Annotated in this window: 212 protein-coding genes, 2 pseudogenes and 2 riboswitches (1 of these 216 only partly in view); of the genes and pseudogenes, 90 read left to right on the top strand and 124 right to left on the bottom strand. The window is 62.4% G+C overall.

Annotated elements, in window-relative coordinates; genetic code table 11:
• The first annotated feature begins 122 nt into the window (after positions 1–122).
• Positions 123–1,070, top strand: a complete 948-nt coding sequence (locus QN222_RS01100; protein ID WP_283965906.1) for a carbohydrate kinase family protein — start codon at positions 123–125, stop codon at positions 1,068–1,070.
• A 137-nt stretch (positions 1,071–1,207) separates the two neighbouring features.
• Positions 1,208–2,137 carry a pseudouridine-5'-phosphate glycosidase gene (locus QN222_RS01105; protein ID WP_283965907.1) on the top strand — a complete coding sequence of 310 codons (930 nt, stop codon included), beginning with the start codon at positions 1,208–1,210 and terminating at the stop codon, positions 2,135–2,137.
• A 116-nt stretch (positions 2,138–2,253) separates the two neighbouring features.
• On the opposite strand, the gene cckA is transcribed toward QN222_RS01105, so the two are convergent.
• Complete coding sequence (gene cckA / locus QN222_RS01110; protein WP_284005153.1) at positions 2,254–4,875, bottom strand: cell cycle histidine kinase CckA; 2,622 nt, start codon at positions 4,873–4,875, stop codon at positions 2,254–2,256.
• Positions 4,876–5,215: 340 nt separating this feature from the next.
• Between cckA and QN222_RS01115 the strand changes: the two genes are divergently transcribed.
• Complete coding sequence (locus QN222_RS01115) at positions 5,216–6,205, top strand: flagellar biosynthetic protein FliO (RefSeq protein WP_284005154.1); 990 nt, start codon at positions 5,216–5,218, stop codon at positions 6,203–6,205.
• A 256-nt stretch (positions 6,206–6,461) separates the two neighbouring features.
• On the opposite strand, the gene dksA is transcribed toward QN222_RS01115, so the two are convergent.
• Positions 6,462–6,881 carry an RNA polymerase-binding protein DksA gene (dksA, locus tag QN222_RS01120; protein ID WP_136505565.1) on the bottom strand — a complete coding sequence of 140 codons (420 nt, stop codon included), beginning with the start codon at positions 6,879–6,881 and terminating at the stop codon, positions 6,462–6,464.
• 402 nt (positions 6,882–7,283) lie between these two features.
• Between dksA and QN222_RS01125 the strand changes: the two genes are divergently transcribed.
• From QN222_RS01125 to QN222_RS01135, 3 genes are all read left to right on the top strand, one after another.
• A complete protein-coding gene (locus QN222_RS01125; RefSeq protein WP_283966015.1) occupies positions 7,284–7,820 on the top strand; it encodes a histidine phosphatase family protein in 537 nt (178 codons plus the stop codon).
• 162 nt (positions 7,821–7,982) lie between these two features.
• A complete protein-coding gene (locus QN222_RS01130) occupies positions 7,983–9,479 on the top strand; it encodes a YcjX family protein (protein WP_284005156.1) in 1,497 nt (498 codons plus the stop codon).
• The gene (locus tag QN222_RS01135; protein ID WP_284005157.1) at positions 9,476–10,552 is read left to right on the top strand and encodes a TIGR01620 family protein; all 1,077 of its coding nucleotides are present in this window, start codon (positions 9,476–9,478) and stop codon (positions 10,550–10,552) included. Before QN222_RS01130 ends, QN222_RS01135 begins: the two co-directional genes overlap by 4 nt.
• A gap of 60 nt (positions 10,553–10,612) precedes the next feature.
• Here the strand turns inward: QN222_RS01135 and QN222_RS01140 are convergent, their stop codons facing one another.
• Both QN222_RS01140 and QN222_RS01145 read right to left on the bottom strand, forming a co-directional pair.
• The gene (locus QN222_RS01140; protein WP_283965506.1) at positions 10,613–11,404 is read right to left on the bottom strand and encodes a molybdopterin-binding protein; all 792 of its coding nucleotides are present in this window, start codon (positions 11,402–11,404) and stop codon (positions 10,613–10,615) included.
• Complete coding sequence (locus QN222_RS01145) at positions 11,401–12,261, bottom strand: cytochrome b/b6 domain-containing protein (RefSeq protein WP_283965505.1); 861 nt, start codon at positions 12,259–12,261, stop codon at positions 11,401–11,403. Before QN222_RS01145 ends, QN222_RS01140 begins: the two co-directional genes overlap by 4 nt.
• A gap of 239 nt (positions 12,262–12,500) precedes the next feature.
• Here QN222_RS01145 and QN222_RS01150 point away from each other — a divergent pair, with 239 nt between their 5' ends.
• On the top strand, positions 12,501–13,052 hold the full coding sequence (locus QN222_RS01150; protein ID WP_283965504.1) for a hypothetical protein: 552 nt from the start codon (positions 12,501–12,503) through the stop codon (positions 13,050–13,052).
• Between the two features lie 72 nt (positions 13,053–13,124).
• On the opposite strand, the gene folK is transcribed toward QN222_RS01150, so the two are convergent.
• The 3 genes from folK to folP are packed head-to-tail and all read right to left on the bottom strand — an operon-like array spanning position 13,125 to position 14,873.
• Positions 13,125–13,649, bottom strand: coding sequence for a 2-amino-4-hydroxy-6-hydroxymethyldihydropteridine diphosphokinase (gene folK / locus QN222_RS01155; protein ID WP_283965503.1), 525 nt, complete (start codon positions 13,647–13,649; stop codon positions 13,125–13,127).
• The gene (gene folB, locus QN222_RS01160) at positions 13,636–14,007 is read right to left on the bottom strand and encodes a dihydroneopterin aldolase (protein ID WP_136505573.1); all 372 of its coding nucleotides are present in this window, start codon (positions 14,005–14,007) and stop codon (positions 13,636–13,638) included. The genes folK and folB overlap by 14 nt, the downstream gene beginning before the upstream one ends.
• On the bottom strand, positions 14,004–14,873 hold the full coding sequence (gene folP / locus QN222_RS01165; RefSeq protein ID WP_283965502.1) for a dihydropteroate synthase: 870 nt from the start codon (positions 14,871–14,873) through the stop codon (positions 14,004–14,006). The genes folB and folP overlap by 4 nt, the downstream gene beginning before the upstream one ends.
• Before the next feature lie 207 nt (positions 14,874–15,080).
• Between folP and QN222_RS01170 the strand changes: the two genes are divergently transcribed.
• The gene (locus tag QN222_RS01170; protein ID WP_283965501.1) at positions 15,081–15,707 is read left to right on the top strand and encodes a DUF922 domain-containing Zn-dependent protease; all 627 of its coding nucleotides are present in this window, start codon (positions 15,081–15,083) and stop codon (positions 15,705–15,707) included.
• 494 nt (positions 15,708–16,201) lie between these two features.
• Here the strand turns inward: QN222_RS01170 and QN222_RS01175 are convergent, their stop codons facing one another.
• On the bottom strand, positions 16,202–16,522 hold the full coding sequence (locus QN222_RS01175; RefSeq protein WP_136505576.1) for a 2Fe-2S iron-sulfur cluster-binding protein: 321 nt from the start codon (positions 16,520–16,522) through the stop codon (positions 16,202–16,204).
• 202 nt (positions 16,523–16,724) lie between these two features.
• Positions 16,725–17,090 (bottom strand): Hpt domain-containing protein, encoded by a 366-nt coding sequence (locus tag QN222_RS01180; RefSeq protein ID WP_283965500.1) that lies wholly within the window; start codon positions 17,088–17,090, stop codon positions 16,725–16,727.
• 514 nt (positions 17,091–17,604) lie between these two features.
• Here QN222_RS01180 and QN222_RS01185 point away from each other — a divergent pair.
• Together QN222_RS01185 and QN222_RS01190 are read left to right on the top strand one after the other, a co-directional pair.
• Entirely contained in the window at positions 17,605–23,778 is a 6,174-nt protein-coding gene (locus QN222_RS01185) for a kinesin (protein WP_284005158.1), read from the top strand.
• 418 nt (positions 23,779–24,196) lie between these two features.
• On the top strand, positions 24,197–24,619 hold the full coding sequence (locus QN222_RS01190) for a VOC family protein (protein ID WP_283962976.1): 423 nt from the start codon (positions 24,197–24,199) through the stop codon (positions 24,617–24,619).
• Positions 24,620–24,769: 150 nt separating this feature from the next.
• Here the strand turns inward: QN222_RS01190 and QN222_RS01195 are convergent, their stop codons facing one another.
• The 5 genes from QN222_RS01195 to QN222_RS01215 all read right to left on the bottom strand — a co-directional run bounded on the left by QN222_RS01195 (position 24,770) and on the right by QN222_RS01215 (position 31,781).
• Entirely contained in the window at positions 24,770–25,642 is an 873-nt protein-coding gene (locus tag QN222_RS01195; protein WP_180937761.1) for a cytochrome c1, read from the bottom strand.
• A gap of 32 nt (positions 25,643–25,674) precedes the next feature.
• Positions 25,675–26,955, bottom strand: a complete 1,281-nt coding sequence (locus QN222_RS01200; protein ID WP_180937762.1) for a cytochrome b N-terminal domain-containing protein — start codon at positions 26,953–26,955, stop codon at positions 25,675–25,677.
• 14 nt (positions 26,956–26,969) lie between these two features.
• Positions 26,970–27,548, bottom strand: coding sequence for a ubiquinol-cytochrome c reductase iron-sulfur subunit (petA, locus tag QN222_RS01205; RefSeq protein ID WP_283962977.1), 579 nt, complete (start codon positions 27,546–27,548; stop codon positions 26,970–26,972).
• A gap of 362 nt (positions 27,549–27,910) precedes the next feature.
• The gene (locus QN222_RS01210; protein ID WP_283962978.1) at positions 27,911–29,776 is read right to left on the bottom strand and encodes an ABC transporter ATP-binding protein; all 1,866 of its coding nucleotides are present in this window, start codon (positions 29,774–29,776) and stop codon (positions 27,911–27,913) included.
• A 151-nt stretch (positions 29,777–29,927) separates the two neighbouring features.
• Complete coding sequence (locus tag QN222_RS01215) at positions 29,928–31,781, bottom strand: ABC transporter ATP-binding protein (protein ID WP_283962979.1); 1,854 nt, start codon at positions 31,779–31,781, stop codon at positions 29,928–29,930.
• Between the two features lie 469 nt (positions 31,782–32,250).
• Between QN222_RS01215 and QN222_RS01220 the strand changes: the two genes are divergently transcribed.
• On the top strand, positions 32,251–32,712 hold the full coding sequence (locus QN222_RS01220) for a tRNA (cytidine(34)-2'-O)-methyltransferase (RefSeq protein ID WP_283962980.1): 462 nt from the start codon (positions 32,251–32,253) through the stop codon (positions 32,710–32,712).
• A gap of 14 nt (positions 32,713–32,726) precedes the next feature.
• On the opposite strand, the gene QN222_RS01225 is transcribed toward QN222_RS01220, so the two are convergent.
• Complete coding sequence (locus QN222_RS01225; RefSeq protein WP_283962981.1) at positions 32,727–33,965, bottom strand: MFS transporter; 1,239 nt, start codon at positions 33,963–33,965, stop codon at positions 32,727–32,729.
• The gene (locus QN222_RS01230) at positions 33,962–34,537 is read right to left on the bottom strand and encodes an NADPH-dependent FMN reductase (RefSeq protein ID WP_283962982.1); all 576 of its coding nucleotides are present in this window, start codon (positions 34,535–34,537) and stop codon (positions 33,962–33,964) included. Before QN222_RS01230 ends, QN222_RS01225 begins: the two co-directional genes overlap by 4 nt.
• A gap of 79 nt (positions 34,538–34,616) precedes the next feature.
• Here QN222_RS01230 and soxR point away from each other — a divergent pair, with 79 nt between their 5' ends.
• Positions 34,617–35,090 carry a redox-sensitive transcriptional activator SoxR gene (gene soxR / locus QN222_RS01235; RefSeq protein ID WP_283962983.1) on the top strand — a complete coding sequence of 158 codons (474 nt, stop codon included), beginning with the start codon at positions 34,617–34,619 and terminating at the stop codon, positions 35,088–35,090.
• On the opposite strand, the gene QN222_RS01240 is transcribed toward soxR, so the two are convergent.
• Positions 35,087–36,268 carry an MFS transporter gene (locus QN222_RS01240; RefSeq protein ID WP_283962984.1) on the bottom strand — a complete coding sequence of 394 codons (1,182 nt, stop codon included), beginning with the start codon at positions 36,266–36,268 and terminating at the stop codon, positions 35,087–35,089. The genes soxR and QN222_RS01240 overlap by 4 nt on opposite strands.
• Before the next feature lie 154 nt (positions 36,269–36,422).
• Positions 36,423–36,683 carry a hypothetical protein gene (locus QN222_RS01245; protein WP_153440883.1) on the bottom strand — a complete coding sequence of 87 codons (261 nt, stop codon included), beginning with the start codon at positions 36,681–36,683 and terminating at the stop codon, positions 36,423–36,425.
• A 307-nt stretch (positions 36,684–36,990) separates the two neighbouring features.
• On the opposite strand from QN222_RS01245, the gene hemF reads away from it, so the two are divergent.
• Positions 36,991–37,902 (top strand): oxygen-dependent coproporphyrinogen oxidase, encoded by a 912-nt coding sequence (gene hemF / locus QN222_RS01250; RefSeq protein WP_283962985.1) that lies wholly within the window; start codon positions 36,991–36,993, stop codon positions 37,900–37,902.
• 81 nt (positions 37,903–37,983) lie between these two features.
• Positions 37,984–38,262: a BON domain-containing protein gene (locus QN222_RS01255; RefSeq protein WP_283962986.1), complete on the top strand. Its 279-nt coding sequence runs from the start codon at positions 37,984–37,986 to the stop codon at positions 38,260–38,262.
• Positions 38,263–38,325: 63 nt separating this feature from the next.
• Here QN222_RS01255 and QN222_RS01260 read toward each other — a convergent pair whose 3' ends face one another.
• The 4 genes from QN222_RS01260 to QN222_RS01275 all read right to left on the bottom strand — a co-directional run bounded on the left by QN222_RS01260 (position 38,326) and on the right by QN222_RS01275 (position 42,672).
• Positions 38,326–38,940, bottom strand: a complete 615-nt coding sequence (locus QN222_RS01260) for an ABC-type transport auxiliary lipoprotein family protein (RefSeq protein ID WP_283962987.1) — start codon at positions 38,938–38,940, stop codon at positions 38,326–38,328.
• 82 nt (positions 38,941–39,022) lie between these two features.
• On the bottom strand, positions 39,023–40,393 hold the full coding sequence (locus QN222_RS01265) for an MlaD family protein (protein ID WP_283962988.1): 1,371 nt from the start codon (positions 40,391–40,393) through the stop codon (positions 39,023–39,025).
• A 299-nt stretch (positions 40,394–40,692) separates the two neighbouring features.
• Entirely contained in the window at positions 40,693–41,505 is an 813-nt protein-coding gene (locus tag QN222_RS01270) for an ABC transporter ATP-binding protein (RefSeq protein WP_283962989.1), read from the bottom strand.
• Positions 41,506–41,517: 12 nt separating this feature from the next.
• Entirely contained in the window at positions 41,518–42,672 is a 1,155-nt protein-coding gene (locus QN222_RS01275) for an ABC transporter permease (protein WP_283962990.1), read from the bottom strand.
• Positions 42,673–42,866: 194 nt separating this feature from the next.
• Here QN222_RS01275 and dgcA point away from each other — a divergent pair, with 194 nt between their 5' ends.
• The gene (gene dgcA / locus QN222_RS01280) at positions 42,867–43,850 is read left to right on the top strand and encodes an N-acetyl-D-Glu racemase DgcA (RefSeq protein ID WP_283962991.1); all 984 of its coding nucleotides are present in this window, start codon (positions 42,867–42,869) and stop codon (positions 43,848–43,850) included.
• On the opposite strand, the gene QN222_RS01285 is transcribed toward dgcA, so the two are convergent.
• Together QN222_RS01285 and QN222_RS01290 are read right to left on the bottom strand one after the other, a co-directional pair.
• Positions 43,802–45,022 carry an MFS transporter gene (locus QN222_RS01285; protein ID WP_284005160.1) on the bottom strand — a complete coding sequence of 407 codons (1,221 nt, stop codon included), beginning with the start codon at positions 45,020–45,022 and terminating at the stop codon, positions 43,802–43,804. The genes dgcA and QN222_RS01285 overlap by 49 nt on opposite strands.
• Positions 45,023–45,193: 171 nt before the next feature.
• Complete coding sequence (locus QN222_RS01290) at positions 45,194–46,039, bottom strand: UDP-2,3-diacylglucosamine diphosphatase (RefSeq protein WP_283962993.1); 846 nt, start codon at positions 46,037–46,039, stop codon at positions 45,194–45,196.
• 176 nt (positions 46,040–46,215) lie between these two features.
• Here QN222_RS01290 and QN222_RS01295 point away from each other — a divergent pair, with 176 nt between their 5' ends.
• The 4 genes from QN222_RS01295 to QN222_RS01310 all read left to right on the top strand — a co-directional run bounded on the left by QN222_RS01295 (position 46,216) and on the right by QN222_RS01310 (position 51,548).
• The gene (locus QN222_RS01295; protein WP_283962994.1) at positions 46,216–48,522 is read left to right on the top strand and encodes an NADP-dependent malic enzyme; all 2,307 of its coding nucleotides are present in this window, start codon (positions 46,216–46,218) and stop codon (positions 48,520–48,522) included.
• Positions 48,523–48,693: 171 nt separating this feature from the next.
• Complete coding sequence (locus tag QN222_RS01300; RefSeq protein ID WP_283962995.1) at positions 48,694–49,431, top strand: LuxR C-terminal-related transcriptional regulator; 738 nt, start codon at positions 48,694–48,696, stop codon at positions 49,429–49,431.
• A gap of 155 nt (positions 49,432–49,586) precedes the next feature.
• Entirely contained in the window at positions 49,587–50,231 is a 645-nt protein-coding gene (locus tag QN222_RS01305; RefSeq protein WP_180937782.1) for an acyl-homoserine-lactone synthase, read from the top strand.
• 186 nt (positions 50,232–50,417) lie between these two features.
• Positions 50,418–51,548, top strand: a complete 1,131-nt coding sequence (locus QN222_RS01310) for a DUF2865 domain-containing protein (protein WP_283962996.1) — start codon at positions 50,418–50,420, stop codon at positions 51,546–51,548.
• A 97-nt stretch (positions 51,549–51,645) separates the two neighbouring features.
• Here QN222_RS01310 and bluB read toward each other — a convergent pair whose 3' ends face one another.
• The 5 genes from bluB to QN222_RS01335 all read right to left on the bottom strand — a co-directional run bounded on the left by bluB (position 51,646) and on the right by QN222_RS01335 (position 57,487).
• A complete protein-coding gene (gene bluB / locus QN222_RS01315) occupies positions 51,646–52,332 on the bottom strand; it encodes a 5,6-dimethylbenzimidazole synthase (protein ID WP_283962997.1) in 687 nt (228 codons plus the stop codon).
• Between the two features lie 43 nt (positions 52,333–52,375).
• Positions 52,376–52,589: riboswitch (cobalamin riboswitch) on the bottom strand.
• Positions 52,590–52,665: 76 nt separating this feature from the next.
• A complete protein-coding gene (locus tag QN222_RS01320) occupies positions 52,666–53,487 on the bottom strand; it encodes an SDR family oxidoreductase (RefSeq protein ID WP_283962998.1) in 822 nt (273 codons plus the stop codon).
• A 75-nt stretch (positions 53,488–53,562) separates the two neighbouring features.
• Positions 53,563–54,756 (bottom strand): phytanoyl-CoA dioxygenase family protein, encoded by a 1,194-nt coding sequence (locus tag QN222_RS01325; protein ID WP_283962999.1) that lies wholly within the window; start codon positions 54,754–54,756, stop codon positions 53,563–53,565.
• Positions 54,757–54,977: 221 nt separating this feature from the next.
• Positions 54,978–55,802, bottom strand: a complete 825-nt coding sequence (locus tag QN222_RS01330; protein WP_283963000.1) for a TolB family protein — start codon at positions 55,800–55,802, stop codon at positions 54,978–54,980.
• 2 nt (positions 55,803–55,804) lie between these two features.
• Positions 55,805–57,487: an NAD+ synthase gene (locus QN222_RS01335; RefSeq protein WP_283963001.1), complete on the bottom strand. Its 1,683-nt coding sequence runs from the start codon at positions 57,485–57,487 to the stop codon at positions 55,805–55,807.
• A 266-nt stretch (positions 57,488–57,753) separates the two neighbouring features.
• On the opposite strand from QN222_RS01335, the gene QN222_RS01340 reads away from it, so the two are divergent.
• The 3 genes from QN222_RS01340 (at position 57,754) to QN222_RS01350 (ending at position 61,802) form a co-directional block, all read left to right on the top strand.
• Positions 57,754–59,676 (top strand): LTA synthase family protein, encoded by a 1,923-nt coding sequence (locus tag QN222_RS01340; RefSeq protein WP_283963002.1) that lies wholly within the window; start codon positions 57,754–57,756, stop codon positions 59,674–59,676.
• A gap of 168 nt (positions 59,677–59,844) precedes the next feature.
• A complete protein-coding gene (locus QN222_RS01345; protein WP_283963003.1) occupies positions 59,845–60,411 on the top strand; it encodes a DUF1003 domain-containing protein in 567 nt (188 codons plus the stop codon).
• A 488-nt stretch (positions 60,412–60,899) separates the two neighbouring features.
• The gene (locus QN222_RS01350) at positions 60,900–61,802 is read left to right on the top strand and encodes a hypothetical protein (protein WP_283963004.1); all 903 of its coding nucleotides are present in this window, start codon (positions 60,900–60,902) and stop codon (positions 61,800–61,802) included.
• Positions 61,803–61,812: 10 nt separating this feature from the next.
• On the opposite strand, the gene QN222_RS01355 is transcribed toward QN222_RS01350, so the two are convergent.
• From QN222_RS01355 to rpiA, 5 genes are all read right to left on the bottom strand, one after another.
• Complete coding sequence (locus QN222_RS01355) at positions 61,813–62,208, bottom strand: GFA family protein (RefSeq protein WP_283963005.1); 396 nt, start codon at positions 62,206–62,208, stop codon at positions 61,813–61,815.
• A 236-nt stretch (positions 62,209–62,444) separates the two neighbouring features.
• Positions 62,445–63,818 (bottom strand): class II 3-deoxy-7-phosphoheptulonate synthase, encoded by a 1,374-nt coding sequence (locus tag QN222_RS01360; protein ID WP_283963006.1) that lies wholly within the window; start codon positions 63,816–63,818, stop codon positions 62,445–62,447.
• Between the two features lie 212 nt (positions 63,819–64,030).
• The gene (gene gor / locus QN222_RS01365) at positions 64,031–65,422 is read right to left on the bottom strand and encodes a glutathione-disulfide reductase (protein ID WP_283963007.1); all 1,392 of its coding nucleotides are present in this window, start codon (positions 65,420–65,422) and stop codon (positions 64,031–64,033) included.
• A gap of 153 nt (positions 65,423–65,575) precedes the next feature.
• Entirely contained in the window at positions 65,576–66,121 is a 546-nt protein-coding gene (locus QN222_RS01370) for a DUF2059 domain-containing protein (RefSeq protein WP_283963008.1), read from the bottom strand.
• Between the two features lie 121 nt (positions 66,122–66,242).
• The gene (rpiA, locus tag QN222_RS01375) at positions 66,243–66,938 is read right to left on the bottom strand and encodes a ribose-5-phosphate isomerase RpiA (RefSeq protein WP_283963009.1); all 696 of its coding nucleotides are present in this window, start codon (positions 66,936–66,938) and stop codon (positions 66,243–66,245) included.
• 326 nt (positions 66,939–67,264) lie between these two features.
• On the opposite strand from rpiA, the gene QN222_RS01380 reads away from it, so the two are divergent.
• A complete protein-coding gene (locus tag QN222_RS01380) occupies positions 67,265–67,948 on the top strand; it encodes an HAD family hydrolase (protein WP_283963010.1) in 684 nt (227 codons plus the stop codon).
• 27 nt (positions 67,949–67,975) lie between these two features.
• Here QN222_RS01380 and QN222_RS01385 read toward each other — a convergent pair whose 3' ends face one another.
• Positions 67,976–69,874 (bottom strand): murein L,D-transpeptidase, encoded by a 1,899-nt coding sequence (locus tag QN222_RS01385; RefSeq protein WP_283963011.1) that lies wholly within the window; start codon positions 69,872–69,874, stop codon positions 67,976–67,978.
• 505 nt (positions 69,875–70,379) lie between these two features.
• Between QN222_RS01385 and fumC the strand changes: the two genes are divergently transcribed.
• Together fumC and QN222_RS01395 are read left to right on the top strand one after the other, a co-directional pair.
• Entirely contained in the window at positions 70,380–71,771 is a 1,392-nt protein-coding gene (fumC, locus tag QN222_RS01390) for a class II fumarate hydratase (protein ID WP_284005161.1), read from the top strand.
• Positions 71,772–72,015: 244 nt separating this feature from the next.
• Positions 72,016–73,086, top strand: a complete 1,071-nt coding sequence (locus tag QN222_RS01395; protein ID WP_283965192.1) for a GGDEF domain-containing protein — start codon at positions 72,016–72,018, stop codon at positions 73,084–73,086.
• 43 nt (positions 73,087–73,129) lie between these two features.
• Here the strand turns inward: QN222_RS01395 and QN222_RS01400 are convergent, their stop codons facing one another.
• Together QN222_RS01400 and QN222_RS01405 are read right to left on the bottom strand one after the other, a co-directional pair.
• On the bottom strand, positions 73,130–73,738 hold the full coding sequence (locus QN222_RS01400; protein ID WP_283965193.1) for a pyridoxamine 5'-phosphate oxidase family protein: 609 nt from the start codon (positions 73,736–73,738) through the stop codon (positions 73,130–73,132).
• Between the two features lie 67 nt (positions 73,739–73,805).
• On the bottom strand, positions 73,806–74,723 hold the full coding sequence (locus QN222_RS01405; protein WP_283965194.1) for an alpha/beta hydrolase: 918 nt from the start codon (positions 74,721–74,723) through the stop codon (positions 73,806–73,808).
• Positions 74,724–74,770: 47 nt separating this feature from the next.
• Here QN222_RS01405 and QN222_RS01410 point away from each other — a divergent pair, with 47 nt between their 5' ends.
• On the top strand, positions 74,771–75,250 hold the full coding sequence (locus tag QN222_RS01410) for a MarR family transcriptional regulator (RefSeq protein WP_283965195.1): 480 nt from the start codon (positions 74,771–74,773) through the stop codon (positions 75,248–75,250).
• Positions 75,251–75,333: 83 nt separating this feature from the next.
• Here QN222_RS01410 and QN222_RS01415 read toward each other — a convergent pair whose 3' ends face one another.
• The gene (locus QN222_RS01415; protein ID WP_136505622.1) at positions 75,334–75,708 is read right to left on the bottom strand and encodes a gamma-butyrobetaine hydroxylase-like domain-containing protein; all 375 of its coding nucleotides are present in this window, start codon (positions 75,706–75,708) and stop codon (positions 75,334–75,336) included.
• A 290-nt stretch (positions 75,709–75,998) separates the two neighbouring features.
• Here QN222_RS01415 and moaA point away from each other — a divergent pair, with 290 nt between their 5' ends.
• Positions 75,999–77,048: a GTP 3',8-cyclase MoaA gene (gene moaA / locus QN222_RS01420; protein ID WP_283965196.1), complete on the top strand. Its 1,050-nt coding sequence runs from the start codon at positions 75,999–76,001 to the stop codon at positions 77,046–77,048.
• A 72-nt stretch (positions 77,049–77,120) separates the two neighbouring features.
• Here the strand turns inward: moaA and QN222_RS01425 are convergent, their stop codons facing one another.
• Complete coding sequence (locus QN222_RS01425; protein WP_284005162.1) at positions 77,121–79,670, bottom strand: HAMP domain-containing methyl-accepting chemotaxis protein; 2,550 nt, start codon at positions 79,668–79,670, stop codon at positions 77,121–77,123.
• 406 nt (positions 79,671–80,076) lie between these two features.
• Between QN222_RS01425 and QN222_RS01430 the strand changes: the two genes are divergently transcribed.
• Genes QN222_RS01430 through mobB form a run of 3 tightly spaced genes read left to right on the top strand, consistent with a single transcriptional unit; the run spans position 80,077 to position 82,166 of the window.
• Entirely contained in the window at positions 80,077–80,985 is a 909-nt protein-coding gene (locus tag QN222_RS01430; protein ID WP_283965198.1) for a DMT family transporter, read from the top strand.
• Positions 80,986–80,997: 12 nt separating this feature from the next.
• Complete coding sequence (gene mobA / locus QN222_RS01435) at positions 80,998–81,657, top strand: molybdenum cofactor guanylyltransferase MobA (RefSeq protein ID WP_283965199.1); 660 nt, start codon at positions 80,998–81,000, stop codon at positions 81,655–81,657.
• Entirely contained in the window at positions 81,654–82,166 is a 513-nt protein-coding gene (gene mobB, locus QN222_RS01440; RefSeq protein WP_283965200.1) for a molybdopterin-guanine dinucleotide biosynthesis protein B, read from the top strand. The genes mobA and mobB overlap by 4 nt, the downstream gene beginning before the upstream one ends.
• A gap of 235 nt (positions 82,167–82,401) precedes the next feature.
• On the opposite strand, the gene QN222_RS01445 is transcribed toward mobB, so the two are convergent.
• Positions 82,402–84,606: an OmpA family protein gene (locus QN222_RS01445; RefSeq protein ID WP_283965201.1), complete on the bottom strand. Its 2,205-nt coding sequence runs from the start codon at positions 84,604–84,606 to the stop codon at positions 82,402–82,404.
• Positions 84,607–85,008: 402 nt separating this feature from the next.
• Between QN222_RS01445 and QN222_RS01450 the strand changes: the two genes are divergently transcribed.
• The 4 genes from QN222_RS01450 to QN222_RS01465 all read left to right on the top strand — a co-directional run bounded on the left by QN222_RS01450 (position 85,009) and on the right by QN222_RS01465 (position 88,006).
• Entirely contained in the window at positions 85,009–85,791 is a 783-nt protein-coding gene (locus QN222_RS01450; RefSeq protein ID WP_283965202.1) for an ABC transporter substrate-binding protein, read from the top strand.
• A gap of 156 nt (positions 85,792–85,947) precedes the next feature.
• Positions 85,948–86,751, top strand: coding sequence for an ABC transporter permease (locus QN222_RS01455; RefSeq protein WP_284005163.1), 804 nt, complete (start codon positions 85,948–85,950; stop codon positions 86,749–86,751).
• A complete protein-coding gene (locus tag QN222_RS01460; RefSeq protein ID WP_284005164.1) occupies positions 86,748–87,578 on the top strand; it encodes an ABC transporter permease in 831 nt (276 codons plus the stop codon). Before QN222_RS01455 ends, QN222_RS01460 begins: the two co-directional genes overlap by 4 nt.
• Before the next feature lie 161 nt (positions 87,579–87,739).
• Positions 87,740–88,006 (top strand): usg protein, encoded by a 267-nt coding sequence (locus QN222_RS01465; protein ID WP_180937815.1) that lies wholly within the window; start codon positions 87,740–87,742, stop codon positions 88,004–88,006.
• 119 nt (positions 88,007–88,125) lie between these two features.
• Here the strand turns inward: QN222_RS01465 and QN222_RS01470 are convergent, their stop codons facing one another.
• Entirely contained in the window at positions 88,126–88,857 is a 732-nt protein-coding gene (locus QN222_RS01470; RefSeq protein WP_283965794.1) for a DUF2270 domain-containing protein, read from the bottom strand.
• Between the two features lie 200 nt (positions 88,858–89,057).
• On the opposite strand from QN222_RS01470, the gene QN222_RS01475 reads away from it, so the two are divergent.
• From QN222_RS01475 to QN222_RS01485, 3 genes are read left to right on the top strand one after another with little or no spacing between them, the layout of a single operon-like run.
• The gene (locus QN222_RS01475) at positions 89,058–89,885 is read left to right on the top strand and encodes a methyltransferase (protein WP_283965795.1); all 828 of its coding nucleotides are present in this window, start codon (positions 89,058–89,060) and stop codon (positions 89,883–89,885) included.
• A gap of 34 nt (positions 89,886–89,919) precedes the next feature.
• Positions 89,920–90,864 (top strand): NAD(P)-dependent oxidoreductase, encoded by a 945-nt coding sequence (locus QN222_RS01480; protein ID WP_283965796.1) that lies wholly within the window; start codon positions 89,920–89,922, stop codon positions 90,862–90,864.
• Positions 90,861–91,559, top strand: a complete 699-nt coding sequence (locus tag QN222_RS01485) for a DNA alkylation repair protein (protein WP_284005166.1) — start codon at positions 90,861–90,863, stop codon at positions 91,557–91,559. Before QN222_RS01480 ends, QN222_RS01485 begins: the two co-directional genes overlap by 4 nt.
• A 9-nt stretch (positions 91,560–91,568) precedes the next feature.
• Here the strand turns inward: QN222_RS01485 and QN222_RS01490 are convergent, their stop codons facing one another.
• From QN222_RS01490 to QN222_RS01500, 3 genes are all read right to left on the bottom strand, one after another.
• Positions 91,569–92,057, bottom strand: coding sequence for an Lrp/AsnC family transcriptional regulator (locus tag QN222_RS01490; RefSeq protein WP_136505637.1), 489 nt, complete (start codon positions 92,055–92,057; stop codon positions 91,569–91,571).
• 64 nt (positions 92,058–92,121) lie between these two features.
• Positions 92,122–92,760 carry a uracil-DNA glycosylase family protein gene (locus tag QN222_RS01495; protein ID WP_283965797.1) on the bottom strand — a complete coding sequence of 213 codons (639 nt, stop codon included), beginning with the start codon at positions 92,758–92,760 and terminating at the stop codon, positions 92,122–92,124.
• The gene (locus QN222_RS01500) at positions 92,747–93,460 is read right to left on the bottom strand and encodes a thermonuclease family protein (protein WP_283965798.1); all 714 of its coding nucleotides are present in this window, start codon (positions 93,458–93,460) and stop codon (positions 92,747–92,749) included. The genes QN222_RS01495 and QN222_RS01500 overlap by 14 nt, the downstream gene beginning before the upstream one ends.
• A 152-nt stretch (positions 93,461–93,612) precedes the next feature.
• Between QN222_RS01500 and QN222_RS01505 the strand changes: the two genes are divergently transcribed.
• Positions 93,613–95,148, top strand: a complete 1,536-nt coding sequence (locus QN222_RS01505; protein WP_284005167.1) for a HAMP domain-containing sensor histidine kinase — start codon at positions 93,613–93,615, stop codon at positions 95,146–95,148.
• 24 nt (positions 95,149–95,172) lie between these two features.
• On the opposite strand, the gene QN222_RS01510 is transcribed toward QN222_RS01505, so the two are convergent.
• Together QN222_RS01510 and cobT are read right to left on the bottom strand one after the other, a co-directional pair.
• Positions 95,173–95,586: a diacylglycerol kinase gene (locus QN222_RS01510; protein ID WP_283966043.1), complete on the bottom strand. Its 414-nt coding sequence runs from the start codon at positions 95,584–95,586 to the stop codon at positions 95,173–95,175.
• Between the two features lie 273 nt (positions 95,587–95,859).
• Positions 95,860–96,876 (bottom strand): nicotinate-nucleotide--dimethylbenzimidazole phosphoribosyltransferase, encoded by a 1,017-nt coding sequence (cobT, locus tag QN222_RS01515; protein ID WP_284005168.1) that lies wholly within the window; start codon positions 96,874–96,876, stop codon positions 95,860–95,862.
• A gap of 137 nt (positions 96,877–97,013) precedes the next feature.
• Here cobT and QN222_RS01520 point away from each other — a divergent pair, with 137 nt between their 5' ends.
• The 3 genes from QN222_RS01520 to QN222_RS01530 all read left to right on the top strand — a co-directional run bounded on the left by QN222_RS01520 (position 97,014) and on the right by QN222_RS01530 (position 98,808).
• Complete coding sequence (locus QN222_RS01520; RefSeq protein WP_283965776.1) at positions 97,014–97,802, top strand: adenosylcobinamide-GDP ribazoletransferase; 789 nt, start codon at positions 97,014–97,016, stop codon at positions 97,800–97,802.
• A gap of 86 nt (positions 97,803–97,888) precedes the next feature.
• Positions 97,889–98,110 (top strand): DUF1289 domain-containing protein, encoded by a 222-nt coding sequence (locus QN222_RS01525; protein WP_136505644.1) that lies wholly within the window; start codon positions 97,889–97,891, stop codon positions 98,108–98,110.
• Positions 98,107–98,808, top strand: a complete 702-nt coding sequence (locus QN222_RS01530) for a TIGR02281 family clan AA aspartic protease (RefSeq protein WP_283965777.1) — start codon at positions 98,107–98,109, stop codon at positions 98,806–98,808. The genes QN222_RS01525 and QN222_RS01530 overlap by 4 nt, the downstream gene beginning before the upstream one ends.
• 116 nt (positions 98,809–98,924) lie before the next feature.
• Here the strand turns inward: QN222_RS01530 and QN222_RS01535 are convergent, their stop codons facing one another.
• The 10 genes from QN222_RS01535 to QN222_RS01580 form a co-directional block, all read right to left on the bottom strand.
• The gene (locus tag QN222_RS01535) at positions 98,925–99,686 is read right to left on the bottom strand and encodes an ABC transporter permease (protein ID WP_283965778.1); all 762 of its coding nucleotides are present in this window, start codon (positions 99,684–99,686) and stop codon (positions 98,925–98,927) included.
• On the bottom strand, positions 99,683–100,609 hold the full coding sequence (locus QN222_RS01540; RefSeq protein ID WP_283965779.1) for an ABC transporter ATP-binding protein: 927 nt from the start codon (positions 100,607–100,609) through the stop codon (positions 99,683–99,685). Before QN222_RS01540 ends, QN222_RS01535 begins: the two co-directional genes overlap by 4 nt.
• Positions 100,610–100,783: 174 nt before the next feature.
• A complete protein-coding gene (locus QN222_RS01545; protein ID WP_283965780.1) occupies positions 100,784–101,257 on the bottom strand; it encodes a YeeE/YedE family protein in 474 nt (157 codons plus the stop codon).
• Positions 101,254–101,661: a YeeE/YedE family protein gene (locus tag QN222_RS01550; RefSeq protein ID WP_283965781.1), complete on the bottom strand. Its 408-nt coding sequence runs from the start codon at positions 101,659–101,661 to the stop codon at positions 101,254–101,256. The genes QN222_RS01545 and QN222_RS01550 overlap by 4 nt, the downstream gene beginning before the upstream one ends.
• Positions 101,658–101,990, bottom strand: coding sequence for a sulfite-sensing transcriptional repressor BigR (gene bigR, locus QN222_RS01555; protein WP_283965782.1), 333 nt, complete (start codon positions 101,988–101,990; stop codon positions 101,658–101,660). The genes QN222_RS01550 and bigR overlap by 4 nt, the downstream gene beginning before the upstream one ends.
• Before the next feature lie 12 nt (positions 101,991–102,002).
• Positions 102,003–102,893 (bottom strand): MBL fold metallo-hydrolase, encoded by an 891-nt coding sequence (locus QN222_RS01560; RefSeq protein WP_283965783.1) that lies wholly within the window; start codon positions 102,891–102,893, stop codon positions 102,003–102,005.
• A 126-nt stretch (positions 102,894–103,019) separates the two neighbouring features.
• Positions 103,020–103,841: a sulfite exporter TauE/SafE family protein gene (locus QN222_RS01565; protein WP_284005172.1), complete on the bottom strand. Its 822-nt coding sequence runs from the start codon at positions 103,839–103,841 to the stop codon at positions 103,020–103,022.
• Positions 103,842–104,104: 263 nt separating this feature from the next.
• Positions 104,105–105,346 (bottom strand): extensin family protein, encoded by a 1,242-nt coding sequence (locus QN222_RS01570; protein ID WP_284005175.1) that lies wholly within the window; start codon positions 105,344–105,346, stop codon positions 104,105–104,107.
• Between the two features lie 366 nt (positions 105,347–105,712).
• Entirely contained in the window at positions 105,713–106,252 is a 540-nt protein-coding gene (locus QN222_RS01575; RefSeq protein WP_283965831.1) for a Kazal-type serine protease inhibitor domain-containing protein, read from the bottom strand.
• 411 nt (positions 106,253–106,663) lie between these two features.
• Complete coding sequence (locus QN222_RS01580) at positions 106,664–108,478, bottom strand: methyl-accepting chemotaxis protein (RefSeq protein WP_283965830.1); 1,815 nt, start codon at positions 108,476–108,478, stop codon at positions 106,664–106,666.
• 212 nt (positions 108,479–108,690) lie between these two features.
• Here QN222_RS01580 and QN222_RS01585 point away from each other — a divergent pair, with 212 nt between their 5' ends.
• Together QN222_RS01585 and QN222_RS01590 are read left to right on the top strand one after the other, a co-directional pair.
• Positions 108,691–109,077: an acyl-CoA thioesterase gene (locus QN222_RS01585; RefSeq protein WP_283965829.1), complete on the top strand. Its 387-nt coding sequence runs from the start codon at positions 108,691–108,693 to the stop codon at positions 109,075–109,077.
• Between the two features lie 8 nt (positions 109,078–109,085).
• Complete coding sequence (locus QN222_RS01590; protein WP_283965828.1) at positions 109,086–109,676, top strand: hypothetical protein; 591 nt, start codon at positions 109,086–109,088, stop codon at positions 109,674–109,676.
• 186 nt (positions 109,677–109,862) lie between these two features.
• Here the strand turns inward: QN222_RS01590 and QN222_RS01595 are convergent, their stop codons facing one another.
• Positions 109,863–110,216 (bottom strand): DMT family protein, encoded by a 354-nt coding sequence (locus tag QN222_RS01595; RefSeq protein ID WP_153441040.1) that lies wholly within the window; start codon positions 110,214–110,216, stop codon positions 109,863–109,865.
• A gap of 259 nt (positions 110,217–110,475) precedes the next feature.
• Between QN222_RS01595 and uvrB the strand changes: the two genes are divergently transcribed.
• The gene (uvrB, locus tag QN222_RS01600; protein WP_284005176.1) at positions 110,476–113,490 is read left to right on the top strand and encodes an excinuclease ABC subunit UvrB; all 3,015 of its coding nucleotides are present in this window, start codon (positions 110,476–110,478) and stop codon (positions 113,488–113,490) included.
• A 338-nt stretch (positions 113,491–113,828) separates the two neighbouring features.
• Positions 113,829–114,392 carry a hypothetical protein gene (locus QN222_RS01605; protein WP_283965666.1) on the top strand — a complete coding sequence of 188 codons (564 nt, stop codon included), beginning with the start codon at positions 113,829–113,831 and terminating at the stop codon, positions 114,390–114,392.
• A gap of 341 nt (positions 114,393–114,733) precedes the next feature.
• Here QN222_RS01605 and QN222_RS01610 read toward each other — a convergent pair whose 3' ends face one another.
• Positions 114,734–115,351, bottom strand: coding sequence for a J domain-containing protein (locus QN222_RS01610; protein ID WP_283965669.1), 618 nt, complete (start codon positions 115,349–115,351; stop codon positions 114,734–114,736).
• A gap of 459 nt (positions 115,352–115,810) precedes the next feature.
• On the opposite strand from QN222_RS01610, the gene QN222_RS01615 reads away from it, so the two are divergent.
• Positions 115,811–116,023, top strand: a complete 213-nt coding sequence (locus QN222_RS01615) for a cold-shock protein (protein ID WP_283965665.1) — start codon at positions 115,811–115,813, stop codon at positions 116,021–116,023.
• A gap of 218 nt (positions 116,024–116,241) precedes the next feature.
• On the opposite strand, the gene dusA is transcribed toward QN222_RS01615, so the two are convergent.
• Positions 116,242–117,381, bottom strand: a complete 1,140-nt coding sequence (dusA, locus tag QN222_RS01620; RefSeq protein ID WP_283965664.1) for a tRNA dihydrouridine(20/20a) synthase DusA — start codon at positions 117,379–117,381, stop codon at positions 116,242–116,244.
• Between the two features lie 415 nt (positions 117,382–117,796).
• On the opposite strand from dusA, the gene QN222_RS01625 reads away from it, so the two are divergent.
• Positions 117,797–118,042 carry a hypothetical protein gene (locus QN222_RS01625; protein WP_283965663.1) on the top strand — a complete coding sequence of 82 codons (246 nt, stop codon included), beginning with the start codon at positions 117,797–117,799 and terminating at the stop codon, positions 118,040–118,042.
• 23 nt (positions 118,043–118,065) lie between these two features.
• Here QN222_RS01625 and QN222_RS01630 read toward each other — a convergent pair whose 3' ends face one another.
• Entirely contained in the window at positions 118,066–118,494 is a 429-nt protein-coding gene (locus QN222_RS01630; RefSeq protein WP_283965662.1) for a DUF4174 domain-containing protein, read from the bottom strand.
• A 318-nt stretch (positions 118,495–118,812) separates the two neighbouring features.
• Between QN222_RS01630 and QN222_RS01635 the strand changes: the two genes are divergently transcribed.
• The 4 genes from QN222_RS01635 to QN222_RS01650 all read left to right on the top strand — a co-directional run bounded on the left by QN222_RS01635 (position 118,813) and on the right by QN222_RS01650 (position 121,107).
• Positions 118,813–119,052 carry a DUF982 domain-containing protein gene (locus QN222_RS01635; RefSeq protein WP_283965668.1) on the top strand — a complete coding sequence of 80 codons (240 nt, stop codon included), beginning with the start codon at positions 118,813–118,815 and terminating at the stop codon, positions 119,050–119,052.
• A gap of 304 nt (positions 119,053–119,356) precedes the next feature.
• On the top strand, positions 119,357–119,563 hold the full coding sequence (locus QN222_RS01640) for a hypothetical protein (RefSeq protein WP_136510096.1): 207 nt from the start codon (positions 119,357–119,359) through the stop codon (positions 119,561–119,563).
• Positions 119,564–119,758: 195 nt separating this feature from the next.
• The gene (locus QN222_RS01645) at positions 119,759–120,445 is read left to right on the top strand and encodes a fumarylacetoacetate hydrolase family protein (protein WP_283965661.1); all 687 of its coding nucleotides are present in this window, start codon (positions 119,759–119,761) and stop codon (positions 120,443–120,445) included.
• 131 nt (positions 120,446–120,576) lie between these two features.
• Positions 120,577–121,107: a gamma carbonic anhydrase family protein gene (locus QN222_RS01650; protein ID WP_283965660.1), complete on the top strand. Its 531-nt coding sequence runs from the start codon at positions 120,577–120,579 to the stop codon at positions 121,105–121,107.
• A gap of 15 nt (positions 121,108–121,122) precedes the next feature.
• Here the strand turns inward: QN222_RS01650 and QN222_RS01655 are convergent, their stop codons facing one another.
• Genes QN222_RS01655 through QN222_RS01665 form a run of 3 tightly spaced genes read right to left on the bottom strand, consistent with a single transcriptional unit; the run spans position 121,123 to position 123,246 of the window.
• Positions 121,123–121,518 carry a Fur family transcriptional regulator gene (locus tag QN222_RS01655; RefSeq protein WP_180937848.1) on the bottom strand — a complete coding sequence of 132 codons (396 nt, stop codon included), beginning with the start codon at positions 121,516–121,518 and terminating at the stop codon, positions 121,123–121,125.
• Complete coding sequence (gene znuB / locus QN222_RS01660; RefSeq protein WP_284005177.1) at positions 121,518–122,345, bottom strand: zinc ABC transporter permease subunit ZnuB; 828 nt, start codon at positions 122,343–122,345, stop codon at positions 121,518–121,520. Before znuB ends, QN222_RS01655 begins: the two co-directional genes overlap by 1 nt.
• Positions 122,338–123,246, bottom strand: coding sequence for a metal ABC transporter ATP-binding protein (locus QN222_RS01665; protein ID WP_283965982.1), 909 nt, complete (start codon positions 123,244–123,246; stop codon positions 122,338–122,340). The genes znuB and QN222_RS01665 overlap by 8 nt, the downstream gene beginning before the upstream one ends.
• Before the next feature lie 149 nt (positions 123,247–123,395).
• On the opposite strand from QN222_RS01665, the gene znuA reads away from it, so the two are divergent.
• Positions 123,396–124,394 carry a zinc ABC transporter substrate-binding protein ZnuA gene (gene znuA / locus QN222_RS01670; protein WP_283965981.1) on the top strand — a complete coding sequence of 333 codons (999 nt, stop codon included), beginning with the start codon at positions 123,396–123,398 and terminating at the stop codon, positions 124,392–124,394.
• A gap of 215 nt (positions 124,395–124,609) precedes the next feature.
• Here the strand turns inward: znuA and QN222_RS01675 are convergent, their stop codons facing one another.
• Positions 124,610–124,978, bottom strand: coding sequence for an RcnB family protein (locus QN222_RS01675; protein WP_283965980.1), 369 nt, complete (start codon positions 124,976–124,978; stop codon positions 124,610–124,612).
• Positions 124,979–125,107: 129 nt separating this feature from the next.
• A complete protein-coding gene (locus QN222_RS01680; protein ID WP_284005179.1) occupies positions 125,108–126,730 on the bottom strand; it encodes a glycoside hydrolase family 43 protein in 1,623 nt (540 codons plus the stop codon).
• 475 nt (positions 126,731–127,205) lie between these two features.
• Between QN222_RS01680 and QN222_RS01685 the strand changes: the two genes are divergently transcribed.
• Both QN222_RS01685 and QN222_RS01690 read left to right on the top strand, forming a co-directional pair.
• Positions 127,206–127,775: a TRAP transporter small permease subunit gene (locus tag QN222_RS01685; RefSeq protein ID WP_283964967.1), complete on the top strand. Its 570-nt coding sequence runs from the start codon at positions 127,206–127,208 to the stop codon at positions 127,773–127,775.
• Complete coding sequence (locus QN222_RS01690) at positions 127,772–129,565, top strand: TRAP transporter large permease subunit (protein WP_283964966.1); 1,794 nt, start codon at positions 127,772–127,774, stop codon at positions 129,563–129,565. Before QN222_RS01685 ends, QN222_RS01690 begins: the two co-directional genes overlap by 4 nt.
• Positions 129,566–129,820: 255 nt before the next feature.
• Here the strand turns inward: QN222_RS01690 and QN222_RS01695 are convergent, their stop codons facing one another.
• The 10 genes from QN222_RS01695 to QN222_RS01740 all read right to left on the bottom strand — a co-directional run bounded on the left by QN222_RS01695 (position 129,821) and on the right by QN222_RS01740 (position 142,150).
• Complete coding sequence (locus QN222_RS01695; RefSeq protein WP_180937856.1) at positions 129,821–130,927, bottom strand: TRAP transporter substrate-binding protein; 1,107 nt, start codon at positions 130,925–130,927, stop codon at positions 129,821–129,823.
• A 284-nt stretch (positions 130,928–131,211) separates the two neighbouring features.
• Positions 131,212–132,240, bottom strand: coding sequence for an L-glyceraldehyde 3-phosphate reductase (gene mgrA, locus QN222_RS01700; RefSeq protein ID WP_283964965.1), 1,029 nt, complete (start codon positions 132,238–132,240; stop codon positions 131,212–131,214).
• Positions 132,241–132,424: 184 nt separating this feature from the next.
• Positions 132,425–133,561, bottom strand: a complete 1,137-nt coding sequence (locus QN222_RS01705) for a Gfo/Idh/MocA family oxidoreductase (protein WP_283964964.1) — start codon at positions 133,559–133,561, stop codon at positions 132,425–132,427.
• Between the two features lie 14 nt (positions 133,562–133,575).
• Positions 133,576–134,337 carry a sugar phosphate isomerase/epimerase gene (locus tag QN222_RS01710; protein ID WP_284005180.1) on the bottom strand — a complete coding sequence of 254 codons (762 nt, stop codon included), beginning with the start codon at positions 134,335–134,337 and terminating at the stop codon, positions 133,576–133,578.
• Between the two features lie 56 nt (positions 134,338–134,393).
• A complete protein-coding gene (locus tag QN222_RS01715) occupies positions 134,394–135,092 on the bottom strand; it encodes a D-lyxose/D-mannose family sugar isomerase (RefSeq protein WP_283964962.1) in 699 nt (232 codons plus the stop codon).
• A gap of 5 nt (positions 135,093–135,097) precedes the next feature.
• Positions 135,098–137,572: a glycoside hydrolase family 2 protein gene (locus tag QN222_RS01720; RefSeq protein ID WP_283964961.1), complete on the bottom strand. Its 2,475-nt coding sequence runs from the start codon at positions 137,570–137,572 to the stop codon at positions 135,098–135,100.
• 94 nt (positions 137,573–137,666) lie between these two features.
• Positions 137,667–138,752, bottom strand: a complete 1,086-nt coding sequence (locus tag QN222_RS01725) for an ABC transporter ATP-binding protein (protein WP_283964960.1) — start codon at positions 138,750–138,752, stop codon at positions 137,667–137,669.
• A 6-nt stretch (positions 138,753–138,758) separates the two neighbouring features.
• Positions 138,759–139,703, bottom strand: coding sequence for a carbohydrate ABC transporter permease (locus QN222_RS01730; protein WP_283964959.1), 945 nt, complete (start codon positions 139,701–139,703; stop codon positions 138,759–138,761).
• Positions 139,696–140,604, bottom strand: coding sequence for a sugar ABC transporter permease (locus tag QN222_RS01735; protein WP_283964958.1), 909 nt, complete (start codon positions 140,602–140,604; stop codon positions 139,696–139,698). Before QN222_RS01735 ends, QN222_RS01730 begins: the two co-directional genes overlap by 8 nt.
• Positions 140,605–140,914: 310 nt before the next feature.
• On the bottom strand, positions 140,915–142,150 hold the full coding sequence (locus tag QN222_RS01740) for an ABC transporter substrate-binding protein (RefSeq protein WP_283964957.1): 1,236 nt from the start codon (positions 142,148–142,150) through the stop codon (positions 140,915–140,917).
• Positions 142,151–142,674: 524 nt separating this feature from the next.
• Between QN222_RS01740 and QN222_RS01745 the strand changes: the two genes are divergently transcribed.
• Both QN222_RS01745 and QN222_RS01750 read left to right on the top strand, forming a co-directional pair.
• Positions 142,675–143,736 (top strand): LacI family transcriptional regulator, encoded by a 1,062-nt coding sequence (locus QN222_RS01745; protein ID WP_283964956.1) that lies wholly within the window; start codon positions 142,675–142,677, stop codon positions 143,734–143,736.
• Between the two features lie 211 nt (positions 143,737–143,947).
• Positions 143,948–144,253, top strand: coding sequence for an antibiotic biosynthesis monooxygenase (locus QN222_RS01750; protein WP_283964955.1), 306 nt, complete (start codon positions 143,948–143,950; stop codon positions 144,251–144,253).
• 39 nt (positions 144,254–144,292) lie between these two features.
• Here the strand turns inward: QN222_RS01750 and QN222_RS01755 are convergent, their stop codons facing one another.
• The 6 genes from QN222_RS01755 to ccoG all read right to left on the bottom strand — a co-directional run bounded on the left by QN222_RS01755 (position 144,293) and on the right by ccoG (position 150,792).
• On the bottom strand, positions 144,293–144,559 hold the full coding sequence (locus tag QN222_RS01755; protein WP_283964954.1) for a hypothetical protein: 267 nt from the start codon (positions 144,557–144,559) through the stop codon (positions 144,293–144,295).
• A 120-nt stretch (positions 144,560–144,679) separates the two neighbouring features.
• Positions 144,680–146,110: an NADP-dependent phosphogluconate dehydrogenase gene (gene gndA / locus QN222_RS01760; RefSeq protein WP_284005181.1), complete on the bottom strand. Its 1,431-nt coding sequence runs from the start codon at positions 146,108–146,110 to the stop codon at positions 144,680–144,682.
• A gap of 179 nt (positions 146,111–146,289) precedes the next feature.
• The gene (gene ccoS, locus QN222_RS01765) at positions 146,290–146,448 is read right to left on the bottom strand and encodes a cbb3-type cytochrome oxidase assembly protein CcoS (protein ID WP_283966051.1); all 159 of its coding nucleotides are present in this window, start codon (positions 146,446–146,448) and stop codon (positions 146,290–146,292) included.
• Entirely contained in the window at positions 146,445–148,730 is a 2,286-nt protein-coding gene (locus tag QN222_RS01770) for a cation-translocating P-type ATPase (protein WP_284005182.1), read from the bottom strand. Before QN222_RS01770 ends, ccoS begins: the two co-directional genes overlap by 4 nt.
• On the bottom strand, positions 148,727–149,221 hold the full coding sequence (locus QN222_RS01775; RefSeq protein ID WP_283963902.1) for a FixH family protein: 495 nt from the start codon (positions 149,219–149,221) through the stop codon (positions 148,727–148,729). The genes QN222_RS01770 and QN222_RS01775 overlap by 4 nt, the downstream gene beginning before the upstream one ends.
• On the bottom strand, positions 149,218–150,792 hold the full coding sequence (gene ccoG, locus QN222_RS01780; protein ID WP_283963901.1) for a cytochrome c oxidase accessory protein CcoG: 1,575 nt from the start codon (positions 150,790–150,792) through the stop codon (positions 149,218–149,220). The genes QN222_RS01775 and ccoG overlap by 4 nt, the downstream gene beginning before the upstream one ends.
• Positions 150,793–151,000: 208 nt before the next feature.
• Between ccoG and QN222_RS01785 the strand changes: the two genes are divergently transcribed.
• From QN222_RS01785 to QN222_RS01795, 3 genes are all read left to right on the top strand, one after another.
• Positions 151,001–151,789 (top strand): helix-turn-helix domain-containing protein, encoded by a 789-nt coding sequence (locus QN222_RS01785; RefSeq protein WP_283963900.1) that lies wholly within the window; start codon positions 151,001–151,003, stop codon positions 151,787–151,789.
• A 161-nt stretch (positions 151,790–151,950) separates the two neighbouring features.
• Entirely contained in the window at positions 151,951–152,352 is a 402-nt protein-coding gene (locus QN222_RS01790; protein ID WP_283963899.1) for an SRPBCC family protein, read from the top strand.
• Between the two features lie 23 nt (positions 152,353–152,375).
• The gene (locus QN222_RS01795; RefSeq protein WP_283963898.1) at positions 152,376–152,729 is read left to right on the top strand and encodes a VOC family protein; all 354 of its coding nucleotides are present in this window, start codon (positions 152,376–152,378) and stop codon (positions 152,727–152,729) included.
• Between the two features lie 401 nt (positions 152,730–153,130).
• On the opposite strand, the gene ccoP is transcribed toward QN222_RS01795, so the two are convergent.
• The 4 genes and pseudogenes from ccoP to ccoN form a co-directional block, all read right to left on the bottom strand.
• The gene (gene ccoP / locus QN222_RS01800; protein ID WP_283963897.1) at positions 153,131–153,994 is read right to left on the bottom strand and encodes a cytochrome-c oxidase, cbb3-type subunit III; all 864 of its coding nucleotides are present in this window, start codon (positions 153,992–153,994) and stop codon (positions 153,131–153,133) included.
• Positions 153,995–154,081: 87 nt separating this feature from the next.
• Positions 154,082–154,231, bottom strand: a pseudogene (locus tag QN222_RS01805) (cbb3-type cytochrome c oxidase subunit 3); the annotation flags it as partial.
• Positions 154,232–154,244: 13 nt separating this feature from the next.
• Positions 154,245–154,976, bottom strand: a complete 732-nt coding sequence (ccoO, locus tag QN222_RS01810; protein WP_283963896.1) for a cytochrome-c oxidase, cbb3-type subunit II — start codon at positions 154,974–154,976, stop codon at positions 154,245–154,247.
• A gap of 12 nt (positions 154,977–154,988) precedes the next feature.
• A complete protein-coding gene (gene ccoN / locus QN222_RS01815) occupies positions 154,989–156,608 on the bottom strand; it encodes a cytochrome-c oxidase, cbb3-type subunit I (RefSeq protein WP_283963895.1) in 1,620 nt (539 codons plus the stop codon).
• Positions 156,609–156,654: 46 nt separating this feature from the next.
• Between ccoN and QN222_RS01820 the strand changes: the two genes are divergently transcribed.
• Positions 156,655–157,320, top strand: a complete 666-nt coding sequence (locus QN222_RS01820; RefSeq protein WP_284005184.1) for a hemerythrin domain-containing protein — start codon at positions 156,655–156,657, stop codon at positions 157,318–157,320.
• Between the two features lie 81 nt (positions 157,321–157,401).
• On the opposite strand, the gene QN222_RS01825 is transcribed toward QN222_RS01820, so the two are convergent.
• Positions 157,402–158,112, bottom strand: a complete 711-nt coding sequence (locus QN222_RS01825; RefSeq protein WP_283963893.1) for a PAS domain-containing protein — start codon at positions 158,110–158,112, stop codon at positions 157,402–157,404.
• Positions 158,113–158,504: 392 nt separating this feature from the next.
• Here QN222_RS01825 and QN222_RS01830 point away from each other — a divergent pair, with 392 nt between their 5' ends.
• Both QN222_RS01830 and QN222_RS01835 read left to right on the top strand, forming a co-directional pair.
• Complete coding sequence (locus tag QN222_RS01830) at positions 158,505–159,887, top strand: hypothetical protein (protein ID WP_283963892.1); 1,383 nt, start codon at positions 158,505–158,507, stop codon at positions 159,885–159,887.
• Positions 159,871–162,912, top strand: a complete 3,042-nt coding sequence (locus QN222_RS01835; protein ID WP_284005186.1) for an AAA family ATPase — start codon at positions 159,871–159,873, stop codon at positions 162,910–162,912. Before QN222_RS01830 ends, QN222_RS01835 begins: the two co-directional genes overlap by 17 nt.
• On the opposite strand, the gene QN222_RS01840 is transcribed toward QN222_RS01835, so the two are convergent.
• The 7 genes from QN222_RS01840 to hemN all read right to left on the bottom strand — a co-directional run bounded on the left by QN222_RS01840 (position 162,913) and on the right by hemN (position 169,827).
• Positions 162,913–163,836: a lipid A biosynthesis lauroyl acyltransferase gene (locus tag QN222_RS01840; protein WP_283963903.1), complete on the bottom strand. Its 924-nt coding sequence runs from the start codon at positions 163,834–163,836 to the stop codon at positions 162,913–162,915.
• A gap of 11 nt (positions 163,837–163,847) precedes the next feature.
• A complete protein-coding gene (locus QN222_RS01845; protein WP_283963889.1) occupies positions 163,848–164,876 on the bottom strand; it encodes a zinc-binding dehydrogenase in 1,029 nt (342 codons plus the stop codon).
• 110 nt (positions 164,877–164,986) lie between these two features.
• Complete coding sequence (locus QN222_RS01850) at positions 164,987–166,270, bottom strand: beta-ketoacyl-ACP synthase (protein ID WP_225107172.1); 1,284 nt, start codon at positions 166,268–166,270, stop codon at positions 164,987–164,989.
• 13 nt (positions 166,271–166,283) lie between these two features.
• Positions 166,284–167,486 (bottom strand): beta-ketoacyl-ACP synthase, encoded by a 1,203-nt coding sequence (locus QN222_RS01855; protein WP_283963888.1) that lies wholly within the window; start codon positions 167,484–167,486, stop codon positions 166,284–166,286.
• Between the two features lie 2 nt (positions 167,487–167,488).
• Positions 167,489–167,965, bottom strand: a complete 477-nt coding sequence (locus QN222_RS01860; RefSeq protein WP_283963887.1) for a 3-hydroxyacyl-ACP dehydratase FabZ family protein — start codon at positions 167,963–167,965, stop codon at positions 167,489–167,491.
• A gap of 116 nt (positions 167,966–168,081) precedes the next feature.
• Positions 168,082–168,366: an acyl carrier protein gene (locus QN222_RS01865; RefSeq protein ID WP_085938953.1), complete on the bottom strand. Its 285-nt coding sequence runs from the start codon at positions 168,364–168,366 to the stop codon at positions 168,082–168,084.
• A gap of 111 nt (positions 168,367–168,477) precedes the next feature.
• On the bottom strand, positions 168,478–169,827 hold the full coding sequence (gene hemN / locus QN222_RS01870) for an oxygen-independent coproporphyrinogen III oxidase (RefSeq protein WP_283963886.1): 1,350 nt from the start codon (positions 169,825–169,827) through the stop codon (positions 168,478–168,480).
• 217 nt (positions 169,828–170,044) lie between these two features.
• Between hemN and QN222_RS01875 the strand changes: the two genes are divergently transcribed.
• Positions 170,045–170,782 carry a Crp/Fnr family transcriptional regulator gene (locus QN222_RS01875; protein WP_283963885.1) on the top strand — a complete coding sequence of 246 codons (738 nt, stop codon included), beginning with the start codon at positions 170,045–170,047 and terminating at the stop codon, positions 170,780–170,782.
• 31 nt (positions 170,783–170,813) lie between these two features.
• Here the strand turns inward: QN222_RS01875 and QN222_RS01880 are convergent, their stop codons facing one another.
• The 7 genes from QN222_RS01880 to QN222_RS01910 all read right to left on the bottom strand — a co-directional run bounded on the left by QN222_RS01880 (position 170,814) and on the right by QN222_RS01910 (position 176,774).
• Entirely contained in the window at positions 170,814–171,566 is a 753-nt protein-coding gene (locus tag QN222_RS01880; RefSeq protein ID WP_283963884.1) for a glycerophosphodiester phosphodiesterase family protein, read from the bottom strand.
• Positions 171,567–171,597: 31 nt separating this feature from the next.
• Entirely contained in the window at positions 171,598–172,581 is a 984-nt protein-coding gene (cbiB, locus tag QN222_RS01885) for an adenosylcobinamide-phosphate synthase CbiB (protein WP_283963883.1), read from the bottom strand.
• Positions 172,582–173,583, bottom strand: coding sequence for a threonine-phosphate decarboxylase CobD (gene cobD, locus QN222_RS01890; protein ID WP_283963882.1), 1,002 nt, complete (start codon positions 173,581–173,583; stop codon positions 172,582–172,584).
• Positions 173,580–174,887 (bottom strand): cobyrinate a,c-diamide synthase, encoded by a 1,308-nt coding sequence (locus tag QN222_RS01895; protein ID WP_283963881.1) that lies wholly within the window; start codon positions 174,885–174,887, stop codon positions 173,580–173,582. Before QN222_RS01895 ends, cobD begins: the two co-directional genes overlap by 4 nt.
• On the bottom strand, positions 174,884–175,726 hold the full coding sequence (gene cobA, locus QN222_RS01900) for a uroporphyrinogen-III C-methyltransferase (RefSeq protein WP_283963880.1): 843 nt from the start codon (positions 175,724–175,726) through the stop codon (positions 174,884–174,886). Before cobA ends, QN222_RS01895 begins: the two co-directional genes overlap by 4 nt.
• Positions 175,727–175,862: 136 nt before the next feature.
• Positions 175,863–176,318, bottom strand: a complete 456-nt coding sequence (locus QN222_RS01905) for a cobalamin biosynthesis protein (protein WP_283963879.1) — start codon at positions 176,316–176,318, stop codon at positions 175,863–175,865.
• A gap of 204 nt (positions 176,319–176,522) precedes the next feature.
• Positions 176,523–176,774, bottom strand: coding sequence for a hypothetical protein (locus QN222_RS01910; RefSeq protein ID WP_283963878.1), 252 nt, complete (start codon positions 176,772–176,774; stop codon positions 176,523–176,525).
• A gap of 19 nt (positions 176,775–176,793) precedes the next feature.
• Between QN222_RS01910 and QN222_RS01915 the strand changes: the two genes are divergently transcribed.
• Positions 176,794–177,579 (top strand): TSUP family transporter, encoded by a 786-nt coding sequence (locus tag QN222_RS01915; RefSeq protein WP_283963877.1) that lies wholly within the window; start codon positions 176,794–176,796, stop codon positions 177,577–177,579.
• 3 nt (positions 177,580–177,582) lie between these two features.
• On the opposite strand, the gene QN222_RS01920 is transcribed toward QN222_RS01915, so the two are convergent.
• The 5 genes from QN222_RS01920 to cobU are packed head-to-tail and all read right to left on the bottom strand — an operon-like array spanning position 177,583 to position 184,084.
• Positions 177,583–178,008, bottom strand: a complete 426-nt coding sequence (locus QN222_RS01920) for an EamA family transporter (RefSeq protein WP_283963876.1) — start codon at positions 178,006–178,008, stop codon at positions 177,583–177,585.
• Positions 178,008–178,652, bottom strand: coding sequence for a cob(I)yrinic acid a,c-diamide adenosyltransferase (gene cobO / locus QN222_RS01925; RefSeq protein ID WP_283963875.1), 645 nt, complete (start codon positions 178,650–178,652; stop codon positions 178,008–178,010). Before cobO ends, QN222_RS01920 begins: the two co-directional genes overlap by 1 nt.
• 12 nt (positions 178,653–178,664) lie before the next feature.
• Positions 178,665–182,477 carry a cobaltochelatase subunit CobN gene (cobN, locus tag QN222_RS01930; protein ID WP_284005188.1) on the bottom strand — a complete coding sequence of 1,271 codons (3,813 nt, stop codon included), beginning with the start codon at positions 182,475–182,477 and terminating at the stop codon, positions 178,665–178,667.
• A gap of 11 nt (positions 182,478–182,488) precedes the next feature.
• Positions 182,489–183,553: a cobalamin biosynthesis protein CobW gene (gene cobW, locus QN222_RS01935; protein WP_283965994.1), complete on the bottom strand. Its 1,065-nt coding sequence runs from the start codon at positions 183,551–183,553 to the stop codon at positions 182,489–182,491.
• Positions 183,554–183,556: 3 nt separating this feature from the next.
• Positions 183,557–184,084 carry a bifunctional adenosylcobinamide kinase/adenosylcobinamide-phosphate guanylyltransferase gene (cobU, locus tag QN222_RS01940; RefSeq protein ID WP_284005190.1) on the bottom strand — a complete coding sequence of 176 codons (528 nt, stop codon included), beginning with the start codon at positions 184,082–184,084 and terminating at the stop codon, positions 183,557–183,559.
• Positions 184,085–184,215: 131 nt separating this feature from the next.
• A riboswitch (cobalamin riboswitch) is annotated at positions 184,216–184,624 on the bottom strand.
• Positions 184,625–184,725: 101 nt separating this feature from the next.
• Here cobU and QN222_RS01945 point away from each other — a divergent pair.
• Positions 184,726–184,915: pseudogene (locus QN222_RS01945) on the top strand (MFS transporter); the annotation flags it as partial.
• Positions 184,916–184,942: 27 nt separating this feature from the next.
• On the opposite strand, the gene QN222_RS01950 reads toward QN222_RS01945, so the two are convergent.
• Positions 184,943–186,700 carry an adenylate/guanylate cyclase domain-containing protein gene (locus tag QN222_RS01950; protein WP_283965650.1) on the bottom strand — a complete coding sequence of 586 codons (1,758 nt, stop codon included), beginning with the start codon at positions 186,698–186,700 and terminating at the stop codon, positions 184,943–184,945.
• 127 nt (positions 186,701–186,827) lie between these two features.
• Positions 186,828–188,300, bottom strand: a complete 1,473-nt coding sequence (locus QN222_RS01955; RefSeq protein WP_283965649.1) for a cobyric acid synthase — start codon at positions 188,298–188,300, stop codon at positions 186,828–186,830.
• Between the two features lie 247 nt (positions 188,301–188,547).
• On the opposite strand from QN222_RS01955, the gene QN222_RS01960 reads away from it, so the two are divergent.
• From QN222_RS01960 to QN222_RS01975, 4 genes are all read left to right on the top strand, one after another.
• Positions 188,548–188,691, top strand: a complete 144-nt coding sequence (locus QN222_RS01960; RefSeq protein ID WP_180937907.1) for a hypothetical protein — start codon at positions 188,548–188,550, stop codon at positions 188,689–188,691.
• Positions 188,692–189,468: 777 nt separating this feature from the next.
• Positions 189,469–190,467 carry an ABC transporter substrate-binding protein gene (locus QN222_RS01965; RefSeq protein WP_283965648.1) on the top strand — a complete coding sequence of 333 codons (999 nt, stop codon included), beginning with the start codon at positions 189,469–189,471 and terminating at the stop codon, positions 190,465–190,467.
• A 262-nt stretch (positions 190,468–190,729) separates the two neighbouring features.
• Positions 190,730–191,638, top strand: a complete 909-nt coding sequence (locus QN222_RS01970; protein WP_283965647.1) for a proline/glycine betaine ABC transporter permease — start codon at positions 190,730–190,732, stop codon at positions 191,636–191,638.
• A complete protein-coding gene (locus QN222_RS01975) occupies positions 191,631–192,677 on the top strand; it encodes a glycine betaine/L-proline ABC transporter ATP-binding protein (RefSeq protein ID WP_283965646.1) in 1,047 nt (348 codons plus the stop codon). The genes QN222_RS01970 and QN222_RS01975 overlap by 8 nt, the downstream gene beginning before the upstream one ends.
• A gap of 158 nt (positions 192,678–192,835) precedes the next feature.
• Here QN222_RS01975 and QN222_RS01980 read toward each other — a convergent pair whose 3' ends face one another.
• Positions 192,836–193,261, bottom strand: coding sequence for a 4-oxalocrotonate tautomerase family protein (locus tag QN222_RS01980; protein WP_283965645.1), 426 nt, complete (start codon positions 193,259–193,261; stop codon positions 192,836–192,838).
• Between the two features lie 105 nt (positions 193,262–193,366).
• Between QN222_RS01980 and QN222_RS01985 the strand changes: the two genes are divergently transcribed.
• On the top strand, positions 193,367–194,233 hold the full coding sequence (locus tag QN222_RS01985) for a LysR substrate-binding domain-containing protein (protein ID WP_284005193.1): 867 nt from the start codon (positions 193,367–193,369) through the stop codon (positions 194,231–194,233).
• 33 nt (positions 194,234–194,266) lie between these two features.
• On the opposite strand, the gene QN222_RS01990 is transcribed toward QN222_RS01985, so the two are convergent.
• Positions 194,267–195,901 (bottom strand): arylsulfatase, encoded by a 1,635-nt coding sequence (locus QN222_RS01990; RefSeq protein WP_283965891.1) that lies wholly within the window; start codon positions 195,899–195,901, stop codon positions 194,267–194,269.
• 323 nt (positions 195,902–196,224) lie between these two features.
• On the opposite strand from QN222_RS01990, the gene bmt reads away from it, so the two are divergent.
• Positions 196,225–197,244 carry a betaine--homocysteine S-methyltransferase gene (gene bmt, locus QN222_RS01995; protein ID WP_283965890.1) on the top strand — a complete coding sequence of 340 codons (1,020 nt, stop codon included), beginning with the start codon at positions 196,225–196,227 and terminating at the stop codon, positions 197,242–197,244.
• 213 nt (positions 197,245–197,457) lie between these two features.
• Positions 197,458–197,805, top strand: coding sequence for a hypothetical protein (locus tag QN222_RS02000; protein WP_283965889.1), 348 nt, complete (start codon positions 197,458–197,460; stop codon positions 197,803–197,805).
• A gap of 231 nt (positions 197,806–198,036) precedes the next feature.
• Here the strand turns inward: QN222_RS02000 and QN222_RS02005 are convergent, their stop codons facing one another.
• From QN222_RS02005 to QN222_RS02025, 5 genes are all read right to left on the bottom strand, one after another.
• Positions 198,037–200,037, bottom strand: a complete 2,001-nt coding sequence (locus QN222_RS02005) for a VWA domain-containing protein (protein WP_284005195.1) — start codon at positions 200,035–200,037, stop codon at positions 198,037–198,039.
• A 2-nt stretch (positions 200,038–200,039) separates the two neighbouring features.
• Positions 200,040–200,567, bottom strand: a complete 528-nt coding sequence (locus tag QN222_RS02010; protein WP_283965564.1) for an RNA polymerase sigma factor — start codon at positions 200,565–200,567, stop codon at positions 200,040–200,042.
• A 75-nt stretch (positions 200,568–200,642) separates the two neighbouring features.
• Positions 200,643–201,410 (bottom strand): phosphodiester glycosidase family protein, encoded by a 768-nt coding sequence (locus QN222_RS02015; RefSeq protein WP_283965563.1) that lies wholly within the window; start codon positions 201,408–201,410, stop codon positions 200,643–200,645.
• A 269-nt stretch (positions 201,411–201,679) separates the two neighbouring features.
• Positions 201,680–202,378 (bottom strand): ferredoxin, encoded by a 699-nt coding sequence (locus QN222_RS02020; protein WP_283965562.1) that lies wholly within the window; start codon positions 202,376–202,378, stop codon positions 201,680–201,682.
• 107 nt (positions 202,379–202,485) lie between these two features.
• On the bottom strand, positions 202,486–204,060 hold the full coding sequence (locus QN222_RS02025) for a trimethylamine methyltransferase family protein (RefSeq protein ID WP_283965561.1): 1,575 nt from the start codon (positions 204,058–204,060) through the stop codon (positions 202,486–202,488).
• Between the two features lie 528 nt (positions 204,061–204,588).
• On the opposite strand from QN222_RS02025, the gene QN222_RS02030 reads away from it, so the two are divergent.
• On the top strand, positions 204,589–205,287 hold the full coding sequence (locus tag QN222_RS02030) for a B12-binding domain-containing protein (RefSeq protein WP_180937922.1): 699 nt from the start codon (positions 204,589–204,591) through the stop codon (positions 205,285–205,287).
• Positions 205,288–205,402: 115 nt separating this feature from the next.
• Here QN222_RS02030 and QN222_RS02035 read toward each other — a convergent pair whose 3' ends face one another.
• On the bottom strand, positions 205,403–205,561 hold the full coding sequence (locus tag QN222_RS02035; RefSeq protein ID WP_283965560.1) for an entericidin: 159 nt from the start codon (positions 205,559–205,561) through the stop codon (positions 205,403–205,405).
• 39 nt (positions 205,562–205,600) lie between these two features.
• Here QN222_RS02035 and QN222_RS02040 point away from each other — a divergent pair, with 39 nt between their 5' ends.
• The 9 genes from QN222_RS02040 (at position 205,601) to QN222_RS02080 (ending at position 213,296) form a co-directional block, all read left to right on the top strand.
• The gene (locus QN222_RS02040; protein WP_283965559.1) at positions 205,601–206,221 is read left to right on the top strand and encodes a DUF1638 domain-containing protein; all 621 of its coding nucleotides are present in this window, start codon (positions 205,601–205,603) and stop codon (positions 206,219–206,221) included.
• Positions 206,222–206,507: 286 nt separating this feature from the next.
• Positions 206,508–206,705: a hypothetical protein gene (locus tag QN222_RS02045; RefSeq protein WP_283965558.1), complete on the top strand. Its 198-nt coding sequence runs from the start codon at positions 206,508–206,510 to the stop codon at positions 206,703–206,705.
• Between the two features lie 409 nt (positions 206,706–207,114).
• The gene (locus QN222_RS02050) at positions 207,115–207,312 is read left to right on the top strand and encodes a hypothetical protein (RefSeq protein WP_283965556.1); all 198 of its coding nucleotides are present in this window, start codon (positions 207,115–207,117) and stop codon (positions 207,310–207,312) included.
• Positions 207,313–207,835: 523 nt separating this feature from the next.
• Entirely contained in the window at positions 207,836–208,138 is a 303-nt protein-coding gene (locus tag QN222_RS02055; RefSeq protein WP_037423594.1) for a virulence factor, read from the top strand.
• Positions 208,131–208,718, top strand: a complete 588-nt coding sequence (locus QN222_RS02060; RefSeq protein WP_283965555.1) for a methylenetetrahydrofolate reductase C-terminal domain-containing protein — start codon at positions 208,131–208,133, stop codon at positions 208,716–208,718. The genes QN222_RS02055 and QN222_RS02060 overlap by 8 nt, the downstream gene beginning before the upstream one ends.
• A complete protein-coding gene (locus QN222_RS02065) occupies positions 208,715–209,806 on the top strand; it encodes a methylenetetrahydrofolate reductase (RefSeq protein WP_283965554.1) in 1,092 nt (363 codons plus the stop codon). Before QN222_RS02060 ends, QN222_RS02065 begins: the two co-directional genes overlap by 4 nt.
• Positions 209,807–209,927: 121 nt before the next feature.
• On the top strand, positions 209,928–210,890 hold the full coding sequence (locus QN222_RS02070; RefSeq protein ID WP_180937929.1) for a methyltetrahydrofolate cobalamin methyltransferase: 963 nt from the start codon (positions 209,928–209,930) through the stop codon (positions 210,888–210,890).
• Positions 210,891–210,892: 2 nt separating this feature from the next.
• Entirely contained in the window at positions 210,893–211,228 is a 336-nt protein-coding gene (locus QN222_RS02075; RefSeq protein ID WP_284005196.1) for a hypothetical protein, read from the top strand.
• A 19-nt stretch (positions 211,229–211,247) separates the two neighbouring features.
• Complete coding sequence (locus QN222_RS02080; protein WP_284005197.1) at positions 211,248–213,296, top strand: ASKHA domain-containing protein; 2,049 nt, start codon at positions 211,248–211,250, stop codon at positions 213,294–213,296.
• Between the two features lie 46 nt (positions 213,297–213,342).
• Here the strand turns inward: QN222_RS02080 and QN222_RS02085 are convergent, their stop codons facing one another.
• Complete coding sequence (locus QN222_RS02085) at positions 213,343–213,852, bottom strand: Lrp/AsnC family transcriptional regulator (protein WP_283962345.1); 510 nt, start codon at positions 213,850–213,852, stop codon at positions 213,343–213,345.
• 129 nt (positions 213,853–213,981) lie between these two features.
• Here QN222_RS02085 and QN222_RS02090 point away from each other — a divergent pair, with 129 nt between their 5' ends.
• From QN222_RS02090 to QN222_RS02100, 3 genes are read left to right on the top strand one after another with little or no spacing between them, the layout of a single operon-like run.
• On the top strand, positions 213,982–215,196 hold the full coding sequence (locus QN222_RS02090) for a diaminopropionate ammonia-lyase (protein WP_283962344.1): 1,215 nt from the start codon (positions 213,982–213,984) through the stop codon (positions 215,194–215,196).
• Positions 215,193–216,428, top strand: a complete 1,236-nt coding sequence (locus tag QN222_RS02095) for a Zn-dependent hydrolase (RefSeq protein WP_283962343.1) — start codon at positions 215,193–215,195, stop codon at positions 216,426–216,428. Before QN222_RS02090 ends, QN222_RS02095 begins: the two co-directional genes overlap by 4 nt.
• 11 nt (positions 216,429–216,439) lie before the next feature.
• Positions 216,440–217,594: a M20 aminoacylase family protein gene (locus QN222_RS02100; RefSeq protein WP_283962342.1), complete on the top strand. Its 1,155-nt coding sequence runs from the start codon at positions 216,440–216,442 to the stop codon at positions 217,592–217,594.
• 34 nt (positions 217,595–217,628) lie between these two features.
• Here QN222_RS02100 and QN222_RS02105 read toward each other — a convergent pair whose 3' ends face one another.
• On the bottom strand, positions 217,629–219,617 hold the full coding sequence (locus QN222_RS02105; protein WP_283962341.1) for a BTAD domain-containing putative transcriptional regulator: 1,989 nt from the start codon (positions 219,615–219,617) through the stop codon (positions 217,629–217,631).
• 170 nt (positions 219,618–219,787) lie between these two features.
• Here QN222_RS02105 and QN222_RS02110 point away from each other — a divergent pair, with 170 nt between their 5' ends.
• The gene (locus tag QN222_RS02110) at positions 219,788–220,039 is read left to right on the top strand and encodes a hypothetical protein (protein ID WP_283962340.1); all 252 of its coding nucleotides are present in this window, start codon (positions 219,788–219,790) and stop codon (positions 220,037–220,039) included.
• Between the two features lie 18 nt (positions 220,040–220,057).
• Here QN222_RS02110 and QN222_RS02115 read toward each other — a convergent pair whose 3' ends face one another.
• The 3 genes from QN222_RS02115 to QN222_RS02125 all read right to left on the bottom strand — a co-directional run bounded on the left by QN222_RS02115 (position 220,058) and on the right by QN222_RS02125 (position 221,930).
• Positions 220,058–220,519 carry an SRPBCC family protein gene (locus QN222_RS02115; protein ID WP_283962339.1) on the bottom strand — a complete coding sequence of 154 codons (462 nt, stop codon included), beginning with the start codon at positions 220,517–220,519 and terminating at the stop codon, positions 220,058–220,060.
• A gap of 41 nt (positions 220,520–220,560) precedes the next feature.
• Positions 220,561–220,872, bottom strand: a complete 312-nt coding sequence (locus tag QN222_RS02120; RefSeq protein ID WP_283962338.1) for a metalloregulator ArsR/SmtB family transcription factor — start codon at positions 220,870–220,872, stop codon at positions 220,561–220,563.
• Between the two features lie 161 nt (positions 220,873–221,033).
• A complete protein-coding gene (locus QN222_RS02125; protein ID WP_180937938.1) occupies positions 221,034–221,930 on the bottom strand; it encodes a LysR substrate-binding domain-containing protein in 897 nt (298 codons plus the stop codon).
• Between the two features lie 216 nt (positions 221,931–222,146).
• On the opposite strand from QN222_RS02125, the gene QN222_RS02130 reads away from it, so the two are divergent.
• Entirely contained in the window at positions 222,147–222,482 is a 336-nt protein-coding gene (locus QN222_RS02130; RefSeq protein WP_283962337.1) for a hypothetical protein, read from the top strand.
• Between the two features lie 123 nt (positions 222,483–222,605).
• Positions 222,606–222,809 carry a hypothetical protein gene (locus QN222_RS02135; RefSeq protein ID WP_180937939.1) on the top strand — a complete coding sequence of 68 codons (204 nt, stop codon included), beginning with the start codon at positions 222,606–222,608 and terminating at the stop codon, positions 222,807–222,809.
• 107 nt (positions 222,810–222,916) lie between these two features.
• Here the strand turns inward: QN222_RS02135 and QN222_RS02140 are convergent, their stop codons facing one another.
• A complete protein-coding gene (locus QN222_RS02140; protein WP_284005200.1) occupies positions 222,917–223,624 on the bottom strand; it encodes a DUF1194 domain-containing protein in 708 nt (235 codons plus the stop codon).
• 111 nt (positions 223,625–223,735) lie between these two features.
• Here QN222_RS02140 and QN222_RS02145 point away from each other — a divergent pair, with 111 nt between their 5' ends.
• Positions 223,736–225,673 carry a BTAD domain-containing putative transcriptional regulator gene (locus tag QN222_RS02145; protein WP_283962335.1) on the top strand — a complete coding sequence of 646 codons (1,938 nt, stop codon included), beginning with the start codon at positions 223,736–223,738 and terminating at the stop codon, positions 225,671–225,673.
• Between the two features lie 28 nt (positions 225,674–225,701).
• Here QN222_RS02145 and dmeF read toward each other — a convergent pair whose 3' ends face one another.
• The 3 genes from dmeF to QN222_RS02160 all read right to left on the bottom strand — a co-directional run bounded on the left by dmeF (position 225,702) and on the right by QN222_RS02160 (position 227,317).
• On the bottom strand, positions 225,702–226,667 hold the full coding sequence (gene dmeF, locus QN222_RS02150; RefSeq protein WP_283962334.1) for a CDF family Co(II)/Ni(II) efflux transporter DmeF: 966 nt from the start codon (positions 226,665–226,667) through the stop codon (positions 225,702–225,704).
• Positions 226,664–226,954: a metal/formaldehyde-sensitive transcriptional repressor gene (locus QN222_RS02155; protein ID WP_283962333.1), complete on the bottom strand. Its 291-nt coding sequence runs from the start codon at positions 226,952–226,954 to the stop codon at positions 226,664–226,666. Before QN222_RS02155 ends, dmeF begins: the two co-directional genes overlap by 4 nt.
• Positions 226,955–227,185: 231 nt before the next feature.
• Positions 227,186–227,317: a hypothetical protein gene (locus QN222_RS02160; RefSeq protein WP_283962332.1), complete on the bottom strand. Its 132-nt coding sequence runs from the start codon at positions 227,315–227,317 to the stop codon at positions 227,186–227,188.
• 77 nt (positions 227,318–227,394) lie between these two features.
• On the opposite strand from QN222_RS02160, the gene QN222_RS02165 reads away from it, so the two are divergent.
• Positions 227,395–227,977 carry the 5' portion of a GlxA family transcriptional regulator gene (locus tag QN222_RS02165; RefSeq protein WP_180937943.1) on the top strand. 422 nt of this gene lie beyond the right edge of the window, so the window shows 583 of its 1,005 coding nt (coding positions 1–583); its start codon is at positions 227,395–227,397; its stop codon lies beyond the right edge, outside the window.

The following is a 227,977-nucleotide window of genomic DNA, read 5'->3' on the forward strand; positions in this document are numbered from 1 at the left end:
GGCATTGTACCACATTTCCACAAGGCCTTGCTGAGGCAGGGCCAGGCTTGGCGACACCAGTACGATTCGCGACGATGGCGCGTCTGTGAATTTGGATTGAAGCAGTCCAAAGAGGAGCTTTTATGAAGAAACGGGAAATCGCCGTGTTCGGCGGCGCCCACATCGACCGTCGTGGCCGCATCAGCGGCGTCACTGCGCCCGGCGCGAGCAATCCTGGTTCGTGGTTCGAGGAAGCGGGAGGCGGCGGTTTCAATGCGGCGAGAAACCTTGCCCGTCTTGGTCACAGCGTACGAATGATCAGCCCGCGCGGCGGCGACGCGGCAGGCGAGATGGTGGCGGCCGCCGCGGCCGAGGCCGGTGTAATCGATTGCCCCTTCACCTTTCTCGATCGGAAGACGCCGAGTTACACCGCAATTCTCGAAAACGACGGCAACCTGGTCATCGCGCTTGCCGACATGGAACTTTACCAGTTGTTTTCACCGCGCCGCCTGCAGCAGCGCGCGATACGCGAAATATTGGCGATAAGCGATTTGGTGCTCATGGATGCCAACCTCCCCGAGGAAACGCTTGTCGCCTTGGTCGACGCGGCATCCGGGGACGGCCGACTTGTGGCCGGCATCGCCGTGTCGCCGGCAAAGGTGATGCGCTTCAGGAAATGCCTCAGCGGGCTCAGTTTCCTGTTCATGAACGAAGCGGAAGCGCGTGCCCTGACCGGGATCGACGCCAGCGAGGCCAAAGACTGGCCAACGCTGTTGCGGGAGGCCGGTCTTACGGGTGGCGTCGTAACACGCGGCAGCGCCGCTGCGGTCGCCTTCGACCGCAGCAAGGCAAGCCTCATTGTCCCGCCGGCTCTCCCGGCGCTTGCGGATGTCACTGGCGCTGGCGACGCATTGGCCTCGGGATTCCTCACAGCGCGGCTTTCGGGTCTCGATCTTGCCGGATGCCTGCGCCATGGCATTGCCGCGGCGGGGATAGCGCTTCGCTCGTCTTTTGCCGTTTCGGAAGAGATGTCCCCGGGCAACCTCGAACAGGCGATTGCGCTTGTGCCGGCGCCGCAAATGCTGTCATGAGAACCGACGTTGAACGCCGGGCGGGACGAAAGCATGCGCAGCTTTCCGCCCGCTCTCACTTCCAACCTTTTTACAAACGATCTCGATGATTTTTGGTTTGATTCAGCCGAGCATGATCGCGATTTAAGGATAGATTCATGAGCAAGCCCTCCTCCCCGTCCCTGCCGATCGCATATTCCGACGAAGTCGCGGCCGCCAAGGCACGCGGCGCGCCGATCGTCGCGCTGGAATCGACGATCATCACCCATGGCATGCCCTACCCTGGCAACCTCAACATGGCCCGCAGCGTCGAGGCGATCATCCGTGAACAGGGCGCCGTGCCCGCAACGATTGCGGTCATCCACGGTGTCCTTCATATTGGCCTCGATGACGCGAAGCTGGAAGCACTTTCGAAAACGGAAGGCGCCATGAAGCTGTCGCGTGCCGATCTTGCCTTCGCGATCGCCGAACGTCGCACGGGCGCCACGACGGTGGCGGCGACGATGATCGCCGCGGCGCGCGCCGGTATCAGCGTCTTTGCCACCGGCGGGATCGGCGGCGTTCACCGCGGCGCGGAAGAGAGCTTCGACATTTCCGCCGATCTGGACGAACTCGCCCGCACCGGCGTGATCGTTGTCTGCGCCGGCGCAAAGGCCATTCTCGATATTCCGAAGACGCTCGAGGTGCTGGAGACTCGCGGCGTGCCGGTCGTCACCTATGACAGCGAAACCTTCCCGGCCTTCTGGTCGCGCGATTCCGGTATCAAGAGCCCGCTGATGCTGAACAGCCCCGCCGCGATCGCCAATTTCCAGAAGATGCGCGATCTGCTCGGCATCGAGGGCGGCATGCTAGTTGCCAATCCGGTTCCCGAGGGGAGCGAGATTCCGCGCGAGGAGATGGAAATCTACATTACCCGTGCTCTCGACAATGCCGCGAGCGACGAGATCGTCGGCAAGGCCGTCACGCCTTATCTGCTCGACAACCTCTTTCACATGACCGACGGCCGCAGCCTCGACACCAATATCGCGCTCGTGGAAAACAACGCCCGTCTCGCCGCCGAAATCGCGGTCGCACTGACGGCGAAGTAAGTAACGCAACGCGATCCGGACGAGAAACCGTTACACACTTTTCCAGGAATTTGCTCGAAGAAGGCCCGGCATTGGACCGGGCCTTTTTCATGAACGCGTCGGGTATCAGCGCTCGCTCATGAATCCAGCATCTCGCGAACGGCCACCGCCAGTTGCTTCAGCGAGAATGGCTTCGGCAGGAAACCGAATTTCGCATCGGCCGGGAGGTTGCGCGCAAAGGCGTCTTCTGCGTAACCCGACACGAAAATGAACTTCAAGTCCGGGTATTTCTTGCGCAGTTCGCGCAGCAGCGTCGGTCCGTCCATCTCCGGCATCACAACGTCCGATACGACGATGTCGACCGCGCCGTTGAGCTCATCCATGATGTCGAGCGCTTCAACGCCCGATCCGGCCTCGTGAACGGTGTAGCCGCGCGTTTCGAGCATGCGCTTGCCGCCGCGGCGCACCGCTTCCTCGTCCTCGACCAGCAGCACGACGGCGGAATCGCCGGTGAGGTCCGCGGGCTCCGATTCCGCCTTGGCCACCGGCGCCACGACCAGGTCACTGGCCGCCGGCATCGGCGCTTCGGCTGCCGACGACGCTTCGGCAGCGACCTCCTCGCGGACTTCCTCGACATGGCGCGGCAGCAGAATGCGGAAGGTGGTGCCCTTGCCGACTTCCGATTCCGGATAGATATAGCCGCCCGACTGCTTGACGATGCCGTAGACCATCGAAAGGCCGAGACCGGTGCCCTTGCCAACTTCCTTCGTCGTAAAGAAGGGCTCGAAGATCTTGTCCATGATCTCCTGCGGAATGCCGGTGCCCTGGTCGGCGACCTCGACCAGGACGAAGTCATCCTCCGGCAGCTCCCGTCGTCCGAGTGCCGCCACCTCGCTTGCCGGCAGATTTCGCGTCCGCAGCGTGATCGTCCCGCCTTCAGGCATGGCGTCGCGCGCATTGACGGCGAGATTGAGCAGGACCTGCTCGAACTGGCCGAGATCGGTCTTCACCGGCCAGAGGTCTCGGCCGTAGTCAACCTCGACCTTGACATTGGTACCGGTCATCCGGTCGACCAGCATGCGCAGATCGCCGATGACGTCGGTGAGGTTCAGCACCGTCGGGCGCATCGTCTGCTTGCGCGAAAAGGCAAGCAGTTGCCGCACGAGCACGGCGGCGCGATTCGCATTGCGCTTGATTTCCATCAGGTCGGCGAAGGTAGCATCTGCGGGCCGCGCCGAAAGCAGAAGGTGGTCGGACGAAAGCAGGATCGCGGTCAGCACATTGTTGAAATCGTGTGCGATGCCGCCTGCGAGCGTCCCCACGGCATTCATCTTCTGCGTTTGCGCCATCTGGGTCTCGAGCGCCTTTTGCTCGGTGATCTCCAGCGCATAGATGATCGCCGCCTCCTCCGGCGCCTGATCGCTCTGGTCGATCACCGCGTTGACATAGAAGCGAAAATGCCGCCCCTCGTCGCTCGGATGCAAGGCGTCGATCGGCGCGATGTCGCTCTGCCGGTCCTTCGCCGCCGCAAGTGCTTCCTGAAGGCGGCCCTTTTCGGATTCGTGCACGACCGTTTCGATCAGCATGCCGCGCTCGACGTCGTCCTGTGAAACAAGCCCAGCAAACAGCTTCAGGAACGGAGCGTTGGTCCTCAGGATCCGCCCGTCGCCGTCGACAGAGGCGATCGCCATCGGCGTGTTGTTGAAGAAGCGCGTGAAGCGCATGGCGGCGTTCGAGGCCGACTGATCGCCATCGTCGCCTTCACGCGACATGACAATCGTCCGGCTTTCGCCCGGCGCACCGTCACGGGTCGAAGAAACGCGGTGGATCAGGCGCACCGGCAGGCTCTGGCCGTTGGCCTTGCGCAGGTCGAGATCGAGCACCTTCGTCTTCTTGAAGCCCGGTTCCGCCTGGACCGACTGGACGAGTGCGAGGCCCTCGCCAGCGACCACATCGGCAATGCTGACCGATCCCGGTTGAAACTTGGTGAGATCGATGCCGAGCCAATCGGCAAGGGTCGCGTTGATATAAAAGATCTCGCCCTTGCGTCCGGCCGAGAAGAAGCCTGCAGGGGCGTGATCGAGATAGTCGATCGCGTTCTGCAGTTCCTTGAAGAAACGCTCTTGGTCGTCGCGCTCGGCCGTGATGTCGGCGATCTGCCAGAGATAGAGCGGGTTCTTGTCGGCGTCCTCCAAAGGCAGCACGCGAGCCTTCAGACGGAACCAGTGGGCGCCGGAGGCGATCGATGCACCGTTTGCGAGCGGCTTCAGCAACCGGAATTCCTCGTGCCCCTTCTTGCCTTCGTGGAGGCCGTTGGTGAGCCGATAGATCGCTTCGGTTGCCTCGCGGTTCCTGGAGAGAATGGTCTCGAGCGATTGGATGCCGGCGGCGCTCTTGGCACCGGTCAGAGCTCCGTAGGCGGCATTGGCATAGATGATCCGCCCCCTGCGGTCGGTGACGATCGTGCCATCCTCGTGGGCATCGAGAAAGGCGCGCGCGAGCTCGTCGGGGCGCGTCTGCGGCATGACTTCGATGAAACCGATCACCGACGAGACCAAGAAGAATATGCCGACCATCGCCAGCACGCCCAGGATGCCGAGGACGATTTCGTTTTCGAGCTGGTTCTTGAAGACGACGAAGGCGGCTGCCGACGCGGTGAGAACGATCGCCAGCAGGATGATCCGCAAGACCGTGCCGGGCCGGACGCCGCGGTCAACGACCGGCATCTGGTAGTCGCCTGACTGCCGCAATTTCGTCATCGGGTCCTCACCTGCCGCTGCGGCCGCGCGCTCCTTGTTCAGGCGTGCAAGACTCGCTGCAATCCTTTGCGTTGCTGCATAACTTATCCTCAAATCGATCCCGGCTTAAGGAATCATGCAGTAGCCGGCGTCCGACCAACGTTTCGCGAAATCCGCAGTTGCCTTTCCCGCGTTCGGATCATCGAACTGGAATCATCTTTAACAATCAGAGATAACAGCAAAAAGCGTCTCTGCGGAAGCATCGCGGTCAATTCACAGAGAATGTCGGGCGCGAGCTTGTACCGGCCTGAAAAAAGCCGTCAAATATTGACATGCGGGGGAGGCAGAAGGAGTTCAGCCTATGATCGAAACCATTGTCGGGGACAACGGCAGCCGATTCATCATCGCCGCTGCGGCCGTTGCCGTCGGGCTCTTGTGCCTTGTAGCCGTGCTCTGGATCATGCGCCACAGACCCTCCTCTCCCTTTGTGCGCGGCGGCAAGAACAGACAGCCGAGACTTGCCGTCCTCGATGCCGCTGCTGTCGATGCGCGCCGCCGCCTGGTGCTTGTTCGTCGCGACGACGTCGAACATCTCATCATGATCGGCGGCCCGACGGACATCGTCATCGAAAGCCGAATTGCGCCCGACGGGGCCCCGCCGGCAGAGACGAGCGCCGCCGTCGCCGCGGAGCAAAAGGCCGTTGAGGCGCCGAAGGCCGCCCCCAGTCCTGAACCGAGACCTGAACCGAGGCCTACCCCGGCGCCGATTCCGGCAGAAACCGCAGCCCCTGCCCAGGTGCGCGCAGCAGCACGCGTGGAAGAGCCGGTGCAACCAGCAGCGCCCCGAGTGGAGCCGGCACCGCCGATCCGTCTTGCCGCGGAGCAAAGACCCGCGATGGCGGCGCAGCCGCTCCAGCAACAGCCCCCCGTCAGGGTCACGCCGCCCGTGTCCCCGGTTCCCACCACCGCTGCCATAGAACGTGCGGAAGATATTTTCGACGTCGCTCGCGAGCGGGTGCTACCAGTCGCGCCACGGCGCGACCAGGCGCCAATGCAGCAGGGTTCAGTGCAAACGGCCTTCGTGCCGGCGGCGCCGATACAGGCGATGCCAATTCAACCGGCCGCGTCGGACAGGGTATCGGACTTCGAGCGGATTCTCGATGCGGAGATCAGCGGCGATCTTCAACGGCTGGCGCCCGCCGTTGGGCCTCAGGCCGAGAGCCGGCCGATCGCGGGTGGCCGTCAGGAACCCTTGCTCGGAGGCACTCCGGACAATGTCCGCAAGGAGCCGACGATCGAAGACGAAATGACACGCATGCTCGCCGACATTTCCGCCGGGCGTAAGCCCTGAGCGCGGCAGTGACCGTGTGAGGCGCTTCCAGTTGGGAGCGAACGGTCAGGATAATCCCGGGTTGCTCGAGGGCACGTTGGCCTGCGACAGGTCGCCTTAAATCGTAGCCGATTTTTAAGGCAACATGCCGCAATTCAAAGTGCTACAGCGTCCTTTGCACGTCCGATAAGACGCGCGGTGCTGCAAGTGGCTCTATAAAGAAAAACGGCGCAGTTAACCGCGCCGTTTTTTTCAGATCAGGAAGAACCTGTATCCGTTATTCGTCCCGATAGACCTTCTCGCGACGTTCGTGACGCTCCTGCGCCTCGATCGAAAGGGTTGCAATCGGCCGGGCGTCCAACCGTTTCAAACCGATCGGTTCGCCCGTTTCCTCACAGTAACCGTAGGTGCCTTCGTCAAGCCGCTGCAAGGCAGCATCGATCTTGGCGATCAGTTTCCGTTGCCGGTCCCTGGCGCGCAATTCGATGGCCCGGTCTGTTTCGGAAGAAGCTCGGTCCGCGAGGTCCGGATGGTTGGCGCTCTCCTCTGCCAAGTGGTCCAGTGTCTCGCGGGCTTCGCGAAGGATATCATTTTTCCAGGCATTCAACTTTGCACGAAAATATGCCCGGTGGTTTGCATTCATGAATTCCTCGTCCTCGGAGAGGACAAAGGTACTAAGATCGATCTTCTCACTCAACGCGATTCTCCTGAAGAACATCTCATTGCGGCGGTGTATAGACCTATGGAAGCTCTGATTCAAGCCTTGTGCCAGACACTCAACCGCATTTTAACAATGCTTGCATTTCAGGCTAACTGGCGAATATTTCATCAAAATTACACACGAAGTCTTGATCGCCGCTTAAGGCCGGCCGCTCTACCTCCAAACCGCCGGCCGATGCCGGCGAGATATCGGATCGCGACATCTGGTGTGCCTTGGGCGTCAATTCAATAGGCGTGGGTGCCACGGAAAACGTAAGCCGACGGCTTGATCTTTGCTGCGGCAGCGGGACAAGGTACCCACCCTGGCGGACTCGCGACTGGATCCGGCCACAATAGATGCCTCCAACCCTCGGGCGATTTGGCCGCCCCCGGAAGATATATGCAAGACAGCGTCGCCCCGGCATTTCGCCTCTTCCTTCTCCGCCACGCCCGTTCGGGCTGGGCGCTGCCGGGGCAGCGGGATTTCGACCGCACGCTTGACGATACCGGCTTTGCCGAGGCGGAACTGATCGCCCAGAGTGCTGCCGATCATGGCATTCGCCCGGACCTGATCCTTTGCTCGACCGCCGTACGGTGTCGCCAGACCGCCGAACCGCTCTACCGAACGCTCGGCGAAGACATCGACCTTCAATATATCGATGCGCTCTATACGGGGTCGATGAACGTCTACGCCGAACTTCTCGATGCAAATTCCACCGTGGCCTCGCTGATGCTCATCGGTCACAATCCGATGATCGAGGAGCTGTTTCGGCGACTGCTCGGCGACGACGCTGCGGACAGGGTCCTCGCGGACGGCTATCCTCCCGCCGCCTTGGCAGTCATCGACTTTTCGGCACCCCCGACCGCCGGCGCCAGGTGGTTGGCGCGGCTTTCGACGCTGTTGCTGCCCGTGCCGGGGGAGCCGGGAAGGTCGTGACGAAATCCGCCCCGCCACCCGAAAATCCGACTACGTCGTTGCAGTGGCGGAAAGATTTCCTATATCGCACCACGGCCAAAGCATGTGCGCGGCGTATTCAATGGCTGCAGGTGAGCAGAAGATTCTCATAGCGACGGAATCAATCCCGAGGAACGGATAGACTTGGCGCCCATTTTGAGCAGCTTCAAAGATGATGCCCTGATTGCGCTGGACAATCTTGCCGATCGCGCATCCGGGCTCGTCAATCCGGCAGTCCGCCTCGGAGTGACCGGCCTGTCGCGTGCCGGCAAGACAGTTTTCATTTCGTCGGTCGTCCATAATTTGCTGAATGGCGGTCGCCTGCCGGTGTTCGAACCCATCCGATCCGGGCGGGTCTCGAAGGTCCGTCTGGAGCCGCAGCCTGACGATGCGGTGCCACGCTTCCAATACGAGGATCATATCGCCGCTCTGGTCAGGGATCGGGTCTGGCCCGATTCGACGAGGGCGATTTCGCAGCTGCGCATCACGCTCGACTATGAAAGCGCCAGCGGCTGGAACCGGATGTTCTCGCCCGGGCGGCTCTCGATAGACATCGTCGACTATCCGGGGGAATGGCTGCTCGACCTGCCCCTGCTCGCGCAGGATTTCCGGCAGTTCAGCGAGAGTACGGTGCGGCGGGCGCGCACTGGCACGCGCGCAGGCCTGTCGCGTGAGTGGCTGGCGCTTGCGTCGGTGAGTGGTGCCACTGCGGCAGCCGACGAGGGCAGCGCCCGGCGGCTTGCCGAAAGCTTCACCGCCTATCTCCAAGCCTGCAAGGCTGACGAGCGATCCCTCTCGACGTTGCCGCCGGGCCGTTTCCTGATGCCCGGAGATCTCGAGGGTTCGCCGGCGCTGACCTTTTCGCCGCTTCCGGATCTGCCTGCTGGCCGCGCGCCGAAAGGGTCGCTCTGGGCGATGATGGAGCGCCGGTACGAGGCCTACAAGACCCACGTCGTCAGCCCGTTCTTCCGCGAGCACTTCGCCCGTCTCGACCGCCAGATCGTCCTTGTCGATGCTCTGCAAGCAATCAATCGCGGGCAGGAAGCGCTGAATGATCTGGAACAGGCACTTGCCGACGTGCTCGCCTGCTTCCGGCCCGGCACCAATTCCTGGCTTTCGTCGCTGTTCACGCGCCGGATCGACCGGGTCTTGATCGCCGCCACGAAGGCCGACCATCTGCATCACGAAAGCCACGACCGGCTCGAACGCATCACCGCCCGGCTCGTCAGCCGCGCGGCCGAACGGATCGGCATGAGCGGCGCAGGTCTTGAAGTGATGGCGCTTGCATCCGTACGCGCGACGCGCGAGGCGACGGTGAACCACGACGGCCACACGCTGCCGGTGATCGTCGGCATCCCGATCGCCGGCGAGAGGATCAATGGCGAAGTATTCGACGGAGAGAGAAAGACAGCGATATTTCCCGGTGACTTACCGGAAGATCCTGAAGTTCTTTTCGAGCCAGTGGACGGGCATCTTAAGGCCTCGAAACCCACGGAAGTGGAGCGCGCGATGCCTGAGCTGAACTTCGTGCGCTTCCGCCCACCGCATCTTGAAGAGACGCGCGGCGGATTGAAGCTCTCGGTCCCGCATATCCGGCTCGACCGTGCGATGCAGTTCCTGCTCGGAGATCGCCTGGCATGAGCGACGATTTCAAGAACCGCGGGCGCAAGCCGGCCTCCTTCTTCGTCGAGCCTGACGAACAGACGGAACATGCTGAGCGACAACAACAACGCCGCGCGCCGGCAAGCTTCAGCGACCGGGTCGTCATGACGCCTGATGCCGAAGACCCTTTCATCGAGACAACTGCGGCAATCGAGGCGCTCAATCTGCCGGAGGCAACGCCGCGCCGACGACGGTTTTCTTTTGGCAAGGTGGCCGCGGGTGCACTGGGGATACTGCTTTCGCTTGCCCTGGGGTTGTGGGTCGATCGCCTGGTTCGCGACCTGTTCTCTCGTGCCGATTGGCTTGGCTTCGGCGCGATCGCTATCGTCGCGATCGGCGCCCTCGCCTTCCTGGTCGTCGTCGTGCGGGAACTCTCCGGCATGATGCAACTGACGGCGATACAGCAGTTGAAAAAGGATGTCAGTGACTCTGCCGCCAGCGCCAAGACCGCGCGTGCCGCAACGGCGAGGCTTGTCCACCTGCTGGCCGCCAATCCCCGCACGGCGAAAGGACGGGCGCGGCTCGCGGAAACCGAGGGCGAGATCATCGACGGCCCTCACCTCATAGAGTTGACCGAGCGGGAATTGCTGACGCCGCTCGACCGCGAGGCGCGCCGGATCATTCTGGCCGCCTCAAAACGCGTGTCGATCGTCACAGCTGTAAGTCCACGCGCGCTCGTCGATCTTGGCTATGTCCTCTACGAGTCCGCCCGCATGATCCGTGCGATGGCGGAGCTCTACGGCGGTCGCCCGGGCACGCTCGGCATGCTGCGGCTCATGCGCGACGTCATTGCACATCTTGCCGTCACCGGCTCGATTGCCGCCGGCGACAGCCTCATCCAGCAGGTCTTGGGCCATGGCCTCGCATCCAAACTCTCCGCGCGGCTTGGCGAAGGGGTCATCAACGGACTGATGACCGCGCGCATCGGGATAGCGGCGATGGATCTGTGCCGCCCCATGCCATTCCGCGCGCTGAAGCGACCGGGGATCGGCGACTTCCTTTCCGATCTGGCGCCCGGTGCGTCGCGTTCGGCAGATCGACCCGAGAGCTGATCGCTGGCAGTGGTGGCCGCCTAACCATGCCTGTTCACGGATGACTGCAGCCCGCCGGCGCTATATGCCCGCATACCAGTCGTAGCCGAGGTCTTCCCAAAAGCCGCCGTTTCCCTGGCCGTAGGATGCAAGGTCCGAGGCCAGCTCGATCGAGCGAACGTATTTCGCCATCTTGTATCCGAGCTGACGCTCCACCCTCAGGCGCAACGGTGCGCCGTTCGCGATCGGGAGCGGCGCTCCGTTCAATCCATAGGCGAGAATCGTCTGCGGATGGCGGGCATCCAGCATATCGATCGACTCGTAATAGGCGACCTCCCCGGAGAGGCCGAGATTCATCGTATCGAAGCATCGAAACACGACGTAGCGTGCCTCCGCCTTTGCCCTCGCTTCGTCCAGCACGGCGGCGAGCGGAACGCCCGTCCACTTGGCGATGCAACTCCAGCCTTCGACGCAATCGTGCCGGGTAATTTGCGTGCGTGAAGGCATGTTGCGCAATTCGTCGAGCGACAGGCTGAGAGGCCGGTCGACAAGTCCACCCACGTCCAAACGGTAGCCGGCGAAAGCGCTATCCCGAAGCGCGATGTAGGTAACGTCCGTCGGATCGGTCGAGCCGTTCGGCCTTTGGCCCTGCCGGATTTCGCTCTCCGTATATTCTTTTGCCAGGCTGTCGGCACCGATCAGGAAGCGCTGGACGCGATAGGTCAGGTCATTCGCCTTGGCCATGGCATCACGCGCGGTCGCTCCGCTCGACAGCATGCCGTCCAACGCATCGCATCCGGCTAGGGGCAACGTCGAGGCTGCGACCCCTGTCACGGTCAAAAGCCGCCTGCGGTTGATGATGATCCGGCTCATCGTTCGGGTCCTCCCTCGGCTGCCTCCTGGTCGATGCGGTAGCGTCCGGTCACCATGGAGCGCAGCTCGTTGATCGGCCCGGCGGCAAGGACCATGAGGATATGGATGGCAAAGAAGCCGACGAGCAGCAGCATGACAACAAAATGGATGGTGCGTGCCGTCTGGCGGCCGCCGAAGATCTCCGTGAGCCAGGGCACGGCGGCGTTCATTCCCGGTGACATCGTCAGTCCCGTCAGGACCATAAGCGGGAAAAGCAACAGAAGAACAATCGCATAGGAGATTTTCTGAAGGCCGTTGTAAGAGCGGCCATGGTGGAAACGGAACCGCAAATGCTCGACGACACTCCCCGGCAAGCCGCGAATGTCCGAGAAGGTCGGCAGGATATCGCGCCGCAGGTGGCCGTTGATCAGGCTCGCAGCAAACCACGAGGCGAACGTGGCCGCGAATAGCCAGGCGAAGAAGAAGTGGACGACCCTGCCTGTCGCGAGATCATGATAGGACGGCACGGTCAGCCAGGCCGGAAATGCCTGGTACGCCCGGTCCTCCTCCGGTCCGCTGACACCGAGCAGACCGGTGGTGTCTACAGGCCGACCGAGCAGGGTCGTCAGACCCTCGGCGTTACCGTCAGTTCCCCTGACCGCGCGGATCGACAGCACACTGTTGTCGAATGCGAAACCGGATTGCTCCCCGATATAAAGCGATGGGTGGGCATTGAAGATCTGCAAACCGCTGAGGAGCAGGAAGAACAGCGCGACCGCCCATATCCAGTGCGTGATCCGCGTCGCGAGGCCATGCCGACGAATCGTCGTCCGCTGCAGGTTAATGTCGCGCTTTTGCTTGTCTATCGCCGTCGCCATGTCCGAGACCTCCCGCGATATGACAATGACGTAACAGGCGGTGATAAAGTTTCAAAAACACGTCTGCCCCCATCGACGCAATTCCCGGTGAGGCACGCGTGAGCCGCGCAAACAGCGTTTCTCATACGCCGCTGTCCAGGTGGATTGGCACGTATATGAGCAACAAAGAAACCGTCCATTAACCATTTCAGCGCAAATGTGGTTACCAGTTTCGGACGTTGACCCATCAAGGATCGATTATGTTCTCGCGCCCTTCTTTGATCGTTCGCGGCGTTGCCGCTTTTGCGCTTGCTGCCACTGTCGGCCTCGCGACGCCGGCGTCTTCCGGCGCCCGCGACAAGGCGTTTTTCGAGAGGGTGGCCGGCCAGTGGAAAGGTCCCGGCGAGATCGTCGCCGGCAAATACAAAGGCACGAAATTTACCTGCGACCTCACCGGCGAACCGACATCGGGTGCAGACGCCGGGATCAAGCTTGACGGCTTCTGCCGGGTCGGCGTCTTCAAGCAGCCGATGTCTGCAATGATTACGCAGAAGGGCAGCAGCTATACGGGCAAGTTCCTCGATGGCGCCGATGGCAAGGGGCTCGACGTGGTCTCCGGCAATGTCGCGAAGGACAAGGTCGTCGTCGGGATCAACCGCAAGCAGCTCAATGGCGCGATGATCGCCCGGCTGCAGGACGCGGAGACGATGAACATCACAATCTCCGTCAAGGTCGAGAACACGATGATCCCGGTCATAGGCGTCAACCTCAACCGGCAAATGGACAACATCGCCGTCGGCTCGATCAAGTAGCGCCGGAAGACGACGCAAACGGCCCGGCCTCAGCGCCGGGCTTTATTTTTTCTACGGGGGCGTTTTCCGCGTTCAATTGCGCCCCCGCCACCAATCGGCGTCGGCATCCGCCACTTCAATTCCGGCAACATCGGCATCGTTCAGCCATTCGCGGACCGTTCGCCCTTCTATGCAAAGGTCGGCCGCGAAGTCGGCAAGCGGCATCAGCACGAAACCGCGCATCGTCATGCGCGGATGCGGCAATTCGAGCTTTTCGCTCGCTGAGCTCATTCCGTCGAAGGTCAACAAGTCGATATCGATCGTGCGGGGGCCCCAGCGCTCCTTGCGGATCCGCTTCATCGCCCGCTCGATATCAAGGCAGGTGTCGAGCAGCGTTTCGGGATCGAGCGCCGTCTCCACCTCCGCGCAGGCGTTGAAGAACCAGGCCTGATCGGTCTTACCCCAAGGTGGTGTTCGGTAGAGCCGCGACGCGGCGGTAATCTTGCAGTCCGGTCTTTCATCGAGTGCGCGTAATGCCTGCGCCATGGCCCGCGGCGGATCGCCGAGATTGCCGCCCAGACCGAGCGTAGCGTGCCGCCAGGTCCTACTCTGCGACATGCTCGACCGTGACTTCCACGTAATCCAGCACGCCCGGGACCGGCGCGTTCGGCTTGCGGATGGAAACCTTCGCGCGCCGGATTTGCCGGAAGCGCGCGCAAAGGGTCTTTGCGACCTCAAGCGCCAGCGCCTCGATCAGGTAGCGCCGGCGCCCGGTGACGATTCTCTCGATTTCCGCAAAGGCGATGCCGTAATGCACGGTGTCGTCTATGCAATCCTCCGCGAGTGCCGTGCCCTGCTCTACCTCGAGTTCGGCATCAACGAAGAAGCGTTGCCCGAGAAACTCCTCCTCGTCGAGCACGCCGTGCCGGGCGAAGAAAGCGCAATTCTTCAAGGTGATAATGTAGGTCGCGGTCATGGCTTCATATCCCGTAGGCTGTTCTTTGCGGCCAGCATAGCATCTGCCATTAGCAGTGCATCCCTGTTGATTGCGACATCATGCACCCGAAATATCGCAGCGCCCGCAGCCCTGAGCAGCGCGGTTGTTACAGCCGTTCCGACGTCACGCGCCGGTGCATCACGCCCCGTGACCGCGCCGATGAAGCGCTTGCGCGACGTTCCGACCAGCATCGGCAAGCCGAAGCGATGCAACTCGCCGAAACGTGCCATCAGTTCCAGGTTCTCATCGGTGTCTTTGGCAAAGCCGAAACCTGGATCGAGAACGATTCTTTCCCGCGCGACGCCGGCCCGGGCCGCTATCTCAAGCGATCGGTCGAGAAAATGAAACTGATCATCGACGACATCATCGAGCTTCTGCCGGTCGCGGCCCGTATGCATGATGCAGAGCCCCGCGCCCGTTGCCGCCGCGACCTCGGCGATCGCCGGCTCGCGCTGCAGCCCGTGCACGTCATTGACGATGTGGGCGCCCGCTTCCACGGCGAGCCGCGCCGTTTCGGCGCGGTAGGTGTCGACGGAAATGATCGCGTCCGTTTCGCGAGCCAGCCCGGCGATCACCGGAAGGATGCGCGCTTGCTCCTCCTCGGCGGTCACTGGCGCGGCGTCCGGGCGAGTGGATTCACCGCCGATATCGAGGATTTCCGCGCCCTGCTCCACCGCACGCAGGCCTGCGCTTACGGCTGCAGCGGCATCGATGAAGCGCCCGCCGTCGGAGAACGAATCCGGAGTGATGTTGATGATCGCCATCAAAACGCCACGCGGCCCTAGTTCGAGACTGCGCCCGTGCGCCAATTTCCAGCGAAACACCTGAAATGGAGTGTTCGTCATGTCCACATGATCCCCGCGATGCCGAGAAGTGGGCCACATTCATGGCCTCACCGGGAATAGGTCAGCCTGTTCAATATCAACGAGTTGCGAAGCTTTCTTTAGGCTACTCCGAAAGCTCTGAGCGCCACGTCCAGTCGATTTGTGTTGCGCTCGCGCTGGCTATGCCCCAAGCTTCAACGAACTTCAACCAAAGAGAAACACCTATTGATGTACCGAGTACGCGTTCCGCTGAAAGCCGCTCTCGTCGCGCTCTTCGTCGGCCTTCCGCTGGGGAGCGCCGCCGCAGAGACCGTGTTCAGCAAGAGCTTCACCTACTTCTCGATCGGCGGCCGCACGGCTGCCGAACTCGACAAGGCGCTTGCTGCGGCCGGCCCGGTGATGACAAGCACGGGCGCGCGCCATCCCGGAGCGACGCGCATCAAGTTCGGTGGCACGATCACCTATGTCAGCCGCGGCGGGCGTTGTGCCATCGGCACGGCTCGCGTCACGCTCAGCACGCGTATCATCCTGCCGCGCTGGAAATATCGCAAGCAGGCGGGGCGTGATCTTGCGTTGGTTTGGGACACGCTTGCAAGCGACATAAAGCGCCATGAGGAGCGGCATGCGGAGATCGCCCGCAATCATGCGCGCCAGATGGAAAAGGCGTTCTTAGAGCTGAAACCGGAAGCGGATTGCGAGCGTATGCAGGCGAAAGTGGCCCGAACGAGTGCGACCGAAGTCGAAAGGCACGACAAGGATCAGGCACGCTTTGACCGCACCGAGGCCGCCAACTTCGATCGCCGCATGATCCGGTTGCTGCAATACCGTTTGGAAGGCCTCAAGGGCGGGCGCTGAGGTCATTTCCGGCTGCCCCGTGCACGCGCACGGCGATCCACAACGCGATTGTCCGGCTTGTTTAAGAAGCAAGAAATCGCCCCCCAAGAACAGGGTGACTACAGTCTGGAAGTGCGCAAGCCGGCTGCGCAAAACCCACGGTATTTTATTGGCGAATTCTAACGATGGCAGCGAGACGCCGACTCAGCTATATTGATACTATGAAGTGAGCGGTAGAATTGAAGTTCAACCTCTCGACGAGATAGACGTTTGGCTGTCGGCCGGTAGTAAGACGTCGCGCTCGTATTTGGCTTTATTTTGGTTTCGCATCGTTGCTTCAGGCTTTTAATTCAGCGCCGAAGCAATGAAGCAAAAACAGGTTCTCCTGGCGTGTCTTGGTGCAGCAGATGTTCCCTCCCTCATCTGTCTGCGATACGCCTCCTTGCCTCGCTCGTCGATGCGACCAGCGAGGCTTTTTTTTGTGCTGTATCGGAATAGCTGCTGAGTGTCCGGGGTCAGGCCTGGCGCTCCGGAACATGGACGACCAGTCCGTCGAGAGCCTCACTCATCTTGATCTGACAGGACAGGCGCGATGTCGGACGCACGTCGTAGGCGAAGTCCAGCATGTCTTCTTCCATTGCCTCCGGCGCGCCGACGGCAGCCGCCCATTCGTCGTCGACATAGACATGACAAGTCGCGCAGGCGCAGGCGCCGCCGCATTCGGCTTCAATGCCCGGCACGGAATTGCGAACCGCATTCTCCATGACCGTGGAGCCGTTCTCGACATCGAGTTCGTGGCGCGTGCCGTCAAAGGCTACGATCGTAAGTTTTGTCATTTCACTTTCCGGAATGGATTGGTAGGAGTGGCCGCCAGCGCAAGATCCTGCCGCTGCAGGCGGCGACGGCGCGAATTCAGCGCACGTTCTTCCAACAAATTGGCCAGCCAGTCAACAACAGCCGGCCGCGCCCCTTGGCACATGCCTGTCGGGGCGGCGACGGGAGGCGTCTAATAAGCGAGGCCCCGCAGGAGGATTGAAGTCAGCGGCAAAGCTTCAGAATGAAAAGCTCGGTGACGAGCACAGCTGCACCGAGCGCGCCGGCAAGGATCGCGTTCCCTGGTTCCCGCTCGATCGCGGCCGCCGCCTCCGCAACGTCAACGGCGCCGACAGCGAGCGCAGAACCCCTCAGCCGGTGCGCAGCCTGAACGCGCCGATCGGCGTCACTACCAGCGATCTCGCCGACCGCTTGCCGCGCTTGCCGCGCGAAAAGCTGCAGAACTTCGATCTCCAGTTCCTTGTCCCCCATCGTCTGCTTGCCGAGTTGGGCAAAGTCGATGGGCTTGCTGCCGAAGGAAGAACTTCCCGCGTTGTCCGGTGTCTCGAAGGCAATCTTGAGTGCCGCCATGGGTCAGATTCCTGTCAATAGAGTCACGCTCGCCGACGTTGTCGTGCCGCAAAGAGCATGCGTGGATCATCGACCGGCGCCGCTGCCATCGGCTTAAAGCGCGATGCAATTGACGCAGGAATCTGAAGAAATGGTTAATGGACGTTAAACGGGCTGATTTCCTTGGCTTTTCCTACCGGGAAGCCGTCATTCTGTTAAGAAATCATTAGGATTTTAATGAATGCGGATTGCGCTTAATTGTAAGAACCTGGCTAATGTGTCACTACGATACGGTCAGGAACGGGTTTGCGTACGAAAGTGGCAACTGTTCCGGTGGATAAGCTCTGTGCTTGGTGCCGAGAGGCCTTGGTTCCGGCTATCCATCGAGGCAATGGAATGGGTGATCAGGCAGGGTGTTGCGCGGATGTGGCGCGTGTCCCCTGGCGTCACCGCCCTGTTTCGGATGTCTTCGCGATCGCCGGTGCGGCGCCGTGGAGATGGCCATCGGCGGGCAATAGTAGTGAGGCGTATCCCTATGGCGACGAAAAAGAGCAGTGAGTCGATCGACGAAAAGGCGTTCCAGGCACTGGAAGCGGCCCTGAAGATCGACTTTGACGACCTTAAGTCGGCTCTGAATGACAAGACTTCCTTGGATGAACCGGAGGAGACTGTGTCTGAGCCCAGCAAGCAGGCGGCCGTATCTGATCAGGCGCAGGCTCCAAAGGCGCAGCCGGAAGCGCCAAAGGCAGTGCGCAGCCTCGCGCCCGAGCCCGCTCCGAAGCAGCCGCCGCTTTCGCCGGCAAATGACGATACGCGCCGATCGCCAGCCGCGATGCTGCGTTCCCTCGAAGTTCGCACCAGCCGCGCGGCAATCCGCACCGCTGCGCTTGTGTCGCTGCTTTGGGCCTTCGCTGGTCTCGCCGTCGCCCATCTCCTTTATGCGCCGCAGATCTGGCAAATCCGTTCGCCCGCCGACCTCGCCGCCACGCCGGGTGCAATAGGTGTTCTTATCGGCATCGCCCTGCCCGTGATGCTGTTCTTCTCCTTTGCCATCATGATCGCGAGAGCGCAGGATTTGCGGAATGCGGCACGCTCGATGGCGGAGGTCGCCCTCCGTCTTGCCGAGCCGGAAACAACCGCCGCAGACCGCGTGATGACCGTTGGCCAGGCTGTCCGTCGCGAAGTGTCGGCGATGAACGAAGGTATCGAGCGCACGATCGCACGCGCGACGGAACTCGAAACGCTGGTCCACTCCGAGGTAAATGCGCTTGAACGCAGCTACAGCGAAAACGAACTTCGCGTTCGAACGCTCGTGCAGGAACTGGGACTTGAGCGGGAAGCGATCATCGGGCACGCCGACCGTATCCGCACCTCGATCGCCGGTGCGCACACCAAGCTGAAGGACGATCTGGAACTGGCAAGCGAGGATATTGCCTCGCGCATCGCTTTGTCCGGCGAAGCCTTCGCTTCCTTGATCGATACGCGCTCCGCCGCCCTCACGGAAAGGTCGGAAAATTCGCTGCAGACCATCAGCACGATGCTGTCCACCCGCACCGATGCGCTCCTTTCCGGGCTGACGACGGCGGGCGTCGCGCTCAGCAATGAATTCGATGCACGCCTCGACGCTCTCAGCGAAACCCTGGAAAAACGCGGCGAGCAGCTGCTCGGCCAGTTCGAGACCCGCGCTTCGAGCCTGGATGCCAACACCGAGAAGCTGAACGCCGCCCTCAATGAGCGCGCGCGCCAGCTCAATGAAACGCTGATCGCACGGACCCGCGACCTCAACGAGAGCCTGAGTGTCGGCCAGCAGGCAATCGTAGGCGGGCTCGACGACATGCTTGCCTCGCTCAATGGCGCCCTCGACGAAAAGGGTGCAAGCTTCAGACAGAGCCTGAAGTCGAGCGCCGACGACGCAATCATGGATCTCGATCTTCGCGGCGGTTTCTTCGAAGAGAAGCTGCAGACTACGGTCGGCCAGTTGGCGACGGCCTTCGACGAACGCTTCCACGAGTTCGCCAGTGCTTTCGACAAGCGCGCGAACCTGCTCGACACCAAGCTGATGGAAAGCCTTCACCGGATCAACGAGACCGTCTCCGGCGGCTCGGACGCGATCGGCAACGCCCTCGACAGCGGTGTCGAGAAGATCGGTTCGGCCCTCTCCGACCAGTCACTGACGCTTGCCACGGCACTTGGCGCGACACAGGATTTCATCGAGGAAAGCATCGGCGGCCGTACGTCGGAGCTCAGCAATCTCATCGGCAGTGCACAGAACCGGATCGAGAGCGTGCTTTCCGACAAGACCGGTTCGCTGATGGGGGCGCTCACCGAGGCACAGGAACGGATCGAGAGTGGCTTCGGCCGCCGTGCCGATGCGCTTGCCGATGCCCTCACGACCAGCGAGCAGCGCCTCACCGAGGGGCTCGATTCGCGCACGTCCGCCTTCATCGACGGCCTGCAATCCGCGCATGCGCGGATTGAACAGACCCTCACAGGCACGACCGACGAAATCACCAGCGCAATCGCGGCAAGCCAACATCGCCTGGACAACACGCTTTCGGAGCGCACTGCCGCCATCTCGACCGCCCTCACCTCCGGCGCGAACCTCGTCGAGGGTGCTGTCGCCGGTACCGCTGATCGGCTGGAGCGCGTCCTCTCCGAGCGCGGAGAGGCGATCTCCGAAACGCTCAGCAGCCGGACCAAAGCGCTCGAGGGCGTGCTGTCGCAACGTGGGGACGCGATCACCGACGCGCTCACCAACCAGACGACTGCGCTCGATGGGGTCCTTTCGGAGCGTGCGACACAGATCAACTCGACGATGTCGGCCCGCGCCAATGAAATGGCGGACACGCTCAGCCGCCATGCCGAAGACGTTGCCGACAACCTGACGTTCCGCGCAATGGCCGTTGCCGAGACGATGACGGACCGCGTCGGCGAGATCGAGAACAAGCTTTCACAAAGCGTATCCGAGGTAGCCGAGAACCTCGGTAGCCGCGTCAGCCAGATCGCAGGCACGCTCACCGAAACAAGCGCTCGTATCGCTGAAGATCTGAGCGGCCGCGTCGGCAAGATTTCGGACGCATTGACTGGCACCAGCGCCGAGATCGCGGAAGCGCTTACTGCCCGCACGTCCGAGGCGACCGCCTCGCTCGCCGGCAAGGCTGCAGAAATCGAGCGGGCGCTTTCCGGCAAGACCGAGCATCTGCGCGACACGCTCACGACGACGCATGATCAGATTAGGACGACGCTCGATGATCGGATCCACGCGATCAATCTGGCCGTGGGCCAGGGCCGTGAACAGCTCGAGGATCTGCTGTCCGATCAGTCCATGGCGATCGCGACGACGCTCGCGACCAGCGCCAGCATGCTGGAAATGTCGCTCGAGGAGCGACAGTCGTCGATTGCCGGCGTCATTGACCGCGGCGCCGACGCGCTTGACGCGCGCATGCGCTCCACCACCGGCAATATCGCGGAGCGCCTTGCCGAGACGGCCGACCAGATCAGCCTTGCGGCCGACACGCTCACCAATCGCGTCGACATTTCGATCAACGGCATCAATAACCGTCTCGACGATACGGGCGCCCGCATCGAGGCGAGCCTCGGCTCGCTCGAAGAACGCGTTCAGGGCAGCGCTGGCAGCGTCAACGCATTCGTCGATGAAGCCGGCACGCGTATCGAAACGAGCCTCGGTTCGCTCGAGGAGCGTATTCGCGGCACCGTCGGTACCGTCAGCGGGATCGTCGACGATACGGGTATCCGCATCGAGAACCGCCTCGGCGCCGTGGAAGAGCGCATCCGCGGCAGCGTCGGCAACGTCAACGCGATCGTCGACGACACCGGCGCGCGCATCGAAACGAGCCTCGGTTCGCTCGAAGAGCGCATCCGCGGCAGCGTCGGCAACGTCAACGCCATCGTCGACGATACCGGTGCGCGCATCGAAACGAGCCTCGGTTCGCTCGAAGAGCGCATCCGCGACAGTGTCGGCAGCGTCAACGCCATCGTTGACAGTGCCGGGCAACGGATCGCTGATAGCCTTGGTGAGCGCGCCGGGGAAATTGATCGGGTCAGCGAGACGGCGGCAGCCCGCATCTCGACGGCGATCGAGGCCGGTACGGGCCGTATCGAAGAGCGGCTCGGTACGATGGATCGTGCCCTCAACATCGGTCTCGAAAACGTCAACCGGACGATCGAAGGCAAGGCCGCAGCCCTCGTCACGAGCCTGCGCGGCGCGGTAAGCAGCGCAGCGCAGGAGCTCGACGCGGAAGCTGCCCGTTCGGCCGATCTGTTGTCCAAGGCTGGCGTGGATTTCGCAGACGCGCTTGCCGCCCGCAACGCCGAATTCGCAACCTCGATCGAGCAGACCGCATCGACCACTGCTGCCCGCCATGCCGACCTCGCCCGCTCGGTTACCGACGCCGTGGATACGGCAACCGCCCGGCTTGCCTCCACCCATAACCAGGTTGCGAGCCACGCACTGGGCATCCAGCAGAGCCTCTCCGATGCGGAAAAGGCTCTCGATGCCCGCGGTCAGGCCATCCGCAGCACGCTCGACGAACGCACCCGCGAACTCAACTCGATGCTCGCCGGCCGGTCGCTCGAGCTGTCGCGCCTTCTCGACGAGCAGGCGCGGCCCGTCATCGAGCAGTATGCCGCAACCGGCAAGGAGGCGGCCGAACGGATCGCTGCCCTCACCCAGGAGAGCGCGGATCGCCTGCGCGCTGAAAACGCGGCGCTCATCAACGCCATTACTGAGCGGACCGACGAAACGCTCAACGCCATCACGTTGCGCGCAGAGGAAACGGCCAAGGCCATGAAGATGGTCGAAAACCGCCTCCAGTCGACGGCGATGGGTCTCATCGACCAGCTCGCCGCCAACAATTCGGCGATCGCGACCGTTATCGACCAGGCGAGCGACAATCTCGGCGACATGGATCAGCGCCTCGAGGCGACGGCATCGAAGTTCTCGGAAACGACACGGCAGGCGTCCGACATGCTGTCGAGTTCCGCGCGCCTCATCGAAGGCCGGGTCGACAAGCTGTCCGACATCGCCGGTTCGACGCTTTCTCAGATCGGCGGGATCGTCGGCCGCTTCGAGGATCATTCGAAGGTTCTCGGCCAGGCGTCCGACCTGCTGGCGGCCGCCCAGTCGAACCTGGTCAGCACGCTCGAAGAGCGTCAGGCCGCATTGCGGACCCTTTCCGTCGGTCTGGTGCAGCGCTCGGAGGAAATCGAGCGCACGATGCGTGCACTGGAAGGCTTCGTCGATGGCGCCTTCCAGCGTGCCGAAGAACGCTCCGGCCAGGTCGCCGGAAATCTTCGCAGCGGCATCCAGTCCTCCTTCGCGGACGTCGGTCGGCTGCTGTCGAGCACCGAACAGCGTGCGAACGAGGCTGCCGAAGCGATGCGCAACGCTCTGGCGCAGGCTGGCCAAGAAGCCGGCGCGTCGGTGGAGGGCGTCTTCACGCAGGCCGCGGAACGGACCCGCCAGATCGCCGATACGTTGCGCTCGGGCGTCGAGACCTCGTTCGCCGACGTCAACAAGACGCTGTCGCAGGTGGAAGGCCGCGCGCTCAGCGCCTCCGAGGCCCTTCGTCGCGCGATCGCCAAGGCTGGCGAGGATGCCGGTCAATCGATCGAGGGCGCCTTCACGAGTGCCGAGGAACGTTCGAAGGAAGTAGCGTCGCGCCTGCGCGGCAGCGTCGGTGCCTCGGTGTCCGACATCGAGCGCATGCTGGCTGAAAGCGGCAAGAAGTCTGACGGCGTCGCCGCCCAACTGCGCGAGGCCGTCCGCCAGGCAATCGATGAGGCGATCAACCGCTTCAGCGGTGCGACCGACGAAATCCGCCGTTCCGCCACCGAGATCCGCAAGGAACTCGATATGACTCGCGAGGAGCTGAAGCGCGGTGCCTTCGACCTGCCCGAAGAGGCAAAGGAGAACGCCTCGATGATGCGGCGCGCCGTCTCCGAACAGATCAAGGCGCTACAGGAGCTTTCCGAAATCATCGGCAAGTCCTCCACACAGCTCGAGGTCGCACAGCCGGTTCGCCAGCAGGCCGTTTCGAATACTCCGGCCACTGCCGCCCCTCGCCCCGCCGTCCAGCAACCCGTTGCGGAGCAGCGGCGCGAGCAGCCGGCTCCTGCACCAGCGCCGGCTCCGGCCCTGCGTGGAAGCCTCGGCCTGGAGCAAGCCACACGTCCGCAGCCGCCTGCCCGCCAGGATGTCGCCGAGGACCGCACGGAAGAAGGCGGCGGCTGGATGCGCGATCTGCTTCGCGCCGCCTCGCGTGAAGAAGCGCCCGCCACCGCGCGCCAGCGACCGGCGGAAAGCCAGCCTTCGGTGCGCGCCGGCGACAGCCGCAATCCGCGCCATGTGGTGGAGTCGTTGAACTCGCTCTCGGTCGACATCGCGCGGGCGATCGACCACGACGCGTCGGTGGATCTCTGGCGGCGCTATCAACGCGGCGAACGCGATGTGTTCACGCGCCGGCTGTACACGCTCAAGGGGCAGCAGACATTCGACGAGATCAAGCGCAAGTACGATCGCGAGCCGGAATTCCGGACTGCGGTGGACCGTTACATCGCGGATTTCGAAAAGCTCCTCGCTGATGTCGCACGAAACGATCCCGACAAGCGCATTACGCAGACCTATCTGACGTCCGATACGGGCAAGGTCTATACGATGCTCGCCCACGCGGCCGGTCGCTTCAGCTGATCCGGCATAGAGATCTGCAGGCAACGGCCCTGTCGAAAGACGGGGCCGTTTCATATTCGCCGCATCTGAAGCCGCCACACAGATCCTCGCAGCCGCGAGCGACCTGCGTCGGCAGTGGAGACCGTGGTTGCAAACTCCCCCAGATGATCTCTCGCTTCGCCCCTGACGCGCTTTGCGATGGCGCCCGCCAATCTCGCTCCTGGCAGCGCGCGCCGACTTGAAATCGGCGTTGCGGGACAGTCTACACCCGAGGAACGTGCCAATCGCGAAAAGATGCCTGGCGTCATCGAGTTGGACGACGCCCGGAGGACGCAAGGTCCTTAAATCGGCTCCGATTTGGGGACAGAATCGCGCGCAATTCAAATGCTGCAATGCGCTCTGCGCGTCGGATTGACGCGCGGCGTTCAAGGAGGCGGAAATGAAGCCGCGAATTAAGGTCCTTACCCTTGGCGTGAGCGATCTCGAAAAGTCTCTCGCCTTTTATCGCGACGGAATGGGACTGCCGACGGAGGGGATTGTCGGCCAGCAATTCGAAGATGGCGCGGTGGTCTTTTTCCATATGGGCGAGGACCTGATCCTGGCGCTATTCCCGACGACCTCACTTGCCAAGGATGCGAAGATAACCGCACCGCCAGTGCGGCTCGGTGCGGTGTCCATCGGCCACATCGTCAAATCGAAAGACGAGGTCGATGCCGTCATGAAGCAGGCCGAAAAGGCCGGCGCAATCATCACCGATGCGGCGCATGAACGCGTCTGGGGCGGGTATTCGGGTTATTTCCACGACCCGGACGGCCATCTCTGGGAGATCGTCTGGAATCCGCAATGGACGGTAGCCGATTGAATGCTGCCGAGACGCGCGCCGAGAAAGCCCGGCGGTTCGCTGGCGGGTTCGGAACCTGGCGGGGCCAGAACCATACTCGCGCAAAAAGAAAGGCCCCGAACCGGGGCCTTTCTAAATTCTGATGACCGAGCCGGCATTGCCGGATTTCGATCAATGCTCCTTGTTCGCGTAAACCGATTTCTTCGTCAGATAGATGAGGCCGGTGAAGATGAGCAGGAACACCATGACCATGAAGCCAGTGCGCTTGCGATCTTCGAGATGCGGCTCGGCCGCCCACATCAGGAATGCCCCGACGTCTTTGGCGTACTGGTCGACCGTCTGCGGCGTGCCGTCGTCATAAGTGACCTGGTCGTCGGAGATCGGCGGGGCCATGGCCAGCGCTGCCGCGTTCGCGAAGTACGGGTTGTAATGCGTTCCTTCAGCGACCTCGACGCCTTCCGGCGGCTCCTGGTAACCGGTCAGCAGCGCATGGATGTAGTCCGGTCCGCCTTCCTGATAGGGCCAGAACATGTCGAATACGAACTGCGGGAAGCCGCGCTCGATGCCGCGTGCCTTCGCGATCAGCGAAAAGTCCGGCGGTGCGGCGCCATTGTTGGCGGCAGCCGCTGCTTCCTTGTTCGGGAACGGCGACGGGAAGTGATCCGACGGAACGGCCTTGCGCGTGAACATCTCGCCGTCCGCGTTCGGTCCGTCCTGAACTTCGTAGTTTGCCGCGAACGCCTTCACCTGAGCCTCGGAATAGCCCAGATCTTCCAGGGTGCGGAAAGCGACGAGGTTCATCGAGTGGCAGGCAGAACAGACCTCGGTGTAGACCTTGAGGCCGCGCTGGAGCTGGCCCCGGTCGTAGTGGCCGAAGAGGCCGGCAAAGGTCCAATCCTGCTGTTCCGGCTTGTGGATCGGAAAGTGCGGCGTGCCGCTGGTGGCATGCTCCTCTCCGCCTGCCGGTTCCTGGGCGACGGCGGCGCCCAGGCCGAGACCGGCGACGACAGCGAGTGACAGAATGCCTGTAACAAGCTTTTTCATTGTTGTGGGTTCCTTATCAATCACTGTTCTGATCAAGCGCGTACGGTTGCCGGCTGCGCCTTTGCATTCTGCTTTTCCAGCACCGCTTCGGTGATGGAGTTCGGAATGCGCTTCGGCGTTTCGATCAGGCCGAGAACCGGCATGATGACGAGGAAGAAGGCGAAGTAGTACAGCGTGCCGAGCTGCGACATCACGACATAGAGGCCTTCTGCGGGGCGCGAACCCAGCCAGCCGAGCATGATAGCGTTAGCGACGAAGATCCAGAAGAACAGCTTGTACCACGGACGGTAGACGGCCGAACGGACCTTGGACGTGTCGAGCCAGGGCACGAAGAACAGGACGATGATCGAGCCGAACATCACCAGAACGCCACCAAGCTTGGAGTCGATCGGTCCAATGCTGAAGGTGATGGCGCGCAGCATTGCGTAGAACGGCAGGTAGTACCATTCCGGAACGATGTGTGCCGGGGTCTTCAGCGCGTCAGCCGGGATATAGTTGTCCGGATGGCCGAGGAAGTTCGGCATGTAGAAGACGAACCAGGCGTAAACGATCAGGAACACCGATACGCCGAGCGCATCCTTCAGCGTTGCATAGGGCGTGAAGGCGACGGTGTCGGTCTTCGACTTCACTTCGACGCCGGTCGGGTTGGTCTGGCCGACGACATGCAGAGCCCAGATGTGCAGGACCACGACGCCGGCGATCATGAAGGGCAGCAGATAGTGCAGCGAGAAGAAGCGGTTCAGCGTCGGCTGGTCGACGGCAAAGCCGCCAAGCAGGAACTGCTGGATCCACTCGCCGACCAACGGGAAGGCCGAGAAGAAGCCGGTGATAACGGTCGCACCCCAGAAGGACATCTGACCCCAGGGCAGAACGTAACCCATGAAGCCGGTTGCCATCATCAGGAGATAGATGACGACGCCGAGGATCCAGAGGATTTCACGCGGCGCCTTGTAGGAGCCGTAGTAGAGACCGCGGGCGATGTGGAGGTAAACCGCGATGAAGAAGAACGACGCGCCGTTGGCGTGCAGGTAGCGCAACAGCCAACCGTGGTTGACGTCGCGCATGATCTTTTCGACCGAGTTGAAGGCAACCGACGTTTCCGCCGCATAATGCATGGCCAGCACGACGCCGGTCAGGATCTGGACGATCAGCATCACCGACAGCATGGCGCCGAAGGTGTAGGCGTAGTTCAGGTTGCGCGGGACCGGATAAGAGACGAACGAGTCGTGGACGAGACGCGGCAGCGGAAGACGGGAATCAACCCACTTCTCGATGCCTGTCGTTGGCGTGTAGGTTGAATGATCAGCACTCATTATCAGTAGTCCCCTCAACCGATCTTGATAACTGTGTCGGAAACGAACGAGAAGGTCGGCACGGGGAGGTTTTCCGGTGCCGGGCCTTTGCGGATACGGCCGGCCGTATCGTAGTGCGAGCCGTGGCAGGGACAGAACCAGCCACCGAAATCACCGGCCTGACCGAGCGGAACGCAGCCGAGGTGGGTGCAGGAACCGATCATGACGATCCAGTTCTCCTTGCCCTCGCCGGCCGAGCGGTCGAGATCGTTGGCCTGGGCGTCAGCCGCGAGGTTGGCGTTGCGCGCAACCGGATCCTTGAGATCGCCCAGAGGAACGGCCTTGGCGTCTTCCACTTCCTTGTCCGTGCGGTTGCGGATGAAGATCGGCTTGCCGCGCCATTTCGCCGTCAGCGACATGCCGGGCTGCAGGCTGGAGACATCGACCTCGATCGAAGCGAGCGCGAGCGTCGATGCGTCGGGACGCATCTGGTCGATGAACGGCCAGGCAGCGGCAGCGGCGCCGACGACGCCGGCCATGCCCGTGGCCAGGTAAAGGAAATCGCGGCGAGTGGGCTCGCCCAAGGTCTCGCTTGAAGTGTCGTGTTCGCTCACGGCTAAACCATCCTCTCACGCAATGTGCGGAAACCGCATCCGCCCCGGCGAGATTCCTGTTCAGGCCATCGCCCGAGCCAAGGAACCACGCCCTCTCAATTCTCTGGCGCCCTGGCCGGCCTGCCGAGACAAGCATAGACCGGGCACCGGTATCCGGAAAATTATACGCACGCACTGCACGCAGATTCCCCGTCAATCGGGCGCGTTCTATGCTTGATCGCAAATTATGTCCAGCCTTGACAAGGGCATGTGGGCAGATTGTCGCGGGTAAAAGCGCGACCAATTGGCACAAGGACTTGACGGGGTTACGGGCCGTTTCCCGGGAGGTGTCGCGGACGGTCGGCGGGCGGCGTTCGAGCGCCCTATTCCGCCGCTTCTTCGCGCGCCAGAAAGCCGCCCGATTGACGCGACCAGAGGTCGGCGTAGAGTCCGCCGCGCGCGATCAGTTCCGCATGGGTGCCATCCTCGACGATGTGTCCCCTGTCCATCACGACAAGCCGGTCGAGCGCGGCGATCGTCGACAGCCGATGGGCGATCGCAAGCACCGTCTTGCCCTCCATCAGGCGCTCCAGGTTCGACTGGATGGCGGCTTCCACCTCGGAATCGAGCGCGGAGGTCGCCTCGTCGAGAACGAGAATCGGCGCATCCTTCAGCATGACGCGGGCAATGGCTATTCGCTGCCGCTGGCCGCCGGAAAGCTTGACGCCGCGTTCGCCGACATGTGCGTCGAACCCCCTTCGGCCACGCTGATCCTGGAGGTTCACGATGAAATCGTATGCCTCCGCCTTGCGGGCTGCGTCAATCAACTGCGGTTCATTCGCGTCGGGCCGGCCGAAGAGGATGTTGTCGCGGATCGACCGGTGCAGAAGTGAGGTGTCCTGGCTGACCATGCCGACATGGGCGCGCAAGGATTCCTGGCGGGCCGCCGCAATGTCCTGGCGGTCGATCAAGATGCGGCCGCCCTCGAGGTCGTAGAAGCGCAGCAGCAGGTTGACGAGCGTCGACTTCCCGGCCCCGGACCGACCGACGATCCCGACCTTTTCGCCTGGCCGAATGGTCAGCGAGAAATCGTCGATGACACCGCCGCCCTTTCCGTAGTGGAACTTCACGTGCTCGAAGCGGATCTCCGGTCTGTGGACCTTGAGATCGGTCGCACCCGGTCGATCGACGAGGCCGATCGGCTGGGAGACGAGCTCGGCAGAATTCTGGATCGTGCCGATATTGCGCATGATCGCGTTGAACTGCGACATCATGCGGCCGAGCAGCATGTTAAGGCGCAGCACCAGCGCCAGCGTGAACGCCACCGCGCCGGAACTGACGGAGCCGGCAAGCCACAGATGAATCGCATAGACGGCGATGGCCGTGATCATCAGGCCGGACAGCAGCGCCAACGACGAGCGCACGGCCGTCAGCAACCGTGTGAAGGGGATCACCGCTCCCTGGAACCGGTCGAAGCCGCTGCGAATGTAGCGGTCGTTCTCTTCGTCACTACCGAAGAGCTTCAGCGTCTGGATATTCGAATAGGCGTCGACCATGCGACCGTTGAGCATCGACGCCATCTCGGCCGTCTCGCGGGCGTGCTTGCGTACGCGGGGGACGAAATAGCGGGCAAGCGCAAGGAAGACGACAATCCAGAACGCCACCATTGCCGCAAGCCGCCAGTCGAGCTGCGCTATCAGTGCCATGGTCGACGCCGTGTAGATCACGATGAACCAGACGACCTGCAGCAGCGAGACGATGAGGTCGCTCGTGGCCTGCGCGCCGGACCATACCTTCGTGACGATGCGGCCGGAAAAGTCGTTCTGGAAGAAGGTCAGCGACTGGCGCGCGACGTGAACGTAGGATTGCCAGCGCACCAGGTTGAGAAAACCGGTGATGATCGCCTGTTCCTCGACGAGTGCGGCGAGCGCAACCGCAAGGAAGCGGAACACCAGCACCGTCAACAGCATGAAGAGCAGTTCCGGTCCATTGGCGGAAATCAGCCCGCTCCAGCCGGCCTCCGGCTTCACGGTATCGAGGACATCGACCAGTCGGCCGACGAAATAGAATAGCCCGGCTTCCAGCATCGCCACCAGACCGCCAAGCGCTGCCATGGCGAGGAACGGTCCCTTTGCCTGGCTCGCATAGAACCAGGCGAAACCCCACAGCGATTTTGGTGGCTGCAGCCTCTCCCGCGGCGCGAACGGCTTGATCCAGTTCTCGAAGATGGTGACGATGGCGCGCAGCATGTTTTCCGATATAGGTGGTTCTGAAACAGCGGCAAACGATTTCCGATGCCGGCTTTATTACAAATGCGTCATTTCCGGAGCGATCTCGCCCGAAAGAACTTGAGAAAAACGCCTCAACTGTTTGTTGCAAAAGGCCAATGGAAGCGGCGGATTACTCCGCCGCTTCTTCCTTCTCCAGATCGTCGGCAATGAAGCCGCCGGACTGGCGCGACCAGAGATCGGCATAAAGTCCGCCCTTGGCCACGAGCTCTTCATGGGAGCCGGTTTCGACGATTCGACCGGCCTCGAGGATCACCAGGCGATCCATCTCGGTCAAAGTCGAGAGCCTGTGCGCAATCGCGATCACCGTCTTGCCTGCCATCAGCGCGAACAGGTTTTCCTGGATCGCGGCCTCGACCTCGGAATCGAGCGCCGACGTTGCCTCGTCAAGGATCAGGATCGGTGCATCCTTGAGGAAGACGCGGGCGATCGCGATGCGCTGGCGCTGGCCTCCGGAAAGCTTGACGCCCCGCTCGCCGACCTGCGCGTCGAGGCCGTGCCTGCCAAGGTTGTCCTCCAGCGTCTGAATGAAGTCCCAGGCGTTCGCCTTCTTCGCCGCCGCGATGATGTCCGCATCGCTCGCTTCCGGGTGCCCATAGGCGATGTTGTCGCGGATAGAGCGATGCAACAGCGACGTGTCCTGCGTGACGACGCCGATCTGCGCGCGCAGGCTATTCTGGGTGACGGTGGAGATATCCTGGCCGTCAATGCGGATTGAGCCGGACTCAAGGTCGTAGAAGCGCAGCAGGAGGTTCATCAGCGTCGTCTTGCCGGCGCCCGACCGCCCGACGAGGCCGATCTTCTCGCCCGGGCGGATGTCGAGCGACAGCCGATCGATGACACCTTTCGCCTTGCCGTAGTGGAAGCGAACGTTGTCGTAGCTGATCGCGCCCTTGTCTGCCTCAAGCACGGTCGCGTTCGGCTGGTCGACGATGTCGTGCGCCTTGGTCATCATGCCCATGCCGTCATAGACCGTGCCGATGTTCTCGAACAGTGCCGAGACTTCCCACATGATCCATTGCGACATGCCGTTGATGCGCATCGCAAGGCCGACCGCGATGGCGATCGCGCCCACCGAGATCGCGCTCGTCAGCCACAAGTGGATGCCGAGGGCGCCGATGGCGAAAAGCGCCAGGCTGTTGTTCGTATAGACGAACACATGAAAGAGCGTCACCTTCCGCATCTGCCGGTGGACGGTATCGAGGAACTCGTCCATCGCCGCGCGGGCATAGGTCTCCTCGCGGCCGGCATGCGAGAACAGCTTGACGGTCCCAATATTGGTATAGCTGTCGACGATACGGCCCGTCATCATCGAGCGCGCATCGGCCTGCTCCTTCGAGATCTTCTGCAGCCGCGGCACGAAGTAGCTGACGATGGAGATATAGACCACGAGCCAGACGGCAAGCGGCGCAACCAGCCGCCAATCAGCCGTCGCGACGACGATCAGCATCGTCACGAAATAGCTGACGACATAGACGAAGACGTCGAGGATCTTCATCACCGTCTCGCGCACGGCAAGCGACGTCTGCATCACCTTCGTCGCTACGCGTCCTGCGAATTCGTTGGCGAAGAAGGTCATGCTCTGGCGCAAGAGGTAACGATGCATCTGCCAGCGCGCGATCATCGGGTAGTTGCCGAGCAATACCTGATGCATAACGAAAGAATCGAGAGCGACCAGACCCGGCAGACCGATGAGGACGAGCGCCGCCATCCAGAAGAGCTTGCCACCTTCGGCCGCCAGGAAGTTTTCACGGTTGGCGCTGGCGAGCCAATCGACCATGTTGCCGAGGAACTGGAACAGCGCCACCTCGCCGACAGCGATCAGCATCGTGCAGACCGACATGATCAGAAGCCATGGCACGGCAGGCTTCGTGTAGTGCCAGCAGAAGGCAAAAAGGCCCTTCGGCGGAAGTGTCGGCTCTTCCGTCGGATAGGGATTGAGGCGGGATTCAAACCAGCCAAACATTATCGAGCTCCTTCAGAGTATTTTTGAAGGAAGGCGGGTCGCCCCGCATTCTTATCTTGAAAAATCGAAACCGGAAATGGGCCCGCAAGACAGGCTACGACCTCCGGAGAACCGGAGCGCGCGTCAATCGATCGATAGAAAGAAAAGGCGCGGAACCGGTCAGACCAGGAAGGACCCGGCCCAGAGGCGTGTCATCACGGGAATATGCATGCATGCCTCCATGGGTTCGCGTTGAAGATGAGCGAGCTTTAAAACTATTCGCGCGCCCGCGCCAGATTGTCGCGGGTATTTTCTTCTCCATTTTATAATGACCATCCCGGCTGTTGCCGATACGGCACAAATTAGCGCGCCAAAAACCAGCGGCACGAAATGTGTCGTCCCACCGCCAGGCCACGGCTGGATCGCGGGACAATTCGCTGTCATAGAAGCCGTCGCTTTTGCATGCTCCCTTACGTTCCGGTGAAACCCTATGAACAATCTCCGCATCGCGCTCTATCAGCCGGACATTCCGGGCAATACCGGCACGATCCTGCGGCTCGCCGCCTGTCTCGGCGTCGCGGTGGATATCATCGAGCCAGCCGGCTTCGATCTGTCGGATCGCAACCTCAAACGTGCGGGCATGGACTACATTGCGGCGGTCACGCTCACCCGCCACCTCAACTGGGAGCGCTTCGAAGCCTGGCGGGCGACCAGCGGCCGGCGGCTCGTGCTGGCCTCGACCAAGGCGGCGCAGCCCTATACGCGCTTCAGCTTTCGCGCCGACGACATCCTGCTGTTCGGACGTGAAAGCGCCGGCGTGCCGGACCACGTGCACGAGCGGGCCGATGGCCGTGTCGTCATCCCGATGGCGCCCGGTCAGCGCTCGCTCAATATTGCCATGTCGGCTGCCATGATCGTCGGCGAAGCGATCCGCCAAACCAAGCCTGGCTGACAGGGCGGGGAACGTCATGCCCTGTCCTCTTGTTGCCGGGGACGCACGGCGAGCAGCATCCGGCTTACGAGGCAGACGAGCGCGAGCGCGCCGAGCAATGCACCCGCGCTCGTGAAGGCGGCTGCATAGCCCCAGTCACGGACGAGTGGCTGGCTTGCGAGCGGTGAGATGAACTGGCCGGCAAAGATTGCGGCGATCAGGGCTCCCGAAAGTCGCCCGCGCAGTGCCGGCGGCGCGATCGCCAGCAGCGAAGCCGAGAGGTTCGGCGTCATCATCCCCATGCTGATCCCGGTTATCGCGGTTGCGGCAAGGATGCCGGCATAGGATTGGGCACTTCCCAATCCGATGTAGCCAGCGCCGAGCGCTGCGAAACCGAGGGCAAAGACGCCCATCCGGCCGATCCGGCTCCTCACCCGCGAAAAGGAAAGTGCCGCGAGGACGCCAACCACCTGCCCTGCTCCGATCGCGATGCCGGCCCGGCTCGGCTGGGAGATGCCGAGGCTTTTCAGATAGAAAGGCAACTGTGTCGGCAGCATGTAGAAGATCGCAAAGTGCAGGCATGCCGCCAACAGGACGAGGGCAAGCGGCAATGCGAAACCATGGCGTATTCCCTGTTTGGTCTCTGTAACAGACCGTGCCGCAGCTCTTTGCGGTTCGGGAATGAGCGCCAGGACCGCCGGCAACAGCGCGAAAGCCAGGCAATAGATCGCAAAGGGCCCGCGCCAATGGATGTCGGCGAGCAGACCTCCGCCCGACAGGAAGATGGCTCCGCCGATACCGACGAAAGCGGCCTGGAACCCCATGTAACGGTCGCGCGCGACCCCTTCGAAGAAATCGCCGACCAGCGCGGTTGCCGTCGTCATGATGCCGGCGACGGAAACGCCGAGGACTGCGCGGCCGACAAGCAAGGCCGGCAGGCTGTCAAGGACGAGGCCCGACGATCCGGCCAGCGCGAAGACGACAAGAGACAGAAGCAAGAGCCGCTTTCGGCCGAACCGGTCGGCAATGACGCCGGCAACGGGTGCGAGTCCGGCGATGAAGATCGCCGGGAGCGTCAGCATCAACCGGCTGAGCAGCGCCGCGCCTTCGGTCTCGACGAAGTGAGCCTCGATGCCGGGCAAGGAAGCGGAGATCGTCGCGCCCGACATGATCGTCAAGGCGCTCACACACAGAAGCGTGAGATTGCGGCCCCTGGTTTCCGCGGAAAGCACGCCTTCTGTGGCCGCTGCTCCATGGAAGGTTGGGCCGCTCATGCCGCGATCTCGCTATAAGGCGTTGCCTTGCGGGCGCTTTTCAGAGTGCGTGCCCACCAGGTCAGCCGATCCATCATCAGGAACAACGGTGCTCGGATTTCGTCAGGCTTGTAGAGATTTCCGGCTGCATCGAATTTCGACCAGGCTTTCGGGAAAGTGATGCCGTCGCGCAAGGTGACCGTGTGCAGTTCGCCAAAAACCTGACGAAGCTGCTCAACCGCTCTGATCCCACCGGATGCGCCACCATAGGAAACGAAGGCAACCGGCTTCGCATGCCACGGTTCGTAAACGGAATCGATCAGCTCCTTCAGCGCGGCCGGATAACCGTGATTGTATTCGGGCGTGACAACAATGAAGGCATCCGCCTCGGCGACCTTCCGTTCCATCCATTCGGCAGGATCGACCGCTTTGTCGGCACCGCGAGAGGTCCTGAATCTCACCGGGTCGATAATCGTCAGGCTGAAGACGTTGGATTCCGAAAGCTCACGGATGAGCCAACTGGCGACGGTATCGCAAAACCGGCCCTGCCGTGCGCTGCCGTAGATCACAGCGAGGGTCATCTTCTCTGTCATGGGGAATCAGCTCCTTGTTGTCGCTATCAGGGAGCTCATGCTATAGAACCTCAAGTATAGTTGAGGTCAAGAGGATCCTATGGAAAAAGGCAAGGTCGGTGATATTGCGCGGGAGTTGACGGTCGGCGAGGTCGCCGAACGCAGCGGTCTCGCGGTGTCGACACTCCATTTTTACGAAACCAAGGGGCTGATCCGAAGCAACCGCAGCCGCGGCAACCAGCGGCGCTATCCGCGTACGGTGCTCAGGCGCGTTGCTGTGATCAAGGTCGCTCAGCGCACCGGCATTCCGCTGGCCGAAATCCAGTCGGCGCTTTCCGTCTTGCCACACGATCGACCGTTGACCGTCGAGGACTGGACGAAACTCTCCCTCACCTGGCGGCATCAGTTGGATGAGCGCATCGCCAAGCTGACTGCGCTGCGCGATCATCTGACGGGGTGTATCGGCTGCGGCTGTCTTTCGATGCGCGAGTGCCCCTTGCGCAACCCATACGACGTGCTCGGCGGCGAAGGAGCCGGCCCGCGCCTGATCGATCCGATGGATGGAACGGCTTAGCGCTGCGCCGGCCGCATGCCGTCGAGAGCAACCATGCTTGCCAGTGTGCCAAGCGAGCAGAGAAACGCGAAAGACAAGGCCCACCAATTTCCGGCCGAGCCGAGAATGAATGAAAAGAAAGGTGGAGCGGCGGCGAAGGCGAGATTGAGGGGGAGCCCAAGGCGGGCCATCACCGAAGCGTATTGTCCTGACGTGAAGAACACGAGCGGCATCGTTGCCCGGCTGACCGACATGGCGCCGCTTGAAAGGCCATAGAGCACGAGAAACAGGATGATCGACCACTCGGTTCCGTTGCCGAAAATCAACGCCAGCAAGGCGAGCGGCATGATTGCTGCCGCGACGAGGCCGGTGGTCAGGCCATCCCAGCGGTTACCGCCCAGAAAATCGAAAAGCCGCGCGGACAATTGGATGAAACCGATCGCTGAACCAAAGCCGACGGCGAGATAATCCGGCACCGCGAAGCTGCGGAAAAGGTCAATCGCCACCAGTTGGAAGCCCCAGGTGACAAATCCGTTTAGCGCGACGGCGGCCGTGATCAGCGCTGTGACGAGGCGGTTGCGTCTTGTTTCGTGCAGGAACGACGTTTCTGGCGATGGCCTCTTGGGTGCGTAGACATGAGCCCCAGTCCTTGGCAGGCCAAAGAAATGCAAGGGCGCGCAGACAAAAAGCATCACTGCGCCATAAAGCGCGAAGGTACCGCGCCAACCGAGCAGAGATTCCAGATAGACAGTGGCCGGCCAGGCAAGACTCGGCGCGAGCGCCATGGCAAGCATCTGCGCGCCGATCGCGCGGCGGGCGCCCTCACCGGCTATTTCGTTCAGGAAGACATGAGCGGAGGTCGTCAAGGTTGCCGCGCCAGCCATGCCAAGGACGGCCCACGCAGCAAAATAGGAAAACGCTCCTTCCGCTCCTGCAAGCAGCCAGAGGCCGGGGGCTGCGAAGAGCGAGCCGAGTGCCAACACCCGCCTGGCACCATGGCGCGGATAGAGTGAGGCGAGTGGCGGCGAACACAGCGCCATCGCCACCAGCATGACGGTCGGCCCAAGGTAGACGCTCGACGGGTTGAGACCAAGATCGCCGGCCATTTCTGCTGCCGTCACCGAAACGGCCATGAACATGACGCCCCAGGCAATGATCTGCGTCGCGGACAAAACAACGACCGAGCGGAAGACAAGCATGAAATACGACGCGGGAAGAGAGAGGACGAACGGCTTTGAGATGTGCCGTCTGCCTTTTAGCGCAGAGGTTGCGCTGTGGCGACCATGTTTCTAGATACGTCACTGGTTTTATGCGAACGCACCGCTCTCACGGCACGCAGAGACAAGGGGCCGATCAGTCGGCGCTTGGCAGCCGGCGCATGGTGAACTCGATCTCATCGCCGTCGAGCTGGCGCCAGCTCTCTACCTCGGTCCAATAGGCTGCCTTGGGCCAGGTCTCGAACCACTCGCGCGCCTTGGCGCGGGCCGCGCTTCGCTCGAGCCGAAACGTCTCTCGCACAAAGAGCTTGTCGCTCCGCGTGGGTTTTTCCCGGCGGTGCCGGGCAATCTGACGCCGCAAGCCTTCGAGCGGCGGTCCTGCGGGTATTCTTGCCATGGGCGATACCTCTGCAACGAAGATAGGATGACCGCGACGCCATTGCCAGCCCTCGCCGGAAGGCACGCCGATCTTTTCAGGCGCCGAGCCGGCGATCCTTTTGCGCCGGCGTTCTCGCACAACCGACAACGAGCCGACGACGATTCCGTCTTGGTCCAATCATTCCCATCCTGGGCTCATTCCTGCGGTAGACTGTCCATGGGGTCGCGCCGCCGTTGCCATTCGCGGAAAAATATGAACTGTGGCGAAACCACTCGAATCGGCGGCTTTTCCCGTGCGAGAAGCCGCGAATGGAAGCTGAATTCCCATGGAAAGACCGCAATTGCCGCAGGGTCTGCCTGCCGACATCGAAGACAAGAAGGCCGAGGCGAAGGCCTGGTTCGAAAGCCTGCGCAACACGATCTGCGCGGCCTTCGAGGCGCTCGAGGACGACCTGGCCGGACCGCTCTCCGACCAGCCGGCGGGCCGCTTCGTCGGCAAGGACTGGCTGCGCGAGGGGGGAGCCGGCGGTGGCGGCCGCATGTCGATGATGGAAGGTCGCGTCTTCGAAAAGGTCGGCGTCCACACATCGACCGTCTATGGCGAGTTTTCTCCTGAGTTTCGCGACCAGATTCCCGGTGCCAGCGAAGACCCGCGCTTCTGGGCATCCGGCATTTCGCTGATCGCCCATCCGGTCAACCCCAACGTCCCCGCCGTACACATGAATACCCGCATGGTCGTGACGACCAGTCACTGGTTCGGCGGCGGCGCCGACCTCACGCCGGTTCTCGATCGCCGGCGTGTGATGACCGATCCGGATACGATGCTCTTCCATCGGGCGATGGAAATCACCTGCAGCCGCCACGCGGTCGCCGATCACGCGAAGTTCAAGGCATGGTGCGACGAGTATTTCTTCCTGAAACACAGGAACGAACCGCGTGGTACCGGCGGCATCTTCTACGACTGGCTGCACTCACCCGAAGAACTCGGCGGCTGGCAGGCGGATTTCGCCTTTACCCGCGACGTAGGTAAAGCCTTTTCTCTCGTCTATCCGAAAATTGTCCGCGCGAATTTCAATTCTCCCTGGGCGGAAGCGGATCGTGACGAGCAGCTGGTCCGTCGTGGGCGTTACGTCGAATTCAACCTGCTTTACGACCGCGGCACGATTTTCGGCCTCAAGACCGGCGGTAACGTCGAATCGATCCTCTCCTCCCTGCCTCCAGTTGTGCGCTGGCCTTGACGCGAAACGGGCGCGCGAGCCCGTTTGAACAAATTTCCGCGACCAGCGTTCTTCCCGCGAGAGGGAGAGAAGGACGGGCGCATGATTTTCAAGAAACGGACGTTCTTCGGCGACGACCCGGAGCGGCAACCGGCTGAGCACCCCGCCGAACTCGAACGCCGCGTCGCGCACTATCTTGCTGTCTCGCCGGGGCTTGACGCGATCGACGTCACGGTCACCTGCAGGGGCAACACGGTCGTGCTCGGCGGAACAGTGGCGACAAGCGATGAAGTTGCCCGCGCCGAGGAAGCGGCAGCGGCCGTCGACGGCGTTGCCGAAGTGATCAACCAGATCGAGCTTTCGAAAGCCGGAACGGGCTGAGCGATGCACCAACCGAGCGCGTCATCCGCGTAAGTGGAGCGGCGAAGAACTGAATTTCAGCGATCAGATAGAGCTGAGCGTCCAGCCGACGATCTCGCCTGCGACCCGAGCAAAGGCCGCGTCGAGGGCGGCGACGAAGGCTGGGCTGCCTGCTCCCTGTACCGGCGCGACAGCCCGGAATGCCTTTTGTGTCCGAACCGTTCCGTCCCGATCGTTGAGCAGCTTGGCGAAGATCTCTACCACCGCCGCATCCGCCCCTTCGGTGGAAATTTCGAAGGAACGGATTTCCGTGATGAGCTGGTAGTCGATCGCCAGCCCCTGGCCCGGTCTGCCGACGCCTCCGACCTTGCCGGAATTGTCAAAGGTCTGGACGAGTTTGTCCTGCACCATCTTCGGGAGCCGGTCGCCCCATTGAGCCTTTGCGAGATATTGGAGTTCCGACCGAGACAGCCGGATTACGATCTGATCGTTGTTGAGGGTCTGCAGCGCGGCCGGCTCGGGCACGAGGATCTGTCTCTTGGTCGATGCCTGCCCTTGGACGATGGGCACCGATGCAAGACTGAACGTATCGTTGACGGCGGCGCGCGTGCCGCAACCCGCGAGCGCGATGGCCAATGAGAAGATTACGGCAGACCGGGTCGCCCTCCCCCTACGCACTACAAGCCCCCGAAAATCCATACTGCCAATATCCCCATCCACTCCGGCGCAATCCAGTCTACCCGTCGGGTGCATGCTGTTTGCAACACTCGATCGACGCGAATCACCGCCGCGTGCGGCCATCATACTGCTTTACCGTTTCGCCCCCGAAAAGCAGCCTCTGTGGATTTCTATCGAAGTTTGAAATCGTACTCTCCAGGCCCTGCACCGTACGGCGCGTCTCGGTGACCAGGGCCTCCACGTCGCGCAATCCCGAATTCGAGAAGCGTCTTATGTTCTCGGCGATCGGACCGATTTGTGCATTGAGGCTGTCGGCCACCTTGCGGAATGCCTCGAGCGTCGAACGCGCCTCGGCAGAAAGCGACGGTGCGTCAGCATCGCCAAGGAAGCCGTCGATCTTCACCAAAATGCCGTCGACCCGGTTCGATGCCGCGTTCAGCTTGTTCGACATCTGCGTGAAATCGGTAATCGTCTGGTCGATATCCTCCTGCCGCGCGGAGATTTTCGACGCGAAGTCCGATATCCGCGCCACGGTCTGGCGGGCATCGGCGCTCGCGGCCGAGATGTCGTTGACGACCAGTTCGACCTTCTGGGTATCGACGGCTGCGACCAGCGTATCGACGCGCTTCAGCGTCTGCTGGGCGTTCCTGCCCACCTCTTGATAGGTTTCCACCGTCCGCCGGAAAGCGGAAATCGTCTCGGAAACGCCGCCGGAGGCGGCCTTGAGGTCATTGCTCACCTGCTCGACATTGCTGACGATGCGGTCGATCTTCTTCGGGTCCACCGATTTGATCAACGCGTCGGCGCTTGCGAGCGTCGTGTCCAGCTTCTTCGATGCGGCGCTGATCGTTGTCGAGAGTTCCCCGACACTCTTCAGGAAATCGTCGATCGCCCCGGAATTGTCTGCAAGCGCCTTGGAAAAGCGCTCGGCATTGCCGATCGTCGTGGTGAGCGGGCCACGCACATCCGTGACGAAGCCCTGTATGTCACCAATAGCGCTGTTTGCGCGGTCGAGGATCGCGTCCGCGGTCGCAAGCAGGCTGGTAACGCTCGACTGATCGGCGAGAATGCGCGCCTGCGTTCCGTTTTCAAGAGCGGTTTTCAGGATGTTTTCGTCGCCCTTGTTGCCGCCACTGAGTTCGATATAGGCAGCACCGGTCAAGCCCTGCACCTCAAGCGTGGCCCTGGTGGATTTCAGCACGGGCGCGTCGGCGGAAACCTCGGTGATGGCGAGCGAAAAGCGCGGATCGTTCGCATCGATCGCGAGGTTGCGCACGGTGCCGACGTTGATGCCGTTGAATCGCACCGGGGAGCCGACCGAAAGGCCATTGGCCGAGCCTGGGATATTGACGATCAGCTCAACCATCTGGCCGCTTCGCCCATACTGTGACATCCAGTAGACGAATCCGAACGCGGCCGCGATGACGAGTACGGTGAAGAAGCCGACAATGGCATAGTTCGCTTTGGTTTCCATTGGCTCCGACTACCTTCGCGACTTCTAGAGCGCCGTGCGTTCAAATGAACGCACAAATGACGCTCTAGCACTTTGATTCCAGACCATCTTATCCGCTTTCCACGACTGGATTTGAAAGCGGGATGCTCTACTGCATATTTCCTTAAATCGTAGCCGATTTAAGGATAAGACATGCAGCAATTCAAAGCGTTACAGCGTCCCTTGCGCGTCTGATAAGACGCGCGGCGCTGTAGCCGCTCATTCACACTGCTTCGACAAGCGGGCTTGCCCGAAGCTTGTCACCATGCGCCTTGCGAACATCAATCATGTTCGCGAACGATCGACCTTGCGCGCTTGCCCCGGAAATAGGACTTCACCCATGGCTCTTCACAGGCAAGCATGTCCTCGATCGTGCCGGAAACCAGAACGCGCTTCTTTCCAAGAACCGCAATCCGGTCGCAGACCGAGAACAGGCTGTCCAGATCGTGAGTCACCATATACACGGTCAATCCAAGCGTGTCGCGCAACTTGGCAATCAACTCGTCGAACTCCGCAGCACCGATCGGATCGAGACCCGAGGTCGGCTCATCGAGAAAGACGAGATCCGGATCGAGGGCGAGCGCGCGCGCAAGTGCCGCGCGCTTGATCATGCCGCCTGACAGCTCCGACGGGTACTTATCCGCGGCCTCCGGCGCCAGGCCCACCAATTCGACCTTGAGCCGCGCAAGCTCGTCCATCAGGTCCTGCGGCAGATCGAGATATTCGCGCATCGGCACCTGGATATTCTCCCGCACCGTCAAGGCGGAGAAGAGCGCGCCATGCTGGAAAAGAACGCCGAGCCGCATGTCGAGTGCGATCCGATCGGCCTCGCTCATCTTGTCGTATTCGGCTCCAAGGATCTCGATCGTGCCGGAACGCTTCGGCAATAGCCTGAGCACTGTGCGCATCAGCACTGATTTGCCGGTACCCGAAGCGCCGACGAAGCCCAGAATCTCGCCGCGCAGCACTTCGAGATTGAGCTTGTCGAGGACGATATTGTCGCCGAAACCGACCGTAAGGTCGCGAACGGAAAGCACGGCTTCGCGCTGTTCCACCGCGTTGTCCGGTTGTTTTTCCATGACTGCCTGAACCATGTTCCGTCCGCCTCAGAAATCGATTGCCGCATAGAACATGGCGAACAACCCGTCGATCAGGATGACGACGAAGATCGATTTGACGACCGACGACGTCACGCGACGTCCCAGTGACTCGGCGCTGCCGCCGACCTTGAGCCCCTCGACGGCGGCAACGACGCCGATGATCAGTGCCATGAACGGCGCCTTGATCATGCCCGCCGCCACCGACGAGAAGTCGACGGCTTCCTGCAGCCGCGAGAGGAATGTCGCGAACGTGATGCCCGAGTAGCTCCACGCAACGAGGGCCGCACCGGCGAGCGCCGCGAAGTTCGCGATGATCGTGAGCAGCGGCAGTGCAATCGTCAGGGCCACGAGGCGCGGAAAGACCAGAACGCCGACGGGGCTCAAGCCCATGACCTTCAACGCATCCACTTCTTCGCGCATCTTCATCGAGCCGATTTCGGCGGTGATCGCACTGCCGGACCGGCCGGCGATCATGATCGCGGTCAGCAGCACGCCGATTTCGCGCAACTGCAGAATACCGACCAGGTCGACGACGAAGATCTCGGCGCCGAACGACCGGAGCTGGAAGGCTCCCTGCTGCGCGATGATGGCGCCGATCAGAAACGACATGAGCGTGATGATCGGCACGGCCATGACGCCCATGCGGTCGATCTGGTGCACGATCGCGGCAGGCGAAACCCCCGCATGGCGCCCGAGTTTGAGCTGGGCGCCCCGGACGGCCGAGCCTAGGATGAACATCGCCGCGACCGTATCCGTCCATATCGATACGACCACCTCGCCAAGCGGCGCGAACAGCCGCTGGAAAAGCGGAGGTCTCGCTGTGTCGCGCTCGGGAGAGCGCAACTTCGCCGGCAGCGCCTGCACCAGTTCGACATAACGCTGGCCGCCGCTCGCGAAATGCACGTCCGCACCCGCCTCACCGCTAATACCGTTCATAAAGCGGCGGATGATCCAGGCGCCCGCCGTATCCATCCCTGTGACGCCAGAAAAATCGAACTCATGCCGACCACCCGAGGGGCGCCCAAGCTTCTTCAGCTTCGCGGCCATCTTCTCCGCTGTCTCATGTCGCCAGTTGCCGCTGAAGACATACCGCCGGCCTTCTGCTCCAGCGCTCTCCTCGAGCGTGACATCTGCAACGATCTGGGATTGGGAACGCGTCACGTGATCTTGGTCTTCCCGGTTTGCTTCTGCATAATTCCTTAAACCAGATTCGATTTAAGGACCAAATCATGCAGAAATTCAAAGTCGTAAAGCGGGCTTTGTGCGGCGGAAAAGCTACACTGCTCAAATAAGTTCCCAAAATGCAGAGGGGCAATGGCGAAGATGCCGTCGATGGGCCCGTCGGAGAAGATCCAATGCCACTTTCGCTTACCGCAACCGTCCAACACTTTCCGATCGCCGGCGTCTTCACGATTTCCCGTGGTTCGAAGACGACGGCGAGCGTCGTCACCTGCCAGATCAGCGACGGCGAGGTGACCGGCTGGGGAGAATGCGTACCCTATGCCCGCTACGGCGAGTCGCTCGAATCGGTCCTGGCTGCCATCGAAGCGGTGCGTTCGTCGATCGAGGCCGGCCTGACTCGCGCCGGTCTCCAGCAGGCGATGCCGCCCGGCGCCGCCCGCAATGCGGTCGACTGCGCCCTTTGGGATCTTGAGGCGAAGCAAAGCGGCAAGCGCGTCCATGCACTGGCCGGCATCGCCGCCCCCAGCCCCCTCACGACCGCCTACACCCTCTCCCTCGGCGAGCCGGAGGAGATGATGAAGCAGGCACAAAAATATTCCCACCGCGCGCTGTTGAAGGTGAAGGTAGGCACTATCGACGACGTATCGCGCATTCGCGCTGTCCGCCAGGGGGCGCCGGAAAGTCGGATCATCCTCGACGCGAATGAGGGTTGGACGGAGGACAATCTCGCCGTCCACTTCGCCACCTGCGCGGAAAATGGCATCTCACTCATCGAGCAGCCGTTGCCGGCGGGACGCGACCAGGCGCTCGCCTCGATTGCGCGCCCGGTTCCAATCTGCGCCGACGAAAGCGTGCATGGAACAGACGATCTCAAGGCATTGGCCGGACGCTACGATGCGGTCAACATCAAGCTCGATAAGACCGGCGGCCTGACCGAGGCGCTTCGCATGCGCGCCGCAGCCGAGGCGCTTGGGCTCAAGATCATGGTCGGCTGCATGGTCGGCAGTTCGCTCGCCATGGCGCCGGCGATGCTCGTGGCCCAAGGCGTCGATTTCGTCGATCTCGATGGGCCGCTCCTGCTTGCGGAAGACCGCAAGCCCGGCCTGCGCTACGAAGCTTCTCTCGTCTTTCCGCCTGAGGCCAGCCTCTGGGGCTGAAGGTACCATCCGGCAAAGGCGAAGCAGCAGCCGGTGAAGGCGACGGCCGACATCGAATAGAAGCCGTTGACGCCGAACCAGGCGTAGAAATAACCCGAAAGGAACGTGAAGATCGCGGTGAAGAAGCCGGTGTAGAAGAAATAGAGGCCCTGCGCCGACGCCTCCTGCTCCTCCGCGACCCTCTCCACCAGCTTGTGCTGCATGCCCGTATGCACGATCGCATAGGTGAAGGCGTGGAAACACTGCAGGACGAAATACCCGGAGAAGCCGAGATCCATAGGGAAGATCAGCCAGCGCACGACGGCAAGTCCGCAGCCGGAGAAGATCATCGTCCATACGCTGAAGCGCCGGATGATGGCCTTGGCGAAAAAGAACATCAGCACTTCGGCTGCCACCCCGGCGCTCCACAGAGCCCCGATCTGCGTACCGCTGAAGCCAATGTGCTGCCAGTAGATGGCCGAGAAGGCGAAGAGCATGGCATGGCTGCTGTTGACCATTGTGACGCCGATCAGCAGCAATTGTAGGTCGGGCTGGCGCAGCGATTTCGGCGGCGGCTCTGTCAGCGCCGTGATCGGCGAAGGACGGCGCGGCCGGCCGACGCGCGGCGCCAAAAGAGCGATCACGATCATCAGTCCGAAGCCCGCGGCCATCGCCGGCAAGACCATGGGCCCACCAAATCTGCCGATCATCCAGCCGCCAAGCATGGTCGCACCGATAAAGGCGACCGATCCCCAGACGCGCATATGGGCATAGTCGAAGCCCCAGCGCCTGACGCCCGAAAGCGCGATCGCTTCGACGATCGGCACATAGGGCGAATAGACCGCCGATTGCAGAGCGTAGATGATGAGGACCGGCCAGAAGCTGTGCGCGTAGAAAAGAATGAAGGCCGTCGCGAGAGACAGGACGGCTGACCAGATCAGCACGATCGCCCGCTCGCCGATCCGGTCCGCCAGCACACCGGCGAGCGGCGCGGTGATGACGCGAATGAACATCGGGACGGCGAGAACGACACCGATCTCGAAATCGCTCATCGACATGGTGCTGAGCCAGACCGGGAAATACGGCATGGCAAAGCCGTTGACGATCAACGGGGCGCAAAAGAGCAGCGCTATGCGGAGCGCGAAACGACGCGGCGGAGGCCCCACATACGAGGGCGCAGATGAGGGAATCATGGAGTGACCTGATGGCTGTAGGCCATCCTCTAGCACAACCGCAGCGCAGCTCACCATAAGCTAGTTTTCGCCACAGGCGGTTCTCTGAAAAAGGGCGAGGAAAAAGATATGAAACGTCTTGCGCCGCATTCCGCTGCTGCATTTGTCCTTAAATCGCAGCCGATTTAGGAATCAGGCCGCCTGCGGTGCGAGGATATGCGCCAGCATCTTTTCAGCCTCATCCGAGCTTTCGACCTCGATTATGCCGCCGCGCATCCGGTGCCAGGTAATCAACTCCATCCTGCCGTCGTGATGCTCGGCGATTGCCGTGCAGCTTTCGACCCAGTCGCCGGTGTTGATGTAACGGACGTCGCCGATGTCCTCGATCACCGCGTGGTGAATGTGGCCACAGATGACGCCCTGCGCGTCGTGACGGCGCGCCTCGTCGGCTACCACCTTCTGGAACTCGCCGATGAAATTCACCGCGTGCTTGACCTGCAGCTTTGCCCAGGAGGAAAAGGACCAATACGGCATGCCGAGACGGCGGCGGATCGCCGCCAGCCCGATGTTGATGGCGATCGCCATGTCGTAGGCCCAGTCGCCGAGATAGGCGAGCACGCGCGCATTGCGCACCACGACGTCGAATTCGTCGCCGTGCAGAACGAGATAGGTGCGCCCGTCAGCGGCTTTGTGCATGTAGCGCTGGGCCACCTCGATGCCGCCGAAATGCACGCCCGGGAAATCCCGCATGAACTCGTCGTGATTACCGGGAATGTAGATGATGCGGGAGCCTTTGCGGGCCTTGCGCAACAGCTTCTGGACCACGTCGTTGCAGGGCTGCGGCCAATACCAACTGCGCTTCAGGCGCCAACCGTCGACGATGTCGCCGACGAGGATGATGGTTTCCGCCTCGTGATGGCGCAGGAAGTCGAGCAGGTAATCGGTCTTCGCCGCTTTTGAGCCCAGATGGACGTCGGAGATGAAGAGCGTCCGCAGTTTTCGGACCGAGTTCTGTTGGGATGCCGATGCCGCGGTCATGCGAGCCTCGTCTTGGTTGATCCTTTTGATGACCGTCAAAACCAGACTCGTGTTTCAGGAAGATGACACGGCATGTGCATGCGACAAATCGGGTGTCGGAAATGAACCAGTGCATAACTATACGCCGCCCGCAATTCATGCCAAAAGGCCCCGATCAAGAAGAAGGAATGCAAGGCATGAATACGGGCGACAAAGTGAAACCGGTACCGGCAAGCGGGGACATCGACCAGCAGGCGCTTTTCTTCCATCGCTACCCGCGCCCCGGCAAGCTTGAGATCCAGCCGACCAAACCGCTCGGCAACCAGCGCGATCTGGCGCTCGCCTATTCGCCCGGCGTCGCCGCGCCCTGTATCGCGATCAGGGACAATCCCGAAGCTGCCGCCGATTTCACCGCGCGCGCCAACCTCGTCGCAGTGATCTCCAACGGCTCGGCGGTTCTCGGCCTCGGCAACATCGGCCCGCTCGCCTCCAAGCCGGTCATGGAAGGTAAGGCCGTCCTGTTCAAGAAATTCGCCGGCATCGACGTCTTCGACATCGAGATCGACGCGCCGACCGTCGATCGCATGGTCGATGTCGTCTCGGCCTTGGAGCCGACCTTCGGCGGCATCAACCTCGAGGACATCAAGGCGCCGGAATGCTTCGAGGTGGAGCGGCGCCTGCGCGAAAAGATGGAGATACCCGTCTTCCACGACGACCAGCACGGGACCGCGATCATCGTTGCTGCCGCGGTTCTGAACGGCCTCGAACTTGCCGGAAAGGATATTGCCGAGGCGAAGATCGTCGCCTCCGGCGCGGGCGCGGCCGCCCTCGCCTGCCTGAACCTGCTCGTTACGCTCGGTGCCAAACGGGAAAACATCTGGGTGCATGATATCGAGGGTCTCGTCTACAAGGGACGTGAAGCGCTGATGGACGAGTGGAAGTCCGTCTATGCACAGGACAGCGACAAGCGCGTGCTCGCCGACAGCATCGGCGGGGCTGACGTCTTCCTCGGGCTTTCGGCCGCAGGTGTCCTGAAGCCCGAACTGCTTGCCCAGATGGCCGAGAAGCCGCTGATCATGGCGCTTGCCAACCCAACTCCCGAGATCATGCCGGAGGTGGCCCGCGCCGCCCGGCCCGACGCCATGATCTGCACCGGAAGATCCGATTTCCCGAACCAGGTCAACAACGTCCTCTGCTTCCCGCACATCTTCCGCGGCGCCCTCGACTGCGGCGCGCGCACGATCAACGAGGAGATGAAGATGGCTGCAGTGCGGGCAATTGCCGGCCTTGCGCGCGAGGAGCCGTCGGATGTCGCCGCCCGCGCCTATTCCGGCGAGACGCCGGTCTTCGGGCCTGACTACCTCATCCCTTCGCCGTTCGACCAGCGGTTGATCCTCCGCATCGCACCGGCCGTCGCCAAGGCTGCGGCCGAAAGCGGCGTCGCGACCCGCCCGATCCAGGATTTCGACGGCTATCTCGATAAATTGAACCGCTTCGTCTTCCGCTCCGGCTTCATCATGAAGCCGGTCTTCGCGGCGGCCAAGAACGCCGCAAAGAACCGAGTCATCTTCGCCGAAGGAGAAGATGAACGGGTGTTGCGCGCCGCTCAGGTGCTGCTGGAGGAAGGCACCGCCAATCCCATCCTGATCGGCCGCCCGCAGATCATCGAGACGCGTCTGCGGCGCTACGGTCTCCGGATCCGCCCGGATGTCGACTTCGAGGTCGTGAATCCCGAGGGCGACCCGCGTTACCGTGATTACGTCGACGACTATTTCGCACTTGTCGGCCGCCGCGGCGTCATTCCTGAAGCGGCACGTACGATCGTGCGCACGAACACGACGGTGATCGGCGCGCTTGCGGTCAAGCGCGGCGAAGCGGATTCGCTGATCTGCGGCGTGGAAGGACGCTACAGCAGGCACCTGCGCGATGTTTCGCAGATCATCGGCAAGCGTGCGGGTGTTCTCGACTTCTCGGCGCTGAGCCTGCTCATCTCGCAGCGCGGCGCGACCTTCTTCACAGACACCTATGTCAGCTACAATCCGAGCGCCGAGGAGATCGCGCAGACGACCGTGATGGCCGCCGGAGAAATCCGCCGCTTCGGCATCACGCCGCGTGCGGCACTCGTATCGCATTCGAATTTCGGTTCGCGCGACTCCGAAAGCGCTTCGAAAATGCGCGCGGCGCTGCAGCTCGTACGTGAACTTGCACCCGACCTCGAAGTCGACGGCGAAATGCACGGCGACTCCGCGATCTCCGAGATGCTACGTCAGCGTGTGATGCCGGATAGCGCGCTCAACGGCGAAGCCAACCTGCTCGTATTCCCCAATCTGGATGCGGCGAACATTACGCTCGGTGTGGTCAAGACCATGACGGACAGCCTGCACGTCGGGCCTATCCTCCTGGGCTCCGCCTTGCCGGCGCACATTCTCTCGCCGTCGGTCACGTCGCGCGGCGTAGTCAACATGGCCGCCCTTGCGGTCGTCGAGGCAAGCCATCCGGTGTAACGGATAGGCACACGCCGGCGCCGCCGACCGGGCGGCGCTGACGTTTATCCCGATCAAAATTCAACCATGAATTTAGAAAGGGCAATAGTTTGCAGCGTTTACGAAATATTGCACTAGACAAAGCATGCCCCCATTACCATGCTTATCTAGGGGCAAGATTCGGTGTTGGGCATGACGGATCAACAGGCTGTCCTCGATCTATTGGACATTGTGGAGTACGGGGGCTGCGCTGAACCCGAGCAATTCTTCGCGTTGATGCGCCGCACTTTCAAGATCGCGCACCTGCTATACCTGGAAGCTGAGCCCCTTGCCGACGGCCTGAAGGTCTGCCGCCTACACCACACGTTCGGCGCCTATGCCGCCGAAATCTATCGGACGAGAGCCCTCCACCGCATCGATCCCATCCTGCGGCTTGCGCTTGGCGGCGTGAGACCTGTCGAATGGACGACCGCGCGCCGACGCTTTCCGGAGTGCGAACCGCTCTTTCATGCTGCGGAGGAGATCGGGCTTTCGACGGAAGGCGTCGCGCTGCCGCTGCCGTCCCCCGCCGGACGCATGGCACTGCTCGCCATCAACGCCAACATGTCGCCCGTTGAATGGTCCATCTACCGACGTTGCCACCTGCGCGACTTTCAGCTGGCCGCCAACCTCTTCCACGCATCTATGTTGGAGCATGCGGCCACGGCCGGCGCGATCGACGAGCGCGACATGCGTCTGACGGGCCGCGAAACCGAGGTATTGACCTGGTCGGCGGCCGGCAAGAGTTATTGGGAAATCGCCACGATCCTCGGCATCTCCGAGCGTACGGTCCGCTTCTTCATGACCAATGCGCGCCGCAAGTTGAACGTCGTCTCCAACACGCAAGCCGTAGCACAGGCGGTTCGTCACGCCCTGATCCCTACCATCTGACTGGTCGATTTAACCATCTCCGCCGCCCTTCCGACAAAAGCCCCGCAAATTTAGTAGGAAAAAATCGGCTTTTGAACTGTCACTACCGACAGTTACATGTGTCACTTGAGCCTGACAGCATCGCCCCATATCGCGCAATAACGATGGAGCGAAAGATGATCAGGATTGTGAACGGTAACGCTCGCGGACGGCACCCGCAGGCCATCGACGAAATGTTCCGGCTGCGCAAGCGCGTATTCCACGACTTCCTGAAGTGGGATGTGAAGACGGACGGCGAGTGGGAAATCGACCACTACGACAAGGCGAACCCGCTCTATGTAATGTCCTACGCGCCGGACACCGGAAAATTGCGCGGATCGCTGCGGCTCCTGCCGACCCTTGGGCCGAACATGCTGGACGATACGTTTCCGATCCTGCTCGGCGACAATCCGGAAATCCGCAGCGCCTCCGTGTGGGAATCGAGCCGCTTCTGCATCGAACCGGATATCTCGCAGGATCGCTCGTCGAACCAGGTGACTGTCGCTGCCGCGGAACTGATGTGTGGCGTGGGCGAGCTTGGCCTTGCTTCCGGCATCAGCCATATCGTCACGGTCACCGACGTGTTCCTGGAAAGAATGTTCCGTCGGATGGGTTGCCCCGGAGAACGCATTGCCGACCCGCACCGGATCGGATCGGTCTACGCCGTGGCCGTAGCGTGGGAAGTGACCCGAGAACTGCTCGAAACGATGAAGCAGGTCGCTGCGATCGAGGGCACCGTGCTCGAGCGCCCGATGTCGCTCGAAACAGCACGGGCAGCTTGACACTTCCTGCCGGGCCGCGTTCGCGGCCCGGCCCTTCCGCCGCTCGCTGTTTGCCATGTTAACGTAAAACTTCGCCTTGAGTTGCGCTGTCACGTCAAGGCCTTATGATATGGAGAAACAGGAGTTGGCGGTCGCGAACGTCCTCAAAGAAGGGACCGCGCGCCAAAGCAGAAGAGACAAGCGCCAGTGTCCCGGAGTTTCGTGTACCGGAAGCTCACACGTGCGGCGGCCGCCTTGCTGCCGGCGCTGCTGGCAATCGCCGGTGGCGCGTCGGCGTCGACCGTTTGTGAGCGTCTCAATGCACGGCTTACCGATCTTTCCACGGTCGTCACTCTGACCGCCAATCTGCGCGATTTCACCGGCGCCGTCTCCCGCCAGAACATCGAGCTCCGCCGGGCCAAGAACGAGCGACGCCGGATGGAATGCAGTCACGGCAGCGTCGTCGTCATTGGTGGCGACAACGACGATGCATGCACAGTGCTTGATGAGACCATCGCCCGCATGGAGGACAACCTTCAAAAGCTGAAGGCTCATCGCCGCTCGTTGATATCGGGCGACGCGGGCGACACGCGCCGGCGCATTCTCGCGGCGCTGGAACTGAACGGCTGCCACGACGAGGCCCGCGACGCCCCAGATCCAATCGAGGAACAGGACGAGTTCGCCAGCGCGGCAGTCGATGATGCCGAGTTCCACCGCAATATCCTCAGGGACCTTCCGCCGGATAGCGAGGATTATCCGCTGCTGAATGACGACAGCGACATGCAGGATTTTCCGCTGCTGCACGAGGAGCCGATTGGCAGCCTCAGGACAATGTGCGTGCGAACCTGCGATGGGGCCTTTTTCCCGATCTCGTCAAATGCGACGCCGTCCGATTTTGCCCGTGACGCCGAGCTTTGTCAGGCACGCTGCCCCGGTGCGGAGACGGAACTCTACTACCACGTCCTCGAGACGGAAGAGACCGACCAGATGGTCTCGGCCTCGACCGGAAGGCCCTATACCGAGTTGCCGACGGCCTTCGCCTACCGGGCGCGTGGCGTCGGCGCGCCAGGGGTTTGCGGCTGTCGGATTCCGAATGGTGTGGCAACACAAGATGGCGGCAGGGCGACGGCTGGCAGCGAGCCCTCGATCATCACGATCAATGGCGATCGGGAGCCGGCTCAGGGATCCGCACAGGCAAAACCAGGGCCAGAGAGACCTTACGACCCGGCGAACAGCAAAGTCCGCGTCGTGGGCCCAACATTCCTGCCGCAGGAAAAAAGCGCGATCGACCTGAAACATCCGCTCGGCCCAAGCTACCAGCCGACGCAGGGTAATTGAGCTTTCAGCGGCATCTCGATCGATCCAGCCCGCGCGACATTCCATGCTCCCAAGGCAATGCAGAGAAGACGCCTATCGTATTGAATTCACAAACTGTTTATCCTCGAATGCCCCACGCTTCCTCGAAGACAAGGTCCTCGAGAGGCAGGCGCTGACGCCATCCTTTGACCGCGAGTTCCGGCTGCTGATAGAGCCGGTCGACAAATCCGACGCAAAGCCAAGCGACGATTTCGACATGCTCGGGCACGCCGAGAATCGACTTGATCTCCTGCTCGTGAAAAATGCTGACCCAGCCGACGCCGACACCTTCCGCGCGTGCGGCAAGCCAGAGGTTCTGGACCGCGCAGACGGTTGAATAGACATCCATCTGCGGATTGTGCGTCCGTCCAAGCACGAGCGCTCCACCGCGCGTGCGATCGCAGGTCACGCAGATGCTGAGCGGTGCCTTGCGAATGCCTTCAAGTTTCAGCGAGCGGTATTGCGCCTGCCTGTCGCCGGAGAACATCAGCGCCGCTTCCTCATTGGCGCGCTCGAACGCCTTCCAGACCTTCTCTCGCGTCTCCTTTTGACGGACGACCACGAAGTTCCAAGGCTGCATGAAGCCGACCGAGGGCGCCCGGTGGGCTGCGCCAAGCAGGCGGGCGACGAGGTCGTCCGGCAGTGGATCGGGAAGGAATTCGTCACGCACGTCGCGGCGTGTTTCGATTGCGCGGTAGACGGCGGCACGCTCGTCCGGCGAAAAGGCTTCGGCCGCCGTCAGGCAGCCCTTCGGTTCAGGCAGCATCGTTCGATCCCCAACAATGCACAACCTCCCGCCGTCCGCGCGGGGCCGGTCTATCTTGCCAGGCCGGTCTTCTGACTCTGGATCATCCAGCCGCGCCGCCTTCCCAAACCACTTGAGGATTTAGTGGCAATGTCCTGAGAAAAATTCAGAACTTGTATTGGCGCGACCGTCCCCATCACAGCGTTGGGCACGTTCCGGGCTTGCACCGGATTCCCGATTCTCCCGCCGTGGCGGGCACCTGACGGCTGCATATGGGCACAGCCGCCGGCGAAAGGCAAGCAAGCCGAACGGCTCGCCTTACCCCGAGACTTCGCGCCGGATGGACAGTTCCCGTCAGAGCGGCGTCGCCGGATGCGGGGAGCCGTCGTAGGCGCCCCAGATCGATTGGTCGAAGCAGATCACCGAACCGGTCATCAGGCCGGATTCCGCCGAGGAGAGATAGGCGCAGGCGCGCGCGACCTCGGCCGGATCGACGAGGCGGCCGAAAGGCTGGTTCGCTGCCGCTTTCTCCAGCCAGTCCGCGGGTGCGTCATGGTATTCGCGCTGGATGCGATCCTCCCCCTCCGATGCCATCCAGCCGATGTTGAGGCCGTTGACGCGGATGCGGTTGCGCAGAAGCGCGTAGGCCGTGTTCTTGGTCAGCGTTTCCAGGGCGCCTTTCGACGCGCAGTAGGCGGCGATGAAAGGCTGGCCCGCCTTGGCCGACATCGAGCCGATATTGACGATTGTGCCCTCGATCTTCTCGCGCCGCATCAGCTTCACAGTTTCCTGCATGAGGAAGAAGGGCGCGCGGACGTTGATCGCAAACATGCGGTCGAAGAGTTCCGGAGTCGTGTCGAGGATCGTACCGCGGTCGGTGATGGCAGCGGCATTGACCAATGCGTCCACCCGGCCGAACTCCCTGTCGCAAGCATCGACAACCTTGTGGGCATCCTCGACCCGCTCGAGATCGGCCGCCACGTAAACCACCTTGGTGCCGGTCGCCTGACTGATTTCGGCTGCCTTCGCCTCGCCTTTGGCAGTGTTACGCCCACAGATGACGATACCGGTCGCACCCCGTTCGGCAAACAGCGCCGCGATCGTCGCACCGAGCCCCTGCGTGCCGCCGGTAACGATGGCGATTTTTCCGTCAAGACGGCCATAATCCGTGCTCATGAGATCCTCCCTGGATGATTGCGTTTCCAAACTGCCGCGCTCGAAGCGTCGGGGAGCGTAGCTCTGTGACGTTCCTCAGCTTCTCTTTTTCTCGGCTTGCGCGGCCAGTGCCTCCACGAAGGCCTCGGTCTCCCAGCCGGCCGCCAGAGCTTCATGCATTAGCTGTGCCTGCGTCTTCGGTGCCAGGCCGCCGAGCGGCGGGTCGCGATCGAGATTGGTCGGGAATGAATAGCCTTCGGCGCAGGAAGCAATCGCGTTGGCAATCTCGCCAGCCGAGAGCCTTCCGTCCGCTGCAAGCGTCTTCAGGGCCGGATAGAGCACGCCGCACATTCGCTCGCGATCGACCGTTTCCATTGCGCGTCCGAAGGCGGAGGAGACCTGGAGGAGATTTGCGACGCGCTTGATGTCCACCGAGCGGTTGGTCCCGGCCGCATGGAAGAGCGCAGGATTGAAGAACACCGCATCGCCCTTCGCCAGCGGAAGCTGGACGTGGTTTTCGTCGAAGTATGCTTTGAACTCGGGCCTTTTCAGCGCAAGATAGCCGGGCACATAGCTCTGGCTGTAGGGCAGGAACAAGGTCGGCCCGCTTTCGAGCGGCATGTCGCAATGGGCGATGGCGCCTTGCAACGTCAGGACGGGCGAGAGCTTGTGCACATGCGCCGGATATTGCTCGATGACCGCCGGGGTCTGGAAGCCGAGGTGATAGTCCCGATGCGCCGACTGTGCCGCTCCGCCCGGATTGACGCGGTTGACCTGCGCCGTCATCTGGTAATTTGGCCCGAGCCAGGCTTCGCTGACGAGCGCGATCACCGCGTTGGCGTAGTAGGCCGCGAAGTTTTCGGGAGAGCGGAGGCAATGCTTCTCCAGTGAATTCCAGATGCGGTCGTTGGCGCCGGGCTTGGCGAAATGGTCGCCGCCGCCACTGTTCGTGCGGTGTTGCTCCTCGATGATCTCATCGAAGATGCGGCTTGCCTGGTCGATGACACTCGTATCAGCGAAGGCGCGCTTGAACACCGCAACGCCAGGTCCTTCGGCCAGAACCTCGCAAATCTCCGTCAGCGCGGCGCGCCGGCCGTCGTCCGTCCTGCAATCGGCAAGAAGGCTGGCGCTGTCGTAGATCAGGATGTTCTTCTGGCAATCGGCCGCATGCGGGTAGTCGGCCGGGTCGGTGCGGCGCGCGACCTCGGCGCGGAACGCCTCGATGCTACAGGATTCCTCCGTCAGCCATACGCGCTCGAGGCGTTTCCTCGCCGTGTTGTCGGTTTTCATCGGGTCTCCTCCTCAAGAGCTGTGATGCCGACTATACGTCCCGCACGATCCTGATATAGAGCAGGAATCCATCAAAAAACCATCAAGAGGCTTGGTCGTGGCGCATCCGTTTCTTGCCCTCGCCGGTTCCGGATGCCAACGCCTTTCCGCGGTCGAAGTGATCACGCCCTATAATCTGCCGATTGGCTGAGGCCGCAGTCAGGCGGCGCCATGCAACGGAATCACTCCGGCTGATATCGCACGAACGCGAATGCCTCTCCGGTCGGCGACCAATTCGGGACGTTCATCGTCCCCTGCCCGCCGAAGAGTTCGAACAGCACGCGCGCGTTGCCGCCTTCCGGGTCCATCAGCCGAAGTCTGACGTCGAGATCACGCGGATGGTCGAAGACGTCGCCGTCGTAGGAGAGCACCAGCAGGTGTCGGCCATCGGGCGAAGGATGCGGGAACCAGTCGCCATAAGGGCTGTCGGTGATCCGTTGGACGTCACTGCCGTCTGGTCGAATCCGCCAGATCTGCATGCGGCCGGTGCGGCTTGAATTGAAATAGATCCAATGTCCGTCGGGCGACCAGTCCGGTCCGTCATTGCGACCCTCGCCCATCGTCAGCCGGCGCTCGCCGCCGCCATCGATCGCGATCGTGTAGATGTCGAACACCTGATCGCGGATGCCGCAATAGGCGAGTGTCCGCCCGTCCGGAGACCAGCCGTGCCAATAGGACGGCAGGTTCGGCGTGACCAGACGGGGGACGCCGCCCTCGATCGGCAGGACGTAGATCGCCGATTTGCCGAATTCTGTTTTGTCACTGATGACGAGCTTTTTGCCGTCCGGGGAAATGCCGTGGTCGTTGTTGCACTGGCGGGCAAAGCCCGTGTCGATCTCCACCGGTTCGGAGCCGTCGAGGGCGAGACGATAAAGCCGGCCGTCGCCGTTGATGACCAAGTAGCGCCCATCCGGCGACCAGTTGGGCGCCTCGACCAGTCGCTCCGTCTGCCAGACGATGCGCGTCTCGCCGCGGCCGATGTCGAAGATCTCCACCGAGCTGCGCATCGTTATCCCCTGTCGCGGAAGCGGTTGGTAATCGGGTAGCGCCGGTCGCGACCGAAGTTCTTCTTGGTGATCTTCACACCCGGAGCCGACTGCCGGCGCTTGTATTCGGCGATGTAAAGCAGGTGTTCGACGCGATGAACGGTCGGTTCGTCATGCCCGCGGGCGACGATCTCCTCCGTGCTCATCTCCTTTTCCACCAGGCATTCCAGAATGTCGTCGAGCACCGGATAGGGCGGCAACGAATCCTGGTCGGTTTGGTTCGGCCGAAGTTCAGCGGACGGCGCCTTGTCGATGATGTTCTGCGGAATGACTTCGCCGGAAGGCCCCAGCGCGCCCGGCGGCACGGCGCCGTTGCGCCAGCGCGAAAGCGCGTAGACCTGCATCTTGTAGAGGTCCTTGATCGGGTTGAAGCCGCCGTTCATGTCGCCGTAAAGCGTGGCATAGCCGACCGACATCTCGGACTTGTTGCCGGTCGTAACCACCATTGAGCCGAATTTGTTGGAGATCGCCATCAGGATCGTCCCGCGCGTGCGGCTCTGGAGGTTCTCCTCGGTGATCCCGGATTCAGTGCCCTCGAACGCATCGGAGAGCGCGCTGAGGAAGCCCTCGACGGGCTCTTCGATCGCAACGGTATCGTAGCGGCAGCCGAGCGCCCTGGCGCAGGCCTCGGCGTCCTTCAGTGATTCCTGCGAGGTGTATCGATACGGCAGCATTACAGTGCGCACCCGTTCCTCGCCTAGCGCGTCGACGGCGAGCGCCGTGCAAATCGCCGAGTCGATGCCGCCCGAAAGGCCGAGCACGATATTCTTGAAGCCGTTCTTGTTGACGTAGTCCCTGAGCCCGAGCATGCAGGCGCGATAATCCGCCTCGTCGCTCTCCGGTATGCGCGAATTGAGCCCGTTCGACGAGGCCCAACCATCTTCTCCACGCCTCCATTCGGAGATCGAGACCGCCTCCTCGAACTGGCTCATCTGGAAGGCGAGCGACTTATCCGCGTTGAAGGCGAAGCTTGCACCGTCGAAGATCAGTTCGTCCTGACCGCCAAGCTGGTTCGCATAGATCATCGGCAGGCCCGTCTCGATTACCTGCTTCAGGACGACCTGATGGCGGACATCGACCTTGCCGCGGTAATAGGGCGAACCGTTCGGCGAAAGCAGGATTTCGGCGCCGCTTTCCTTGAGTGTTTCGCAGACGCCGAGGTCACCCCAGATGTCTTCGCAGATCGGTATGCCGATACGAACGCCGCGGAAGTTGACGGGCCCGGGCATTGCGCCGGCGTCGAACACCCGCTTCTCGTCGAACTCGCCATAGTTCGGCAGGTCCACCTTGTCGCGGATCGCTACGATCTTGCCTCCGTCCAGGACCGCAATTGAATTGTGGCGGAGCGCTCCGGCCTGACGGGGAAAGCCGATGACGACGCCCGGGCCTTCATCAGCCGTGTCGGCGGCGAACCGTTCTACCGCCTGCAGGCAGGCTTTCAGAAATGCCGGTTTCAGGACGAGGTCTTCCGGTGGGTAACCGGAAATGAAGAGTTCGGTGAACAGGAGCAAATCGGCGCCCTGGCGCGTTGCGTCCGCGCGCGCCTCACGTGCCTTCGCCAGATTGCCGGCGATGTCGCCGACGGTCGGATTGAGCTGGGCCACGGCTATCCGTAGCGTTGAGGGAGCGGCTTTCGGTGCAGTCATGAGCGGGGCCTGTGGTCTTTCTCAGCGATTACTTCTGACGTACGCCCTGTTCTTACCGCATACCGCGACAAAAAACCCACAGCCAATCGCGATCAACCAAAAAATTCCGAAAAATTCTGCATTTCCCGCCCTTTACACGGCGCGGCAACGATCTTTTCGTGCGCGTGGAACTTGCGGCCGTCCAAGCTGGTTTAGCCATTCATCCCCTGTTCAAGATGACAGTCGTATGACAGTGGGACGACAGATTTATGAAATTGGAGACGCCGTTGGCCAGTATCGATTCCGCCGCCGCGAGACGCTCCCAGACCTTTATCGATAGGTCTGGGCCCTCCGTCAGAAACGCCAAGGCGCTGGCTGGCACGCGCAGCGCGTTCTTCTCTCTTTTTATTGCTGCCGCGCTTGTTTTCGCGATCGAACTGATCGTGCGCCAGTCCCTTGCCGAGACCGTCGCCTATTTCATCGATCCCATGCGTCCAGCCTGGACAACGATCGCTGTTTTCTTCCTGGTTCTGCTTGCCGTCGACGCACTCTTCGGCCGCGAGCACAAGGCGGCCCTCCTTGTCGTGCCGCTCGCCATTCTGCCGGCCTTCATCAGCGAGCAGAAGCAGGTCTTCCTTTCCGATCCGCTTTATCCGACCGATTTCCTTTTCGGTCGGCAGATCATGGAATTGATGCCCGTCCTTGTTAAGGACCGCCCGTGGACCGCCGTCGCGGTCGTGGTCGGATTGATCGCCATGATCGCCACCATCGGCCTTCTGCTGCGCTATGCCTGGCGGAATTTTCCCAAGCTGACGCGCAGGGAGCGTCTCATTCGCGTCGGCTTTGCCCTGCCGCTGCTCGTCGCCTTCTGGCACATCATGGACTACAACCAGTTCTCGTGGATCCGCGACCGCTTGCGGGTGATTCCGATCATGTGGGACCAGACCGAGAACTATCGCCACAACGGTTTTGCGCTCGCCTTCGCGATCAACCTGCCGATGGCCAATGTCAGCGCGCCGGCGGGCTACATGGCCGATGTGATCGACCGCATTCCGGTGAAGCCGCTGCCTGCCGGAACGACGCATCGCGGCAAGCCGGATGTGATCGTGGTCATGAGCGAATCCTTTTGGGATCCGACTCGCCTGCCGAACGTGAAGCTTTCGCCCGATCCGATGCCGACGGTCCGTGAAATGCAGGTGGGCAACGTCTTCTCGCCGGAATTCGGCGGCATGACCGCCAATATCGAATTCGAGGCGCTGACCGGCTTTTCGAATGCGTTCCTGCCCTATGGCAGCATTCCCTACCAGCAATATATCCGCAATCCGATCCCCTCGCTCGCAACCTTCTTCCGCAGCGAAGGCTATGTCTCGCGCGCGATCCATCCCTTCCAGGGCTGGTTCTGGAACCGCACCGCCGTCTACAAGGCCTTCGGCTTCGACACGTTCCGGTCGGAAGAGAACTTGCCGGCGATGCAGAAGCGCGGGATCTTCGCCTCGGATGAATCGCTGACGAAGGAAATCATCCGTCAGGCGGATGCCATGGAAGAGCCCTTCTTCTTCTTCACGGTAACCCTGCAGGGCCATGGCCCCTATGAGCCGAACCGCTACGCGAAAAACACGATCAAGGTCGAAGGCAATCTCCCGGAAGGCGATCGCCAGGTGCTCGCCACCTATGCCCAGGGCATCAAGGAAGCGGACGACAGCCTGAAGATGCTGATGGACTGGGCGAAGAAGCGCGACCGCGAGACGATCATCGTGCTCTTCGGCGACCATCTGCCGCCACTCAACACGGTCTACACCAGCACCGGTTACATGAACGACGTGACCGCCTCGCGCAAGGGTTCGAAGGAGCAGATGAAGGCACAGCACGAAACGCCGCTCGTCGTCTGGTCGAACAAGACGGGTCCGAAGAAGAACATCGGGACGATCAGTCCGGCCTTCCTTTCTTATCAGATCCTGAAGCAGGCGGGTTATGAGCACCCGTATTATACCGGCTTCCTGGGCAAGGTTTACGACCAGTACCGCATCGTCGACCGCTATATGGTGGTCCGCAAGAACGGCAAGGACATTGCGGAGTGGTCGCGTCAGCCGAAGATACCCGCGTCCTTGCGCGATTACCGCTTCCTCCAGCACGACATCATGTTCGGCAAGCGGTACAGCACGGAACGTTTCTTCAAGTCCCACGCCGAGCTCTTCCCCGCCGGTTCCTGAATCCCGACGGTCGGGCGCGAACTGCCCCGGCCGTCATCGTCCCGCCCTCTTCCGCGCAACGACTGGGCAACTGCTCTTTCCCGCATCACCGGGGCTGCTGATGGAAAACCGCTTCACAGCTTTCCGGCACCGTCCTAAATAGCCTCCGAGCCATTTCCGGAGGCCAGCATGCCGCATCTCAACGAAATTTCCCAAATCCTCTTCGGCAAACCCAGTAGCCAGTTGAGCGAAATCGAACGCCGCATCCTGACGCATGCGAAGGAGCGGCGGCCTCTTTCGACGGATACCCATGCGGCATTCGACACCAGCCTTGCCTTTGGCGCCCGGCTCGCCGATGCCATCGCACGCATCGGCGGTTCCTGGACCTTCATTCTCGGCTTCTGCGCCTTCCTCGTCGCCTGGGTCATGATCAACTCGATCCTCCTCGTACGGGGCGCATTCGACCCCTACCCGTACATCTTCCTCAATCTGGTGCTTTCGATGCTGGCGGCGCTGCAGGCGCCGGTCATCATGATGTCGCAGAACCGTCAGGCCGAACGCGACCGCTTTGCGGCCTCGAAGGACTACGAGGTCAATCTCAAGGCCGAAGTCGAGCTGATCGCGCTCCACCACAAGGTGGATGACGTGCTGCTCCGCGAAATCGCCGAACTGCGCTCCGAGCTTGCCAACCTCAATCGTCAAATAGCGCAGTCCATGCCCTCCACGCACCGCGGCGAGGAATCGGCGGGAAAATAGGGCGGCGTCGCCACAGGCACCTCAGGCCAGCCGGCTTTGGCCATGCTCCGGAAGCACAAACCTGCGCGCTCTCTAATTCAACGCGAAAATAGAGCCGCGGGACGGAGGGGTAAAGTTTCTCAACTTATTGGAGTATCAGAAAATTAACCTTTAAGGCGCACCCTCAAAATGCAGGGTATTAGAGATGCAGCGAGCATTACCCTTTAGAGCTGGTGTATCCTCCAATCTGGGGTACCTAATACGATTGCCTGCAAGCGGCCCGCGATAGAGCGGGACTATGAGAACATGACGAGCTCTCCGCCAGCTTAATGTGAATATCCGCCGCTGCGGTGCTCGTGGCGTGGATCTTCGCCTGAAACAAACAATCAACTTGCACGTTAAGTGCAAGGTTGAAATGCTATTGAATTGTCAGAGCAAGGCTGTGTGTTGCCCGGAACACGCGTCAATTGCCGTGTTCCGTTGCAGCGCCATTGGGGACATGCGCGCAGATGCAGCGGGTTGCGGGAAAGGAAAGCATTGAGCAAAAGAGCCCACCTGGTTTCACGGTGGAGGCGTTGCTGCAAAATCCGGAATTCCGCCCCGCCTTGCAGGTGGGCGCGCGCAACCTCATCTCGCTGAACGACCTCTTCCCGCGCGTTGCACGCATGGTGGCGGCCCACCAGAAGTGGATGCTCACCCAGGCCGCCTATGCCCTCCACCTTGAACGCGACCGCAACGATCCCGACTCCGGCGTCACCGCGGCGCGCTTGCTGAAGCTGATGCGTGAAACCGGTGGCGCGAGCCGAAACACCGCGACTGCATTTCTTGCAGAATTGCTCGCCTACAAACTGCTCCGGCCCGCCAGTGGCGGCCGCACCAGGAGGACGCGCCCGCTTGAGCCGACGGAGGTCAGTCAGCACGCTATGCAGCTCTGGTTCAAGAGCCAGATGAGAACGCTGGACCTTTTGGACGGAGGAACGAGAGTCGAGCGCATCGAGGCCGAGATCGCCATTTTCGAACGCGCTCAGCCGATTGCCGCACGGCGCCTCCTCGCCGACAGCAAATGGACGCAGCCTCCACAAGCCGTCGCCGTGTTCGTCTGGTCGGAGTCTGGCGGAATACTGCTTGACGATCTGATGGCGCGCCCGTCAAGCCTTGTTCCGGAGAGCGGAAAAGTATGGATCAACGTCAACCTGGCGGCACTCGCCGAGCACTACGCCATATCGAATACCCATGTTCGTCGCCTGTTTTCAAACGCGGAAAAGTCCGGCTTTATCGGTAGGCCCGATGACGGGACGCGTGGCCAGTTCTGGCTGAGCGAACGGCTGGTCGAGGAATATGCCCTCTGGCAGGCCGTGAAGTTCGAAGCTCTGGCAAGCGCTTTCGATCGGGCGGCCATGCGGGGACAATAGACAGGCGTCGTCAGGCGCGGCCCTGGTCAAACTTCGGCAGTTCGTCATCGATGTCGTAGTAGTCGCCCTTGTCGGCGCAATAGATGTGATAGCCGGGTTCAAGCCGCGTCGGCTCCTCGAAGGTGCCCGCAAGAATTGACGTATAGTCGAGTGCGTCGGCCTTCCAGAACAGCGCCGATCCGCAGGACCGGCAAAAGCCGCGCTGCGCCTCCGGGCTGGAACGATACCAGGTGATGTTGTCCGCGCCTTCGACATCGATATTGTTGTTCTGCACGTTCGTGGCGGCATAATAGAGGCCGGTTTGTTTGCGGCACTGCGAGCAATGGCAGAAGATGACCTCCCTGAGCTTGCCGCGCGTTTTGAACCGCACAGAGCCGCAAAGGCAGCCGCCTTCATGAATTTCCATTGTCGTCCTCCCGTCGTTCAAATCGCGCTACTGCATGTTTCCTTAGATCGGAGCCGATTTAAGGACAAAAACATGCAGCCATGCAAAGTGCTACAGCGACATTTGTGCGTCTGAAAAGACACGCGGCGCTGTAGAACAAAAAACCGGGCCAGCTTTGTCGGCTGGCCCGGTCCTGTCAAATTCAGATGACACGCGGATCGTTCAGAAATTTTGAACTACGCGCTTCTCTTTCCCAATCAACCGTTGACGACCATCTTCTTCTCGTCGCGACCGCCCTTCATGCGCTCGGCAAGCAGGAAGGCAAGTTCGAGTGCCTGGTCCGCATTCAGGCGCGGATCGCAGTGCGTGTGGTAGCGGTCGGCGAGATCGTCGCCGGAAAGCGCGCGCGCACCGCCGGTGCATTCGGTGACATCGTTGCCGGTCATCTCGATGTGGATGCCGCCCGGGTGCGTGCCTTCCGCACGGTGGATCTGGAAGAAGCTTTCGACTTCCGACAGGATGCGTTCGAAGGGCCGGGTCTTGTAGTTGTTGAGCGTGATCGTGTTGCCGTGCATCGGATCGCACGACCACACGACCTTCTTGCCCTCGCGTTCGACCGCGCGGATGAGGCGCGGCAGATGCTCGGCCACCTTGTCGTGACCGAAACGGCAGATCAGCGTCAGGCGGCCTGCTTCGTTTGCCGGGTTGAGGAGGTCGATCAGTTCCAGAAGGCCGTCCGCCGTCAGCGACGGACCGCACTTCAGGCCAAGCGGGTTCTTGATCCCACGGCAATATTCGACATGCGCATGGTCGGGCTGACGCGTGCGGTCGCCGATCCAGATCATATGGCCCGAGGTCGCATACCAGTCACCGGAGGTCGAGTCGACGCGAGTGAGCGCCTGCTCGTAGCCGAGCAGCAGCGCCTCGTGGCTGGTGAAGAAATCGGTTTCGCGCAGGCTCGGGTGGTTTTCCGAAGTGATGCCGATCGCCTTCATGAAATCCATGGTCTCGGAGATCCGGTCGGCGAGCTTGCGGTAGCGCTCGGCCTGCGGGCTGTCCTTGACGAAGCCCAGCATCCACTGATGCACGTTCTCGAGGTTGGCATAGCCGCCCATCGCGAAGGCACGCAGCAGGTTCAGCGTTGCGGCGGACTGGCGGTAGGCCATGATCTGCCGCTCCGGATTGGGCACGCGCGCCTCTTCCGTGAACTCGATGCCGTTGATGATGTCGCCGCGGTAGCTCGGCAGCGTCACGTCACCCTGCTTTTCGACGCCCGAGGAGCGCGGCTTGGCGAACTGGCCGGCGATGCGGCCGACTTTTACGACTGGTTGCTGTGCGCCGAAGGTTAGCACGACGGCCATTTGCAGGAAGGCGCGGAAGAAGTCGCGGATGGTGTCTGCGCCGTGCTCGGCGAAACTTTCCGCGCAGTCGCCGCCCTGAAGCAGGAAACCACGGCCCTCGGCAACGTTGGCAAGCGCAGTCTTCAGCCGCCGTGCCTCGCCGGCGAAGACGAGCGGCGGATACTTCGCGAGGCGTGTTTCCACCGCCTCGAGCGCTGCGAGGTCCGGATAATCCGGCACCTGCTGAATGGGTTTTTGCCGCCAGCTGTTCGGAGTCCAAGTCTGTGCCATTTCCATCACCTGTTGTCTGACGCGGGAGCCCCCGCGCACGTCGCGCCTGCGGTCTTAATAACCGCCCGGTATTCGGATTTCGATGATCCAAGCCGCCGCGCCCGCCCCCGAGCCGATGACTTCGCGGATGCGGGCTTATAAACGTTAACATGGGGCTTGGAAAGCCATTCTACCAGAAAACATCGGTGGTCGCGTACCGCCTGCAAGCAGCCTCAAGCGACCCGTTCGCCGTTTCTGATCCGGTAGGAAGGCTGATACATGGTCACCAATTCTTCTGAGGCGGTCGGATGGACGGCCATGGTGCGATCGAAGTCGTCCTTGGTGCATCCGGCCTTCAGCGAAATACCGAGCAGCTGCGCCATTTCGCCGGCATCGTGGCCGAGGATATGAGCACCCAGCACCTTGCGGTCGGCGGCATTGACCACAAGCTTCATGATCATCCTTTCCTTCCGTCCCGAAAGGGTCGCCTTCATCGGGCGGAACTCGGCGCGGTAGACTTCGAGCTCATCGAATTTGCGTGCCGCATCTTCCTCCGTCATTCCGACCGTACCGATCTCCGGCTGCGAGAAGACGGCCGTCGCGATCAGGTCGTGGTCGGGCGACGTCGGGTTGTTCTTGTATTCCGTCTCGATGAAGCACATCGCCTCGTGGATCGCTACCGGCGTCAGCTGTACGCGATCGGTCACGTCTCCGAGCGCGTAAATGCCCGGTGCGCTCGTGCGCGAGAAGGCGTCGACGATGATTGCGCCGCGCTCGTTGACCTTGACGCCCGCATTCTCGAGGCCGAGACCCTTGGTATTCGGCACGCGCCCCAGGGCGAGCATGACCTGGTCGACCACAAGCTCGCCGTGCTTCATCGTCTGAGCGACGCGCCGGCCGTGCGGATCAGTCGATACCGACTGGATGATGTCCTCGCAAAGGATGCGGATGCCCTTCTCTTCCATCGCCGCATGCAGGCCGCGCCGGAGGTCCTGGTCGAAGCGCGAGAGAATTTCCTTGCCACGATAGATCAACGTCGTCTCGACGCCCAAGCCGTGGAAAATGTTGGCAAATTCGATCGCAATATAGCCGCCGCCGGCGATGAGGATCGATTTCGGCAGTTCGGCGAGGTCGAAGGCCTCGTTGGAACTGATGCAGAGCTCGTGCCCCGGAAGCGCGTCGTGCGGGCTCGGATGCCCGCCGACTGCAATCACGATACGCTCGGCTGTGACGGTCTTGCCGCTCGCCATCAGTCGCACCGTGTTGGGCCCCGCGAGTTCGGCGCGAGTGTCGAGGATTTCCGCGGCAGCATTTGCCAGCCCCTTGCGGTAGAGGCCCTCGAGACGGGAGATCTCCTGTTCCTTCGCCGCGACCAGCTTCGCCCAGTCAAAGCGGCTTTCGCCAACGGTCCAGCCGAATCCCACCGCGTCCTCGAAATGCTCCGAATATTGCGAGGCATAAACATAGAGCTTCTTCGGCACGCAGCCGCGGATGACGCAGGTGCCGCCATAACGAAACTCCTCCGCAATCGCCACCTTCTTGCCGAGCGCCGCCGCCAGACGCCCGCTTCTGACGCCGCCCGAACCACCGCCGATCACGAAGAGGTCATAGTCGAAAGCGGTCATGGCGAACTCCTGGAGTGAAAATCGTATCAGTTGAAAATGTCGGATTGGAGGATGGGACCCGCCTCACCCTTCGCCACTGATATAGTATTGCGACGCAAAAAAAGAAAAGCCCGGATTGCTCCGGGCTTCGTAAGTGTGTCCGCTTGCGGCAATTTACTGCTGCGCCGGAGCAGCGGTACCAGCGTCGGCTGCGGGCGCGCCGCCGATCTTCGCATCCAGCGACTTGGTAGCGTCATTCGTCAGGTCGCGCGAAACGCCGGCCGCCCAGATATCGGCCGCCTTCAGTAACTCGCGGGAAGCGATCGGACCATTGTCCAGCAGCTTCTTGCCGGCGGGTGAACTGTAGAACTCGGTGATCGCGTTCAGTTCCTCGACCGAAAAGGTCTTGGCATAGATGGTTGCAGCCTCGCGCTCGAGATCCGCACGCCGTGCCGCAAGAGCCAGCGCCTTCTCGTCGACCGTGGCGGTGATCAGTTCCTGGTGGTTCGGCGAGGACTGGATCAGCGTATTCTTCAGTCGCTCGGCGAGACGCGGCAGAATGTTGTCGAAAGTGTTGGTCACGCCAAGCGCCGCGATGGTCGCGCGGGCAGCCTTGATCTGATCTTCCGTGACGTCCTGGGCGCGCACCGCCGGAACCCAAACCGAAACGAGAACGGCAGCAGCCGCGAAAGTGCGGGCAAGCCCTGTAAGTTTCTTCATTGTTATCCATGCTCCTGTGTTGGCACGTGTCGCCCGGCCGATCGCCGCCGCCAGGCAGACATGTGCGGAAACCTATTTTCTGCGCCGTCCGCAACGCTTCGTCAAAGCGGGGGGATCCGGTTCAGGACGCCGTCAGGGTACGGGCTCCCTCCGGACCGGCGATGATCGCCAATGACGCAATCCCGATGAACAGCCCGTGCTCGACCACCCCGGGGATGGCATTCAGCTCTGCCGCGAGCGCATCTGCATCAGGAATACGGCCAAAAGATGCATCGAGTATGAGGTGTCCCCCGTCGGTCTTGAAGGGACCGTCGCCCGACGCGCGAACGACGATATCGCCCGTCATTCCCATCCGGGCCGCCACCTTTTCGATCGCCAGGCGCGTCGCAACCTGGCCGAACGGATTTACTTCGATCGGCAGCTTGAAGGCGCCGAGCACGTCAACAACCTTCGATTCGTCGGCAATGACAATCATCCGCTTGGAGGCGCAGGCGACGATTTTCTCACGCAGCAGGGCACCGCCACCGCCTTTGATCAGCCTCAGCTGCCCGTCGACCTCGTCGGCACCGTCGATCGTCAGATCCAGTTCCGGCAGTTCGTCGAGCGACTTCAACGGCACGCCGAGCTCGAGGCAAAGCCGGGCCGTGCGCTCGGACGTCGGCACCCCGACGATTTGAAAACCCGACGCAACCTTTTCGGCGAGCAGCCGCACGAATTCTTCGGCGGTCGAACCGGTGCCGATTCCAAGCCGCATGCCGTTCTCGACATATTCAAGGGCCGCGGCGGCGGCCTTGATCTTCATTTGGCGGGCGTCCATGCGCCACTTGCTCCCTCGTGATCGTCAGATAGCAAGGCCAAGCCGGCCAGCCACTGTCCAATTTCCGCTGAGACACTTACACGCCCGTCGTCGCAAACAAAAGCCAAAATAAGAGTGCTTTGCCGGATTCCCGCGAGCAGCCTGCGCTGATGCGCGCCATTGCATTCCTCGCCTACTTCGCCTACCCGAAACAGCCAGTGCATGTCGCCCAAAAGTGCGCAGCGGTTTTGGGGCGACGACATGCATGAAACAAAGCCACCAGCGCGTTGCATGAAGGCGCATCCAACGCGACGTGCTCCAAGATTTCCGCCAACGCGAGGTTTCCAGTGTCTCCTCCCATTGTCGTCTTCGATCTCGACGGTACGCTTGTCGACACCGCTCCGGATCTCGTCGCCAGCCTCAATCACGCAGTCACACAGGCCGGAGTCGAGCCCGTTACCTATGCGGACCTGACTCATCTCGTCGGGCACGGCGCGCGGGCGATGATCGAGCGCACGTTCGCGCTTCGCGGCAAGGCACTCAGCGAAGAGGACCTTGCGTGGCAGATGCGGGAGTTCGTGAATTTCTACCACGGCTCGATGCCGGGGGATTCGCTGCCCTATCCAGGCCTCGTCTCGGCACTCGACCGCCTGCAGGACGCCGGCCTGACGCTCGCTGTCTGCACCAACAAACCGGAAGCGCTCGCGACGCGCCTTCTCGAAGGGCTTGGGCTGCACAGCCGGTTCGCAGCCATCTCCGGGGGCGACACCTTCTCGGTCCGCAAGCCGCATGCGGAACATCTGCTTTCGACGGTCGCCAATGCCGGCGGTATCGCCGAGCGCGCCGTGATGGTCGGCGACAGCCTCAACGACATCCTTGTCGCGCGAAACGCGTCAGTGCCCTCGATTGCAGTACCGTTCGGCTATTCCGACGTGCCGATCGAGAGCCTTGGTCCCGATCGCATCATCCAGCATTTCGATGAACTGACGCCCCATCTGGTCGAAACGCTTCTTTCGCGAAAGCACAAATGAGAAAGGGCCGCTTTTTGCGGCCCCTCCTTATCCCTCCGCGCGGCGGGCGTTGCGCGTCGCCTCCAGTGCGCGGTTCACATACATGTCGCGGTCATAGACATCGTTGAAATATTCAACGCTGCCGGCCTTGTTCGGCCATGCGGTAAAATAGGAAACGTAGACCGGTACTTTCTGCGGGACCTGCAAGGCCTTGTTGCGGCCGCTCGCTATTTCCTTGCCGACGTCGTCAATGTTCGTACCGAGAACCGCAGCGGCCATGCGGCGCGGATCGGCGAGACGCACGCATCCGTGGCTGAGCGCCCGCTGGTCGCGCTTGAAGAAGCTTTTCGACGGCGTGTCGTGCATGTAGATCGCATGGGCGTTCGGGAAGAGAATCTTCAGTTCGCCGAGCGCGTTGTCGCTGCTCGGCGGCTGGCGCACCGCGACTGAGGAGGTCGAACCGTACCAGTTGACGACCGACGACGACACGACGCGGCCACCGACTTCGACCTGATATCCCATGCGGTCGAGATAGCCCGGGTCGCTTCTGAGCTTCGGCAGCATCTCGTTGACGATGATCGACTGCGGCACGCCCCAGTAGGGATTGACCTCGACTGTCTGGATCTCGTCCTGGAAGAAGTAGGTCTGGTTCGTCTTCGAGCCGACGACCACGCGCATGGAGAACTGCTCCGTGCCCTGGTCCGCGTAGGTGGCCGTGAAGGCGGGCTGGTTGATGAAGACGTAGCGGCTGCCCAATCCATCCGGGAGCCAGCGCGCCTGCTCCATCGCGATTTCAAGCTTGTTGATCTTGCTGGCGGTCGTGTCGCCCCCCGTCAGCACGCGGATCGAGGCCTGGCCGACGACGCCATCGGCCTTCAGGCCATGTTCCTTCTGAAAGGCCTCGACGACGGAAACCAACTCGGGCGTGTAATCCGGCGTTCCCTGGTAGCTCGCGAGCACGACGGCGTGTTCGGTTTTCAGCGATTCGGACGCCTTGAGCTTGATACCGGCGATGACGTTGGCGAGTTCCGGATTGCTCTCGCCGGGCTTCAGCAGCGTACCCGGAGCGATTTCCACACGGGGGGTCGCTTCCGTTTGCGCGCGCAGGCGCTCCAGTTCCGACTTCAGAGCCAGGAATTGTTCACTCTTGGGGTTCTGGCTTTCAATCAGTGCCGCAACATCGTCGCTTCCCGCCATCTTGTCGAGGAATGCAAAGAGGTCGACACTCTTGCGCTTGAAATCGTGATAGCCCGAGATCTTGTTCGGGTCGATGCGGCCGCGGACCGTGTCCTGCACATAGGTCAGCGTCGCAACCGACATCGCCAGTTCGAACTGCACCAGTTCTTTTTCGCGGGCGATCATGTCGCCTCGATCGAAGGCGTCGGACGGTACCTGAACCGCATAGTCCTGTGGATCGAGCCCGACCTTTGCGGCCTGCGCGAGCACCGCAAGCGCCGATTTGGCGCGCGCGCTGACGCCGCTGCCATTAATCCACACGAAGTCCGTGCGGGCGCCATAGTAGTTCTCAACCGCCTTTGCGACGCCCTCCGTGGCGCGGACGTAGATTTGGGGGAGAAACTGCCGCGCGTCCGAAAGCGGCGGGCGCAGCATTGGGGGCAAGGCCCCGTTTTGAACCGAACCGGTCACGATGGGATCGAGCAAGTGGTCCGTGGCGATCCGGCGCAACGGTTCGGCCTTGTAGGTAAAGTACCGCGGACCGGTGACGCGCGGCGGCTTTGCCGCGGTTCTCGGATCTATCTGTTGCGGCATGAACATGCCGACGCCCGGCAGCGGCCGGGCAGGCTGGGCGTGTTCCGGCGATGTCCGCTTCTTGCCGCCGCGGATAAAGTCCATGAGGGTAAGTGCCGATGCCGGCCGTACATCCATGGTTGCAATCGCACACCCACCCATGAGTGCTACAATCGCTGCCGATCTGATAATTTTCATAAGAACAAAGATCCCCGTATCGCGTTGTCGCCGAATTCGGCCGCTGCCAGATTCTCGCCACGCCCTCGTGCTCCACGACTTATAGAAAAGGATGGTGAATGAAAAGGAAACGGCCCGCCTCCCCTCGGCCGAAACCTGTCTCAAAACATCTCGTTCGAGGGCTGCTGAAGCGCCATAAAAAATTGATTCGTATTCATTTTGCGCGCGTAGCGCCTGCATCGGTGTTTCCCCGGTTACAATTCGTCCTGCATGAGGAAAACGCGCAATGTGACGGAAAGGTCACAACTCGCGCGATCTTGAGTGCGTCGGATCCGCTGCTGCGGGCGGCAGATCGATTGCCGCGCTGCAACAATTCAAACGATTGTAGGTGCGGCCATACCTTTGCGGGCCTTTACAAGCTTGTGTGACCGGGGCAGAGAGGTGCCCGGCACCGGGGCGTAACGACCGGCTGAGACAACGCTTCTCGCCTCGGCTTCATGAACCGCAGACGAAGGCAGGTATCACGATGACATCGACCCGCACGGAAACAGATACGTTCGGCCCCATCGAAGTGGCGAGCGACCGCTATTGGGGCGCTCAGGCGCAACGCTCGCTTGGGAACTTCAAAATCGGCTGGGAAAAGCAGCCCGTCGCGATCGTCCGGGCCCTTGGCATCGTCAAACAGGCAGCGGCGCGCGCCAACATGGCGCTCGGCCGCCTCGACCCGGCGGTTGGCGATTCGATCGTCCAGGCAGCGCAGGAGGTCATCGACGGCAAGCTTAATGAGCATTTCCCGCTCGTCGTCTGGCAAACCGGTTCCGGCACGCAGTCGAACATGAATGCGAACGAGGTCATTTCCAACCGGGCGATCGAACTGCTCGGCGGCGTCATGGGTTCGAAGAAGCCCGTTCATCCGAACGACCACGTGAACATGAGCCAGTCGTCGAACGACACCTATCCGACGGCCATGCACATTGCCTGCGCCGAGCGCGTCATCCACGACCTGCTGCCGGCGCTGAAGCACCTGCACAAGGCGCTGGAAGAAAAGGTGAAGGCCTTCGATCACATCATCAAGATCGGCCGCACCCACACGCAGGATGCGACGCCGCTGACGCTCGGTCAGGAGTTCTCCGGCTATGCTGCCCAGGTCGCATCGTCGATCAAGCGCATCGAGATGACCCTCCCCGGCCTCTGCGAACTCGCCCAGGGCGGCACTGCCGTCGGCACCGGCCTTAACGCACCGATCGGTTTTGCCGAGAAGGTAGCTGAGGAGATCGCCGGCATTACCGGCATCGCCTTTACCTCGGCGCCGAACAAGTTCGAGGCGCTGGCGGCTCACGATTCGATGGTCTTCAGCCATGGCGCGATCAACGCTACGGCCGCCGCACTCTTCAAGATTGCCAACGACATCCGCTTCCTCGGCTCCGGACCGCGCTCCGGGCTCGGCGAACTGTCGCTGCCGGAAAACGAGCCGGGTTCATCGATCATGCCGGGCAAGGTCAACCCGACCCAGTGCGAAGCGCTGACTCAGGTCTGCGTCCAGGTGTTCGGCAACCACGCAGCCCTCACCTTCGCCGGCAGCCAGGGTCATTTCGAGCTTAACGTCTATAATCCGCTGATGGCCTACAACTTCCTTCAGTCGGTACAGCTTCTCGCCGACGCAGCGGTCTCCTTTACCGACAATTGCGTCGTCGGCATCGAGGCGCGCGAGGACAATATCAAGGCCGCGCTCGACCGCTCGCTGATGCTCGTCACCGCGCTGGCGCCGAAGATCGGCTACGACAACGCCGCAAAGATCGCCAAGACCGCACACAGGAACGGCACGACACTGCGCGAAGAAGCCGTCGGCGGCGGCTACGTGACGAACGAAGAGTTCGACGCGATCGTCCGCCCGGAAACGATGATCAGCCCTGCCTGATCGATCTCGATTGCCGCGGCGCGATCACCAGCGCCGCGGCACACTCGCCGTCGCCATCGTACGGCTACTGCAAGGTGCTGCAGCGTCCTTGGCGCGTCTGATAAGACGCGCTGCGCTATATGCGCATCAGCCCGAAATTGGTCGAATTGCATCGATGCGCTCAAGCAATTGTTAAGACTTCGCAAATCATTTGTTCCTAAAAATTACCTGACTTTAGAAGTGGATAAATAAAGGAGGTTTGCATATGCAAACGGCAACCTCGAATAAGGCGCCGGCGCCGGATATCGCCGCGCAGATAACCCACGCCATGCGGATGATGGGGGTGGCGCCGATACCGCGCAATTACGAGCTTTATTACGAGGCCTATCTTGGCTCGAACGCGCAATTGTCCAAGGAGCTTGCGGGACTTGGCAGCCGGGCGACGCAGGAAGAGCTTGACGCGATCGGCGCACAATATTTCAGCCACATTCACCATCCGCACGGCATCGAGCGGGCACACAACACGCTTGCTGCCAAGCTGACTGAGCTCGTCAACCTCTTGAAGGACGAGCAATATGCGCTCGAGAACTACAACAAGGTTCTCGACGAAGCCTATAGCAACATGACCAGCAAGAGCGCTGCGAGCGCCGACATTCTGCGCCACGCCATCGGCATCCTGACCGAAGCGACCGTCGACACCATGAACCAGGGCAAGGAGCGCGTTCAGACCGTCGTCCAGAAATCCTTCGAAATGGAGGTCATCCGACAGGAGCTCGACGAATATAAGCGCATCGCCAATACCGATTCGCTGACGCGTCTCGCTAACCGGCGGGCCTTCGATGATGCCCTGGCCGCCGTCTACAACAGCGAACATCGACGTAATTTCACCGGCCTGCTTGTCGCCGATATCGATCATTTCAAGAAGGTCAATGACACGTTCGGTCATCCCGTTGGCGACAAGATCCTTGCCACGGTCGGCAGTGTCATCCGCGCCAACTTGCGCCGGGACGCATTCGTCGCGCGCACCGGTGGCGAGGAATTCGCCGTCATTCTCCATGACATCACGCAGGAAGAATGCCTGCAGGCGGCTGACCGGATCCGCACCGTGCTTGCCGGAACGCCCTTCAAGAATTCCAAGACGGGTGTCAACTATGGCCCGATCACGCTGTCCGTCGGCGTCTGCATGGCGACCGAGGCAGACGATCCGGTCGACCTCTACAACAAGTCCGACATCGCCCTCTATTCCGCCAAGAATGCCGGCCGCAACCGCACGGTGCTATTCGAGGAGGGAATGCGCAAGGATTCCGGTCGCAACTGGCTGATCTATCGCCGGTAGGCACCGTTTCAGTGTCGCTTGTTGCCAAAAGGATCGGCGGCGCCTACCACATCGTCTTGGCGGCGCGCCCAGGCCATTCCCGATCGTAAGTCTCGTTGTCGAAATCCGCCTTCGCGGCTTTCAGCAGCGTGCCGGGGGTCGGTAACGACGCCGGATCGACGAAGCGATCCGAGTTCCAGAGCTGCGAACGGATCAGCGCCCGCGCGCATTGGAAATAGACCTCTCCGATCGTGATCACGATCACGCTGCGCGGATGCTTGCCGTCAACCTCGAAGGAACCGGTGAGTGCCGGATCGACGCTGACGACGGCAGTGCCGTTGATGCGCATCGCCGTATTCGAACCGGGGACGAGGAACATCAGCGCCACCCTCGGATCGCGGACTATGTTGAGCAGCGAATCGACGCGGTTATTGCCGCGCCAGTCCGGCATCAGCACGGTCCTGTCGTCCGCGATCCGGACGACACAATGATCGTCGCCGCGCGGAGAGCAATCGAGCCCTTCCGGCCCGACGGTCGCAAGCGCGGCGAACGGAGAGGCCTCGATCATCTGCCGATACTCCGCCGTCAGCGCGCTCGTCACTTTGACGATCGAGGCCTCGCTCGTCTCGCCATAGAGAGCCTTCAGTTCCTCGACCGTGCCGATGATTGTCATTCCATCCTCCGCGACGCCTGCTCTTGCATGCGCTTTCAACGGATAGCATGACATCCTGATGACAGCATCAGGCGATTCTTCTCAAGTGAGCAGCTTTCTCGCCTTCGCCAAGGAAGGCCTTGATCCTGTCGATGACCGGTTCGGCGGAAACGATACGGCGATGGCCGAAACCGTTCGCCCAATACAACTCGACGTTCGGCCCGGCCGCGCCGTAGCGGCGGGCGTGGGCTGCGGATACCTCTTTGTCGTCCTCCGCGTGGATGACGAGCACCGGCTTCCTCAGCATGCCGAGAATGCGGGCTGCGTCGAAGCCATCGACCCGGCGGCCGGAGAGGCGTTCGACCATGCCTTCGAAGGCGGCCTGGGCGGCTGGCGCGAGGGCCATCATCTTGCCGAAACCCTTGAAGAGCCAGGTCATTTCGCTCGGAGCGCCGATCAGAACCAGTTTTTCCGGAACCCGGGCCGGCACGTCGCAGACGACGGCGCCTGCCGCACAGGCGAGGCTCGCACCGCCGAAGGAATGGCCGATCGCGACGTCGAATCCATCGAAGTGGCGCCAGGCCGCATCGATCGCCCTCACCGCCTGCGGCATCGTCAGCGACCGTCCCGGCGAAGCGCCGTGCCCCGGCCAGTCGAGCGCAACCACCTCCGCGCCGGCAGCAAGCAGCCCATCGATCAAAGTGGCGAGATAGGCACTGCGCGCTCCCCAGCCGTGGGCGAGCAGGATACGCGGGCCCGCGGTGCCCGGGCGCCGGGCGAAATGATGCGCGGCAAACCAGCCACCGGCGAAAGACAGCGTGACCTTTCGCGAGCGCTCCATGGTCGACGCCGCCGCTTTCAGCAAGGCTGCTTCCTTGGCGTTTTTCGGCTTGCGGCTCGGCGTGCGACAGAAGATTCTGAAAGCGAGCCTGCCGGCCGCCTCGGCGGAGACGGCAGACACCGCCTTGAGCGCCGGACGGATGACCTTGACCCCGAAGGATGCCATAGTGAAACTCTCTTGAAATGTTCAGCTATGAACATAATTGTACAACGATGAACGAAAAGCAAGTGACAACAGAACAACACCATTTTCCCTGGGATCATCCGCGGTTTCGAAGCTGGATCGCCGTCGCCCGCGCCTGCCAACTGATGCAGCAGACATTGACCCGGGAACTCGCCCATCTCGACATCAAGCCGCCGCATCTCGATATCCTGATCAATCTCTATCGCTTCGACGGAATCACGCAGCAGGAACTCGCCCGCAAGTTGCTCGTCGGACGCTCCAACATGAGCATGCTGTTGCCGCAGCTCGAGAAGCGCGGCCTGATAGAACGGCGGGGAGACGAGCGCGACAAGCGCGTGCTGCGGCTCTCGCTGACGCCGGGCGGCCGTACGCTCACCGAGGAGGCAATGGAGATCCAGACGGCGCTTATCGAGAAGTCGCTGACAGGCTCGCCGATCGAGGACTGCATGACGGTCGCGCAGTCGATGGAGCGGATCATCGCCATCTTACTGAAGGAAGACAGCGATTGAGAACGCGGCTAGCGTAGCCTGAGCGTCTTATCGGCGCGCAGGGACGCTGTAGCACTTGGGATTGCGGCGTGTTTTTTCCGTGGTCAGCGCGGCTTTTCCGACTTGTCGCGCGACATGCCCTTTTCGGCCAGCTCCTGCTCATAGGCAGCGAAGAGTTCCGCGCCCTTCTCTCCCAGTTCGCGCAGGTAGCTCCAGGTGAAGATCCCGGTGTCATGGAAATCATCGAAACCGATGCGCACGGCGTAGTTACCGGTCGGCTGCATCGAAATGATCTGGACATTCCGCTTGCCGGGTACAGTCACCCTTTGACCCGGCCCGTGTCCCTGCACCTCGGCCGAAGGCGAAAGCACGCGCAGCAGTTCCGCTGACAGGTCGTAGGAGGCGCCGTCGTCGAAAGTGACAGTAAGGCGGTGACGATCTTTCGATACGCGCAACTCGGTCGGCCAGAATTCACTCATGATACTCACTCCGCATTCGTCCCCTCAGCACTACCCCAGTTCATGCCCATGGCCTATTAAAATTCGTCCGCCAGAGCAGATGTTCGCCTCTGAATGAATTAGGAAGAATAGGCTGAAAAAGCCGAAACATTTTCAAATCTTTCGAGCCTGTTCAGGCGCAAAAGCGCGGCTTCCTCCGGATTCGACCGACAACAACTCCGATCGATCGCGGCTTCACCGAAATTTGCGACAGTATGCGCCTTGACGCGGGGGTTTTTGCCCACGACATTGAAAGCCTTGGGAGAAAAGCCTTGAACAATGCCGCGATAGACAGAACCGGTGCCGAGCCGCTCGACAGTTCCACGACGCCGATGATCGATCCTTTCGGTCGAACGATCAGCTATCTGCGCGTGTCAGTCACCGACCGCTGCGACTTCCGCTGCACCTACTGCATGGCGGAGCACATGACCTTCCTGCCGAAGAAGGATCTGCTGACGCTGGAGGAGTTGCACCGGCTCTGTTCCGCCTTCATCGCCAAGGGCGTGCGCAAGCTCCGGCTTACCGGCGGCGAACCGCTGGTGCGCAAGAACATCATGTTCCTCGTCCGCGAACTCGGCAAGGAGATGCAGGTCGGCCGCCTCGACGAGCTGACGCTGACGACCAACGGTTCGCAACTGTCGAAATACGCGGCGGAACTTGCCGATTGCGGCGTGCGCCGCATCAACGTTTCGCTCGATACCCGCGACCATGACAAGTTCCGCCACATCACCCGCTGGGGCGAACTTTCAAAGGTGCTCGAGGGCATCGACGCGGCCCAGGCTGCCGGGCTCAAGGTGAAGATCAACACGGTCGCGCTCAAGGGCTTCAATGACGCAGAGATTCCCGAGCTGATGCGCTGGGCGCATGGGCGCGGCATGGAACTGACGCTGATCGAGACGATGCCGATGGGCGAAGTGGACGAGGACCGGACCGACCACTACCTGCCGCTTTCCGAAATGCGCGAGCGTCTGGAAAGCCAGTTCAGGCTCAAGGATATTCCCTACCGCACCGGTGGCCCTGCCCGCTACGTCGAGGTGGCGGAGACCGGCGGACGCCTCGGACTGATCACCCCGATGACCCACAATTTCTGCGAAAGCTGCAACCGCGTGCGGCTGACCTGCACCGGTACCCTCTATATGTGCCTCGGGCAAAACGATGCGGCTGATCTCCGCGCGGCACTGCGCTCGACGGACGACGACGCTTACCTCTCTCGCGTCATCGACGAGGCGATCTCCCGCAAGCCGAAGGGCCACGACTTCATCATCGATCGCGAACACAACCGCCCGGCCGTCGCGCGCCACATGAGCGTGACCGGCGGCTGACGCTCCGCGAAATCGAGAAAAGCAAAGGCCCCGCAGTCGCTACCGACCACGGGGCCTCTTCGTGCCGATAGTTCAGGCGGCGTAAGTCGAGCCGTACCGAACCTCACCGTAATCGCCCACGCCGCTGGTGCCGGTCTTGAAGCGTTCGATTTTTTCGTTGAGCGCTTCCACCTGCCGGCGCAGGCCATGGATTTCCGCCGTGTTCTCCTCGACCATGGCGGCGTTCTGCTGCGTGATCAGTTCGACCTCGTGAACGGCGGAATTGACCTCGTTGAGGCCGGTATACTGGTCAGCCGCAGAAGCCTCGATGTTGCTGACGAGCTGGTGAATGGTGGCGATATGCTCGTTGATGACCGTCAGCGCTTCGCCGGTCTCCTGCACCAGTGCCACGCCGCTGCGTACTTGAGCGGAACTTGCCGAAATCAGCCCCTTGATCTCGCGGGCGGCGCCCGCGCAACGCTGCGCCAGCTCGCGCACCTCCTGGGCGACGACCGCGAAGCCACGGCCCGCCTCGCCGGCGCGGGCCGCCTCGACGCCTGCGTTCAGTGCCAGGAGATTGGTCTGGAAGGCGATCTCGTCGATCACGCCGATGATCGTGCTGATCTTTTCGGACGAGCGATTGATTTCAGCCATGGCATCGATCGCCTTGGCGACCACGTGGCCGGAATGCTGCGCATAGTTGTTCGTCTCATCGACCGACACCGTCGTCCGGCGGGCGCTTTCGGCGGTCGAGCCCACGAGTTCGGTGAGTTGACGCAGCGCGCGAGAACTCTCTTCAAGCGCTGCTGCCTGCTGCTCGGTGCGGCGGGCAAGATCGTCGGCCGAGGCCGAGAGATTGCCCGTCCCGCCGGAGATCTCTCCCGCGACGAGACGCACATCTGTCAGCGTCGCACGCAGCGCCTCGACGGCATTGTTGTAGGTGCGGGCCATGATGACGTAGTCCGCCGGCAGGTCTTCCGCCATGCCTTCCTCGAGATTGCCGGCGGCAAGCTGGGCAAGAACATCGGAGAGAGCGTTGAGCGCCTGCATCTGCTCGGCTTCGATGCGCGCGCGTTCCCGAGAGCGCCGCGCCTCCTCTTCGGCAGACAATATGCGCGCTGCCTCCGCCTCGCGTTCCAGCCGCACGTTTTCGAGTGCATTATCGCGGAAGACGGCGACCGAGCGCACCATGTCGCCGATTTCGTCGCCGCGGTTGCGGCCTTCGATCGCCACTTCCAGGTCACCATTGGCAAGCCGCGTCATGGTTTCGGTGACGCGTTTCAGCGGGCCGCGCAGCGTCTCGACCAGCATCAGACCGCCAATAATCGAAAGCAGCGTTCCGGCGACCATAGCAATGATCGAGACGGTGGCGGAGCGTTGGCTGTCCTGCTTTCCGGCTTCCTGCGCGCTGCTGACGAAGCTTTCGAGCGTGCTGCTCGCGTCGGCTACAAGCGTTGCGGCCTCGCTCTTTGCGGCCTGCCAGCGACCGCCAACGTCGATCAACGCCGCTGTGCCCTTGTCGATGTTGTCGAGTGAAGGACCAAGCTTCGCCGGCAGATCGCGGAGCGCTGCGTTCTTGCCGCCGAGCTCGGAAAGCTTTCCGGCGGTCTCGCGTACGGCGTTTATATCCGCGATCACGAGATCGCGGCTCGCTGCATCGAGCGAGCGATGTAACTCGCTGATATGGAATCGGGTATTGTCGAGTCCTTTGAAAGTATCGCCCATCAAGGCGATCAGCGTCTTCAGCGTCGAGATTTCCTCATCCATGCCGACGAAGCGCTTGGCTGCGGTGTCCGAATTCTTGACCGCCTCCTTGGCAAAATCGGCTTCGTATTTGGAGAGCTTGCTGAGGATAGGCACGAGGGCGTTCTTCTTCGCCTCGTTGTCCTCGGCGCCTGCGAGGATCGCCTGGATCTTCAGCGCCTGTTCCTTGAGTTCGCCGATCGGCTTCTGGACCTTTTCGGACGCAATCTTTTCTGCTTCCCCGATCTGCTTCAGCAGATGCGGCAGCAGCTTGTTGCCCTGATCGATCTTGGCGTCGGGATTGACGGCCATGGTTACCGGCAGGCGGAATTTCTTGATGCGTTCGGCAACACCCTGGTAGGCGGCCGCATCGAAGAGCAGAGCCTTGGCGAACGCTTCCTTTTCACCCGATTCGCTCCGGATGATATCGATCTGCTTGTAGGCGCCGTTGCCCTTCTCGGTCATGTCGGCAAGCGCCGCTTCCAGCGACGTCGTTACCGAGTCCTGCTCGACCTTGACCGCCCAGAGCTTGTCGGTCTGGTTACGCATCTGGCCACCGAGTGCAACGACCGAGGCGATCTGTGCCTTGTCCGCATCACGCGCCAGCAGCCCTTCGAGGGTTCTGACCCCCTCTTCCTGCTCGCCGACCTCTTTCGCAAGGACATCGCGCGTTTCCTCGCTCGGGTTATCGGCGAAGGCCTGCAAGGCACTGCGCAAAGCCTGGAAATCCGAAAGATTGTTGATGGTCTCGCGGGTGACGGTCATATGCCCATTGAGCGTACGAGCGGTGAAAAAGCCGACGAGACCGAGCCCGGCGATCAGGGCCACCAGCGGAACCACGAAAAGGAGGACTTTTGTGACGATACGCAGGCGCTGTAGAAGGCGGTCGATCAAAGACATTGCGGACCCCAGGTTCTTATTATGAGGAACATGCCCGCACGGTGGCTTCTCTGGTGTTGAAATGCCGGCGGAAGCACCTCCCAGGCTCCGGCGGACACTTCGCGGATCGACGGTGCGAAAGAAGATCTGAAGCCCGTCATCCACCGATCGCTTCATGCGATTGCACTGCGGAATTATCGGGACGATAGGCAGCGAAACTTAAGATTCCGCGAATAACCCTCCGAGGGCACGATTGGCCTCGGATCTCGTGTCAGCGCGGCTAGCCCGTCAAATTGCACAAACGGTGCTTGAGTTTGCGTGAAATGGCAGTCAATGCTTGGACAAGGGGCGTACCTCCCTGGGAGGGATTCGCTCCGCCCGCCAAACACGGCATTTGGCCTCGGCCGAGGGCCACCAGGAAACACGAATGCACTCATCTGCCAATGTCCGCGGCATCGTTTTCATGTGCCTTGCCATGGTCAGCTTTGCCTGCAACGACGCGCTCGTAAAATCCGTAACGGGCGTCATGAACACGGGCCAGATCATGTTCGTCCGCGGTCTGCTCACCACTCTGATGGTACTGGGGTTCGCTGTCCACTTTCGCGCGTTCCGGCCGATCCGAACGATCCTGCGACCGGCGATCCTCCTGCGGATCGTCATGGAGGCGCTGGCGTCGATCACCTATATTTCCGCGCTCGGGCAGATACCGCTCGCAAACGCCTCGGCGATCATGCAGGCGCTGCCGCTGGCCGTCACCCTCGGCGCGGCGCTTTTCCTGCGCGAACCGGTCGGATGGCGTCGCTGGACGGCGATCGCCATCGGCTTCCTCGGCGTGCTGATCGTGCTGAGACCTGGGCCGGAAGGCTTCACACCGGCAGCCTTGACCGTCGTCGCCTGCGTTTTCTGCACCTCGACGCGCGATCTTTGCACCCGCCGCATCGGCAGCGACGTGCCCTCGCTCTTCATTACCGTCACCACCGCCATAGTAACGACGCTGGTCGGCCTCTTGCTGATCGTGCCGTTCGGCGGCTGGCAGCCGATGTCGAGCACCTCGCTGACCCATATTGCCGGTGCCAGCATCCTGTTGATGCTCGGCTACCAGACGATCGTGCTGGCGATGCGCGATGGCGATATCTCGGTCATTGCGCCGTTCCGCTACACGAGCCTGCTCTGGTCGATCGGAATCGGCATTTTCTTCTTTGCGGAGACACCGGATCGCTGGATGCTGACGGGGGTCGCCATCATCGTCGGCTCCGGCCTCTACACCTTCTATCGCGAGAGCCTGCGCGGGCGGAAGGCCGTCGCCCAACGCTCCCTGGCAGGCCCCCTCGAATAGAGGAACGCGTCGATGGTCACGAATGCGCCAGACACACCGCAACGCCCGCCCGCCGTCATTCTCGCCGGCGGACGATCCTCGCGCATGGGGCGCGCGAAGGCAGGCCTCGTGCTCGGTGGCCGGACCATGCTCGACCATATCGCCGAACGGCTCACGCCGCAGGTGGGCAGCATCGCGCTCAACCTCAATGCCGATCCTGGTATCGGGCTGCCGCCGGGCCTTCCGGTGCTGACCGACACGGTGCCCGGTTACTTCGGCCCCCTCGCCGGTGTGCTCACCGCCATGCGCCACGCTGCAGCGGTTGCTCCGCATGCGGCCCATGTTCTGACCGTGGCGACCGACACGCCATTTTTTCCCGATGATCTCGTTGTCCGGCTATCCTCCGTGCCTAATCTGGAAGGGACGATCGCCGTCGCTTGGTCCGGCGGCGAGATGCATCCGCTCTTCGCGCTCTGGCCAGTCACGATCGCCGATGATCTCGAAGCCTGGATCCGCACCGACACCAAGTTGCGCGTACGCGCTTTCATTGCGCGCCACCCATCGGTAGCGGTAGACTTCCCGATGATCGCGACGAAGGCAGGTCCGCTCGACCCCTTCTTCAATATCAACACGCCGGACGAGCTTCGAGAGGCCGAAGCATGGCTGCAACGCCTCAAGGATCCCAAAGCATGACCCAACCCAGGATATTCGGTATTGCCGGCTGGAAAAACTCGGGCAAGACCGGCCTTATGGTCCGTCTCGTCAGTGAAATGACACGGCGCGGCTATGTCTTGTCGACGATCAAGCACGCTCACCACGACTTCGACATCGACAAGGTCGGCGCCGACAGCTACCGGCACCGGGAGGCGGGTGCGCATGAGGTCACGATCGTCTCCTCGACGCGCTTCGCAATCATGCATGAACTGCGCGGTGCGCCGGAACCGTCCTTCGAGGAGATCCTGGCGCGGCTCGCTCCCTGCGATCTCGTGCTGATCGAAGGTTACAAGCGCGAGCCGATCCCGAAGATCGAAGCGCGACGGATGGCCTCGGCCAACCGTGAGCCTCTGGCGCCGAGCGACCCGCATATCGTTGCCGTTGCTGCGGATCACCCGGTGACCGACGCGGGCCTTGCGGTCTTCGATCTCGACGACACGGCTGCAATCGCCGATTTCGTCGAAAAGGTTACGGGATTGCGGAACTGAGCCTCTCGCTTACCGGTCGACTGCTACTGCATGTCTTTTGTCCTTTAATCGTAGCCGATTAAAGGACAAAAGACATGCAGCAATTCAAAGTGCTACAGCGTCCTTTGCGCGTCTGAAAACACGCGCGGCGCTGTAGGTCTGCGCTTCCAGGGACAAAAAAGCGGGGCCGGTCTCCCGGCCCCGTCTTTATCAAACAGCGGGAGCGCAGCAGCGAAACCCGCTGCGCCCGCGATCATCAGCGCTGCGCGACCGGCCGCACGAGCGGTGTCACGCGGCGAATGGTCACGCGCCGGTTCTCCTCCTCCGCATCCGGCGTGCGCACCTTGAGGAAGCGCTCGCCGTAGCCCTGCGTCACGAGGTTTTCGGCCGGGACGCCATAGACTTCGGTCAGGAGCACTGCGACCGATTCCGCACGCTGGTCTGAAAGAACCAGGTTGTCGCGATCGGAGCCGACGGCGTCCGTGTGGCCCTCGATGAAGAAGGTTTCACCCGGATCCTTCTTGAGGACCTTCGACATCGCGTCCGCGACGCCGCGTAGCGTCTTGGCCTGCGACATCGACACCTCGGCGCTGCCCGTCTCGAAGTGGATCGTGTCGAGGTCGATACGGCGAACCTTGTCACGCAGGCGGGCGGAGTTGCGCACCTCATCGATCGTGTAGACGCGCTCGACTTGCTCGACCGGCGGCTCGGACAGGAACTCGTAGTAATCGCGGTCCGGATCGTCAGCGTAGTCGACGATGTAATCCTCCACCGGAATGGTGAGGCGCATCGGCGGCAGGTCGTAACCGACGTCTACGATCGCCGGACGGTTATCATCTTCGTCGTACTCGGGCGCGTAGACCATCAGATATTCGTTGCCGTCGCTGTCAATCCGCGAGCGCTGTACAATGTCGCCGTAACGGTTGTAGATCGTAACGATTCGATAACCACCGGGGCGAACGATCGTCTCGCGAACGCGGTCGCGCGGCAGCTGGTCGTAGAAGGTTTCCTCCGAATCGCGCCGCAACCGTGGCCGGTCGTCGCCTCGGACGAAGATGCGGTCGCCGACACCCAGGATCACACGGTCCTCAACTTCTTCGACCACCTGCACTTCGGTGACTTCGTTCGTGTTATTGTTGATCGTCGTGTTATTGACCGTGGTGTTATTGATCACCGTGTTGTTGACGATGTTCGTCGTCTGAGGCACGGCGAAGGCCGGCGCTTCCTCGATGCGCTGTCCCTCTTCCGTCAGATTGGCCTCGATCCTCTTCGGAAGTTGTTCCCGGACCTCGGTCGATATTTCCGCCTGGGAGGAGGCATCGTCGGTCGGAGGTGCTACGCTTTCTGACTTGGCACGCAATTCCTCGCGCTGCTTGCGCCGCGCCTCGCGTGCACGGTTACCGCCGACATTGTCGGCATCCTTGTCGCTGTCGAGAATGGCTGCACCGTTTTCGACCGGAAGCACGACCGTGTCGTCTGTTGCGGCCGGGTCCTTGGCGATCTTGACCTTCTCTTCTTCCGTACGCTTATCGACCACTTCAGGCGCGGGTCGGGCCTGTGGCTGTTCGCCCGTGCCCTGCTCTGCCGTTGCCGGTGCTTCGGCGCCGGGAACAGGCTGCCTGCCCTCACCGGCCTGGTCGGCTGGCTGTTCGGTCTGGCGCTGCTCTTCAGCCTGTTGCTGGCGCTTCTTGCGCGGAACCTGCTGCTCCTCGGCTTGCTGCGGAGTGCCCTCCTCGGTGGCGGGCTGCTGTTCCTCAGCTTGCTGCTGACGCTTCTTGCGCGGGGTCTGCTGCTCCTCGGCCCGCTGCGGCGTGCCCTCCTCAGTGGCGGGCTGCTGTTCTTCAGCTTGCTGCTGGCGCTTCTTCCGCGCCGGAGCCTGTTGCTCTTCGGCTTGCTTCGGCGTGCCCTCTTCAGCGGCGGGCTGCTGTTCCTCAGCCTGTTGCTGGCGCTTCTTGCGCTTCGGAGCCGGCTGCTCCTCGGCTTGCTGCGGAGCGGACTCCTCAGTGGCGGGCTGCTGTTCTTCAACCTGCTGCTGACGCTTCTTGCGCCTCGGGGCCTGCTGCTCTTCGGCCTGCTGCGGAGCGGCCTCCTCGGCGGCCGGTTGCTGTTCCTCAGCCTGCTGCTGGCGCTTCTTGCGCCTCGGAGCTTGCGGCTCCTCGGCCTGCTGCGGAGCGCTTTCTTCGGCGGCCGGTTGTTGCTCTTCTACCTGCTGCTGGCGCTTCTTGCGCCTCGGGGTCTGCTGCTCTTCGGCGGCGGGCTGCTGTTCTTCAGCCTGTCCCTGTTCGGCTTGCTTCCTGCGCTTCTTGAGCAGCAGCAGATCTTCGGGCGACGGCTGGTCCGCACCTTCCTGAGCAACTTCGAACGGCGCCATCAGGCTCTCGGCAAGCGCAGGCTGCACGGCAAAGGTCGCCGCGAATACGGGCAAGGCCACCGTTGCGAAAAGTCTGGATCGAATCGACATTGTCTTCCTTCCTCTTATTGGGAGGCTCGGCTCGCTGCGCGTCCTGATCCGATTGAACGGTCACGCCTGCAAGCCTGCTCCCACAGGGCCATGATCCGCGGTTTCCGACTTTTTTGTGGTCAGTCGCGTTTGTAATCGCAACGCTGCAGCCGTGGATCGGTTCCGCTTCAAGGGCTATCGGACGCGACATTAACCTCGCCTGAACAAGCCGTTCATCTTTCTCTCGCGCCATGGAGGAGGACGAAAGACGCGTGATTCCCCTTTGGCGGTGGGCGATGACGCTTTCCAGTTGATTTTTACAGGAGAAGTACGAATATCCCGCCAACCGTGGCGGACGCCTCGGCCCTATTTGACACCCGCGAACAAGAAAAAAACGGGTGTCAGCCAACAGAGAGGATAATCATGCGTATTTCCAGACGGCTGGCGGCCGCCGCATCGGCTGCCCTTTTCGCGCTCATGGCAAGCACGGCCATGGCAGATGGCGAAAAGCTCGTCTTCGGCACCGAAGGCGCCTACCCGCCCTTCAACAATCTCGAAGCGGACGGCTCGTTGACAGGTTTCGACATCGACATCGCGAAGGCGCTTTGCGAAGAGATGAAGGCTGAGTGCACCTTTGTGACGCAGGAGTGGGACGGCGCCATTCCGGCGTTGATCGCCAAGAAGTTCGACGCGTTCATCGCTTCCATGTCGATCACCGAGGAGCGCAAGCAGAAGGTCGACTTCACCAACAAGTACTACAACACGCCGCCGGCGATCGTCGTTCCGAAAGACTCGCCGATCACCGAAGCAACCGAAGCCGCACTTGCCGGCAAGACGCTCGGTGCGCAGGGTTCCACCACCCACTCCAACTATGCCGAAGCGCACATGAAGGAGTCGGAACTGAAGCTCTACCCGACCGCGGATGAGTACAAGCTCGACATCGCCAATGGCCGTATCGATGCCGTCATCGACGACGTCGTCGTGCTTTCCGAATGGCTGAAGACCGAGGATGGCGCTTGCTGCAAGCTGCTCGGCACGCTGCCGATCGATCCGGTCATCAACGGCGAAGGCGCCGGCATCGCCGTTCGCAAGGGCGACGACGCGTTGCGCGAGAAGCTCAACAAGGCAATCGACGGCATCCGCGCGAGTGGCAAGTACAAGGAAATCAACGAAAAGTACTTCCCGTTCGACGTCTACGGCAGCTAATCGACGGTTTCGTGGCGATCATGCCGGGGAAATCTCGGTTGATGAAAAAAATGCAACGGCGGACGGCTTGCCCTTCCGCCGTTTTTGTTTGACAAGAACCCTCGAAAATAAGCGCAATTGGCGCATAAAAGAACGCTGCTAGGGGAATTTATTGGCATGAGCGGACTGTTCGCCGCCCTTTTCTCCGTTTTCGCCTGGATCGGGTCGATCATCGATCCGCTCTGCGGTCCGGTCGGAGTGTTTCGTTGGTTCGGCACAGGCACGCTCCTGGCGTGTGGCGATGCCGGATGGGGCGACGAGATCGCCTACGGATTCCTGGTGACGGCGAGCCTGGCGATCGCCACCCTGCCCGTAGGGCTCGCGGCCGGCTTTTTCATCGCGCTCGCCAAGCAGTCGAACGAAAGGTCGCTCCGCCTTGCGGCCAATATCTATACGACGATCTTTCGCGGCCTGCCCGAGCTCCTGACACTCTTCATCGTCTACTACGGCCTCCAGATCCTGGTGCAGCAGTTCCTTGCCGGGATCGGCTATGAAGGCCCGGTAGAGATCAACGCCTTCGTTGCAGGCATGATTGCGCTCGGGGTCGTCTTCTCCGCCTATTGCTCGGAAGTGCTGCTCTCGGCCTTCAAGGCGATCCCGCACGGACAGTATGAGGCCGGCGACGCGCTCGGCTTCCATCGCGGCAAAACGATGCGATTGATCATCCTGCCGCAGCTCGTGCGCATCGCGCTTCCAGGCCTCGGCAATCTCTGGATGGCACTCCTCAAGGACACTGCCCTCGTCTCGGTGGTCGGCCTGCCGGATATACTCCGCCAGACGGGCGTCGCCGCCCGCGTCACAAAGCACGCGTTCGAGTTCTTCGGCGTCGCCTGCATTCTCTTCCTGATCCTGGCGATGATTTCGTCCGTCGTCTTCTCGGCGCTTGAGCGCTGGACCAAACGCGCGGAGATGCGCCGATGAGCATTGCCGAAACCATGATCCCGCCTCAGGCACCGCCACCGGCTCCGCCGAGGCCCTACACGCTGTCACGCTTTATCGGCAGCGTCACGCTCGGCGTCTGGCTCGCGCTCGCCGTCGGCATCTTCCTCACCGTCGTCAACGGCTGGGACCCCGAGAAATTCTCGAAATACGGCCCGAGCTTCGTGTCCGGCCTCGGCGTCACGCTGATGCTCGTGATCTCTTCGATCGTTATGGGCGCCGTCCTGTCGCTGCCCGTGGCGATGGGACGGATGTCGAAGAACAAGATCTGGTCCTGGCTCTCCTATGCCTATGTCTATTTCTTCCGCGGTACGCCGCTGATTACCCAGCTCTTTCTCGTCTACTACGGGCTCGGCAGCTTCCGTCCGCAGCTCGAGGCGATGGGGCTCTGGTGGTTCTTCCGCGACGCCTGGAACTGCGCGCTTTTTACGTTCACGCTGAACACCGCCGCCTACCAGGCCGAAATCCTGCGTGGCGCCATCCAGAGCGTGCCGCGCGGGCAGCACGAAGGAGCCGCCGCACTCGGGCTGTCGCAGCGCGTCGCCTTCTTCAAGGTCATCCTGCCCCAGGCGATGATCGTCGCGCTCCGCCCCTATGGCAACGAGATCATCCTGATGATCAAGGGCTCGGCGATTGTGGCGATCGTGACCGTCTTCGACCTGATGGGCGAGACGCGCCGCGCCTTTTCCCGCACCTTCGACTACCAGATGTATGTCTGGGCCGCGGTTCTCTACCTGCTGATGGTCGAATTGCTGCGCAACGTCTGGGCCTTGCTGGAGGCGCGGCTGACGCGGCACCTGAAGCGATAGCGGGGACCGCTGGCAAGCGAAGGCTTGGCAGCAGTAATCGACGAGTGCTGCCAAGCCTTTGTTATCCTGCAGGAAATCCCGTTTCCGCACAAATATTAGGACTTGATTAATAGATCAAGCGTTTCATCATAGAGACCACCTTTGCGAGAAGTGAGGTCCTGATGACGAGTGAGATGGAACTGCAGCTCAAGGGTTACGGCCTGACGACGGCCCAAATTCTCTACCGGATGCCCGACCATCCGACCTTCCTCCAGACCTATATCTGGCAACACTACGACATCGCGCCGGACTTTCCGGAGATGCGCCACTTCCTGAAGTTCTGGCAGGAGAAGTTGGACGGACCGCTGCATTCGGTACGCTATGTTCATCGCAAGCTGATATCGGCCAGCGAATGGCGATCGCTCAAGGGAGAGTTCATTCTCCACTGAAGCGGTCGAAGCCGCACAGACTTCCGACTGAGCGTCCATTTTGCCGAACGGATGCAGTTGCGACGGTCGTTCTCGTTGCTCTCAAGCGCAAGTTTCCCACGGTGGTAAATGCTGCACCTTCAGACGTGCACCTCACCGTGCGCGAGTTCGCCCTCGTGCTGTTCCTTGTGCAGCGACGCATAAAGAACAAGGACGTAAAAGAGCGCGACGCCGATCATCACCGCCCAACCCGGCAGCGGCCCGAGCGCGGCTTTTTCAGTGAAGTCGGTCCAGGAACGAACGTGGCCGAAAGGTTCGCCATTGGCGGAAATCTTCGGTGACGAGATTTTCAGCGCCCAGGCCAAAAGCAGGATCAGATACATCCAGCAATAGTTGCGTTGAAGCCTCCGACAAACGGCCTCGCGGTAGGTCATCAGGAAGGCCGGCTTGCGCAGGCTCTTTGCGATCGATGCGGACCATTTGAGGCTTGGCGTCCCCTCCGGCGAAAGAATTTGAGCAAAATAGCCACGCTCGAGTTGGCGCACGCGAGCGCGGTAGACGTCGAAGAAGCGGTAACGCCTTGCCTCGATCAGCAGCAGCAAGGTGATCAAGAGCATCGCGAACAGCAGAACGCCATGATGCGAGGACGGCGTCGAGAGCGACACGGAAAGCATCGCGGCGACAACGGTGATCGCCCAGTTCGACGTCCGGTCGATGCGGTCCCGCCACCCCGCCATTCGTCCCAATTCGCCGCGATAATAATGGACGATCGTGTTGATCGTCTCCTGTGTCGTCTGCGGCAACGGCGGCCCCTGCCGCTCCGGCAGTTCCGTTTCCGTTTCCAATGTCAGCGGGCTCAGTTCAGCGGACATCGGCATTCCCTCCCGATTTCGTTGTTGAAGTGATGATGACTCCTTTCCAACCCACGATAAATCCCGCGAGGCTTGCACATCGTCATTTTTTACAGAACGCGAGATGTTCGCTTTTTGTTTCGAGGGAACCGCTCGGCGATGGATCGCCACCTTGCGCACGGCGGATTGCCAAAGGCTGCAGACGGTCGTAAGAAGCGCCCATGACCCAACAGAGCAAGAAGATCGACGAGGAAGCCCTGGCGGAGGCGTACAATCGCGCGCTTTCCTTCGAGAAATCCGGCAACCTCGACGCAGCCGCAACGGCTTACGCCGAAGTCCTGGCGCTCGACCCGGAGGATCACGGCGGCGCCGCCGTTCGCCTCGCCTCTATCGGACGCGGGGAAACGCCGTTGAAGGCGCCCGACGCCTACGTGGCGACGCTCTTCGACCAGCATGCCGATGTCTTCGAGAACGTCCTGGTCGACCAGCTCAATTATTGCGTGCCGCTGCTGGTTCGCCAGCGCCTGCAGGCACTGGGACTCGGCCCCTTCCAGCGCGCGCTCGATCTCGGCTGCGGCACGGGTCTCACCGGCGGCGCGCTGCGCGACATGGCGGAGGACATCACCGGCATCGACCTCTCCGAAAACATGGTCGAGATCGCGCACGAAAAGGATCTCTACGAGACGCTCTACGTCGCCGAGGCGGTCGATTTCCTGGACGACAACGACGAATCCCCCTTCGACCTCATCGTCGCGACCGACGTGCTGCCCTATATGGGCGCGCTCGAAGCGCTCTTCTTCGGCGCCGTCGACAATCTCGTACCGGGAGGTCTGCTGATCTTCTCCAGCGAAACCCTTCCGGCGGAAAGCTTTGCCGGCCGCGACTACATGGTCGGTCCGCATCAGCGTTTCGCCCATTCGGAAGCCTACCTGCGCGATCGCCTGACGGCGACCGGTTTCGAAATCATCGAGATCGGCGACATCACCGTGCGCATGGAAGAAGGCGAGCCGATCGTCGGGCAGTTGGTGGTGGCCCGCTTCAGGCCCTGAGACAAGCGGCCGCGAACCTGCCGATGTGCCGGGAATGCGCCCCGGCCCCTTTTCCCAACGCCGGCCATCGGTTACACCTGCCGCAAAGGAAAATTGGAGTCTGCAGGAAATGGCCAAAGTCGCATTCATCGGTCTCGGCGTCATGGGTTATCCCATGGCTGGTCACCTCAAGGTTCGCGGCGGACACGAGCTGACCGTCTATAACCGCACCGCAGAGAAGGCGCAAAAATGGGCGACCGAGTTCGGTGGCCGCACCGCCGCGACGCCAGCGGAGGCAGCGGACGGTCAGGACTTCGTCTTCACCTGCGTCGGCAACGACCACGACCTTCGGTCCGTGACAACCGGCAAGGATGGTGCCTTCGAAACCATCAAACCGGGCGCCGTCTTCATCGACAATACGACCGCTTCAGCCGAGGTCGCCCGCGAGCTCGACGGAGTGGTTCGCGCGAAGAACGCGCATTTTATCGATGCGCCGGTTTCCGGCGGACAGGCTGGCGCCGAAAATGGCGTGCTGACCGTGATGTGCGGCGGTGACGAAGACGCGTTCGACAGAGCCAAGCCGGTGATCGAGGCTTATGCCCGCATGGTCGGTCTGATGGGCCCCGTCGGAGCCGGGCAGCTTACCAAGATGATCAACCAGATCTGCATTGCCGGCCTCGTGCAGGGGCTGGCCGAAGGCATCCACTTCGGCAAGAAGGCCGGCCTCGATATCGAGAAAGTGATCGATGTCATATCCAAGGGTGCCGCCGGGTCCTGGCAGATGGAGAACCGCCACAAAACGATGAATGCCGGCAAATACGATTTCGGCTTCGCCGTCGACTGGATGCGCAAGGATCTCGATATCGTGCTGGCAGAAGCCCGCCGCAACGGCGCCAAGCTCCCGGTGACCGCCCTGGTCGATCAATTCTACGCCGACATCCAGGGGCGCGGCGGCAACCGCTGGGATACTTCGTCCTTGCTCGCCCGCCTAGAAAAATGACGCTTTCGCCCGCGTCCACGGCCAGCGAGATCATCGAGCATCTGAGGACACTCGGGTCGGAAGAAAACGTGGCCGGGATGGCGCGGTTCGGTATCGTCACGCAGACCGCGCTCGGCCTCTCCAATGTCGAGCTGCGGCGCATAGCCCGGCACGTGAGAGTCGATCACTCCCGGGCCATGGAGCTTTGGCAATCGGACATCCGCGAAGCGCGTCTGCTCGCCGCCTTCACAGCCTCCCCGAGCGCGCTGACATTGGAGGAGGCGCGCGAATGGGCGGGTGACTGCAATTCCTGGGAGCTTGCCGATACGGTCGCCGACCTGTTTGTCGCCGCTCGTTTCGAGCGGACGCTTATTCCGGAATTCGCCGCCGACGAACGGGAGTTCGTCCGCCGCATCGCCTTCGCGATGATCGCGACCGCGGCCGTCCACCTGAAGAAGGAGCCGGATTCGCGGCTCCTTGCGTGGCTGCCGCTTATCGAGGCGCATGCCGGCGACGAACGCAATTTCGTGAAGAAGGCGGTCAATTGGGCGCTGCGCCAGATCGGTAAACGCAGTTCTGCCTGCCACGGACCAGCGGTCATGCTGGCAGAAAAGCTCACCGCGAGCGACAGAGGCGCAGCACGGTGGATCGGGAAGGATGCGCTGCGCGAACTTCAAAGCGATCGCGTGCGTAGCCGGCTCGGCGCTCAGGCCTGACGCGGCGGTTTATTCCTCGCTCGCCTTTGCCTGGTCGATCACCATGTAATCGAGCGGCAGCTCGGTCGTGTACTTGATCTGCTCCATGGCGAAGGCCGAGGATACGTCCCGGATCTCGATCTTGGCGATCAACCGCTTGTAGAACGCGTCATAGGCGCCGATGTCGGGTACGACGACGCGAAGCAGGTAATCGACGTCGCCGCTCATGCGGTAGAATTCCACCACTTCCGGAAAGTCGGCGACCACTTCGGAGAAGCGGCGCAGCCACTCCATCGAGTGCGAATTGGTACGGATCGAAACGAACACCGTCACCTTGGTGTTGATCTTCACCGGGTCGAGCAGAGCGACGCGGCGGCGGATGACGCCATCCTCTTCCATCTTCTGGATACGCCGCCAGCAGGGCGTGGTCGAAAGACCGACCTTCTTGGCGAGGTCGGCAACGGCCAGAGTCGAGTCTTCCTGCAGAAGGCGCAGGATCTTGCGGTCTAGGCGATCCATGAAATGTCCTCTCGAATATTTTTCCCTTCATAACGTGGAATTTGTGAAAATAAAGAAAATTGTTTCAAGAAATCAACCGAGCGACACGGGTGCGCAGGAACGGCAGCAGGTCCGTTTCAAACCAGGGATTTCGTCGCAGCCAGCCGGTATTGCGCCAGCTTGGGTGGGGAATCGGCAGGACAGCCGGGCCCGCGTTGCGCATCACGTATCGTTGCCAGTTTTGCACCGTCTCGGTCATGGAGGCCGGACAGTCCGGCCCGAGATGCCAGCGCTGCGCATAGTGGCCGATCGCGAGCACGAGCTCGATCTGCGGCATGGCGTCCATCACCCGTTGCCGCCAGAGCGGCGCGCACTCACGCCGCGGCGGAAGGTCGCTCCCGTGTTGGTCGTAGCCCGGGAAGCAGAATCCCATGGGGACGATCGCGAATTTCTTCGCGTCGTAGAATGTCGGCCGGTCGACGGCGAGCCACTGGCGCAGCCGATCACCTGAGGCATCGTTGAAAGGTAGTCCGCTCTCATGGACGCGCAGTCCGGGCGCCTGGCCCGCGATCAATATCCGCGCCGAATCCGATATGACCGCGACGGGCCGCGGCTCGTGCGGCAGCCGATGGTCCTCGCCGCGCGCCGGGCTGTCGCGACAGATGCGGCACGCGGCAATGGCTGCGCGCAATACCACCAGATGATGCGCGCTACTGTCCGCCATTGACGAGCCTCTTGAAAATCACTCGGCCCTGCTCCTCTATCCATTGAAGAATGAGTCCCGACCAATTGTCCGCTTCATGTGGCGTTTCTTCGGCGCCACCATTCGACCGGCGCCACGCTTGCGGCCGAACGAAATCACCGCTCCAGACGCCGACGCCGCCCTCGCGCGCCGCTTCTTCCTCGTTCTGGTAGCGGCCATAACTGACCGCATAGCCAGAGAGAACCATCTCGCGGCCAACATCGCGCTGACCAGCCTCGCAGACGCCGAGGTCTCGGCCATAGCGGTCATGGCCATGCAGGCGGCATGCGGTCGTGAGCCCACTGGTAAGCGTCTTCAGGTACTGACGTGCCTCGCCGCCGCAATCCCATGTGGCTCCGCCCCGCCGGCAGGTCTGGCCGATCTCCGGCGCGTCGATGCCTTCGAGCCGTATGCGTCGCCCGTCGAGCCTCAGGCTGTCGCCATCGCTTGCGGTGGCTGCACCTTGCAGTTCGCCGGTCACCGTCCGTTCCGGCGGCGGTAGCTGCGCGGCCACATAGGCGCCGATACTGAGCAGAATGAGGAAGATCCAGCCGCCCGTCATTCCAGAGCCTCTCTTGGGCTCAACGGTCCCTGAACGGCTGAATCCGAACCGTCGCCTCGGCTGAGGCGGGCTTGCTCCCGCACCGCTAAGGATCCGGAACCTCCGCCTTCCCGACCTCACGCACGCACCTCATGACTCGACACTGCCAGCCTCACTCTGTCTCTCAAAAAAACGCAATCGCGCCACAATGGTTTTCGAATCCTTGCCGGGCAGCAACTTCTTAAGGATTGCATCCTAGACTGCAAGCTCGACACAATCCCTTGATCAAGAGCATGAGTATCGTCGCCAGCACATCGACAGATAAGATCATCGTCGACAAGTCGCGCAGTCATCGAAACAAGGCCGTTTCGAAGACTGTGCGGGCGACGCGCGAGCGGCTGCAGACCGGCTCCTCCGCACCGACAGGCTTCGAGCGGGAAATGCTTCTCCTGCATATCCATTCCGTCTTGCATGGGGCGATTGCCCTGCCGTTCCTCGTCGCACTGATCGCTGCCACCGGAGTCTACCTTTCTGGCGAGCCGGACATCCTCGCCTGGGCGTTGGCGACGCTCTCTGCCCATGCCGTGATCGTCTTCCTCGCCCGCAAGGCGAAGCGGGAGGACATCGGCGCCGACAAGGTCGCCGTCTGGCGCCGCCGCTTTCTGATCGGCCAGGTGTTGATGGGGCTTTGCTGGGCCATTTTCGCCACCCAGGACTGCGACGCCTGCGGCGATATCCGCTTTGGCTTCTTCGAAGGGACGGTCCTCCTGGTTGCGCTCGCGGCCACGGCCATGGGCACCTTCCTGTTGCGAAACGCCCTGCTCTACACATTTCTGCCGGTTGTTGCCGCGCTTGCCTTCTCGTCGGCGACCACCGGCGATCCTGTCCACATCGGCCTCACGGCAATCCTTTCGCTTTCGCTCGTCTTCCTCGTGTTCATGACCGGCCGCATGAACCGCGCCAACGTTCACATCCTTTCCGTCCAATCGGAAAAGGACGACCTCATCGCCGAGCTCGAAGTGGCAAAATCCATGTCCGACGAGGCCCGCCGGCGCGCCGAGGAAGCCAACCTCGCAAAATCCCGGTTCCTTGCCTCGATGTCGCACGAACTGCGCACGCCGCTGAATGCCATTCTCGGCTTTTCCGAGGTCATGTCGACCGAAGTGCTCGGGCCGCTCAGCAACCCGACCTATAAGGAATATACGTCGGATATCCACCGTTCCGGCGAGCATCTGCTCAACCTCATCAACGAGATCCTCGATCTCTCGCGTATCGAGGCCGGCAAGTACGATCTCAACGAGGAGGCGGTCAACCTTATAGAGATCGCAGAGGATTGCATCGGCATGGTGCAGCTTCGCGCCCGTTCGAAGAACATCACCATCGGTGAGCAGTTCGAACAGGGCATGCCCGCCGTCTGGGTCGACGAGAAGGCGATACGCCAGGTGACGCTTAACCTGCTTTCGAATGCGGTCAAGTTCACGCCCTCGGGCGGCGAGGTCACCGTCAAGGTGGGCTGGACCGCTGGCGGCGGACAATATCTGTCGATCAAGGACAATGGCCCCGGCATTCCCGAGGAGGAAATCCCGATCGTGCTTTCCGCCTTCGGTCAAGGCTCTATCGCGATCAAGAGCGCCGAACAGGGCACCGGGCTCGGCCTGCCGATCGTCCAGGCGATCCTCGCCAAGCACAATGGCCAGTTCATCCTGCGTTCGAAGCTTCGCGAAGGCACGGAAGCCATCGCGATCCTGCCGCCTCGTCGTGTGCTCGAGAGCGTTCCGCCGGTCGAGGATGTCCGGGCGCTGGAACCGCGCCGCAAGAGTTTCGCCTGATCGGGAACACACGCTGCGCGCAGGTCAGTTCATGAACCCGGCCAGAACCACCACGTAAAGGGCATAAGCCGCATTGGCGAGGATGAGGCAGAGGCAAGCGAAGGATCCGAGATCCTTGGCGTTCTTGCCCATTTCCGAGATTTCCGGAGACACGCGATCGACGATCTCCTCGATCGCCGTGTTGATTGCCTCGAAAGCCATCATCAGCAGGAACAGGATCGCCATCGCGACATATTGAAACAGCGTCGCGCCGGCGATGAAGAAGGCCACCATGGCGATGGCAAAGGCGATGAGCTCGTGCCTGAACGCCGCCTCCCCGATCAGCCGCCTTGCCCCGCCGAGCGAATAGCTGGCGGCGGCAAAGAGGTGCCGGATGCCGGTATGCTTGTCGACAGCTCCGGAGCGGCCGTTGCGCGGGGTAGTGTTGTTGGCGTCCATTTTATCTCGACAGGCTCAAAACTGCGGAACGTACGATATCGCGATTGAGGCGAATAAAAGGCCGCCCGGATTTTAGACCTGCAACCATCGCTCGTCGCGTGCCTCTGGATAGGAGAGCCGGCAGTTCGTATCAAGCCCACCGCCACAGAGCTTTCGGAGCCCGACAGCCTATCGACAGCAACCGTCGCATGTGGGCGCGCGGCGCGCAAGGCTGCCGCACGGAACCGTCAAGCGGACCGGAACGCGGTAGCCTCGCTATCTAAACGCGTGCGATTACTCTTTGTTGCTGACGCCGGCCTGAGCGAAGGTCGCCATGCCGCTGTGGCAGGCGGCCGCCGCCTTGACGATGCCCGCGGCGAGCGCGGCACCCGTGCCTTCGCCAAGCCGCATTCCGAGCGCGAGAAGCGGCGTCTTGCCGAGCTTGTCGATCGCGCGCATATGTCCCGGCTCTCCGGAAACATGGCCGATCAGGCAGTGGTCGAGCGCCGACGGATTGGCGGCCTTGAGGATCGCCGCCGCCGCCGTCGCGACGTAACCGTCGACGATCACAGGAACCTTCTGCATGCGCGCGGCGAGGATGGCACCGGCCATCGCCGCGATTTCCCGGCCGCCGAGCCGGCGCATCAGTTCGAGCGGATCGGAGAGGTGATCGCGATGGAGCGCCACCGCCTTCTCTACCGCAGCGATCTTGCGTTTCAGCACCTCGCCCTCCGAACCCGTTCCCGGCCCGACCCACTCTTCCGCCGTGCCGCCGTAAAGGCCGAGGTTGATCGCGGCCGCGATCGTCGTGTTGCCGATGCCCATCTCACCGATGCAGAGAAGATCCGTTCCGCCTGCTATCGCCTCCATGCCAAAGGCCATGGTCGCCGCGCAATCGCGCTCGGAAAGGGCAGCCTCCTCGGTGATGTCGCCGGTCGGATAGTCGAGCGCAAGGTCGAACACTTTCAGGCCGAGATCCTGGCTGACGCAGATCTGGTTGATCGCCGCGCCGCCGGCAGCGAAATTCTCTACCATCTGTTGCGTCACCGAGGGCGGAAAGGGCGTCACGCCCTGGCGTGTTACGCCATGGTTGCCGGCAAAGATCGCCACCAGCGGCCGAGTGACCGCAGGCGGGCGCCCGGTCCAGGCGGCAAGCCAGAAGGCGATTTCCTCGAGGCGGCCGAGCGCACCGGGTGGCTTCGTCAATTGCGCATCCCGTTCACGCGCCGCCACGAGCGCCGCCGAATCCGGACCTGGCAGGTTTCGCAACAATTCGCGGAAATCATCGAACGGAAGGCCGCTGGCACTCATGGAGAATCCTTGCAAGTAAAAAGCGTCGGTTGGCGCACGTCATAGAGCGTGGGGCCGCTCCCGGCAACGGCATTTGCGCCAAATGCTGTCGCCGGAGCATGATCGGGAGAAGCGCGATGATTCGGGCGGGAGGGGGAATGGCATCTATCGGCGATCTTTGGGACGACGTGGCGCGTGCGGTCGCCTTCCTTAGCCGCATTCCCGTGCCGCAACGCCATTTTGTGAACCATGACGGGCGCCTAGATCGTGCCGTGCGCGCCTTTCCCCTTGCCGGTGTATTGATCGCCCTGCCCGCAGCGGCGCTCGCGGGGCTCCTCGTTGCGCTTCAGGTGGGTTCGCTCTTCACCGCTTTCCTTGTCGTTGCCGTGCAAGCGCTCGTCACCGGAGCCCTGCACGAGGATGGCCTCGGCGATACCGCCGACGGCTTCGGCGGCGGACGTGACCGCGAAAGCGCCCTCGCGATCATGAAGGACAGCCGCGTTGGCACCTATGGTGCCTTGGCTCTGATCCTGTCAGTCGGCCTGCGTGTCTCGGCCCTCGCGTCTTTCCTGCCACTCTTCACGCCGATGGGTACCGGGCTCACGCTTCTCGGCGTGGCGGCGCTCACCCGGGCGGCCATGGTCTGGCACTGGTCTCGCCTGCCGGGTGCGCGCCCCGACGGTGTGGCCGCATCGGCGGGTACGCCCGATCCGCAAGCAACCTCCATCGCGCTCGGCTCCGCCGTTCTTTTCGCGCTGCTCCTGTTCTATGCGGCCGGCGTTCCTGCTGTCGCCGTGCTGCTCGCGCTTGCCGGCTTCGCGCTGACCGTAAAGGCCTTTGGAAAGATGGCATCGCGCAAGCTCGGCGGCCATACCGGCGATACGATCGGTGCGACGCAGCAACTGACGGAAATTGCCATTCTCGGCGCCCTTGCGCTGACGATCTGAAAGGCCAATATTATTTCGAAATCCGAAGTGAAACGGGATACTGGCCGGGGAACCACTTCCGGCGAAAAACGGAGTAAGCCCCGACCGTGGAATCCCCCTGTATTCTCGTTTGTTCGATCGACGAAAGAACCGGCTACTGTTTCGGCTGCGGCCGCACGCGTGAAGAGATAGGTGCCTGGACGCTTTACACTGATGCGGAGCGGCACAGCATCATGGTGGCCCTGCCCGCGCGGCTCGACACGGTGGAGCGCAAGCCGCGACGGGAAACGCGCCGATCGCGCATGGCGCGGGAACGAAACGGCGCATGAATCGTCTGATATTTTTGCTGGCAATCCTCGGCGTCGGCCTCGCGCTTCTGATGTTCAATCACGAGAGCGGCGAAACCTTCGGCATCAACAACGATGATTTCGGGAGGCTTGTCGCGCTCGGCGCCATCGCCGCACTCCTGAGCGCCGCCATTCTGCGCAGCCGCGGGCGCCTCGGTGAGGGTTTGCGCCAGATCTTCATCTGGTTCCTGATCGCGCTCGCGTTGATCGCCGTCTATGTCTATCGTTTCGAACTGCAATCCGTCGGCGACCGGCTGCTGGCGGCCGTGATGCCGGGACGCGCGATGGTGATCACCGACAGCGAGGGCCAACAGGAGGTGGTGCTGCACCGCCGGCTTGACGGCCATTTCGCCGCGGACGCGACGATCAACGGCCATAGCGTCAGCATGCTGGTCGATACCGGCGCAAGCAGCGTCGCGCTCACCTTTGAAGACGCCGAGAGGATCGGCCTCGATCCGGCGAACCTCAGCTACACCGTAACGGTGATTACGGCGAACGGTCGTGCGCTTGCCGCCCCGGTCACCTTGTCGGACATTGCCATCGGCCCGATCGAGCGCCGCAACATCCGGGCAATGGTCGCGGCGGAAGGAAAGCTCGACCGAAGCCTTCTCGGTATGAGCTTCATTTCGACTCTAGACTTCCTTCAGATGCGCACGGACCAACTCCGGCTACGCGACTAATCCTGTGAAATCGGATGGACCGGCCCGCAAAACCGCTGCACGCTTCTCGTCACCTTGTTCTTTGAAGCTGCGCAATTCCGGACGGAAAACCGTTTCACACTTTTCCTGGAATTGCTTTAGTTTCGAAGCCTGTAGCCGGTGTGGAAAATCCACGTCAGCACCGACATGCAGACCGTCAGGAAGACGAGGATGATGACGGCGCTCGCGACCGGATTGACGTCGGAAATCTCGAAGAAACTCCAGCGGAAGCCGCTGATCAGATAAAGTACCGGGTTGAAATGACTGACGGTCCGCCAGAACGGCGGCAGCATGTCGATCGAATAGAAACTGCCGCCAAGAAAGACAAGCGGCGGCACGACCAGCATCGGGATCAGGTTCAACTGCTCGAAATCCTTGGCCCAGATGCCGATGATGAAGCCGAACAGGCTGAAGGTTATCGCTGTCAGCACGAAGAAAAACAGCATTACGAAGGGATGGGCGATCGAAAGATCCACGAACAGCGAGGCTGTCACGAGGATGATCGTGCCGATCATCAGCCCCTTGGTCGCCGCCGCGCCGACATAACCGAGCACGATCTCCATCATCGATATGGGCGAGGACAACACCTCGTAGACCGTGCCGGTGAACTTCGGGAAATAAATGCCGAAGGAACCGTTGGCGATGCACTGGGTCAGAAGCGTCAACATCATCAGGCCGGGCGTGATGAAGGCGCCGTAGGAGACGCCGTTGATCTCCTGGATGCGTGCTCCGATCGCCGCACCGAAGACGATGAAGTAGAGCGACGTGGATATGACGGGCGACACGACGCTCTGCAGAAGCGTGCGGCGGGTCCGCGCCATCTCGAAGAAATAGATCGATTTGACCGCCTCGATATTCACCGCCCCGCCTCCACGATCTCGACGAAAATGTCCTCCAGCGAACTCTGTCGCGTGGAAATGTCCTTGAGCCTGATTCCTGCTTCCGCGAGCGCGGCAAGCAGCGCTGTGATACCGGTCCGCCCGGCGCTCGTATCATAATCAAAGATCAGACACTGGCCGTCGCCCTCGAGCGTGAGGTCGTAGGAGGACAAGATTTCGGGCACGCGGTCCAGCGGCTGGGCGAGATCGACGCGCAGTTGCTTGCGGCCGAGTTTCGTCATCAGCGCCGCCTTCTCCTCCACCAGCAGGATCTCCCCGCCGTTGATCACAGCGATCCGGTCGGCGATTTCCTCGGCCTCCTCGATGTAATGCGTCGTCAGGATGATCGTCACGCCGGAAGCGCGAAGCTCCCTCACCACGTCCCACATGCTCTTGCGCAGAGTGACGTCCACGCCGGCCGTCGGCTCGTCCAGGAAGAGTACGCGCGGCTCATGCGACAGCGCCTTGGCGATCAGTACGCGCCGCTTCATGCCGCCGGAAAGCTCGCGCAGCATGTTATCCTTCTTGTCCCAGAGCGACAGGTCCTTCAGCACTTTCTCGATGTGCGCAGGATCCGGCTTCTTGCCATGCAGCCCGCGCGAGAAGGAGACGGTATTCCAAACCGTCTCGAAGGCGTCGGTCGTGAGTTCCTGCGGAACCAGGCCGATCATTGCCCGGGTCTGGCGGAAATCGCGCACGACGTCATGCCCACCGACGGTGACCTCACCTCCGCTCGCATTGACGATGCCGCAAATGATCGAAATCATCGTCGTCTTGCCGGCCCCATTCGGCCCGAGCAAAGCGAGGATCTCGCCTTGCTCGATATCGAGGCTGACGCCTTTCAGCGCCGTGAACCCCGACGCATAGGTCTTCGAGAGATTGGAAACGGAAACGATGGGCGCCATGCAAACGGGTCCGGGAACGATGCGGGATTAGGCAGGATGCCGCTCTATATGGGCCAATTCGCGCGGAATTGCAGCCCATGCCGGTCAAAATTCCCCGCGACACACCGTAAACAAGTCGCGTTCGGGGAACCGGCACTTCTAAATAGGAGCGACGTATGCTGAAACTGGCCGACGTTACGCAGCCCGCCCCGCATCGCGCGGCGATTTCTGCAGCCAGGAGCGCGCCACCTCCAGACGATCATGCACCGTCATTCCGGCAAGCATTGCGGCAACGAACAGAAAGGTCGCGGGGAGACCAAGGGAAAGCGAGGCGAGCGCGGGACCGGGGCAAAGCCCCACCATGCCCCAGCCGATGCCAAAAATCGCCGACCCCGTAATCAGGCGGCGGTCGATGACAGGCGCCGTCGGTCGGTGAAAGCGCTCGTCGAACAACGGTTTCCGCATCCGGCGGGCAACCACAACGCCGATGGCAGCGACCGCAACGGCGCCGCCGAGCACGAAGGCGAGGCTCGGATTCCAGTCCCGCGCAATGTCTAGAAAACCGCGAACACGCGCAGGATCGAGCATGCCGGAGAGCGAGAGGCCGAAGCCGAAGATCACGCCCGAAACGAGCGCCGCGACGACGCGAACATAGTTGCCGTTCGTCATGCGAAAAATCCCATCACATAGACCGTCAGAATCGCCGTAGACATGAAGGTCGCGACTGCCACCATCGAGCGCTTTGAAAGCCGAGCCAATCCAACGACGCCGTGGCCGCTCGTGCACCCGGATCCCATGCGAGAACCGAAGCCGACCAGTAAGCCGCCGATTACAAGGATTGGCCACGAAGCCGTCAGCGTCACCTCCGGCCATTGCCCGGACAAGAAGCGGAACAGCACCGGGCCGAAGGCCAAACCGACGACAAAGGCGCCTCCGGTTAGCGGCTGCACGCCCTGCAAGAGCCGGCCAGCGATCCCGCTGATGCCTGCTACCCGGCCCGTGGCGAGCATCAGCATCGCCGCGGAAAGGCCGATCAGCATGCCGCCAGCAAGCGCACTCCAGTAATGGGTCATCGTTTCTCTCCATCGCGGCAGAAGATCTCGTAGAGCGCCAGCACCAGCCGCGAGGCTTTCTCCTCTGTGAGACGATAGAAAATCTGCTTGGCGTCCCGCCGCGTTGCGACGATGCCCGCCTCGCGCAGCACCGTCAGTTGCTGTGACAGGGTCGGCTGATGGATGCCGAGCATCTCCTCCAACTGGCCGACAGAATGCTCTCCCTCGACAAGGGCGCAAACGATCATCAGTCGGTTCTGGTTGGCAAGCGTCTTGAGCAGCGTCGCCGCCTCGCCCGCCCGCACGCCCATGTCCGGGCGAACGTTACGAAATTTCATCACGGTTCCCATCGCCTTCTCCCGTCAGTTCCACGCTGCGCCCAGCAGCGCATTGAGGGGAAACTTCAGATAGCGCGCGCCGTTCGATTCCGGCTCCGGCAGCCGGCCGCCGCAAATATTGACCTGCAACGCGTGCAGGATCAGCTTCGGCATCGGCAGCGTCTTGTCGCGCGCCTCGCGCAGTTGAACGAAGTTGTCCTCCGTCAGCCCGACCAAATGCGTATTGCAGCGCTTTTCTTCACCAACCGTACTTTCCCAACGCGCCTCGCGGCCGTTCGGCCGGTAGTCGTGGCCGGTGAAAACGCGGGTTTCGTCTGGCAAGGCAAGGATCGAATTGATCGAGCGCCATAACTGGCGCGCATCGCCGCCCGGAAAGTCCGTCCGGGCAGTGCCGCTATCCGGCATGAACATCGTGTCGTGCACGAAGGCCGCGTCGCCGATGACATAGGTCACGGACGCCAGCGTATGGCCCGGTGAATGGATGACGGAGGCCCCGATGGAGCCGATGGAAAAACGTTCGCCGTCGACGAAGAGATGATCCCACTGCGAACCATCTGTCGCCAGTTCCGGCCAGTTGTAGATCTTCTTCCAGCGACACTGCACCTGCCGGACCTCTGCGCCAATCGCCGTCGGCGCGCCGGTCTTTCCTTTCAGATAGGCGGCTGCGGAAAGATGGTCCGCGTGCGGATGGGTGTCCAGGATCCATTCGACGATCAGGTCGTTATCGCGGATATAGTCGAGGATCAGGTCTGCCTGCTCGGTCGCCGTGGCCCCCGATTTTTCATCGAAATCGAGCACGGGATCGATGATAGCGCAACGCCTCGTCGCGGGATCCGAAACCACATATTGGATGCTTCCCGTCCGGCATTCGTAGAAGCCTTTGACGTCCGGTTTTGCTGTCAGGTTCACAGGCATGGTCGCCCCCATAAAGTCATACAATATATAATTAAGTATATTATATATTGTTAGCGCGAACAAGTGGAATGCCGCGGCGCCCGCATGCGCGTTCACAAAGCATTGAAAACGTGACGTTCGTTTCCGTCAGCCGTAAAGGCTGTAGAAGAATCGTATGGCGATGAGCACCATGAAAATGCCGAACCCCGCCTCGAGCTGTCGCCTGCCCATCGCGTGGGCAAGGCGCACCCCGAGGGGCGCGACGAGCAAGGTTATCGGGATGATCAGCGCCACGGCAATCCAGTTGATGAAGCCGGTCGAAAGCGGCGGAAGGCCCGGTGCGCCCCACCCCGCCCAGACATAACCGAAGAGACCCGGAATGGAGATCAGCACGCCAACGCCGGCGGAGGTGGCGACTGCCTGGTGAATTGGTCGGTTGTGCAACGTCATGAAAGTGTTGTTGAGCACGCCGCCGCCGATCCCCATAAGGCCGGAAAGAATGCCGATCGCGACTCCGACCAGCCATTTGATCGGGTTCTTCGGCAGGTCCGTGCCGATGTGCCAGGTCGCACGGTTGAAGATCATCCGGAAGGCCAAGGCGAGCGCGATCACTGCGAAGATCAGACGCAACGTCTCGCTGCCGACATGGGCTGCGATCACCGAGGCGAGGATCGCTCCGAGCGGCACCGCCACGATCCAATTGCGCAACAGGTCGACATCGACCACCCCGCGGCGGTAGTGCGCCAGGAACGAACGCAGCGAAGTCGGAACGATGATCGCCAGCGACGTGCCAACGGAAAGATGCATCCTGACCGCGTCGTCTACGCCGAGCAGGCCGAAAACCTGATAGAAGACCGGCACGAGGATTGCCCCGCCACCGATGCCGAAGAGGCCGGCGAGCACGCCGGCAACGACGCCGGCGGCCGCCAGCGCCAATGCAAACATCATCAATTCCGAGACAGGCGGCATGAAGAAACTCGATTTTGCTGGAATCCGGCAAAGACGAATCCGGATCAGGGCTGCGTGCCTATCACTGTCATGAAACGGTGACCCTTTTCAATCACCTTGACCCGGCATGGAGCGCCCTCGCTCTCCGTGATTTGCACTCCGGAGCTCCCCCTATTCTCCGGTGTTTGGCCGGCTTTCCCCGCCGGCCTCTTTTTTTCCCGCCATCCCGCATTTCCGGAAAAGTGCATAGCGGTTTCGCGTCCGGAATTGCGTAACTTCAAAGGTCAGTCGCAATGCCGATAGCCGGACTTGCGCGTTCTCAGGTCGAAGTGGAAGTGGTCCTTGTGGAACGGATCGCTGCCGGGGCCGAGCACAGTGTTGAAATACTTGCAGCTGTCGGAGCGCACGGCCTTCAGCAGGCCGCGTTCGCGGAAAGCGAAGAAGCCCTTCCTGCGAACATCGATCTCCTTGCCGTTCTTCAGGACGAACTTGCCGACATCGATGGCATTGCCGTGCGCATGTTCCGACATCGGATTGCCGCGGCGCGAATTCATAGTGCGGCAGGAATAGCCGCCGAGCGGCTTGATCGTCTTGACGCCGGACCAGTAGCGATATCGCGATGACGGAGCGAGCTCGTATTTGACCCACTTGGCGAAGGCTTCGGTTACCTGGCAATTGAGCTTTACCGCGGGTTTGACGGTGATGCCGCCGGAAAGGCCGCTAAGCTCGATCGGATAGTCGATGCCGCAGGACGGTCCGTTGCTGATGCGCGGGATATCGCGGAAGACGACGCCGAGCTTCTTCAGGCGCTGGCGGCAGGCGATTTCCGCGCGAGGCATCTCACCAGTGAACTCCGGCGCGGACATCGGATTGCGCACGCGCGGCAGGAAGGCGACCTGCTGCGGCTCCCGCGTGGGCCGGCCGGTCCGTTGCGGCTCGATGTAGCGCGGTCTTTTCGCCTCCTCATTGGAGATCTGCTGCGGCGTCAGCGGAGGCAGATCAGGATCGCAGCCGACGTTCGGCTCGGATGCGGGCGCCGGACCGGCGGATCCGCCGAGTTGACGCACGTTTTCCTCGCCGATGCCGGCAACCACCGGCTGACTGGCGTTGCCCTCGGCAATCTCATTGCTCTGCTCTTCGGCAAGCCCGACGACGGGCTCGACTCCAAGCATGGAGTCCATATTGATCCCTTCGGGGGGTACCGTCATTGGAGCGGCGCTTGCCATCTGTGTTTCGGCCGCCGGCATCGGTTCGCTGTCGATCATCGGTAGATCGCCGCCCGCCTGGGCACCAGGGTTGGCGGGCACGACGTTGCCGCTCGAAGCCGCCACCGGCTCATCCGACGGGTAAGCCGCCGCCATTTCCTGCCGCGGCCGCGCAGCGGAACGCACGGGCTCTATGGCGCTGACACGAGCGCCGCCGTCGATCCGGGCCGAAGGCGCGAGCACGTCGGTTGTGCAAGCAACGAGGGAAGCAGACAGCACCAGCGCGGTCAGCGGTCGATGGAGAAGAGAAACACACGCCATACTCACTGCCGCCTTCGTCCACGACAAAACTGAAGCCTTGTCGATGCGCCGCCGTTCCTACAGCGCCGCCCGTCCAGTCGGACGCACAAAGGCCGCTGTAGCACTTTGAATTGCTGCATGTTTTATCCTCGATCGGCCATGATCCAAGGAACCATGCAGAGCCAAACCGTGGCTGCCGCCTGTGTCGTCAACCGGGCGCACGGCTGAAAAAATCGGATTTCGGTCGGACTTTAGATAAACAGGGTAAACGAAGCCTTTCCGGCGCCATACCAGATCCGGCAATCAACCCCGCGCGTTGATATGACTAATGGCCCGCATCCATTCGAATGCGGGCCGTAGAATTCCACTTCGGCATCCTACAGGCCGTCAGCGGCATTCCCCGCGATGGACAATGCTGAACCCGCCAGATTCTGCCTCGCAAGCATTTGCGAAGGTGCGCATGCGGCCTGCGCGCCGGCCGCAGACGGGGGCAAACTCCATCGTGCAGACCTGTTGCACAGGGGGACGGCTACCGGGGCGGCATTCGCCAGGCGCGATGACGCGGAAGCCTTCTGCACGGGCGAGGCAGGCATTCGAAAACGTCTGTGTCCGTCGGCCACGCTGACCGCAAACCGGCGCGAATTCGCGGGTGCAGACTTGCGGCGGGCGATTAGCGGGACGGCATTGACCGCGATGCACCACCCGGAAGCCGTCGGCCCGCGCCTGGCAAGCATTCGGGAAGGTCATCAGGCGATTGCCGCGTTGACCGCATACCGGGTCGAATTCCATTGTGCAGATTGGCGTCGGGCGGCCGGGCCTCGGCCCAGGGCGCGGTTCGTCGACGACGACCGTGCAGGCCGAAAGGAAGCATATCGCCATGAGCATGACAGCGGACGGCCGCGAGATGAAAAGCTTGAGAAACGACACAGGCATACTCCTCCCGATCGAATCGTCGGATCGCTTCATTGTCTTATCGGAACAGCGAAACGGTCTAACGCTTTGAAACGACACAATTTCGGACGGAAACCGTTACACACGTTTCCCGGGATTTCTTCAGCCCCAAGCGACCGGCCAGCCACGGCCAATGCCACGTCATCTGACGCCGCCCGCGGCACTACGTCAAGTCCCGCGAGTTGGGCGCCGTCGCATACAACCGGCGATAGGATCATGGCGGCATAAAAAAGCCCGCGTCCGTTTGAACGCGGGCCAGTCTTTGCTACTGCATGTCTCCTTAAATCGACCTCGGTTTAAGGACAAAGACATGCAGCAATTCAAAGTGCTACAGCGACCTTTGCGCGTCTGATAAGACGCGCGGCGCTGTAGGAGTCTTCTTCTCCGTCAGGCCGCCCTGCCGTAAGCCGCGCGACGATTCCTTTCCTGCAGGCAGAACTTTTCAAGCAGCGCCTTCAGCTCGCGGCTCTCGTGTGCGAGCGTCTGGCTCGCGGCAGTAGTCTCCTCCACCATCGCGGCATTCTGCTGGGTCATCTGGTCCATGCTGTTGACGGCGGTGTTGACCTCCTGAAGGCCCGTCGCCTGTTCGCGCGCGGCCGTCGCGATCGAGGCCACCTGTTCGTTCACGCGATTGACCAGGGTTTCGATCTCCATCAGAGCGTCACCGGTAGAGCGCACCAGTTCGACACCGGCGCCGACTTCCTTGACCGAGGCGCCGATCAAATCCTTGATCTCCTTGGCCGCACCGGCCGAGCGCTGGGCAAGCTCGCGCACTTCCTGGGCGACGACCGCGAAGCCGCGTCCCGCCTCGCCTGCCCGCGCGGCCTCGACGCCGGCATTGAGCGCAAGCAGGTTGGTCTGGAAGGCGATTTCGTCGATCACGCCGATGATCTGGCTGATCCGGCTGGAGGACGCTTCGATCCGCCCCATGGCATCGATCGCATTGCGCACGATGCCGCCGGATTTCGCCGCGCTCGCCTTCGTCTCATTGACCATGTCGCGCGCCTCGTGGGCACGGTCGGAGGCGTGGCGAACGGTCGAGGTGATCTCGTCGAGCGCCGCCGCAGTCTCTTCGAGCGCCGCCGCCTGCTGCTCCGTCCGGCGGGACAGGTTGTGGGCGGCCTCCGAAATATCCCCGGCGCTGCCGTGGACGATCTCGGTCGACTGCGAGATGGCGCCGATGACATCGCGAAGTGCCGCAACCGCCGTATTAAAGTCCTGCTGCAGCTTGGCATATTCGGGAGCGATCTCATCGACTTCGGCCGTCAGGTCGCCGCTCGCCAGCCGTTCCAGCGCCGCGCCGATCGTGTCCATCGCGTCCGCCTGCGCCTCGGCGGTCGCACGCTGGCGCTCCTCGTTGCCGCGCCGCTCCGCGTTCAGCCTGTGCTGCTGCTCCTCCTCGCGCGAGCGCAATTCAAGCCGCTCCCCGACCGAGTCGCGAAGCACGACCAGCACTTTGGCCATCTGGCCGATTTCGTCACCGCGATCGGTTTCCGGCACGTCGGAGGAAAGATCCTCGTCGGCAATCGCGCGCATCGAGATTTTCAACTTCTCGACGGGCCGCACGACGCTACGTACGATGGCCAGCGCCGCCGTCAGGATTGCCAGCGCCGCTGCGGCGAGAATGCCGGCCATCTGCCAGGCGCGCTCACGGAACATAGCAGCGAGATCGTCGGCATAGACGCCGGTGCCGACTACCCAGCCCCAGGGCTCGAAGCCGGCGACATGGGAATATTTCAACACCGGCTCGTCTGCCCCGGGCTTCGGCCAGTAGTAGTCGACGAAGCCCTTGCCCTGCGCCTGCACCGTCTTGACGAATTCGACGAAGAGATGCTTGCCGTTCGGGTCCTTGTTGGCGGTCAGGTCCGTGCCGTCGAGTTCCGGCTTGATCGGGTGCATGACCATCGTCGGGTGCATGTCGTTGACCCAGAAATAACCGCTGTCCTGATAGCGCATTGCCTTGACGGCTTCGAGCGCACGCTTCTGCGCCTCCTCGCGCGAAAGCGTTCCGGCCGTCTCCTGTTTGTAATAGGCCTCGAACACCGTCACGGCGTTCTCGTTCATCGCCGCAAGCATCGCCTTACGCTCCGCGACCAGCTTGTCCTGCGCCTGAACCAGACTAAATGTCAGTGCGGCCGCCATTGTCAGCAGCGCAAACCCCACCAGCGCGTAGAGACGCGCCGAAATCCGAAATTTTCTCATCCCCAGCCTCCACTTTGAGGCTGCAGGATAGGCGCAGGTCTTTGCAAAGCCCCTAACAACGGATCACTAATTTTCGCGGTACTCACCTAACGGTTTAAGAACCGCCGAATGCCTCCCCAGGTCTCTCGCTCCACACGGAATTGTCGGCAGGCACTCTTTCCTTGTCGACCGACCATGCGGTAGATCTTGTTCGCCAACAGGGAGACGGGCTGATGACCGAAGCGACCAAGCCGAATGGCGAGCTTACCTTGCGCACCCTCGCCATGCCCGGTGACGCCAATGCCGCCGGCGATATCTTCGGTGGCTGGGTTATGGCCCAGATGGACCTTTCCTGCGGCATCCGCGCCGCTGAACGCGCCAGGGGTCGCGTGGTGACGGCCGCCGTCAAGGAAATGGCCTTCGCCCTGCCGGTGAAGATCGGCGACACGCTTTGCATCTACACCGATATCGTCAAGGTCGGGCGTACATCGATGACGTTGAAGGTAGAGGCCTGGGCGCAGCGTTACCTCTCGCATGTCATGGACAAGGTCACGGACGCCATCTTCGTGATGGTGGCGCTCGATTCAACCGGCAAGCCGACGCCGGTACCGGAAGAATAGCCGGGCAGATGGAAGCGCCCGCGCCAGATCCAGCGATCTTCTCCCATATCCGCATCGTCATGGGCATGATCATCAGCCTGAGCCTGGCGCGGCTCTTGAGCGGTGTCGCACTTTTCGTCCAGCATCCCGGCAAGACCAAGGTCTACTGGATCCATCTTGGCTGGGTGCTGTTCATGTTCGTATTCCTGCTGCACTTCTGGTGGTGGGAATATTACCTGCACGCGCTCGCAGTGATCGATTTCAGCGTCTATCTCTTTGTCATTCTCTACGCCTGCATCTACTTTTTCCTCTGTGTGCTGCTCTTTCCGACTTCGCTGGACGAATATGCCGGCTACGAGGAATATTTCCTGTCGCGGCGCGCGTGGTTCTTCGGCTTCCTCGCGGTCGCCTTTGCCGTCGACCTCCTCGATACGGCACTCAAGGGCAAAGCCCATTTCGAAAGCTACGGCCTCGAATATCCGCTGCGCAACGCGACCTACATCATCCTGTGCGTCGTCGCCGCCTGGACGCCGAACAGGAGTTTTCACGCGATCTTCCTCGTCGGTGGTCTGGTCTACCAGCTGATCTGGATCTTTCGCGCCTTCGACCTGCTTAGCTGATCGAGCCGAACATGACGCCCCGCAACGAGCCCTCCAATAGCCGTCTGCTTTCGCCAACGTAGGCGCTCTTGCCCCTCACCCTGGCCCTCTCCCCGCTCGCGGGGAGAGGGGAATCTGGAGCGAGCCGCTTGTCCCTTCTCCCCGCCTGCGGGGAGAAGGTGCCGGCAGGCGGATGAGGGGCATTACTCACCCCTTGAAAATGAACGAGGCGCCAGCGGCGATCAGCGCGAAGCCGACGACGTGGTGCCAGCCGATCGATTCCTTCAGCCAGAAAACGGAGAAGATGACGAAGATGGTAAGCGTGATCACCTCCTGCATCGTCTTCAACTGCGCCGCCGAATAGACCGAGTGGCCAATGCGGTTGGCTGGCACCGCCAGCCAGTACTCGAAGAAGGCAATGCCCCAGCTCGCGACGATGACGATATAGAGCGGTGACGACGTGAACTTCAGGTGACCATACCAGGCAAAGGTCATGAAGACGTTGGAGACAAGCAGAAGCAGCACCGGCCAGACATAGGCGGGATTGATGGCGAACGGCATGGAGACCTCGGGAGAGCGCGAATCGTTTTCCCGAAGATGAGCCGATCGAGATCACCACCGCAAGCGCCCTTGCCGTGCTGAAACCGCGCTTTCCAGGATCTCCTCAGGCAAAACCCTTCCCGACCGATCTGGCCACTGGCAACCCTTGCATGCGGCATCGAGTGCCGAGCCAATCCAGGTTGCGCGAAACGCCGGTTTCGTTTCCCTTTTGTACTCGTTCCCCCTTCACATTCGGGCTGACTCTGTCCATATTCCGGCCATGGCCCAAAATCCGAAGAACTCCCCGAAGAAATCGTCAACACCGAGCGGTTTCGAAGAAGCCCCACAGGCGCCGCTTTCCGGCACGCCGCTGTCCGGCAATGTCTCCGATTGGGTGAAGCAACTCGAGGCGGAAGCGGAAGCAAGCACCTTCGAAAGCCAGCGGGAGATCGCCTCCAAGGCGGGCAAGCATCGCAAGAAGGTGGAAATTGCTGCTTCGAAATCCGCGGCCAAGGAAAAGTCGGCCGACGCAGCGCGCGGCGGCAAGGGCAAGCCGGAGATCGTCGGCGGCAAGACCGCCCGCGGCACGTCGATGGGCGGCAGCCATGATCCGAAGACGCGCGCCGCCGCGGGGCTCAATCCGGTGGCCGGCCTCGATGTCGCACTGGAGGATGCCGACAAGCTGACGGCCGGTTCCGGCGTCACCGCCACCGTGGAGGCGCTCGCCAAGCTGATCGAGAGCGGCAACCCGCTGTTCAAGGACGGCAAGCTCTGGACGCCGCACCGCCCTGCCCGGCCCGAGAAATCGGAAGGCGGCATTTCGCTGAACATGGTGACCGACTATCAGCCCTCCGGCGACCAGCCGACGGCGATCGCCGATCTGGTCGAAGGTCTCGGTTCCGGCGAGCGCAACCAGGTTCTGCTTGGCGTCACCGGCTCGGGAAAAACCTTCACCATGGCCAAGGTGATCGAGGCGACGCAGCGTCCGGCCGTCATCCTGGCTCCGAACAAGACGCTCGCCGCCCAGCTCTATTCCGAATTCAAGAACTTCTTCCCGGACAACGCGGTCGAGTATTTCGTCTCCTACTACGACTACTACCAGCCGGAAGCCTATGTGCCGCGCTCGGACACCTATATCGAGAAGGAATCCTCGATCAACGAACAGATCGACCGCATGCGCCACTCGGCGACGCGCTCGCTCCTCGAACGTGACGATGTGGTCATCGTCGCCTCGGTCTCCTGCATCTACGGTATCGGCTCGGTCGAAACCTATACGGCGATGACCTTCCAGATGAATGTCGGCGATCGGCTCGACCAGCGGCAATTGCTGGCCGACCTCGTGGCGCAGCAGTACAAGCGCCGCGACATGGATTTCCAGCGCGGCTCGTTCCGCGTGCGCGGCGACACCATCGAGATCTTCCCCGCCCACCTGGAGGATGCCGCCTGGCGCATCTCGATGTTCGGCGACGAGATCGACTCCATCACCGAGTTCGATCCGCTGACCGGCCAGAAGACCGGCGACCTGAAGTCCGTGAAGATCTACGCCAACTCGCACTATGTGACGCCGCGACCGACGCTGAACGCCGCCATCAAGGCAATCAAGGACGAGCTGACCTTCCGCCTGGCCGAACTGGAGCACGCCGGCCGCCTGCTGGAAGCGCAGCGGCTGGAGCAGCGCACCCGTTATGACCTCGAAATGCTGGAAGCCACCGGCTCCTGCCAGGGCATCGAGAACTATTCGCGTTACTTGACCGGCCGCAAGCCGGGCGAGCCGCCGCCGACGCTGTTCGAATATATTCCCGACAACGCGCTGATCTTCATCGACGAGAGCCACGTCACCATCCCGCAGATCGGTGGCATGTATCGCGGCGACTTCCGCCGCAAGGCGACGCTGGCCGAATACGGCTTCCGCCTGCCCTCCTGCATGGACAACCGGCCGCTGCGTTTCGAGGAATGGGACGCGATGCGCCCGGACACCATCGCCGTCTCCGCGACGCCCGGCGGCTGGGAGATGGAACAGTCCGGCGGTGTCTTTGCCGAACAGGTGATCCGCCCGACCGGCCTCATCGACCCGCCGGTCGAAGTGCGCTCGGCGAAGACCCAGGTCGACGACGTGCTCGGAGAAATCCGCGAGACGGCTGCCGCCGGCTATCGCACGCTCGTCACCGTGCTCACCAAGCGCATGGCCGAGGATCTCACCGAATACCTGCACGAGCAGGGCGTGCGGGTGCGCTACATGCACTCCGACATCGACACGCTGGAACGCATCGAGATCATCCGCGACCTCCGCCTCGGCGCCTTCGACGTGCTGGTCGGCATCAACCTGTTGCGCGAGGGCCTCGACATTCCCGAATGCGGCTTCGTCGCCATCCTAGACGCCGACAAGGAAGGGTTCCTGCGCTCGGAAACATCGCTGATCCAGACGATCGGCCGCGCCGCCCGCAACGTCGACGGCAAGGTCATCCTCTATGCCGACACCATCACCGGCTCCATGCAGCGCGCTATGGAGGAAACCGCCCGCCGCCGCGAGAAGCAGATGGCCTACAACCTCGAAAACGGCATCACGCCGGAATCGGTGAAGGCGAAGATCTCCGACATCCTCGATTCGGTCTACGAGCGCGACCACGTCCGCGCCGACATTTCCGGTGTCTCCGGCAAGGGGTTTGCCGACGGCGGCCACCTCGTCGGCAACAATCTGCAGGCGCATCTCAACGCGCTCGAAAAACAGATGCGCGACGCCGCCGCCGACCTCGACTTCGAAACCGCCGCACGACTGCGCGACGAGATCAAGCGCCTCAAGGCCGCCGAACTCGCCGCGCTGGACGATCCGCTGGCACGGGAAGAGGCGCGGAGTGCCGAAGGCGCGACAGGGAAACGAAAAGAAGAGGCGCGGAGTGCGGAGGTTCGCAAGGGTGCAGGCGGCTCAACGGGGGCTCCGTCATCCTCGGGTTCGACCCGAGGATCCACCGCGGCGGATTCCAAATCGCTCTTCCAGAAACCCTCGCTCGACGACATGGGGCCAGGCACCGACACCGAACGCCCGCTTTTCCGCAAGCCGGACCTCGACGAAATGGGCCGCGACGTGGCCGTCCCTACAGGCAAGGGCCAATCGCTGTTCCGCAAGAACACCCTCGACGAGATGACCGTCGGCCGAACGGAAAAGCCGGTGACAGGAAAGGTGCCCGAGAAGCCGCTGATCCGGGCGAAGCCAGGCGCCGGCTCCTATGAGGATCCGGCGGAGGAGAAGCGACGCAAGGGGCGGACGAAGGGCAAGACTGGGCGGCCGGGGCGGTAGCCGCCCGTGCACCGGGGTATCAGAAACCGACACAGCAGGACTGCCTCAGGTTGATGAGCGAGCTAATCCGAGTAGCCTTACCCTGCGGTTGGAAGAAATAATTCCGCAAAGCGTTGGTGGTCATGGCGAGCTAAAACCGCCGAGAATCGTCACTACTGTAGAACGATTTCCGCACATCAAACGCCCACCGATGATTCATCTTCAACGGTCATTTGGCAAAGTTGCTTCCCCGGTCGCCGCCCTGCCAAAACCCCTTATTTTTTATGGAACTTTCCTCCCTATTGCGGATTTGGTCATTGCCTCATTTAAGGCAATACTAAATTAGGGAGAAAAAAGACATGAAAACCCTACATGTACTTCTTACGGGCACCGGCCTGGCTCTTATGTCGGTCGGATTTTTTGCGTCGACAACGGTTCCCGCGCGCGCCCAGGGCGCCGAGCGGCCGATACTCACGGCTGATCAGTGTAGTCCGCTTACAGAGGGCAATTATCAGCTTTGCTGCATGGCGCGGAACCGCAACATGATCCTCACCGCAGAGCAAATCGAGCAATGTCCGCCCTTGTCTACAGCTGCGATCACGAGTGCCAACCCCTTCGGAACGACCGATAATACCTTCCCCAGCGGCGGTGCCTTCGGCGGCGGCGGCTCGAGTGGTGGCGGTGGTGCCAGCGGCGGCGGTAGCGGCGGTGGTGGTGCCGGCGGTAGCGTCGGTGGTGGTGCCGGTGGCGGCGGTGGTGTCGGCGTCGGCGGCGATGGTGGTGGTGGTAGTACCGGCGGCGATAGTGGCGGTAGTGCCGGCGGCGATACAGGTGGCGTCAGCGAGGACGGCGACCACGGCGCCGGCGGCGATGTTGGCAGTGCGTCCGCTTCAGCCGATGTATCCGCGACGGCCGGCGACTGATGACCACGCGCAGTCTCTCCGGGCCATTGCGGCCGGCGCGACTTTCGTCCTGACGATGGCGTAGCCGAGTGGACCAAGCCTCGGGATTGAGAAATCCGAGGAAGAGGTCAATAGCGTTCGTTGTGCTGCCGCAGCCGGCGCCAGTTCGCCTGGCGGACAAGGGTTGCTACCGGGCGTGGTTCGTGGCTCGTCGTTGGCCGCAGGACAATGGTCGCCGCAAACTCGCCCTGGCGGCCTTCGCCCAGCCAGCGGAATTGGCGTCGCGCGGCAGGAACAGTGCAGTGCCTGAATTCACCTCGGCCGTGCAGAGCGGATGATTCCTACCGTCGCATGATAGCGCCCTACTCCGCCGCGCGCGGCTTCGCCTCCAACGCCTCCAGCTCATACGAATACCCCTCCAGCATCGTATAGGCCTGCTCGATCGCCTCGATCTGCGATTCGGCGTTCTTGATCGCCTCGGCGATCGACTGGCTGCGCGCGCGCAGCATCGAGCCGAGCACGTCGGTTTCCGGCCGCCGGCCGAGGCGGTCGAGGTGTTTGCGGACGCGCGAGCGGTGGCGTTCGAGCTCGAGGATGTGGAAGCGGTTCTTGACGATGTCGTCGGAGAGTTTTCGGCGCATCGCCGCGACCGGATCGAAGGTGCCGGGCTCGCGCTCGTCGAGGATGAAGTCGTTGACCAGCGCTTCGAGCATCATCAGGCCCTTGAGGTCCCGGGGATCCGCGAGCTGCGGATCGTAGCCGGTGTCGTCATAGACCTTGCGGCGCACTGGATCCTTGAGCAGGTCATAGGCGGCCTGCAGCTTACCGAACTGCTCGGCATCGCCGCCGCGGTCCGGATGCGCGGTCTTTACGGCCTTTCGATAGGCAGTCCGGATCGCCCGCTCGTCGGCGTCGCGCTCAATTCCGAGGAGGACATAGGGATCGATCACGCCGGGCACCTGTTGTTCATCAATTGCAATGTTCCTCTCCGGCCAGACCTACCGGTTCGCCGCGTCGGCAGCAAGCCCGTGATGGTTGCATCCGGGCTCGCTACGCTCAGCCGAGCGTCGGGACGAAAATGTGGTCAGAAAGAGGCAATCCACGACATTTCGGGATCTGTGTGCCGCCGAGCGAAGCCGCGCAAGAGGCCGGGGCCAAGGCATTGCGCCCGGCTTTGCGGCATCCGGAAACTTCGCTTGCCTTTTTCTGCAAATACTGCCACTTCTAGCATTGTTCGGGCGTTTTCAATCCCGGAGACTGGACTTTCGTTTGAGCCCGGCCATTCCGCCGGGACTGCCGCAAGCGGCATCGTTGACGTCTTTTCCCCGATATCGTGACCACTCGACGCCTTTCAGTGCCGATAGCGCTGAAGACGACCCGTTCGCATCCCTCCGGGGGCGCGGACAACCAACTAAGACTGAAGGAAAAGGACTTCTTCCATGACCACCAAGGGCACCGTAAAATTCTTCAACCAGGACAAGGGTTTTGGTTTCATCACGCCGGAAGGCGGCGCGAAGGACGTTTTCGTCCACATTTCCGCCGTTCAGGCCGCTGGCCTCGCAACGCTGAAGGACGGCCAGCAGGTCTCCTTCGACACCGAGCCGGACCGCATGGGCAAAGGCCCGAAGGCCGTCAACCTCCAGGCTCTCTAAGCCGGACCTTTCGGTTGGATTTGAAGAACGGCGCTTCGCAAGAGGCGCCGTTTTTTTGTTGGGTAGCGTTCGGCAAAGCCCCTCATCCGGCCTGCCGGCCACCTTCTCCCCGCAAGCGGGGCGAAGGAAACGTGCGGCACGCTCTCAGTCCCCTCGCCCCGCTCGCGGGGAGAGGGCTAGGGTGAGGGGCATCCAGGAACGAAAGAGTCCTGATATGCCTACTCCGCCGCCTGCCGTGCCGTTGCCGCCTCGAACACCGCGTCGAAGGCGGCGTGGATCACCTCAGGGCCGGCGCCCTTGCGGGTAGCGTCGGCGGAGAGGAGCTGGCGGTAGCGTCGGGCGCCGGGCCAGCCCTGGAAAAGGCCGACCATGTGGCGGGTGACGTGGATCAGCCGGCCGCCGCGGGCGATATGGGTGGCGGCGTAGTCCGCCATGGCGTCACGCACGCCGGCCCAGTAATCGAGCGACAGGCGATGATCGCGATCATTGAAGGCGTGCGGCTCGATCGGCTCGGGCGCAGCACCCGTCAGGGGATGGGCAAAATGGCCGTCGGCGGCGGTTAGCAAGCCGCTGTCGTGATAGGCGGCCCGGCCGAGCATGACGCCGTCCAGGGCCGGGCCGTTTCCGGTTTCAACGGAAGGCTCGGCGGCCGCGCCCGGCGGCAGCTGGCGAGGATCCAGATGCGAAAGCGCCTGATCCAGCGTCTGAAGACCGCCGTTGAGACCGATGAAAAGGTTCGGATTTTCCGCTTTCAGCCGATGCACGAGGCCATAGTCGAGCGGCGGGACCTCGCGGTTCTCCCTTGGGCTCAGGCCTTTCAGCCAGGCCTTGCGTGCATGGACCCAGACGGCATCCGTGCCGGCTTCCTTCACGAGGGCGACAAGCTCGCGCAGCGCCTGTTCCGGGTCCTGGTCGTCGACGCCGATGCGGCATTTGACCGTGACGGGAATTCTGACGGCCGCCTTCATCGCCGCAACGCATTCGGCAACGAGCGCCGGCTCCTGCATGAGGCAGGCGCCGAAAGTGCCCGACTGCACCCGATCGGACGGGCAGCCGACATTCATGTTGATCTCGTCGTAGCCGAAGCCTTCGCCGATCCGCGCCGCCTCCGCCAACTTTACCGGATCGTTGCCGCCAAGCTGCAAGGCGACCGGGTTCTCCGCGGCATGGTAGTCGAGCAGCTTCTCGCGATCGCCCCGCAGGATCGCGTCGGCGACGATCATCTCGGTATAGAGCAGCGCATGGCGCGAGAGCTGGCGCGCGAAGAAGCGGTAGTGCCGGTCGGTCCAGTCGATCATCGGCGCCACGGCGAAGACCGGCGCCTTGAAGTATCGGGTATTTCCCGGATTTTCGGCCATTGGCGGCAACTTTCTCCACATCTCACGGGTGCGCACGACGCCTTCTGGCGTGCCGGGGCCATATCGGAGCGGCAGTACGGAACCACAGCGCCGCGCGTCTCTTAAGACGCGCAAAGGTCGCTGTAGCGCTTTGAACCGCTGCATGATCTTATCCTCAAATCGATTCCGATTTTAGGAACCCATGCAGTAGGGCGAGCCCTTATAGCGCGTGGATTCACATAAGGCGAGACTACCGCGCTCGCCGTTGCATCGACGCCGCCGCGCCATGGTAAATGGTCTTCGTGCGACAGACTCTTCAAACCACACCATCCCTGCAACCATCTCGCCATCGATCACGTATTGTCCAGCAAAAGAATTCTCCGTGATGGAACCACGCGGATGCTCCCGGAGTTGGTTTTCGGAGTGAGGAGGAACGATGTCTAAAGCGCTAGCACAAAACATTCGCAACGATCATCGCGACCGCGATCTCGAATGCCAACGTGCGATGGGTGACGATTTCGAGCTGCTGATCGCCGTCGCCGAAAGCGAAGGCTGGACGTGGCAGGAGATCGCACTGGCTTTGATGGAACTCACCGAAGAGTATGTGGCGGCGATGCGCGTCGATGCCCAATTGAAGGAGGAGGCCTCGGTGGGACTGCCGATTTCAAAGACGGTGCATTGACCAGCCGCGGTCGAGTTCCTGCGTCAGTTCCTCGGCGCATGATGATCTGCTGGCGTGGCGCTCCGGAAAAGCGCGAAGAACTCCGCCGGGCTCTTCGGTTCGTTCGCATGAAGTCTCACCGATCCATCCTTCCCTACAACCACAACGGTGAAGTCGCGAACCTCGTTGACATCGAGGTCCTCGCGGATCTGGCGAGCGTCGAGATCACCGCCGGCTCCATATAGCGGCACGGCGCAACCGTCCCTGACACGCAGGACGACGACATCGTGACGCGCAAGTTCGCGGTGCTTCGCAAGCAGCAGCTTCTCCTGACGTTCCGCTTTCTCGTTCGTGAGATCTGAGAAGATGACGATGACGCGATTTTTCCATTCGAATTGGGCGAGACTGCTGCCGGCGTACTGCGACAGCGAAGGCTCACCAATGATTTCGGCGACCAGCGATTTCGTCCACATTGTTCCTTCCTAACACGACAGAAGACCGCCGCGCCGTCCCAACTCGGCGCGCGATCGACCACAATGAACTCGTCAGGGGATTTGATCCGGTTCGCCAACGTCCAGGGCAATCGTCCGGCCGCTCCCCTCAGAGCATACGCAAGCGAAACCCCTGTGAAGCGCGATTGGTTCCTCCGGCGGACGAACGTCTGCAAAATAGCGGACAAACCGCAATTCCTGCGCTACATTGAAGCGCTTGGCTCAAGTTGCGCGCAAGAGGAGTACGGAACCTGGGCCCATCTTGCGACGTTGTTGTTCATGATCTCAAGGAGGAGAAGCATGCATCAAGTGTTGTGGAGCCATCCCATCGAGGTTGGATTGACCGGTAACGACGTGCGTATGGTCAAGGGACCGTCCGACGCGCTGAGGTGCCTGGCGGACCAGTGGCCCCACCGTGGACCTTACTACGTCGCCGCCCGCAGCGCCTGCCGTGCAGCAATTGATGGCCGCCGTACCGTCGAGGAGGCCCGCAAGCTCTTTATTTCCGCCGCCAAAGAGGCGCATCTAGAGACGCATTGAGGCACCGGCGCACGACGCCGGGATATTGCTCGCACCGGTCAAGGTATATTTTTTGTTTTCGGCGGTAGCCTTTTTCGGCTCCGCCATCCGTGTACAATATCCGTATCCGACCGAATTGATCGCGCGCGGAACCGGTACAGTTCATAGCTCATATCTCGAAATGACACAGAAATCTCCGCGAAACCGCCCGATTTCTGTCGCGAAGCGTTCATTTCTCTCAGTTATATTCTGAGGTGCCTCACAAAAACCAATTTCGGAGAGCTTTAGTCCACACCAAGGGGAAAAATAAGACGGGAGAGCCAGCATGAGCGAGAGCCATCTCTATCGCATAGTCGAAGTCAGCATGAAGCGCGAAAGCGGCCGCAAGGACATCGGCATCATGACAGTCCGACAGGCCCTTGAACTTCCCGAAGTACCCAGCCTCGAATACAGCCATCCGGAACTCAATTCGCGCTCGGACGGCCGGTTTCTGACACGCGACCAGCTTAAAGCCTATGTGCGCTGCGCCTGAGTGCAGCCGCGGCGTCGAACCATCGGCATAACTTTGCCTTTTGCGGCAGCCCTTCCGGCTGCTAACGTCCAGCTTCAGATTCGCCACAGTTCCGCGCGTCTATCGATGCGCAGGCCTGTGGCGTCTCGAACTTCCGTATGACGGCCCAGCGTTCGATAGTCGCCACCGGGTCGATCACGGTAGAAGGGGACGATCTTGGAAACAGTCATACCGCCCTCACCGCCCGTGCTGCTGCCGATTTCCGGCAGCCTCGTGGGCTTCCCCGTCCGGCGCGTCTACTGCGTCGGCCGCAACTACGCCGCTCACGCGATCGAGATGGGGCATGACCCCGACCGCGAGCCGCCCTTCTTTTTCCAGAAAAACCCGGACAACCTGCGGCCGCCGGGCGAGAACTTCCCCTACCCGCCACGCTCCTCCGATGTCCACCACGAGGTGGAACTGATCGTCGCCCTGCGCAGCGGCGGCGCCGACATTCCCGTCGAGGAAGCGCTCAATCATGTCTATGGATATGCGGTCGGCATCGATTTCACACGGCGTGACCTGCAGGCAGAAGCCAAGAAGGCCGGCAAGCCCTGGACGGCCGCCAAGGCCTTCGAGCATTCCGCACCTGTCTCGGAACTCGTACCGTCGGAGGCGATCGGCCATCCGAGCAATGGAAATATTTGGCTGAAGGTCAACGGCGAAACGCGCCAGCAGGGCGATCTCGACCAGATGATCTGGAAGGTGCCCGAGATCATCGCCGAGCTTTCAACGACCTTCACGCTTGCGCCGGGCGACGTGATCATGACCGGAACACCCGCGGGCGTCGGCGCGGTCCAGCGCGGCGACGTCGTCACTTGCGGCGTCGACGGCATCGCCGCACTCTCGGTCACCGTCGTCTAGCTCGATCCAGCGCTGCAGCACCGCGCGTCCTGACAGGCGCGCGAGGGACGCTGTCGCACTTTGAATTGCTGCATGTTTTGATCCTTAATCGGCTAGGATTGAAGGAAACATGCAGCAGGAGGGAAACACGCATGCCACTCTTCGCACTCGGATCGCTGCAGCCGCAAACGCCGGGGGAAGGCCGCTATTGGGTCGCCCCCGACGCTAATGTTATCGGCCAGGTGGAATTCGGCGAGGATGTCGGCATCTGGTTCGGCGCGACGCTACGCGGCGACAACGAGCCGATCCGCATCGGTGCACGCACCAACATCCAGGAAGCCGTGATCATCCATGTCGACCCCGGTTTTCCGACGACGATCGGAGAAGGTTGCACCATCGGCCACCGGGCGATCATCCACGGCTGCTCGATCGGCGACAATTCGCTGATCGGCATGGGCGCGACCGTGTTGAATGGAGCGCAGATCGGCAAGAACTGCCTTGTAGGTGCCAATGCACTCATCACCGAAGGCAAGCAATTTCCAGACAATTCGCTGATTGTCGGTGCACCAGCCAAGGCGATCCGTATCCTTGATGACGCCGCCGTCGAGAGGCTCAAGCGTTCCGCCGAACACTACGTGAAGAACTGGCAGCGCTATGCCGCCCAACTGACGCGGCTGGACTGATGGGCAGGCCGGAAATCAGGCGCAGCTCTTGCAGTGGCCGCGGATCTCGATCGTCGTCTTTTCGGTCTTGAAGCTCTGCGCGCGCACGAGCGCCGAAAGCCGCTCCTCGATCGCTGCGTCGTGGAACTCCGTCACCTGGCCGCAGCCCTCGCAGATGGTGAATGCGGTGACGCCGCGATCATGCTCATGCTCATGCGGGCAGGTGCAGGCCACGAAGGCGTTCAAACTTTCCAGCCGGTGGACGAGGCCGTATTCGAGCAGCTTGTCGAGCGCGCGGTAGACCTGCAGCGGCGCGCGAAAACCCTCATCGCGCAGTTTGTCGAGAATGGTATAGGCGCTCATAGGGCCTTCCGAATGGGCCAGCGCTCCCATCACCAGCGACTGGTTTTTCGTTAATTGCGGCGTGCCCATCAGCGATGCCCTCCGTACGAAGAATGTGAAGCGCTTTCGAGCCTTCTGCCGACCGGCAGCAGACTCAGCACGAACAGCGCCAGTGCCGCGACCACGATAGACGGCCCCGATGGCGTGTCGAAGTGAAGCGAGCCGAAAAGGCCGCCGGCGACGGCGAGCGCGCCTATCGCCGAAGCGAGAACAGCCATGATTTCCGGCGAGCCGGCAAAGCGGCGCGCGGTCGCCGCCGGGATGATCAGAAGCGACGTGATCAACAGGATGCCGACGATCTTCATGGCGATGGCAATCACCAGCGCCATCAGCAGCATGAAGAAAAGCCGTGCCCTCTCAGGCCGCAGGCCTTCGGCTTCCGCCAGTTCCGGATTGACGGTCGAGGCGAGCAGCGGCCGCCAGAGATAGACGAGCGCGAAGATCACCAGAATGCCGCCGCCCCAGATGATGTCGATGTCGGCCTCGGAGACGGCGAGAATATCACCGAAAAGAAAGCCGACGAGATCGATCCGAACCCAAGTCATGAAGGCGACGATAACGAGACCGATCGACAGTGCCGAATGCGAGAGGATGCCGAGCAGCGCGTCCGTCGACAGCGCACCGCGCTTCTGCAGGAAGAGCAGCAGCAGCGAGACGACAGAGGCGACAATGAAGACGCTGATCATCAGGTTGAGCTCGAGGAGCAACGACAGCGCCACGCCGAGTAGTGCCGAATGCGCCATAGTGTCCCCGAAGTAGGCCATGCGCCGCCAGATGACGAAGCAGCCGAGCGGGCCCGCAACCATGGCAATGCCGATGCCGGCGACCAGCGCGCGGATGAAGAAATCGTCAAGCATCGCGCTTCTCCGCCTGTTCGAAGCCTTGGAGCCGCGTGTGATGGCCGCAGCCGCAGTCCGGATCGTGATCGTGCACGTCCTCGGATTCCTCGTGATGATGATGCCCGTCACCCGGGAAACAGCTTTCGGTGATGCTGCCGTCCGCATGCAGCACGCGGCCGTCCGGCAGGTGCGTATGGTCGTGATGGTGGCTGTAGACCGCGAGCGTGCCGGCTGCCCGCCGACCGAAAAGCTTCAGATATTCCGGGCTGCGGCTCACCGCCTGCGGCGTGCCGCGGCAACAGACATGGCCGTTGAGGCAGACGACCGTATCCGTCTCGGCCATCACGATATGGAGATCGTGCGAGATCAGCAGGATGCCGCAGCCGGTGCGGTTGCGGATCTGTTTGATGAGTTCATAAAGCGCGATCTCGCCGGAGAAGTCTACGCCCTGGACCGGCTCGTCGAGAACGAGCAGATCGGGCTTGCGGGCGATCGCGCGGGCAAGCAGCGCCCGCTGGAACTCGCCACCCGAAAGATGCTGCACTTCCGCTTTCGCCATGTGCAGCATTCCGGTTGCGGCGAGCGCCTCCTCGATCTCACGGCCCTTCAAGGGTCCGGTCAGCGTCATCAGCCGCTCGACCGTCAAGGGCAAGGTCCAGTCGACGGCGAGCTTCTGCGGCACATAGCCGACCTTGAGCCCCGCGACCCGCTCGACGTGTCCCTCGTCTGGCTTCAGCACGCCGATCGCCGTCTTCGCCGTCGTCGATTTTCCCGACCCGTTCGGACCGATCAGAGTGACGATTTCGCCCCTGCTGATCGAGAACTCGACGCCGCGCACGAGCCATCGCCCGTTCCGGCGCACCCCGGCATTGTTGAGGCTGACGAGCGGCCTCGTTTCTGGCGATCGGTAATTCAGCATCAGAAAATTCCGGATGATGGTTGCCACTGGCTATCGCACACGTTATAGCATAACGCAATTGATGTAATAACATTACATGGCGGCGTTGCGCAAGGTCGGACGCGCAATGGCGACGCAACACTTTGAACCTGTGAAGCTCGGAGACCCCAATGAGATCGACGCCTGCCCTGCTTTTTGCATCCACCGTCCTTTTGTCCGCGCCGGCCTGGGCGGAAAGCCTCAATGTGGTGGCTTCCATCAAGCCTGTCCATTCGCTGGTTGCATCGATCATGGAGGGCGTCGGCGAACCGTCGCTCATCGTCGAGGGCGGCGCTTCGCCGCATACCTACAACATGAAACCCTCGAATGCCGCGGCGTTGCAGGCGGCGAACGTGGTGTTCTGGGTCGGCCACGGCCTCGAAGCCTTCCTGGACAAGCCGCTCGAAGCGCTTGGCAGCGGTGCCAAGGTGGTGGAACTCAGCGCAGCGCCCGGTCTTGAGAAGCTGACGTTCCGCGAAGGCGGTGCGTTCGAGGCGCACGGGCATGACGACGAAGGTGATGAAGCTGCCCACGATGGCCACGAACATGAAGAGCACGGCGCCGAACAGGAGCCGGCTCACGATCATGAGCACGACCATGCCGAGGGTGAATTCGACATGCATCTGTGGCTTGACCCGATGAACGCCAAGGCGATGGCCGCCGAGATCGAAAAAGCGCTCGCTGAAGCCGACCCCGACAACGCCTCTGCCTACGAAGCCAATCTGGCCAAGCTCAACCAAAGATTGGATGCGTTGGACACAAACCTTGCAGAGACCGTGGCGCCGGTCCGGGATAAGCCTTTCGTCGTCTTCCACGACGCCTATCAGTATTTCGAGCATCGCTACAAGGTACGTGTCGCCGGATCCATCACCGTCAGCCCCGAAGTGCTTCCCGGCGCCGAACGGCTTTCCGAAATCCGCGCCAAGATCAAGGAACTGGGCGCGACCTGCGTCTTTGCCGAACCGCAATTCGAGCCGAAGCTGATCAATGTCGTCATCGAAGGCACCCCGGCGAAATCCGGAACGCTCGACCCTGAGGCGGCAACGCTCGATGCCGGGCCAGACCTCTATTTCCAACTGATGGAGAATCTCGGCGCTTCGCTGAAATCCTGCCTCGCTTCGGCGAGCTAGAGCAAATCCAGGAAAAGTGTGAAAGGGTTTTCCGTCCGGAATTGCGTAGTTTCAAAGAGTTAGATTATTTCCCTGTTTCAATGAAACAATGAAATGATCTAGCGTCGTCCTCCGAGACGGCGAAGGCGGCCCTCGGGGACCTGCCTTTTCCCCCCTTGGTTACCTAAGAAGAAGGAGGCGGCCGACAGGCCGCCGCCTCTTCAAACTGCTGGAGATCAGTGCGCCGCGGCAAGGCCGACGATCACGCCGGTCGCCAGGCTGATGAGCAGGAAGTCATTGTCGACGCGCACCCATTGCTGGCCGCGTGGCGGCGTGCGCAGCTTGTACCGCCGGTAGTCACGGACATAGGCCATGTGGCGCCGCTCGGCCGGGCTCAAGCGATGGCCCCGCGCCCAGCGATGCTTCTTGATGATCACGCGCTTTTCGACGGTCTTGTCGACGTGCTTGTATACGTGGCGGTCGACAGACTTGGACCGGTAACGGTCATGCACCTGCGCAACCTCGAAAGATCTGGACGGTTGGGCGAAAGCCATGGGGCTTGCCAGGAAGGAACTGGCGACGAGGGCAATGATGAGACGTTTCATGAGGGGCTTCCTTTCGTTGTCTGCCCCTCGAAACTAAAGTTCGCTTCCTGAACCGAATATGAAACGCTGCATTACAATTATGTAATGATAACCGTCGTTTATGATTGTTTCCTTATAAATTTAATTCGCTTAAGACAGCGCCTGATAGCGAAAATGATCGAAATCGGCCGGCAGTGCGCTGCCCGACGTGTCGAAGGCGAACATGCCGACGAAAGCACCGGTGAACGAGCCGTGCTCGCCCCGCCCACCTTCGTCGGAAACCACGCCGGCGTCGAGCACCGGGCCGATCGCCTGCCATGTATCGCGCTCCGTCGCCCGCCAGAAGAACTGGAGATCGTTGTCGCGCACTTCCATCGCCAGGTGGATCGGTCCATCCGGAACCGCGACGCCGCTGCCCGCCGGGAACGCCAGGCGGCCATGCGGAAAATCGCCGGGGCACGAGAGAATGGTGACAACCCGTCCGAGCTTTTCGTGCCAGGTAACGCCCAGTGCGTGAAACTTGTGCCTGTTGTAGTAATGCGTCAGGCCGGCCACCTGCTGGTAGGTCTCGGGCGCAAACTCGACGACGGTCTCTGCCCGGAACGAATGGTGCTCCTGCCGCCGCGCCACCAACGCCTGCTCGAACCAACTGCCGATGCTTTCCCGGCCGAAGAGCCTCAGATGCCCCTCCCGCCACGTCAGCGAGAAGATGCGCTCAGCCACGGGCGTGCGCAGCCACTGGAACTCGGCGGGAAGCTCCGCCTCGTCGAAATCGGTCTCGACTACGCTTGGCTGAGCGACGACGCTCGTACTCGCCGGCGCTGGAACGGTCACGTCCGGGACCGTGCCGCCGTTTTCGAGGTAAAGCCAGCCATCCTCGCGCCAGACGCATTTCTGCAGCGCCGTTTCGCGGCCGAGGGTGCAGCGGCGCTGCGGCGGCAGCGGACGCCCGCAAAGATGGGTGTGGTAGGCCTGACCGTCCGGCGTCTCGACATATTGCCCGTGCCCTGCCCGCTGCAGCGCAGCCTCGGGATGATCCTTCGATGTGATGAGATGGGTGTTCGGATGCATCTCATAGGGCCCGTCGATGGTGCGCGAGCGCGCCATCGTCACCGCATGGTCATAGCCGGTACCCCCCTCGGCGGTCGTCAGGTAATACCAGCCGTTGCGCTTGAAGAGATGCGGCCCCTCGACCAGGCCGAGCGAACTGCCGGCGAAGATGTTCTTGACCGGGCCAACCAGCCGGCGCGTGCGCTCGTCCCACTCCTGAAGGAGAATGCCATCGAAAGCCGGGCTCTTCGGCGCGCCGCCGAAACTCTCGGTGCGATGGTTCCACTGCATGTTGATGAACCACTTGCGGCCGTCGTCGTCATGGAAGAGCGAGGGGTCGAAACCGGAGGAGTTGACATAGACCGGGTCGGACCAGGTCGCCTCCACCGCTTCCGCCGTGACGATGTAGTTGTGCGCATCCTTGAAGTTGCCGTCGAAGCGCTTGACGTCGGTATAGACCAGCCAGAACAGCCCGCCTGAATAGGATAGGCACGGCGCCCAGATACCGCAGCTATCGGGATTGCCGCGCATGTCGAGCTGGCTTGCCCGCTCCAGCGGCCGACGCACGAGCCGCCAGTTCACGAGATCGCGTGAGTGGTGGATCTGCACGCCCGGGTACCATTCGAAGGTCGAAGTGGCGATGTAATAATCGTCTCCAACGCGGCAGATCGACGGGTCCGGGTTGAAGCCCGGAAGGATCGGGTTGCGGATAGTCGCGACCATGGCTTGCCTCTTCCCTTAGAGCACGATGGTTTTGGGTCGAGACGACCCAAAACCATAAACGTGATCGATTCTTAATAAGTTAGAGCGGGATGCGGGCGGAAAACCGCACCCACTTTCCCTCATACCGCTCTAGATTCTCGGCGAGCGCATCCAGCCTGAAACTCCGAAGCGTTTCAAGACCCCGTCGCACGGTGCCTGTGCAGGAAGGAGCGGGTCGAAAGGTCCGGCTCCCGAATTGCCCTGAGCATGAAGGAAACCGATGACCATTCTGTGTTGCGCAACTGTGGAGGAAACGGCGGTCGCCGCGCTTGCCTGCCTAAGTCTTGGGCATTTCCTGCTGCCCCATATTCGACTTTGGTCTGAGACCCTCCCGCTATCCCGGAAAATCGGGCATCGGGCTTGAAAGGAGGCTTGAAATCGGCACTGTGACTGTGCTTGGCGAAAGATAAAAACAGCCATTGCGGGGAGGAACTTGATGAAACCGTTACTCGGCTTCAGCCGATTGATCGACACCATCACCGAGAATATCGGCAAGGCGGTCGGCTGGCTCATTCTGGTCGCCGTGCTCGTGAGCGCGGGCAATGCCGTCATCCGAAAAGTATTCAACATGTCGTCGAATGCCTGGCTCGAGGCGCAGTGGTATCTCTTCGGCGCTGCCTTCATGTTTGCTGCGGCCTATACGCTCAGCCAGAACGAGCACATTCGCATCGACGTCATCTACGGCAGTTTCTCGCGCCGCGTACAGCATTGGATCGACCTCTTCGGCCACGTCTTCTTCCTGATGCCGTTCGTCGTGCTCATGCTGTATTACCTCGTCCCCTACGTCCGCATGTCCTACGTGTCGGGTGAAGTCTCGTCGAGCGCAGGCGGCCTCATCATCTGGCCCGCCAAGGCCATCCTGCTCATCGGCTTCGTGCTCCTCGCCCTGCAGGGTGTTTCGGAAATCATCAAGAAAATCGCGATCATGACGGGAAATATGGAGGACCCTAGCCCCTATGTGCCGACGCACGCACCGCTTGACGAAGCTCCGGAGGTGCGCTCGTGATTGAGTTCATCGCTGAAAACCTGGCACCGATCATGTTCGTATCGCTGATCGTGTTCCTGATGCTGGGTTATCCCGTCGCCTTCTCGCTCGCCGCCAACGGTCTCCTGTTCTTCATCGTCGGCGTCGAACTCGCGCCGCTTTCGGATTCGATCAATCTTTCCTGGCCGCTTCTCAACGCACTGCCCGAACGTTTCTGGGGGGTGATGTCCAACGACACGTTGCTCGCGATCCCCTTCTTCACCTTCATGGGCATCGTGCTGGAAAAGTCAGGCATGGCCGAGGACCTGCTCGACACCATCGGCCAACTCTTCGGCCCCGTCCGCGGCGGTCTTGCCTATGCGGTCATCTTCGTCGGCGCACTGCTTGCGGCAACCACTGGCGTGGTCGCCGCCTCGGTCATCGCCATGGGGCTGATCTCGCTGCCCATCATGCTGCGCTACGGCTATGACCGGCGCGTGGCATCCGGCGTCATCGCCGCCTCCGGCACGCTCGCCCAGATCATCCCGCCCTCGCTCGTGCTGATCGTCCTTGCCGACCAGCTCGGCCGTTCCGTTGGCGACATGTATGCCGGCGCACTCATCCCGGGTCTGGTCCTGACCGGCCTGTACATGCTGTACATCCTGCTGATGTCGTTCCTCAATCGCGACTCCATGCCGGCGTTGCCGCTGGAAGCGCGCACGCTCGGATCCGGCGTCACCTCGCTCGCCATCGCGCTCATCGCCGCCGCCGGTATCGCCTATGCGGCGCACGTCTATCTCTCACCGACCCAAGGCGAGAACGCGGACATCCTCGGGGCGACGGTCGGCGTCGCGTTCATCTACGTCGTCGCTCTCATCGACCGGGCCCTCAAGATCAATGCGCTGTCCCGGCTGGCTCAGCAGGTCATCATCGTTCTTATCCCGCCACTGGCGCTGATCTTCCTCGTCCTCGGCACGATCTTCCTCGGCATCGCGACGCCGACGGAAGGCGGAGCGATGGGCGCGGTCGGCGCCCTGATCATGGCCGCCGCCAAGGGTCGCCTCAGTCTCGATGTCGTGCGCGGGGCGCTGACCTCAACGACGCGCCTTTCCGCCTTCGTGCTGTTCATCCTGATCGGCGCGCGCGTCTTCTCGCTGACCTTCTACGGCGTCAACGGGCATATCTGGGTGGAACACCTGCTGACGGCGATGCCGGGCGGCGAAGTCGGCTTCCTCATTGCGGTCAACCTGCTGGTCTTCTTCCTGGCGTTTTTCCTCGATTTCTTCGAGCTCGCCTTCATCATCGTGCCGCTGCTCGCACCGGCGGCCGACAAGCTCGGGATCGACCTGATCTGGTTCGGGGTGCTGCTCGGCATCAACATGCAGACGAGCTTCATGCACCCGCCCTTCGGCTTCGCGCTTTTCTACCTGCGCTCGGTCGCAGCCAGGGTGCCCTACCTCGACAAGGTGACCGGCAAAATCACCCAGCCGGTCACCACCGGCCAGATCTATTGGGGTGCGGTGCCTTTCGTCGGCATCCAGATCCTCATGGTGGCACTGACGATCATGTTCCCGCAGATGGTCATGCACTACAAGGGAAGCGGCGCCGCCGTCGATCCGTCCACCATCAAGATCGAGGTTCCGGGCTTCGGAACGGGTGGCGGTGGGCTGACCCTCCCCGACAACGGCGGCGGTCTCGGCCTCCCGGGCGGCCTGCAATTGCCGGGCGGCAGCCCGCTCGACAACGGTCAGCAGCCGGCCCAGCCGAACAATGCACCGGCCCAGCAGAACAAGCCGGCGACCGATCTCAGCGCGCCGCCTAAGTTCAATTAGAGCGGCAGAAGCTTCCGCGGTTTCGCCCCTCATCCGCCTGCCGGCACCTTCTCCCCGTCCCGACGGGGAGAAGGACTCGCGGCAGCCGTGGCCCCCGTCATCACAGTCGGGGACATACGCGCTGCTTCCCTCTCCCCGCACGCGGGGAGAGGGTTAGGGTGAGGGGCAAAATCGCCCAGGACTTGAACTACGGATCAAACAAAAACCCCGGAGCCAGGCCCCGGGGTTTTCGTTTCTGCGATGATGTGGAGCGGCTCAGACCTTGCCGTTCCGCTGCTGGATCATCATGAAGGTATCGTAGTTGTATTCGGCGATCTGCGCGTTGAGATAAAACTCGGCGCGGAAGGCCTTGATCGAGTCCCAGATCTTCTTGAAGGTCGGGTTCGACGCTTCCATCTCCGCATAGACTTCGTTCGACTTGTCGAAGCAGGCGGACAGGATTTCCGGGCTGAACGGGCTGAGCTTTGCGCCGGCGGCCACAAGGCGCTTGATCGCCGACGGGTTCAGGTAATCATACTTCTGCAGCATGTTCGCGTCGGTCGCCTGGCAGGCGGTGCGCAGCAGCGACTGATAGTTCTTCGGCAGGCCTTCGAAAGCCGCCTTGTTGAACATCGCGTGCACCGTCGGGCCGCCTTCCCACCAGCCGGGATAGTAGTAGTACGGCGCGACCTTGTAGAAGCCGAGCTTTTCATCGTCGTACGGACCGACCCACTCAGCGGCATCGATCGTGCCCTTTTCGAGAGCGGGATAGATATCGCCGCCGGCGATCTGCTGCGGCACCACGCCGAGCTTTTCGACGACCTTGCCGGCGAAGCCGCCGATACGCATCTTCAGGCCCTTCATGTCCTCAACGGTCTTGATCTCCTTGCGGAACCAGCCACCCATCTGGACGCCAGTGTTACCGCCCGGGAAGCCAATGAGGCCTTGGGTGGCGAGGAACTCGTTGAAGAGGTCGATGCCGCCGCCGTGATAATGCCAGGCGTTCATGCCGCGCGCGTTGAGCGCGAAAGGCACGGCAGCACCGAGTGCCCAGGTCGGGTCCTTGCCCCAGTAGTAGTAGGCGACCGTGTGGCAGGCTTCGACGGTTCCGGCAGCGGCGGCGTCAGCGGCCTGCAGACCGGGAACGATTTCACCGGCTGCGAAAACCTGGATCTGGAAATTGCCGTCCGTCGCTTCGGAAACGTATTTCGACAGCACTTCGCCGCCGCCGTAGATCGTGTCGAGCGACTTCGGGAACGACGAGGCCATACGCCAGTTGATCTTCGGGTTTGCCTGCGCGATGGCCGGCGATGCGAGCGCCGTGGCGGCAGCCGCACCCAGGCCGCCGATGCTCGCGTGTTTAATGAATGAACGGCGATCCATAATACCTCCCTATTGCCCGCCTTCACGGTTGGGTCGCGGTCGCGACATCTCCCGTCGAACTCTCCTTCGGCTCCTTCCGGCGCGTCGAGAGAGCTCACACCTCCTCGTTTTGCCGGCCGCGCGCAGGAAACATCTGGCAGGCGGGACCGGCACCACTGCACCATACATATTCACAAATGCATGTCCAGCAACGGTTTTCCGGCGCCTTCTTCGACTTTTGTCTAAGGCGCCGGGGATAAGTCAATATTGCCTAAAATCGAGGCAAATCAATGAATTCGCTCTGATCAGAGCTCCGCCGACTTGGCCCAGAGGTTGATATCGGCCTCGCGCGCATAGAGATCGATGTCTGCGAGTTCTTCCGCCGTGAAACTGTCGTTCTCGAGCGCCTTGACGCAATCGACGATCTGCGCGGAACGGCTGGCGCCGATCAGCGCCGAGGTTATACGGCCGCCGCGCAGTACCCAGGCAAGCGCCATCTGCGCCAGCGTCTGGCCCCGGCGCTCGGCAATGCCGTTCAACTTGCGGATATTGTCGATGATCGCCGGGCGGATGAAGTTCTTCTTGAGGAAATGGTTCTGGGCCGCGCGGCTGTCCTCAGGGATCCCGTTCAGATACTTCGTCGTCAGCATGCCCTGGGCAAGCGGCGAGAAGACGATCGAGCCGATGCCGAGATCTTCGAGCGTATCGACGAGCCCGTCGTCCTCGACCCAGCGGTTGAGCATGGAATAGCTCGGCTGGTGGATCAGGCACGGCGTGCCGAGATCCTTGAGGATCGCGGCCGCTTCGCGGGTGCGCTGCGAATTATAGGACGAAATGCCGACATAGAGCGCCCTGCCCGAGCGGACGATATGGTCGAGCGCGCCGCAGGTTTCCTCGAGCGGCGTGTCGGGATCGAAGCGATGGGAATAGAAGATGTCGACATAGTCGAGACCCATCCGCTTCAGGCTCTGGTCGCAGGAAGCGATCAGATACTTGCGGCTGCCCCATTCTCCATAGGGTCCCGGCCACATGTCGTAGCCGGCCTTGGAGGAGATGATCAATTCGTCGCGCAAGCCGGCGAAGTCGGTGCGCATGATTTCGCCGAAAGCGGTTTCTGCCGATCCGGGCGGCGGGCCGTAGTTGTTGGCGAGATCGAAATGGGTGATGCCGAGGTCGAACGCCGTGCGGCACATGTCGACCTTGCGATCATGCGGCGTGTCGCCACCGAAATTGTGCCAGAGGCCGAGCGAGATCGCCGGCAGCTTCAGCCCGCTCCTGCCGCAGCGGTTGTATTTCATCGTCTCATATCGGTTTTCCGCCGGGTGCCAGGCCATTGTCGTATTCCTCTGTTTCGGGTGGGTGTTTGGATACCCCTCACCACCCCTTCGCCACAAGAGGGAGGAGCTTGTCGCGCCGAACTTTTGCCTTTGGGCCTCTGGCTTCCTGGGTGGACCGCGGCGAAGGTGAAACGCCGCAGCCCTTTTTTCTCGGGTGTTCCTCGTACCGTGGATTTCTTGTTCAGCGCAGCAGTGCCTGTGCCTCTTCGATGCCGAGAGCGGCCGGCTGCGTGCAGGTGGTCGAAAGCGTCACGAACCGCCCCTCCTCGCCCGACTTCAGGATCGACACCATCACGTCGACGCCGTGAAGCGCGCGGTCCAGCGAGCAACGCGCGTCGCGGCCGTTGAGGATGGCATCCGCCATGTCGGCGAGGCCGGCCGTGCGGTAGTTGGCGATCGGGCCCGCCGGGTGATCCCAGTTGTCGCCCGCGAAGGGATGCTCCCACATTTCGACGGGCTGGATGTTCTTGTCACGCCCGCTCGCCTCGACCCTGCCGCCGAAGAAGTTGGGATCCGGAACGAACAGCGAGCCTTCGGTGCCATAGAGCTCCATGTTGGCGTGGCGATGCGACCAGACATCCCAACTTGCCGAAAGCGTGATCGTCGCGCCGTTCTGGAATTCGAGCAGCGCGTGGATGTTGGTCGGCGTCTTGACCGGAATGACCTCGCCATTGCGCGGAGCGCTGGTGATCGTCCGCGTCTCGTTGGCCATAGACGAGAGCGCAGCGACGCGCTTCACGGGGCCGATCAGGTTGATGAGGTTGGCGATGTAGTAGGGTCCGAGATCAAGCACCGGACCGCCGCCCGGCAGGAAGAAGAAATCCGGGTTCGGATGCCACATCTCCATGCCGGGGCTCATGACGTGGCAGGTTCCGGAGGTGATGCGGCCGATCTTGCCTGCGTCGATGTAGTCACGGGCGAGCTGGTGCGCACCACCGAGGAAGGTATCCGGTGCGCAGCCGACCGTGAGGCCCTTCGCCTTGGCGACAGCCCTGAGTTCCTCGCCCTGCTCCAGTGTCAGGACCAGAGGCTTTTCGGAATAGACATGTTTTCCCGCCTCGAGGATCGCCTTCGAGACCGGAAAATGCGCGTCCGGGATCGTCAAATTGACGATGATGTCCACCTCGGGATTGGCCAACAGCGCCTCGATGCTCTGTGCCGTCACGTCATATTCGGCGCCCCGCGCCTCGGCCGCCGCCGGATTGATGTCGGCGCAGGCGACCATTCTTATGCCCTTGAAGAGCGGTGCGAGCTTGAAATAGGTGGTGGAGATGTTGCCGCATCCGATGATGCCGACGCCAAGTTCCTTCGTCTTCATGGTTTTTCCGTTACTCAATAGGATTGGATGGAAGCCAGCGAACGTTCAGCAAAGCGCCGGAAGTCGCTGGGATTGTCATGTTCGGCAATGAAATACTTCACCGATGTTGCGGAGAGCGCCTTTGCCAGCCCCTTCCAGTCGATCGTGCCGTGGCCGACATCGGCCCAGCCGTCCTCATCCGTCTTCTCGCCCTTGGGCGCGATATCCTTGACATGGACGGCGGTGATACGGCTGCCATATTTAGCGATCCAGGCGAAGGGATCGGCGCCGCCGCGGACAATCCAGGCGATATCGGCTTCCCAGGAAAGATCCGGGCCGCCGGAGAATATGTGGTCCAGCGGTATCGAGCCGTCCGCAAGGGCATGGAACTCGAAGTCGTGATTGTGCCAGCCGAAGTCGAGTCCGGCATCCCGGAAAGGCTTGCCCGCCGCCTGTAGCCGCTGACCGAAGGCGCGCCAGCCGGCTGCGTCGCTCGGACGCTGGTCCGGCATCAGGTAAGGGCAGTAGATTGCCCGGATGCCGAGCGCGTTCGCGATCCGCAGTACCCGCGCCGGCTCCTGCTCCAGCATATCGATCCCGAAATGCGCGGTCGGCATGCTGACGCCGTTGCGTTCGAGGCCGCGCTTGAACTCTGCGACCTCTTCGTCGGTCAGCGATGCGTAAAGCGCGCCGTAGCCCTCGACCTGCGTATAGCCGGCCTTGCCGACGGTCGCGAGCACATCGGTAAGCGGCGGAAAATTGCGGGCGCTGTAGAGTTGGAAGCTGACGTCTTTCATCAAAAATTCTCCTCGTTGAATGCGCAGGATGGTTGTTGGGAGCAGGTTCGGGCGTTTCAGCCTGTTTCCCTCAGCCAGGTGTCGTAGTCGGAAACGAGGAGGTGGAGCGGATGTTCGTCCTCCTCGATTGCGGAAAAGCGACCCACCGGCTCGCGGAAATAGTTGTCGGTGAGGTCGTCGTTGACGGTCGAGACCTCGCCCATCAACACGTCGCCTCCCTCCGCCCAGAAGGCATGCCAGTTTCCGGGCAGCAACGTGACACTCTCGCCGGGTCCGAGCTTCAGGAATTCGCCCGCCTTCTGCCGGCGCAGGCGCGCATCGCACGCTACTTCGACGTCGCTTTCCTCGTCGACCGAGCCGTCGGGCAGCGAGTTGTACATCTCAAGCACCAGCGTCCCGCCGCCGCGATTGATGATGTCCTCCGTCTTCACCGCGTGTCGGTGCAGCGGGTTGACCTGGCCGGCACGCGTGATCATCAGCTTCTCGGCATAGACCATGCCCTTGCCGGTACCGAGATTGGCCGCCGCGCCGTTCCTCAACGTGAAGAGGACGAGACCGAATTCGTCGAAACGGCCCTTGCCGTAGTCGGTAATGTCCCAGCCGAGCCGTGCCTCGAAGATCGTCGGACTGTCGGATGCGATGCGTGTTTGCAACTCCTCCGGCGACCAGTAGGCAAAGGGTGGCAGCACGAAGCCGTGGCTGCGCATGAAGGCGTCGCTTTCGCGGATGATCTCGTTGACGTGGCTGCGTTTCATCCAGCTCACCCTTTTCCCTGGCAGGATTCGAGATCGTAGGCGCCGAAGCTTGGCACGATGCCTTCGGCGAGCGGCGCCTTCGGCGTGAAGCGGATCACCTTCGTCTCGCCGGCCGCCAGGTCGAAGGCATTGTCGGAATAGCGCCCATCGATATCCGCCTCGACCATCACGTGCAGCGCAAGACCGCTCGCCGTGACGACCACGTCGAAGGCGCCATCCGGTCGCGGCACGGTCTCCAGCGTGAGGCCGGACGGCAAAAGGTCGAGCGCCTTGTAGGTGCCCTGGACATGATGCCCCTCACCGGACATGCCGTTGGACGCTTCGAACGACCAGAAGAGCAATGTTCCCTCCGGGACTTCACTGCTCGCGATGCTGACGAGCGTGGCGGCGCGGTCCGGCGCGCAGGCACCGGCGGCGGCTGCCAGCGGGCGACGCTCGCCATCAAGTGAGACGAGGAAGATCTGGAGCTCGACCGTCACCGTCCCGGCGGTGTCGTTCACCATCGAGAAAGTGATTTCCTTGCCGTCCTTGGACGGGATAGCGGCGACGGCGACCGGCTGGAAGAAACGGCGGGCCATATAGTGCATGGCCTTCCAGTTGCCGCCGTAGTCCAGGCTCGACCAGGAGGCGACGGGCCAGGTGTCGTTGAGCTGCCAATAGAGTGTGCCCATGCAGTGCGGCTTCAGCGACCGCCAGTAGTCGACGGCGGTACCGATCGCGAGCCCCTGCTGGATCTGGCTCAGATAGACGAAGCTCGGGAAATCCTTCGGAAAACGGAAATAGCGGAACATCGTCCCGGCGATCCGCTCGTTGCCGCCGGCATTCTTCTGATGCGCCTCCATCACCGGCGAGGCGATGTTGAGATCGCGCGCTTCGGCGAACTGCCGGACGATCGCCATCGAAGTGTAGGACTGGAAGCCAAATTCCGAACAGAAGCGCGGGCGCACGGTGCGGTAATTGTCGAACGACTTGTTCTCGTGCCAGACGGACCAGTAGTGCATGTCGCCTGCACCGTCCGCATGCCAGGCATCGCCGAAATCGAGGTGGCCGACAGACGGGCTCGAGGGCCACCAGATCGCTTCCGGGCAAGCCGCTTTCATCGCTGTTTCGACCGTGCGGTTCAGCCGGTCGTAAGAGACAAGGTAACGGTCGCGGTCCTTGCGGCTTTCGTCGAACCAGGTGAGCGCGCCGACAAGTTCGTTGTCGCCGCACCAAAGCGCAATCGACGGGTGGGACGACAGGCGCTTGACCTGATAATCCACTTCGGCCGCGACATTATCGAGAAAATCCGGTGTCGAGGGGTAGAGATTGCAGGCGAACATGAAGTCCTGCCAGACGAGCAATCCCAGCCGATCGCAGAGATCGTAGAACCAGTCGGGCTCGTAGAAGCCACCGCCCCAGACGCGGATCATGTTCATGTTAGCATCGACGGCGGATTGGAGGAGGTCCTCGACCCCTTGCGGCGTCATCCGCGACATCAGCGCATCCGCCGGGATCCAGTTCGCCCCGCGGCAGAAGATCTCGCGGCCGTTGATGCGGAAGGCAAAACGGCTGCCCGCTTCGTCCTTGTCGGTGATAAGCTCGATCGTGCGGAAGCCGATCTGGCGCGTCACGCTCTCGTCCGGCAGTTCGACGTTGAGGACCGAAAGCGCCTGTTCCCCACTGCCCGCCGGCCACCACAATCTCGGCTTTGCGACCGCGAAGACGTGGGTGATCCGGGTCTCGCCGGCAGCAACCGCGCAGTCCAGGCGCTCCCGGACGCCGTCGAGTTCGAAATGAATGGGTACGATGCCCGGATCGCGGGCAAAAAGCGTGACGGTTACCTGCAGGTCGACGGAATCGTCGGTAAACCAGAGTTGACGCGTCGTGACGTGTTCGATGCGCGCCGTCTCAAGTCGGCAAAGTGCCAGCGAGCCATAGATGCCGAGCGGCGCGATGGCGATGTTCCAGTCCCAGCCGAAGTGGCACTGGGGCTTGCGCAGCATGTTGCCGTTGGCGATCGGCGAATTCCCATCGTGATAAGGCACGTAGAAAGGCTGCGCCGCCTGCCGGCGCGCGCCCTCGGCAATAGAGGAATGCAGCACGACGCGGATGCGGTTCTCGCCGACGATGAGCGCGCTCGATACATCGGGGCGATAGCGGCGAAAGCAGTTTTCCGCCTGCAGCACCAACCGATCGTTGACGAAGACCGAGGCGATCGTGTCGATGCTTTCGAAATCGAGATACCAGCACCCGTCGAGATCGTCCGCGTCGACGACAACCGTGCGCTCCAGCACCCAGTCCTTGTGCGCAACCCATTGCACCTCGGCCTCGTTCCGGCCGGCATAGGGATCTGCGATGATGCCCGCCTCCTGCAACGCGCTGTGGACATCGCCCGGAAGCGCGATGGTGAGCGCGTGGCTGTTGTCGGTCGAGGCAAGCAGCCAGTCACCGGACAAATCGATGCGGATGGCGTCGCGGTTCAAGGTTTCGGAGGGCATTTCCTCAAATCCATTCACGGGCCGGCGATCGAGGCCGACGTCATTCTTGTTTATTGCGAACCCGGACGGCGTCGCCCGGGTTCAATATCGGTCCTTAAAGACGGTTTTCGCTGGCAGCGTCGAAGATCGAGGCGACCCCCATGTCGAAGGAAAGGCGCACGTTGGTGCCCGGCTTGTAGCGCCGCTGGCCGGCGATGCGCACGGACATCGATTGACCGGCCAAAGTCAGCCACAAGAGGTTGTCGGCGCCCATCGGCTCTTCGATGTCGACGACAGCCTGATGGGCTGCATCTCCTGCCGCCGCCTCATCGATCTTGACGTGCTCCGGCCGGAGCCCGAGCACGACCTTCTGTCCCGGTTGCAATCCTGCGCGCGCCGGATAGGCGCTGACGTCGAAGGCCACGCCGTCGACCTGCACGAAGCTGCGGCCGTCCTTGGCGGCGACCTCGCCACGGAAGAAGTTCATCGACGGCGAACCGATGAAACCGGCAACGAAGAGGTTCTCCGGCGCGTTGTAAATGGTCATCGGATCCGCAAGCTGCTGGATGACGCCGCCCTTCATGACGGCGATGCGGTCGGCCAATGTCAGCGCCTCGATCTGGTCGTGCGTGACGTAGATCATCGTGTTCTTGAGAGATTGGTGCAGTCGCTTGATTTCGACCCGCAGTTCCGAACGCAGCTTGGCGTCGAGGTTCGACAGGGGTTCGTCGAAGAGGAAGACGTCGACGTCGCGCACAAGTGCGCGCCCGATCGCCACGCGCTGGCGCTGGCCGCCGGAAAGCTCGGCGGGCTTGCGCTTAAGAAGCGGCTGGATCTGCAGGATCTCCGACGCGCGCGCGACACGCTTGTCGATCTCGGCCTGTGGCACCCTGGCAACCTGGAGCCCGAAGGAAAGGTTCTTCTCGACCGACATCTGCGGGTAGAGCGCGTAGGACTGGAACACCATGCCGATGCCGCGATCCTTCGGCTCTTCCCATGTGACATTGCGGTCCTTGATGAAGATCTGGCCTTCCGAAACGTCAAGCAGGCCTGCGATGCAGTTCAAGAGCGTGGACTTGCCGCATCCGGACGAGCCAAGCAGGACAAGGAACTCGCCATGATTGATGTCGAGATTGAGCCTGTCGAGAACGGTGACGGCGCCGAAGTTCAGCGACAGGTCCCTGACTGAAACACTGGTCATGCTTGCTTATCCTTTCACTGCGCCGGCGGCGATGCCGCGCACGAACAGCCGGCCGGAGATGAAGTAGATCGTCAGCGGCACGAGGCCGGTCAGCAGCGTCGCCGCCATGTTGACGTTGTATTCCTTCACGCCCTGCACCGAGTTGACGATGTTGTTGAGCTGCACGGTCATCGGGTAGTACTCCGGCCGCGTGAAAACCACGCCGAACAGGAAGTCGTTCCAGATGCCGGTCACCTGAAGGATCATCGCAACAACGAAGATCGGCAGCGACATCGGCAGCATGATCTTGAAGTAGATCGTCCAGAACCCGGCGCCGTCGACGCGCGCCGCCTTGAAGAGCTCCTCCGGCAAACCGGCAAAATAGTTGCGGAACAAGAGGGTGAGAATCGGCATGCCGAAGATCGTATGCACCATGATGAGACCGGTCAGCGTCCCGTAAATACCCATCTCCCTGAGCACGATCACGATCGGATAAATCATCACCTGATAGGGAATGAAGGCGCCGATAATGAGGATGGCGAAGAACAGATCGGCCCCCTTGAAGCGCCAGTTTGCAAGCGCATAGCCATTAACCGAAGCGACCGCGATGGAGATAATCACCGAAGGGACGGTGATGCGCACCGAATTCCAGAAGCCGCGCGAAAGCCCGTCGCAATTGAGCCCGGTGCAGGCTTGGGCCCAGGCTTTTATCCACGGTTCGAAGGTGATCTCCACCGGCGGCGCGAAGATGTTGCCGATGCGAATTTCCGGCATGCCCTTGAGCGACGTCATGATCATGACGTAGAGCGGCAGCAGGTAATAGAGAGCGACCACGATCAACGTCCCGTAAACGACGATGTTGCGGCGGGAGAGTATACGGCGCGGCTTCGGGCCGTGCGGGCCGGACGTGACCCTGCCGGGAACCGCTTCGTACTCGGAAACGATGGTGTTGTTGGCGACGAGCTTAAGCACGCTTGCGACCTCCTCCGAATTCCAGATATGCCCACGGCACGATGATGATCGCGACCGTCACGAGCATCATGGTGGAGGCGGCAAAGCCTTGCCCCAGGTTCTGGGCCTGGAACATGTAATCGTAGACGTATTTGGCGGGCACTTCGGAGGCGATGCCGGGACCGCCGCTCGTCTGCGCCACGACGAGGTCGTAGACCTTGACGATGCCGCTCGCGATGATGACGAGCGTCGTGATGAAGACGCCACGCATCATCGGGATGATGACGAGCACGTAGGTCTTCCACATCGGGATGCCATCGACTCGCGCAGCCTTCCAGATATCCTCGTCGATGCCGCGCAGGCCCGCGAGCATCAGGCACATGACAAGGCCGGTGCCCTGCCAGAGCGCCGCGATCAGGATGCCGTAGATGACGATGTCGGAATTATAGAGCGGGTCGAAGTTGAAGTTCGTCCAGCCAAGCGAACGCACGATCGACTGTATTCCGTATTGCGGATTGAGCAGCCATTGCCAGACCAGGCCCGTGACGATGAACGACAGGGCGAACGGGTAGAGCATGATCGTTCGAAACGTATTCTCGAAACGGATCTTCTGATCCATCAGTGCGGCGAGCACAAAACCGATCACGAGGCTGAAAATCAGTGAGAAAAACCCGTAGATGGCGAGATTTTCGATCGAGATGAGCCAGCGCGGTGCCGCCCATAGCCGCACATACTGGTCGAGGCCGACGAAGGAAAGCCGTGGCAGCAGCTTCGAGTTGGTGAAGGAATAAAGCACCGTCCAGGATGTGCCGCCGACGAAGATGACCAAGGCTGTCAGGATCATCGGTATAGAGGCGATCTTCGCATTCAGGTTCCGCAACCACTGATTCGGGCGAGCCGAGCCGCGCGTTTGGCTTGTCATGTTTGCTCCTCCGGAACTGCAATGTTTTCGATGGGCGGTACTCGCAGCGAAACACGCTACCGATACCCGGCCGCCTCATCATCGTAATGGCCCCCTGCCCGGCACCCCCGTGTTCAAGTGAACGTACGACGAACGCTCAGAACACTTTGATTCCCGAACATCTTATCCGCATTCCGCAATTGAGCTCGAAAACGGATGCTCCCTTGCGTCGAGGCCAGCAGGCATCGACACGCGTGTCCGGCGCGAACACGTCGCGCCGAACGGGGCATGGGGCGGCCCCGCGCATGCGCGGGGCCTTCAGGCGGCAGTATCAGTCCGCTGCCGCGATGATTTCGGCGAAGCGCTTCTGCGCATCCTCCGGCGTCATCGACGCGTTGGCGAAGAACTCGGAGAAGAGGTCCTCCTTCTGCTTCTGGCTGTCGGCGGACAGAAGCTGGTCGGTACCCTTGATCACATTGCCCTTGGCAAGGATATCGAGCCCCTTCTTCATGCAATCATTGGCGGTTGCGAGGTCCACGTCGCCGCGGACCGGCAGCGAGCCCTTCTTCAGGTTGAAGGAGACCTGCGTCTCAGGCTTCAGCAGGGTCGATGCCAACGCCTCCTGCGCCTTCGACTTTTCCTCATCCTCCAGCAGCGGGAAGTAGAATGCGTCACCACCCGTCGAGATCACCTCGTTGACGCCAAGCCCCGGAAGGCAGGTGTAGTCGACGCCGGCCTTCTGGCCCGCAAGCTGGAATTCACCCTGAGCCCAGTCGCCCATGATCTGACCGCCGGCCTTGCCGGTGATGACGAGGTTCGTCGCCTGGTTCCAGTCCTGAACATTGCTGCCCTTCGACATGCGGCGCGCATCATCGGCAGCCTTGAAGACCTTGGCGATATCTGGGCCTGCAGCGACTTCTTCGTCCTTCTGGGCGAAGACCTTCTCGAAGGTGTCTTTCCCGGCGATCGCCACCATCAAAACGTCGAAGGCGCCCGCTGCCTGCCACGGCTGACCGCCGACGGCGAGCGGCACGATACCGGCCTTCTCGAGCGCCGGTGCCGCCGCGACAAATTCATCCCAGTTCTTCGGCACGGGAACGCCAGCCTGCTTGAAGGCGGCATTCGAGAGCCACAGCCACTGCCAGGAATGGATGTTGACGGGGGCGCAGTAGATCTTGCCCTCGATCGTGCAGGACTCGAGCAGACTTGCCGGCTTGATGATGTCCTTCCAGTGTTCGCGCTCGGCGACATCCGTCAGGTCGCGCATTAGGCCCGCTTGCACCAACTCCTCCGCCTGACGGCCATGGTTGAACTGGGTCGCCCCCATCGGATCGCCGCCGGTGATGCGGCTGATCATGATCGGACGCGCGGTCCCGCCCGAACCGGCGATTGCACCGTCGACCCACTTGTTGCCGGTCGCATCGAAAGCCTTGGCCAGTTCGGCGACCGCCGCGGCTTCACCGCCGGAAGTCCACCAATGCGTGACCTCGAGATCCGTGGCATTGGCCACGCCGAGCGGCAGGGCGACGGTTGCGGCCAGCACGGCGGCCATGGAACGCAATTTCATGAGTTCTCCTCCCTCACTGTAACGTTGCCGTAAAAACTTAGTTCAAACGATTTTCAGACGCAACACCCACAACGAATAATTCCAGATATAATTTCTTACACGCCTTATGCGTGTATCCGGCACACCTTTCAAGAGGATGATGTCTAGCCTCGGCATGGCCGTTTTGGCCTTCCAATGCTCTGCATAATGCGCTGATTTAAAAAGATTTTGGTTTACCTTCGCTCATGGAGCGCCAGGATGCGGCTTCGCAAACGCAACATTCAGCTTCGCGAATGCGAGATTCAACCAGACGGTTATGTTCTTCGCAGTGCAGCAACGAAATTGCTCGACATTGCTACTGTATCGTTACAGATTTTGTCTCGCGACACAGCTCCGACAAATCTGGCCACCGGTTACAATTCGTATATAAGGCGGGGCACCGAGACGGACCGGGCGTGTTCGCATCGAAGCTGCGAGCCAAAGCGGGGCGCTTGATCGTGGCAATTCGCGCAAGGTCTCAAATGTAGACGGGGGCTGGTGACGGGATGGACGGCAAAACGAAGAACAGGGCGGCGGCAGCACCGCCACCGGACGGCGCCAGGCCGACGCTGAAAACGATCGCCTTCATGACCGGTCTTGGGATCACCACGGTTTCCCGAGCATTGAAGGATGCGCCCGATATCGGCGCAGAAACCAAGGAAAGGGTGCGCCTCGTCGCCAAGCAGATCGGCTACCAGCCGAACCGCGCCGGCGTGCGTCTCAGGACTGGCAAGACCAACGTCATCAGCCTCGTGCTGACGCTTGAGGAAGAGATCATGGGCATCACCAGCCCCATGGTGGTCGGCATCAGCGAAATCCTCGCCGGCACGCAGTATCATCTCGTGGTTACCCCTTACAGTTCCACAAAGGACCCACTCGGGCCGATTCGTTATATCCTCGACACGGGCGCCGCCGATGGCGTCATCATCTCGCGGACAGAGCCGCACGACGCGCGCGTGACGCTGATGACCGAGCGGCGCCTGCCCTTTGTCACCCACGGCCGCACGGAAATGGGGATCGTGCATCCCTTCCATGACTTCGACAACGAACGTTTCGCCTATGAGGCGGTGCGCCGGCTCACCGAGCGCGGCCGACGCCGGCTGGTGCTGCTGGAGCCGCCACCGAACCTCACCTTCCACGCCCACATGCGCACCGGCTTCGAGCGCGGGCTCAAGGATTTCGGTGCGGAAGCGGTGAGCTTCCACCACGTCAATATCGATCACAGTCTTGTCGCCATCCGCGACGCCTTCGAGCAACTGATGCGCTCGGTGGAAGCCCCGGACGGCATCGTTTCAGGCAGCGGCGCCGGCGCGGTTGCATTGATCGCGGGGATCGAATCCGCCGGCAAGAAAGTCGGCCAGGATGTGGACATGGTCACCAAGGCGCCGAGCGACTTCCTGCGCTGGCTGCGCCCCGAAGTCATGACTATGTACGAGGATATCCGGCTTGCCGGTCGCGAGCTCGCCAAGGCTGTGATCGGCCACATCGAAGGCAAGCCGCCCGAGACGCTGCAAAGCCTCAGCCAGCCGGAATTCCAGCGACCGATGTCCAAGTCGCGCAAGGTGTAGCAGCGACGACCGAGGAAACATCTCGGCGTCGTTCGCCTTGGGTTCGACTATTGCGATCCCTTAGCGCCCCGGAAGCGGCAGACATTCCATGATTTCCACGGAGTTGCCCGGGAAGATCGTGAATGGGCGCGATCTCGGATAAATTGAGCTGTGGAACAGACTCCACCATTAATGGTATTCTGGTGCCCGAACGATGTGAACGGAGGGTGTCATGACAGCATACAACGTGGTTCGCTTCCGCACAAAACCGGGGCTGGAGGACGAGTTCGAGGACTGGTTCCGTAAACTTCGCCGCGACTTCGACGGTTTACGGAGAATGGCGCTCGTCAAGACCGGCGAGCGTTCCTATTGCTCGATCGGCGAGTGGGATAGCTTTGACCACATCGTGGCCGCGCGGCCGAAGATGATCAGCAATCTTGACAAGTTCCGCCACTCCCTCGAGGCGCAGGGAGAGAGCATAGATGTCACGGATGCTGTTTCGGGTGAGGCGATCTACGAGAGCACGCCGACCAAGTAGCGCGCCTGCCGTGCCGGGATGTCGCGGCAGGCGCTGTCGTCACGCCCCGGCAGTTGGCCAGTACTTGTCGTCGGTGAAATCACCGGGAATGGGATTAAGCTGCTCGAGTTTCCCGGCAACGAATTCGATCTGCATCTTCAAATACTGGATGGACCTTGGGATCGGCGAGCCGGTTGCGAGGCTGCGAACCCGCCATTGCTCGTAGCCGGTTGCCTTTATCCGTCGCTCCGCTTCGGCGCGGATGGTCGGACTATCGGCGGACACGGCTTCATTGACTTTGCCGCCGTCGATCACTCTGAACTTCATACTGGTTTTTCGATGGTTTTCTGAATGGAACTCTGAAGCAATTCGGTCCGGAATTGCGTAGTTGCAAAAAGTCTGGAGGGGGCGGCGAGAGCCGCCCCCGTTACGCGAAGACGATCCGGCCTATACGTTCAGCCCACTACCCCACGGACCGTGGTGGCTGTCGGCGCCGTCGACGCGGTCGAAGCCGTGGGCGCCGAAGAAGTCGCGCTGCGCCTGGATGACGTTGGCCGTGCCGCGGCCGCGGCGGTAGCTGTCGAAATAGCCGAGCGCGGAGGCGAGCGCCGGCACCGGCAGGCCGCCGAGCACGGCGGTAGAAACGACGCGGCGCAACGCTGCATCGGTCTCCTTGACCATCGCCGCAAAGGCGGGCGTCACGATCAGGTTGGCGGCGTCCGGCGCCTTGGTGAAGGCAGTGGTGATCTCGTCGAGGAACTGCGAGCGGATGATGCAGCCGGCGCGCCAGATCTTTGCGATCGCCGGCATCGGCAGGCTCCAGCCGAACTCCTCCGAGGCCGCCGACATCACCGCGAAGCCCTGCGCATAGGCGCCGATCTTGGCGGCGAGCAGCGCGTTTTCGAGATCCTTGAGGAAGGCGTCCCTGTCCGCCACCTTGAGCTCGCCGACCGGTGGCAGGCCGAGGACCTTCTCGGCTGCTTCACGCTCCTCCTTCATCGAGGAAATGCTGCGGGCAGCGACGGCCGCCTCGATGCCGGTCGCCGGGATGCCCATGTTCTGCGCCTCGATCACCGACCATTTGCCGGTGCCCTTCTGGCCGGCCTTGTCGAGGATCAGGTCGACCATCGGCTTGCCGGTCAAAGGATCGGCAGCCTTCAGCACCTTCTCGGTGATCTCGATCAGGTAGGAGTTCAGCCGGCCCTTGTTCCAGGCGCCGAAGACGTCGCCGATCTCGGCAGCGCTCATCTTCAGCCCGTCGCGCAGGATGCCGTAGATTTCGGCGATCATCTGCATGTCCGCATATTCGATGCCGTTGTGGATCGTCTTGACGAAGTGGCCGGCGCCGTTTTCACCGAGCCAGGCGACGCACGGGTCGTTCTCGTATTTCGCTGCGATCGAGGTCAGCACCTTCTCGACGCGGCGATAGGAGTCTTCCGTGCCGCCGACCATGATCGACGGGCCATGACGGGCGCCCTCCTCGCCACCGGAAACACCCATGCCGATGAAGGTGAGGCCGGAATCCTTCAGTGCGTCGAAGCGGCGCATCGTGTCGCGGAAATTGGCATTGCCGGCGTCGATCATGATGTCGCCCTTGGAAAGATAGGGCTTCAGTATATCCATCTGCTGGTCGACCGGATCGCCGGCCTTGATCATGATGATGATCGGCCGCGGCGGGCGGATGGCGGCGACAAACTCTTCGATGGTCTCGCAGGGAACGATCTGCTCCTTGAGCGCGCCGGCCTCGGCATAGAACTTGCGCGTCGCCTCGACCGTGCGGTTGAACACCGCGATCCTGTTGCCCTTTTCCGCGATGTTGAGCGCGAGGTTGGACCCCATGACGCCGAGGCCGATAAGCCCGATTTCCGCCTGTGACACGTGATTGCCTCCGTTGGAAGGAAGAGCCGCCGCGATCGGAACAGACGCGCGGACAGCCCCTCGATATTGATCTGCGCATGTTCGGCCCGGTCCGGGAAAGGATGGGCGGCTGGGGACATGCGGCGGCGGAGGTTCTTTTGGCACTCAAATCGATTTACGACAAGCCACTCCCGCGAAAATCAATCCTTTTCAGGCTTGCCGTCACCATCGTCGAGGATGCGCCAGGAGGCTCCGTCCAGGTCTTCGTATTGCCCGCTCTTCAGCGCCCAGAGAAACGCCGCAAGCCCCAGGGCGCCGAGAAAGAGCGCGATCGGGATGAGATAGATGAGCGTGTTCATGACGCACTCCGTACCGGCCGCAAGCCCGCCGCATGCGGCGGCGACTCTGGAGGGGCAGCAGTTCCAAGCCCCTTGAGCCGCAACGCATTGAACACCACGATCAGCGACGAGGTCGACATGGCGACGGCGGCAACGAGCGGCGTCGCATAGCCGAGAATCGCGACCGGCACGGCGATGACGTTGTAGCCGATCGCTAGCGCAAAATTCTGCCGGATCAGCCGGCCGGCGCGACGCGAGGTCTTAATGGCGAAGGGAACGGCGTTGAGGCTTTGATGCATGAAGACAAAATCCGCAGCCTGCCGGCCGACATCGGCCGCGGTCGCCGGCGCCATCGAGACATGGGCCGCCCGCAATGCCGGCGCGTCGTTGATACCGTCGCCGACCATCAGGACCCTGTGCCCCCCTTCGGCGGCAGCGGCACAGGCGTCGACCTTGCCGCGCGGCGAAAGCTCGGCGCGCCATTTCGCGATGCCGAGCCTGCGGGCGAGTGCGGCGACGACCGGCTCGCGGTCCCCGGAAAGGATGCCTGTCGTAAGCCCCAGGCGAGAGAGATCTTCGACGGTTTCGCGGGCGGCGGGACGCAGCCGGTCCTCGAAGCGGAAGCAGGCAAGCTCGCGGCCGTCGAGCGACAGGATCGCTTCCGACTGGCCGCTGGCGGCGCCGGCTTCGCTGCAGGCAAAGGCGCGACTGCCGAGCCGGTAGACACCGTCCCGGGTCTCCGCCTCGATACCGGCGCCCGGTATTTCGCGGATTTCGCCCACGAGCGGCTGCGCCGCGCCCGACGCCTCATGGAGCGCTGTCGCGATCGGATGACGTGAATGAAGAGCGAGTGCGGCGGCTGTCGCGAGCGCGCCCGGATCGACCTCGCCCGCATTGGTAAGCCGCGGCTCGCCCATGGTGAGCGTGCCGGTCTTGTCGAGCAGCACGGAGTCGATTTCGGCAAGGCGCTCCATCGCCGATCCGTCCTTGACCATGACGCCGCCCTGGAAAAGCCGGCCGGCGGCAACGACCTGAACCACGGGCACCGCGAGGCCGAGGGCGCAGGGGCATGTGATGATGAGAACCGCAACCGCGATCAGCATGGCGTGGCGGACATCACCCTCGACCAGCATCCAGCCGATGAAGGAAAGCAGCGCCAGCAGGTGGACGGCCGGCGAATAGTAGCGCGCCGCACGGTCGGCAATGCGGCGATAACGCGCCCTGCCCCCTTCGGCGGCCTCCATCAGCCCCGTGATCTCGGCCAGGAACGAGTCGCGCGCCGCCGCCGTCGCCTCAAGCGTCAGCGGGCCGGTGAGATTGAGCGTGCCGGCCTGCACGGCGTCACCAGCACCCACCGCGACCGGCGCGCTTTCGCCGTTGACGACCGAGCGGTCGAGATCGCTCGCACCCGAAAGCACGCGTCCATCGACCGGAACGCGCTCACCGGCGGCAACCAGCAGGCGCTCGCCGGGCTTGATCTCATCGACCGGGCGATAGTCGCGCGAGCCGTCGGAATTGACGACCGTCGCGCCGCGCGGCGAGAGCCGGGCAAGACCGCTGATCGCCGAGCGCGCCCGTCCGCGCATCATGTGATCGAGGGTGCGGCCGATCAACAGGAAGAACAGCAGCGTCACGGAGGCATCGAACCAGGCGTGTGCGCCATGGCTGATCGTCTCATGGAGCGACATGCCGTAGGAGAGCGTCACGGCAAGCGCGATCGGCACATCCATGTTGGTGCGGCCATGACGGAGCGCGTTCCAGGCCGACTGGTAAAAGAAACGCCCAGAATAGATCATCGCCGGCGCCGCGATCATTGCCGAGATCCAGTGAAAGAGATCACGGGTCGCGGCATCCGCACCGGACCAGACGGAAACGGACAGCAGCATGATGTTGGTCGCCGCGAAACCGGAAACGGCAACGGCACGGATCAGTTGCTTGAGCAGGACGTCGCCTTCCTCCTCGCCTGCGGCGAAGAGATGCGCTTCATAGCCGCAACCCCGGATGGCGTTCGCGATTTCGCGCGGGTCGCTGCGCCGGCCGGCGACCTCCTCCTTCCAGACGACGGACACGCGGCGCGACGAGAGATTGACGCGCGCCCGCTCGACCTCGGGCCTCTTGCGGAGCGCCCCTTCGATTGTCGTGATGCAGGCACCGCAGTGGACGCCGGGCACGCTGAGATCCGTTTGGCGCAGGCCGTCTCCAAGCGCGCGGCTCGCAAGCCACAGCTCGTCGGAAGCAGGCAGCCCCTGCCCGGCCCGTTCGATCTCAAGCACGCCTTCCACGCCTGCGGCACAGCAGCTCATTTGCGCTCTCCCGGGACGACGAACCGAATGGCCTGGCGATAGACGACTTCCTCGCCCGCCATCGCCGTCATGTCAGCGATCCACTGGCCGGGCTTGAGTGTCCGTGCGGCGACAAAGGCGCCGGGAGCCTCACGATCGAGTTCGACGCGCACGTCTTCATGTTCCTCGACGGGACGCTTGAACACCGCGAGCACCCTCTCGGCCGTCCGGTCTAACTCGCCGTTGCGGGTCAAAGTATAGCGGATGGAATTCGGCCCTGCGACGAGCGCGCCCTCAATGCCGCGCGCAGCGAAGGCGCGCGTCTCAGCCACCTTGCCGTTGAACTGTTGGCTGGCGATATAGGTGTTCTCGACGACAAGGCCGCTCCAGCTGCGGCTGGCGTTCCAGGCCATGACCAGATTGACGGAGATGATGGTGCCGAAGAAAAGGCCCATCACGCCCAGCATGTGCCAGCCAGTAAATTCCCGCGGCGCGCGCTGCTCCTTTGTCATCTTGCTGCTCCAGGGCGGTTGAAGTTGGCCTGATAGACATCGCGTTCATGGCTGGACGGATCTTCGGCGGTCAGTATGAAGCCCTCGTCCGCCTCGGCAAGCTTTTCCTTCGACAGGGTGACGAAAACCTTGAGCGCGGCGACCTTGTCCGGATCGACGCCGACCGCGAAACGGCGACCGTCGCCTGGCGCCTGTCCTGCGATCCGCATCGATGCTGACGGCATGCCTTCGAGCGTCAGTGTGATCGTGCGCTGCTCCGGTATCATGTTGAGAAGCTTGACCATGTAGCCGTTTCGTACCGAGCCGTCCGACTCGACCACGAATTGCGGATTGCGGTCGTGCAACACATTGAGCTCAAGTCGCTCACGCGACACCAGCGCATAGAGCAGGCCAATGCCGACCAGCGCCCAAACGCCGAAATAGAGAAGAACGCGCGGCCGGAAGATGATCCGCCAGTTGAAGTGACGAACTTTGTCGACGAAGGCGCCGTCGGCGTCGCGCACACGGGTCGGGTCAATCGCCGTCGTGCCGTTGTTTGTGGCGAGTGCCATGTTCGACGCATAGTCGCTGAGTGTCGCATAGGCGATCAGGCCGCGTTCGCGCCCGAGCTTGTCCATCACGCCGTCGCAAGCGTCGATGCAGAGCGCGCAGGTGATGCATTCGAGCTGCTGGCCGTCGCGAATATCGATGCCCATCGGACAGACGGCGACGCAGGCGTTGCAATCGACGCAATCGCCGACCACTTCACCCGCTGCCGCCGCCTTCTTGGCATGACGCGAGCGCGGCTCGCCGCGCCAGTCGTTATAGGTGACGACGAGCGAATTCTCGTCCAGCATCGCCGCCTGGATGCGCGGCCACGGGCACATGTAAGTGCAGACCTGCTCGCGCATCAGCCCTCCGAAGACGTAGGTCGTCGCCGTCAGGATCGCGACCGTCATGTAGGCGACCGCCGGCGCTTCCAGCATGACGAAGCTCTTCAGCAGCGAGGGCGCGTCGGCGAAATAGAAGATCCAGGCGCCACCGGTCGCGATGCCGATCAGCAGCCATATCGCGTGCTTGACGACGCGCTTCCAGATCTTGTCGAATGTCCAGGGTCCCGCATCGAGCCGCATGCGCGCGTTGCGGTCGCCCTCGATGAAGCGCTCGACCACAAGGAAAAGATCGACCCAGACGGTCTGCGGGCAGGTGTAGCCGCACCAGGCACGCCCGACGGCTGTGGTGACGAGGAAGAGGCCGAAGCCTGCCATGACGAGCAGCCCGGCGACGAAGAAGAATTCCTGCGGCCAGATCTCGATGAAGAAGAAATAGAAGCGGCGGGCGGCGAGATCGACGAGCACGGCCTGGTCCGGCGCATGCGCACCGCGGTCCCAACGGATCCACGGTGTCAGATAATAGATACTCAGCGTTACCAGCATCACCAGCCACTTGAACCGGCGGAAGCGGCCTTCGGCTCTCTTTGGAAAGATCTTCCGGCGCTTCTCGTAAAGCGGTTTGCGCTTATGCGCGGCATTGACGGGTTCGGCTTCGAGCCGCTCGACGGACGCAGCTTTGGTGACAGGCTGGGGACGCATTATTGGGAATCCGAAAATGGCTTGCTATTCGAGCAGCGTTTTGCCGGATCTGCCCGCGCCAAACCTTGATCTGCGTCAAGTTTGCGCCCTAATGCCGCACGGTGCGTCGAAACGTCCAAACCCGCGCATCCATTGCATTTTGCCTGCACGCTTTGTGCCCGATTTCCGGTGTAAGATTAAACGAGCTTTGTACGACGGATCGCTTCGCATGAAGGAAATCGCGCAAGATCAACCCGATAGTCCCGGCCTCGCCCAAAGCCGAGGCATCTATCGCGAGCAGGCGTCATCCGGAGCGTTGGCGGGCGATGTGAAGTGCTTCTGGACGCACCACTTGCCCGAGCCAGCGCGCGTCGCGGTGGTGCCGGATGGCTGCGTCGACATCATCTGGATTTCCGGCGGCCTTGCGGTTGTCGGGCCGGACAAGGTGGCAGCCTTTCCCGAGCTCGTCGCCGGCGAAACCGTCGTCGGCGTTCGCTTCCGCATTGGTTCGGCCGCCTCCTGGCTACGCACGCCGCTCGACGCGATCACCGGCAAGACCGTTCCGCTGGAGGTTTTCTGGGGCCGCGCGGCGCGCGCACTGGAGACGCAGATGGCGGACGCGACAGATCCCGCGGCCAGGATTGCCGTTCTCCATGCGGCCCTGCAAGGCCGGCTCGCCACGGTGAAGCCTCTATCGTCCGAGATCGCCGCCTGTGTCGCGCTTCTCGAAAACGGCCGAAGCGCCGTCGAGCCGATTCGCACGCTCGTGCAAGAGACCGGAACCACCGAACGGACGCTGCGTCGTCGCTGTCACGAACATTTCGGTTACGGCGCCAAGACGCTCGACCGCATCCTCCGGCTGCAGCGGTTTCTCCGCGCCTGCCGGGCCTGGCCCCAAAACACACTGGCGACGCTCGCACTCGACGCAGGCTACGCCGATCAGGCTCATCTCAGCCGCGAGGCGAAGGAACTGACGTCGTTGACGCCCAGCGCTATTCAGGAGCAGCTCGCATACTGATGCAGAACTTTAGAAAAGACCACCAACCTACTCATCAGGAACGGTGAAATGAGTTCCCAATCCGGGCGTCTGGACCGGCCGCGCCGCTGACTGCGGTTGGCCGTTTCGTTCAAGACGGCACCTCCGGGACGTGGTAGCGATAGCATCAAAGGAGTGAACGCATGGCAACCATGGCCACCATGATCATTCACACGTCGATCGCGCGCGACTGGCGCGAGGTCTATGCCTTCATGGCGGATCACGAGAAGATGTCGCTCTGGGCCTCCGGGCTTTCTTCCGGGCTCACGCGCGATGGCGACGAATGGATCGCGCCCGGCCCGCTTGGCAACGCGCGCGTACGCTTTGCGCCGGACAACGAATTCGGCGTGGTCGATCATCTCGTGACGCTCGAGAGCGGGCTGAAGGTGCACAACGCATTGCGGGTGGTACCGAACGGCGATGGTGCGGAGGTCATGTTCACCCTGCTCCGGCAACCGGACATGAGCGACGAGCAATTCGCCGCCGATGCGGCACATGTCGAGAAAGATCTCGCCACGCTCAAGTCCATCATGGAATCGAGTTAACTTACAGAAAGAACGGCACGGATATGAGCAACAAGGGCAACGATCGCCGCATCGACTATATCGAGTTCAATGTGGCAAGCATCGAAGCGAGCAAAGCCTTTTACGGCGGCGCTTTCGGCTGGACCTTTACCGACTACGGTCCGGAATATTGCGAATTCGCCGATGGCCGCCTGACGGGCGGCTTCACGACATTTGGACCCGTCAGAAGCGGTGGTCCACTCGTCATTGTCTACGCCGACGATCTTGAGGACGCGGCGCGGCGCGTCGAGGCAGCCGGCGGCAAGATCGTCAAGCCGATCTATTCCTTCCCCGGCGGCCGCCGCTTCCATTTCGCCGATCCGGACGGATACGAGCTCGCGGTCTGGTCGGCCCAGTAAGAGGGGAGCTACTCGCCGAACCGGATGAACAGCGCGCTGACGAGGCCGAAGACGACGATGCACTGTAGAATGAACATCGGCCACTCTGGTGACATCTCGATTCCTCCTCTCTACAGCGCCGAGCGTCCGGTTAGACGCGCACAGGTTGCTGTAGAACTTTGAACCTCTGCATGATTTTGTCCCCGATCGATTCCGATTTAGGGATCAGTAGCGGGGCATGCGTTTCTCGCGCCGCGCTCCGGCGCATAGCCAGAACGCCAATACCCGGTGAGGGTTCCCATTGATGATGAACCGAACCGGCAGCAATGGCGAGTCCAACGTCCCGGTTACGCTCGCAACAAAAAGGCCCAACGTCCTTGTAAGACGCGGGGCCCCTCGCCCCTCAGCCGTGAAGGCCTGCTCTATTCCCCGCCTCCAAGCGAGTGGACGAAGACGGCAAGCTGCTTGACCGTCGTATCGCCAATGCGAGGCAGCCAGGCGGGCATGACGCCGTGTTTCGGCGCCTTCATCTGGTTGATGATCGCCTGCTCGCCCTCGCCTTTCAGCCAGATCGCGTCCGCAAGATTGGGTGCGCCCATCTCGCGGCTGCCTTTCGCGTCGGTGCCGTGGCACGAAGCGCAATTGTCGGCGAAGAGCTGTTTGCCCGGCTCGACCAGCTCGGGGTTCGATGGGGTGGCTGTGAGGCTCACGACATAGGCCGCCGTCTGTTTCGTCTGCTCAGGGTCGAGCATCTCCGCAAAGGACGGCATCTCGGAGACGCGAGTCTCGCCGTCAGCGTCATGACGAATGCCGTGCGCGATCGTCTGGTAGATCTCATCGGGTTTGCCGCCCCAGAGCCAGTCGTCGTCGTTGAGGTTGGGGAAGCCTTTCCCGCCGGCGGCGCCCGAGCCGTGGCACTGCGCACAGTTCACCTTGAAGGCGGAAGCGCCGGCCGAAACGGCAAACTGCTGCAATTCCGGATCGGCAATGATTTCGTCGAGCGAACTCGAAGCGATCCGCACCAGGTTGCCCGCCTGTGCCGCCTTGGCGTTGGCGAGCTCGACGCTAACCTCGGAGCGGCTCGAATAGCCGAGCACGCCCTTAGTCGCTTCTGTCAGCATCGGCCACGAGGGGTAGGCGATTGCGTAGCCGATTGCCCAGAGGATCGTCGCATAGAAGCTGTAGACCCACCAGCGCGGCATCGGGTTGTTGAGTTCGCGAATGCCGTCCCACTCGTGACCGGTGGTCTCGACGCCGCTGATCTCGTCAATATGTTTGTCCGCCATCGGTCAATCCTCCTTTCGAGCGGCATGAGGAAAAGTGTGCAGCGGTTTTCCGCCCGCATGCCGCTCGGATCTTCGCGTGTCGATCACATCGTGATCGAAGGGTATGGAAGCGGCCCGATCGGCGGCATTCTTGGCACCCGGCCGGAAGACGAAAGCGACAACGCCGAGAAAGAAGACCACCATGGCGAGGAGGCCCCAGCTGTCGGCGAAATGACGCATGAACGTGTAGGTTTCCATGTCGGTTCCCTCCTTAGCGATAGCCGGTGGTGTCGTCGTAGGTGGAGAAGTCGACGAGCGTGCCGAGCATCTGGAGATAGGCAATGAGCGCATCCATCTCCGTCAGCCTTTGCGCGTCACCGTCGAAATCGCCGAGCTTGGCCTTCGGATAGCGCGCCTCGATGCCGGCCGTGTCGGCATTGGGATCGGCCTGCGCCTTGAGGTCCGCCGCCGCGTTGTCGATCATCTCGTCCGTATAGGGGACGCCGACCGCCCTGTTGGCCTTGAGGTTCATGGCGACGTTCGTCACCTCGAGCGGCGTTTCCTTCAGGAAGGCGTAGCTCGGCATCACCGATTCCGGAACAACCGAGCGCGGCTCGGTCATGTGCTGGACGTGCCATTCGTTGGAATAGCGATCGCCGACGCGGGCGAGGTCCGGCCCGGTGCGCTTCGAGCCCCACTGGAACGGGTGGTCGTACATCGACTCCGCGGCGAGCGAGTAATGCCCGTAGCGCTCGACCTCGTCGCGGAACGGCCGGATCATCTGGCTGTGGCAGACATAGCAGCCTTCGCGGACATAGATGTCGCGTCCGGCAAGCTCCAGCGGCGAATAGGGCCGCATGCCTTCAACCTTCTCGATGGTGTTTTCGAGATAGAAGAGCGGCGCAATTTCCACGATGCCGCCGATCGAGACGACGAGCAGCGAGCCGACCAGGAGGAGCGTGGCGTTGCGTTCGAGTATGGTGTGTTTGTCGAGAATGGACATGGGTCTGTCCTCCTATTCCGCAGGCTGCGGCACCGGCGTCGCACCGAGGATCGGGGCTTCGTCGCGCACGCGTCCGAGGATCGTCATTGTTACGTTGAAGGCCATGAGCAGCGCCCCGGCGAGGAACAGCCCACCGCCAGCGGCACGCAGCACATAGTAGGGGAACATGGCCGCGACCGATTCCGCGAAGGAATAGACGAGGAAGCCCTGGTCGTCGTATTCGCGCCACATCAGGCCCTGCTGGATGCCGGCAACCCACATGACGGAGGCGTAGACGACGATGCCGAGGGTGGCGAGCCAGAAGTGCCAGTTGACCATGCGCACGCTGTAGAGCCGCTCGCGGTTCCAGAGCTTCGGAACGAGGTAGTAGATCGCGCCGAAGGTGATGAGCCCGTTCCAGCCAAGCGCGCCGGAATGCACGTGGCCGATGGTCCAGTCCGTGTAGTGGCTGAGCGAGTTTATCGTCTTGATCGACATCATCGGACCTTCGAAGGTCGCCATGCCGTAGAAGGCGACGGCCATGATCAACATGCGCACGATGGGGTCGGTGCGGATCTTGTCCCAGGCGCCCGAAAGCGTCATCAGGCCGTTGATCATGCCGCCCCAGGAGGGCATCCAGAGCATCACGGAGAAGACCATGCCGAGCGTCTGCGCCCAGTCGGGCAGCGCGGTGAAGTGGAGGTGGTGCGGACCGGCCCAGATGTACATAAAGATCAGCGCCCAGAAGTGGATGATCGACAGCCGGTAGGAATAGATCGGGCGGTTCACCTGCTTGGGGATGAAGTAGTACATCATCGCCAGGAAGCCGGCCGTCAGGAAGAAGCCGACGGCGTTGTGCCCGTACCACCACTGCGTCAGCGCATCCTGGACGCCCGAGAAGGCCGAATAGCTCTTCGAGCCGAGGAAGGAGACCGGCACCGCCAGATTGTTGACGATGTGAAGCATGGCGATGGTGACGATGAAGGCGAGATAGAACCAGTTCGCCACGTAGATATGCGGTTCCTTGCGCACGAGGATCGTGCCGAGGAAGGCGATGAGATAGGCGACCCAGACGATCGTCAGCCAGAGATCGACATACCATTCAGGTTCGGCGTATTCGCGGCTCTGGGTGATGCCGAGCAGGTAGCCGGTTGCCGCCAGCACGATGAAGAGCTGATAGCCCCAGAACACGAACCAGCCGAGATTGCCGCCGAAGAGACGTGCACGGCTGGTGCGCTGGACGACATAGAAGGAGGTGGCGATCAGCGCGTTGCCGCCGAAGGCGAAGATGACAGCCGAAGTGTGGAGCGGCCGCATGCGGCCGAAGTTGAACCATGGCTCGATGTTGAGGTCCGGGAATGCGAGCTGCAGCGCCACGATGACGCCGACCAGGAAGCCGACGACGCCCCAGAATACCGTGGCGATGACGCCGTATTTCACGACTTCGTCGAAATATTCCGATTGCGGCGGCGCCCCACCCGCCACCGCCGGGCGGAACTCGATCCGCCGCAGGAGCACGATCGTTCCGCCAAGCAGCGCGAAGAACAATACCCACATATGCGCGCCGAAAAGGCGGTCTTGTGCGAAGCCGGCTCCAACCAGCGCCAGGAAGGCGCCGACCCCGAGCACGATCATCTCGAATGTATATTTCATGGTTGGATCCCCAACTTTCCCAAATCGTCGACGACAGCGCACCGAAATGCGCACGCCGCCGCAACCTGCCCTGATCTGTCAGAATCGCTCGTCGCCAACCTTGATTCAGATCAAGGCTGGCCCCGGCGCTTCGACGCATCCTTGCGAGCATGGAGGCTTGAACGTGAGGCGATGGTGGGAAGGGCCCGAACACATGAGAGTAAAGATCAACGGCCGAACGCTATCGAGCGGAGCGCGGCCTCCTGCATCAGGAGAACCGCCGGTCGAACCGCTGGCCTGGCTGGCCGGCGCTCATCATGACCAGCTGGCGCTCTGCGACAGCCTGGAAGCGATCGCCGACAGCCTCCCGGAAGAGATCAACCGCGAGACCTGTGCCTACGCGGCGAAGGTGATCGGACCGATGATCCGGGATCTCCATGCTGGCGAGGAACGGCGGGTTTTTGCCTGGATCGAGCAACGCTTCGCAGGCGACACGTCCGTGCAAGCTCTGCTGGAGCGCCTGAAATACGAGCATTGCGAAGATGAGTGTTTCGCCGAGGAACTGACCGAAATGCTCGATCGCCTGGGCGCGGCCGACAGGACGGTTAATGCGGAAACCGCCGGCTACATGTTGCGCGGCTTCTTCACCAGTGTGCGACGGCACATCAGCTTCGAGCAGGAATGCCTGCGGGGGATTCTCATCCAGCACCTCGGTGGCAAACCGGCGGTGTGATTCCTACCCGCCTGTTTCCCTACGGAGATGCGCGTCTCATCAGACGCGCAAAGGACGCTGTAGCCCTTTTACTTGCTGCGCTCAGGCCGCTATCGCCCTGCGTCGGTCCGCATGCTCCTGGATGACCAGGATCGCCCCGATCAGCTTGCCGTTGCTCGACAGGCACGGCGTCATGCGACAGCGAACGACCACGGTGCGCGCATCGACATTCTTGGCAAAAGTGTAGTCGACGACTTCGCCCCCGAAGCAACGGTCGAGATAAGACTTCACCCGCTGTTCGAAGCGCTGGAGACCGATGAATTCGACGATATGCCGCCCGATGAGGTCCATCGGCCTGCTTTCGAGATGGGTCGCATTCGCCGGGTTGGTGTAGAGATAGCGGTAGTCAGGCGTGATCACGGCGATTCGGTCAGTAAGGCAGTCGAGGATCGCCTCGTTGAGCAGTCCCTCGTCGGCGAGCCCCTTGCTGGGCAATCTCGCCCGGTGGTCGAGATCGAAACCGGCGAGATCCGCCACTCCTGTCGCCGCGAAATAGCGATCGATCAGGGATTGAAGCAACTTTGAATGGCGCAAAACGCTGGACATGTCGCCCGACTCGGCGCGCATGATGTCGATCAGGAAGTGAAATTGCAGGCGGGCGTCCTCTACGCTCGTCGCCCTCTGGTCGTAAACCGCCTTCAGAATAGGATCGAGCTCACGATCCAGAATCCCGATCAGATGTTCGTCCGCCGCTTTAACGGCATACTGCAACTGTGAATACTTGAACCAGAACAGCTCAATCAGTGCGTTCAATTCGAATCCCCATTCCCCACGGCAATGCCGCGTCGATGCACTTCAAGATAGTCGGTGTTGCAGATAGACTTAGGTTTTGATGATTTCCCCTCAATGCCACGCGAATCCGCGCTGCGCTCATTACCCAGAGCGCTTGCAGTAGCCCCAAACCACAACGATGAGTTTACACGCATTGCTGCATCGTTCAACAGGAGAAAGCCGGAACGAGCGAGCCCGGGCATCCTCGGATGATGGCAGCGTCGGGAGGCACCGGGCGCAGGGCGCGGGCCTTCGAAAGCGCGTCGGGACAGCGATATTTATCGCCACCTCCTCCAGTTGAAGATCGCGCTGGCGCGCGTGATCTTCCGTGGTACATTGCAAGCCGTGAATAAGTCCGGATCGAGGGGGCACGCATGACGCGGGAACTTCATCGGCATTGCATTCGGATTTCAGCGCTCGCGATATTTGTGCAGGCAACGCTGTGGTTCTTGCCGGCATCGGCGGCGGATCCATACGCCTCGAACAATGGTCTCTACCCTCAAGAAAGCGAATGGAGCGGTCCCTATCGCAGCTTGAACTACAACTATCCGGAAACGACCGACAACAAATGGTTCACGGTTGCGCCGCGCGCGCCGCTGAACATCCAAAACGCCAGCGACTATGTTGCAAAGCTGAAGGCCCACCTCGAGCCAAACATGCGGGCGATGATCGATGCGCCGGACACATGGGACCCGGCAGCCAACGGCTGGTACGGAATGATCTGGCAGGGCGCCGGCACGACAGGCCCGAACGGCGTCACCGATCCTGAGAGCGGACAGGAAGCCATCCTGGGCTCCTTTTCCGGCCAGATCATCACGAAGGAAACGTTTCAGGACTTCGGCCTGACGGTTAATCTGCAGAACCACACGGTCATCTACTACGATGCCCTCTCCGCCACGATGCTGAGGAAACTCTGGGACGATCCATTCAAGCCGAACCGAAAGGCGGTCTCCTTCCCCGAGGGCGGGATGGTGGTGAAGGCGGCGGCGGTGACACCGACGCCGCAGCAATGGCCTGTGGTGGAGGATTCCGCGATCTGGAACGTCTACCGTCCGACGGTCGAGTCACTCCAGGGACCTGACTACAATCCCTACACCAACGCCAAGGCGGTGGTCGTGCCACTCCGGGTGCTGCAGTTCGACATCATCGTGAAAGACACGATCGCCTCGCCGCAGACGGGCTGGGTCTTCGTCACCTATGTCTACGACAAGGACGCTCCCGGCGCGACCACCTGGGACAAGCTTGTCCCGCTCGGCGCCATGTGGGGTAACGATCCGGCTTTCGCGCGCGAACCGAACGGCACGGATCCGAAGGGCGGCCCCCTGCAGGAGACATGGATCAACCAGAAGGCGCCCGCCTACGCGATCTCTTCCCTCGGTTGGGGCGGCCGGTTATCCGGCCCGATCGATGTCTCGGAACGGCACAACGTACTTCTGACCAACGGCAATCTGGTTCCCGTGCAGCCGGCGTCGTCGTGTCTCAGCTGTCACGGCACCGCGCAGTTTCCATTTGTTGCCAACTTGTATCCGTCGCCGAACAAGGCATTTCCGCGCGAGGGAACACTCTTTCCGATGTATCCGCCGGGTTCCGAGATGTGGGCGCGCTGGTTCCAGAACAGGCCCGGCTCGAAGCCGCAGAATGACAACGAGAACGCGGTTGCCCTCGACTACGACATGTTGATCATGTTTGCCCTCAGCGCCTACGACGCCGCGGCGGGCAACGACCTCTTCGTTCAAGAACATGTCGACGTCCACTAGTCATCCGAGCGACCGGATCGGCGCGCTGATGGCCCTGGGAGCGGCGGAGCCGTCCGAGACGCCCTCGCAGCACCGGCAGCTGACCGTGATGTTCGCTGATCTCGTCGGTTCGACCGCGCTCCTCGAAGAACACGGGCCCGAGGCGTTCAGCGACCTCTTGCGCATCTACCACAACCTCTGCACCGAGGCGACGCGGACCCAGGACGGCACGGTCGCGAACTATCTCGGCGATGGCGTGATCAGCTATTTCGGCTATCCACGCGGCACGGAGGACGATCCGTTGCGGGCCGTACAGGCCGCATGGGCGATCCTGCAGAACCTCGAGCGGCTCAATCGCAAGCTCGCCGGCGCCCGGCTCGAGGCCCGGATCGGCATCGCGACGGGGCGCGTCATCATTCACCAGAAGCCGGGCGATCACTACGGCGAGAACGTCGTCGGCGCCTGCCTGAACAAGGCGGCACGCCTGCAGGTGCTTGCCTCGGCGAACACGGCGATCGTTTGCGCTGCCACGCGCAAGCTCGCAGGAAAGGCATTCGACTTCGAGGATCTCGGCCCGCAGAACCTGAAGGGGTTCGAGCAGCGGGAGACCGTCTTCAGGCTGCCGCCGCGGCAGCGCCAGGGGCCTGGCGGATTCGCAAGGCTGCGCGGCGAGCGTCGCACGCCGCTCGTCGGCCGCGACCGAGAACTCGCACTCTTGCGCCAGATGACAGCGCGCGCTGCCGGCGGGTCAGGTGGCGCCGCGGTTCTGGTCGGCGAACCCGGCATCGGCAAGTCGCGGCTGATCGACGTGCTCCGACACGACGAGGCACAGGAGAGCGTCCGCTATCTTTCGCTGCAGTGCTCGCCGGCCCATCAGTTTTCGTCGCTTCATCCGGTGAAGGACTATCTCGACTGGGTGTCCGGCGTGAACGCCGACGATCCGCGCGACGTCCGGCGCGACAAGCTTCGGCGGCTATTCCAATCGGCCTGGCAGACGGACGAGGAGCAGACCGCCGTGCTGATGGACGTCGTGGCGTCGAGCGGTCCGGAACAGGAAGCGAATGCCGATATCGGCATGCTGCTCAAGAGGCGCATGGCCTTCCAGATATTGTCGAAGAAAGTGTTCAGCACGGCGGTGCCCGGCCACCCGCTGCTGCTGGTCTTCGAGGACGTGCACTGGATCGATCCGACGTCGGCGCAGTTCCTGGAAAACCTGGTGAGGAACGCCGCGAACCATGCCTGCACGGTGCTCAGCACGACGCGGCCAGAGGGTCCATTCGCCGGTCGATTGAACGCACTCGGCGAGATCGTGCCACTTGACCGGTTGAGCGATGAGCAGTCCGTAGAACTCGCGAGGGCGACCGGCCTTGCTGCCGGCATGGATGACGAAACACTCAATGTCATCGTCGAAAAATCCGATGGGGTCCCGCTCTTCGTCGAGGAATATGCCTCGATGCTTGCGGAAAACCTCGGCGCCAGAGAGAAGGCCGAAGGCCCGGAGGAGCGGCGTGACGTACCCCTGACGCTCGGGGGGCTTGTGCAGAACAAGCTCGACCGCCTCAATCCTCACGCCCAGAAGGTCGCAAGGATCGGCGCGACTGTCGGACGCGTCTTCGACCTGCAACTGGTGCGCTCCCTGTCGGCCCTCGGTCGGACGACCTTCGACAAGGCGCTTGCCACCCTCGAAGCCGCCGACATCGCTCACCGCGGCGCGGGATCCGGAAGTCAGCCGGCCGCGAGCTTCAAGCATGCCTTGGTACAGGACGCCGTATACGGATCGCTGAGCACTGCCGAGCGGCGCCGGCTGCACGGCCGCGTGGCCGATGCAATGCTCTCGGACAAGGGCGGGCGCCGGATCAACGCCGAGGTGCTCGCCGAACACCTGCTTGCAGCCGCACGCAACCGGGAGTCGGCCGAGTGGCGCCTGACGGCCGCCATGGCAGCCGCCGGGGAAGGCAGTGCGGCGGAGGCGCTGGCGCATATCACCCGCGGCCTGGCAGCGACGGAGCTGTTGCCGGCTGGCGGCGAGCGCGACGATCTCGAACTGCGGCTCAGGGCTATCGAGGGTCCGACGCTGATGGTCACCCGCGGCCCGGGCAGCCCGGCCTTCGGCACCGCTCAGGCGCGTGCACTGGAACTGCTGCGCGGCCGCGACAAGCCGGACAACCTGATCCCTGTCATCTACAACACCGCCCTGCATGACTGGGCTTGCGGCAGGCTCGCCGAGGCCGACCGGGTAACGGACGAGATTTTCGCGATACTGGAAGCCGAGCCATCGGATGCAGCCTATCTCAGCGCGCATACGATGCGCGGCCTTGTCGCCTGGCATCGCGGCGACAATCCGGCGGCGCTCGAACACCTGAGCGCCACCGTCGGGCGCTACAGCCCGACGCTCCACCGCGAATTCTACATGCGCTTTCTCAAGGAATTCGGCGTTTTCGGCCAGTTCTATCTCGGGCTGACGCACACCGTCATGGGCAACGCGACCGCGGGCGCGGAGCATGCAAAGGCGGCGCTCGAACTCGCAAAGCTGGTCAGGCGCCCGCATGCCTACGGGTTCGCGCTGCTCGCCAACTTCGTCACCGCCATGCTGCGCGACGACGTGCGCACTGCGTCACGCTACAGCGAGGAGAGCATCGAATTCGCGAGCCAACAGGGCTTTCCCGAATTTCTTGCCATGTCGATGATCTGCCAGGGCTGGGCGAAGGTAAAACGAGGCGCCATCGATACGGGCATCCACCAGATGGAAGAAGGCGCCGGCCTCTGGGCGATGACCGGCTTCGAGAACTGGCAGGCCTATTTTGCCGGCCTGCTATCCGACGCCTACGTGGCGGTCGGGCGCCTGGCCGACGCAGGCGCGCTACTCGACCGCCATGACGAGCGGGTGGCGCGCTTTGGCGAGGCTCAGTTCGAGCCGCTACTGGCGAGGTCGCGGGCAATGCTCCTGTCTGCGGCGGGCGACGCCGAGGGCGCGGCCGCCTCGATGCGGACCGCACGGGACCGCGCGTTGCGAAACAAGGCGGCGCTTTGGGCGAGCGGGCGTTGACTAGAGACTGCGCTTGATGTTCCAGCGGTCGTGATACCAGAGCCATTGGCCCGGATATTCGCGGACCCAGCTCTCGACCTTGTCGTTCAGCATCTGCGCCGTCGCATTGACATCGACGCTGCCGTCCGCCCTGCGCGGGATCGCAATCGCCGGTTCGAGCTCCAGCCGAAACCGACCGCCGGGCAGACGGATGCAGCGAGCGGGATAGACCTCGCAGTTGAACTGACGGACGAGCTTGGCAAGCAGCGGGTTGGTCTGAACGTCGCGACCGAAGAACTTCGTCTTCAATCCCTTTCGGAACTTCTGGTCGACCAGAACGCCGACACCGTCACCGCGCTCAAGCTGACGGGCGAGCGCGAAGGAGGAACCGGCATGGGAGGGTACGAGATTGCCCATCCGCGCCTTGCGGAATTCAAACACCTTCTCGGCCATGTAGGGATTGTTCGGCGGGCGGAAGAGGACGGTGACCTCGAGCCCGAAAGCCGAGCCCGCAACGGGCAGCATTTCGAAGTTGCCGCTATGGGCGGTAAAGACGATGAAGGGGCGCGGATTGTCGCGCAGGTCAAGGAACAGCGGGATGCCAGAGACTTCCACCCTGCCCGGCTCCGGACGAAACGGGTCGAAATCGAAAAGCTGGTCGAGGAAGACGTATTCCGCCGCCATCCGACCCATATTGCCCCAACTGTCGAGCGCGATCTCCTGCAACTCAGCCTCGCTCTTTTCCGGAAAGGCGTTGCGCAGATTGGTGAGCGTCAGCTTGTACCTCCCGGTCTTCGGGCCGATCCAGCGAGCGACGCGGTCCATGAAGTTGATCGCCGCATCCGCCGGGAAGAGCTTAAGAACGGTCAGCAGCAGGAATACGAGCTGTGCAATCGTCCATTGCCGAAAATGGTTGGCGGCCAGCACCAGCCGTGTGATCAGCATCCGCACGATGTTCAGTCCATCCGAAGGATGATCTTGCCGAAGACCTGACGCGACTCCATCCGCTCCAGAGCGCGGTCGATATCGTTGAAGCCGACTTCCGTATCGATCACCGGATGCACCAGCCCACGGCCCATCTTCTGCATCGCGTTCGCCATGTTTTCCATGCGGCAGCCGAAGGAACCGAGCAGCTTCAACTGCTGCTGGAAGAGCATCATCAGGTTCATGTCGGTCGAGACACCGGACGTTGAGCCGCAGGTGACGAGGCGCCCGCCCCGCTTCATCGACAGCATCGAGCCTGCCCAGGTGTCCTTGCCGACATGTTCGAAGACCACGTCGACGCCCTTCTTCTTGGTGAGCTTGCGGACCACACCCTCGAAGCGGTCGGTGCGATAGTTGATCACATGATCGGCGCCGAGCGCCTTCGCCCTATCGATCTTGTCGTCCGAGCCGACCGTGGTGATGACCGTGCAGCCGATCTTCTTGGCAAGCTGGATCGCAGCCGTGCCGATGCCGGAGCCTCCGGCATGGACGAGGATCGTTTCGCCGGGTTCGAGCTTGGCATTGTCGAAGAGCATGTGCTCGACCGTACCGAAGGTGACGGGCGCGAGCGCCGCACCGACGGCATCGACGCCCGGAGGTGCCGGAACGAGCAGCCGCGACGGCAGGTTCACCAGTTCCTGCGCGAATCCGTCGAGATGGAAGCCGTGCACCCCGCCCACATGTTCGCAGAGATTGTCACGACCCTCGCGGCACGGGCGGCAGAGCCCACAGGTGCGCGCGCCGTAGATCGAGACGAGCTGTCCGGGCAGGACATTCGCAACGCCGGGGCCGATGCTCGCGACCACGCCGGACGCTTCCGCCCCGATCACCAGCGGCATCTTGCGCTTGGCAAAGGCCATGCCCCGCCAGCCCCAGACGTCGATATGGTTGAGCGCGACGGCCTTGACGCGAAGCGTAACTTCACCGGGACCCGGCGCTTCCGGCTCCGGAAGATCGGTGATTTCAAGCTTGCGGTCATCGAGCAGTTGCAGGGCGCGCATGGTCTTTCCTTTGCCGAAAACGGCATAGATTCCAAAGATTTTACGCGGGATGCAGGCGGAGAGCCGCTCGCACTTTCCTCATCCCGCGTTATTCGTTGTGGGCCGTGGGTTTACGCCGGCTCGGCAGTCATGACAAGGCTGGCGTTCTGACCACCGAAGCCGAAGGAGTTCGACAGCACGGCAGTGACCTGCTGGCTGCGCTTCACATTCGGCACGACATCGAGAACGATCGCCGGATCAGGGTTCTGGTAGTTGATCGTCGGCGGCAGCGTCCCGGTCAGCATCGTCTGCAGCGAGAAGACCGCCTCGACCGCACCGGCCGCCGTCAGCGTATGGCCGATCATCGACTTGTTCGACGAAACCGGGATCGTCGGCAGGCGCTCGCCGAAGACGGACGACATCGACAGATATTCCATCTTGTCGTTCTCCGGCGTCGAAGTGCCGTGGGCATTGATGTAGCCGATGCCGCTCTCGTCGATGCCGGCGTCCTCGAGTGCGGCGCGGATCGTCGCGATCGCCGGGCCGCCGTCCGGAGACGAGCGTGTGCGGTGGAAGAGGTCGGCCTTCTCCCCGCAACCCTTGAGGATGCCGTAGACGCGCGCACCGCGGGCAATCGCCGCCTCCAGTGATTCAAGCACGAGCGTCGCGGCCCCTTCCGCGATGACGAAGCCGTCGCGGTCCTTGGTGAAGGGTTTCGATGCTTTTTCCGGCGGATCGTTCTGGGTCGAGAGCGCGGAAAGCAGCGAGAAGCGGATCAGTGCTTCGGCGCTGACCGAGCCGTCCGTTGCGACCGTCAAGGCGCGATCGGTGCGGCCCTGGCGGATTGCTTCGACGCCGAGTTGGATCGCGGTCGCACCGGAAGCGCAGGCCGTCGAAAGCGTGACCGGCAGGCCGCGCGTACCAAAACGGTCGGCGAGACGCTCCGAGATCGAGCCGAAGAGTACGGCCTCGTGAAACACCGGATCCGCCTTCTGCCGCATTGCTGCGAGGAAGCGGTTGTAGGCGTCGCCCGGCCGCTCGGACGGTGGCGACCGGTCGGCAAGCTCGAAGCGTGCGCTCCATTCCGGTTCGATCGGCGGGGCAGCCAGGAACAGCGGACCGTTGAAATCGCCGGAGAGACCGGCCTGCGCCAGAGCCTCAAGTGTCGTCTCGCGCGCCATCGCATAGGAGCGCTCGACTGCGTTTTCCGCTGGCAGCTCGATGAAATCGACAGTGCCGCTGATGCGGGTCGAAAGGCCCTCGGTCGGGAAGCGGGTGATCTTGTGAATGCCGGAAACGCCGCCGGAAAGCGCCGCCCAGTTATCTTCGAGCCCTTGGCCCAGCGAGGTGATGACGCCCATGCCGGTAACGGCGACGATCGGGCGGCCGAGATGATCCGTATATGCCTTGCTCATGGTTCGAGCCCCCTTATTCCGCAGAAAGCACGGCGACACCTTCGCCGCGGGCGTGGCCGATCGTCGTCACGACCGCCGTCTTGGCCGGCACCGTCATCACGGTTTCAGCATCGGGATCGAAGGGCGGGACCTTGGCGGCGTGGCCGAGCGAGAGCGCCGCAAGCGCCAGGCCCACCGGAAACTGTGCCTCGATGCCATGCCCGACGAGACCGCCATAGGCGCGGATCGGCCGACCGGCGAGTTCGGTTTCCAGAAAGGCCTTCTCGCGGCGAGCAAGGTCGTGGAAACCGGTGGTGCCGGAAAAGACGATGGTGGACTGCGGATCGAACGCGGCCGCCGGTGCCGCGAGATCGGCAAGACGTGCCTCCAGCCTCCCATCCTGACGGCTGCCGCGATCGCCACTAACGGCCTCGATCGAGGCATAGATGCGGGCGCCGCGCGCCTCGGCATATTGGCGTGATTCGAGTACGAGGAATGCGCCAACCGAGCCGAGGATGAGGCCGCCGCCGTCCTCCGGCTTGCGCGACCAGATCGGATGCCAGTCGCCAACCGCGCAGCCCTGAATAGCTTCGATCAGCAGGATGATATCGATGCGCTCGGCCGAAAATGCGCCGCCCACGAGCGTATGGGTCGACTGGCCGGCCTTGATGCGCGCGAAGGCAGTTTCGAAGGCAGAAATGCCGGCGGCCTCCTCGCCCATGAAGGTGCGCGAAGAGCCCGTCACCTTGTGGACGATGGAAATATTGCCGGCGAGCAGGTTGGAGAGCTGGGCCAGGAAGAGCGTCGGACGCAGTTCCGTCGTCAGCTTCTCGTTGAGGAGCTGCTCTCGGTCGTTGCGCTTCAGGCCTTCGTCCACGATCAGCGAGTCGACGTTGATGTCGCGCTCGCCGCCGCCGGCTGCGACGATCATATCCATGCTGCCGCAGGCATCCAGATTGTCCTTGAGCCCTGCGTCGTCGAGTGCCAAACCGGCGGCAAAGACGCCGAGGCGCTGCCAGTTTTCCATCTGCCGCTGGTCGCCGCGCTTGACGATCTGCTGGGACCAGTCGATTTCCGGCAGCGGATGGACCGGATAGGGAGCGAAACGTTCGGCCTCGATGCGCACTCTCGGCGGTTCGGCGGCACTCAAGAACGTCACATGCGGCTCGACGCCTACCCCCTGGCTCGTCACGATGCCGACGCCGGTGATCACCACGTCGTTTGCGGATTTCGTCATCTTCACTTCTCCGAACCGGCCATGGCGGCCATCAGTCCCAGATCCTCGGCGCGCTTGCGAACGATATCGCCAAGAGGCACCTGATCGAACGGCATCGTCCTCAGCTTCAACTGGGCATCGCATATCTTCTTGCCGGCCGAGGTGATCTTCGCCTTCGTCACGGCAAAGCCGGATCCTTCATGCTCCAGCGACGCCTCGATCTCAAGCTCTGTGGAGGGCTCTACGAAAGTGCGCATCTTGGCGCCGTCGACCGACATCAGGAAGGGCATCGCCGCAAATTTCGTAGCGGCCAGCACGAGAAAGCCCGAGGCCTGCGCCATGGTCTCGATCAGGAGCACACCTGGAACCAGTGGATAACCCGGAAAATGCCCCTCGAACACGGGGCTCTTTTCCGGAACGACCGATCGCGCCGTCAGGCGGCCCGCCGCAAGATCCACCGTTTCGACGCGGTCGATCATCTGGAAGTACTCAAGGAGCATGAAGGCTGATCCCCGTTGGTTTCGGGCTCAAGTAAAAACGCCGATGCCGCCTGTCAAGCGCGGGACGCGACAGGCGGCATCGTGAAACGGGTCGAACCGCGTCAGCGGAAGGTCAATTAGGCCTTAGCTGCCCGAAGTTCGTCGATCTTCGCACAGAGGTTCTTCAGCACGAAGTACTCCTCGGTCGACACCTTGCCCTCGTTGACTTCCTGGGTCCATTGCTCGAGCGGGATCTTGATCCCGAATTCCTTGTCGATCGCAAAAACGATGTCGAGGAAGTCCAGGCTGTCGATGCCTAGATCATCGATCGTGTGGCTTTCCGGCTTGATCGTCTCGCGATCGATCTCGCTGGTTTCCGCAATAATATCGGCGACCTTGTCGAATGTTGCTGTCACGCGCATACCTCATGAAAATCGAGTCTTGGCGATCCCTATAGAAAAATGCACGGCAAAAGCCAATGCCTCTTGGCTTTTGCCATGCCGATTGCTTCAGCGATTCAAAATGCGGTGTTGCTAAACAGCGACCGAGTGACGCCCGCGCCCGTTGGAAAGATGGGCGTCGAAGGCGGCGGCAACCGAGCGGGCGAAGGGCCGACCACGCGCCGTCAGCTTGAAGACGCCGGCCTCGATCGTCGAAAAACCATCGGCATCGCGTGCACGAAAGAGCCGCGCCTCCTCGATGACCGATGCTGCGAGCACTGGGAACTCCGCTTCGATCCGCTCGAAGGAGAAGCCGAACTCGCACATGACGAGCGAGATCACCCGCGCCCGCAGCCGATCCTCCGGTGTCAGCGCGTAGCCGCGAACGGCGGCAAGCCCGCCCTGCTCCGCCCGGCGCAGGTATTCCCCGGTCGCCGGCATGTTCTGCACATAGCCCTCGCGGAACTGGCCGATCGCCGAAGCCCCGATGCCGATCAGCGTTTCTGCCGTGTCATCGGTGTAGCCCTGGAAATTTCGTCGCAAGCGCCCTTCCCGGCTGGCAGCGGCGAGCGTGTCCGAGGGCCGCGCGAAATGATCGATGCCGATCGCCTCGTAGCCGGCGGCGACGAGCATCTCCCCCGCCCGCGCCATCTGGGCGTAGCGGGCCACAACGCCCGGCAGGCTCTCCTCCGGGATCATCTGCTGATGCTTCTTCATCCACGGCACATGGGCATAACCGAACAGCGCAACCCGATCGGGGCCGAGCGACAACACGGCCTCGATCGTTCGCTCGAGCGTTGCCATCGTTTGATGCGGCAGACCATAGAGCACATCGCAATTGACGGAATGCACGCCGCGCGCCCGCGACGCCTCGATCGCGTCGCGCGTCTGCTCATAGGTCTGGATGCGGTTGATCGCCTTCTGCACGACCGGATCGAAATCCTGGATGCCGAAGCTCGCCCGGGTCATGCCGATCGCCGCAAGGGCATCATGGCGTGCCTCGTCGAGGTCGTTCGGGTCCATCTCGACGCTGATCTCGCAATCCCCGGCAAAGGTGAAATGCCGCGAGAACTGGCTCTTCAGCGTTATGAGATCGTCAGGCCGGACGAGCGTCGGCGACCCGCCGCCAAGGTGTAAGGCAGTGACGCGCGCGCCGCCTGTCACCTGTTTACCGATCGCCTCGATCTCCCGGTGCAGGCCCGTCAAATAGTCGGCCACCGGATCATAACGCAGCGTCTGCTTCGTATGGCAGGCGCAGAACCAGCAAAGACGATCGCAATAGGGAATATGTGCGTAAAGCGACAGGCTCTCGCCCTCGCCGATCGCGCCAAGCCAGCGTTCGTATTCCGCGTTACCGATCGCTTCGGAAAAATGCGGCGCCGTGGGATAACTGGTATAGCGCGGCACCGGCGCCGCATATTTCAGAACAAGTGCGTCTTCCATCTTTCTCTCCAAGCAGGTCACGGAGAGATAAGCCAGCGTGCCACAGCAGCCTTTGATTTTGATCAAGTGAGCCGCAAGACAGCTCTTAAATTGACGATTCGCAATTTTGTCTGAGACATAGTTTCGCGGTTCAGGAATTAGCACCCGTCAACTCTTGCTTTGCGGGCGTCAATCCTCTTTGGTCCTTTTGGGCACACAAACCGGGGCACTAGAAGAATTGCAGATCGTGAGCGAACAAAGCCGCAAGGACATCCATAATTCGGACATTCCGGTCGTCTGTGCCGCCTGCGAGGCGCGCCACGGCGGGGTCTGCAGCGCACTCACGCCGAGCCAGTTGACCGAACTCAGCCGCCATTCGACACGCCGGCGCGTCGATCCGGGCAGCGAGATGGTCGGCCAGGGCGAAACGACCAACAATTATGCGAACATCATTCGCGGCGTGGTAAAGCTCAGCAAGATGCTCTCCGACGGCCGCCAGCAGATCGTCGGTCTGCAGTTCGCGCCCGACTTCATGGGCCGGCCGTTCACTCGCGAAAGTGCGCTGAGCGCCGAGGCGGCAACCGGCATCGATATCTGCGCCTTCCCGCGCGCGGTGGTCGAGCGGCTCGTCGCGGAAGTGCCTGGCCTGGAGCACCGGCTGCACGAGCAGGCCCTGAAGGAGCTCGACGAGGCACGCGACTGGATGCTGACGCTCGGCCGCAAGACCGCGCAGGAAAAAGTGGCGAGCTTCCTCTACCTCATCGCCAGCCACATTGATCCCGAGCATGGCCGTGCGAGCGAATTCGACCTGCCACTCTCTCGCGCCGATATCGCCGACTATCTCGGCCTTACCATCGAGACGGTCAGCCGCCAGATCACCAAGCTGCGCAAGGAGGGGGTGATCCGCATCGAAAACAGCCGCCGGGTCATTGTGCCTGACACCGACCGATTGATGCGCTTCGCCGGGATGGATTGATGCACCGGCACTGGATTGCGCCGTCAGCCCCCTATCTGAAGACGCCTGCCGTGGCCAAACGTGGATCGTCGAGAAGAATTGCGTCCGGTGCTATCGTTCGCAGCCTTTCAAGCCCTTGCCGATCGACCTGACCGACAGGAAACGGCGGGTAATCGGCACGAGGGGTCATCCGCGGCTGACCAACCATCACGGCAAGGCGCATGCCCGCATTACGCACGGCCGCAGCGCGGTCGGCCGTCGCATCACCCTGCCACAGCCTGAACCAGCTTGCGCCCGCTCGCCGCGCCTCCGGCGCAGAGTCTGGCTTCTCTAGGAAGGCAAGGACAGCGATCTCCGCCATGATATCTTGCGCGGCACTGATGAGCCCTGTGTCACGTAATCCAAGCAGCGTCCGCTCGACCGCATTCGCCAGCACCACTTCGCCGATGATCTGCGGGAGATGTCGCTCCTCCATCAGCTTCACGTCCAGCAGGACGCCCAGCGGATGTGAGGCGGAAAGGGCTTCACTTAAAGTCGTTACTGCCGGGAGTAGGCTCCGGAGCGTCACCAGATCAAGATCTGCCACCGCGCGCGTGTCGCCGCACAGCCGCCGAAGATCGGCGTCGTGCACACAGACCAAGGTCCCATCTCTCGTCCGGCGGACATCCGTCTCGATCGCATCGGCGCCCGCCGCCGCTGCTGCACGGAGAGCACCGATGGTATTCTCACCGGCGAGTGCCGCACCCGCGCGATGAGCGACGATGAGCGGCCTGCGTTTGCACGTCTCGTTCCATAATTCGGTCATTACGGGTGCAACCGGGATCGAAGAAAGAAATTTAGAACGGCGACGCGACCAAAGCCGCGACGGCAAAGCTCAGCGCCATCGCCGAGCAGGCGCCATAAAAGACGGAAACCGCGGCATCGATATCCTCCGGCGTCGCGATCGATCGCCCCGGTTCGTTGATCATCGGTTCGTCGACCTTCACGCCGCCATAGGTTCGCGGCCCGGCAAGCTGGAGATCCAGCGCCCCCGCCATCGCCGCCTCGGGCCAACCGGAATTCGGTGACCGATGGAGGCCGTGGTCGCGTCGCGCGACATCCATCGCTGTCCGTGCCGCCTCCGCACCGCGCTTGAAATAGGCCCCGGCGGCTACCAGCAAAATCGAAAGGCGCGCAGCCGGCAGATTGGCGAGGTCGTCCAGCCGTGCCGAGGCCCAGCCGAAGTGCAGATATTTCGGGCTCTTGTGGCCGATCATCGAATCGGCCGTATTCAGCATCTTGTAGGCGAACAGGCCCGGAAGTCCGGCGATTGCGTACCAGAAGGCGGGCGCCACGACCCCATCGGAGAAATTCTCCGCAAGGCTTTCGATCGCGGCCCGGCAGACACCGGGCTCGTCGAGCGTCTTCGGATCGCGGCCGACGATCATCGACACGGCCGTCCTGCCGCCTTCAAGCCCGTCTTCACGCAGGGCCTGCGCCACGCACTTCACGTGATCGGCGAGGCTCTTCTGTGCAAGGAAGACGGCAACGACGATGGCCTCCAGCAGGAAGCCGATGGCACCTAGCACATCGAACAGGCGGTGAAACACGACACCGACCACGATGCTTGCCAAGAGCAGAAACAGGATCGCCGCGAGCCCCCTCATCTTCAGGGCCGCCGGCCCCGCGCTGCCGCGATTGAGCGCCTCGTCCAAAATCCCGATCCCCTTGCCGAAGAAGACGACCGGATGCGTCACACGCTCCCAGAGCCAGTCTGGATCGCCGACCAAGCGGTCGATGACCAGTGCAACCACGAGGATGAGGAAAATTTCAAAAGTCAATTACACACCTGTCCGCTGCAAAGCTTCGGCAAGGCGCCGATCGCTGTTTTCGTCCGGGGTGAGGCCGATCCTGAGCCAGTGCGGGTTGTAGTCGAACTTGCGCGTCAGGATGCGCGCTTTGCAAAGCGCGGTATGAAGCTCGCATGCCCTCTCGTTCTCGACCAGAGTGAAAAGGCCCGTACCGCCGGCGATCTTCAAGCCGGCTGCTCTGAGTACCACATCGAGCCCAGCCTTGCGCGCAGCAATGCTCCTCGCGGTTGCCTCGGTGTCACCTTCCATGAGTTTCGCCGAAATGGCGAGCGCCGGGCCGGAGACCGCCCAGGGACCGAGCCATTCGCGGAACGCTGCAAGGACCGAAGCGCGAGCGATGACGAAGCCGAGCCTCAGTCCTGCGAGGCCGAAAAACTTGCCGAAGGAACGGAACACGACGAGATTGTCGGAGGTCGCTGCATAGCGGGCGACGCTTGCATCCGGATCGAGATCACCGAAGGCCTCGTCGACCACGAGCAAGCCGCCATGCGTTTTCATGGCCTCCGCAATGGCAAGGGTTTCCTCTGGGGACAAGAGCCTCCCGGTCGGGTTGTTGGGATTGACGACCACGGCGACACCATGCGCGGCGGCAAGATCGTCGGCGCGCTGGACGGGATCGACCGCGAAGCCGGCAGCAGACAGCACGCGGGCGTATTCGCCATAGGTCGGCGCGAAGACGGCGGCACGCCTACCTGCGTCGACCAGTCGCGGCAGCAACTGGATTGCGGCCTGGGTGCCGGGCACCGGCAGCGGCATGGCGTCACCGCTTCCATAGTAGCGGCTCGCGGCAAGCCGCGCCGCCTCCTCGACATGCCGGTCCGGGAGGCGGTGCCAGACGCTGGGATCGATCTCCGGCAAGGAAACCGGGCACGGGTTGATGCCGGTCGAAAGGTCGAGCCAATCGGCCGGGGTACCGCCGAAACGCGCGGCGGCCTCGGTGATCCCGCCACCATGAAGGATGGGAGCGGTCATTGTCTGCCCGAGAGATCGATGAGATGCATGAAGGAGCCGGCGACATTCCCCCGCCTGAGGCCGGCATCACCGAGATCGCTGCCCGCAGCGTCACGGACCGCGAAGAGCGGTTCGGCCGCCCCTTCGGATACAATGGTCGCGTAGTGGAACTCGTGCGCCGTCATCGGTCCATCGAAAAATGCGTTGTCGAGCGGCGCGACGCGCCGGTAGCCGAGATGCCGCTTGCGCTCGGCAAAACTGGTCACGAGCGGCAAAAGGCCAAGCATTTCGTAACGCCTGCCATCCGCGGCGACAAGCCCTTCGCCGAGCGTCATGTAGCCACCGCACTCGCCGAAGATACGCACGCCCGCCTCCACGGCGCTTTGCAAGCCCTTGCGGAAGTGCGTCGCCCCGGCCAGTTTTTCGGCGTGCAGCTCGGGATAGCCGCCGGGGAGATAGATCGCGTCAACGCCCCTTTCGGGCGCTTCGTCGTCTAGCGGCGAGAAGAAGGAAATTTCCGCACCCTGCCCGCGCCAACCAGCAACGAGGTGCGCGTAGCAGAAGGCGAAGGCGACGTCGCGAGCGATGGTGATTCGTTGGCCGAGCGGCTTCAGAGTGGCGATTTCGGACTTGGCCGTCTGCGGTGGTGGCGAGGGCGTTGCGGCAGCCAGCATCGCATCGAGATCGCAGTTTGCCTCGACAAGGTCCGCCGCGTGGTCGATGAACGGTTCCAGTCCTCCGTGCTCGCCGGCCTGCACAAGGCCCAGGTGCCGCTCCGGCAGCTTCAACGAGCTATCTTGCCGAAGGACGCCGAAAATCGTCACACCTGCCCTGTCGAGCGCATCGCGCAGCATCATCTCGTGGCGGTCGCTGCCCACCTTGTTGAGGATGACGCCAGTGACGCGGATATCATCGCGGTAGTCGGCGTAACCACGCACCAGCGCCGCGACCGAATGGGACAAACGCGCACAATCGACGACGAGGATCACTCCCAAGCCGAGCGTGGCCGCAAGATCAGCCGGCGCCCCGGTGCCGTCCGCGGCGCCGTCGTGAAGCCCCATCATCGCCTCGACGACAAGCGTGCGGCCGCCGGACGCCGCCCGTGCGGCATTGGCAACGAGCAGCTCGGGGCGCATCGCCCAGGGATCATAGTTGAAGCAGGGTTCACCGCTTGCTGTGGTGTGGAAGGCCGGATCGATATAGTCGGGCCCGGCCTTGCCGGGTGCGATGGCGATCCCACGCCGCCTCAGTGCCCGCATCAGCCCGAGCGTCACCGTGGTCTTGCCCGAGCCAGAGCTCGGGGCCGCAATCAGAAGACCGCTCATGCCCGATCCCGCAGGACACGGTCTGCGAAGGGATCCGCCGCCAGCACGCGGCCATCACGTGCGCCGAGCCAGTCGAGCGCCGCACGCAGGCGAACGACCTCGCCGACGACGACGATTGCCGGCGGCTCGAGGCCAGAGGCCGCGACATCGGCTTCGGCGCGCGAAAGCGTCGTCTCCAGCACCAACTGCTCCGGTGTCGCTGCATTGCAGACGAAGGCCATCGGCTCTTCCGGCGAGCGGCCGCCAGCCATGAGGTTGGCGGTAATCTGGCCGATGTGCTTCATCGCCATATACATGACGATCACCGGCGAGCCCTTGGCGATGCCTTCCCAGTTGATCCGGTCCGGCACAACGCCCGAGGAATCATGCCCGGTCAGGAACGTCACCGCATGGTTGACCTCGCGGTGCGTCACCGGAATGCCGGCATAGGCAAGGCCACCGATGCCAGCGGTGATGCCCGGAACGATGCGGAACGGAATGTGATGCTCGGCGAGTGTCAAGGCCTCCTCGCCGCCCCGGCCGAAGACGAAGGGATCGCCGCCCTTGAGGCGGAGCACGCGGTTTCCGGCGCGTGCCAGCTCGACAAGCCGCAGCGAAATATCGCGCTGCTTCGGCGAAGGCTTGCCGCCGCGCTTTCCGGCATATTCGAGGGCAGCACCGGGTTTGGCGAGCTTCAGGCAATCGCCGTTCACCAGTGCGTCATGGACGATGACATCGGCCTGGCGCAAGGCATTGGCGGCATGCAGCGTCAAAAGCCCGGGATCGCCTGGTCCGGCGCCGACCAGCCAGACGGAACCGGGTTCGAGTTCTGGTAGACCGGCAAAAATTGCATCCGTCATGGCATGATCCTTGAGGTCCCGCTGGACAGCGGACCTGATTCAACCCGCGAGGCAGGTAATTTGCTTTGATAGAATTTGGCGACAGAGCATTGAATCTGCTCTTTAACCGAGACAGGAAATCGAAAGGGCGCAGCCATTATCCAGCCCCCGCACGGTTTGCCTTGACGTCGGCCGCTGCGGTCGCAGCGAAGGGACCGGCGATTGCCGCTGTCGCCCGAGCCGAACGGATTTTCGGCACGATCAGCACCGCATCCGGGCCTGCGCCGGCGAGCGCCGCGCCTTCCGCCACGCCGTGGCAGCCGGTATGGGCAAAGACGATGTCCGAGGGGTTTTGCAGCCGAGTGGTTTCCGCCGCCAATGTAGAGGCGTTGAAGAAGCGCGCCGGCACCGAAAAATGACGGGCGGCGGCATGAATCGCCGGCTCCTCGGCACGGGCATCGAGCGAGGCGACGAAGTCGACCTCACACCGGTCTAAGCCAGCCGCGGCAAGCGCCTGCTCGGCAAGCGCAATCACCTCCTCGGGCGCGGTGTTCCGCTCGCAGCCGAGGCCGAGCACAAGCTTGGTAACAGTTGGTCCTTTGACCGAAGGCATATGCTGCGCGGCTCCCCCTGCAGCGCCGCGCATCCGCCTCGATACGCAGAGCTGCTCCGTGATTTGCTGCGCAGCTTCCAGAGAACTTCCGGGTACCGGCAGCGGTCGGCGTTCCATACGAAGCGCCGGCCCGGGCCTATAGCCACACCGGTCTGGACAGCACCGGATCAGGTCCCCTGTATGGGTCGGCCGCACCGGACGCTCTTACAGTCCGCTCGAAGCAGACGCCGTCGCATGATTGTCATTTTTACCGGAGCCCATCCGGCCGGTCAAACCGGATTGCGCCATCGGCGTGTCGTAAACGGTGCAGGCCGGAGCGAACTGTACGAATTGATGGATGTGCTCGAATTCAAGAGGTTGGGCACCAAATCCGTAAAGGCGTGCGGCAAACCCGCAATCTGCCCTTTGCATTTCCGTTCCGGCTCTGACACAAGGCGGAAACAACTCCGCTGCCATTCCGCTTCCCGAGCCTCCCGTGCACGACCTCGCCCTTCAAATCCTTCTCTTCCTCTTCGCCGCAGCGTTCATTGCCGGGTTCATCGATTCGATTGCCGGCGGTGGCGGAATGATCACCATTCCCGCGATGCTGATCGCGGGCATTCCTCCGCTCGAAACGCTCGGCACCAACAAGCTGCAATCGCTCTTCGGCTCCGGTTCCGCAAGCCTTGCCTATGCGCGGTACGGCCATGTGAGCCTGAAGGAGCAGCTGCCGATGGCGGCGATGGCGACGCTCGGCTCCGTCTTCGGCGCCCTGCTCGCGACGGTCGTTCCCGCCGACGCGCTCAAGGCCGTTCTGCCCTTCCTGCTGATCGCGATCGCTGTCTATTTCGGTTGCAAGCCCAACATCGGCGACGTCGAAAGGCACCACCGAATTACGAAGCTCGCCTTCACGCTCACCTTTGTGCCGCTGATCGGCTTTTATGACGGTGTATTCGGCCCAGGTACCGGCTCCTTCTTCATGCTCGGTTTCGTCACCCTCGGCGGCTTCGGCATCATCAAGGCGACGGCCCACACGAAGTTTCTCAATTTCGGCTCCAATCTCGGCGCCTTCTTCGTCTTCCTTGCCTATGGCGTGGTGTTCTGGAAGGTCGGCCTGACGATGGGCGCGGGTCAGTTCCTCGGCGCGCAGGTCGGCTCACGCTTCGCGATGGCGAAGGGCGCGAAGATCATCAAGCCGCTGCTCGTCGTGGTCTCGATCGCCCTGGCAGTCCGTCTGCTGGCCGACCCAGCGCATCCGATCCGCATCTGGCTGGGGATGTGAAGCCTAAAACACCGCCAGCAAAAACGCGCCGGCGGCGATCAGGGCGACACCGAGCCAGTTCATCAGGTTGAGTTTCTCGCCCAGGAACAGCACGCCGAACACGGCCACGAAGACAATCGAGAGCTTGTCGATCGGGGCGACGCGGGCGGCGTCGCCCAGTTTCAGCGCACGGAAATAGGCAAGCCAGGAGGCGCCCGTGGCGAGGCCGGAAAGCGAGAGGAAAAGCCATGTGCGTCCGGAAATTTCGGCCGGCTTTTGCCATTGTCCGGTCGCAGCAACGATCGCGACCAGCACCGCAAGGATCACGACCGTGCGGATGAGCGTCGCAAAGTCGGAATTGACATTCGCGACGCCGACTTTCGCGAAGATGGCAGTGAGCGCCGCAAACACGGCTGAAAGCAGCGCCCAAAACTGCCAGCTTTGAACCATCAGAATTCGACGCCCTTCTGCGCCTTGATGCCGGAGCGGAACGGATGTTTGACAAGTTCCATCTCGGTCACCAGATCGGCGATCTCGATCAGATCTTCCTTGGCGTTGCGGCCGGTCAACACCACATGCGTCATGTGCGGCTTTTCTTCTTTCAGGAAGCGCACGACCTCAGCGACGTCGATGTAGTCGTAGCGCAGCGCGATATTGATCTCGTCGAGCAGCACCATGGAGTTGCGCTCGTCGCGGATCAGCTCCTTGGCCTTTTCCCAGGCCTTCTCGGCCGTCGCCACGTCGCGGGCGCGGTCCTGCGTTTCCCAGGTGAAGCCCTCGCCGAGCGTGTAGAACTGGCAGAGATCGCCGAAATGCTTTTCGATCAGGTCGCGCTCGCCGGTGTGCATGGCGCCCTTGATGAACTGCACGACGGCGCAGGGCATGCCGTGGGCGATGTGGCGGAAGATCATGCCGAAGCCGGCGGTCGACTTGCCCTTGCCCTTGCCGGTGTGGACGATGATCAGGCCCTTTTCGTCGGTCTTCGTCGCCATGATCTTTTCGCGCGCGGTCTTCTTCTTCGCCATCTTCATGGCGTGGCGGGCTTCGTCCTTTTCCGGCCCGGCTTCGCCGCTGGTTACCGTTTCGTCGCTCATGGTGATCTCTCCCTATTGGCTTCCAGCGCGCAGCCGACGGACGACCGCGTCACCGGACAGACTGTTCAGTTCAAAACGCGCCGAGTTGGAGCGAGGGGTCCAGAGGCCTCTTTCGATCGCCTCCAGGAAACGCTCCGACATTTCGGCAAGCGCGGCCGGGTTCTTGTCGCGCAGGAAATCGAGGACCTTCTCGTCGGTGATGAATGCCTGGTAGGCGGCCTCGAAATGGTAATCGCGCACAGCGCCGGTCGTCGCGGCGAAAGCGAACATGTAGTCGACCGTCGCGGCGATCTCGAAGGCACCCTTGTAGCCGTGGCGCAGGACACCATCGATCCACTTCGGGTTGACGACACGGGCGCGCACGACGCGGCCGATCTCCTCTTCCAGAGAGCGAATCACCGGTTTTTCCGGGCGCGAATGGTCGTTGTGGTAGATCGCCGGGCGCTGGCCGGCGAGGTGCTCCGCCGCAGCACTCATGCCGCCCTCAAACTGATAGTAGTCGTCGCTGTCGAGCAAGTCGTGTTCGCGATTGTCCTGATTCTGGACCACGGCTTCGATGGTTCGCAGCCGTTCCTCGAACAGTCCGCGCTCGGCCCTGCCATCCTCGCCGGCGCCATAGGCATAGCCGCCCCAGGTGAGATAGGCTTCGGCAAGATCGCCGCGCTTGTCCCAGCCCTTCTCGTCGATCAGCGCCTGCAGCCCGGCCCCATAGGCACCCGGCTTGGCGCCGAAGACGCGATAGGAGGCGCGCCGCGCCGCTTCCTTCGGCCCGACGCCGGTCTCTTCCAGCCGCCTCGTCTCGGCACGCATGCGCGCGGTGATCATGTTGTCGGCGTCGTCCTCTTCCAACGCCCCGACGGCGCGGATCGCCTTGTCGAAAAGCGCGATCTGCTCCGGAAAAGCGTCGCGGAAGAAACCGGAAATACGGAGGGTGACATCGACGCGCGGACGACCTAGCACCGCGAGCGGTACGATCTCGTAGCCGGTCACGCGGCGCGAGGCCATGTCCCAGACGGGTTTGGCGCCGATCAGCGCCAGCGCCTGGGCGATGTCGTCGCCACCGGTGCGCATGTTGGAGGTACCCCAGGCGGTGAGCCCGAAGGAGGACGGCCATTCGCCGTGGTCCTGCAGATAGCGGCGGATGAGCAGCTCGGCCGATTTCTTGCCGAGTTCATAAGCCGCCGGCGTCGGTACGGCCCGGCTGTCAACGGAATAAAAATTGCGGCCGGTCGGCAGCACGTCCGGCCGCCCGCGCGTCGGCGCCCCGGACGGGCCCGGTGCCACGAAGCGGCCGTCGAGCCCGGTGAGCAGGCCTTTGATTTCCGCCTCCCCGGAGCCTTCGATCGAGGGCTTTAGGCGAGCGTCGACCTCGTCGAGAACGGCACGTGTCGCCACCCAGCCCGCCGGGCAGGCAATCTCGCCGGACACCAACTTCGCCGCGAGGAGTTCGATACGCTCGACCGTGTCGCCGGCGGTGCGCCAGGGTGCATCCAAGACGGCGGCGAGAGGCGCGGGCTTCGGGCCAGTCCACGGCTCGGACATGACGCAATCGAGGGGGTCGAAAGGTTGCGGGGAGTGAGAAGTATCCACGACCCCTAAATCCAGTGCAATCGCCCGCTGCAAGCTCTGGTCGCCGCCCTCGCCCAAGCCGCGCGGCACCCGCGCCAGTGCCACAGTGAGGTCGGTCAGCAAGCGCCCCTCCGGCGCGACGCCGAAGATGTGCAATCCGTCGCGGATCTGCATTTCCTTCAAGTCGCAGAGATAGGCGTCGAGCTTTTCTAGCGCCTTGTCGTCGCTGTCGGCCTTTTCGATGCCGGCATCTTGATCGAGGCCGATGTCGCGGACGAGATCGAGGATCTGTCGGCTCAACAGCCTGAGCCGTCGCGGGTCGCCGCCGGCGGCCTCGTAATATTCGTCGACCAGCGCTTCCAGGTCCTTGAGGGGCCCATAGGACTCCGCCCGCGTCAAAGGGGGCGTCAGATGGTCGATGATAACGGCGCTGGTGCGGCGCTTGGCTTGCGTGCCCTCGCCCGGATCGTTGACGATGAAGGGGTAAAGATGCGGCGTCGGGCCGAAGACCGCCTCGGGATAACAATTTTCCGAAAGCGCCAACGCCTTGCCGGGCAGCCATTCGAGATTGCCGTGCTTGCCCATGTGGACGATCGCGTCGGCTTTGAAAACCTGCCGGAGGAAGGCATAGAAAGCGAGATAGCCGTGCGGCGGAACGAGGTCCGGCGCGTGATAGGTTTCCTTCGGATCGATGTTGTAGCCGCGCGCCGGCTGGATGCCGACGAGGACCTCGCCGAAGCGCGCGAGCGGCAGCGCGAAGGCGCCGTTCAGGAAAAATGGATCGGCTTCTGGCTCGCCCCAGCGCGCCGTCACCTCCTCCTGAATCTGCTGCGGCAGGGAACCGAGGAAGTCCTTGTATTGTGCGAGCGAAATGACCTCACGGATTTCGCGGTCGCGGCTTGCCGCATTGGTCGGCCCGGCCATAAGGAAGCGCATCAGCGCGTCGCCGTCCTCGGGAAAACCGTCGATGGGATAGCCTTCCACCACCATCGCCTTAAGCACCTCAATGGTGCCGGCCGGCGTATCGAGGCCGACGCCGTTGCCGAGGCGCCCGTCGCGGTTTGGATAATTGGCCATGACGATCGCGACGCGACGCGCCTCCGGCCCCGCCCTGCGCAGCCGCGCCCAGTTGGCGGCAAGCCGCGCGGCAAAGCGGACGCGATCGGTAAGCGGCTCGTGCCCGACGATGTTGGCTTCCACCGCCGGATCATAGACGGATGCAGCCTTGAAGGAGACGGCGCGAGAGAGAATGCGGCCGTCCACCTCGGGCAACGCGACGTTCATGCCGAGATCGCGCGCCATCAGCCCCTGCGGCGAAGCCTCCCAGGCGGCGCGGGAGGAGCCGGAAAAGATGACTTGCAGCACCGGCGCGCCGGTCGATTCGAGCACCGTCGGCTGGCGGTCGGCACCAGGCGCGGAGACAGCAAAGCCGGTGGCGTTCATCACCACATCCGGAGCGGCTTCCGCGAAGATCGCCTGCAATGTGCCGATCGAGATCTGATCCTTGAGACTCGAAACGAAGAGCGGAAGCGCCCGCATGCCTTTGGCCGCAAGCGCGTCGATCAAGGCTTCGACGGGCTTGGTCTCCCCGCTCTGGACGAGGGCGCGATAGAAGCAGATGGCGACGGTGGATTCCTTCTTCACGTCTGCAGTGGTCGCTGCATCCGGACGGCCCGCAATCGCACGCCACCGGCCGACACCGATCACCCCCTCGCCCGGCCACCAGATACCCGCCTTCAAGAGCGGCCGCGCCGGCTGCGGCTTCTCGCCGCCGGAAATCAGCGCCTCGGCATAATCGAGGAAGAGTCCGGCATTGTCGGCGCCGCCCTCGGTGAAGTAGGCCCAGAGGCGCTCGCGGTCCTCCGCAGACACGGTGGAAAACGGGTCGAGACCCGGGTCCGGCTTGTCGTCGCCCGGCAGCACCGCGATCTGGAACTTGTTCGCAATCGCTGCCGCATGCAGCGCCTCGAGCACGTAACGGAAATAGCTGGCGCCACCGAGCGGGCGGACGACGATCAGCTTCGCGTGCCGTGCCGTGCGCTCGACATAGGTGTCGACCGACATCGGATGCATCAGGTTCATCAGGCTGGCGATGCGCAGTGTTCTCGCCCCCGTCCGCCGCCCGTAGGCCGCGGCGATCGAGGCAAGCTCCGTGTCGGCGGCCGAGAGGAACAGGATATCGGCGGGGCTTTGCCCGAGATCGATCGCCTCGTTGCCATCGGCAATCGTGCCTTTCTGGGCGAGAAGCAGATGCATTTTCTATCCGATCACACCAGCGCCGCGATCGCAGCGCGTACGGCGGCCTCGTCCATGTCGTGCAGACCGATGACGACGAGGCGCGTGCCGCGTGCCTCGCCGGCCGCCCAGGCCCGGTCGTAATATTGGTCGATGCGGCTGCCCACCGCCTGGATCAAAAGGCGCATCGGCTTGCCGGGGACGTCTGCAAAGCCCTTGAGACGCAGCACGTCGTGCTCCGCGATCACACGCTTCAGCCGGTCGATGAAGGCGGCGGGATCGCTGATCGCGCCGAGTTCGACGACGAAGCTATCGAATTCGTCGTGGTCGTGCTCTTCGCCGGCCTCATGCTCCATTTCGTGATGCGACTTGCGGTTGGCGATCTCTCCCTCGGTGCCGACGCCGAGGCCGAGCAGGATGGCGGCAGCAACCTCGCCGTTCTTCGCCTCGATCATCGTCGGCTTGCGATTGATGCGCGAAGCCACTTCGTCGCGAACGGACTTGAGGCCCGAGGCGTCGATCAGGTCGGTCTTGTTGAGGACGATGAGGTCGGCGGCGGTCAACTGGTCCTCGAAGAGCTCTTCGAGCGGGCTCTCATGGTCGAGGTTGTCGTCGTCGACGCGCAGCGCATCGACCTTGTCGTGGTCGTCCGCAAAGCGGCCGGCGGCGACCGCCGCACTGTCGACCACGGTCACGACGCCGTCGACCGTCACTTCGCTGCGAATATCCGGCCAATTGAAGGCGGCGACCAGCGGCTGCGGCAGGGCGAGACCCGAGGTCTCGATGACGATGTGGTCGGGCCGGTTCTCGCGTTCGAGCAGCTTGGTCATGGTCGGGATGAAATCGTCGGCCACCGTGCAGCAGATGCAGCCGTTGGTGAGTTCGATGATGTCGTCCTCCGAGCAGGCCTCCGCACCGCAGCCCTTCAGCACATCGCCGTCGACACCGAGATCGCCGAACTCGTTGATGATCAGCGCGATGCGCTTGCCGTCTGCGTTCTGCAGCAGATTGCGAATCATCGTCGTCTTGCCGGCGCCGAGGAACCCGGTGATGACGGTGGCCGGGATCTTGCCGTGGTTGGCTTTGGCGAGTGTCATGGATCAACCCTTCATTTTCAGCGGCAATCCGGCCGCGACAAAGTAAACTTCAGCGGATTTCTCCGCAACGATCTGGTGGAGGCGGCCGGCATGGTCGCGAAAATCACGCGCCATCCGGTTTTCCGGAACGATGCCAAGACCGACCTCATTGGAAACGAAGATGAGGCGCGCCCGCGCCTCGGGCAGGAAAGCGGCAAGCGCCGCGAATTCCGCAGTGATGTCGCGCTCTTCCATCATCAGGTTGGTGACCCAAAGCGTCAGGCAATCGACGAGGATCGCGCAAGCCGGATCGTCGATGCGGCGGAGCACCCCTACGAGATCGAGGGGCTCCTCATGCGTCGTCCATCCCTTGCCGCGCCGCGTCTCCTGGTGGTGGCGGATGCGATCGCGCATCTCGTCGTCCCAGGCTCGGCCCGTGGCGACGTAATGCAACGGCAGTCCGGAGGCTTCGGCGAGCTTTTCCGCGAAAGATGATTTGCCGGATCTGGCGCCGCCAAGCACGAGGATCGGTCCGGCATTGGGAATCGTCATGCGGCCGGCCTCAGTTCACGGACGGCTTCAACCGGAAATGGGTGGAGAACACGCTTGTCGCGCGTTCAAAAGACAAACTGTAAGCCACGACAACCTCCGTGCTGGCATCGGGGAATTGTGTCCCCTTCGGGCGGAATGCCCTGACGGATGGCAGGTCTCCTGGCTCACGGCGTCACGACCTTCAAGAAGATTGCGTTCAAGCGATTGCTGAACACAAGCTGCTGAAGGCCGAACGGGCCCGCCTCACCTTCCCGGCATATTCGGTATCGTGAAAGGCGGACGATTCGTAGAAGAAGAGGCGTCCAGCCCGGCTGATCACGATGCCATGCCAGTGGCTTTTCCGACCTGCCGTCCGATCCCGCGAGACTGCCCCACGCAGTTCGTCAGAAGAAGGCGACATGCCCGATGGCGAACCCTGACCGTTCTACAGTCGCGGGGTCGGCTGTGATAAGGGCGCCCGGCGTGGGTCCGCCCCGTCACATTCCCATTTACTCCCCCGCTCCGCTCCGGCGCGGGGGAACCATCCATTGACGTTAATTATGAAGCGGCACCGGCAAAGTCAATCGACGCGCTGCGACACATCGGCCCCGAAACACGCCAGCAACCATAACGGAGAACCGGAGGCCGCTTTCACCGTGTCCTGGCTCACCGGCACCGACATCGGCCTCCTCAATACGACCACATTCGAATACGACCACATTCGGCAGCGACGCGCTCGGCCGGCTGCTGTCCGGCATCCTCGGCGACCGCTACGGCCGGCGGATGATGCTCACGGTCAACCTTCTGCTCTTCATCATCCGCTCAGCCGCCCGCGCGCTTGCCCCTAATTTCGCGGCGCACACTTTTCCTCTCGCTGCCCTAGTCAACGTGCGGGAATCCCGCCTTGCGCAGCCCGGCGATGAGATGCGCATAGTGATCCGGATCGACATAGGGCGTGAGGATCTTCCAGTAATGCGCCATGTCGGCCGGCACGTTGGCCATAATTTCCGGAATGAGCTCGCGCGCCTCCTCGTCGCGGCCAAGCTGTCCGAGGCTCGCGAGAAGCACGACGCGGTTGAAATAGGCCCGACGGAGTGAGATGCCGTGTTCCGAATAGTGCAGCGCCTCCTCGTAGTTGCCGAGATGATAGTGAGCAAGCGCCATGTGGTTGAGGAACAGATAGGTCAGCGGATCGTGCGGACTGAGCCTCAGGGCCATGTGGAGCGGATCGAGCGCCTCCGCGAAATGTCCCGCGAAAATCCGGGCCCAGCCGAGTCCCATATGCGCGAGCGCCAGGTTGGGGTTTAGGTCGATCGCCCGCTGCGCCTCTTCCACGGCGGCGGGCGCTCGGTGCGCTACGAAATGGGCAAGGCACATGGTGTAGTGCGAATAGGGATCGCGCTCTTCCAGCGCGACAGCACGCTCGGCCGCCGCGTAAAGCTCGGCGCTGTCGCGGTCGACGTCGTCGCTGAAGCCGTGGAAGCAGCGTGCGTAAAGCGAGCGGGCGAGCATCATATGCGCGCGGCCGAAATCGGGGTCGAGAGCTATCGCCCGCCGATGCCAGACCAGCGCTTCCTTGAAGTGCTCTGCGGTATCCTGCGCATTGTGCAGCCACGTGCCGCGCATGTGACACTCATAGGCATCGAGGTTGTTGGTGGGACTGAACTGGGCACGCCGGCTCTCCCCGATGAGGATTTCCGGTTCGATTGCGCCGACGACGTTCTGTGTGAGTTCGTCCTGGATGGCGAAGATGTCCGCAAGTTCGCGGTCGTAGCGCTGGGCCCAGAGATGGACGCCGGTCTCGGCTTCGATGAGTTGCCCGGTCACGCGCAGACGATTCCCCGCCCGGCGCACGCTGCCCTCGACGATGTAGCGCACGCCAAGATCGCGGCCGACCTGCTTCACGTCGACGGCGCGCCCCTTGTAGGCGAAGGAAGAGTTACGGGCGATGACGAAGAACCAGCGGTAGAGCGACAGCGCGGTGATGATGTCCTCGGTCAGCCCGTCCGCAAAATACTCCTGCTCGGGGTCGCCCGACATGTTGACGAAGGGAAGGACGACGATCGAGGGCTTGTCCGGAAGGACGAGCGGCCCGCCGAGCACACCGGCCTCGACCGGGTCCTCGCGACGCCAGTCGACCCTGTGGACCGGCACGGGACGCGGAATGTTCTTGAGGTTGCGGTCGCCAAGGTGGACCAGCGGGAAATCGAGCTTACCCTCGATCTGGTCGTGAAGCGCGCCCGATATACAGATTCCTCCCGGCAGCGCGACTTCCTGCAACCGGGCAGCCACATTGACGCCGTCGCCGAGAAGATTGTCGCCCTCGACGACGACATCGCCAAGGTTGAGCCCGATGCGAAACTCCATCCGATGGTCCGGGGGAAGGTCGGCATTGCGGCGATATAGCACACGCTGGATCGCGACCGCGGCGCGCACGGCCTGCACGGCACTGTGGAACTCCGCCACGGCGCTGTCGCCGGCCGAACCGAATATGCGCCCACCATGCTCGGCGACGAGATCTTGTATCGCGGCACTGTAAGTGCCGAGCGTCGCAAGCGCCCCTTCCTCGTCGGCAGCGACAAGCCGGCTGTAACCAGCAACGTCGGCGGCAAGGATCACTGCAAGCTTCCGTTCCACGAGGACAGCCGCTCCTGCGGCATCTGGCCAGAACATTTTAAGCGTAGCTTAAATGCCAAAGGCGGAGAAGCAACAAATCGCTGCCGTGCAGCGCTGCGTCCGGTATCTTCGGCGCTCCGCCGCGGCTTCACGCCGTCTTGTACGCGCCGCCGAGCAGCCGGTCGAGCCAGCCAGGGTCGAGCACCGCTTCGAGTTCGGCGGCGATATCATCGAGTGCCGCATCGACCGATTGGCGATAATTGCCGCCGCCACCCTCGATGCCAAAGCTCTTGAGCAGTGCCGCCCGATAGGCGTCGCTGGCGAAAAGCCCGTGCAGATAAGTGCCCATAATCTTGCCGTCGGCGGACATCGCCCCGTCACGGCGACCGTCGATCGAGACCGGCGCGCGGGCGCAGTCGGTGCCGGTGGTTTTGCCGAGGTGGATCTCGTAGCCGTCGAGCGGGACGTCATGTTCCAGCGACCAGGCGCGGCTGTTGCGCACGGTCTTTTCCGGCGCCATTTCCGTTTCGACCGCAAGCAGGCCGAGGCCGGCGATCTCGCGCTCACCGCCTTCGATGCCGAGCGGATCGGTGACGCGCGCGCCGAGCATCTGGTAGCCGCCGCAAATTCCGATAACCCGGCCGCCGCGGCGCAGGTGACGCTCGAGGTCCCGGTCCCAGCCCCCGGCACGAAAATCCTTGAGGTCGGCAATTGTCGATTTCGAGCCGGGAATGACGACGAGCCCGGCATCGTCGGGAATCGGCGTGCCGGGCCGGACGAAGACGAGATCGACCTCCGGCTCGGCGATCAGCGGATCGAGGTCGTCAAAATTGGCGATACGCGACAGAACGGGCACAGCGACCTTCAGCGCCTTGCCGCCGCCGCGCGCGAGCTTTTCGAGCACCACGGAATCCTCGGCCGGCAGCCGCGCGGCGCTTTTCAGCCATGGCACCACGCCGAAGCAAGGCCATCCGGTGAAGCGGTGAACCGCCGCAATGCCATCGTCGAAGAGGGTCACGTCGCCGCGGAACTTGTTGATCAGATAGCCGCTGACCATGCGCCGATCTTCTTCCGGAAGGATCGCATGAGTGCCGACAAGCGAGGCGATGACGCCGCCGCGGTCGATGTCGCCGACAAGCACCACCGGCACACCCGCCCGCGTGGCGAAACCCATGTTGGCGATGTCGCCGGCCCGGAGATTGATTTCGGCCGGGGAACCCGCGCCTTCGACGATGACAAGATCGGCGCCGGCGGAGACCAGTTCGAAACTTTCCATCACCGCGCCGATGAGCTTCGGCTTCAGCGCCTGGTACTCCCTGCCCTTCGCCTGACCCGCCACCTTGCCCTGCAGGATGATCTGGCTGCCGACGTCCGATTGCGGTTTCAACAGCACCGGGTTCATATGCACGGAGGACGGCACGCGTGCGGCCAGCGACTGCAGCCATTGCGCCCGACCGATCTCGCCGCCGTCATCGGAAACGGCGGCGTTATTCGACATGTTCTGCGGCTTGAATGGCCTGACCTTCAGCCCGCGATTGGAGGCGAGCCGGCAGAGCCCGGCCACCAATACCGATTTTCCGACATCCGAGCCGGTTCCCTGCAGCATGATCGTCCGTGTCATGCGACCTCCCGTAACATCGAAACTGTCGCCGGCAAAGGCCCGATTTCGACGCGATTCAGCGTCATTTCGCCATGCGCAGTCACGGCCCGTTTCGGACGCTAATGAAGCTTGTTCGAAATTGCGACGGGACTAGCGGAATTGCGACATGCGATGGCGACATTGGCATTTAAATTCCACCCGCTCGCGCCTATATCGACGCCATCGAAACAACCCCGGGCGAGACCCGGACTCCCAAGGTAGAAAAGCCATGCTGTTCGTCTTCAGCAAACCCAATTTCGTTCAGATTGCCTGGAATTCCAAGGCGCCGTCTAGCCAGTCCCGCGTGCGCAATGTCGAGATGGATGCACCTCGCGGCCCGCTCGGCTTCATCCGGACGTCCAACATCGGATGATCAGGCGCTCTCCCGCTTCAAGCCGCTCCTTTCGGGGCGGCTTTTTGTTGGTTGATTTACTGGCGAATGGGTCCACAACGCGAAAGCCGCACCCGACCTCCTGCGAGGGGATGCGGCCGCCAAAATAACGCATGGTCTTTCCGGCATATAACACACCGGAAATCGCTGCACTCTTCCCGTCCCGGCACTGCTCAGAACGCGGGATCTCCAGGTCCGGTACGCAACACCTGATCCGGACCTGCGGCAGTCGCCCGCCGCAGGCAAACAATTAGCCTGACATCGTTACCGGATGGTTATTGATGGCTTAAGCAATGGTGAATCGCGGATTTTTTTGATTTTTTTCGCGACATCCTCGGGCGGAGATCCGGACGCAATCGCGACAGGAAACGTCCCGATTGAAACAGGCTCGGGTGAGACGCAACTCGCCGAGCCGCATTTTGCGGCAGTTTTGTCGTAAATGCTCAAATTTGTGGCCAAACCGGCAAGAAACAGCGCGAACGACGGCGGCGCCTTTCGACATGCCAATCTGATTGATGAGGTTGATTTATCTTCGGGAATACTTAGGCTTGCCACAGCGGTGAAGAGGAGATCCGGCCGGCGACAGGGTTCCGCGGCCAGGATTGGAAAGAACTCCCACGCTGCAGCAGCGGGGGCATGATTTTGGCCTTCCGATGTCGAACCTCAGGCTGCTCACTGGATAATCAGGTGTCTGCACGGCAGTAACCCTTGCGGCACCTTCGATCGTTGGCTGCACAAAGACTGGGAGGTCTTGCAAACATGAAGAAGCTCCTCGCGTCCACCTTTCTTGCCGTGGGCCTTTATGCCGTCGCGGGCTCGGCGCAAGCCGCGGAATGCGGCGAAGTCAGCATTGCCGAAATGAACTGGGCCTCGGCGGGCGTCGCCGCCCATGTCGACAAGTTCATCCTCGAAAACGGATATGGCTGCACCGTGGAACTCGTCACCGGCGACACGATGCCGACCTTCGCCTCCATGAATGAGAAGGCGCAGCCCGACATGGCGCCGGAACTCTGGGTCAACGCCGTGCGCACGCCGCTCGACGCAGCGATCAAGGAAGGCCGCCTTATCCAGGCCGCGCCTCTGCTGAGTGAAGGCGGCGTCGAGGGCTGGTGGATACCGAAGTTCCTCGCCGATGCACACCCCGACATCAAGACCGTGCAGGACGCTCTCAAACATCCGGATCTGTTCCCGGCACCGGAAGACCCGTCCAGGGGCGCAATCCACAACTGCCCCTCCGGGTGGAACTGTCAGGTCTCGACCGCCAATCTCTTCAAGGCGCTGGAAGCCGACAAAGCCGGCTTCGAACTGGTCGATACCGGCTCGGCCGCCGGCCTCGACGGCTCCATTGCCAACGCCTTCGAGAAGAAGACCGGCTGGCTGGGCTACTATTGGGCCCCGACCGCCATTCTCGGCAAATACGAAATGACCCGCCTCTCCTTCGGCGTCGACCATGACAAGAAGGAGTGGGACGCCTGCACCGCCGTTCCCGATTGCCCGACCCCGAAGGTCAATTCCTATCCGGTCTCGGACGTCTACACGGTCGTGACGAAGTCTTTCGCGGAAAAGGCCGGCGTCGCCATGGACTACGTCAAGGTACGCAAGTGGGATAACGGCACGGTCAACAAGGTTCTGGCCTGGATGGACCAGAACCAGGGCACCAACGAGGACGCGGCCAAGCACTTCCTGGAAGAGTTTCCCGAGATGTGGACGCAGTGGGTCGGCCCCGAGGTGGCCGAGAAGGTCAAGTCAGCCCTCTGACAAGGTAGGTCGCAGTGGACGGCTGCCGGACTTCCGGCCGCCGCGTCCCGCGCCTCGGCAAGCAATTGCCCGCTGATTGAGCTAACAGCGGCGAAGTGCTTGCTCTAACGTCGCAAACAGTAAAGCGGGACCGTCGTTCCGCTGTCACATTTCTCGCGCCGGGACACGTAAGAGGTCACGAGCAAGTCTGCGCAGGGCGACCGCATGCGGTCGTTTCAAGACGCAGCCGGCGGCATAAGACTTCCGGCCGGAAGGGGGAAAAATGGCTATCTGCAGTTTCTTGCCGGAACTGCTTTGCAAGTTCCCGGCCATCGACGATGGCACTATCCGCATGGCGCGCAAGAGCGTCGACGACGGATTCAAGGGATTCGTGCGCAGCTACGGCGATGCGATCGACGCAGTGGTCCAACCATTGCAATGGTTTCTGAACTACCTGGAACGGGCCTTCGTCAGTTCGCCCTGGATCCTGATACTGATTATTATGGTTGCCATCGTCTATCTCGGCAGCCGTAACGTGAAGATCACCGTTGGCACGGCGTTGTCGATGGTGTTGATCGGGCTCGTCGGGCTCTGGAACGACACGATGATCACGCTCGCCATGGTTACGGTCTGTACGCTGATTTCGATCGTGATCGGCATCCCGATCGGCATCCTGATGGCCCGCTCCGACCGAGTGCAGGCCTTCGTCAATCCGATCCTCGACGTCATGCAGACGATGCCGAGCTTCGTCTATCTCATTCCGGTGGTGATGATCTTCGGCATCGGCAAGGTGCCCGGGCTGATCGCCGTCGTCATCTACGCCGTGCCACCAATGATCCGGCTTACCAACCTCGGCATCCGGCTCGTCGACAAGGAAGTGCTGGAGGCCGCCGACGCCTTCGGCTCATCCGCCTGGCAGAAACTGAAGAACGTGCAAATGCCACTGGCGCTGCCGACCATCATGGCCGGCATCAACCAGACGATCATGATGTCGCTGGCAATGGTCGTCGTCGCCTCGATGATCGGCGTCGGCGGGCTCGGCAAGAACGTGCTCCAGGCGATCGCCAACCAGTTCTTCACCGTCGGTTTCCTCAACGGCTTTGCCCTCGTCGGCATCGCCATCATTTTCGATCGTACCAGCCAGGCCTTCGGAAGGCGGCTGCAAAAGCACTCGGAGGTTATTCATGGCTAGTCACGCAATCGAGGTGAAGAACCTCTACAAGATCTTCGGCCCCCGCGGCGAAGACTACGTCGATGTCGTCAAGAAGGGCATGGGCAAGGCCGAACTCAACGAGAAGCACGGTCACGTGCTTGGCCTGCAGGACATCAATATCCTCATGCCCGGCGGCTGCATCACGGTGGTCATGGGACTTTCCGGTTCCGGCAAGTCGACGCTGATCCGCCATATCAACCGGCTGATCGATCCGACGGCGGGCGAAGTGCTCTATGACGGCACCGACGTCTGCAAGATGAACGAAAACGACCTTCGCCAATTCCGTCGCCACAAGACGGCAATGGTGTTCCAGAAGTTCGCGCTGCTGCCGCACCGCACTGTGCTCGAAAACACCGTATACGGCCTGGAGATCCAGGGTATCGAGCGGCGCGAAAGCGAAAAGCGGGCGCGCGGCTGGATCGAGCGCGTCGGCCTCAAGGGGTTCGAGAACCATTATCCGAACCAGCTTTCGGGCGGCATGCAGCAGCGCGTGGGCCTCGCCCGCGCGCTCACCAACGACGCCGACATCCTGCTGATGGACGAGGCGTATTCGGCGCTCGATCCGCTGATCCGCATGGACATGCAGACGGTGCTGCTCGACCTGCAGAAGGAACTGAAAAAGACGGTCGTCTTCATCACGCATGACCTCGACGAAGCGCTACGGCTCGGCGACAAGATCGCGATCCTGCGCGACGGCCGTGTCGTGCAGCAGGGTACCGGCCAGCAGATCGTGCTTTCGCCGGCGGACGACTACATCACCGCCTTCGTCAAGGAAGTGAACCGTGGCCGCGTCGTGCATGTCGAGACGATCATGCGGCCGCTCTCCGGCAATCCGGAAGGCGTGTCGCTGACGGTCGGTACGGTTCTCGAAGCGGCTGCGCGGACGATGACCGGCGCGCACGTCGCCACGGGCCACGTCGTCGATGAGAACGGGAGAGCGATCGGCGCGATCGACCTCCAGACGATCATCGCTGCCATGGTGACGCCGACGAGCCACACAGACCGCCAGGCGGCATAGGCAGGATCATATCGCACACAAATAGACAGGGCGCTCGCGGGAGCGCCCTTTTCCTACTCGGTTTGACCCGCTACGCAGCCGACTTGAGCTTGCTGCTACTGCATGATTCCTTAGATCGGAATCGATTTAAGGATAAAATCACGCAGCAATTCAAAGCGTTACAGCGACCTTTGCGCGTCTGAAAAGACGCGCGGCGCTGTAATGAAGCGGAACTCCTGCGTCTTGCCGCCATAGCCATAGGCTGCTGCTGAGACCTCGTGAACTAGCACATAGCTCTCCGGGTGGACCTTTCCGAGGAGCTTCCCGAAGCCGCCGTAGATCGCTTCGATGTAGTCGGCCATTTCCTGCTTGGTATTGGTGCCGTCGACGACCTTGATATCCAGCCAGAAGCTCTGGGTCTCCTGCGACGCGATCGACCTTCCGCCGGCAGACCAGTGCTGTGGGTCTACATAACCGACCACGACCGCGGTGACGGTTGGGTCCTTGCGCAGATGCGCTCGTGTCAGTTCGCTGACCTCTGCCGCGATCCTTGCAGACATTTCCGGGTCCGCACGACCGGTGACGGTGACGTTGATGATTGGCATGGCAAGCTCCTTCCGACTGCAGTTGTTCTTCAGGTTCAGCTTGCCATCACAGACACATCAAGAAAATCAAATTGTATTGGATAAATACTTCGATATCATCAAAGTATGAACGCCATCGATCCTGATCTCCTGCGCACCTTCCTCGCCTTCGCCGATGGCGGCTCGCTTGCCCGCGCCGCAGCGGCCGTCAATCGGTCCCCCTCCGCCGTGACGGCGCAGATGCAGCGCCTCGAAACGATGATCGGCGAACCGCTTCTGGCTCCGGCCGGGCGTGGGCGGGCGCTGACGCCGACCGGCGAGGAACTCGTGGATCACGCCCGCCGCATCCTCGACGCGCATCGCGATGCCTGGCTGAGCCTCCGGGGGGCGCGCGCCGACGGGCGGATCTCGCTCGGCAGCACGCAGGATTTCGCCGATACGACGCTGCCCGACCTCTTGCGCCGGTTCGCACGTTCGCATCCGCGGGTTCGCCTCGACCTCAGGATCGGCAGATCGAAGGAACTGACGACGGCCTTCGATCAGGGCCAGGTCGACATTCTGCTGACCATGCGACAGGCGCCTGCGGCCGACGAACTCTTCGTGCTGAAAGAGGAGATGATCTGGCTTTGTGCCGACAAAGGTCTGGCGACGGCTGACGCGGACGTGCCGCTCGCCGTGCTCGACCCGCCCTGCGGGTTTCGGGCAGCGGCAATCTCTGCACTCGAGGCGGCCGGGCGCCCCTTCCGGATCGCGGCGACGAGCCCGAGCCTGTCGGGCCTGCGTGCCGCCGTCATGAGCGGCATCGCCGTCACGACGCGCACGGCGCGGTTTCTGGGGCCGGGAATAGAGCCAGCACCCGCACATCTTGACCTGCCGCCCCTGCCCGCGGCCGAATTCAGCCTGCGTTTGCGTGCCCATACGGACAAGCCTGCTGCGGATCTCGCCGCTCTTCTGGCGGATGAACTGCCGAAAGACGATCCCGCCCGCCGATGACATGCGCCCGGTCCACGCAGGGCGACACCGTGCCTACTTACCCGATGACGATACGGAAAGCTTTGCCATCACCTCGTCGAGATTGAAGCTTGCCGGTTTTTGCCGGATCGGGAACTCCTTGAAGCTTTCGATCCATCTCGCAACGAGCGCCTGCGATGGCACCAGGATGAAGGCGCGCTCCGCCATCCACCTGTCATATTCGAAGGACTCGTTGCCGCGCTCGAACGGGTCGGCGCGCATGTTGAAGATCCAGGGGACGCGCAGATTGGTGAACTCCCTTTGCCAGACCCCGATACCGGTGTGCTCCTGGACCTTGAAGTTGACCTTCCAATCCAGGGCGCGAATTGCCACCAGTTCACCGTCGTCGTTCCAGTAGAGGAATTCCCGCCGCGGCGAATCCGTTACCTCGCCGCGGAAGAACGGCATGAGGTTGTAGCCGTCGAGATGAACCTTGAAGGTCTTGGCACCGGCCTGATAACCCGCCAGGCATTTGGCCACGATGTCCGGCTCGCCGGCAGCAGCGCAGAACGTTGGTATCAGGTCGTAGTGCGAGAACGGCTCGTTGTAGATGGTGCCGGGCTTGATGACTCCCGGCCAGCGAATGCACATCGGCACGCGGAAACCGCCTTCCCAATTGGTCGCCTTTTCGCCGCGAAACGGCGTTGTGCCGCCATCCGGCCAACTCATCACCTCGGCGCCGTTGTCGGTGGTGTAGATGACGATCGTGTTTTCGGTGACGCCGAGATCGTCGAGCTTCTTCAGCAATTGCCCGACGTGGCCGTCATGCTCCACCATGCCGTCAGGATAGAGCCCCTTGCCGGTCTTGCCTTGCGACTCGGGCTTCAGGTGGGTGAAGATATGCATGCGTGTTGAGTTGAAGTAGCAGAACCAGGGCTTCTGGGCGTTCTGCTGGCGGTCGATGAAATTCAACGCGGCCGCAAGGAATTCCTGGTCCACCGTTTCCATGCGTTTCTTCGTCAGCGCGCCCGTATCCTCGATCCGGCCGTCGGCATAAGAGTGGATCACGCCGCGCGGGCCGAAGCGTTTGCGGAATTCCGGGTTTTTCGGATAGTCGGGGTTTTCCGGCTCCTCCTCCGCATTCAAGTGGTAGAGATTGCCGAAGAACTCGTCGAAGCCGTGATTGGTCGGCAGAAATTCGTCCTTGTCGCCCAAATGGTTCTTGCCGAATTGGCCGGTCGCATAACCGAGCGCCTTGAGGAATTCCGCGACCGTCGGGTCCTCGGGCTGCAGGCCGACATCGGCGCCCGGCAGCCCCACCTTGGTCAAGCCGGTGCGGATCGGCGATTGCCCGGTGATGAAGGCCGCGCGGCCCGCCGTGCAGCTCTGTTCTCCATACCAGTCGGTGAACATCGCACCTTCATTGCCGATCCGGTCGATGTTCGGCGTCCGGTATCCCATCATGCCGCGGTGGTAGATGCTCGGATTGTACCAGCCGATATCGTCGCCCATGATCATGAGAATGTTCGGCTTGGTGCCACCGGCGGCCGGTTGCGCCGCCTGCTGTGCCCTGGCGGATGTCGCAAGACTGGGCGCGGACAGGGCGGCTGCGGCAAGCGCGGTCCCGGTCAGGAGCACGTCACGGCGGCTGAGCCCCTGCTCTGAGCGAGTATCGCCTTTGCCCTTTTCAGATGCTGACGTTTCCTGCATCGTTCAATCTCCCTGGGCTGAAGCACCCCGCCTCCAGGCCAAGGCGCCGCAAGTCGTCAAGCTGTGCGAATTTGAAACTGTGAGCGCGATGTCGGCACGCCACTGAGGCGCGCGCCAATCGGTCGGTTATGGAAGAGGAAACGGTCTCACCGCGCCGGTCACCGCACAAGTACGTAACGGTTACGGCCGCGTGAACGGACCGGTTGACGGCGCGAGTGGGGGTCGGATACCGACTTTTCCGGCATACTCCGGCAAAGTCTGTTGCAATCACATAAAGATATCTTTATATCTTGTTGCAAATTTCATTCAGCCGGGAAAAACCGATGTCTGCTTCCGCCAATGCCCTTTCCGATCTCCTTGCCCAGAAGGGCGTTCTGCTTGCCGACGGCGCGACCGGAACGTCGCTCTTTGCCATGGGGCTCGAAGCCGGCGAAGCGCCGGAGCTCTGGAACGAGGCCAAGCCGGAGAACATCACCAAGCTGCATCAGGATTTCGTCGATGCCGGTGCCGACATTATCCTCACCAACTCCTTCGGCGGCACGCGCCATCGCTTGAAGCTGCACCAGGCCGAGGACCGCGTCCATGCGCTGAACAAGCGCGCAGCCGAAATCGCCCGCGCCGTTGCCGACAGGGCCCCGCGCAAGGTCATCACCGCCGGCTCCGTCGGCCCGACCGGCGAACTCCTGATCCCGCTCGGCGCGCTTTCCTATGAGGATGCGGTTGCGGCCTTTGCCGAGCAAATCGAGGGCCTGAAGGCGGGCGGCGCGGAAGTCGCCTGGATCGAGACCATGTCCTCGCCGGACGAAATCCGCGCGGCGGCGGAAGCGGCCACCAAGGTCGGCCTGCCTTACGTCTATACCGGCTCGTTCGACACCGCCGGCAAGACGATGATGGGTCTTCACCCCAAGGACATTCACACCGTCGCCGGCGACATCGGCGAAGGCCCGGTCGCAGTCGGCGCCAATTGCGGTGTCGGCGCCTCCGACATCCTGTCGTCGCTGCTCGACATGACCGCGGCCGCCCCGGAGGCCACCGTCGTCGTCAAGGGCAATTGCGGCATTCCGGAATTCCGCGGCTCCGAGATCCATTATTCCGGCACCCCACCGCTGATGGCGGAATATGTGCGGCTGGCGGTCGACGCCGGCGCGAAGATCATCGGCGGCTGCTGCGGCACCTCCTGCAACCATCTTGCCGCGATGCGCCTCGCGCTCGATAATCACGCCAAGGGCGAACGCCCGACGCTCGACGCTATCGTCGAGAAGATCGGCCCCTTCCGCAACAAGACCGCCGCCGAAGGCGCCTCCGCACCGACCCGCGAACGCAGCGGTCGCCGCCGGGCCTGAGACAGACCGTGCGGAACGAGGCGATAAACGCTCCGGAGCGGAATGCGTGGAGCGTTTTTCTTTTGCCTGTCAGGCGAAAGAACCGGCGCCGCGACGTGCAGCACCCGTCACGAACACCGGCGTCGAACCCCAGCCTCCGTATTCTTCGCCTCGCTTGCAGACTCCTGGCGCCTGCCCTATCCCCAAGAGAGTTTCGATTCGAGGGGACGATTCATGAACGCCGGGCCAGCCGCCTTTCCGGACAGGGACACGACCGCCGCCAAGCTTTCGAGCTTCGGCGAGGCCGACCAGGCCTTCGTCAAGCTGCTGATGGAAAACACCGAGCAGGACGAGAACCTGATGGAAGGCCTGCAGCGGTATCTGGACCTCGCCGCGGAGGCTCGCTTCCTGAACTCGCTGAAGCTTGAAAAGCTCGGCGAGTGGCTCGGCAACGAGGCGCCCTTCCGGCTGCAGATGCGCCTCATGGAGGCCGCGCGCTCCAGCCAGCATCCGGCCTACCAGGCGTTCCGGGTGGGGCTGGCGAAATCCGGGGGATTGCAACGGGCATTTCCGACGGCGTAGCAACTTCCATTCAGCAACAGGCTCCGGCTTCACTGACAGCGCTCCTTGCCCCTCACCCTGCCCTCTCCCCGCAAGCGGGGCGAGGGTGAGTCGCGCCCGCGGCTCGTGACTCACCCCTTCATCAGGTCTGACAGAGTGGCTTGAAATTTGGCGATGCCGGCGCGGCCTCGCCCTTCTCCCCGCCTGCGGGGAGAAGGTGCCGGCAGGCGGATGAGGGGCGGTTCCGCGGAGTCACTCGCCCGAAAGCCCCTTCGCCAGCCGCACCAGATTGACGAACTCGGCGCGATAACCGAAGGGGTCGTCCCCCTTGGCGCCTGCCGCGAGATCGGCGATCGCCGTGTAGGAATAGCCGGAAAGGGCTGAGTTCCCGACAAGCCTCTGGCCGAACGCCGCGACGGCGGTGGAGAATCGGACGTCCGTCGGGGCTTCGGCGAGCGACGGCACGGCATTCGCCTGCGTGACCGGAGTGGTGATCAACTCGCTCTTGTCGCCATCCGGCTTCTTGTAGCGCATCTTGAGATAGGCGAGTTCCCCCGAATGCGCTGTCGCATCCGCTGCCGGCTTTTCCGCCGTCGCATAGCGCAGGTCGTCGTTGAGGACCGCCGGGCTTCCCTTCGGCGTCACCTCGTAGATGGCGGTGACGCTGTGGCCCGAGCCGATATCGCCGGCATCCACCCGGTCGTTGCTGAAATCCTCGCGTTTCAGCGCCCGGGTCTCGTAGCCGATCAGGCGGTATTCGGCGATTGCCGCCGGATTGAACTCGACCTGCAGCTTGACGTCCTTGGCGATCGGGAAGAGCGACGAGCCTGCCTCCTCGACCAATGTCTTCTGGGCCTCCGCAAGCGTATCGATGTAGGCGGCAACGCCGTTGCCGTTCTGGGCGATCGCCTGCATCAGCGCGTCGTTGTAGTTGCCGCGGCCGAAGCCGAGCACCGAGAGGAAGACGCCGCTCCTGCGCTTTTCCTGGACCAGCCGCTTCAACTCCTCGTCGCTCGACGGGCCGACATTGAAGTCGCCGTCGGTCGCCAGCAGGATGCGGTTGACGCCGTCCATGACGCGAGCCTTTTCGGCCAGCTGATAGGCGGCTTCGATGCCGGCAGCGCCGGCCGTCGAGCCGCCGGGCATCAGCGTATCGATCGCCGCCAGGATCTTCGCCTTGTCCTTGACCGCCGTCGGCTCGAGCACGGTGCCGGCATTGCCGGCATAGGTGACGATCGACACCGTGTCTTCCGGCTTCAGCTTGTCCACCAGCAGCCGGAAAGCATTCTTCAACAGCGGCAGCTTGTCCGACTCATCCATGGAACCCGAAACGTCGATGAGGAACACGAGGTTGGCCTTCGGCGCCTCCGCCGGCACGACCTCATAGCCCTTGATCGCCACATGCATCAGGCGCGTGCCCGCGTTCCAAGGGGTCGGCGTGACGGTGACCGTCGCCTTGAACGGTTCCGCGGCCGAGGTCGGTCGCGGCCAGTCGTAGGGGAAATAATTGACCATTTCCTCGACCCGCACGGCCTCGGGATTGGGCATCTCGCCTGCCATCAGCGAGCGGCGGACGAACGAATAGGAGGCCGTGTCGACATCGGCGGAGAAGGTCGAGACCGGCTCGGTCGCCACGCTCTTCACCGGATTGGCATCGGCGTTGCCAAAACGCTCGCGATTTTCGACCGGCGGCGGAAGAACGTCGCCCGGTGTCGCCGGTGCCGGTATGATCTCCATGCGTCCCCGCGCCGCAAAGCCGACCGTCCCACCGAGCGTACTCATGGGTGCCGCCGCATCGGCGGCCGTTGGGCTCGCCATCGCGTCGGCTTCCGCGGCCGCCGGCGCCTCGCTTTTCACCTCTTCCGCAATTTTCGCAGCGGCCTGCGCCGGCTGCGACCGGGCAAGCGGCGCGGCGTTGTCGGCGACCGGCTTCGGTTCAGACTTCGCGGCGAACTCGGTTTCTTGTGTGGACGGCGCGTTGCTGCCGACGAATTCCAGCGTCAGGAAGGCAGCGGCGGGCACGACGATAAGTGTTGCCAGCGCCGATCCGGCAAGCAGTTTCCGGTTCATGATGGGGCTCCATATCCGGTTGAGGATGGAGCTTGGACGACCGGGCGTTGCTGTTCCTTGGGCGACGCTCGAATTTTCCGCCGTGTCAAAGGCTTCCATAGCCGCGGCAAGCGCGCGCGCCCGCGCCTCGCTCGAAGGTGTCGGCGGCAGCTTTCCGGCAAGCGTTTCGAAATCGTCGGTCATGATCACACAGCCTCCTTGCCGAGCATGGTCCGCAGACGCTTGCGCGCCTCATGGACATGCCAGGAAACGGTTGCTTCCGAGCAGCCAAGCACGTCTGCCGCCGCGGCGTGGCTCAGGCCCTCGGCGTAGACGAGCAGGACGGCATCGCATTGTTTCTCCGGCAGCGCCCGAACTGCCGTCCAGAGCGCTTCCTGCCGGTCCTCGTCCCCTCCGTCCGGTGTGCCCTGGGCCGCTTGATCCGACGCATAGGCTGCAATCTTGCGCTCGTCGCGCACGCGACGGCGGCGGTGGTCGCGCGCGGCATTGAGCGTCAGCGTGTAGAGCCAGGTTCGGAAGCGGCTGGTGCCACGAAAGCCGCGGATCGAGGAACCGAGCCGAATGCAGACATCCTGCGCGATATCCTCCGCGTCGGTCACGTTACCGGCCCAGCGCCAGGCAACAGCGTGGACGAAATCATAGTGGCGCTCGACCAGGAGGCTGAACGCCTCCCTGTCGCCCCTCACCGCCCTTTCAACGAGTTCCGCGTCCAAGTCCGTGCCCGCTTTTGACCTGTTTACCCGTTAGACGTCCGCTAGTAGCCGTTCCTTGGGGGCCACCCAAAAAAATTATTGCGGGAACGAAGCGACGACGGCGATGATCGGCCCGAGCGGAAACAGCCGGTCGTGGCGGTTGATCTCCGGCGCATAGAGGCTGGAAATCGTGCCATCGAGAAAGAGCGCATTCGGGCAGCCGAGCGCGTCGCGAAACAGCGTCGCAAAATCATGAAAGCGCACCGGCCGTTTCGACACCGCGAAGACGACCTCACCCGAAGTCGTCACGCCGACGCCGTTGCGGGTCTTGAAACTGTCGCTGTTCGGCAGGAAGCGCGGATGGAGCGCCCCGTCGATCACCAGCACCGGGCCGGACTGTGTCGCAAAGCGCGGCTTGATGCCAGCGGCGCGATAGGCCTCCGCCGCCATCACCCGGGCCTTGCCATCCCCGACATAAAAGACGCCGTTCGGCAACAGGTGGAAATTGCCCCAGCCGGAATTGGTGTTGAGCGGCGCCTGCTCCACACCCTCTTCCACATGCAGGCCGACCGGTGACAAGTCCTCGTGGTACATGCCGCCATTCATCGCGAAGACGAGATATTCGTCATGGTGGTGCAGTTCGAGCGACAGCGCCTTGAAGGACTTGAAGGGCACGCCCGCCTGATCCTTGTTGTAGAGGCGGATGTCGCTCGCCGCGGGGTCGAAGGAGCAGACGATGTAGTCCTGACCGAAGTGGGTGACGCTACGGCAGGCGGCGTCTATGGGTCCGGCCAGTGCCGGCTCGGCAAAACCCGCCGTGAGAATGGCAGCACCGACAAGGAAGGCTTTCGGAAACGACGGCATGATTTGCGACTCGCAGCGGATCGTGACACGTAACATCGCATGGATTGCGGCGAAAATTGATGCTTGCGTTGGCGATCCCGGAAAGCCCCTCATCCACCTGCCGGCACCTTCTCCCCGCAAGCGGGGCGAAGGGACTCGCCGCGCCCCTCGGCCAGCTAGCCGAACTGGAAGAGGGGACGCGCGGCGCCCCCTCTTATGTCGCCTCTCCCTGCCCGCGGGGAGAGGGTTAGTCCTCGGGTTAAACCCGAGGAGAGGGGCAATCAGTTCGGCTACAAACTCAGCGCCGCCATATGGAAACGCAGTTGCTGAGCCGGATAGCGGTAACCCCGCCCGACAGGACAGGCATCGCGCGAAAGACAGCCAAGAGCGAGGCATCCGCCCACCTGCCCCTCTGATCTCAGATGCGCGCGGCAGCGGCCGACATCGAACGTTCCGGAGGCCAAAGCGTCGGCAGGACAGGTCGAGATGCACGGCTTTTCCACACAGGCATCGCAAGGATGGGCGGCTGAGACTTTGCCTGTCCGCGGCAACACCCGATCAAAACCGAGCGCGCCGCGATAGCCGTGCCACAATCCGTAGTGCGGATGAATGAGGATGCCGAGCGGAGAAGCCTGCAGCCCCTCCGCCCGCATCGCCCATTGCTGAAAGGGTTGCCAGGGCGGATCGGAGGGGAAATAGACCGTCGCGCCCGCCGCCTCGCCGATCGGGCGGATCACCTGTTTCGACCAATTGTCGAGCGGATCGGCACCGCCGCGGTCCGGTTCACGCTCGCGCCAACACGAAAACGATTCCCACAGCGAGCCGCCGATATTGCCGATGAGCACGACGCTCGCGGCGGGCGTGCCGTCCGCAAGCGTCGGAGCGGCCTCGCCCGCAGGAAAATTCACCGTGCCGCGCAAAAAAAGACCGTGCGTCGCGAGCGTCGCACGGATCGTTTCAAGCAGTTCGTCAGCCGAAGGGACCGTCATTTCGGTTTCGGCCCCTGTAGTTCGTAATGCGGGCGCCAGACCTCCTTCTGGATCATGTCGGCCACCTGCGCCGCGCCGCCTTGCTCCCTGGCTCGCTCGGGAGCCTTTCAGGTGAAGGCGTCCGGCATCGAGTCCTTGCGCTTGGCAATGTACTCCTTCAGAGCGTCGTCGATCGCCGGATCGAGGTACGGTGCCTCATAGTGTTCGAGCCAGCTGCGGGCGAGCGCATTGGCGCGCTGCTCGATACGCTTTTCGCCCTCGATTTCCCACTGTTCGAAGGAATTGTTGTCGGCGAGCGGAGAGCGGTAGAAGGCGGTCTGGAAGTTCGCCTGTGTGTGCGCGCAGCCGAGATAATGACTGCCCGGACCGACCTCGCGGATGGCGTCGAGCGCCTGGGCGTTTTCGGAGAGGTCCACGCCTTCGGCCATCTTCTGCATCATGCCGAGCTGGTCCTGGTCGATCATGAACTTCTCGTAGGACGAGACGAGACCGCCTTCGAGCCAGCCGGCCGCGTGCAGCACGAAGTTGGTTCCGGCAAGCAGCGTCATGTTGAGCGTGTTCGCAGACTCATGCGCGGCCTGCGCATCGGGAACCTTGGAGCCGCAGAGCGAACCGCCTGTACGGAACGGCAGGCCGAGGCGGCGGGCAAGCTGCGCAGCGCCGTAGGAAACCAGGGACGGCTCCGGCGTGCCGAAGGTCGGCGCACCCGACTGCATCGAGATCGACGCGGCAAATGTGCCGAAGAGCACCGGCGCGCCCTTGCGGATGAGCTGGGTGAAGGAGGCGCCCGCAAGCACTTCGGCAAGGATCTGCGTCAGCGTGCCGGCGACGGTGACCGGGCTCATCGCGCCGGACAGGATGAACGGCGAAAGCACGCAGGCCTGGTTGTGGCGTGCATAGACCTTGAGCGCGCCCACCATGGTCTCGTCGAAAACCATCGGCGAGTTGGCGTTGATGAGGTTCAACGTCACTGTGTTCTTCTCGACGAAATCGTCACCGAAAACGATCTTCGCCATGGCGATCGTGTCTTCGGCGCGTTCCGGCGCCGTGACAGAGCCCATGAATGGTTTGTCGGAATATTTGATATGGCTGTAGACCATATCGAGATGGCGCTTGTTCACCGGAATGTCGACCGGCTCGCAGACGGTACCGCCGGACGAATGCATCGACGGCGCCATGTAGGCGAGCTTCACAAAATTGCGGAAGTCTTCGATCGTCGCATAACGGCGGTTGCCGTCGAGGTCGCGGACGAAGGGCGGGCCGTAGACCGGTGCAAAGATCGTTGCCTTGCCGCCGACATGCGCACTGCGCTCAGGATTGCGCGCATGCCAGGTGAAGTCCGACGGAGCGGTCTTCAGAAGTTCGCGGCAGAGCCCCTTCGGGAAATGGACGCGCTGGCCGCGCACGTCGGCGCCGGCTGCCTTCCAGAGATCGAGCGCTTCGGCGTCATCGCGAAATTCGATGCCGATTTCCTCGAGCACGGTGTCGGCGTTGCGCTCGATGAGCTGCAGGCCTTCCTCGTCGAGCACTTCGTATTCGCGAATCCTGCGCTGGATATAGGGCAGAGACGGTCCCGGGCCGCCGCCGGTGCGGGATGCACGGCGCGCCGCCGCTCCCCGTCCCTCGCCACGCGCACGGCGTCCGCCGCCTTCAACCGCGCCTTGATCTGTCACGTCGCTCATTCGCTCATTCCTCTCCCGCCGCGCCTTTCTGGCTCTCCAAGGGACGCGGCAACGCTTTGATTAAGTGGCGCATATTCCTTCCGAAGGTCGAGACCGATCGTCGAAACCATGCACCGGGATCGATTTTGAGCTAATGCTACCAAGCCGCCGAACCGGTACGGGTCTCAATGCGCCAACGCGTGGCGCATCTCAGACACTCAACCTTGAGATCCGTCAAGGACCGACAGGGCCCAAGAATGGTCGCCACGCACAACAAAAAACTCGTCCGAAGCCAATGTCGCCAAATGTAACATCTTGAACTGTTGCAGAATTTTACCGGGCACCCGATTCCGAATGCGGCTTTAATGCAGTAGGACTATGAAAGCGCGGGCGAACCGGCAGCGCCGTCGCTTTTCATCATATGCGACGTCGCTTTCAAAAAGAGATTTTTAGGTTTGGACCGCTAAGGATGGGCAACGCGTCCGGATCGTGCCCGACCGAGCCAGATCACCGCGAAGACTACCGTGCCAGGAACCGAGGAACCCTAATATGGCAGACGATGAAATCATTCTCGCGGACCTTTCCGACGAGGAACTCGTGCAGCAGATGCATGACGACCTTTACGACGGTCTCAAGGAGGAAATCGAGGAAGGGACGCGAATCCTCCTCGAACGGGGCTGGACGCCCTACGACATCCTGACCCAGGCGCTCGTCGAGGGCATGCGCATCGTCGGTATCGACTTCCGCGACGGCATTCTCTTCGTGCCGGAAGTTCTGCTTTCGGCCAATGCGATGAAGGCCGGCATGTTCATCCTCCGTCCTCTGCTTGCCGAAACCGGAGCGCCGAAGCTTGGCAAGATGGTCATTGGCACCGTCAAGGGCGATATCCACGACATCGGCAAGAACCTCGTCGGCATGATGATGGAAGGCGCGGGCTTCGATGTCGTCGACCTCGGCATCAACAACCCCGTCGAGAACTATCTGGAAGCGATCGAGCGCGAGCAGCCGGATATCCTCGGCATGTCCGCCCTGCTGACGACCACCATGCCGTACATGAAGGTCGTTATCGACACGATGAAGGAAAAGGGCATGCGCGACGATTACGTCGTCCTCGTCGGCGGCGCGCCGCTCAACGAGGAGTTCGGCAAGGCCGTCGGCGCAGACGCCTATTGCCGTGATGCCGCCGTCGCCGTCGAGACTGCCAAGGACTTCATGAAGCGCAAGCACAACCGGCTTGCTGCCGGCTAAGCCTGGAAGCCTTTCAAGAAGAAAGCCGGCTGCGCGGGATGAAAACGGCAGCCGGCTTTCCTATTTCAGGGTGATGCGGGAGGGCGCGTAGGCATCCTTCCCGGCCATGGAGCCGTCAGTTGGCGGCCCTGGCAACCCGGTGGCCGGCCCCCTGGGTGGCGTTCACGGCGTTTGCAGTATCCTGCCCCATGCCGCGGATGGTATTGGCGCAGGAACTCAGCGTTGTCAGCGCCACCAGCACGGCGGCGATCGTCGCGAGAGTTTTTGTCGTCATGACAATGATTCCTTCATATTGCTGCAAGGCGGAATAAAGATGGAAAACAGACCGTCGGCAAGAGAACGTGCACAACCAAAGAAAGTTCACGTCATTGGTTGTGGAGCGATCGCGCGCGAAATCCTTGCGATCTGCGAGGCCAATGGGCTCGATCACATCGATCTCCATTGCCTCCCCGCCATCTGGCACAACACCCCGGAAAAGATCACACCGGGCCTGCGCGAAGCGATCGCCCGGGCGCGTGAAGAGGGCTTCGAGCGGATCTTCATCGCCTATGCCGATTGCGGCACCGGCGGCCAGCTCGACCGGCTTTGCGAGGAGGAAGGCGTGACACGCATCCCCGGCCCGCACTGCTATTCCTTCTTCGCCGGCAACGCCGATTTCGCAAAGCGCTGGGACGACGATATCACCGCCTTCTTCCTCACCGACTTCCTCGCCCGCCAGTTCGAGGCCTTCGTCATCGAACCGCTCGGTCTCGACCGGCATCCGGAACTGCGCGACATGTATTTCGGCCACTACCACAAGCTCGTCTACCTCTCGCAGGTGGAGGACAAGGCGCTGCAGGAAAAAGCCCGCCGCGCCGCCGAGAGACTCGGCCTCGAATACGAATATCGCTTCACCGGCTACGGCGATCTGACCGGGTCGCTCATTGAGGCGTAACCGGTCAGCTGGGCACCCCCTGTGAACGGCCGTTCCCGGCGCGGAAGACTCCTGCAAACGCATTTTTGACGGCCCGCGTCACCATTAAGACGACAGCAACGTCTGCGTCGCCATGTCTGTTTCTGAGACACCACCATGCCCGCCGAAGCGTGCTAGCCGGAAACCCCCGGCCGATCGATGTCGCGGCTTCCTCGCGGCAACGGTACCATCAGTCGCTCAGGACTTGTGTTTGGAATGGCTTGCCACGCCGAATCGGGTAAACATCTGAGAAACTGGGGAGAACGCAATGTCACAAGAGCGCTATGAACTTGTTCTCGATCCGACCGACCATTGGACGGTGTGGGACAATGTGACCGGCGTGCCGGTTGTGTTTGGCGATCAAATCCTTGGAGGTCTCACCGAGGAAGAGGCAGAGGTCGCCCTGAGGGTGCTGGTGGAACTGGACCGGAATCGCGCAGCGACAGCCGTCGTGGACGCCGCTTAGCCAAAGGGAAAGGCCAAAAGCGCCTTTCGCCCGATCGGTGGACATTCTCCGGCCTAAACCTGCCCGCGCTACTGGGCACCTGCCCGCAAGACACGGTCTGTGGCACCTTCGACGGCAAGCCCGGTCTGCGTGCTGTCCTGGGCGAAACCGCGGACCGTGTTTGCGCAAGACGAAAGCGCGAGAAGGCCCAGGCACAACACTGCGATTACAGCTTTTGACATCGCCATCTCCGGAATGGACGGGTGATCCCCAATGAGATGATGCGGGCCGTCCCCAAATCAACCCCATCGCGAGGACATGGCGATCTTCCGGGCGCGTGACCGCTCCCACCTGCGCTGCGCCATGTTTTTGACCAGCAAGTGGCGGAACATTGCAGCATTCGCCATAGCCTCCATGATTGGAGAAGACCATGGACCGCAAACTTCTTTCCGTCGCGATTGCGACAGCTCTCCTGGCGGTCGCGGGATGCACGACCAGCCAAACCAATCAGACCAGCCAGAACACAGCCCCTCCTCCGCCAAGCCAGGCCGGCAGCGCCGGTTCCTCAGGAAGCGCCGGCTCCTCAGGAAGTGGCGGCATGGGCGGAGGCGGGAGCTCGGGCTACTGAGGTCGCCCGTGGCTCTATCGCATGCTTCCTTAAACCCAAGCCGGTTTCAGGATAAAAACATGCATCAATTCAAGGGGCTACAGCGTCCTTTGCGCGTCTCGCGAGGCGCGGCGCCGTAGGACCCGGCATCACTCTACGAGCGCCACGACGGCGAATACGAGGATTGCGACGATGATCGCCAGCACCACGATTGATAGCAAGTTCCCGTCACGCATGTTCAGAGCCTTCAGGCTCTAAACGAACGAGGCAATCCACTGTTCCGTGCGCAACAGCGTTCACTGCGACCGCCTCTTCCGCGCGACGCACGCGGTCGCGACAGCCCGCAAATCACCGCCGATCCTTTCCACGACCGGCTCGAAGCCGGTGTCGCCGAAAGCACCGCGGTGCACCGGTCGCGACGAATGCGCAGCACGCGGATACACGATTGGGGAGCGTCGTTTTTGGACATATCCGACGTCGTGGCAAGGTGAGCGACGGCGGATGGACATGCGCATTGTCGGGTCTAGAGGAGAACAGGAATCCCATGGCAGATCGCATCATTGTCTACTGGCGCGACATTCCCGCCCAGGTCATCATCAAACAGGGTCGCAAAAGCGCCAAACGCGAACTGTCGCTGCGCTTTACCGAGGCGATCGACATGTGCGCAATGCGCACCGGCGCGGCCGAGACCGACGACTACCTTGCCGAATGGCGCAAGGCCGATCCGGTTCCGGTTTCCGACGACCTGGAGGCGGAGGCCGACAAGGCGGCGGCGGAACTCGAAGCCGCCTACGACCGGGAGCGCCTGGTCGCGCTCGTCAAGGCCGGAGGCCGGGACAATGCCTGACCCGAAGGTCGTCACCGGCAATGCCCAGCCCGCCAAGAAGGCGGCGACCGGCGCCTATACCCCGACGAACGTCTCGCCGAGCCGCCGCTCGCGTCACAAATATACCGTGCGGCTCTGGGCCGTGCGCAATTCGCGCTTCCTCGAATGGTTCTACAACCGCTTCGCCGACATGTTCCTGATGCTTCATCCGCTGTGGAACGCCATTGGCTATGGCCGCGTTGAACGGCCGGTGACCTTTGTCGAGCGCCACGTCAAGGGCTTCCTCTTCGACTGTCGCATGTGCGGCCAATGCGCGCTGTCCTCGACCGGCATGTCCTGCCCGATGAACTGCCCGAAGCAACTGAGGAACGGGCCCTGCGGCGGCGTGCGCGCCAACGGCAACTGCGAGGTGGAGCCGGACATGCCCTGTGTCTGGGTGCAGGCCTGGAAGGGCTCGCAGAACATGGTGAAGGGTAAGGCGATCATGAATGTGCAGAAGCCGGTCAACCAGTCGCTGCGCGAAACATCGTCCTGGTTGCGGGTGACGGCGGAAGCCGCAGCCGCCCGCGAAGCAGCGAAGAAGGAAGGCCAGCAGCAATGAGCCCGGATATCAATCCTCACGATCCCGGCGCGCCGCTCGATCCCCTGCCCGGCCATTCCTCTCGCGGAAGGCTGGAGCGCGTGCTGCGCCGCGGCGAATTCGCCGTGACCGCCGAACTCAACCCGCCGGACAGCGCCAATCCCGAAGACGTCTACGAACGCGCCGCGATCTTCGACGGTTGGGTCGACGGCATCAACGCGGTCGACGCCTCCGGTGCCAATTGCCATATGTCTTCGGTTGGCATCTGCGCGCTCTTAACGCGCATGGGCTATTCGCCGATCATGCAGATCGCCTGCCGCGACAAGAACCGTATCGCCATCCAGGGCGATGTGCTCGGCGCATCCGCCATGGGCGTGCAGAACATCATGTGCCTGACCGGTGACGGCGTGCAGGCCGGCGACCAGCCCGGCGCCAAGCCCGTCTTCGACCTCGACTGCATGTCGCTGCTCGAGGCCGTTCGCATCATGCGCGACAATTCGAAGTTCCTGTCCGGCCGCAAGCTGACGACGCCGCCGCATGTCTTTTTGGGCGCCGCGATCAACCCCTTCGCGCCACCGTATGATTTCCGCCCGTACCGGCTCGCCAAGAAGATCGAGGCCGGCGCGCAGTTCGTCCAGAGCCAGTACTGCTTCGACGTGCCGATGTTCCGCGAATACATGAAGAAGGTGCGCGATCTCGGTCTGCACGAGAAGTGCTTCATCCTCGTCGGCGTCGGGCCGATGGCCTCGGCCAAGACCGCCCGCTGGATCCGCTCCAACGTGCCGGGCATCCACATTCCCGACAGCGTTATTACGCGCCTCGAAGGCGCGCAGGATCAAAAGAAGGAAGGCAAGCAGCTCTGCATCGATATCATCAACGAGGTGAAGGAGATCGAGGGCGTCTCGGGCGTCCACGTCATGGCCTACCGCCAAGAAGAATATGTCGCCGAGATCGTGCATGAATCTGGCGTCCTGAAGGGCCGCAAGCCCTGGAAACGCGAAAGCCAGCCGGGCGATGCGCTGGTTGCCGAGCGGCTCGAACACATCCGCGAGGGCATCGAGGAGAACCAGCAGAAGATGGCGGAGGCCGCGGCGCACCACCCGCATTAGGACGTCGGGAGCACTCCCCGTTGGATATCAGAGGAAAACCGGCGCTTCGGCCAGTCCAGCGCCTTACAAACAAAGACCGGGCCCATTACATAGCCCCACGCTCAGGATCAAAGGATCTTACATGACCCGCACCATCGTCGCTTCCGCCACCCGCGAGATCGTCATCGGCTTCGACCAGCCCTTCTGCGTCATCGGCGAACGCATCAACCCGACCGGCCGCAAGAAGCTCGCCGCCGAGATGATCGAAGGCAACTTCGAAACCGTCATCAAGGACGCGCTGGAACAGGTCGCTGCCGGCGCGACGATGCTCGACGTCAATGCGGGCGTCACCGCCGTCAACCCGAACGAGACCGAACCGCCGCTGCTCGTCAAGACGCTGGAGATCGTCCAGGGCCTCGTCGACGTGCCGCTCTCGATCGACAGCTCGGTCACCGCCGCGATCGAGGCGGGCCTGCGCGTCGCCAAGGGCCGGCCGCTGGTGAATTCGGTCACCGGCGAAGAGGAAAAGCTCGAAGCGATCCTGCCGCTCGTCAAGAAGTACGACGTCCCGGTGGTGGCGATCTCCAACGACGAGACCGGTATCTCCATGGACCCGGACGTCCGCTTCGCTGTCGCCAAGAAGATCGTCGAGCGCGCCATGGATCACGGCATCAAGCCGCACGACATCGTCGTCGACCCGCTCGTCATGCCGATCGGCGCTCTGGGCGATGCCGGCCGGCAGGTTTTCGCGTTGCTTCGTCGTCTGCGCGAGGAGCTGAAGGTCAACACCACCTGCGGCCTCTCCAACATCTCCTTCGGCCTGCCGCACCGCCACGGCATCAATGCCGGCTTCATCCCGATGGTGATCGGCGCCGGCATGACCTCGGCGATCATGAACCCCTGCCGCCCGCAGGAAATGGAGGCAGTGCGCGCCGCGAACGTCTTGAACGGCACCGACGCGAACTGCACCAACTGGATCATGACCTATCGCGACCACAAGCCGGCCGAAGGCGGCCAAGCCGTGGCTGCTGCTCAGCCAGCTGCCGGCGGCGGACGGCGTGGCGGCCGCGCCGCTCGCGCAGGTGCTGGCGCAAGGGCGGAATAACCATGGCAAAAGGCGCCTCCATCGTCAGGGATCTGACGGCACTCTGGTTCCAGGCACCAATGGTCATCGCGGCGCGCACGCAGGCAATGACCGTGGCCGCCATGACCGGCTCCGCGACCGACTACGTGGAGGCGAGCCGCATGGTGACGGAGAAGATGGCGGCGGCAGCCGAAAGCGTCATCGCCGCCAATGTGGCGCTGATCAAGGAAGGCATGGGCGCGGCCGCGGCGCTTGCGGGCGGCAAGCTGCCGGCGACCGGCCACAAGCGGGTGACGGCGGCCGTGCTGCGCCCTTACGCCAAGCGCGTGCGGGCCAACGCCCGCCGGCTCTCGAAGTAATCCGTGGCGAGGCAGAAAGATGCTGAACGTGTCCTCGAAGGAAAACAAGGACGACCCGCTGGTGCTGTTCATGCCATCGGGCAAGCGCGGCCGCTTCCCGGTCGGCACGCCGATCCTCGATGCCGCGCGTTCGCTCGGGGTCTATGTCGAAAGCGTGTGCGGCGGGCGCGCGACCTGCGGGCGCTGCCAGGTTTCCGTGCAGGAAGGCAATTTCGCCAAGCATAAGATCGTCTCGTCGAACGACCACATCTCGCCGATCGGGCCTAAGGAACAACGCTATGCCACCGTACGCGAACTGCCGGACGGCCGCCGTCTTTCCTGCTCCTCCCAGATCCTCGGCGATCTCGTCATCGACGTGCCGCAGGACACCGTCATCAATGCGCAGGTTGTGCGCAAGGCCGCGACCGACCGTGTGATCGAGCGCAATGCCGCCGTACAGATGTGCTATGTCGAGGTAGACGAGCCGGACATGCACAAGCCGCTCGGCGATCTCGACCGGATGAAGGCAGTTCTGGAGAAGGACTGGGGCTGGAAAGATCTGCTGATCGCGCCGCACCTGATCCCGCAGGTGCAAGGGATCCTGCGCAAGGGCAACTGGGCGGTGACGGCCGCGATCCACCGCGACATGGATTCTTCGCGTCCCTTCATCGTCGGCCTCTGGCCTGGCCTCAAGAACGAGGCTTACGGCGTCGCCTGCGATATCGGCTCGACCACGATCGCCATGCATCTGGTGTCGCTCCTCTCGGGCCGCATCGTCGCCTCCTCGGGCGCGTCGAACCCGCAGATCCGCTTTGGCGAAGATCTGATGAGCCGCGTCTCCTACGTGATGATGAACCCGGACGGCCGCGAGGCGATGACCAAGGCCGTACGCGAAGCGGTGAACGGCTTGATCGGCAAGGTCTGCACGGAGGGCGAGGTCGACCGCCACGACATCCTCGACATGGTGGTCGTCTGCAACCCGATCATGCACCACCTGTTCCTCGGCATCGATCCGACCGAACTCGGCCAGGCGCCCTTCGCGCTCGCCGTGTCCGGCGCGCTGCAATATTGGGCGCACGAGATCGACATCGAGGTCAACCGCGGTGCGAGGCTCTACATGCTCCCCTGCATCGCCGGCCATGTCGGGGCGGACGCCGCGGGCGCCACGCTTTCCGAAGGCCCGCACCGGCAGGACAAGATGATGCTGCTCGTCGATGTCGGTACCAATGCCGAAATCGTGCTCGGCAACCGGCAGCGCGTCGTCGCCGCCTCCTCGCCAACCGGCCCGGCCTTCGAGGGTGCCGAGATTTCCTCCGGCCAGCGCGCGGCGCCCGGCGCGATCGAGCGCGTCCGCATCGACCCCGAGACGCTGGAGCCGCGCTTCCGCGTGATCGGCATCGACAAGTGGTCGGACGAGGAAGGTTTTGCCGAAGCCGCCGCCGCGGTCGGCGTCACCGGCATCTGCGGCTCGGCGATCATCGAGGTCGTCGCGGAGATGTATCTCAGCGGCATCATCTCGCAGGACGGCGTGGTCGACGGCGCCATGGCCGCGAAAAGCCCGCGCATCGTGCCGAACGGCCGCACATTCTCTTATCTCCTGCATGACGGCGAGCCCCGCATCACCGTGACGCAGAACGACATCCGCGCGATCCAGCTCGCCAAGGCCGCACTTTATGCGGGCATCAAACTGCTCATGGAAAAGCAGGGTGTCGATCATGTCGACACCATCCGCTTCGCCGGCGCCTTCGGCTCCTTCATCGATCCGAAATACGCCATGGTCCTGGGCCTGATCCCGGATTGCGACCTCGACGAGGTGAAGGCCGTCGGCAACGCCGCCGGCACCGGCGCACTGATGGCGCTCCTCAATCGCGGCCACCGCCGCGAGATCGAGGAAACGGTGAGGAAAATCGAGAAGATAGAGACGGCTCTTGAATCGAAATTTCAGGAGCATTTCGTCAACGCCATGGCGATGCCGAACAAGGTCGACGCTTTCCCCAAGCTCTCCGAGGTGGTCACGCTTCCGGAGCGGAAGGTGATGGCCGATGATGGTGAAGGTGGCGGCCGCAGGAGGCGCCGCGGCCGGGAATAGGCACGCTCGCCTTTCCCTCGCTGCCGCTGCCGTGCCGCTTTGAGCCTCAAAGCGGCACCGTCAGCCCCACCTTGACGCGATCCATGGCGACGAAGGTGCGGAATTTCTTGACATTGTTGTTGCCGAAAAAGAGGCGTCGCGTCAGCGCCTCGTAGTCGGCCATGGTCGCTGCGACGATGACCAGGATGAAATCCGCCTCGCCGGTGACGTAATAGCATTGCTGCACTTCGGGGGCCGCCGAAAACTCCGCCTTTGCCGCATCGATCAGCGCGGCCGTTTCGCTGATCACCTCGACCTCGACGAAGATCGTGATCGGCCGGCCGACCTTGGCCGGATCGACGATGGCGCAATTGGCCGCGATGACGCCCGCCTCCTCCATGCGCTTGATCCGCCGCTGCACCGCCGGCGCCGAGAGATTGACCGCCTCGCCGATCGTGCGCTGGGGCGTGGCATTGTCTTTCTGGAGGATCTTCAGGATCGCCAGGTCGAAGTCATCGAGAGCGATTTCGGGAGTGGTTCTTGCCAACTTAAGAAGCCTCGTGAAACAAACTTGCATTTCGAGGCCTGGAATACAGCGCAATTTTCGCGCTTCGTGCAATATATATTCGCCGACATAAGAGTTTGAAACCCGGATGCGGGCCGAAAACCCTGCACCCTTTCCTCACCCGCTTGAACGAGGACGGCCATGTTTCTTCTGAATACCCATCCCGACCACAACAGCCCGCTCGACCCCGTCGATGTGGAAACGCTTGGAGAAGGCGCGGCCGATACGGTCGAGCGCTTCCTCGCCCATCGCGCCAATCATGCCGAGACGCCGCTGCATGCGCTGCCGGCGCTCGCCGGCGAACTTGGCGTCGGCGCGGTCCATGTCAAGGATGAGGGCCATCGGCTCGGTCTCGGCAGCTTCAAGGCGCTCGGTGGCGCCTATGCGGTGATCCGGCTGGTGCTGGAAGAGGCGGAACGGCGCCTTGGGCGGCCGATCGATATCGCCGAACTGCATTCGCCGGAGGTCAAGACCGTGGCGGCGACGATGACCTTCGCCTGCGCGACCGACGGCAATCATGGCCGCTCGGTGGCACAAGGGGCCGAGCTCGTTGGCGCGAAGGCTGTGATCTTCGTTCACGGCGGCGTCAGCGAGAACCGCGTGGCGGCGATCGCCCGCTTCGGCGCCGAGATGGTCCGCGTCGAAGGCACCTATGACGATACCGTTGCCGAAGCGGCGCGGGTTGCGACCGAGAACCGCTGGACGATCGTCTCCGATACGTCCTGGGCAGGCTACGAGCGCATTCCTGGCCTGGTGATGCAGGGCTACACGGCAATGGTCCGGGAGGCGCTGCGCCGGCTGCCAGAGCCGCCGACGCATGTCTTCGTACAGGCGGGCGTCGGTGGCGTCGCCGCGGCCGTCAGCGGTCATCTCGCGCTGGCATTCGGCGACAGGCGGCCGATCTTCACCGTCGTCGACCCGGTGCGCGCCGCCTGCATCTTCGAGACGGCGCGTGCCGGGCATCCCGTCAAGATCGCCCACGGAGAGCCGACGGTGATGGCCATGCTCGAATGCTACGATCCCTCACTTGTCGCCTGGCGGGTGCTCAAGCATGTCGCCGATGTCTTCATGACCGTCGACGAGCAGCACGCCATCCAAGCGATGAACCGGCTGGCGCGCCCATCCGGCAACGATCCGGCGATCGTCGCCGGAGAAAGCGGCGGCGCGGGGCTCGCTGGCCTCCTCCGGGCGGCGATCACCCCCGCCATCAGGACGGCGGTCGGCCTCGATGAAACCTCTCGCGTCCTGCTGTTCAACACCGAGGGCGCCACTGACTCGGCGCGCTATGCCGAGCTTGTCGGCATGAGCCCGGCGGAGGTCATCGGTCGGCGGCAGGTCCAGGGAGAAACGGCATGAGCGCCGTTTCGATCAATGCGGACCGGCTGCTCAGCCGCATCCGCACCCTCGGCGAAATCGGTCGCGATAGCGATGGCAGATTGACCCGGCTCGCAGCCTCGGAGGCGGATAAGGCGGGCCGGGATCGGCTTGTTCGGTGGCTCCGTGAGGCGGATCTCGAGATCGTCGTCGACCGGATCGGCAATATCTTCGGCATCTGGCGCGACGCCGGCAATGCCGAGCATGCGCCCGTCCTCATCGGCTCGCATATCGACAGCGTCATCGACGCCGGCATTTACGACGGCTGCTACGGGGTGCTTTCCGGGCTGGAGGTGATCCAGACGCTGAGGGAGGCCGGTACCGCCCCCGCCCACCCGATTGCCGTCGCCGCCTTCACCAATGAGGAAGGCGTGCGCTATGCCCCCGATATGATGGGGTCGCTCGTCTATGCCGGCGGGCTTTCGGTCGACGAGGCGCTTGCGACGATCGGCACGGACGGCAGCGTGCTTGGCGAGGAATTGCGCCGCATCGGCTATGCCGGCACGGATGGGCCGGGCTTTGCGAAGCCGCATGCCTATGTCGAACTCCATGTCGAACAAGGCCCGGTCTTGGAGCGCGAAGGCGTGCCGATCGGAGCTGTCGAGAACCTGCAAGGCATTTCCTGGCAGCGGGTCACCATCGAGGGCGTCGCCAATCACGCCGGCACGACGCCGATGTCGATGCGGAGCGATGCCGGCCACGCGGCCGCCCGCGTGATCGTCTTCCTGCACGATCGCGCAATGACCTCCAATACACCGACCGTCGCCACCGTCGGCTGTATCGCCTTCGAGCCGAATGCCATCAACGTGATCCCGTCACGTGCCACGTTCACCGTCGACCTGCGCGATCCTGATGCCGAACGGCTAAGAGCCGAGGAGGCCGCGCTCGCCAGCTATCTCCACGACCTCGCGGCGGCCGAGGACATGGCGATTGCAACGGAGCGCCTGGCGCGGTTTGAGCCTGTGACCTTCAATGCAAGGATCGTCGGCCTCATCGAGGAGGCAGCCCGCATGCGCGGCCTCACCTCGAAGCGAATGACCTCCGGTGCCGGCCATGACGCACAGATGATCGCGCGGTTCGCGCCGGCCGCGATGATCTTCGTGCCAAGCGTCGGCGGCATCAGCCACAACCCGCGCGAATATACGGCCGACGGCGATCTTGTCGCCGGCGCCAATGTCCTGCTCGATGTCGTCCAGCGCCTTGCCGCAGACTGAGGAGAGTTCCAATGACCGATCTTGAGATGCTCGAAAGGCAGATGACGGAATGGCGGCGCGATCTTCACGCCCATCCCGAATTTGGTTTCGAGGAAAAGCGGACCTCCGCCTTCGTCGCGGCGAAGCTGAGGGAGTTCGGGCTTGATGTTGCCGAAGGCGTCGGCGGCACCGGCGTCGTCGGTACGCTGAAACGCGGCAACGGCAACCGAGCCATTGCGCTTCGCGCCGATATGGACGCGCTGCGCATTCCGGAACAGGGCGCGGTCGAGTATCGCTCGCAAAACCCGGGCGTGATGCATGCCTGCGGCCACGACGGCCACACGACCATGCTCCTCGGCGCCGCAAAGCTGCTCGCCGCAGACGGCGGTTTCGATGGCACCGTGCGCTTCGTCTTCCAGCCGGCGGAGGAATGGGGCAAGGGCGCGCTCGCCATGCTCAACGATAGCCTGATGGAGCGATTTCCCTTCGAGGAAATCTACGGGCTGCACAACATGCCGGGGCTTCCGGTCGGCCATTTCGAGACCCGTGCCGGCGCCATGATGTCGGCGGAAGACAATTTCGAAATCGTGCTCAAGGGCGTCGGCGGCCATGCCGCGCGTCCGCACGCCGGCAACGAAGTGCTGGTCGCCGCCTGCGCCCTCGTCACCAACCTGCAGACGATCGTCTCGCGTCGTCTGAGCCCGGCCGATATCGGCGTCGTCTCGGTCACCGAGCTCATCAGCGACGGCACGCGCAACGCCTTGCCCGGCCTTGCCCGCATCCTTGGCGACGCACGGAGCTTCCGCCCCGAGGTCAGTGCAGAGATCGAGAAGCAGATGCGCGTGATCGCGGAAGGCACGGCGCTGACTCACAACGTCTCCGCCGAGGTAACTTACACCCGCGAGTTCGTGCCCCTCCTCAACGATGCGGCTCTCGTCGAGGAGGCCTTCGCCGCCGCAAGGACCGTCTTCGAAACCGATGATGTCGGCACCGCCCGCGAACCGATGACTGGCTCGGAGGATTTCGCCCGCTTTCTTGAACACGTTCCCGGCTGCTTCGTCTTCCTCGGCAACGGCCACGACTCCGCGCCACTGCACAATCCGACCTACGATTTCAACGACGCCGGCCTCATTCACGGAACCCGTTTCCATGCCGCGATCGTCAGGCAGCGTCTGCCGGAGAAATAGAAAGGGTAGCCATCAGCGCCGAACAAGGCCGCCGCTAGTTCTCCGGCATGCCCGCCTTCTTCATGCCTGCCGCCATCGTCTCGCGGAAACGGCTGACGTCACGCAGCGACGGAAGCGCGATATATTTGGCGATCGTGTAGTCGGGCTGAATGGCGAGAAACCGCTCGGCTGCCCAACGGGCGGTCTTCATGTCGTCGTTCATGGCGGCCCAGGCAGCCAGTTGACGATAGGCCCAGGTGACGTTGGGATTGCGCGTAACCACGTCCCGGGCGATTGCCACCGACTCCGAAAACCGGCCGGCGAGCGCATAGGCGGCCCCGAGCCCCATACGCATGTTGAAGAGGAAGGGATCGAGCGGGCTCAGTCGTATCGCTCGCTCGAACCGCTCCTGCGCGTCGGCAGCCTCGTCCTGGTAGATCCCAACCCAGCCGTAACGCGTCCAGGCCCAGGCATTGTTCGGATCGAGCGCCAGTGCGCTCTCGATGAATGCTGCAGCCCTTTGCTGATCGCCAGAGAGGCTGGCCGCCGCTCCGCACGCGGTCAGCGCCGTCGGGTCGTCCTCGATGAGGCCGGATGCCCGATCGACGGCATCAAGCGTCGCCTGCAACTCGGCGGCCTGATCGGGCGACCAGAGATAGGTGATGTTCAGCGCGTGGCACCAGGCAAGCAGCGCATGCGCGCGACCATATTTCGGGTCGAGTTGCAACGCTTGCTGAAGCGTCTTCATCGCCTCCGCAATTGCCACGGCGTTCTGGCCCCAGAGCTTCGGGAAGGCGCGCATCACCAGATCGTAGGCTCTGAGGTTTGCGGGCGGCTTGCACGTCGCGGATTCGATCTCCGCGTGACGGACGGCTGGATGAATAGCGCCGGCGACCTGGGCTGCGATCCGGTCCTGGAACTCGAACAGATCCGCGCTCACCCCTTCGTAGCGATCCGACCACAATTGCTTGCGCGACTCCGCGTCGACCAGTTGCACGGAGATCCGCAGACGATCGCCACCGCGCCGAACCGTGCCCTCGACCACATAGGAAACGCCGAGTTCGGCTCCCACCTCGCGCACATCGATGAAGCGGCCCTTGTATGTAAAGGCCGACTGGCGGGCGATCACGAAGAAATCCCGAACGCGCGACAGCGCTGCCGTGATTTCCTCGACGACGCCATCGACGAAATAATCGTCCTCTTCGCTGCTCAGATTATCGAACGGCATGACGACGACGGAGGGCTGCTCCCTTTCGCGTGGCACCGCGGCAGGGGTGTCGTTTTTCACGGCCGCACCGGGTGACGCTTGCGGCGGCGCTTCCGGGGGCGTTTCGATCAATGCCCGCGTTGCTGCCTCCGGTTCGACGCCGAGTTCCCGCTGTAGCGCCTCGCGGCAGAGGAGATATTGCCGCATGGCGGCATTCGCCTGCCCGCGATGCTGATAGATGCGGATCATGGCACGGTGTGCTTCCTCGGCGGCGGGCTCGGAGGCCAGCAGCTGCTCGGCCAGGCGTTCGCAGGCCTGCACGCCCGCCGTATCGCCGTTTGCCCCCAGGTCACGGCTCAACCGATCAACGAGTTGCAGCGCCTTCTGCCAGTAGTTGCTGCGGTGCGGTTGAAACCATTGTTCGAGCTCGTCGGGAATCGAGATCTCCGAGAGGAGATCGCCGCGGTAAAGCCCGGCCGCAGCCGCAAGGTTACCCATCCCGCCCTCCTCGATCAGGTGATCGAAGACCCAAAGGTCTGCCTCGCCGGAGCCGGCGGCAAGGCTGACGGTCTCAAGGTCGGCCTCGATCTCGATCGCTGCGCTATTGCCCTCGGGGAAGGCGCGCCGGATATCCACGAGCGTCTGACGCAGGCTGTTGCGCGCCTGCGCCTCGCCACGGCCCGGCCAGAAGCCATCGGCCAGCAAGCCCCTTCGCACGCCGCGACGCCCCGCCAGCACCAGGGCGGCAAAAACGAGCGCGGTCTTGCGCGTCGTGAACCGGACCGGTTCATCGGACGGCGAAACGACAGTGAGCTCCCCCAGCAACCGAATGCGCATGCGCAGGCTCCACTTCACAAAATGCGAGCCACGTTAGCATCGACTGCGTTCGATTTAACGCAGATTTAGCGCTCGTCCCCTCGGCCTCACCTGCTTTTCACACCCGCCTGAACAGTGGCAAAACGCGGCCATGGCAAAGTCCCTCCATCAGTTCGAAGATGGAGACCGAGATGGCAACCGCAGGATATCACTCCGGATACGCAACCCACACCGGCGATATCGTCCACGCGCTCGCAGAGCGGCTTGCAAATATTGCGGCCGGTTTTGCGATGCAGCACCGGCACGCGCAGACACTGAAGGCACTCGAAAGCCTCAGCAGTGACGAGTTGGAAGACATCGGCTATCCGGCAAGCGCACGTGAAGCAAAACCCGCACTCGAAATCGCGGCGGGCCTGATGACCACCTTGATGTCCATGCGGTGAGTTGGGCGCAGGCGAGACTTACGCCACCTTGGCGGCATAGGAGGCCAGCAATCCGCCCCAGCCGGAATCGAGCATGCCGCTCGCATCCTGCGCCTTGGCGCCGTAATTGGCGAGCTGGCGATGTTCGAGGACGACCGTCGTCTCATTGTCGCTCTTCGCTTCGAACAGAACTTCCACCTCGGTGTGGAAGGCGGGATCGAAGGTGAAATCGGCGTTGAGCTGCCAGGCGAAGAGGATGCGGTTCGGCCGGTCGCAGGCAATCACGCGGCCCCAGTCCCGCTCCTCGCCGGCATTGCCGACCTCGTACCACCGGCCGCCGGCGACAGCCTCGACGACAACCGTCTTCTGGCCGGATTCGGTCAGGCTGTGACCCTTGATCCACCAGCTACCCATGTCGTTGACAAAAACGTCAAAGGCCTTTTCCGCCGAGGCGCGGACGGTGACGGACTTGCGAACCGGAGTGGGCTCGATCGTGTGCATGATGCTTTCCTCCCGTTGCATCGACGATTTCATATCTGTCCTCAAGAATCGTCCGCCGTCTCGACCGCGGCCTTGAAAGCGGCGAGCTGTTCGCTCCAGAAGCGGTCGAGCCAAGCCCGGAGTGGCCCTAACCCCTCCGGATCGATCGAATAGATCCGGCGCGCGCCCGAAGGCGCGTCACGCACGAGCCGCGCTGCCTTCAGAACCTTCAAATGCTGTGAAATCGCCGGCTGCGACACCGGCATCGTCCGCGCCAACTCGGCCACCGACTGCCGCCGCCCCGCGACACGCTCGAAGATCGCGCGCCGGGTCGGGTCGGCAAGGGCTGCGAACAATCTATCTTCATAAGTCATGGCTTATTATAAGCTAACGCTTATTATTGTCAATCGAACCGGCGGTGAACGATCCCGCAAACGAAACGCCGCGCATTCGACTGAACACGCGGCGCTCTGTTGAGGTTGAGGCGGTGAGCCAGGGACTCGCAGGTTCCCTCTGGCCGGTCCGATGCGATGCATCAAGCGGCTTGCATCTGCAGCTCGGCGAAGGCCTCGCGCACATGATCGGCGACCGCGAGCACCGGCGCCGGCGCGTCCTCGATAACCTTGAGCCCGATGTCGTAATGCCCGAGATCCGGCAAGCCGTCACGCTCACCGAGCTGGACCATCTCGCCCTGGACCAGGTAGCGCGGCAGCGGAGCGATGGCGAGGCCTGCGAGCACGGCAGCCCGCTGACCGGTCGTATAGGCGCTGAGGAAGGCAACGCGGAACTTGCGGCCGGCCCGTGACAGTTTCTCGACCGCATCGGCACGCCAGACGCAGCCGTCCTCCCACATGGAAACCGGCAAGGGATCGCGCAAATGCGCATTGCCGCATTTCGCGCCCGCCCAGACGAGTTTTTCCTGCAACAGGATTTCCGTGCCGTTCGGCGCTTCATCGGTCAGGCTGTTGAAGATGGCGATGTCCAGCCGGTGCTCGTCAACCCGCTTGCGCATGGCGTTGCTCATGCCGATCGATACGTCGACGGTGACGTTCGGATAGGATTCGGCGAAGCGCTTCAACACATCCGGCAGGATCCGCTCGCCGACGTCCTCGGGCGCACCGACGCGGACCACGCCGTTCATGTCGGGCAGAAGGAAGCGCGAGACCGTTTCATTGTTGAGCGACAAGAGCCGGCGGGCGAAACCGAGCAGCAGTTCACCCTTGGGCGTCAGTGACACCGAACGCGCGTCACGCAGGAAAAGCGTGCAGCCTAGCAGTTCTTCCAGCTTCTTGATCTGCATCGAGACGGCCGACGGCGTACGGTAGACCGTCTCCGCCGCGGTGGTGAAATTGCCGGTTTCGGCGATGGCGACGAAGGTCTTCAGCACGTCCATCTCGAGCAGCGGAAGCGCGTGGCGCAGCATCATGTTCATGGTGGAATCCTCATTCAGAAAATCTGAAAGATAACATGATTTCATTTCGTTTGATTGAACATCAAGCGTGAGCGATAGTCAAGATGCAAGGAAGATCCAGGGCAGGACGAGAAAAGGGCGGAGCGAATTTTCCGCCCTCATCCGTCGAAACCCACGAGGAACCGATCCCGTACATGCTTCTGGATCGCCAGCGCGATCTCGCAAAGGAGGAAGCTCATGTCCGCGTTGACACTGGTGATTACGCCCCGCGGCAACACCTCATACATGAAAGCCGACGGGCAGATGACCGTCGCCGCCAAACAGGACACCATCGTCCGGCTTCAGCCGGAGACAGTGGCCCTTTCCTCGAGCGATGGCGACATGGTCCTTGCGATCCTGTCGCACGCCCGGTCCTTGATCGACCGGATCGCCACGAGGCGACGCGCCAACAACGTCGCCAGGAATCGGGTGGAAACCCGCCGTGAATTGGCGAGACTCCCAGCGAGGGTCAGGAATGACCTGTTACTCGCGGAACAACAGCCGGCGGCGCTTTCGGATAGAGTTGCTGTGTGAGGCGGCAACCGATCACCATGTTTGATGAAAAACATCAAACATATTCGTTTGAATGATGAATGAGGTTGCGCCATATCTACCATCATGGTCGCGACCTTTTGAGAAGCTCAGAAGGAACCAGAAATGTCTACGAACCAGTTTTCATCGTCGAGCCACGGGCTGTCCGCCCTGCCCGGCCTTTTCAACCTGCGCGCACGCGCCTGGGCCGCATGGAAGCGGCACCGCAATGAAGTCGTGCTGGAGAGCCTGTCCTATGACACGCTGAAGGATATCGGCTTCCCGTCCGCTGACGACGAGGTCCACGAGGTCCAGAAGAACCAACAATGAACGCCGACGGCAAATATCCTCCCGCCCGATGTCGGGCAAGACTTGACCTCTAAAGGGCATTCCGCCAACGGAATGCCCTTTTTCTTTGCGGCTGCCGCGAACGATTTTCAGTCATGCAGGCGGGCAACGATCTGCGGTGAAAGTTCCCTGATGAGTTTCCTCCGGATGGCGGCCGAAAAATCGGCATCCTTCCGCACATCCATCACGAAGGCGCCGGCGCCGAGGATCACTTCGCGGGCATAGTAGTTTGCCAGGTCCTTCTGCTCATCGGAGATGGTCAGCGCATTGACGGTGACACCCATCCTCCGCGCGCGCAGCCGGGCCGCATAGAGCGAAGCACGCTGCCGCCGCTTCGGAGCGACAGTTTCCTTGCCGTCGCCCGAGATGTTGATGATCGATCGCTCGGCGCAAAAGCGCGGATCAGCCAACAGGTCCAGTGCCGACCACATGCCGCTGCCGATATCGGTATTGCCGAAAACGAGCCGCTGGTTACCTTCGACCTCGCGCGCGAAAGGTTCCGCACCGTCGCCGTCGAAGATCACAAACCACCTAAGCTGCTGGACCGCAAATTCGCCGTCGCCCCAAAAGACGGCCGACACTGCCACGGCCCCGGCCTTGTTCAAGGCCGAAAGGACGCCCCTGTCGCGGAAGGCCGCGGCGATCGCGGATTTCTGGAAAGCATATTCCTGGTCGGAAACGCTGCCGGATCCGTCGACAGCAAGCACCAGGGCAACGTCGACGCAAGCATGCGGCTCAGACACCGCCGGCGCGCAAAGGAACAGGGCCGACACGGCGGCCGCCAGCGTTTTGCGCATGTCCCCTCTTCCCTGCCCGCGTGCTCCCCAGCATCACCCGAATTGACTATGACAGACGAGCGCTTCCTTGCTGTTATATTGGCGTTACACCGTCCGTTAGAGGTAACTTAATTGACGTTCAGGTTACGCCTGCTTGGCCGTTTCCAACTGCTTTCGGCAACCGGCGAAAGCATCGCGATAACTTCGCGCAAGCATCAGGCCCTGATCGCCATGCTCGCGCTATCGAATGGAAAGCCGATTTCGAGGTCGAAGCTGGCCGGGCTCTTGTGGGCGGAACGGCCGGAAGATCAGGCCCGCAACAATCTCCGCCAGGCCTTCTTCACCATCAGGCATGCCGTCGAGGGGCATGGTCCCTCGCCGTTCATGATCGACAATGAGAGCGGCTGGATCGCGGACGGAGAAGTGGCAACCGACATCCAGGGACTTCTCGAGGGCGCAAGGATGGGCCTCGTCCCACCAGAACCGGACGCGTTCGACGGCGAATTCCTCGAAGGCGTGAGTTTCAAGGATGAAACGCTCGAGGCGTGGCTCCGCATCGAGCGTGACCGGCATCACAATTTGCTGGTCGACTGCCTCACCAGCCTGACCGAACGCCTGGAAAGGGCGGGCGATGCCGCTCAAGCGCTGTTGGCCGCACAATGCCTGCTGCGTCACGATCCCTATCACGAACCGTCCCATCGGGTCGTTCTACGCCATCATCTTGGGCGCGGCGACCGCGCCCGGGCAATCAGATATTACGACACCCTGAAGACACTTTTCGAGGTCCATCTGGGCGTGCTGCCGGATGCGGAAACGCAGCAGCTTGCCAATCGGATCCGCGACCCGCAGAGCTCATCGGTTGATCTCGCCAACAGCAAACCGAGGGTGGCGATCCTGCCGATCATCAGCCTGTCTGCCGGCGGCGACCACGATATTATCGACGAATCCCTGACCAGAAAGCTGATCGGTGAGCTCGGCCGCTTTTCGCCGATCTCCGTCGTGGCCGCGGCGACGATGCTTGCCGTCGGCGCGAGGCAGCACACGATCGCAGAGATCGGACAGCAGGTTGGCGCGGACTACGTCGTTGAAATCGCAGTCCAGGAGCGCGGGGGAACCGGATGGACCTTGGTGCAGCTTATCGCCGTGCAAAGCGGAACCCAGATATGGAGCAGGAAATATTCGAGCGTAGCGGCCGACCTGTCTGAAGCGTCTGAAGCCCAGGATGCTCTTGCGCGCCGGATCAGCGGCAATCTCTATCAGACGATAATGCGGCAAGCGGCGAACCAGTCGGCCACGGAGCCCGAAGAAACGATGGCCGGGGGGAAGCTCTACCTCCAGATCTTTTCTCATGTCGAACGGCCGACACTGAACGGCATGATCCGGGCACGGCGGCTATGCGACCGTCTGCTGGCGATCGATCCCAATCACGTGCTCGTTCGCGAAAGCCTCGCCTGGATATCCTTCCATTGCTGTTTCAACGGCTGGACCGATGATCCGCTGCGCGGCTTCTCCGAGGCGCGCGACGTGGCGCTGACCGGATTGGCCCTCGACGAGCGCGAACCCTACCTCCTGAGCGCTCTCGGGCTTGCCGAAACCTATCTCGGAAACATCCGCTCCGGCCTTGACAGCTTGAAAAGGGCCGTCGACCTCAATCCCAACGACGCCGAGTTTCACACGTGGCTTGGCATCGGGCTCACATTCGCCGGTCGCATCGACGAGGCGCAGGCCGCCTTCGACCAGGCGGACCAGGCGAGCCCCGACTATCCCCCGATCTTCCTGTTCCGCGGCGACGCTCATCTGGCCGCCGCGGACCACGAGGCAGCCGTTTCCTGTCTCGATCGCTTTCTGACCGTGCTTCCGGAATATAACTGGGGCCGCCTCCTCAGGGCAGCGGCGCACGAGGCGCTCGGCAATGCGGCAACGGCCCGACAGGAGGTGTCGCATGTCCGCGCGAATGCCGCACGGCTGGACGGCCATTACATCGAAAGACTGCTGCAGGCGCGCGCAACCGAATTCCGGCAGAAACTCTGGTCGCGGCTGGAGGTGGCCGGCCTACCCTGGTCCGGATGATCCCCGAGAGCGTGCGATCGGCCGGTGCTCAAGCCGCCAAGCGTTCGACTTCGACCGTCACATGGGAGAGTTCGTGCAGATGCGCGAGCTTGTCGCGGTAGAGCGACGGGCTTTGCGGGTTCGTCGTCACCAGCGAGACGATGGCGCCGTGATGACCGGGGCCGAGCTGCCAGACGTGCAGATCGGTGATGCGGTCGCCGTCCTTCTCGATCGCGGCACGGATCTCCTCCGGCAAGTCCTCGCCGGTTGGAATGTAATCCAGGAGGACGCTGCCGGCATCGCGGATCAAGCCGACGGACCAGCGTGCAATCACCAGAGCGCCGACCACGCCCATCAACGGATCGAGCCAGATCCAGCCATAGACGCTCCCCGCCGCCAGCGCGACGATTGCCAGAACCGAGGTCAGCGCGTCCGCGAGCACATGCAGGTAGGCGGCGCGCAGATTGTTGTCGCGGCCGTGGGCGGCAGCGCCGTGCCCGTGACGATAATTGTCGTGATCGTGATGATGATCGTGGGCGTGATGATGATGCGAGTGATCGTCGCTAAGCAGCCACGCGCTGGCGAGGTTGACGGCGAGGCCGAGGACGGCGACGGAAATCGCCTGCGGGAAGCTGATTGCAACCGGGTTCATCAGGCGGAGAAGGCTTTCCCAGCCGATCAACAACGCGATCAGCGCCAGCACGATCGCACTCGCAAAGCCGGCGAGATCGCCGAGCTTGCCGGTGCCGAAGGTAAAGCGACGGTTGCGGGCGTTGCGTCGGGCATAGAGGTAGGCGAGCGCCGCGATCAGCATGGCGGCGGCATGCGTGGACATATGCCAGCCATCGGCGACCAGCGCCATCGAGCCATAATACGTGCCCGCCGCAATCTCGGCGATCATCATGCCCGCTGTCAGCGCAATGACGAACCAGGTACGGCGCTCGTTGCGCCGGTGATTGTCGCCGAGAAAGACATGATCATGCCCGGTCGAGGCAGAAGCGTAGGCCTTGCTCATTTCAGGTATCTCCTGACCACTTCGATCAGTTCGTCGGCGCCCTGCTCGCGGGCGCGCTGCTCCTGCTCGCGATCATCGCCCGTTCCCGGGGCGGCAACATGCTCGCGAATATGATCTTCGATCAGCTCGACAGTGAGGCCCTGGACGGCGCCACGCACGGAGGCCGCCAGATTGAGTATTTCGCCGCAGGGCCGCTCAGCCTCGAGAGCACGCTCGATCGCCTCCATCTGCCCCTTGAGGCGGCGGACGCGGGCGAGCAGCTTGGCTTGGTTGCGTATCGTATGCATGGTATAGGGGAGTACCCTATATCGGCGCGATAGGCAAGCACGCCGGAAGCGAAGCTGCAGCCGGATATGAGCGGCCCAGCATATCGCCGGAAGCGCGAAGATCGCGGTCCACCTTTCGACACCACGCAGCCCTTGTCAAATACCGACACCGCCCACGCCTCCTTCGAGGACGTCGCAATCGACAACGCCGCAACCATAAGCGGTAGGCGAAACCACTACTCAGCCTGAGCGTCATTTGCCAGATTGCGCCACGCGCTCTGGGCATTGTGTCGCTTTTTCACAAAATTGCCGGAAAGCGGTCGAAACGGCGGGCATCGCCGCCATGTCGCAATGGGAAATCTCTTCCCAGTCGCGGGTTTCCATGTCAATGTCGCAAATTGACAAGCCGAGTGAGCTGTTCCACGCAACGAATATGCGCAGCGTAGAGCCTGGGAGGACTCATGAACAAACCCCTGACCAAAAAGCGTTCGCTCGTTTTCTTTCTGGTGCCGAACTTTTCCATGCTGCCCTTCTCGGCAGCGATCGAAACGCTCCGCATCGCCAACCGGATGCTCGGTTATGAGGCCTATACGTGGCGCCTCGCCTCGACCGATGGTCAGAAGGTCTTCTCCTCCGCCGGCATAGCCCTCGAGGTCAACACCTCGCTCGCCGACGAGCGCAAGTTCCTGGCCGGCGAGAACCGGCCTTCGATGGTGCTCGTCTGTTCCGGCATCTATGTCGAGGATTTCCAGAACAAGTCGGTCAATGCCTGGCTGCGCGAGGTCTATAACCGCGGTGTCGCCGTCGGCAGCCTCTGTACCGGCGCGCATGTGCTGGCGTCCGCCGGCCTCTTGACCGGCAAGCGCTGCGCCATCCATTGGGAGAACCTGCCGGGCTTCTCCGAAAGCTTCCCGCAGGCCGAGGTCTATGCCGACCTCTACGAGATCGACAGCAACATCTATACCTGCGCCGGCGGCACAGCCTCGCTCGACATGATGCTGAACCTGATCGACCAGGATTTCGGCGAGAATCTTGTCAACCGGG

The sequence above is a fragment of the Sinorhizobium sp. 6-70 genome (assembly GCF_030124375.1).
GTDB lineage: Bacteria > Pseudomonadota > Alphaproteobacteria > Rhizobiales > Rhizobiaceae > Sinorhizobium.

Bases quoted from the DNA above. Each gene is read 5' to 3' on its own strand.
- QN222_RS02030 (WP_180937922.1), top strand. From the start codon at position 204,589: ATGGCAGACGATGAAATCATTCTCGCGGACCTTTCCGACGAGGAACTC.
- QN222_RS02115 (WP_283962339.1), bottom strand. From the start codon at position 220,519: ATGCACACGATCGAGCCCACTCCGGTTCGCAAGTCCGTCACCGTCCGC.
- QN222_RS01840 (WP_283963903.1), bottom strand. From the start codon at position 163,836: ATGCTGATCACACGGCTGGTGCTGGCCGCCAACCATTTTCGGCAATGG.
- QN222_RS01720 (WP_283964961.1), bottom strand. From the start codon at position 137,572: ATGCCCTCCGAAACCTTGAACCGCGACGCCATCCGCATCGATTTGTCC.
- QN222_RS01725 (WP_283964960.1), bottom strand. From the start codon at position 138,752: ATGACCAGTGTTTCAGTCAGGGACCTGTCGCTGAACTTCGGCGCCGTC.
- QN222_RS01755 (WP_283964954.1), bottom strand. From the start codon at position 144,559: ATGAAGTTCAGAGTGATCGACGGCGGCAAAGTCAATGAAGCCGTGTCC.
- ccoG (WP_283963901.1), bottom strand. From the start codon at position 150,792: ATGCGTCCCCAGCCTGTCACCAAAGCTGCGTCCGTCGAGCGGCTCGAA.
- fumC (WP_284005161.1), top strand. From the start codon at position 70,380: ATGACATCGACCCGCACGGAAACAGATACGTTCGGCCCCATCGAAGTG.
- QN222_RS01680 (WP_284005179.1), bottom strand. From the start codon at position 126,730: ATGGTCGCGACTATCCGCAACCCGATCCTTCCGGGCTTCAACCCGGAC.
- QN222_RS01170 (WP_283965501.1), top strand. From the start codon at position 15,081: ATGTACCGAGTACGCGTTCCGCTGAAAGCCGCTCTCGTCGCGCTCTTC.
- QN222_RS01180 (WP_283965500.1), bottom strand. From the start codon at position 17,090: ATGGCGGCACTCAAGATTGCCTTCGAGACACCGGACAACGCGGGAAGT.
- QN222_RS01305 (WP_180937782.1), top strand. From the start codon at position 49,587: ATGATCAGGATTGTGAACGGTAACGCTCGCGGACGGCACCCGCAGGCC.
- QN222_RS02055 (WP_037423594.1), top strand. From the start codon at position 207,836: ATGGCAGATCGCATCATTGTCTACTGGCGCGACATTCCCGCCCAGGTC.
- QN222_RS01565 (WP_284005172.1), bottom strand. From the start codon at position 103,841: ATGCCGCCTGTCTCGGAATTGATGATGTTTGCATTGGCGCTGGCGGCC.
- QN222_RS01430 (WP_283965198.1), top strand. From the start codon at position 80,077: ATGCACTCATCTGCCAATGTCCGCGGCATCGTTTTCATGTGCCTTGCC.
- QN222_RS01510 (WP_283966043.1), bottom strand. From the start codon at position 95,586: ATGGACGCCAACAACACTACCCCGCGCAACGGCCGCTCCGGAGCTGTC.
- QN222_RS02045 (WP_283965558.1), top strand. From the start codon at position 206,508: ATGTCACAAGAGCGCTATGAACTTGTTCTCGATCCGACCGACCATTGG.
- bluB (WP_283962997.1), bottom strand. From the start codon at position 52,332: ATGCTGCCTGAACCGAAGGGCTGCCTGACGGCGGCCGAAGCCTTTTCG.
- bmt (WP_283965890.1), top strand. From the start codon at position 196,225: ATGTCTGCTTCCGCCAATGCCCTTTCCGATCTCCTTGCCCAGAAGGGC.
- QN222_RS01200 (WP_180937762.1), bottom strand. From the start codon at position 26,955: ATGAGTGCTGATCATTCAACCTACACGCCAACGACAGGCATCGAGAAG.
- QN222_RS02050 (WP_283965556.1), top strand. From the start codon at position 207,115: ATGGACCGCAAACTTCTTTCCGTCGCGATTGCGACAGCTCTCCTGGCG.
- gor (WP_283963007.1), bottom strand. From the start codon at position 65,422: ATGACCGCTTTCGACTATGACCTCTTCGTGATCGGCGGTGGTTCGGGC.
- QN222_RS02075 (WP_284005196.1), top strand. From the start codon at position 210,893: ATGGCAAAAGGCGCCTCCATCGTCAGGGATCTGACGGCACTCTGGTTC.
- QN222_RS01185 (WP_284005158.1), top strand. From the start codon at position 17,605: ATGGCGACGAAAAAGAGCAGTGAGTCGATCGACGAAAAGGCGTTCCAG.
- QN222_RS01140 (WP_283965506.1), bottom strand. From the start codon at position 11,404: ATGAGCCGGATCATCATCAACCGCAGGCGGCTTTTGACCGTGACAGGG.
- QN222_RS01490 (WP_136505637.1), bottom strand. From the start codon at position 92,057: ATGGATCGCCTAGACCGCAAGATCCTGCGCCTTCTGCAGGAAGACTCG.
- dusA (WP_283965664.1), bottom strand. From the start codon at position 117,381: ATGGCCGAAAATCCGGGAAATACCCGATACTTCAAGGCGCCGGTCTTC.
- mobB (WP_283965200.1), top strand. From the start codon at position 81,654: ATGACCCAACCCAGGATATTCGGTATTGCCGGCTGGAAAAACTCGGGC.
- QN222_RS01175 (WP_136505576.1), bottom strand. From the start codon at position 16,522: ATGACAAAACTTACGATCGTAGCCTTTGACGGCACGCGCCACGAACTC.
- ccoN (WP_283963895.1), bottom strand. From the start codon at position 156,608: ATGAAATATACATTCGAGATGATCGTGCTCGGGGTCGGCGCCTTCCTG.
- QN222_RS02020 (WP_283965562.1), bottom strand. From the start codon at position 202,378: ATGACGGTCCCTTCGGCTGACGAACTGCTTGAAACGATCCGTGCGACG.
- QN222_RS01990 (WP_283965891.1), bottom strand. From the start codon at position 195,901: ATGCAGGAAACGTCAGCATCTGAAAAGGGCAAAGGCGATACTCGCTCA.
- QN222_RS01775 (WP_283963902.1), bottom strand. From the start codon at position 149,221: ATGACAAAGGAGCAGCGCGCGCCGCGGGAATTTACTGGCTGGCACATG.
- QN222_RS01455 (WP_284005163.1), top strand. From the start codon at position 85,948: ATGAGCGGACTGTTCGCCGCCCTTTTCTCCGTTTTCGCCTGGATCGGG.
- QN222_RS01560 (WP_283965783.1), bottom strand. From the start codon at position 102,893: ATGCCTGTGAACCTGACAGCAAAACCGGACGTCAAAGGCTTCTACGAA.
- QN222_RS01905 (WP_283963879.1), bottom strand. From the start codon at position 176,318: ATGCCTTCGGTCAAAGGACCAACTGTTACCAAGCTTGTGCTCGGCCTC.
- QN222_RS01105 (WP_283965907.1), top strand. From the start codon at position 1,208: ATGAGCAAGCCCTCCTCCCCGTCCCTGCCGATCGCATATTCCGACGAA.
- QN222_RS01255 (WP_283962986.1), top strand. From the start codon at position 37,984: ATGATTTTCAAGAAACGGACGTTCTTCGGCGACGACCCGGAGCGGCAA.
- QN222_RS01790 (WP_283963899.1), top strand. From the start codon at position 151,951: ATGGCAACCATGGCCACCATGATCATTCACACGTCGATCGCGCGCGAC.
- QN222_RS01830 (WP_283963892.1), top strand. From the start codon at position 158,505: ATGACGCGGGAACTTCATCGGCATTGCATTCGGATTTCAGCGCTCGCG.
- znuA (WP_283965981.1), top strand. From the start codon at position 123,396: ATGAGATCGACGCCTGCCCTGCTTTTTGCATCCACCGTCCTTTTGTCC.
- cckA (WP_284005153.1), bottom strand. From the start codon at position 4,875: ATGACGAAATTGCGGCAGTCAGGCGACTACCAGATGCCGGTCGTTGAC.
- QN222_RS01855 (WP_283963888.1), bottom strand. From the start codon at position 167,486: ATGACGAAATCCGCAAACGACGTGGTGATCACCGGCGTCGGCATCGTG.
- QN222_RS01955 (WP_283965649.1), bottom strand. From the start codon at position 188,300: ATGACACGGACGATCATGCTGCAGGGAACCGGCTCGGATGTCGGAAAA.
- QN222_RS01770 (WP_284005182.1), bottom strand. From the start codon at position 148,730: ATGAGCTGCTGTGCCGCAGGCGTGGAAGGCGTGCTTGAGATCGAACGG.
- QN222_RS01395 (WP_283965192.1), top strand. From the start codon at position 72,016: ATGCAAACGGCAACCTCGAATAAGGCGCCGGCGCCGGATATCGCCGCG.
- QN222_RS01590 (WP_283965828.1), top strand. From the start codon at position 109,086: ATGGAAGCGCCCGCGCCAGATCCAGCGATCTTCTCCCATATCCGCATC.
- QN222_RS01325 (WP_283962999.1), bottom strand. From the start codon at position 54,756: ATGAAAACCGACAACACGGCGAGGAAACGCCTCGAGCGCGTATGGCTG.
- QN222_RS01265 (WP_283962988.1), bottom strand. From the start codon at position 40,393: ATGGAAACCAAAGCGAACTATGCCATTGTCGGCTTCTTCACCGTACTC.
- cobU (WP_284005190.1), bottom strand. From the start codon at position 184,084: ATGACGATTCCCAATGCCGGACCGATCCTCGTGCTTGGCGGCGCCAGA.
- QN222_RS01965 (WP_283965648.1), top strand. From the start codon at position 189,469: ATGAAGAAGCTCCTCGCGTCCACCTTTCTTGCCGTGGGCCTTTATGCC.
- QN222_RS01695 (WP_180937856.1), bottom strand. From the start codon at position 130,927: ATGGATCGCCGTTCATTCATTAAACACGCGAGCATCGGCGGCCTGGGT.
- QN222_RS01975 (WP_283965646.1), top strand. From the start codon at position 191,631: ATGGCTAGTCACGCAATCGAGGTGAAGAACCTCTACAAGATCTTCGGC.
- QN222_RS01190 (WP_283962976.1), top strand. From the start codon at position 24,197: ATGAAGCCGCGAATTAAGGTCCTTACCCTTGGCGTGAGCGATCTCGAA.
- QN222_RS01740 (WP_283964957.1), bottom strand. From the start codon at position 142,150: ATGAAATTGCGTTCCATGGCCGCCGTGCTGGCCGCAACCGTCGCCCTG.
- QN222_RS01225 (WP_283962981.1), bottom strand. From the start codon at position 33,965: ATGAGCGGCCCAACCTTCCATGGAGCAGCGGCCACAGAAGGCGTGCTT.
- QN222_RS01540 (WP_283965779.1), bottom strand. From the start codon at position 100,609: ATGGCGCCCATCGTTTCCGTTTCCAATCTCTCGAAGACCTATGCGTCG.
- QN222_RS02120 (WP_283962338.1), bottom strand. From the start codon at position 220,872: ATGACTTATGAAGATAGATTGTTCGCAGCCCTTGCCGACCCGACCCGG.
- QN222_RS02035 (WP_283965560.1), bottom strand. From the start codon at position 205,561: ATGACGACAAAAACTCTCGCGACGATCGCCGCCGTGCTGGTGGCGCTG.
- QN222_RS02105 (WP_283962341.1), bottom strand. From the start codon at position 219,617: ATGCGCATTCGGTTGCTGGGGGAGCTCACTGTCGTTTCGCCGTCCGAT.
- QN222_RS01425 (WP_284005162.1), bottom strand. From the start codon at position 79,670: ATGTCTTTGATCGACCGCCTTCTACAGCGCCTGCGTATCGTCACAAAA.
- QN222_RS01520 (WP_283965776.1), top strand. From the start codon at position 97,014: ATGGCATCTATCGGCGATCTTTGGGACGACGTGGCGCGTGCGGTCGCC.
- mobA (WP_283965199.1), top strand. From the start codon at position 80,998: ATGGTCACGAATGCGCCAGACACACCGCAACGCCCGCCCGCCGTCATT.
- QN222_RS01260 (WP_283962987.1), bottom strand. From the start codon at position 38,940: ATGGATTTTCGGGGGCTTGTAGTGCGTAGGGGGAGGGCGACCCGGTCT.
- QN222_RS02155 (WP_283962333.1), bottom strand. From the start codon at position 226,954: ATGCATACGATACGCAACCAAGCCAAGCTGCTCGCCCGCGTCCGCCGC.
- QN222_RS01715 (WP_283964962.1), bottom strand. From the start codon at position 135,092: ATGAAACGCAGCCACGTCAACGAGATCATCCGCGAAAGCGACGCCTTC.
- QN222_RS01300 (WP_283962995.1), top strand. From the start codon at position 48,694: ATGACGGATCAACAGGCTGTCCTCGATCTATTGGACATTGTGGAGTAC.
- QN222_RS01570 (WP_284005175.1), bottom strand. From the start codon at position 105,346: ATGGCGTGTGTTTCTCTTCTCCATCGACCGCTGACCGCGCTGGTGCTG.
- QN222_RS01895 (WP_283963881.1), bottom strand. From the start codon at position 174,887: ATGAGCGGTCTTCTGATTGCGGCCCCGAGCTCTGGCTCGGGCAAGACC.
- QN222_RS01920 (WP_283963876.1), bottom strand. From the start codon at position 178,008: ATGGTTCAAAGCTGGCAGTTTTGGGCGCTGCTTTCAGCCGTGTTTGCG.
- ccoO (WP_283963896.1), bottom strand. From the start codon at position 154,976: ATGTCCATTCTCGACAAACACACCATACTCGAACGCAACGCCACGCTC.
- folB (WP_136505573.1), bottom strand. From the start codon at position 14,007: ATGACCGCGACCTACATTATCACCTTGAAGAATTGCGCTTTCTTCGCC.
- uvrB (WP_284005176.1), top strand. From the start codon at position 110,476: ATGGCCCAAAATCCGAAGAACTCCCCGAAGAAATCGTCAACACCGAGC.
- QN222_RS01980 (WP_283965645.1), bottom strand. From the start codon at position 193,261: ATGCCAATCATCAACGTCACCGTCACCGGTCGTGCGGACCCGGAAATG.
- QN222_RS01355 (WP_283963005.1), bottom strand. From the start codon at position 62,208: ATGGAAATTCATGAAGGCGGCTGCCTTTGCGGCTCTGTGCGGTTCAAA.
- QN222_RS01635 (WP_283965668.1), top strand. From the start codon at position 118,813: ATGCATCAAGTGTTGTGGAGCCATCCCATCGAGGTTGGATTGACCGGT.
- QN222_RS02015 (WP_283965563.1), bottom strand. From the start codon at position 201,410: ATGCCGTCGTTTCCGAAAGCCTTCCTTGTCGGTGCTGCCATTCTCACG.
- cobT (WP_284005168.1), bottom strand. From the start codon at position 96,876: ATGAGTGCCAGCGGCCTTCCGTTCGATGATTTCCGCGAATTGTTGCGA.
- QN222_RS01385 (WP_283963011.1), bottom strand. From the start codon at position 69,874: ATGAAAATTATCAGATCGGCAGCGATTGTAGCACTCATGGGTGGGTGT.
- QN222_RS01860 (WP_283963887.1), bottom strand. From the start codon at position 167,965: ATGCTCCTTGAGTACTTCCAGATGATCGACCGCGTCGAAACGGTGGAT.
- QN222_RS01705 (WP_283964964.1), bottom strand. From the start codon at position 133,561: ATGAAGACGAAGGAACTTGGCGTCGGCATCATCGGATGCGGCAACATC.
- mgrA (WP_283964965.1), bottom strand. From the start codon at position 132,240: ATGGCCTGGCACCCGGCGGAAAACCGATATGAGACGATGAAATACAAC.
- folK (WP_283965503.1), bottom strand. From the start codon at position 13,649: ATGTCGCAGAGTAGGACCTGGCGGCACGCTACGCTCGGTCTGGGCGGC.
- QN222_RS01795 (WP_283963898.1), top strand. From the start codon at position 152,376: ATGAGCAACAAGGGCAACGATCGCCGCATCGACTATATCGAGTTCAAT.
- QN222_RS02110 (WP_283962340.1), top strand. From the start codon at position 219,788: ATGGCAACCGCAGGATATCACTCCGGATACGCAACCCACACCGGCGAT.
- QN222_RS01150 (WP_283965504.1), top strand. From the start codon at position 12,501: ATGTTCTCGCGCCCTTCTTTGATCGTTCGCGGCGTTGCCGCTTTTGCG.
- QN222_RS01665 (WP_283965982.1), bottom strand. From the start codon at position 123,246: ATGCTGAATTACCGATCGCCAGAAACGAGGCCGCTCGTCAGCCTCAAC.
- QN222_RS01640 (WP_136510096.1), top strand. From the start codon at position 119,357: ATGAGCGAGAGCCATCTCTATCGCATAGTCGAAGTCAGCATGAAGCGC.
- QN222_RS02100 (WP_283962342.1), top strand. From the start codon at position 216,440: ATGACCGATCTTGAGATGCTCGAAAGGCAGATGACGGAATGGCGGCGC.
- QN222_RS01615 (WP_283965665.1), top strand. From the start codon at position 115,811: ATGACCACCAAGGGCACCGTAAAATTCTTCAACCAGGACAAGGGTTTT.
- QN222_RS02090 (WP_283962344.1), top strand. From the start codon at position 213,982: ATGTTTCTTCTGAATACCCATCCCGACCACAACAGCCCGCTCGACCCC.
- QN222_RS01675 (WP_283965980.1), bottom strand. From the start codon at position 124,978: ATGAAACGTCTCATCATTGCCCTCGTCGCCAGTTCCTTCCTGGCAAGC.
- QN222_RS01650 (WP_283965660.1), top strand. From the start codon at position 120,577: ATGCCACTCTTCGCACTCGGATCGCTGCAGCCGCAAACGCCGGGGGAA.
- QN222_RS02080 (WP_284005197.1), top strand. From the start codon at position 211,248: ATGCTGAACGTGTCCTCGAAGGAAAACAAGGACGACCCGCTGGTGCTG.
- dmeF (WP_283962334.1), bottom strand. From the start codon at position 226,667: ATGAGCAAGGCCTACGCTTCTGCCTCGACCGGGCATGATCATGTCTTT.
- QN222_RS02095 (WP_283962343.1), top strand. From the start codon at position 215,193: ATGAGCGCCGTTTCGATCAATGCGGACCGGCTGCTCAGCCGCATCCGC.
- QN222_RS01630 (WP_283965662.1), bottom strand. From the start codon at position 118,494: ATGTGGACGAAATCGCTGGTCGCCGAAATCATTGGTGAGCCTTCGCTG.
- QN222_RS02000 (WP_283965889.1), top strand. From the start codon at position 197,458: ATGAACGCCGGGCCAGCCGCCTTTCCGGACAGGGACACGACCGCCGCC.
- QN222_RS01625 (WP_283965663.1), top strand. From the start codon at position 117,797: ATGTCTAAAGCGCTAGCACAAAACATTCGCAACGATCATCGCGACCGC.
- QN222_RS01285 (WP_284005160.1), bottom strand. From the start codon at position 45,022: ATGATTCCCTCATCTGCGCCCTCGTATGTGGGGCCTCCGCCGCGTCGT.
- QN222_RS01710 (WP_284005180.1), bottom strand. From the start codon at position 134,337: ATGAAAGACGTCAGCTTCCAACTCTACAGCGCCCGCAATTTTCCGCCG.
- QN222_RS02005 (WP_284005195.1), bottom strand. From the start codon at position 200,037: ATGACCGACGATTTCGAAACGCTTGCCGGAAAGCTGCCGCCGACACCT.
- QN222_RS01100 (WP_283965906.1), top strand. From the start codon at position 123: ATGAAGAAACGGGAAATCGCCGTGTTCGGCGGCGCCCACATCGACCGT.
- ccoP (WP_283963897.1), bottom strand. From the start codon at position 153,994: ATGGCGGACAAACATATTGACGAGATCAGCGGCGTCGAGACCACCGGT.
- QN222_RS01505 (WP_284005167.1), top strand. From the start codon at position 93,613: ATGAGTATCGTCGCCAGCACATCGACAGATAAGATCATCGTCGACAAG.
- QN222_RS01445 (WP_283965201.1), bottom strand. From the start codon at position 84,606: ATGTCGATTCGATCCAGACTTTTCGCAACGGTGGCCTTGCCCGTATTC.
- QN222_RS01125 (WP_283966015.1), top strand. From the start codon at position 7,284: ATGCAAGACAGCGTCGCCCCGGCATTTCGCCTCTTCCTTCTCCGCCAC.
- QN222_RS02065 (WP_283965554.1), top strand. From the start codon at position 208,715: ATGAGCCCGGATATCAATCCTCACGATCCCGGCGCGCCGCTCGATCCC.
- QN222_RS01270 (WP_283962989.1), bottom strand. From the start codon at position 41,505: ATGGTTCAGGCAGTCATGGAAAAACAACCGGACAACGCGGTGGAACAG.
- QN222_RS01320 (WP_283962998.1), bottom strand. From the start codon at position 53,487: ATGAGCACGGATTATGGCCGTCTTGACGGAAAAATCGCCATCGTTACC.
- QN222_RS02125 (WP_180937938.1), bottom strand. From the start codon at position 221,930: ATGAACATGATGCTGCGCCACGCGCTTCCGCTGCTCGAGATGGACGTG.
- QN222_RS01595 (WP_153441040.1), bottom strand. From the start codon at position 110,216: ATGCCGTTCGCCATCAATCCCGCCTATGTCTGGCCGGTGCTGCTTCTG.
- QN222_RS01360 (WP_283963006.1), bottom strand. From the start codon at position 63,818: ATGGCACAGACTTGGACTCCGAACAGCTGGCGGCAAAAACCCATTCAG.
- QN222_RS01685 (WP_283964967.1), top strand. From the start codon at position 127,206: ATGAAACCGTTACTCGGCTTCAGCCGATTGATCGACACCATCACCGAG.
- folP (WP_283965502.1), bottom strand. From the start codon at position 14,873: ATGACGAACACTCCATTTCAGGTGTTTCGCTGGAAATTGGCGCACGGG.
- QN222_RS01495 (WP_283965797.1), bottom strand. From the start codon at position 92,760: ATGGCGGACAGTAGCGCGCATCATCTGGTGGTATTGCGCGCAGCCATT.
- QN222_RS01865 (WP_085938953.1), bottom strand. From the start codon at position 168,366: ATGCGCGTGACAGCAACATTCGACAAGGTCGCCGATATTATTGCGGAA.
- QN222_RS01460 (WP_284005164.1), top strand. From the start codon at position 86,748: ATGAGCATTGCCGAAACCATGATCCCGCCTCAGGCACCGCCACCGGCT.
- QN222_RS01135 (WP_284005157.1), top strand. From the start codon at position 9,476: ATGAGCGACGATTTCAAGAACCGCGGGCGCAAGCCGGCCTCCTTCTTC.
- QN222_RS02060 (WP_283965555.1), top strand. From the start codon at position 208,131: ATGCCTGACCCGAAGGTCGTCACCGGCAATGCCCAGCCCGCCAAGAAG.
- QN222_RS01880 (WP_283963884.1), bottom strand. From the start codon at position 171,566: ATGACCGAATTATGGAACGAGACGTGCAAACGCAGGCCGCTCATCGTC.
- QN222_RS01585 (WP_283965829.1), top strand. From the start codon at position 108,691: ATGACCGAAGCGACCAAGCCGAATGGCGAGCTTACCTTGCGCACCCTC.
- QN222_RS01145 (WP_283965505.1), bottom strand. From the start codon at position 12,261: ATGGCGACGGCGATAGACAAGCAAAAGCGCGACATTAACCTGCAGCGG.
- QN222_RS01785 (WP_283963900.1), top strand. From the start codon at position 151,001: ATGAAGGAAATCGCGCAAGATCAACCCGATAGTCCCGGCCTCGCCCAA.
- QN222_RS01970 (WP_283965647.1), top strand. From the start codon at position 190,730: ATGGCTATCTGCAGTTTCTTGCCGGAACTGCTTTGCAAGTTCCCGGCC.
- QN222_RS01820 (WP_284005184.1), top strand. From the start codon at position 156,655: ATGCGCACGCCGCCGCAACCTGCCCTGATCTGTCAGAATCGCTCGTCG.
- QN222_RS01405 (WP_283965194.1), bottom strand. From the start codon at position 74,723: ATGGCATCCTTCGGGGTCAAGGTCATCCGTCCGGCGCTCAAGGCGGTG.
- QN222_RS01485 (WP_284005166.1), top strand. From the start codon at position 90,861: ATGACGCTTTCGCCCGCGTCCACGGCCAGCGAGATCATCGAGCATCTG.
- bigR (WP_283965782.1), bottom strand. From the start codon at position 101,990: ATGGGAACCGTGATGAAATTTCGTAACGTTCGCCCGGACATGGGCGTG.
- QN222_RS01345 (WP_283963003.1), top strand. From the start codon at position 59,845: ATGCCGCATCTCAACGAAATTTCCCAAATCCTCTTCGGCAAACCCAGT.
- QN222_RS02135 (WP_180937939.1), top strand. From the start codon at position 222,606: ATGTCTACGAACCAGTTTTCATCGTCGAGCCACGGGCTGTCCGCCCTG.
- QN222_RS01480 (WP_283965796.1), top strand. From the start codon at position 89,920: ATGCGCCCCGGCCCCTTTTCCCAACGCCGGCCATCGGTTACACCTGCC.
- QN222_RS01330 (WP_283963000.1), bottom strand. From the start codon at position 55,802: ATGCGCAGCTCGGTGGAGATCTTCGACATCGGCCGCGGCGAGACGCGC.
- QN222_RS01230 (WP_283962982.1), bottom strand. From the start codon at position 34,537: ATGACAGAGAAGATGACCCTCGCTGTGATCTACGGCAGCGCACGGCAG.
- cobD (WP_283963882.1), bottom strand. From the start codon at position 173,583: ATGACCGCTCCCATCCTTCATGGTGGCGGGATCACCGAGGCCGCCGCG.
- QN222_RS01910 (WP_283963878.1), bottom strand. From the start codon at position 176,774: ATGGCAGCGGAGTTGTTTCCGCCTTGTGTCAGAGCCGGAACGGAAATG.
- QN222_RS01530 (WP_283965777.1), top strand. From the start codon at position 98,107: ATGAATCGTCTGATATTTTTGCTGGCAATCCTCGGCGTCGGCCTCGCG.
- QN222_RS01195 (WP_180937761.1), bottom strand. From the start codon at position 25,642: ATGAAAAAGCTTGTTACAGGCATTCTGTCACTCGCTGTCGTCGCCGGT.
- QN222_RS01745 (WP_283964956.1), top strand. From the start codon at position 142,675: ATGGACGGCAAAACGAAGAACAGGGCGGCGGCAGCACCGCCACCGGAC.
- soxR (WP_283962983.1), top strand. From the start codon at position 34,617: ATGGAAAAAGGCAAGGTCGGTGATATTGCGCGGGAGTTGACGGTCGGC.
- QN222_RS01835 (WP_284005186.1), top strand. From the start codon at position 159,871: ATGTCGACGTCCACTAGTCATCCGAGCGACCGGATCGGCGCGCTGATG.
- QN222_RS01210 (WP_283962978.1), bottom strand. From the start codon at position 29,776: ATGCTGCGCGCCATCGTCACCATCTTCGAGAACTGGATCAAGCCGTTC.
- QN222_RS01960 (WP_180937907.1), top strand. From the start codon at position 188,548: ATGCTGTTCGTCTTCAGCAAACCCAATTTCGTTCAGATTGCCTGGAAT.
- QN222_RS01470 (WP_283965794.1), bottom strand. From the start codon at position 88,857: ATGTCCGCTGAACTGAGCCCGCTGACATTGGAAACGGAAACGGAACTG.
- ccoS (WP_283966051.1), bottom strand. From the start codon at position 146,448: ATGAACACGCTCATCTATCTCATCCCGATCGCGCTCTTTCTCGGCGCC.
- QN222_RS01240 (WP_283962984.1), bottom strand. From the start codon at position 36,268: ATGCTTGTCTTCCGCTCGGTCGTTGTTTTGTCCGCGACGCAGATCATT.
- QN222_RS01580 (WP_283965830.1), bottom strand. From the start codon at position 108,478: ATGAGAAAATTTCGGATTTCGGCGCGTCTCTACGCGCTGGTGGGGTTT.
- hemF (WP_283962985.1), top strand. From the start codon at position 36,991: ATGGAAAGACCGCAATTGCCGCAGGGTCTGCCTGCCGACATCGAAGAC.
- QN222_RS01475 (WP_283965795.1), top strand. From the start codon at position 89,058: ATGACCCAACAGAGCAAGAAGATCGACGAGGAAGCCCTGGCGGAGGCG.
- QN222_RS01215 (WP_283962979.1), bottom strand. From the start codon at position 31,781: ATGTTTGGCTGGTTTGAATCCCGCCTCAATCCCTATCCGACGGAAGAG.
- QN222_RS01220 (WP_283962980.1), top strand. From the start codon at position 32,251: ATGAACAATCTCCGCATCGCGCTCTATCAGCCGGACATTCCGGGCAAT.
- QN222_RS01605 (WP_283965666.1), top strand. From the start codon at position 113,829: ATGAAAACCCTACATGTACTTCTTACGGGCACCGGCCTGGCTCTTATG.
- QN222_RS02085 (WP_283962345.1), bottom strand. From the start codon at position 213,852: ATGCAAGTTTGTTTCACGAGGCTTCTTAAGTTGGCAAGAACCACTCCC.
- cobN (WP_284005188.1), bottom strand. From the start codon at position 182,477: ATGCATCTGCTTCTCGCCCAGAAAGGCACGATTGCCGATGGCAACGAG.
- QN222_RS01550 (WP_283965781.1), bottom strand. From the start codon at position 101,661: ATGACCCATTACTGGAGTGCGCTTGCTGGCGGCATGCTGATCGGCCTT.
- QN222_RS02025 (WP_283965561.1), bottom strand. From the start codon at position 204,060: ATGAGCGACGTGACAGATCAAGGCGCGGTTGAAGGCGGCGGACGCCGT.
- QN222_RS01410 (WP_283965195.1), top strand. From the start codon at position 74,771: ATGAACGAAAAGCAAGTGACAACAGAACAACACCATTTTCCCTGGGAT.
- QN222_RS01985 (WP_284005193.1), top strand. From the start codon at position 193,367: ATGAACGCCATCGATCCTGATCTCCTGCGCACCTTCCTCGCCTTCGCC.
- rpiA (WP_283963009.1), bottom strand. From the start codon at position 66,938: ATGGACGCCCGCCAAATGAAGATCAAGGCCGCCGCCGCGGCCCTTGAA.
- QN222_RS02140 (WP_284005200.1), bottom strand. From the start codon at position 223,624: ATGCGCAAAACGCTGGCGGCCGCCGTGTCGGCCCTGTTCCTTTGCGCG.
- QN222_RS01735 (WP_283964958.1), bottom strand. From the start codon at position 140,604: ATGACAAGCCAAACGCGCGGCTCGGCTCGCCCGAATCAGTGGTTGCGG.
- QN222_RS02130 (WP_283962337.1), top strand. From the start codon at position 222,147: ATGTCCGCGTTGACACTGGTGATTACGCCCCGCGGCAACACCTCATAC.
- QN222_RS01245 (WP_153440883.1), bottom strand. From the start codon at position 36,683: ATGGCAAGAATACCCGCAGGACCGCCGCTCGAAGGCTTGCGGCGTCAG.
- QN222_RS01845 (WP_283963889.1), bottom strand. From the start codon at position 164,876: ATGCGCGCCCTGCAACTGCTCGATGACCGCAAGCTTGAAATCACCGAT.
- QN222_RS02160 (WP_283962332.1), bottom strand. From the start codon at position 227,317: ATGGAAACCCGCGACTGGGAAGAGATTTCCCATTGCGACATGGCGGCG.
- QN222_RS01850 (WP_225107172.1), bottom strand. From the start codon at position 166,270: ATGAGCAAGGCATATACGGATCATCTCGGCCGCCCGATCGTCGCCGTT.
- QN222_RS01335 (WP_283963001.1), bottom strand. From the start codon at position 57,487: ATGACTGCACCGAAAGCCGCTCCCTCAACGCTACGGATAGCCGTGGCC.
- QN222_RS01655 (WP_180937848.1), bottom strand. From the start codon at position 121,518: ATGGGCACGCCGCAATTAACGAAAAACCAGTCGCTGGTGATGGGAGCG.
- QN222_RS01350 (WP_283963004.1), top strand. From the start codon at position 60,900: ATGCAGCGGGTTGCGGGAAAGGAAAGCATTGAGCAAAAGAGCCCACCT.
- QN222_RS01115 (WP_284005154.1), top strand. From the start codon at position 5,216: ATGATCGAAACCATTGTCGGGGACAACGGCAGCCGATTCATCATCGCC.
- znuB (WP_284005177.1), bottom strand. From the start codon at position 122,345: ATGCTTGACGATTTCTTCATCCGCGCGCTGGTCGCCGGCATCGGCATT.
- QN222_RS01370 (WP_283963008.1), bottom strand. From the start codon at position 66,121: ATGAAGAAACTTACAGGGCTTGCCCGCACTTTCGCGGCTGCTGCCGTT.
- QN222_RS01465 (WP_180937815.1), top strand. From the start codon at position 87,740: ATGACGAGTGAGATGGAACTGCAGCTCAAGGGTTACGGCCTGACGACG.
- QN222_RS01290 (WP_283962993.1), bottom strand. From the start codon at position 46,039: ATGACCGCGGCATCGGCATCCCAACAGAACTCGGTCCGAAAACTGCGG.
- QN222_RS01750 (WP_283964955.1), top strand. From the start codon at position 143,948: ATGACAGCATACAACGTGGTTCGCTTCCGCACAAAACCGGGGCTGGAG.
- cobO (WP_283963875.1), bottom strand. From the start codon at position 178,652: ATGAGCGACGAAACGGTAACCAGCGGCGAAGCCGGGCCGGAAAAGGAC.
- QN222_RS01415 (WP_136505622.1), bottom strand. From the start codon at position 75,708: ATGAGTGAATTCTGGCCGACCGAGTTGCGCGTATCGAAAGATCGTCAC.
- hemN (WP_283963886.1), bottom strand. From the start codon at position 169,827: ATGGAAGACGCACTTGTTCTGAAATATGCGGCGCCGGTGCCGCGCTAT.
- QN222_RS02040 (WP_283965559.1), top strand. From the start codon at position 205,601: ATGGAAAACAGACCGTCGGCAAGAGAACGTGCACAACCAAAGAAAGTT.
- QN222_RS02070 (WP_180937929.1), top strand. From the start codon at position 209,928: ATGACCCGCACCATCGTCGCTTCCGCCACCCGCGAGATCGTCATCGGC.
- cobA (WP_283963880.1), bottom strand. From the start codon at position 175,726: ATGACGGATGCAATTTTTGCCGGTCTACCAGAACTCGAACCCGGTTCC.
- QN222_RS01400 (WP_283965193.1), bottom strand. From the start codon at position 73,738: ATGACAATCATCGGCACGGTCGAGGAACTGAAGGCTCTCTATGGCGAG.
- QN222_RS01295 (WP_283962994.1), top strand. From the start codon at position 46,216: ATGAATACGGGCGACAAAGTGAAACCGGTACCGGCAAGCGGGGACATC.
- QN222_RS01545 (WP_283965780.1), bottom strand. From the start codon at position 101,257: ATGACGAACGGCAACTATGTTCGCGTCGTCGCGGCGCTCGTTTCGGGC.
- dgcA (WP_283962991.1), top strand. From the start codon at position 42,867: ATGCCACTTTCGCTTACCGCAACCGTCCAACACTTTCCGATCGCCGGC.
- cobW (WP_283965994.1), bottom strand. From the start codon at position 183,553: ATGACACTCGCCAAAGCCAACCACGGCAAGATCCCGGCCACCGTCATC.
- QN222_RS01450 (WP_283965202.1), top strand. From the start codon at position 85,009: ATGCGTATTTCCAGACGGCTGGCGGCCGCCGCATCGGCTGCCCTTTTC.